Origin of the sequence: Burkholderia sp. NFPP32 (assembly GCF_900119325.1) — a bacterium.
Lineage (GTDB): Bacteria > Pseudomonadota > Gammaproteobacteria > Burkholderiales > Burkholderiaceae > Burkholderia > Burkholderia pyrrocinia_C.
Map to the genome: position 1 here is coordinate 1 of NZ_FPJP01000016.1, position 186,077 is coordinate 186,077.

The following is a 186,077-nucleotide window of genomic DNA, read 5'->3' on the forward strand; positions in this document are numbered from 1 at the left end:
GCGTCTTCGGCAGGTTGTCGCCGAAGCGGATGTCCTTCGGCTTCGCGATCGGCCCGATCTGCTTGCCGACCCAGTCGCGCAGCGTCTTCGCGAGCGCCGCCGCTTCCTCGCCCTCCGGACGCGAACGCTTCAGCACCACGAATGCAACGACCGCCTCGCCCGTCGTGTCGTCCGACCGGCCGACCACGGCCGCCTCGGCAACCAGCTCGTGCGACACCAGCGCCGACTCGATCTCCATCGTGCCGAGCCGGTGGCCCGACACGTTCAGCACGTCGTCGATCCGGCCCATGATCGTGAAGTAGCCGGTGTCCTTGTCGTGCCCGCGCGCGTGCCCGGGATCAAGCAAGCTTCGCATAGACGTTGCACCAGCCTTCGGCGGCGACCGTCTTGCCCGCGAACATCGGGCACGTGCCGAAGGAATCGCCGTCGGCGCCCTTGTAGAAGCGGCAGTTCGCGCACGTCTGGCCTGCCTGATACTTCGGGAATTTGCCCGCGTCGACGGTCGTCGCTTTCGCGCGGTAGCCGAGCGTCTTTGCGGCGGCGTCGTTTTCGTCGACGGGCGGCGGAGCCGAAAATGCGCGGGTTCCGGCCGCGAGCGCGGCACACAGGCCGGCCGTCTGAATCATGAAAGTTCTGCGATTGCGGGAGATCATGTCGTTTTCCTGAATGAAATGAAAAGATAAAATCTGCCCCGCGCGCCGGGAATGCTTCCCGGCGCGGCGAGTGGACCGAAACGAAGGGGACGGGAGCGTTACTTGCGCGGCCCGGCAATGAGCGGCGCCTTCGACGCGTTGGCGGCATCGGCGGTCAGTTTTGCTTTCGACGCGTCGTAGCCGTTCGAGTAGAGCAGGAACGCCATCAGGTCCGAGTATTCCTGTTCGGTCATCTTGCCGGGGCGATCGGCCGGCATGTTGCTCGACATGTACTGGTAGATGCCGCCGACCGTGATGTGCGACTTGCCTTCGGGGGCAAAGGATTCCCCGCTCAGTGCGGGGGCGGTATTGCCTTCGAGCTGGTCGCCGTGGCATTTCGCACAGGCATCGGCATAGATCTTCTTGCCGTGCTGCACCTGCGCCTGCTCGAACGACGGTACGTCGCCGCCTTCGTTGGTCGAAACCTTGATGAAGCCGCTCTTTACCGGCTGCACGGATGCGACCGACCCGTCGAGAAATCGGCCGGGCGCATGCGTACCCGTCGCTTGCGCGACCGTTTCCGGAAGTGCCCAGCCGCGCGTGAGCGCCGCGAGACGGCCGTTGCCGCTCATTCGCGACAAGGCCGCGTCGATGCGCTTCCGGAGATCTTCCTTGCCCGGCCCGAATGCGAAGGACAGTTGCCAGTCCGAGTACGGCGACGATGTGGCCGCGACCCGGAACTGCTGTTGCGGGTGCGCGCGCTTGTACGCGACGACGCTCGGATACCAGACGATGGCGCGCTGCGCGCGGCCGGCGGCGAGCGCGCCGATCGTTTGCTCGCTGGTGTTTTCCAGATCGAAACGGGCGTTGCTCTGTTGCGCGGCGATCAACTGCGAAGGGCTGCCATACGTGGCCGCGATCGTTTCCTTGGCGCCGGACGTTGCTCGCGCGTCGCGCAGCGACACGCTGACGTAGCCGGAGCGCAGATAGCCCTGCGAGAACGTCATTCTGGATCCCGACCCATCGGCGATCTCCGAGCGCGGGAAGCCGGCGATCACGTCGCAGTCGCGTTCGAGCGATTTCTTCAGCTCGCTTGCGGAGATGCCGTCGTCGCCGCCGTCGTCGTCGACGCCGCGCTTGTTGAACGATGCGGCGATGCCCGCGGTGCGGAACACTTCGCGCGCAACGGATTGGTCGAGCGCCGTGGTCGGGCTGCCGGGCAGCGTGCAGATGCGCACGCCGGCCGACGCGGCTGCCGGTGTCAGCGCCACGCCCACGGCGAGCAGACTGGCGACGGTAACGGGAGTGAGGCGAGTATTCATGATCGTGTTTCCGGTTGAAGCGGTTGGGGCGTCGCGCCCGCATCGGGCGCATGCGGGCGCGACCGCGGCTTGCGCCTGATCAGTCGAGCGCGAACACGTAGAGCGTGCCCCCGCGCGGAACGTCCTTCGCGATGTCGGCCATCGGGCCGCCCCAGATCGGGTTCGCGCCGCCGTAGCCGGCGAGCACGGCGACGTACTCCTTGCCGTCGACCTCATACACCGAGGGCTGCGAAATGATGCCGCTCGCGAGTTGCGGGCTTTCCCACAGCACCTTGCCGGTTGCCGTGTCGAACGCGTACAGGTGGCCGTCGAGCGAACCGCTGAACGCGAGGCCGCTCGCGGTGGTCGCGACGCCGCCGTTCCACGGCTTCTTCGACCAGTGGCTCCACAGCTTCTTGCCGGTGTTCACGTCGATTGCCGTCAGTTCGCCGTAGCCTTCGCTGCCCGGTTCGGGCTTGATCTCGAAGCCTTCGCCGAGATACGGCAGGCCTTCCTGGTAGCTGACCGACTTGCCGGTCAGGCTCATGCACGCGTGCAGCGCAGGCACGACCGCGATGTTGCGATCCTGGTCGTACGAGATCGACCACCAGTTCTTGCCGCCGAGGAAGCTCGGGCACGTTTCGATCGTCGTGCCGGCCTTCGGGAACTTCGATTCGTCCTGGATCGGCTTGCCGTCGGCCGTGTAGCCGGTGACCGAGGTCGCCTTGACGAACGGCGTCGCATAGATCAGCTTGCCGGTCGTGCGGTCGATCGCGTGGAAGAAGCCGTTGCGGTCCGCGTGGATGATCGCGTCGTAGTCCTTGCCTTTGTACCGGATGTCCGCGAGGACGGCCGCGTTCACGCCGTCGTAGTCCCACGTGTCGTTGCTCGTGTACTGGTAGTGCCACTTCAGGTTGCCGTTCTTCGCGTCGAGCGCGAGCAGCGAGTCGGAATACAGGTTGTCGCCGGGGCGCAGCGCCGCGAGCCACGGGCCGGGGTTGCCGACGCCCCAGTACAGCGTGCGGGATGCCGCGTCGTAGGTGCCGGTCAGCCACGCGGCGCCGCCGCCGTGGCTCTGCATGCCGTCGGGCCAGGTCTCCGAGCCTTTCTCGCCGGAACCGGGGATCGTGTAGCGTTTCCAGACCTCCGAGCCGTCGTCAGGATTCAGCGCGGCGATGTAGCCGCGAATGCCGTATTCGCCGCCGGACGTACCGACGACGATCGCGCCGTCGAGCGCGAGCGGCGCGAGCGAGAACGCGTAGCCGAGGCCCGGCTCGAACATCTGCTTCTTCCAGACGAGATTGCCGGTCTGCGCGTCGAGCGCCGCGACTTCCCCGTTCAGCATCGCGATATAGACGTTCTTGCCGTACAGCGCGACGCCGCGGTTGACCACGTCGCAGCATGCGGTCTTGAACGATGCCGCGCCGAGCTTCGGTTCGTATTTCCACAGTTGCTTGCCCGTCTTCGCATCGAATGCGTAGACGTTGTCCTTCGGCGTCGTCACGAACAGGTAATTGCCGTTGACGATCGGCGTCGCCTCGAAACCCTGCTTCAGGTCGGCGGGGAACTTGTAGGCCCACACCTGCTTGAGCGCCTTCGCATTCGACGTGTCGATCTGCTTGAGCGGCGAATGCGAGCGGCCGTTGTAGGTGCGGTAGTAGGTCAGCCAGCCCGGATCCTGTTGCGCGTCGGTCAGCCGCTGGTAGGTCACGGCCGGGTAGTCCGCGGCCGCTTCGACGAGGCGGGGGTTCAGCGCGACGGCCGCTGCCGCCGCGATGCCGATCGTCGCCAGCCGGCTCGCTGAAGCCGAGAGTTTCTTCATGGTTGTCTCCTGAGTCATTGTGGTCGCACCGTCGCGAACGATTCGTCGCGCCGGCACGGGTGGGGTTCCGGGCCGAGTGCGATGCCGTTCACGCAAGTCGCATGCCATCGCGGCGAGAAGCCTGCGCGGCACGGCGCATGGGCGTATCGCGCGCTGTGCTGTGTCGGACGTGTCACGCAGCGGTGTCAACGAAGGTGTTGCATTCAGGTACACCGCCGCGCGCGCAGTGTTGCCAAACATGACAGGTGGCGTGGCACCCGTGACGGTGCGGCCGCCGCATGCGCGCATGCAGCACGCAGACGATGCGCGAGGCAGCGACGCTGGCGTATGTCGCACCGCCGTGCTGGCACGGTTGTCGCAAGCTCGCTTCGCGACAACATATCGCCGCTCGGTCAGCGCACGCCACGGCGGAACACAAAGACGGGGACAACGAAAATGATAAGGATGCGAAAGGAAGTCGGGCGACGCGAAGCGCTTCGAGGTCTTCGCTTGCGTGACGAACCTGTTCGACAAGCGCTACGCGCGCTTCGGCGCGCTCGGCCGGAATTTCTTCAACGGGCGGAATCACACGTTCGACGGCGCGAATCCGGTCAACCAACAATTCGTCGGACCGGGCGCGCCGCGCGCCGCGTGGGTCGGCCTGCGTTATGCGCGGGATTGAGTGTTGCACGGCTGCGCCGGCTGTCGCCTGACGACGTGAGCTGGCGCCGGGCCGTGCCCGACATGCGCAGTCACGTGAACGGCGCCGCCGCGAACATCGCGTGCACCGCGCGGGCGACGCTGCGCGCCAATGCCGGGTCGCTCGCCAGATGTCCGGCGGGCACGCGTTCGATTTCGGCCACGGGCACGGCACGAGCGAGACGGACAACGTTGTCGACCGGGCAAACGGGGTCGTGCATCCCGTGCGCGGCGAACAGCGGCACGCCTTCGTCTGCCGCCCGCCGCGCGAGTGCGAGCACGCGGCGTTCGCCGAGCCAGCAATCGCGTTGCAGGTAATGCGCCTGGATCCGGTATTTGTCGATCAGCCGGCCGACGGTCTTGCGCGAGCGGATCGCGTGCGCGGGCGAGCGGCGCGTGTGCGACGACGCGAGGACGGCGCCTTCGTACGCGTGCCACGCGAGCGCCACCGCGCGCTGCGGGGCCGCGCCCGCGCCGGGGCGCAGCCGCCGCGCGCAGCACGACAGCAGACGATCCGGCTGTGCGCCGCCGGCCGCCGCACACAGGCGCTGCCATTCGCGGGGTGCACGCGTGCGCGACGTCGTGAACAGGCGGCGGACTTCGCGCGGCGACGTCAGGAACAGGCCGCGCAACACGACGCCGGTCACCCGTGCGGGATGCGCGCCCGCATACGCGAGCGCAAGCGCGGCGCCCCACGATCCGCCGACGACGCCCCAGCGCGCGATGCCGAGCTGCTCGCGTACCGCCTCGAGATCGCCGATCAGCCGCGCGGTGCTGTTGTGGCGCGTGCCGCCGCGCGGCGACGACGCGCCCGCGCCGCGCTGGTCGACGAGCACGACGCGCGTGCGCGTCAGGTCGAACAGGCGCAGGATGCCGGCCTGACTGCCGCTGCCGGGCCCGCCGTGCAGCACGACGACGGGGTGGCCGTCCGCAGCGCCGGCCACGGTGAACGCGATCGACTGTGCGTCGTGGCTCAGGCGCCGGTGAACGGGGGCGGCAGGTGATGCAGGCTCGCGAGGCGCGGCAGACGAGGGCGGCATAGCGGGCGACGGCGTGAGTCGAATCGGGGTAGGCGTCATGTCGACGTGGCTCGGGCGGAATTGGGGACAACCGTCACTCGGTCGCGTGTGCGCCGGGGCGACTGAGGTACTTGACCTGAGACAAAGCCAGAACCGCGCCAGGCGCGAAGATCAGGATTCGCACGGGTAGCCGCGAGCCGCGCAATCGCGGTATTACGAAGGCCGAACTGTCCGGCGGCACGATCTCGACCGATCGTTTCCTTGCATGCGGCTTTCAATTCGCGGCGCATGACCGGCATCGGACGGCTCGTCCACGCCGCGACGCTTGCGTGGCCCGATGCTTGCTTGTCATGACGGCAAAGAGTCCGGCAGATGACCGGAAGGATCCCCGGAGGAGACAATGCGCGATGACGTAGAGCAGGCGGCCGGGACTCGGGCCGCGCATCCCGCCGGCTGGCCCGCGCCGTCGATCCGGAAAGCCCATGAGCGGTCCGAGACGTTCGGCCTGCAGGTATCGGCACGCCCCGACTACGACGTGCTGTCCAGCGCGGCGCTGGTGCTCAAGCGCGAGCAGAGCCGCGTGCTGTGCGTGCACGCGATGCCGGTGATGGAGACGCTGCACGAGCAGATCGTCAACACGCAGAGCATGATCGTGCTGACCGACGCCGAAGGCCTGATCCTGCATTCGATCGGCGACGACGACTTCCTGCAGCGCGCGGAGAAGGTCGCGCTGCGCCCGGGCGCGAACTGGGCGGAGAGCCGGCAGGGCACCAACGCGATCGGCACGGCGCTCGCCGAGCTGTGCCCGATGGTGGTCCACGGCGACCAGCACTTCCTGGCCGCGAACCGCTTCCTGACCTGTTCGAGCGTGCCGATCCTCGATCCGTACGGCGACGCGATCGGCGTGCTCGACGTGACGGGCGACCACCGCAGCTATCACCAGCACACGATGGCGCTCGCGAAGATGTCGGTGCAGATGATCGAGAATCATCTGTTTACGACGACCTTTCAGGAAACGCTGCAGGTGTCGTTCCATGGCCGTCCCGAGTTCCTCGGCACGCTGATGGAGGGGATCGTCGCGTTCACGGCCGATGGCCGCTTCCTGTCGGCCAATCGCAGCGCGCAGTTCCAGCTCGGCATGCCGCTCGCGGTGCTGCGCGCGCACACGCTGTCGTCGCTGTTCGACATCACGAGCGCGCAGCTAATCGACCGCATGCGCGCGAGCACCGACCGGCACCTGATGCTGAATCTCGGCACCGGCGCGGTGGTCTGCGCGCGTGTGCACTTCCGGCGTGCGACGCTCGCGGAAGGCAGCCGGCCGACGGACGTCCACGGCGCGGGCGCGCCGGCCGCGCGCGCGAACGCGGTGCCGGCGCCGGCGGCAGGCACGTCGGCGGGCCTGTCGCGGCTCAACTATCTCGACACCGGCGATCCGCAGGTCGCGTGCGTGATCGCGAAGGTGCGCAAGGTGATCGGCAAGGACATTCCGATCCTGATCACCGGCGAGACCGGCACCGGCAAGGAACTGCTCGCGCAGGCGATCCATAATGACTCGCCGCGTCGCGACGGGCCGTTCGTCGCGGTCAACTGCGCATCGATTCCGGAGACGCTGATCGAATCCGAGCTGTTCGGCTATGAGGAGGGCGCATTCACCGGCGCGCGCCGCAAGGGGGCGATCGGCAAGCTGCTGCAGGCGAACGGCGGCACGCTGTTCCTCGACGAGATCGGCGACATGCCGTATCCGCTGCAGGTGCGGCTGCTGCGCGTGCTGCAGGAGCGCCTCGTCAACCCGCTCGGGTCGACGAAGACGATCGCCGTGGACATCTCGATCATCTGCGCGACGCACCGCGACCTGCGCGACATGATTGCGCAGAACCGCTTCCGCGAGGATCTCTACTACCGGCTGAACGGCCTCGTGGTGCGCCTGCCGCCGCTGCGCGACCGCACCGATCTCGCGGTCGTCGTGCAGAAGATGCTGCAACGGGAAGCATTCGCGGGCTCCGACCGCCCGCCGCTCTCCGTCGCGCCGGACGTGATGGCGCTGTTCGTGCGCTGCACGTGGCCCGGCAACTTCCGCCAGCTCGGCAACCTGCTGCGCACGGCGGCGGCGATGGTCGACGACGATGGCGAAATCCGGCGCGAGCACCTGCCGGACGATTTCTTCGACGACCTGCGCTGCGGCGATGCGCCGGCCGAGCCGGCCGCGCAGCACGATCCGGCCGTCGCGCCGTGTGCCGCGGAGGCGTTCCCGCCCGCCGACGCGCGCTTGCAGGACGTCGCCGCGTCCGCGATCGCCGCCGCGCTGGCCCGTCACGGCGGCAACGTGTCGGCCGCGGCGCGCGCGCTCGGCGTGTCGCGCAACACGATCTACCGGAAGATGCCGGCGGCCGACGCCGAGCGTCAACCGTCCGACGAAAGCTGACGCGCGGGCCGCGCGATCGCGGTTGCGCGGCCGGCGATCCGTCACTGCCGGTGTGTCAAGTTGCAACACTCGTTGCAACACCGGTGTTCAACGATTCAACACCTGTCACCGTCCCCGCGCATCGTGCCGCCGGGGCGGCGAATCGCATCCGCGCGAATCGTGTCGGCAAATCGTAAGGATTGCATCCCGATGCCCGGGCGACGGCCATGTGCCGCCGTCGCACAGGCAAAGTGCGGCTTCGGCACGCTCCTTGCTGAAGAGGAACCGACCGCCAGATTGCCGCGGTTGTCGGACTCACCGACGCGACTCACCAACTCAACCAGGAGACACATCATGCAGTGGACGACCCCGTCTTACACCGACCTGCGCTTCGGCTTCGAAATCACGATGTACATCGCCAACCGCTGATCGTCGCGATGCGCTGTCCGTGCCGCGATGCGCGGCGCGGACGGCCTCGGGAGCTGACGCCCATGAAGATCAAGATACTCGGCTCGGGAGCCGGCGGCGGCCTGCCGCAGTGGAACTGCAATTGCGCGAACTGTCGCCGCGCGCGCAGCGGAAGCGGCCATGTGCTGCCGCGCACGCAGTCGTCGCTCGCGGTCAGCGCGGACGGCATCGACTGGATTCTCGTCAACGCGTCGCCCGACATTCTTTCCCAGTTGCGCGCGAATCCGGACCTGCAGCCGGCGCGCGCGATCCGCGACAGCGGCATCGCCGCCGTCGTGCTGTGCGACGCACAGATCGATCACGTGACCGGCCTGCTGATGCTGCGCGAGCGTTCGACGCCGCTGCCGCTCTACGCGAGCGCGCCGGTGCTCGACGACCTGTCGACCGGGCTGCCGCTCGTGCCGCTGCTCGGCCACTACTGCGGCGTCGATGCGCACACGATCGCGCTCGGCGAGCCGTTCACGGTGCCGGCGGCGCGCGGGATCCGCTTCACCGCGATTCCCGTCGACAGCAAGGCGCCGCCGTATTCGCCGCGGCGCGCGTCGGCCGCGCCCGGCGACAACATCGCGCTGTCGATCGAAGATGTCGCGAGCGGCCGGCGCGCGTTCTATGCGCCGGGGCTCGCGGCCGTTTCCGACGACGTACGCGCAGCGATGGACGGCGCCGATCTCGTGCTGGTGGACGGCACGTTCTGGACCGGCACCGAGATGATCGACCTCGGCCTGTCGAGCAAGCACGCGGCCGACATGGGGCATCTCGCGCAGTGCGCGGAACACGGGCAGCACGGCATGATCGACTGGCTCGACATGCTGCCCGCGCGCACGCGCAAGGTGCTCACGCACATCAACAACACGAACCCGATTCTCGACCCGCATTCCGTCGAGCACGCGCACCTGCGCGCGCATGGCATCGACGTCGCGCACGACGGCATGCAATTCCAGGTCTGACCATGAACGCACCGATCCCCGCTACGGCGTTGCACGCGACGCCCTGGACCGCGACCGAATTCGAGGCGCGCCTGCGCGCGCTCGAATCGCGCTATCACATCCATCACCCGTTCAACCGGCGGCTCAACAGCGGCGCGTGTTCGCCCGCGCAGATCCGCGGCTGGGTCGCGAACCGTTTCTACTACCAGATCAACATCCCGCTCAAGGATGCGGCGATCCTGTCGAACTGCCCCGATCGCGACACGCGGCGCCGGTGGATCCAGCGGCTGATCGATCACGACGGGCAGGGCGACAACGAAGGCGGCATCGAGGCGTGGGTGCGGCTCGGCGAGGCGTGCGGCCTCGATCGCGCCGAGTTGTGGTCGCTCGAACACGTGCTGCCCGGCGTGCGTTTCGCGGTCGACGCGTATGTGAATTTCGCGCGGCGCGCGCCGTGGCAGGAAGCCGTGTGCTCGTCGCTGACGGAGATGTTCGCGCCGCAGATCCATCTCGACCGGCTCGCGGGCTGGCCGTCGCACTACCCGTGGATCGAGCCGGACGGGCTGCATTACTTCCGCAGCCGCGTGCCGCTCGCGCAGCGCGACGTCGAGCACGGGCTTGCGGTCACGCTGCAGCATTTCACGACACCGGATGCGCAGCAGCGCGCACTCGGCATCCTGCAATTCAAGCTCGACATCCTCTGGTCGATGCTCGACGCCGTCGAAAAGGCCTACCCCGTATGAACGCGATCGATGCCGCCAGCGGCGTGCCGCTGCGCCCCTGCCTGAGGGGCATGTACCGCCTGCAGTGGGAGGTGGCCCAGGATGCCTACGTGCTCCTCTATCCGGAAGGAATGGTCAAGCTCAACCCGAGTGCGGCCGAGATACTCGTGCGCTGCGACGGCACGCGCGAACTCGACGACATCATCGGCGAACTCGAGTGCCTGTTCAGCACGTCGGACCTTGCCTCCGACGTATACCGTTTCCTCGATCACGCGCGGCTGCGCGGCTGGCTCGACTGACATGGCGCCCGACACGTCCCGTCCGTCCGCGCCGCTGTGGCTGCTCGCGGAACTCACGTACCGCTGCCCGCTGCATTGCGCGTTCTGCTACAACCCCGTCGACTTCGCGACGCACGGCGCGGAGCTCGACACCGATGCATGGCGCGCGGTGATAAGCGATGCGCGCGCGCTCGGCGCCGCGCAGATCGGCTTCTCGGGCGGCGAGCCGCTGCAGCGCGGCGACCTCGAGACGCTCGTCGCGCATGCGCGCGGGCTCGGCTTCTACACGAACCTGATCACGTCGGGCATCGGGCTGAGCGTCGCGCGTATCGAGCGGCTCAAGGCAGCCGGGCTCGATCACATCCAGTTGTCGCTGCAGGATTCGACGCGCGAGCTGAACGATTTCCTGACCAGCACGCGCACGTTCGAGCTGAAGCGCGACGTCGCGCGGCTGATCAAGGCGCACGGCTACCCGATGGTGCTCAACTGCGTGCTGCATCGCTACAACCTGCCGCACGTGGGACAGATCATCGAGATGGCGCTCGATCTCGGCGCCGATTACCTGGAGCTCGCGAACACGCAGTACTACGGCTGGGCGATGCTGAACCGCGACCAGCTCATGCCGACCGTCGAACAGGTGCGCGAAGCCGAGGACACGGTGAACCGCTATCGCAAGCTGGTCGGAGAGCGCTGCCGGATCCTGTTCGTCGTGCCCGACTATTTCGAGGCGCGCCCGAAAGCGTGCATGAACGGCTGGGGCTCGGTGTTTCTCGGCGTCGCGCCTGACGGCACCGCGCTGCCGTGCCATGCCGCGCGTTCGTTGCCGGGGCTCGCGCTGCCGAACGTGCGCGACCGGTCGCTGAAGGAAATCTGGTACGACAGCGACGCGTTCAACGCGTTTCGCGGCGACGCGTGGATGCGCGAGCCGTGTCGCACGTGCGACGAACGGCATACGGATCACGGCGGCTGCCGGTGCCAGGCGTACCTGCTGGCAGGCGATCCGAAGGAAGCCGATCCGGTGTGCGCGAAGTCCGCGCATCACGGCCAGGTCGAGCAGGCGGTGCAATTCGCGCGGCGACCGGCGCCGCGCGACGAGCAGCCGCTGGTGTTTCGCAGCAAGGAGAATTCGCTCGCGCAATGCGGGGCGGCGTGCGACTGCTGACGAGCTACGGCGACGACGGCTTCGTCACCGACCCCGCGTCCGCGCGGCAACCCTCGCGCCAATAGCGCAAGAAACGCCTTCCCGCAGCCACCGAAACCCGGCACCGAAGTGAACGGGCGCTGGCGCCTGCCGTCGCGCTCCCGGCCCACTTCGAGCCGCCCGGCAAAGCAAACGAAATCGAACCGCGACATCACCCGTCGTCGGCCTTCGCCTGCAGATCCTTCAACCCCTGAATCACGACCAGCAGCGCACGCCCGTGCTCGTCGGAGCCGTCCCATGCGTCGACGATCGCGTCGCGCAGCAGGTCGTTATAGCGGCGGCGCGACGGCCCGGTATCGACACCATAGAAACTGCATAGCTTATTGAATGGAGCGCTGCGGCGCAGCCGATGCCCGTTCGACAGCCTCAGGCGCGACACGGTTGGCTGGCTGACCCCGGAAAGTCGCGCAATTTCGCTGGACGAGCGTGTATCTGCCATCAGGCGGCGCAACAGGTCTTGAACGGGAAAATCTTGGTCCGGGGCTTCCATGCGATGCATTATACCTATACAGTTACGGCTGTTGAATGGGCTTCCTGTCACCAGCGAGGCTGTATCCCGAGAAAGTTGATGACGCTGAAACACCTCCCACCCACGTTCTGCTGGACCAAGATCGGTACCGAGTCCGGCGAGGAACTGCCGACCGTCGTGCTCCGCAAGGAATGGGAGCGCCGGCTCGGGGGCGGGCGTTTTCTGTGGGGCATCAACCAGCCGCTCGGCAGCAGCGCGCAAGTCGCCGCGCATCGCACGGGCTCTCTGCTCGCGCTGTTTTCGCCGGTCGCATCGCGTCCGCGCGCGAGCGAGCGCAAGGACGCGCTGCTGTGGAATGCATGGGTCGACGCGAGCGGTCAGGTGCGGCCGCTTCCGCCGCACACGTTCATCGCGAGCCGCTCGACGCTGCCGTCGGGCCGTCGCCGCGAACAGCACTACGCGCTCGTGTGCGCGTCGTCCACCGCGCTGACGGTCGGCACGCAGTTGCGCGTGTTTCCCGATCACCTGCGCAGCGTGAGCACCGGCAAGCCGCTTGGCGCCGCACAGGGCGCGGCCGTGGTCGATTGCGTCGGGCGCGCGAAGGAGCAGACGGGCAGGAGCTATCCGCTCGCGCTGTCGGTCGAGCTCGAAGCGCCGTATTTCGTGCGGCTCGCGCAGCCGTGCGTGCTGAAGGCGCGCGATCTCGCGGAAGTGAACAAGGCGACGCGCGCAGGCGATTTCGATCGCTTCGTCGAGCTGGTTGCGCGCTTGCGCGGCCGTTCGCCGACGGATGCCGTGCGCGGCGTCACGCGCGACCTGTTCGACGTACCGCCGATCGAAACCGCGGCTGCGGATGTCGCACCCGCGCATGCGGCGCGATTGCGCAGCCGGCCGGCGGTCGAGCATCCGCGCGATCTCACCGGCGATCTGTTCGACCTGTCGCCGGGCGAGGCAGTTGCGTTCGGCGGCCTTGCGCATCCGCGCATCGGGCGCGCGTGACGGCAGGCGCGGAGCAGGTTGCACAAGAATTTGTTGCAATCTCGCCGTAGCGGATCGGCGAGCGCAGGGGGACAATCGGCACGAAGCGCGCTGCGCGGCGGCCGATGCGTCGACGATCGATGGATCGTGGTTCATGCCGCCGACATGCGCACCACGCACACTGAGCGTCGGCTTGCTTCACACTGCAATCCTGAGGGAGAAGTGTCGATGTCGACCCATATCTGTTCGCGGGAAGCCCGGGCCGCGCAACGCTTCGTCGAAGCGACGCGCAACGTCGATCAGGCCTTTCGAGCGGTACGCGGCGAAAGCGACGACGACGTCTCGTCGGCCGAATACGCACGCGCGATGTCGCGCCTCGATCGCGCGCTCGACGAGCTGGCGCGTGCGCAGGAAGTCTTCGATCGCGTGGTGAGTGCCGACGCGGCGCGCCAGATCTGATCCAGGCGTTGCCGCTTTAGTCGCGTCGATCGGCGCACTTTCTTTCTGTTGCCGGCTGCTGTTCGGCACGTCTGTCGTTCAATCCGACCGCATCGAATCGATACCGTTGAACCGCGTTGCGCCACTGCGCGCGGCGCGCGCGTCAGCCCGCGCGCGTCATGCCCGGTGCAGGGGGTGCCGGATGGAACGCGTAGCCGCGATGCTGGAACGACGCCGCGAAGAACCGCATCTGGTAGCGGATTGCATTCGCCCAGTAATCCCAAGTATGGCCGCCGGGCCGCTCCGCGTAGTCGTGCGGCACGCCGAGCGCGACGAGCCGTTCGTGCAGCGTGCGGTTGGAGCCGACGAGCGCGTCGTCGCGGCCGCAATCGATCGTCACGTCGAGATGGGCGCGCACGAACGTACGAGCGCTTTCGACGATCGCATTGCGGTTCCAGAACGACGGATGGCGGCCGGGATCGCCGAATACGTGGTCGATGCCCGGCTCGTCCTCGCAGCAGCGAGGATCGACCGCGCCGCTGATGCTGCCGACCGCGCCGAACGTGTCGGGCCGGTCGAGCGCGATGCGCAGCGCGCCGAAGCCGCCCATGCTGAGCCCGGTGATCGCGCGGGCGCGCTGCGTCGCGATCGTGCGGAAGTGCGAATCGACGTAGGACACGACTTCGTCGCCGACGAAGGTTTCGTAGCGGCTGCCCGAATCGAACGGGCTGTCGATGTACCAGCTTTCGTGTCCGCCGTCGGGCATCACGAGGATCACGCGGTAGCGGTCGGCCAGCGCGGCGATATGCGTGTTCGACGTCCAGTCGGTATGGTCGCCGCCCGAGCCGTGCAGCAGATAGACGACCGGATAGCGTTCGCCGTTGCGGTTGGCGTGTGCGTAGTCGTCGGGCAGCACGACGGTCGCCCTGAGCGTTTCGCTCATCGCGGCGCTCGGGATCGCGACGACCCGCGCATGAAACGCGAAGGCAGGGCTCGTGACGGCGAGCAGCAGAAGCAGCCAGAAGGCGCGTGCCAGGTGCATCGATCCTTGCATGTGTCGACCCTGTCCGGCGCCGGGGCACCGGGAAAACCCTGTTCGGACGACTCTAGCAACCGCACCTTTCAACCATATTTCGGCGAATCCTACGGGTTTGTCAGGCGGGCGGCGCACACATCGCACACACGATGCGCGCGACTGCCGCGCGAAACGCGTCGGGCCGCTCGGCCGGCATCAGGTGCCCGCAGCGTTCGATCGTGTCGAAGCCGGCGCGGCGCGCGAGTGCCCGGTCCGGCACGTGCGAGCCTGCACGTCGAACGTGCCGATGAACCCGTGGATGAGGTCGACGGGCGCGGGCGGGGTCATCGGGCGGGCGCGGAAGGAACGGGCGGCAACTCGAGTTCGGCGAGCAGCTCGTCGAGTTCGAGCACGTGCGTGCGGTCGTGGTCGAGCAGTTCGCGCACGAGTTCGTCGAGCGACATGCGGCGGATGCCGTCGCGCAGCCCGCAGCGCGCGAGCTGCGCGGGTTCCAGCGCGGCGGCCGTTGCGCACAGCGCGGCGCGGCCGGTGCGGAATGCGGCGACGGCACGGTCGAGCGGCTGCGCGAGATAGTCGCGCTGCGCGGCGAGCGCGGTGCCGTCGACCGACGCGATCACCGGCAGTTCGACCGTTCGCACCGCGTCGATGCGTTCGGCGAACACCGCGTCGAGGTCGCGTAGGTGGCACGCATGCTCGACCAGCGAGAATCCCGTGCCGGCCGGGCGGCGCGTCCACAGCGCGGCCGGTACGTGTGCGGCATACGCGGCGAGCCGGTCGGGCATGCGGGCCAACTCGGCGACGACGTCGGCGAACGGCAGCGTTTGCGGATACGCGCTGAACACTGCGCCATAACTGAACAGCGTGCCGCCGAGCCGCCCGCGCGCCTGCACGACGTCGTGGCCGTGGAGGCGCATGACTTCCGCGACCATCGCGCCGCAGAACTGGCGGGCTGTCGTGTCGGCTTCGATTTCGGGGAAGTTGCGCGCGATCTCGTGCTGGATCGCGCCGATTGCGGCGATGCCGACGCGCGACAGTGCCGCGAATTCCGGATAGCGCTGGGGCTGTGCGATCAGCGCTTCGAGCTGGGTGCCGAGCGCGGTGGTGCGGAAACGGTCGAAACGGGAATGCATGGCGAACGGACCTCACCTAGTAACGTGTCAAAACGATACGTTACCAGGCGAGATGTCGTCAACCGGTTCATTCGGGCGAGAGATGGTGCGACGCGACGCATGTCGGGCGCCGCGTCGCGCTTCGGCGCGATCCCGGGTGCGCGAGATTCGCGCCCGCCCGCCGGTCAGGATTTCTGCCGGGCGTCGATTTCCGCGCGTATGCGCGCTTCCTGCTGTTGCAGCTCCGGCGTGAAGTCGTCGCCGAATTCCTCGAGCTCGAACAGCGGGCGGATCTCGATGTCGGAGTCGCCGGGCATCGGATTCGGGCAGCGCTTGACCCATTCGACGGCTTCTTCCATCGATTTGACCTGCCACAGCCAGTAGCCCGCGACGAGTTCCTTCGTTTCGGCGAACGGGCCGTCGATGACGGTGCGGTTCTTGCCGGAAAAGTGCACGCGCTTGCCGCGGCTGCTCGGGTGCAACCCGTCGGCGGCGAGCAGGATGCCGGCTTTCACCAGTTCTTCGTTGAAGCGGCCCATCGCGGCCAGCATTTCGGTGTCGGGCATCCGGGAGGACTCGGAATCGGCGGTCGCCTTGACGATTACCATGACGCGCATTGTCGTATCTCCTTGAACGGGAATCGGGGGTTGCCGCTGGTCGTGCCGACGGCAAAACGATCGGCTACGACAATACGACGCGCGAGAATGGCGCGAATCGACATCGTGCACGAAGAATTTTCGATGACGGGCGAACCGGCGGGCGCTGCCGCGGAGCGCCCCGCCAAAACTGGTATGCTGATCCTCACCACGTTTACGCGGAGGGTGCCATGGCTGCTAAAGAAGTCTCGAAGAAGAAATACCTGAAAATCCTGAACAAACGCTTGCGTGCCGAGCCGTCCGCCCCGGACGGCGCGTCGTTCGTGTTTTTCCCGCTGGGAGCGAAGGCGAAGCACGCGACGGGCGTCGTGTCCTCCGACGCGCGCAGCAAGCGCGAGCTGGCGGTGATGGCCGCGGTCCAGCGCAAGGCGGCCGAAGAGTTCGTCGTCACCGGCGCCTGACCGGCATCCGTCATATCAATGCTTGCATCGCCGCCTGCGTGCGTTACGCGGCCGCCGCCTCGCAATACGCAATCGCACCGGCCAGCACGCGCGGGATGTCTTGCGTGATGGCCGGCCCGTGCATCGGCAGGATGATGTCGAGATCGAGCGCCTGGATATGGCGCAGCGCGCTCGCCAGGTGCGCGAGCGACGGCAGGTAGTCCGAGCGCTCGATCGAATCGACGATCGCCGGCAGCGGGTGGTCCGTTGCTTCGTCGTCGGCGCCGAACGCCTTCCCGGCCTGAAAGAAAATCGCTATCCGATCCGCGGATCAGGACACCTCGTCCATTGCCGCCCCCGGATACCGGCCGCTGCCGCCGGCTTCGTCGCCGGCCGCCAACTGCTCCAGCGCGAGGCCCTTCGTTTCGATCCCGAGCGTCCACACGGCGACCGCGGCCGCGATGAACGACAGCGCGCCGAGCGTGAATACGCCGCCCTGGCCGAACACGGGCAGCACGACGCCCACCACGTAAGGCCCGATCAGCGAGCCGACGCGCCCGATCGCCGACGCGAAGCCCGAGCCCGTCGCGCGCGCGCCGGTGCCGTACAGCTCGGGCGTGTATGTGTACAGCGCGGCCCACATCCCGAACAGGAAGAACTGCATCGCGAGGCCCGTACCGATCAGCAGCGCCATGCTGCCGCCGTACAGCGCGCTCTGGCCGTATGCGTACGCCATCGCACCACCGCCGATCAGCGACGCGATGCAGGTCGGCTTGCGCCCCCAACGTTCGACGAGCCACGCGGCGCACAGGAAGCCCGGCACGCCGCCGAGCGAGATCAGCACCGTGTAGAACACCGATTTCGTGACTTCGAAGCCGGCCTGCTGCAGCAGCGCGCCGAGCCACGACGTGAGGCCGTAGAAGCCGAGCAGCGCGAAGAACCACAGCAGCCATACCATCACCGTGCGGCGGCGGTACACGCCGCTCCAGATCTCGCGCAGCGCGCCGCGACCGCGCGCGGCCACCGGTTCGGCGAGCCGCGACGGCGGCGGCAGCGTCGCGACGCCGGCCGAGCGCATCACCTTCGCCTCGATCGCGTGCATTACCGCGTCGGCTTCCGCGTGCCGGCCCGCATGCTCGAGCCAGCGCGGCGATTCGGGCACGATGCGGCGCACGACGAGCACGAACACCGCGGGAATCGCGAGCAGCGCGAACACCGTGCGCCAGCCGAACTGCGGCAGCACGAAGTACGCGACGACGCCGGCCGTGATGAAGCCGAGCGGCCAGAAGCCGTCCATCAGCGCGATCAGGCGGCCGCGCTTCTCGGTCGGCACGAATTCGGACAGCAGCGTCTGCGCGACCGGGAATTCCATCCCCATCCCGATCCCGAGCAGCACGCGGTAGACGATCAGCGCGTCGACGCTCTGTGCGGTCGAGCACAGGTACGACGCGGCGCCCCACAGCACCATGCTCCACTGGAACACCGGCCGGCGGCCGAAGCGGTCGGCGAGCAGGCCGGCGACGGCCGCGCCGAGCACCATCCCGAAGAAGCTTGCGCTCGCAACGAGGCCGGCGGCCGCGGTCGATAGCCCGAACTCCTTGCGGATCGAGCCGAGCACGAACGTCATCGTGCCGAGATCGACCGAGTCGAAGAAAAACGCGATCGCGATGATGAAGAAGATCCGCTTGTGATAGCCGGAGAACGGCAGGCGTTCGAGCCGGGCGGCGGCGGAGGCGGGAGCGGTGGCGGCGGGCATTGGCGTCCTCTGAAATGAAAAAGGGCCTCGCAGCGCATGCTCCAAGGCCCCGATGCTTCGGTATTCAGTAGACGCGACCACAAAATGCCGCATCAGAGGAAAAGCGCCGCCTGCTTGCCCAAATGCGTCATAGGCGGGCGGCGCGGGATGAGTCGGTTGGCGTCAGTTCTTCAGCTTGTATCCGGTGCGGAACATCCACGCGACGATCGCGAGCAGGATCACGAGGAACAGCCCGGTTGCGGCGAGGCTGATCCACACGTGCACGTCGGCGAGCCCGTAGAACGACCAGCGGAAGCCGCTGACCAGATACACGATCGGGTTGAACAGCGTGATGACGCGCCACGCGGGCGGCAGCATGTCGACCGAATAGAAGCTGCCGCCGAGGAACGTGAGCGGCGTGATGATCAGGAGCGGCACGAGTTGCAGCTTCTCGAAGCTGTCGGCCCAGATGCCGATCACGAAGCCGAACAGGCTGAACGTGACCGCCGTCAGCACGAGGAACAGCACCATCCAGAACGGATGCAGGATGTGCAGCGGCACGAACAGGCCGGCCGTCGCGAGGATGATGACGCCGAGCAGGATCGACTTCGATGCGGCCGCGCCCACGTAGGCGATCACGATCTCCCAGTACGACACGGGCGCGGACAGGATCTCGTAGATCGTGCCCGTGAAGCGCGGGAAGTAGATGCCGAACGACGCGTTCGAGATGCTCTGCGACAGCAGCGACAGCATCACGAGGCCCGGCACGATGAACGACCCGTAGCCGATGCCGTTCACGTCGCTGATGCGCGAGCCGATCGCGGAGCCGAACACGACGAAATACAGCGACGTCGAGATCACCGGCGCGATGATGCTCTGCATCAGCGTGCGGCGCGTGCGGGCCATTTCTGCGCGGTAGATCGCGCGGATTCCATGAAGATTCATGCGCGTCAGGCTCCTTGTGCGCCGTTGCGGCGGTTGTCGATCAGGCTGACGAAAATATCCTCGAGCGAGCTCTGCGTCGTGTGCAGGTCGCGAAAGCCGATGCCCGCCGAGCCGAGCGCGTTGATCAGCGTCGCGATGCTTGCATCGTCGCGCTGCGAGTCGTACGTGTAGACGAGCGCGGCGCCGTCGTCCGCTCGTTCGAGCCCGAACGGCGCGAGCGCGGGCGGCACGTCCGCGAGCGGCTGCTCGAGCTGCACGGTCAGCTGCTTCTTGCCGAGCTTGCGCATCAGCTCGTGCTTTTCCTCGACGAGCACGAGCTCGCCGCCGAGGATGATGCCGATCCGGTCGGCCATTTCCTCGGCTTCCTCGATGTAGTGCGTGGTCAGCAGGATCGTCACGCCGCTTTCGCGCAGCGAATCGACGAGCTTCCACATGTCGCGGCGCAGCTCGACGTCGACGCCGGCGGTCGGCTCGTCGAGGAACAGGATGCGCGGCTCGTGCGACAGCGCCTTCGCGATCATCACGCGGCGCTTCATCCCGCCCGACAGCGTCATCAGCTTGCTGTCGCGCTTGTCCCACAGCGACAGCGCCTTCAGCGTCTTCTCGATGTGCGCGGGATCGGGCGCCTTGCCGAACAGGCCGCGGCTGAACGACACGGTCGCCCACACGGTTTCGAACGCGTCGGTGGTCAGCTCCTGCGGCACGAGGCCGATCATTTCGCGGGCCGCGCGGTATTGATCGCGGATGTCGTGGCCGCCGACCGTCACGCGGCCTTCGGTCGGCGTGACGATGCCGCAGATCGAGCCGATCAGCGTCGTCTTGCCGGCGCCGTTCGGCCCGAGCAGCGCGAAGATCTCGCCGGGGCGGATGTCGAGGGTCACGTGCTTCAGCGCCTGGAAGCCGGACGCGTAAGTCTTGGAGAGGTCGGAGACGGAAAGGATCGGTTGCATGCTCACGGATGGCACGGCCGGCCGGCGCGACGGTGTGCGCCGCACGTGCCCGGAGTCGCCGCCGCTGCGAAGCGGCCGGGATCGGGGACGGCATGGCGAACGGGCGTCATGTCGAACGGCGTTGTGGTGCGGGATCGCGGGACCGCCATATTAGCAATCGGTAGATGGAAATGCATTTCGGTGGAAAGGCCATGCGTTGTCGGTGCCGGATTTGCTCGAAATGGCCGAGTGTTGCTCAATAAAGTGGCGCTTTGTTTGAGTTGTTCGAACAATTTGGCCTGTTTCCGGCGAACCGGACGGCGATCGTGTTTTCTCGCGGCCGCGCGGCGGCCGGCCCGCCGACTGTGCTGCCCGAACGCCTCTGCGCCGTACCGGGACGGCATGCCTGGCGCTCGCGATAATGCGTTCCTTTCACGGTTCACGGAGCGGGGCGAATGTCTTTGATCGATTTCAAATCCGTTGCGGCCGCGCAGGCCGCCGCGTGGAAATCCACGATCGTCGGCGAGGTCGGGCCGGCCAGGATCAAGGTGTTGCGCATGGATGCGCAGCCGTACGAAGCGGAAGTGCACGACTACAACGAAGGGCTGCTGGTGCTCGACGGCCAGCTGATGCTCGAAGTCGGCGCGGAAACGGTCGTGGTCGAGGCCGGGCAGATGTATCTCGCGCTCGCCGGTACGCGCCACGCGGTGCTGCCCGGCAGCCACGGTACGCTCGCGATCATCGACGTGTAAAAGGTTGCGCGCCGCGTTCGCGGGGCCGCCTGCGAGCCGGCTCGCCCGCCCGGCTCGGAAAGCGGCCTGCCGCGCAAGCCCGTCGCACGGGCCATCTATTTGTCTGAGCAAATAAAATGAAGGCCGTTTGAAAAACTGTCAAACACCGTGAAAACACTAGGATCGTGCGGTTCCGGCCGTTTGGAACTCTGCATCCATTTACTTGTGCGTATCGTCCGATCATAGTCTCGTCAAACGACGCATCACGATAACGAATCGAGCGTACGTACGGAGACCAATTCATGCGACGCGTATCCGCGGGGCCAACCGGACTGCCGTTTCCCAGTTTTTCGCTGAATGCAGGCGCGACATACGTCGTCAGCCTGCGTTGCCGCATCGCCGTGTAGCGGCGCACCACTTTCCGTTTCGATCGTTCCGACGGCGCCGTGCCGCATGACGGCGCCGCGGGAGCGCGCTTGTCTGCCGCCGCGGCTTTCGTCGCATGTGCATGAGCTGCAGGGCGGTTGCATTGCGAACACCATCATGCGCCGCGCGCTCGTGCGGCGGCGCGATACCAACCGGCGAGCCATGCAGCCCGTCCGGACGAGACTTGCCGTACCTGTAAAGGAGGGGTTGATGATTTGCATTCCTGAATGGCGGAAGGTAATCCTGTCGTGCGCGGTGCTGGCGCTGCCGTTCGTCGCCGGTTGCGGCGGCGGCGACGATCCGGGGCCGATCAACGTGCCGCAGTGCTCGGGCAGCGCATGCGGGCCGAGCGGCGCGATCACGCAACCGCCCGTCGTGACGAAGCTGTGTCCCGATTCGCTCGATTACACGACGACCTACACGGGTGGCGCCGGCAGCGGCGAATACGTGAAGGTGAAGTTCGACACGACGAAGCTCACGTATCAGATGCAGTTCATCGAATCGTCGGTACCGACGTCGGCAGGGCAGGTCAACAACACGCGCGCGGGCCTGACGATCAGCGGCGCATTCCATCATCCGACCAACCTTCCGAGCGCCGAGCAGAACCGCTGCGCGTTCGTGCTCGACAGCGGCGCGACCAGCGACGGCGCGTATTCGGTGACGATCAAGCGTACCGATCCGCCGATGCTGTTCGTCGGCAATGGCGTGGTTGGCGGCGGAATTCCGGGGGCGACGATCGCGTTCCAGGGCATCGAGCCGATTCCGGGTTTTGTCCTTGGCGTGGTGCCGTCGCGCACATTCGATTTCTATCCGTTCATCGGCTTTGTCGAAACGGAAACCGACTTCACGAAGGTCGCGGGCAACTACAACGAAGTCGGTATCCATTTGTCGCCGGTCGGCGGTACCGCCCAGGATGCGAACGGGGCTGTCGGCTGGGAGCCGGACGTCGTCAACTGGAACCAGACGTTCAATGCGGACGGTTCGTGCACGATCACGCAGGGCAGCGACTACTCGTGCCAGACGACCGGGTCGCCGTGGACGCTGCGCAAGAACGCGGACGGGTCGGCGGACAACGTGTTCGTGAGCAATGCGGTGGCGAACCCGTTCGGTACGGTTGCGTATCCGGTCGCCGGGCAGGCGCCGGGCCTCGTGATCGTGACGCCGAGTCAGGCGAAGGGCATCATGATCGTCGGCAAGCTGAACGGCGTACGGGTGCCGATCGTGATTCGCGTCGGCTATACCCATGTGGATACGAGCAATCCGCTCGCCTCGGTCGCCGATGCCGAAGTCGGGATCTCGATGCTCTCGTCGTCCACAGCGATTGCCGCGAACTCGCTGAAGGGCGGTTACATCGGCGCGACGAGCGCATCCGCATGCGGTGTCGTGACATCTACCGGTGTGGGGAACACCATCGCGCAGTCCGGCCCGAGCTTCGATAACCAGGTGCCGCACCCGGATCTGCCGGGCACCTTTGCCAACGGCTTCTTCATGGCGGAAGCGGGTAGCTGCAACGACGGCACTGCCGTGTCGACGATCTCCGCGAACTACACGTCGACGTTGTTCCAGGGCGGCACCGCGGCATTCATCGATCCGCAGACGTCTTCGGTGACCTCGCAGTTCGCGCTCGACTACACGCAGGCAACGCCCGGCAAGATCAAGGTCACGGCCAACAGCGATTTCAACGCGAAGGGCGCAAGCGGCAATGTCGCGATCTTCAAGAAGGGCGACACGGGCTGGATCGTGACGGCCGGCAACGTTTACGCAATGGTCGTCAACAATAGCCAGGTCAACCCGTTTTTCACGGTCGGCGCGTTCGTCCAGTAACTGCGTACCGAACAAGTCACGCCGGCGGCGCATGCGTCGCCGCCGGCGAATCGAATTTCAAGAGGATTCCTATGAATGTGAAGCAATGGATGGTTGCGGCGTCGCTCGCACCCGTGCTGGCTGCGTGCGGCGGCGACGGCGACCCGCCGCCCGCGCCGGCGGTCCGGCTGTGCCCGCAGACGATCGACTACAGCACGGTATTCATCGGCGGCTCCGGGTCGGGCGAGCTCGTGAAAGTGCAGCTCGACACCACGAAGATGACGTTCCGGATGACCTACCTCGCATCGCCGGTGCCGACTACCGCGGGCACCGTGCAGCCGACGCGCGACACGGCGCCGGCCAACGTCGTCGACGGCACGCTGGCCGACGAAACGGGCCTGCCGACGGTGAAGCTGAACCAGTGCACGTTCCGGATGCAGAACGCGAGCCTCGATCCGAGCCGGCCCGCGCGGCTGTTCCTCGGCGAAGGCGTGCTGGGCGGCGCGATCCCCGGCGCGACGATCCAGTTCGACGGCGTGATCGGCGTCGGCAGGATTCCGAAGACGACGTTCCCGTATTACCCGTTCATCAGCTTCTCGTCGCTGGAGACCGACCTGACGAAGATCGCCGGCACCTACAACCAGCTCGGTTATCACCAGGTGCCGTCGCAGAACTTCCAGCCGGTGGCGCTCGATCAGAAGGTGACGATCAACGCGGACGGCAGCTACGTCGAGACCGACAACTTCGGCAAGAAGAACGGCGGGCAGCCGCTTGCGTCGAGCACGACCGTGAACCAGCCGTTCACGCCGCGTCCGGATGCGCCGGCGTTCCAGTCGCTCAACTACCAGCCGCAGATTCCGCCGACGCTCGCCGCGCTCGATCCGGCGAAGGCCGGCAAGGGGATCCTGATCGTCGGCAAGCTGCGCAACCAGCTCGTGCCGGTCTTCATCCGCACCGGCGCCGCGAACGCGGACCTCACGCAGGGGCCGCCGAGCGCGGACGACGAATCGGGCATCTCGTTCCTGAGCCCGCAGACGGCGATTGCGCTCGGCTCGCAGAACGGCGAGTACACGGGCGTCGACAGCGCGTTCAACTACCGCGCGACCGCGCTCGTCGGCGCGCAGGCCACGCTGCTCGATCCGTTCAACGCGTCGCAGGCCGCGCTCACGCGCGCACTGAACCTCGACTTCACGCAGAAGGTGCCGGGCGTCGTGACGACCGTGCATGCGGATGCTGCGTCGGGGCCGGCGACCGGCAAGTTCGTGTTCACCGGCGGCGTATTCGGGTTCCTCGACATGGCCGATACGAGCAATCCGTACTTCACGGTCGGCGCGTTCGTGCAGTGACCACACCCGGACGGAGACACGGCGGCGTCGCGCGCGGATGCGCGGCGCCCGGACAGAATGAGAGGGAGACTTCATGAAGAAGCTGATTGTCGCGGGTGTCGTCGCAGGCGTGTCGACGCTCGCATCGGCCCAGCAGGCGGGCGACAACGTCGCGACGCTGGGCTGGCTGCACATCATGCCGCAGGATTCGACCAACGGCCTGACGACGAATCTCGCGAACATGCCGATCAACGGGCCGCTGCGCCTGCCCGGGTCGTTCACGTCGCCGGGCACGAGCCTGACGGTCAACAACGCCGATACGGTCGGCCTCACGCTTACGCACTTCTTCACCGACCACATCGCGGTGACGTCGGTGCTCGGCGTGCCGCCCGAGTTCACGCTGACCGGGCACGGCGTGATCCGGCCGCCGGGCCCGGCCGGCTCGCTCGGCTCGGTCGACATGGACAAGACGTCGAATCAGCCGGCCGTGAAGAACGCGCGGCAGTGGAGTCCCACGATCATTCTGCAGTACTACTTCAATGCGCCGACGGCGAAGTTCCGCCCGTTCGTCGGGATCGGCGTGGCCTATAGCTGGTTCAGCAACATCGAGCTGAACGGCAACTTCGCGAAGGACATCAACGAAAACCTCGGCAGCGTGCTCGCGGCCGGCGCCGGCAAGCCGGGGCCGACGTCGGTGGAGGGCAAGGCGTCGTCGTCGTTCACGCCGGTCTACAACATCGGCGCGAGCTATGCGATCGACAAGCACTGGGGGCTCACCGCGACGCTGACGTACATGCCGCTGAAGACGTACTCGTCGCTCGTGATCAAGGCGGCCGACGGTTCGACGCTCGCGACCACGCGCACGCGGCTGAAGGCCGATCCGCTGATCACGTTCGTCGGGATTTCCTACAAGTTCTGAGCCGACCGGCGCGCATGACGCGTGCCGGCGGCTTCCTGCGACCGGCCGGCCGGGCTCTTTCGGCCGGACGGTTGCGTTCCTGGCGGCGTGCCGCCATTTGTGAAGAGAGGGGGCAGTTCAAATGAGCATTCGCAAAATCGTATCGCTTGTTGCTGCAGTGGCATTCACCGCGGTTTCGGCCGCGCCTGCTTTCGCAGTCACCGTTTCGCGCGCTGACGGGCAGCCGATGAACCCGAACGGCGAGCCGTTCTCCGTATCGGGGCTCACGACGCTGAGCAAGGGATCGATCAGCGCAAACTGTACCGCGACGTTCAACGGGACGATCACGTCGACCGGCATCGTCCACATCACGTCGACGCAGTTCGCCGGAGGCGCCACGTGCGGACTGATCAGCGGTAGCGCGAGCAGCACGTCGCCGTGGACGGGCCAGGCCGACAGCACGACGCAGCTGTCGATCAACAACGTGCAGGTGAACGTCGCGCTGCTCGGCGCGTGCGGCCCGAGCAAGGTGGTAACGGCATGGAACGATCCGAACTCGTCGCTGACGTTCAATAACGCTGCATTGACGCCGAATTGCACGGTGTCCGGCACGGTCACGACGTCGCCGAAGTTCCACGTGCAGTAAGCGTCGCGGATCGAAGCGGGGCGTCCGCCGTGCGCGAGGGCCGTGCGGCATGCGCGGCGGGTTTCCGCAGCTTCGATGCATTCGAGCCGTCGCGCGTATCGGCGCGACGGCCGATTGGCCGCCCGCGTCGCGATCCGATGCGGGCGGACCTGCAAGGTCGGCACGGTGTACCGCGCGGACTGAAACGACATTATTCCAATTGGCCAGAACACTCCCGGACGACCCATGCTCACCGACCCAGCGAAGTATGGTGATGCCCGCGGCGCGACGCCTGACCGGCTGCGCACGGCCGCGTGGCTGCAGTACCTGATCGAACATCTCGACGCCGCCGCTTGCGCACCGGCGGCGGGCGACCCCGGCGACACGGCAGTCGTCGCGTCATACGCGATACGCATGCGGGCAGGCGAGAGCCTGTCTCGTGACGCAGCGGCCGTTCTTCACGGGCTTGCGCCGTGGATCGCAACGGATGGCGGCGGCTGCGCTTGCGACCCGACCGACGTGCTCGGCGCGTGCTCGCATGTGCCTTCCGCGCGGCAGCTTGCCGAAGCTGAACGCTGTTGCCCCGGCTCGCGCGCCGTGTTCGATGCGGCGCACGGCGTGATCGATGCGTGCGCATTCGACGATCCCGATGTCGGCTGGGCCGCGCTCGCGCGGATTGCCGGCGGTGTCGAATGCAACGGCGAAGACGCTGGCGAACGTACCGCACATGAAAGAGAAGAGCATGGCAAGGCGCCGCCTGCGAAGAACCTGAGAGAAAAGCTGGCTGTCATCGCGGCGGCGAGTGCGGAAACGTCGGCCCGTCGCGGTGCCATCATCGACGCGATCGTGCTGCGCGTGTGCGGCCCACGCGACGACGCATCACGCATCGACGAGATGGCCGCGCTCGCGATGTTCTCGGCCGCGCTTGCCGCAGGCAACGGGATCTCCGTTGCCGCGTATGGTGGTCAGCACAACCTCGTCGCGCGGGCGATCCGTACGCATCGCGCCGATCTCGCATCGGTGGACGGGTTGCTTGCCGCGCTGTCCGTGTGCCGGCTCGACCGACTCGCCGGCGCGGGCAGCTTCTGGGCGTACTACCTGCTGACGGGCATCGTGATCGCCGCGCCGGACGCGGTGCGCGAAATCGGCCGTCGTTTTCATGGCGACACATGGCAGACGTGGCTCGACGACGTGCTCGCGTGGCCGGCGGTCAGCCGCTTCGGGCCGAAGGAGGATGTCGCGTTCGAACGCCTGCGCGACGCGATGAGCCTGACGTCGCGATGGAACCCGATCGTCCGCGCAAAGCGGGTGCGGACGCGGGCCGTGGCGACTGCCAGGTTCGGCGAAGACGCGTAGAAGGCCCGCTGACACTCGGCTTTTGCCGACATGAAGCGACATGACCTGCGCGCGAGCACCCGTTCGCGCTGAAATAGGGCACCCCATTCGCGCGCGCGAGTGGGGTATGAGCCGGCGGCGCCCCTAGCCGCCACGCGCGGTCGGCGCCTCCCGCCGACCGCGCGCCATGCCATCCTGACTGACAGCGCGGCGGCGGCAGATCCGGGCCGCATCGTCCGGACGCAGTATGATTCCGCAGACGATGCCGGCGATCGAACGATTCGGAGTACCCGCCCGCACCTCCGAAGATCCGCCAAGCTTGTCGAAAGCCGGAAGCGAGACGCAGTCGCGTGAGAGCGCCGCTGCCGAACCCGCGTCCGGATCACCTTCATCGAAACGGTCAGTCAGATGTCAAAGCACAACAAAAAAATTCTTCTCCTGAGCGTCAGCGCCGGCGCCGGTCATACCCGCGCGGCCGAAGCGATCCGCGCATTTGCCGACAGCCATCCCGCCGGCATCGAAGCCACGCACCTGGACGTGATGGATTTCGTCTCCACCGGCTTTCGCAAGCTGTACACCGACCTCTACATCAAGCTCGTCAGCAGCCAGCCGGCGCTGTGGGGCTACCTGTACCAGAAGACTGACGAGGTCGATCCCGCCGCGCCGTCGCAGAAGATCCGGCGCGCGATCGAGCGGCTCAATTGCCGGCAGTTGCTCGCGGAAATCGAACGGCAGCGCCCGGACGCGATCATCTGCACGCACTTTCTGCCCGCCGAACTGCTGTCGCGCGAGATCCGTAAGGGGCGCGTCGACACGCCGGTGTGGGTGCAGGTCACCGATTTCGACCTGCACAGCATGTGGGTCGTGCCGAACATGCGCGGCTACTTCGCGGCCAACGACGAGATCGCGTGGCGCATGCACGCGCGCGGCATGGCGCCCGAAACGGTGCACGTCAGCGGTATCCCGATCATGCCGGCGTTCGGCCGGCCGCTCGATCGCGCAGCCTGCGCGGCAGAGTTCGGCCTCGATCCCGCACGACCGACGTTCCTGATGATGTCCGGCGGCGCGGGTCTCGGCGGGCTCGACGTGCTGGCGACGCGGCTGCTGGAGATGGACGCCGATTTCCAGTTGATCGCGCTGGCCGGCAAGAACCAGACGATGCTGGCGTCGCTGCAGACGCTCGCCGCGCAGCATCCGGGCCGGCTCTTTCCGCAGGGTTTCACGCAGCAGGTCGAACGCCTGATGGCCTGCGCCGACCTCGTCATCACGAAGCCGGGTGGCCTGACGACGTCCGAATGTCTCGCGATGCAGCTGCCGATGATCGTCAACTCGCCGATTCCCGGCCAGGAGGAGCGCAATGCGGATTTCCTGCTCGAACAGGGCGTTGCGCTGAAGGCCATCGACGACGATGCGCTCGTCTACCGGATCCGCGCGCTGCTGCAGACGCCGGAGCGCCTGGCCGACATGCGCCGCCGTTTGGCCCCGCTCGGGCGGCCGCTGGCCGGACGCTTCGTGCTCGATCGCGTACTCGGCCTGGAGCCTGCCGCATGAGCGTCGCGCGCTTTGTGCCGACGCGCCAAACGCTGTTCGTCGTCGCATGGGTCATGTTGCTCGCGTTCTTTTTCGCGAACGTCGAGATCCAGATCGAGGGCAGCGCGGGGTGGGCCGCCAACCTGCCGACCTGGCGCATCGACAAGCACTGGCTGCTCGACATCCTCTGGGGCGGGCGCCCGATGACCGGATACCACGCGTGGGTGTTCCCGTTCGTCGCGCTGTTCTTCCACCTGCCGCCCGTATTCAACGGGCGCTGGTCGTGGCGCATCGAAGCCCGCATCATCGCGTGCATCATGGTGTTCTGGCTGACCGAGGATTTTCTGTGGTTCGTGCTGAATCCGGCCTACGGTCTTGCCCGCTTCAACCCGGCGCACGTGCCGTGGCATGTCCACTGGCTGGGCGTGGCGCCCACCGACTACTGGACCATGAGCGCCGCCGCGATCGTCCTGTTCATCCTGTCGCGCGAGCGCAAGCGCGCATTCCACTGAACACCGAACCAACATGAAAATCGCCTTCATTGCCGCGATCGCCGTCACGCTTGCCGGGCTCGTGCAGCCGGCATACGCGGACGCGGTTTCCGGCGTTGCGGCCCGACCGATCGCGGCCCGACCGATCCAATGGGCGCAAAACATTGCCGATGCGCGCGTGAACAACCTGCATCGCATCACGCCGGCGTTGTACCGCAGCGCGCAGCTCTCGCGGGAAGACGTGCCGGAATTGCAGAAGCTCGGCATCCGCAAGGTCATCAGCTTCCGCGCGTTTCACGCGGACGACAGCATCCTGGCCGGCACGCAGATCACGATGCAGCGCATCCGGATCAACACGTGGTACATCCGCGACGAAGACATGGTCGCCGCGCTGAAGACGCTGCGGACCGCCGACCAGGATGGTCCTGTGTTGATTCACTGCCAGCACGGCGCGGATCGCACGGGGCTCGTGTCCGCGCTGTACCGGATGGTGTACCAGGGCTGGACGCGCGAGCAGGCGCTCGATGAGTTGCAGCACGGCGGCTACGGGTTCCATCCGATCTGGCAGAACATCACGAATTACCTGAAGCACGTCGACGTCGAGCGTTTGCGGCAAGAGGTCAACAACGGCTGAGCCGGAAAGGAAAAACGCCGCTGACGGTGATCGTCAGCGGCGTTTTTAGTGGGCGTTCGGGCAGTGCGCCCGCCGTCGTCAGACCGTCTCCGGCTGCCGCACCGCCTTCGCGACGAAGTAACGCACGACGAAGCACACGAGCGGCTTCCTGCCGCGAATCTGAAGTGTGGTCATGATTGGCGCCTTGTGGCCCGACAGACTTCCTTTCTTCAGAAGCGGGGGCTAACAAGGCCGTGCACTCGTGCAACATGCGATCTGACCTCCGCACTGCCCCGGATAGTCCGCGTAGCCCCGGGACGGTCTGATCGGCCGCTTCTTTGGTGTGGAGCTGCTTAACTCCACTATATTGTGGCTATTTGCGTAATATTTCCGATAAGGCACGGAATTGAGGAATTACGCCTCTTGAACCAAGGTGGCGTTAATTCTATAATTTTGGGTGCTAACTGGCATAGAAGGGGGTAGATACACACTATGTTGGATTTAAGCTTTAGCAAGCCGAGTGAGGTCGTCAAGCGCCTCTGCGATCGCTTGCGCACAGAGCGTTTGGCTCTGGGCATGACACAGTCGGATCTGGCCGGGCGTGCCGGCATTGGGGCCAACACCGTGTCCAACCTGGAGGCCGGGCGCAATGTTGGCTTCGAGGCCGTGGTCCGGGTGGCGATGGCGCTCGGCCGAATCAAGGAGTTCGAAGGTCTGTTCCAGCCAAAGCTGGACAGCATCGAGGACATTCTGCGCTACGAGAAAACAGCCAAGCGCCTCCGTACAAAGAGAAAGTCCAGCAATGCCTGAACAAGTGAATGTCTTCTACGAGGGCTGGGGGGAGCGATGGCATTGGGGCACGCTGGTTTCCACGACTGCCCTGACCGGTCGCCCACTGATCGTGTTCGAGTACAGCAACGAGGCCAGGCAAAGGGGCCTGGAGCTGTCTTCGTACACGCTGCCGCTGGAGGGCCCTCAGTTGCGGCGAGATTTCCCAGGCCATCAATTGCAACTTCCGGGGCCTGTCTATGACGCCTTGCCAGACGGGTGGGGCATGCTGCTGATGGACCGTATGTTCAGGCGCCGTGGACTCAACACGGCCCGCATTGGCGCCCTGGAGCGGTTGGCCTATATCGGTAGCAACGCGATGGGGGCCATGACGTTTGAACCCGTCGCACCCGAAGGAGAGGCGCCGGACGTCCACATCCCGCTGCAACAGCTTGCCGCCGAAGTGCAGGAAGTGCTCCATGGTGAAGGTAGTGAGTTCCTGCAGACGTTGCTGCGGGTGGGCGGCTCGCCCCAAGGTGCAAGGCCCAAGGCCTTGGTCTATCGCGATCCGCAAACCGGTGGGTTTACCACGGCCGTCACGCCGGGCTTCGACGCCTGGCTGGTCAAGTTCCCGGCCAGAGAAGAGCATGCCGAGGTGTGCGCCATCGAGATGGTCTACGCCGAATGTCTGCGCAGATGTGGCATCGAGACCCCGGACACGCAGTACTTCAGTTTGCCCAATGGGCTGGCGGCGTTCGCCAGCAAGCGCTTTGATCGGCATGACGGATTGCGCGTCCCCATGCAGAGTCTCGCGGCGTTTACGGGGGCCGATTACCAGATTGCGGGGTCGTTGGACTACTTCAACTTCTTGCGGGCGACCCAGATCTGTACCAACGATGTGCGAGAGATGGGGAGGGCCTTCGAGCGCGCCGTCTTCAACGTCGCGTTCAACAACCGAGACGACCATCCCAAGAACTTCTCCTACGTCATGGCGCCAAATGGTCAGTGGAGACTGGCGCCGGCCTACGATGTGACCTTCTGCGAGGGACCCGGTGGATATCACCAAATGGACGTGATGGGTGAGGCACTGGAGATTTCCCGCGCACACATGCTTCGGCTTGCCGAGGAAGCCGAAGTGCCCCAGGACGTTGCCAGCAGAATGATTGACGGCATTTGCGAAGTGGCCAGCCAATTCTCGGACACGGCCGAGAACATGCACCCGCGGATTATTAATCGAGATACCTTGCGCACGATCCAAGGCCGCATCAACGAGAACGTTGCTCTGCTACGCCAGGGTCCCGCAGGCCGCGCCCACCGGTGAAGATGAACCGGCCGACGAACGGTTCAGAAGTCCTCCAGCCGTTCGCCCGGTAGCGCGTACTGCACCCGCTGGTACGGCGGGAACACGTACATGACCAGATCGGGATTGGGCAGCCGATGGAACGGGCGGTAGATCTCGTTCTGAGCCGTGTGGGTGTGAGCGCTGCCGTCAATCGGTGCGTCCTGCTCAGGCAATGGCCGGCACAACTGCTGGCGGCGTCGAGCAGCAGGCGTGCGGACTGGCCGCCTTCCGCATTCGCCAAAAGAGCGCGACGTCTTCGCGGGTTTTCGTTCTACTTGCCGCTCGTCCGCGCTTTCGGCGGTGCAGTGGCATGCGTACTCGACTGTCGTCGGCTGGTCCGCTGCCCTGAACCCCGGCAGCCTCATTTCAAAGCGCGTGCGCCCGCGAACTCATCCGGCCGATGTGATCACATGGCTGCAAGTCGGGAACTCGCTTCCGCGCAAGTCACCGTAAAAGAAACGAAAACGCCGCCAACCATCATTGCCGGCGGCGTTTCGTCAATATGCCGATGAGCGGGCAGCACGCCCGCCGTCGTCAAACCGTCTCCGGCTGCCTCACCGCCTTCGCGACATCGCGCGCGAGCGCGCCGTTCGCGACGAAGTACGGCACATCGACGCGCGCGAGCGGCTGCTTCCCACGAATCTTGTCGGCGATCTTCTCCGCGATCATGATCGTCGGCGCGTTCAGGTTGCCGGTCGTGATGATCGGCATGATCGACGCATCGACGACGCGCAGGCCTTCCAGCCCGTGCACGCGACCCTCTTCGTCGACCACCGCCATGTCGTCGTAACCCATCTTGCACGAGCACGACGGATGGAACGCGGTCTCCGCACGAGCACGCACGAACGTGTCGAGCTCCTTGTCGGTCTTGCAGTCGGCGCCCGGGTTCAGCTCGCGGCCGCGATAGCGGTCGAGCGCGGGTTGCCGCATGATCTCGCGCGTCGCGCGGATCGCATCGCGGAACTCGCGCCAGTCGAGCGCTTCGGCCATGTAGTTGAACAGGATGCTCGGATGCTGGTTCGGGTCGCGCGAGCGCAGCTTCACGCGGCCGCGGCTCGGCGAGCGCATCGAGCCGACGTGCGCCTGGAAGCCGTGCATCTCGATCGCGTTCGAGCCGTTGTAGTTGATCGCCACCGGCAGGAAGTGATACTGGATGTTCGGCCAGGGATCGTCGTCGCGCGTGCGGATGAAACCGCCCGCCTCGAAGTGGTTGCTCGCGCCGAGGCCGGTGCCGTTCAGCATCCATTCGAGGCCGATCTTCGGCTGGTTCCACCACTTGAGCGCCGGGTACAGCGACACGGGCTCCTTGCACTCGTACTGGATGTACATCTCCAGGTGGTCCTGCAGGTTCTGGCCGACACCGGGCAGGTCGAGCACGACGGGAATGTCGAGTTCCTTCAGCCACGCGCCGGGGCCGACGCCCGAGCGCTGCAGCAGTTGCGGCGATGCGATCGCGCCGCTGCACACGAGCACTTCGCGGCGCGCATGCGCGGTCGCGCGCTCGCTGCCGCGCAGGTACGTGACGCCCGATGCGCGCTTGCCGTCGAACAGGATGCGGTCGGCGAGCGCATGCGTGACGATCTCGAGGTTCGGCCGCGCACGCGCCTGGTCGAGATAGCCGCGCGCGGTGCTCGCGCGGCGGCCGCGCGGCGTGACGGTGCGGTCCATCGGGCCGAAGCCTTCCTGCTGATAGCCGTTCAGGTCGTCGGTGCGCGGATAACCGGCCTGCACGCCCGCGTCGACCATCGCCTCGAACAGCGGGTTCACGCCCGGCTTGCTGGTGGTGACCGACACGGGGCCGTTGCCGCCGTGGTAGTCGTTCGGGCCGACGTCGCGCGTCTCGGCTTTCTTGAAGTACGGCAGGCAGTCGAGATACGTCCAGTTCTCGAGGCCCTTGTGCGTCGACCAGTTGTCGTAGTCGAGCGCGTTGCCGCGGATGTAGCACATGCCGTTGATCAGCGACGAGCCGCCGAGCCCCTTGCCGCGGCCGCATTCCATCCGGCGGTTGTCCATGTGCGGCTCGGGATCGGTCTCGTACGCCCAGTTGTAGCGGCGGCCCTGCAGCGGATAGGCGAGGGCGGCCGGCATCTGCGTGCGGAAGTCGAAGCGGTAGTCGGGGCCGCCCGCTTCGAGCAGCAGCACCGTGACGTCCGGATCTTCCGTCAGGCGCGTTGCGAGCACGTTGCCCGCGGAGCCTGCGCCGCAGATGATGTAGTCGTATTCGCGTGTCGTCATGACGGGTTCTCCTCCTTTAAAACACCGGGTTGTAGCGGCCGAGCTCGACCTGCACCGACTTGATCCGAGTGTAGTGCTCGAGCGTCGTGATGCCGTTCTCGCGTCCGACACCGGATTGCTTGTATCCGCCAACCGGCATCTCGGCCGGCGATTCGCCCCACGTGTTGATCCAGCAGATGCCGGCTTCGAGGCGATGGATCGTGCGGTGCGCGCGCGACAGGTTCTCGGTCACGACGCCGGCCGCGAGGCCGTAGTGCGTGTCGTTCGCGCGGGCGATCACTTCGTCCTCCGATTCGAAATCGAGGATGCTCATCACCGGCCCGAAGATTTCCTCGCGGACGATCTTCATGTCGTCGCGGCAGTCGCCGAACACGGTCGGCGCGACGTACTGGCCGCTGCCGAAGTGGCCGTCGGTCAGGCGCGTGCCGCCGGCGAGCAGCTTCGCGCCTTCGGCCTTGCCGCTTTCGATGAAACCGAGCACCTTGTCGAGCTGTGAGGCCGACACGAGCGGGCCGAAGTTGGTGTCGGCATCGGTCGGCTTGCCGACGCGGATGCGCTTCACGCGCTCGAGCACGCGCTGCGTGAACGCGTCCTTGATCGAGCGGTGCACGAACACGCGCGTGCCGTTCGTGCAGACCTGGCCCGAGCTGAAGAAGTTGGCGGTCACCGCGATGTCGGCCGCGCGGTCGAGGTCCGCATCGTCGAACACGATCAGCGGCGACTTGCCGCCGAGCTCCATCGTCACTTCCTTCAGCGACGATGCGCCGGCCAGCGACATCACCTTCTTGCCCGTCTCGACGCCGCCGGTGAACGACACCTTCGCGATGTCCGGGTGGCCCGTGAGCAGCGCGCCGGCCGAGCCGTCGCCCTGCACGACGTTGAACACACCGGCCGGCATGCCGGCTTCCGTATAGATTTCCGCGAGCTTCAGCGCCGTCAGCGGCGTGACTTCGCTTGGCTTGAACACCATCGCGTTGCCGGCCGCGAGCGCGGGCGCGGTCTTCCAGCACGCGATCTGGATCGGGTAGTTCCATGCGCCGATGCCCGCGCACACGCCGAGCGGCTCGCGGCGCGTATAGACGAACGAATCGGCGCGCAGCGGCACCTGCAGCCCTTCGATCGCGGTCGCGAGGCCCGCGTAGTACTCGATCACGTCCGCGCCGGTGACGATGTCGACCGCGAGCGTCTCGCCGATCGGCTTGCCGGTGTCGCGCGTTTCCAGCGCCGCGAGCTCGTCGTTGCGCTCGCGCAGCAGGTCGACCGCGCGGCGCAGGATGCGCGAGCGCTGCATCGCGGTCATCACGGCCCATTCGCGCTGGCCTTCCTGCGCGGACGCAACCGCGCGGTCGACGTCGGCCGCGCTCGCCTGCTGCACCTGCGCGAGCAGCTCGCCGGTGGCGGGATCGAAGGTATCGAAAGTCTTGCCGCTCGTGGCGTCGACGTAACCGCCGCCGATGTAGAGGCGCTGCAAACCGAATACGGACATGAGGATCTCCTTGAGGGCGACTGCGTGCGCGTCAGTCGGACGCGAGCAGCAGGTCGATGTAATCGTGGGCGAGCTTCAGCGCCGCCCGGGTGTCGATGGGGCCGCCGGCGAGCGCGCCGCGCAGCCACAGGCCGTCGATCAGCGCGGCGAGGCCGCTGGCGGCTTCGAGCGCCTTCGTGCGCGGCAACGCCTTCGCGAATTCCGCGCACAGGTTCGAATGAAGGCGCCGCGTGTTGACGTGCTGCAGGCGCTTGAGCATCGGGTCGTGCATGCTTTGCGACCAGAACGCGAGCCACGTCTTCATCACGGGCGCGCTGACCTGCGTCTCGTCGAAGTTCGCGGCGACGACTGCACGCAGCCGCGAACGCGGATCCTTGCGTGCCGCCACGCGGCGGCGCGTGGTGGCCGACCACAGGTCGCGCAGCACGTGCCGCATCGTCGCTTCGAGCAGGCCGTCCTTGTCGCCGAAGTAGTGGCTGACGATGCCCGTCGAGATCTTCGCGCGTTGCGCGACCGATGCGAGCGTCGTGCCGGGCAGGCCCGCTTCGTCGATCGAACGCAGCGTGGCGTCGATCAACTGCGCGCGGCGTATCTCCCGCATTCCGACTTTCGGCATCGCGACTCCCTTCGCCCGGACGGGCCATCCATGGAAGTCGAGAGCTTAGCGGTTTTTTATTGAACGATCAATCAACAAAAAATCAGGGGTCTGACGATGACGGGGTCTCGGCGGTGTGTGGCGGATCGACCGCTTGCCGCGATGTGCAGATGCGGAAAAACGAATTGAAAGACGGTTAAATAAGCTGGAGTTTGTTTAAAACGGTTTGTGAAAAATGGTGCAATGCGCTGGAAAATTTCAAGGTGCGTTTCTATTACGAAATGAAAGAGTGTGGATGTCTGTAATATTATTCGCGATGTGGAATGGCGAGTGATGGCGGTGAAGATGGGTAAATTCAGGAGGTCTGTTTTAATCAGTCGATTAAAATGGAATATCACTTTGAATTTAAAGAGAAATACTTGATTTCCCTATGCCAGGGAGCGATGCTCGCAAACGATTGCCAGCGCCTTTGTGGCGATCCCTCATACCATATAAATTGATAAAAAAATTTGAATCCGTTGTATTCCCGGGTCGAGTAGAGGGAATCGTTGAGTGACTTGAGTCAGTAATATTGTCCGTATTAGTATGGCGCCGCACTACGAGGAATGAATTGGCGCCGCCGGTATTTGCCGCGGTGCGTCGGCAATGGGCGCGACGAAGGACCGCGCGCGGGGCCGGCACCAGCCATTGCGCACCTGCAGCATGCCGCGACGTCGAGACGCCGCGTCCACCGGAGAACGACGATGCCGACCGAAAAACACGTGGTCCCGCTGCCGAATGGTCTGAAGGTCTACGTCGAACGGAACGTGTTCGACCCGGCGTTCGACACGGCGATGCTCGTCAACGGCGCGCTCGCGACGACCGCGTCGTTCGGGCAGACCGTCCAGTATCTGGGCGAGCGGATGAACACGATCTGCTTCGACCTGCCGTACGCGGGGCAGTCGCGCCAGCACAATCCGGGCTGCTTCATCCTGACCAAGGACGACGAAGCCGCGATCCTCCAGCATCTGGTCGAGCGCTTCGCGCCGGCATTCCTCGTGTCGGTGTCGTGGGGCGGCGTCGCCTCGCTGTTCGCGCTCGCGCGCGGCTGCCCGAGCGTGCGGCGCGCGGCGATCTGCTCGTTCTCGCCGTTCCTGAACGACGCGATGGTCGACTACGTGACGCGCGCACGCGATCACATCGCGGCCGGCGAGAACCTGAAGGCCGCGCAGCTGCTGAACGACACCGTCGGCCGCTACCTGCCGCGCATCATGAAGCTGTACAACTACCGGTATCTCACGCGCCTGCCGCGCGACGAGCAGGACCAGGTCGCGTTCCACGTCGACCAGATCCTGTCGCTGCAGCCCGAGCGCTACTTCAGCGAGTTCTCGAACATCGGCTGCGAGCTGCTGTTCCTGAACGGCGAGCGCGACGAATACACGACGCCGGCCGACGTTCGCCAGCTCGGCGCGCACGTGCCGCGCGCGCGGTTCGCGACGGTGCCGGACGCCGGCCATTTCCTCGACATCGAAGGCCGCGCGCAGCGCGAACACACGCGGGCGGCGCTGCTCGACTTCTTCTGCGACGGGTCGCCGGCCGCGGCCGGCATGGCGCACGCCGCCGCGCATGCGTGCGTGCCCGCGCCGATCCACGCGCTGTCGTCGTGACGCCGAACGTCGTGCCGTGGGCTCGGCCCGCGCACCCGAATTCCCATCCCAACGAGGCAGGCCAGCCGTGAATATCGTTCAGACCATCGCCATCGTCGTTCCCTGGGCCGCATGGCTCGCGTACTGGATCGCCACGTCGCAGGGCGTGAAGACGACCGTGCGCAAGGAGGCGTCGCGCTCGCGCACGCTGCAGTCGATTCCGCTGATCGTCGGCGGCGCGCTGATCATCCTGCCCGATCCGGCATGGCAGGCGCTCGTGCCGGACTGGCAGCGCTTCGGCCTGCAGGCGCAGTGCGGGCTCGCGGTGCTGGTCGCGGGCCTGCTGTTCTCGGTGTGGGCGCGGCTGCATCTCGGCACGAACTGGAGCGTGTCGGTCACGCTGAAGGAGGACCACGAACTCGTCCGCACGGGGCCGTACGCGCTCGTGCGTCACCCGATCTACACGGGCTGCCTGCTCGCGCTCGTCGGCGCCGCGTTGATCGGCGGCGAATGGCGCGGCGCGATCGGCGTGCTGCTCGTGTTCGCGTCGCTCGCGTACAAGGTGCGCGTCGAGGAGAGCTGGCTGACCGGGCGTTTCGGGCCGGCGTACACGCAGTACCGCCGCGAAGTCGCGGCGCTGATTCCCGGCTTCTACTGATTCCCGCGAGGCGCGCGATGGCGAAGATGATCGTGACCGCGATCGGCTCGGCGGGCGACGTGCATCCGTTGCTCGGCGTCGCGCGCACGCTCGCGGCGCGCGGTCACGCCGTCGTGTTCTGCACGCACGCGCCGTTCGAGGCGGCCGTGCGCCGTTGCGGTTTCGCATTCGTGCCGGTCGGCACCGCGGCCGAATACGAGGCCGCGATGGCGAACCCCGCGCTGTGGGACCCGCGCACGTCGTTCCGCACGCTGTGGCAGGTGATCGCGCCGATGCTGCGCCCGCATTACGAGGCGCTGCATGCGCTGACCGACGACGATACGGTGCTCGTCGGCACGCTGTGGGCGTTCTCCGCGCGTTTCATGCAGGAGCTGCACGGCACGCCGTACGTGTCGGTGCAGGTGTCGCCGTCGACGCTGCTGTCCGCGCATGCTCCGCCGACGCACCCGCGCCTGACGATTCCCGCGCGCTGGCCGCTGCCGGTGAAGGCGGCGCTGATGACGCTGATCGAGCGACAGGTGCTCGACCGCGTATGCGGCCCCGCGCTCGACGCGGTGCGTCGCGAACTCGGGCTCGCGCCCGCGCGGCGCGTGCTCGGCCGCTGGCTGCATTCGACCGACGGCGTGTTGTGCCTGTTTCCCGGCTGGTTCGCGCCGCCGCAGCCCGACTGGCCGTCGAATCATCTGCAAAGCGGCTTTCCGCTGTTCAACGACATCGCGGCGCCTGACGAAGATGCGGAACTCGATGCGTTTCTTGCGGCCGGCGAGCCGCCGGTCGTGTTCACGGCCGGCTCGACGCTCGTCGATCACGCTGCGTATGCGCGCGCGACGGCGGACGCGCTGCGCGCGACGGGCGCGCGCGGGATCCTGCTGACGCCGCACGATGCCGCGCCGGACGGCAACCGGTTGCTCGTGCGCCGCTTCGTGCCGATGCGCACGCTGCTGCCGCGTTGCCGCGCGCTCGCGCATCACGGCGGGATCGGCACCGCGGCGCTCGCATACGAGGCCGGGATCGTGCAGGTCGTGACGCCGTTCGCGCACGACCAGTTCGACAACGCGCAACGCGTCGCGGCGAGCGGCTGCGGCGTGCGTGTCGATGGCCCGATCGATGGCGCGCGTCTCGGCGCGGCGCTTGCGCACGTGCTCGACGAACCTGCATTCGCGGTGCATGCGGAGCGCGCGCGCGCGCTGCTCGCCGCCGCGCCGGACGGCTGTCATGCGGCCGCCGATTTCATCGAACGGTTCGCGCCGAAGCGCGGGCGGGCGACCAAGCGGGCCGATGTCGCGGTGGTCGGCGCATGAGCACCGCGTCGCCGCTTCGCGATGCGCCCGGCGTGCCGTCCGCATTCGACGCACCGGCCCCCACGCCGGCCGCGCAGCCGGTGCGCGGCATCCGGCTCGCGCTGCTGACGTTCGCGCTGTCGCTCGCGACCTTCATCGAGGTGCTCGACTCGACCGTGACGAACGTCGCGGTGCCGGCGATCTCCGGCAGTCTCGGCGTATCGAACAGCCAGGGCACGTGGGTGATCAGCTCGTATTCGGTCGCGGCTGCGATCGCGGTGCCGCTGACCGGCTGGCTCGCGCGCCGCGTCGGCGAATTGCGGCTGTTCGTCGGCGCGGTGCTGCTGTTCACGCTGACGTCGCTGCTGTGCGGGCTCGCGCGCGACTTGCACGTGCTGGTGATCTGCCGTGCGTTGCAGGGGCTGTGCTCGGGGCCGATGGTGCCGCTGTCGCAGACGATCCTGCTGCGCACGTTCCCGCCGGACAAGCGCACGATCGCACTCGCGCTGTGGGCGATGACGGTGCTGCTCGCGCCGATCTTCGGGCCGGTGGTCGGCGGCTGGATCGTCGACAACTTCTCGTGGCCGTGGATCTTCCTGATCAATTTGCCGATCGGACTGTTCTCGTTCGCGGTGTGCACCGCGATGCTGCGCCCCGACGCGCAGCGCGGCGCGGCCGGACCGATCGACGCGCCGGGCATCGTGCTGCTGGTGATCGGCGTCGGCTCGCTGCAGGCGATGCTCGATCTCGGCCACGATCGCGGCTGGTTCGATTCGCCGCTGATCGTCACGCTCGCGGTGGTCGCGGCGCTCGCGATCGTGTCGCTGCTGATCTGGGAGGCGGGCGAAGCACACCCCGTCGTCGATCTCGGCCTGTTTCGCGACCGCACGTTCTCGTTCTGCGTGCTGATCATCTCGCTCGGGATGATGAGCTTCTCGGTGGTCGGCGTCGTGTTTCCGCTGTGGATGCAGGCCGTGATGGGCTACAACGCGTTTCATGCCGGGCTCGCGACCGCATCGCTCGGCGTGCTCGCGCTCGTGTTCTCGATCCTCGTCGGGCTGCATGCGCACCGCTTCGACGCGCGCGTGCTCGCGACGTTCGGCTTCCTCGTGTTCGCGGCCGTGCTCGCGTGGGACGCGCATTTCACGCTGAAGATGACGTTCGCGCAGATCGCCGCGCCGGGGCTGATCCAGGGGATCGGGCTGCCGTGCTTCTTCATTCCGCTGACCGCCGCGACGCTGTCGCGCATTCCGGACGACCGGCTCGCCGCCGCGTCGAGCCTGTCGAACTTCCTGCGCACGCTGTCGGCCGCATTCGGCACCGCGATGAGCGTGACGCTGTGGGACAACCGCGCGACCTATCACTACGACGTCGTGTCGCAATCCGTCACGCATGCGTCGGCGAATACGCAGCGCTTCGTGCACACGCTGAACGCGATGGGCGTGGACGGCGTGCGCGAGCTGACGACGCTGCACCAGGTCGTGATGCAGCAGGCTTACATGATGGCGACGAACGACATGTTCTGGATGGCGAGCATGACCTGCCTCGTGCTCGCCGCGATGATGTGGCTGACGCGGCCGAAGCGCGGCGCGGCGGCGTCCTTCGGGCATTGAGGAGACGAACATGACGACACTCGGCGCACTCGTGATCCTGTATCACCCGAGCGACGCGCAGCTCGAAGCGCTCGGCGCGTGGCGGCACGCGTGCGACGCGTTGCTCGTCGTCGACAACACGCCGCAACCCGATGCGCGGGCGCGCGACCTGTGTGCGCGCGAAGGCATCGCGCTGCTGCATCACGGCAACCGCGGCGGGATCGCGGGCGCATATAACGCGGGGCTCGCGGCGCTGTTTCGCGATCGCATCGATGCGGTCGCGCTGTTCGATCAGGATTCGACGGTGCCGGCCGCGTATTTCCCGGCGATGCGCGATGTCTGCGCGGGGCTCGCGGGGCGCGCGTTCCTTGCCGGCCCGCGCATCTTCGACGAGAACGCGCGCAGCTTCCTGCCCGAACTCTCGACCAACGGGATCGGGCTGCGCCGCCTGCGCATCGAGCCGGGTGCGCCGCTGCAGCGCTGCGCGTTCCTGATCTCGTCGGGCTGCGTCGTGTCGCGCGCCGCGTTCGACGTGCTCGGCCGGTTCGACGAGACGCTGTTCATCGATCACGTCGATACCGAATACAGCTTCCGCGCACTGTCGCGCAACGTGCCGCTCTATGTCGTGCCGTCGCTGGTGCTGCCGCACCGGATCGGCGCGAAGCAGCGTCATGCGATCGGCCCTTTTGAAATGACGTCGATGAATCACTCGTGGCAACGGCGCTACTACAGCGCACGCAATGCGGTGCAGCTCGGAATGCAGTACGGGCTGCGCTTTCCGGTGGCGATCGTGCCGAACCTGCTGACCGTGTGGCAGGTCGTGCAGATCGCGCTCGTCGAGCGCGACAAGCGCGCGAAGCTCGCCGGCATCCTGTTCGGTGTCGCCGATGGCCTGTTCGGCCGGCTCGGCCCGCTCGAACGCACGCGGCCGCGGCTGGCCGCACGCGCGCAGCGCATTCGGCAGGGGTGAGGGGCGCGATGCGGCGTGTGAAGAAAGCGGCGGGTTTGGCGTGTGGCGTGCAACGCGGCTCGATGATCGCGGCGGCGGCCGTGCTGCTGGCATTGGGCGGATGCGTGCCGTCGGGCTTCCTGCCTTCGCTGTCGCTGCGCGCGCCGGCCGGCGACGCGCTCGCGCACACGGCCGGCCCCGGCGCGAACGGCGCGTGGCCCGCGCCCGACTGGGTGAAGCAGTTGCAGGATCCGCAACTCGACGAGCTGGTGACGGAGGCATCGCAGAACAACCCCGATCTGCAGGTCGCGCAGGCGCGGCTGCGGATCGCACAGGCGCAGCTTCAGCAGTTCGATTCGCTGACGGGGCTGACAGGCACGGCTGGAGCCACGATCAGCCGCGCGCGGATGCCGAAGCCCGGCGACATCGCCGACGTAACGGCCGCCGGATACCGCGTGCCGGTCGAGATTTTCGGCGATCCGAACGTATCGCCGTCGTCGGTGTTCGTCGGGCTGAACTACCAGCTCGACCTGTGGGGGAAGAACCGTGCGGCGACGAAGAGCCTGATGTCGCTGCGCGATGCGGCTGGCGTCGAGGCCGAACAGGTGCGGCTCACGCTCGCCGTCGCGGTCGTCACCGTGTACGGCCAGCTCGACCAGGCGTATGCGGTGCGCGATCTGCTGCAGCAGAAGCTGAAGATCAGCCAGCGCGTGACGGCCGTGCTGCGCGAGCGCACCGCGCGCGGCCTCGACAACGCGTACGACGCGAGCGATGCATCGATCAAGCGCAGCCGCCTGCTCGAACAGATCGCGCTGAACGACGAGCAGATCAAGCTCGCGCAACTGCAGCTCGGCGTGCTGTCGGGCCGCGGCCCCGAGCGCGGGCTCGCGCTGCAGCGGCCGCGCGTCGGTGCGTTCGCGGGCAGCGCCGTGCCCGCGCGACTGCCGGCCGACCTGCTCGGCCGCCGGCCCGACATCGTCGCCGCACGGCTGCGCGTCGAAGCCGCGTTCGCGAATGCCGATTCGACGCGCGCGCAGTTTTATCCGGACGTGAACCTCGTCGCGCTCGGCGGCGTGTTCGCGCTCACGCCTGCGTCGCTGTTCTCGCGTGATTCGCTGGCAGGTTCCGTCGGCCCCGCGATCTCGCTGCCGATCTTCGATCGCGGTCGGCTCAAAGCGAAGCTTGGTGCGGATGTCGCGCAGGCCGATGTCGCGATCGGGCTGTACAACAAGACCGTCGACGACGCGCTCGGGCAGGTTGCGCAGATCGTCACGTCGCTGCAAACGTCGCAGACGCTCGTCACGCAGCAGCAGGACGCGGTGGCGGCCGCGCAGAAGATCGTGCAGATCGCGGCCGACCGCCACCGGCGCGGCGTGCTGATGCAGAAGGATGTCGATGTCGCGGATCTCACGCTGATCGACGAGCGCGCGCAGATGATCGCGCTGCTCGGCCGGCAGCGGACGCTGCGCGTCGGGCTGATCGGCGCGCTCGGCGGCGGGTTCGATGCGGGCGCAACGGTTGCGCAGGCGCCGGCCGTGCATCAGGCGCGCAGCGGGGCGGCGAGGCGCGGCGCTGCGACCGCTGGTGTCGCGAGCCGGGCGGCGGCGGGTACGTCGAACGATGCGCGCTCGGGTAGCGTGGCAGTACCGCCGGTTACCGGCACGACGAGTGCCGCACCCGCATCCGCACAGCGCAACGACGCGGCGCGTCCGTCGACGGTCGGTGCGACCAACCCCGGCGCGACGCTTCGCGGTGTGCCTGTTCTCGCGCGCACGGCATCGGCGAGCCCGGCGCCGGCGCCGGGTGCGTCGGTCACGCCGGCGATACCCGTCTTCCAGCACGATCGTCTGATCGTTACGCAAAGCGACTGATGCACCACGACAACCTTCATACCGCCGCGCAGCCGGCCGCGCTGAACGATCCGGCACTCGATGCGCGCCGCGCGACGCGCCGCAAGCGCTTCACCGTGTTCTTCGCGGTCGTGCTGCTGGCCGCGCTCGCATGGGTCGCGTACTGGCTGTTGAGCGACCGCTATTACGAAGATACCGACGACGCGTATGTCGCGGGCAGCATCGTGCAGGTCGCCGCGCAGATTCCGGGTGCCGTGACCGACGTGCTGGTTGCCGATACGCAGGCCGTGCGCGCCGGGCAGACGCTCGTGCGGCTCGACGACACCGAGGCGTCCGTCGCATTCGCGCAGGCGAAGGCGCAGCTCGCTCAGGCCGTGCGGCAAGTCGCTAACGCGAAGATCTCGAACACGATGTACGTCGAGGCCGTGAACGCGCGGCGCGCCGACCTGTCGCTTGCGCAGCGTGCATGGGTTGCGCGCTCGGGCGCGTCGGTCGAGATCGTCGCGCCCGAGGAGCTGGCGCGTGCGCGCGCGGCGGTGGCCGGCGCGCAGGCGAATCTCGCGGCCGCGCAGGCGCAGCTCGATGCCGCGCGCGCGCTCGGCAGCAAGCTGCCGGTCGACGAAAGCCCGGCCGTCGTGCAGGCGGCCGCGCAGTTCAAGCTCGCGTACCGGAACCTGAAGCGCACGACGATCGTCGCGCCCGTCGACGGCACGATCGGGCAACGCTCGGTGCAGGTCGGCCAGCAGGTCGGGCCCGGCGTGCCGCTGATGTCGGTCGTGCAGTTGAACCGGCTGTGGATCGAGGCGAATTTCAAGGAAGGGCAGATCCGCCACATGCGCGTCGGGCAGCCGGTCGAGATCGTGTCGGACCTGTACGGCACGCGTGTTGCCTATCGCGGCCGCGTGCAGGGCTTCTCGGCGGGCACGGGCAGCGCGTTCTCGATGCTGCCGTCGCAGAACGCGGCCGGCAACTGGATCAAGGTCGTGCAGCGCGTGCCGGTCGTGATCGCGATCGATTCGCGCGATCTCGCCGCGCATCCGCTGCGCGTCGGGCTGTCGATGCGTGCGACGGTCGACACGCACGACCGCAACGGCCATGCGCTCGACAGCGAACCGCCGACGCCCGCAGTCAGCACGCGCGTGCACGATGGCGTCGCGAGCGAGGCGGAGGCGGCTGCCGCGGCGATCATCCGCGAGAATCAGGGCGGGTAACGCCTGCCGAAAAGTGGAGGGCAGACCGCCATGGGCGGTCCGACCCCCGGTATATCCCGCCGCACACTGACTTTCCGTCGTTTCCCGCCCGGTTTTCGTATTTCCGCCATCGATGTCGGCGCCGTTCAAACGCATGTCGCGTTTGAGACATCGGCGCCCCTGCCTCCGGGACTACTCTCGAACAGCACGTTGCGTGCGCGCCGCATTGGCCGGCGCGCCGCCGCGCCATCCAACGAGACATGGAGACAATACGATGAGCAGCAATCGAGGTGTCGTCTATCTTGGACCGGGCCAGGTCGAAGTCCAGAAAATCGATTATCCGAAGATGGTCGATCCGAGCGGCCGCGCGATCGGCCACGGCGTGATTCTGAAGGTGGTCAGCACGAACATCTGCGGTTCCGACCAGCACATGGTGCGCGGCCGCACGACCGCGCCGGTCGGCCTCGTGCTCGGTCACGAGATCACGGGCGAAGTGGTCGAAGTCGGCCGCGACGTCGAGACGCTGAAGATCGGCGATCTCGTGTCGGTGCCGTTCAACGTCGCGTGCGGCCGCTGCGCGATGTGCAAGGACACCCATACCGGCGTGTGCCTGAACGTGAATCCTTCGCGTGCCGGCGGTGCATACGGCTACGTCGACATGGGCGGCTGGATCGGCGGCCAGGCCGAATACGTGCTCGTGCCGTATGCCGATTTCAACCTGCTGAAATTCCCCGACCGCGACCAGGCGATGGCGAAGATTCGCGATCTGACCTGCCTGTCCGACATTTTGCCGACCGGCTATCACGGCGCGGTGAGCGCGGGCGTGAAGCCGGGCTCGACGGTCTATATCGCGGGCGCGGGCCCGGTCGGGATGGCGGCGGCCGCATCGGCGCGTCTGCTCGGCGCGGCCGTGACGATCGTCGGCGACATGAACGCGGAGCGCCTCGCGCATGCGAGGGCGATGGGCTTCGAGACGGTCGACCTGTCGAAGGACGCATCGCTCGGCGAGCAGATCGAGCAGATTCTCGGTGTGCCCGAGATCGACTGCGCGGTCGACTGCGTCGGCTTCGAGGCGCACGGCCACGGTTCGTCGGGCCACTCGGAGGAAGCGCCCGCGACGGTGCTGAACTCGCTGATGGAAATCACGCGGCCGGCCGGCGCGATCGGCATCCCGGGCCTGTACGTGACCGACGATCCGGGCGCGAAGGACAAGGCCGCGCAGCACGGCAGCCTGAGCATCCGCTTCGGCCTCGGCTGGGCGAAGTCGCATTCGTTCTTCACGGGCCAGACGCCGGTGCTGAAGTACAACCGCAACCTGATGCAGGCAATCCTGTTCGACCGGCTGCCGATCGCGAAGATCGTCAACGTCGAAGTGATCTCGCTCGACCAGGCGCCGGAAGGCTACAAGAAGTTCGACGGCGGCGCGCCGCGCAAATTCGTCATCGACCCGCACGGCTTGCTGGCGGCCTGATGCGCTAGCGTTCGACACGCGCAACGCGCAACGCGAAACGGGTGGCTCCGGAAACGGGCCGCCCGTTTTCGCTGTGGGTGCGAACGGCCGGACCGCGCGCTCAGTGGCCGGCATAGAGCTTCGCGATGTCGGTTTTGTCGGATGCGTTGCGCCGCGCGTGCCCGTGGCCGGTGTGCAGGCTCACACGACGAATCACATGCGAGCGATGCGCGTGATCAAGGCTGCGTCGCCAGTCTTTCACGCGAACTACCCTGGTATGGGTCCGGCCGGGCTCGCGAATCGACGGCGCGGCCTGCGCAACCGGCATCCGGTTTGCGGGTTCGCCGGCGCTCGGGCCGTCGCGTTGTGGATTGGCCGCCAGTTGCGTTCCGTCAGTCGAATGAAACGGATAGACGGGCACCGGCAACACCGGCAACACCGGATCGGGCGATGCATGCAGGCCGGACTCGGCCGCTGACGCTGCAGGCGTATCGGAGCCGCGACAAACGGGATCGGCTTTGCACGTCCGGTCGGCCGTCACGTAGCCACCGACCAGCAGCATGAGCGTCAGGATGCTCAGGATCGGTGCGCTCGATGCGCGAGGCTGCCGGAAGGCCGCGTTGCGCAGCGTACGCGCGACGCGCGACGACCACGTGTGGAAGGACCGCGGCGCACGTGTGGCGTGCGCGTCGTCCGATGCGCGGCGAATCGGATCGAACGGCCAGTTCCATCGGCCGCAGACGGGGCAGTGTTCGAGTGCGCGAAACGCCACGAAGCCGCATGCCCTGCAGCGGCAGCAAGCGATATGTCGTGATTCGGCACGCGTGTTCAGCACGGCGCACCAGGCATCGCGCGCGCGGACGTTCCGGTTGGGCAGGACTCGCATGATTCCAAGCAGGTGTCGTTAACGAGACGAACGGTCCCCCGACGATCGTGATTTTTTCGTGCGCGGCAATCGATCCACGCGTGGCATCAGCCGGCGGAGCGTATGTCGCCGACTGTCGTCCGCATGCGATGCTCCTGTGATTCTCCATAACATCGGACGCGTTGACCGCGTTCGTCCGCGGCTGCCTTCCGCTTCATTCTTTGTCGCTCGCGCGCGAAACGCAAGGAGCATGTCGGTCGTCGCGATCCGTACGTTCAGCACGTTCAGCGTTAACCGTCGTGCCGCTGCCGGGCCGCCAGCGTTCCGATGGTTTCCATCGCGCGCTCGACGGCGGGCGTCCACGGCCGGCCGTAGTTGAGCCGCAGATAACGGCGGAATCCGCCGGTCGCGGAAAAGATCGGCCCCGGCGCGATGCTGACGCCGCTTTCCATCGCATCGCCGAACAGGTGCATCGCATCCACGCGCGGCGGCAGTTCGATCCACAGGAAATACCCGCCGCGCGGCGCGAACACTTCGGTGCCGTCCGGAAAATACGCGCGAACGGCGGCGAGCATCTGCGCCTGGTGCGCGGCGAGATTGCGCCGCAGTTTCCGCAGGAAGCGGTCGTAGGCACCGTCGCGCAGGTAGCTCGAAATCGCCATCTGCGCGGGCACGTCGGCCGCCGGTGCGCTCGCGCCTTTCGCCTGCCGGATCTGCCGCACGTAGCGTCCGGCCGCGACCCAGCCGATCCGGAACCCGGGCGCGAGACATTTCGAGAACGAACCGCAATGCAGGACGAGCCCGCTGTTGTCATACAGTTTCGCGGGGCGCGTGGGCGTCGTGCCGAAATGCAGTTCGCCGTATACGTCGTCCTCGATCAGTGGAACGCCGCGCGACGCGAGCAGGTCGATCAGCGCGTGCTTGCGCTCGTCGGTCAACGTCGCGCCGGTCGGATTGTGGAATGACGTCATGAACCAGCACGCGCGCACCGGATGCGTATCGAGCGCTTCGGCGAGCGCGTCGAGATCGAGACCGGTGCGCGGGTCGACCGGGATTTCGACGGCTTTCAGGTGCAGGCGCTGCACGGCCTGCAGCACCGCGTAGAATGCCGGTCGCTCGATCGCGACGATGTCGCCGGGGCGCGTCAGTGCCTGCAGGCTGAGCGTCAGCGCTTCGAGCGCGCCGGTCGTGATGATGATCTCGTCCATCGGCAAGGCCGCGCCCGCGTTCAGGTAGCGCAATGCGATCTGGCGGCGCAGCGCGTCGTTGCCGGGCGGCAGGCCGGACAGCAGATTCGTGCGGTCCATGCTGCGGGCCGCCGACGCCACGTAGCGCCACAGGCTGCTCATCGGGAACAGCGAATAGCTGGCGAACGCCGAGCCGAGCGGGACGATGTCCTCGTGCTTCAGGGAGTCGAGCAGGCGGAACAGCGGATCGTCGTCGCCGGTTTGTGCGGCGGCCGGCTTGCGCGGGGGATCGTGACCGAACCGTACGTGTTTGTCTTCGAGGTTCGCAACGAAATAACCGGACCGCGCACGCGCGACGATCAGACCCTCGCTTTCGAGCGTGTAGTACGCGCGAAACACGGTGGACGGGCTCACGCGATACGCGCGGCACGCGGCCCGTACGGTGGGGATGCGCGTACCGGCCGCCAGGTCGCCGCGCCGGATTGCGTCGGCGATCGTCTGCGCCAGCGCCGCATATCGCTTCATGCCAGCCCTCCGGCCGCTCGGGCCTTGCTGAAAAAAGAGTAGCACGGCACCCGTCGCGCGCAATTGCGCCCCAATCGCTGATCCGCAAGTTTTTGATGGACTTTGATCCTTTTCTTTCGTCTGACAAGCGGGCATGCTCTCGCAAGTTCTGTTCCCGACGTCTGACTATGAAGGAGTCCACGCTGCCCGGCGGCTGATCCGTGACCCTTGCGCGTCCTGCGCGCGACCTTGTCTGCGGCGTCCTTACCTTATCCGGAATCATTCAGCGTGAAATCGAAGACCCTCATCGCGGGCCTGGTGGCCGGCATCGCCCTCAACCTGTTCAGCGGTGCCGCCACGGCGGCCTGCATCAGCAATCCCGCGGCCCAGCCGAACGCGACGTTTCCCGCCGCGCTGACCGGCAAGCTCGTCTATCACAGCTACGTGAAGTACGGCGACGGCACGAGCCAGCTGTTCCTCTACGACTTCTCGGCCCGTACGTTGACGCAACTGAGCAAGAGCACGTGGGGCATTACCGATCCGATGAACGGCGTGTTCAGCCCCGACGGCAAGTGGCTCGCGTTCATGGGCATCAGCAATGGCGCATGGAACGTGTTCATGCTGCAGCTCGGTGCCGGCACGCCGCCCGTCAACATGACGAACAGCACGGGCGCCACGCGCAACGAGGACCCGAAATTCAGCGCAGACGGCAAGACGCTCGTGTTCAAGCAGAACGGCGACGTCAAGCAGGCCACGCTGTCGTACACGAGCGCGGGCCCGGCGTTCACGTCGGTCGTGAGCCTGACGAACGCACCGGCCGGCGCCGAATACTCGATGCCGTTTCTCGCGCCGGACGCGAGCGCCGTCTACTACGCGACCGGCACCGGCTCGAGCATGGGGCTGATGAAGCGCACGATCGCGACCGGCGCGACCGCCGTGTTCGATCGTCCGGCCGGGCTGCAGACGTACTACCCGATCGTGCGTGCGGACGGCATGGTGTTCTACGCGCGCTGGAAAGACAGCGGCGGGGCCGACCAGATCTATGCGAAGACCGCGGACCCGGCGTCGACGCCGAACGCGTTGCCGCTCAACGACTGCGTGAGCAACAACTCCGATCCGGCGCCGGTGAGCGGCACGAACTACCTGTTCTTCTCGTCGACGACGGCGGGCGGTTATCAGCTCTATGTTGGCGACGTGACGACCGGCCAGCGCTGGAGCCTGTCGCAGTTCGGCGTGAATGCCGATACGACGAGGGCCAAGCTCGGGTCGAGCTACTACGGCGGCCCGGCCGCCGCGCAGCCGACGCTGCTGTCGCAAGGGCGTCCGGCTGCCGCATCGGCGAGCTACAACGCGTCGCTCACGCCCGACAAGGCGTTCGACGGCAACACCACGAGCACGCGCTGGGATTCGCCGGAAGGCACCGGTGTCGATCCGCAATGGATCTCCGTGGATCTCGGTGCGCCGAAGACCATCAGCAGCATCGATCTCTACTGGGATGCGGGCGCGCTCGTCTACCAGATCCAGACCTCGAACGACAACGCGAACTGGACGACGATCTACTCGACGAACAACGGCGTATCGTACGGCCATGTGACGCTGCCGAACCTGAAGGCGAGCGGCCGCTACGTGCGGATGCTCGGCACGAAGCGCGCGACGCAGTGGGGTTATTCGCTCGACGAAATGCAGGTGTGGGGATCGTAAGCACAAAGAAAAAACGGCCTTCAAGGCCGTTTTTTTTCGTCATGCGCTGCGCGGTTCACGCATGCAGAACATGCGTCGGAAACGCCGGGCTCGCACTGGCCGCACCCTGCGCGAGCGGCGCGACCTGCTTGCGGCGCTCCCTCGTCGGCGCGACGCCGAACGCGTCGCGATAGCTCTTGCTGAAGTGGCACGCCGACTGGAAGCCGCACGCCATCGTGATGTGCATGATCGACATGTCGGTCTGCAGCAGCAGCTCACGCGCGCGGCGCAGCCGCAGCGTCAGGTAGTAGTGCGTCGGCGTCATCCCGAGATGCTCGCGGAACAGGCGTTGCAGTTGCCGCTGCGACATGTTCGCAAGTCGCGCGAGCTCCTCGCGCGACAGCGGCTCCTCGATGTTGTTTTCCATCAGCGAGATCACTTCGAACAGCGACTTGTTCGCCGAGCCGAGGCGCGCGACGAGCGGCATGCGTTGCTGCGCGCTGGTGTCGCGCACGTGTTCGACGATGAACTGCTCGGCGATCTGCGTGACGCGCGCGGTGCCCACGCGCGCGGCGATCAGGTTCAGCATCATGTCGAGCGGCGCGACGCCGCCCGTGCACGTGATGCGGTCGCGGTCGATCACGAACAGTTCCTTCAGGAAGCGCGTATCCGGAAACTCTTCCTTCAGCGCCGACATGTTCTCCCAGTGGATCGCGCAAGCGTAGCCCGCGAGCAGCCCCGACTTCGCGAGCGCATAGGTTCCCGTGCACAGGCTGCCGAGCGGCAGCCCCATGCGCGCGAAGCGGCGCAGCGCCGTCAGATGGGCGGGCGTGGTCGCGCGCTGCACGTCGACGCCGCCGCACACGAACACGATGTCGGGCTGCCCGACGCATTCGGCCGGGCCCGTGTCGACCGTGAGGCCGTTGCTCGCCGTGACCGGGCCGCCTTCCGGGCTGATTACCGACCAGCGGTAGAGCGGCTGGCCGCTCAGATAGTTCGCCATCCGAAGCACCTCGATCGCATTGGTGAACGCGATCATCGTGAAGTTCGGTAAAGGCATGAACGCGAAGTGAGACAGCGACGCTGTGCGGTCGGGCGACATGGGGAGCGTTCCTTGAATCTCTAATAGCTTTATGCCCGGCGAGCACGGATCGGGCTGCGATATTGTGTGAGCGAGTGCAACAAGCGTGCCATACGGCTAAACCCTAGCTCCATACGTTGTCTGGGCGTAACGCCGATGCTGCACTGCACCGTATGCGGGACGCGCCGCACTCCCACCGGGCAGCACAGGCACTGCCGAAGTGCGTGTCCATAGGTGAACAGCCGGCGCCGTTTTTATCGGTCATCCGAAAAAGCACGACCGATCACTTGTATAAAACGGACGCGCATGGCGGAAAAGGCAAAGAACGCGTCTAAATTCATCAATCCGCCGAAAATCCGAACGACAAGAATAGAGCCGTCGGCAGCCTTGCACTGGACAAGCAGGAAACCCAGGCAGAGCGGGCCTTGAGCTTCGGTTTCAGCCCTTTATTCTTCGTCACGGACGCACTATGTCGAACACCCAGTCTTTCTTCTCGCAGCCCCTTGCCGAGCGCGACGCGCCGGTGCGCAGCGCCATCCTGAAGGAACTCGAGCGTCAGCAGTCGCAGGTCGAGCTGATCGCGTCGGAAAACATCGTGTCGCGCGCCGTGCTCGAAGCGCAGGGCTCGGTGTTGACCAACAAGTACGCGGAAGGCTATCCCGGCAAGCGCTACTACGGCGGCTGCGAATTCGCGGACGAAGTCGAGGCGCTCGCGATCGAACGCGTGAAGCAGATCTTCAACGCCGGTTATGCGAACGTGCAGCCGCACTCGGGTGCGCAGGCGAACGGCTCGGTGATGCTCGCGCTGGCCAAGCCGGGCGACACGGTGCTCGGCATGTCGCTCGATGCGGGCGGCCACCTGACGCACGGCGCGAAGCCGGCGCTGTCGGGCAAGTGGTTCAACGCCGTTCAGTACGGCGTGAACCGCGACACGATGCTGATCGATTACGACCAGGTCGAGGCACTCGCTCACGAGCACAAGCCGAACCTGATCATCGCCGGCTTCTCGGCGTATCCGCGTGCGCTCGACTTCGCGCGCTTCCGCGCGATCGCCGACAGCGTCGGCGCGAAACTGATGGTCGACATGGCGCACATCGCGGGCGTGATCGCCGCGGGCCGCCATGCGAACCCGGTCGAGCACGCGCACGTCGTCACGTCGACCACGCACAAGACGCTGCGCGGCCCGCGCGGCGGCTTCGTGCTGACCAACGACGAGGACATCGCGAAGAAGATCAACTCGGCGGTGTTCCCCGGCCTGCAGGGCGGCCCGCTGATGCACGTGATCGCCGGCAAGGCGGTTGCGTTCGGCGAAGTGCTGCATGCGGACTTCAAGACCTACATCGACAACGTGCTCGCGAACGCGCAGGCGCTCGGCGAAGTTCTGAAGGCCGGCGGCGTCGATCTCGTCACGGGCGGCACCGACAACCACCTGCTGCTGGTCGACCTGCGCCCGAAGGGCCTGAAGGGTGCGCCGGTCGAACAGGCGCTGGAGCGCGCGGGCATCACCTGCAACAAGAACGGCATTCCGTTCGACACCGAGAAGCCGACCGTCACGTCGGGCATCCGCCTCGGCACGCCGGCCGGCACGACGCGCGGCTTCGGCGTCGCGGAGTTCCGAGAAGTGGGCCGCCTGATCCTCGAAGTGTTCGACGCGCTGCGCGCGAACCCGGAAGGCGATCACGCGACCGAACAGCGCGTGCGCCGCGAGATCTTCGCGCTCTGCGAGCGCTTCCCGATTTACTGATCGACACCGACAAGACTCAAGCGAGAGGCAGATATGAGCACGCTGCATCAGGACAGCATCATCATCGACGGACTGAACATCTCGAAGTTCGAGAAGCCGGTGTTCGAAGACATGCGCAAGGGTGGCATCACGGCCGCGAACTGCACGGTGTCGGTTTGGGAGAACTTCACCAAGACCGTCGACAACATCGGCGTGATGAAGAAGAAGATCCGCGACAACGGCGAGCTGCTGACGCTGGTGCGCACGACGGACGACATCTTCCGCGCGAAGAAGGAAGGCAAGACCGGGATCATCCTGGGCTTCCAGAACGCGCATGCGTTCGAGGACAACCTCGGCTACATCGAGGCGTTCCACGACATGGGCGTGCGCGTCGTGCAGCTTTGCTACAACACGCAGAACCTGGTCGGCACGGGCTGCTACGAGCGCGACGGCGGGCTGTCGGACTTCGGCCGCGAAGTGATCACCGAGATGAACCGCGTCGGCATCATGGTCGACCTGTCGCATGTGGGCGGCAACACGTCGTCGGAAGCGATCGCGTTCTCGAAGAAGCCGGTGTGCTATTCGCACTGCCTGCCGTCGGGCCTGAAGGAGCATCCGCGCAACAAGAGCGACGCGCAGCTGAAGGAGATCGCCGATGCGGGCGGCTTCGTCGGCGTGACGATGTTCGCGCCGTTCCTGAAGCGCGGGATCGAGGCGACGATCGACGACTACATCGAGGCGATCGACTACGTCGTGAACCTGATCGGCGAAGACGCGGTCGGCATCGGCACGGACTTCACGCAGGATTTCGCGAAGGAATTCTTCGACATGCTGACGCATGACAAGGGTCGTTATCGCCAGCTGACGAACTTCGGCAAGGTGATCAACCCGGACGGCATCCGCACGATCGGCGAATTCCCGAACCTGACCGCGGCGATGGAACGCGCGGGCTGGAAGGAGTCGCGCATCCGCAAGATCATGGGCGAGAACTGGGTGCGCGTGTTCAAGGACGTGTGGGGCGCATAAGCGTCACGCCGGCCGGACAGCCCCCAGCGATTCAATAATAAAAATCGGGACGTGCCCGCGCAAGCCGCGCGGGCACGCGGACGATGTCATGCCTGCGCGCCGAGACGCGCGGCCATTTTCCTCACGGAGTCACCACGATGCAACCGCAACTGCCGATCAACGTCGATCCCGATACCGGCGTCTGGACCACCGACGCGCTGCCGATGCTGTACGTGCCGCGCCACTTCTTCACGAACAACCACGTCGCGGTCGAGGAAGCGCTCGGCGTCGAAGCGTATGCCGAGATTCTCTACAAGGCCGGCTACAAGTCCGCATACCACTGGTGCGACAAGGAAGCGAAGCTGCACGGCCTGACCGGCATGGCCGTGTTCGAGCACTACCTGAAGCGCCTGTCGCAGCGCGGCTGGGGCCTGTTCTCGATCATCGAGGCCGATCCGGCCAGCGCGCGCGCGAAGATCGAGCTGCGCCACTCGTCGTTCGTGCTCCAGCAGCCGGGCAAGGAAGGCAAGCTCTGCTACATGTTCGCCGGCTGGTTCGCCGGTGCGATGGACTGGGTCAACGACACGACGCCGGAAGGCAAGGGCGCGCCGCGCGCGCAATCGAAGGAAGTGCAGTGCGCGGCCGAGCATCACGACCACTGCGTCTTCGAAGTGTCGCCGATCGCGCATTGATGCCCTGATTCACCGACACCGAACAACACCCGCAACACGAGACATTCGAACGCCAGAGGTCGCCTGCGATGCGTTATCCCCACCTGTTCAAACCCATGCAGCTGAACCAGCTGACGCTGCGCAACCGGATCGTCAGCACCGCGCACGCCGAGGTGTATGCCGAGCCGGGCGGCCTGCCGGGCGACCGCTATATCCGCTACTACGAAGAAAAGGCGAAGGGTGGCGTCGGCCTCGCGATCTGCGGCGGGTCGAGCCCGGTGTCGATCGACAGCCCGCAGGGCTGGTGGAAATCGGTGAACCTGTCGAATGACAAGATCATCGATCCGCTCACGCGTCTCGCCGACACGATGCACAAGCACGGCGCGAAGATCATGATCCAGGCGACGCACATGGGCCGCCGTTCGTCGTTCCACGGCGAGCACTGGCCGCACCTGATGTCGCCGTCGGGCGTGCGCGAGCCGGTGCACCGCGGCAACGCGAAGATCATCGAGATCGAGGAAATCCGCCGCATCATCGGCGATTTCGCGGCAGCCGCGAAGCGCGTGAAGGCCGCCGGCATGGACGGCATCGAAATCTCGGCCGCTCACCAGCACCTGATCGACCAGTTCTGGAGCAAGCGCTCGAACCACCGCACCGACGAATGGGGCGGCAGCCTGGAGAACCGCCTGCGTTTCGGCATCGAGGTGCTGACGGCGGTGCGCGAGGCGGTCGGCAAGGATTTCTGCGTCGGCCTGCGCATGTGCGGCGACGAATTCCACGAGGACGGCCTCGATCACGAGGCGCTGAAGGAAATCGCGCAGGCGATGTCGGAGACGGGCCTGATCGACTACCTGAGCGTGGTCGGTTCGGGCGGCGACACGCACAACACGATCGCCAACTGCATGCCGCCGATGGCATTGCCGCCGGAGCCGTTCGTGCACCTCGCGGCCGGCATCAAGTCGGTCGTGAAGATTCCGGTGATGCACGCGCAGAGCATCCGCGATGCGGGCCAGGCCGAGCGCCTGCTCGCGAACGGCATGATCGACCTGGTCGGCATGACGCGCGCGCAGATCGCCGATCCGCACATGGTGATCAAGATTCGCGACGGCCGCGAGGACGAAATCAAGCAGTGCGTCGGCGCGAACTACTGTATCGACCGCCAGTACAACGGCCTCGACGTGCTGTGCATTCAAAACGCCGCGACGTCGCGCGAAGCGACGATGCCGCACATCATCGAGAAGTCGCGCGGCCCGAAGCGCAAGGTGGTGGTGGTGGGCGCCGGCCCGGCCGGCCTCGAGGCGGCGCGCGTCGCGAAGCTGCGCGGCCACGACGTCGTGCTGTTCGAGAAGAACGCGGAAGTGGGCGGCCAGGTGATGATCGCCGCGAAGGCGCCGCAGCGCGAACAGATGTCTGGGATCATCCGCTGGTTCGACATGGAAACCAAGCGCCTGGGCGTCGATCGCCGCCTCGGCGTCGCCGCCGACGAGAAGATGATCATGGCCGAGAAGCCGGACATCGTCGTGCTGGCGACGGGCGGTTCGAGCTTCACGTGGCAGGTGCCGGGCTGGGGCGTGGCCGAAGGCCTTGCCGTCAGCTCGTGGGACATCCTGACCGGCAAGGTCGAGCCGAAGCAGAACGTGCTGCTGTTCGACGGCGTGAGCACCCATGCGGGCGCGGGCGTGGCCGACTTCATGGCGAGCCGCGGCTCGAAGGTCGAGGTCGTCACGCCGGACGTGAAGGTGGCCGACGATTGCGGCGGCACGACGTTCCCGATCTTCTATCGCCGCCTGTACGCGCTCGGCGTGATCCCCACGCCGAACACGATGCTCGACCGCGTCTATGAAGAAGACGGCAAGAAGATCGCCGTGCTGCGCAACGAGTACACGGAAGAACTGGAGGAGCGTGCGGTCGACCAGGTGGTGATCGAGAACGGTTCGTCGCCGAACGACGAGCTGTACTGGAAGCTCAAGCCGGAATCGCTGAACCGCGGCCAGATCGATCCGCACACGCTGTTTGCGGCCGAGCCGCAGCCGTGCCTGTCGGAAGAACTCGGCAACGGCCGTTTCCTGCTGTTCCGTGTCGGCGACTGCATCTCGATGCACAACGTCCACGGCGCGATCTACGACTCGCTGCGTCTCGTGAAGGATTTCTGAAGATGAATCCGTCCCTCCTCATTACCGCACTGTTGTGGCTGTCGGTGGCGGGGCTCGCGTTCGCGGTCGCGAAGCGTTCGTCCTACTGGCGTCTCGGCCGGGCCACGGCGCCCGGCTCGTTCGGCGTCGCGAACCTGTTCGCGATTCCGAAGCGTTATTTCGTCGACCTGCACCATGTGGTCGCCCGCGATCCGTACATCGCGAAGACCCACGTCGCGACCGCCGGTGGCGCGATCGGCGCGCTCGCGCTGGTGTTCGTCAACTACGGTCTTGCGATCTATTCGCCGTGGCTCGACAAGCTGATCTTCCTCGCGGCGCTCGCGATGCTGGTCGGCGCGGTGTTCGTGTGGCGCCGGCGCGCGGCCAAGGACGTGCCCGCCCGCCTGTCGCGCGGCCCGTGGAATACGCTGCCCTGGCTGCTCGGCTCGTTCGCGCTCGGCCTCGTGCTGTTCATGCTGGTGCCGACCGGCGCGATGTCGGGCGCGTTCGCGGTGCTCTGCGCGCTGCTGATCGGCATCGGCGCATTCACGATGACGGTCGGTGCCGCGAAGGGCGGCCCGATGAAGCATGCGATCGCCGGCCTGCTGCACCTCGCCTTCCACCCGCGCCAGGAGCGCTTCGCGACCACGCGCGAGTCGTTCACGGGCAACGGCACGGCCACGCCGCCGACCGCGCTGAAGCTGCCGGATATCGAGCATCAGGAGTACGGTGTTGCGAAGCCGGTCGAATTCCGCTGGAATCAGCTGCTGAGCTTCGACGCGTGCGTGCAGTGCGGCAAGTGCGAAGCCGCGTGCCCCGCGTTCGCGTCGGGCCAGCCGCTGAACCCGAAGAAGCTGATCCAGGATCTCGTGGTCGGCATGGCCGGCGGCACCGATGCGGCGTACGCGGGCAGTCCGACTCCGGGCCTCGCGGTCGGCCAGCATCGCGGCGAGCCGAACGGTCCGATCGTGTCGGGCCTGATCGAAGAACAGACGCTGTGGTCGTGCACGACCTGCCGCGCGTGCGTGCAGGAATGCCCGATGCTGATCGAACACGTCGACGCGATCGTCGACATGCGCCGCAACCGCACGCTCGTGCACGGCTCGGTGCCGGGCAAGGGCCAGGAAGTACTGGCGAACCTGCGCGAGACGGGCACGATGGGCGGCTACGACACGGCCGCGCGCTACGACTGGTCGGTCGACCTGAGCGCGCCCGTCGCGCAGCCGGGCAAGCCGGTCGACGTGCTGTTCGTCGCGGGCGAAGGCGCGTTCGACATGCGCTACCAGCGCACGCTGCGCGCGTTCGTCAAGGTGCTGAACAAGGCGGGCGTCGACTACGCGGTGCTCGGCTCGACCGAGACCGACACGGGCGACGTCGCGCGCCGGCTCGGCGACGAGGCGACGTTCCAGCAGATGGCGAAGCGCCTGATCGGCACGCTCGGCACGCTGTCGTACAAGCAGATCGTGACGGCCGATCCGCACGTGATGCACAGCCTGCGCAACGAATACCGTGCGCTCGGGCTGCGCGTGACGGTCAAGCACCACACGACCTATCTCGCCGAACTGGCCGACAGCGGCAAGATCGCGCCGAAGGCCGTCGAAGCGCTGCGCGAGAAGCGCACCACGTATCACGACCCGTGCTACCTCGGCCGCTATAACGGCGAGACGGAAGCACCGCGCAAGCTGCTGAAGACGATCGGCATCCAGGTCGTCGAGATGGAGCGCAACGGCATGCGCGGCCGCTGCTGCGGCGGTGGCGGCGGTGCGCCGCTGACCGACATCCCCGGCAAGCAGCGCATTCCGGACATCCGCATCGCCGACGCACGCACGATCGGCGCGGACGTGGTCGCGGTTGCGTGCCCGAACTGCACGGCGATGCTCGAAGGCGTCGTGGGCCCGCGCCCCGACGTGCTCGACGTGGCCGAACTCGTTGCCGCCTCGCTGGAGTGAATCGATGAATACGATCAAACGAATCGATCCGCGCCGGCCGTTCATCATCACGGCCGCGGGCCTGAAGCGCATCACGCTCGGCGAGGAAGGCAGCGCCGACGCGAGCGCCGCGCACTGGTCCGCGCACGGCCACGCGGCTGCCGCGAAGCCGCGCCGCGCGGTGCAGGAGCCGAAGCACACGATGCTGGTGGTCGCGCACGGCGAACGCGGCGCGCTCGACGAGCATGCACGGCAGGCGATTGCTGCCGCAGCATTGCTCGCCGATGCCCAGACCGAAGTCGCGCTGCTCGCATTCGGCGAATTGAAGGACGACGTGGCCGAACTCGGCGTCGACAAGCTGGTTGAACTCGCCGGCTTCGATCGCCGCGCATTCGACCCTGAAAGCGAATTGCAAGTGTTGCAGGCGTGTGTTGCAGCACTCGCGCCGAAGCACGTGTTCGTGCCCGACAACGCGACGGGCGACGGCGATCTCGGCCGACGTTACGCGGCGGTCGCCGGCGCGAGCGTCGCGACCCACGTGGTCGAGATCGACGCGAAGCATGTCGGCGCGTATGCGCAGGCCGGCCGCGCGTTCGCGACGCGCGGGCTGCCCGACGTGATCCTGCTCGCGCAGAACGCGGTCGACGCGAAGCTGCCGTTCGTCGGGGCGGGCGAACGCCTGGCCGCCGATTTCATCCGCCCGGCCCATGATGCCGCGCAGCCGTATCGCGATCTCGGCCTCGAGGAAATCGATGCGGCGCGGGTCGCGCTCGAGGAAGCCGATTTCATCGTGTCGGCAGGCAACGGCGTGTCCGACATCGGCGCGTTCGAGCGGCTGGCCGGTGTGTTCGGCGCGGCGATCGGCGCGAGCCGTGTCGCGGTCGACAACGGCCACTTCACTCGCGACAAGCAGGTCGGCGCGACCGGCAAGACGGTCGAGGCGAGCGTGTATATCGCGTTCGGCATCTCGGGCGCGGTGCAGCATCTGCAGGGGATCAAGGACTGCCGCCACGTGATCGCGGTGAATCTCGACGGCAGCGCGCCGATCGCGAAGCGCGCGAACCTGACGGTGGTCGGCGATGCACAGGCGACGATCGCCGCGCTGATCGAACAGGTGCAGGCCGCGCGGGTCGCGCGCGGACAATCGCCGGCAGCGGTCGGCAACCGTGAACCGGAAGGAGTCGCAGCATGAACGCCCCTCGCCAGTTGCAACGCATCGCGGTGCTCGTGTCCGTCGGCCGGCACCCGGTCAGCGGCGTCGCGCGCTACAGCCGCAACGACGCGGCCGCGCTCGAAACCGGCCGCCAGCTTGCGGAACGGCATCGCGCGCAGCTCGACGTGATCCACGCAGGCGACCCCGCGAACGCGGCGCTTGCCGAATATCTCGCGCTCGGCGCGCGGGAGGTCGAAGTGCTGGCCTGCCGCGACGGCGACGATGCCGTGCATGCGCTCGCCGCGCGCGTCGAAGGCTACGACCTCGTGCTGACCGGCACGCGCGCCGAGGGCGCGTACGACACCGGGATGCTGCCGTATCGCATCGCCGCAGCGCTCGGTTATCCGCTGGTCGGCTCGGCCGTCGACGTGACGGTAGAAGGCGGTCGTGCAGCCGTGCGGCAATTTTTGCCGAAGGGGCTGCGGCGCCGTGTCGACGCCGCGCTGCCGGCCGTCGTCGCCGTCCATCCGCTCGCCAATGCCGAGCCGCGCTACGCGTATGCGCGGCTGCGTGCCGGCGCGATCCGGCCGGCGCTCGCGGCGCCCGGCGCGGACGCCGACGCGGCAGCGTGGACGGTCGGTCCGGTCGAGCGTAAACCCGTAAAACTGGTCGCCGCCGAGAAGCGCTCCGGGCATGCCCGGATGCTGTCCGCGACGACGACCGAAAGCCGTGGCGGCAACGTCGTAAATGAAGGGAGTTCGGTCGAAAAAGCACAAGTGATCCTCGCGTATTTGCGCGAGCATCAGCTCATCGACTACTGATTTTGATGCCTGTCGGCAAGAACCCAGGGATGCAAGGAATCCGGAGCAAACGATGAAAGTATCGGCAGACATTCGTGCACTGATCGAGCGGCGCAAGGTAGGGCACAGCCTCGACGCACCGTTTTACACGAGCGAGGAAATTTTCGCGCTCGACATGGAGGCGATTTTCCGCCAGCACTGGATCCAGGTGGCGGTCGAGCCGGACATTCCCGAGCCGGGCGACTACTTGACCGTGGAACTGGGGAGCGATTCGATCCTGATCGTGCGCGACGACGACATGGCGATCCGCGCGTTCCACAACGTATGCCGTCACCGCGGCGCGCGCCTGTGCAACGAGGACAAAGGCTCGGTCGGCAACATCGTGTGCCCGTACCACAGCTGGACCTACAACCTGACGGGCCAGCTGATGTTCGCCGAGCACATGGGCGAGCAGTTCGACCGCTGCAAGCACAGCCTGAAGTCGGTGCACGTCGAGAACCTCGCGGGCCTGATCTTCATCTGCCTCGCCGAGGAGCCGCCGGTCGACTTCGCGAAGATGCGCGCCGAGATGGAGCCGTACCTGCTGCCGCACGACCTGCCGAGCACGAAGATCGCCGCGCAGATCGACATCATCGAGGAAGGCAACTGGAAGCTCACGATGGAGAACAACCGCGAGTGCTATCACTGCGTCGCGAACCATCCGGAGCTGACGATCTCGCTGTACGAATACGGCTTCGGCTACCAGCGTTCCGACGCCAACGCCGAGGGCATGGACGCGTTTGCGGAGACGTGCGTCCGGCGCGGGAAGGAGTGGGCCGAGATGGGCCTGCCGTCCGCCGAGATCGAGAAGCTGCTCGACGTGACGGGCTTCCGCACGCAGCGCCTGCCGCTCGACCGCAGCGGCGAATCGCAGACGCTCGATGCGAAGGTCGCGTCGAAGAAGCTGCTTGGTGGATTCGAGAAGGCCGATCTCGGCGGGCTGTCGTTCTGGACGCAGCCGAACTCGTGGCACCACTTCATGAGCGATCACATCGTGACGTTCTCGGTGATCCCGCTGTCGGCCGGCAAGACGCTCGTGCGCACGAAGTGGCTCGTGCACAAGGACGCGAAGGAAGGCATCGACTACGACGTGAAGAACCTCACGGCCGTGTGGAACGCGACCAACGACCAGGATCGCGCGCTCGTCGAATTCTCGCAGCGCGGCGCGAACAGCAGCGCGTACGAGCCGGGCCCGTATTCGCCGTACACGGAAGGTCTCGTCGAAAAATTCTCGGCCTGGTACATCGGCCGGCTCGCCGAAAAAACCGGCGAATAGTATCCAGCAGCGAACAAGCGGAGCAAGACATGATGCGAGATGCGGCCAATTTCGAGCCGACGGACAGCCGGGTAACACGCCCGGCGTTCTGGAACGCTCTTCCTGAGCGCTGGACGAGCGACGTCGAGGAAACGCTGGTGTGCTGCCAGGTGCGGCAGGAAACGCACGACGTGAAGAGTTTCTTCTTCCGTTCGCCGCAGGGTCGCGCGTTCTCGTTCGAACCCGGGCAGTTCCTCACGCTCGAGCTCGACATCGACGGCGAAACGATCAACCGCTGCTACACGATCTCGTCGTCGCCGGCGCGGCCGCACACGGTGTCGATCACCGTCAAGCGCGTGCCGGGCGGCAAGGTGTCGAACTGGCTGCACGACAACCTGCAGCCGGGCGCATCGGTGCGGGTGCTCGGCCCGGCCGGCGAATTCACGTGCGCGCGGCATCCGGCGCGCAAGTACCTGTTCCTGTCGGCCGGCTCGGGCGTCACGCCGCTGATGTCGATGAGCCGCGCACACCATGATCTCGCGGAAGACCGCGACATCCTGTTCGTGCACAGCGCGCGTACGCCGGACGACATCATCTTCGCGCGCGAGCTCGACCTGATCGCGTCGAATCACACGAATTTCCGCACGTCGTTCGTCGTCGAGCGCGTCGGCGCGCGCACGAACTGGCCGGGCGTCACGGGCTTCCTGACGCTGCCGCTGCTGAAGCTGATCGCACCGGATTTCATGGAGCGCGAAATCTTCACGTGCGGCCCCGCGCCGTACATGAAGGCCGTGCGCGACCTGCTCGACGAAGCCGGTTTCGATCGCAAGCAGTATCATGAGGAGAGCTTCTCGTTCGAAACGCTCGCGCAGACCGCGAGCGACGAGCTGCTCGCCGATCTCGCGCCGCCGGCCGAAGGCGGCGACGCCGGGACGAAGCAGTACACGGTCAGCTTCGCGAAGAGCAACCGCGAGATCGCGTGCGGCTCGGAGCAGCATGTGCTCGACGCGGCGCGCCAGTCGGGCGTGCGGCTGCCGGCCTCGTGCACGCAGGGCATGTGCGGCACCTGCAAGGTGAAGCTCGTGTCGGGGCAGGTCGAGATGAAACACAACGGCGGCATCCGCCAGCGCGAGATCGATCAGGGCATGGTGCTGCTGTGCTGCAGCAAGCCGCTGTCCGATCTCGTGATCGACAAGTAGTCAAATCGCGCCATCGGCTGTCCGGGCGCGTCGCGTCCGGACAAGCATCCGTCGGAAAACAACGATACCGCGGATTTGTGGTTGAAGAACCTAGAGAGGCAACGCGCGCAGGCGCATATCAAGGAGATCGACCATGAAGTTGTTCGGAAAACTGTTGTGGACCGGCGCACTGTCGGCAATGGTGGCATTGAGTGCGTCCGCGCTTGCCGATACGAAGCCGACGCTGAAGATCGGCTATGTCGAAGGCTGGGACGACAGCGTCGCGACGTCGAACGTCGCGGCCCGCGTCATCGAGAAGAAGCTCGGCTACCAGGTCCAGCTCGTGCCGGTCGCTGCCGGGATCATGTGGCAGGGCGTCGCGCGCGGCGATCTCGACGCGACGCTGTCCGCATGGCTGCCGGTCACGCACGGCTCGTACTGGGATGAGTACAAGGCCAAGGTCGTCGACCTCGGCGCGAATTTCCCGGATGCGAAGATCGGCCTGATCGTGCCCGCGTACGTGAAGGCGAAGAGCATCGACGACCTGAACGCGGAGAAGGCCAGTTTCGGCGGCCGGATCGTCGGCATCGACGCGGGCGCCGGCGTGATGCGCAAGACCGACGAAGCGATCAAGAGCTACGGGCTGAACTACACGCTGATGCCGAGCTCGGGCAGCGCGATGACGGCCGAGCTGTCGCGTTCGGTCAACGCGAACAAGCCGGTCATCGTGACCGGCTGGGCGCCGCACTGGATGTTCGCGAAGTGGAAGCTGCGCTTCCTCGAGGATCCGAAGAAGGTGTTCGGTGGCGCGGAGCACGTCGACAGCGTCGCGAATCCGGGCCTCGAAACGAAGGCCAAGCCGGTCGTCGCGTTCCTGAAGAAATTCCAGTGGAAGCCGGGTGAAATCGACAGCGTGATGCTGGCGATCCAGAACGGTTCGAAGCCGGAAGCGGCCGCCGACGCGTGGATCGCGGCGCATGCCGACCGCGTGAATTCGTGGACGGAAGGCGCGCAGTAAGCACCAAGCGCTTTGTCGTACGAAGCACCATAAAAAATACGCCGGGAATGGCATGCAGGAATCCGAAATAATCGTGAATTCATGCAGCCATATCCCGGTTTTCTTTTACTGATTCTGCAAAAAAGTGCTTAAGTTGTTACACTACGGCCCTTGTGCGGAATCATCTGCTTTGCATCGGACCAGAGTAAGCGCTGAAGCGCTAACTCTGATCGAGAGGAGGAATTGGATGAGTCAAGCAGGACTGCGTGCGAACAGCACCAGTGATGTTGAGGCAACGATCTCACATGATTCGACGGGCCACACGCTGCATCGTGGCCTGACTTGGAAAGACGCATTCTGGGTAACGAGCGGCGTGCCGGCAGGCGTGCTGTTCACGATCGGCGGCGTATGCGCGACGATCGGCCAGCCCGCGTGGGCGATCTGGATCGCCGCGATCACGATGGGGCTGATCCAAAGCGCGACTTATGCGGAAATATCGGGGCTATTTCCTCATAAATCGGGCGGCGCGTCGGTGTATGGCGCGATCGGCTGGGTCCGTTACAGCAAGCTGATTGCCCCGGTGTCCGTGTGGTGCAACTGGCTCGCGTGGTCGCCGATGCTTGCGCTCGGCTGCGGCCTCGCGGCGAGCTATGCGCTCACGAGTCTCTTTCCCGCCAACGCGGCGGTGCTGCATTGGCAGCTCAAGTTAGCGGACCTGAGCTTTATCAAGCCTGGTCTGTCCTTGCGGATCAACGCGACGTTCATCATCGCGACAATCCTGCTTCTCATCACGTTCAAGCTTCAGCACAGCGGTGCATCGAAGGCTGCGCGCACGCAGCGCATTCTCGGCATCGCATCGCTCACGCCGCTGTTGATCGTCGGCATCGTGCCGTTCGTCACCGGTGACGTACCGATGTCGAACCTGCTCCCGCTGCTGCCGCTCGGTCACGACGCGCACGGCAATCTCACGGCCGCGACGTTCGGTTCGTGGAACGGGCAGGGCGTCACGATGGCGCTCGGTGCGATGTTCATGGCCAGCTGGGCGTCGTACGGCTTCGAGACGGCTGTCTGCTACACGCGCGAATTCCGCGATCCGCGCCGTGACACCGCGAAGGCGATCTTCTGGTCGGGTGCGCTGTGTCTCGTCGTGATGACGCTCGTGCCGCTGGCGTTCCAGGGTGCACTCGGCACGCAGGCGATGCTCGATCCGGCGATCGGCGACGGCACCGGCGTCGCGGCCGCGATGGCGAAGATCGTCGGCGGCGGCGCGTGGGTCGCGAATGCGGTCGTCGTGATGCTGATGCTGTCGATCCTGCTGATCGTGATGACGTCGATGATGGGCTCGTCGCGCACGCTGTACCAGGCATCGGTGGACGGCTGGCTGCCGAAGTACCTGTCGCACGTGAACGAGCACGGCTCGCCAACGCGCGCGATGTGGACCGATCTCGGCTTCAACCTCGTGTTGCTGATGATGTCGGACTACATGACGGTGCTGTCGATCTCGAATGTCTGCTACATGCTGTTCGTATTCCTGAATCTTCAGTCGGGCTGGATCCACCGGATGGATCGCGGCAACTGGGATCGGCCGTTCCGCTGCCCGACATGGCTGCTCGTCGGCGGAGCGATCTGCGGCTATGCGAACCTCGTGTATGTCGGCGCGGGTGCGAACCTGCAGGGCGAGGGCACGCTGCGTAATGGCCTGATCGCGATGCTGCTGATCGTGCCGGTATTTCTCTATCGCCACTACTGGCAGGATCGCGGCCGGTTCCCGGCGCAGATGCAGCGCGACATGGAGCTCGAGGTGCCGAAGCGCAGCATGTGGCTGAATCTGATGCCTTACGCGGCGCTGATCGGCGCGGGGTTGACGATCTGGTTGTCGTATTACCTTGCGTGGGTGAAGTGACGAAGTAATGCGCGTATCGCCGCGCGCGATGGTCCCGGAAACCGCACACGGGGCCGTCGCGTGAAGCGTCAGACGCAATGCGATTGCAAAATGGCCCGACCGGTACGCCGGTCGGGCCATTTTTCGTTTTCTTCGCGTTCGAACGAACGCGCCGCCCTCTTACGAAAACACCACCGTCCGATCCCCGTTCAAAAACACCCGCCGCTCGATAAACGCCTTCACCGCGCGCGCAAGCGTGATGCTTTCGACGTCGCGCCCCACCGCCAGCAATTGCTCCGGACGCAGCGCGTGATCCACACGCTCGACGACCTGCTCGATGATCGGGCCTTCGTCGAGATCGTCGGTGACGAAGTGCGCGGTCGCGCCGATCAGTTTCACGCCGCGCGCATGCGCCTGGTGATACGGCTTCGCGCCCTTGAAGCCGGGCAGGAACGAGTGATGGATGTTGATCGCGCGGTTCGCGAGCTTCGCGCTCGTCTCCTGCGACAGCACCTGCATGTAGCGCGCGAGGATCACGAGTTCGGCGCCGCTCGATTCGAAGAAGTCGAGCCACTGCGCTTCCTGCTGCGCCTTCGTGTCGGCCGTGATCGGGAAGTGCCGGAACGGCAGCCCGTGCTGCGCGGCCATCGGCTCGAAATCGGGGTGGTTCGACACGATGCCGACGATGTCCATCTTCAGTTCGCCCATCCGCCAGCGGAACAGCAGGTCCGCGAGGCAGTGCTCGAGCTTCGACACCATGATCAGCACCTTCGGCCGCGCGTTCACGTCGTGGATCGCCCATTGCATGTCGCCGCCGAGGCCGGCCGCGATCGGCGCGAATTCCTGGCGCAGCGCGTCGATCTGCAGCGTTTCATCCGTCGGATGAAAGACGCAGCGCACGAAGAAGCGGTTGCTGAGATCGTCGTCGAACACGTTCAGCGCATCGACATAGCAGCGATGGCGATCGAGAAAGCCGACGACGGCGGCGACCTGGCCGGCCGCGCTCGAGCACGACAGTGTCAGGACGAATTGATCGGGGCGGTGCTCGGCGGTCATGAGAATCCTCGGATGGCATGGGGCGCACGGCCGTGCGGCAGCGCACCAAAGCGCCGCGCCGCGCGGATTGCGGGAGACTCAAGTAAATCAGGACGATTTTGGGGAGGATAGAACCAACGCGCCGTGTGGCTGGTATCGGCGCGCCAGCGCGCGGGGGGGCAGGCGCGCTTCGTCAGGCGCTTGCGCACGCGTCGAGCAGCCAGCGCCGGAACACGTGGGTTGCGTCCGGCTCGGGCCGCTGCGGCGGCCGCACCAGGAAGTAGCCGCGCGACGTGACGACGGGCGCGTCGATGAGCTTCACGAGCTGGCCGGACGCGACGAGCTCGTCGACGAGCGGCGACCAGCCGAGCGCGACGCCTTCGCCGAGCAGCGCTGCGTGGATCACGAGCGCGTAGCTGTTGAAGGTCACGCCGCGCGCGGCGGCCGCCATGTCGAGGCCGTGCGCGTCGAACCAGCCGGACCACGACAGCCAACGCTCGGGGCGCGTCGGCTGCACGTGCAGCAGCGGCAGCGCGAGCAGTTGGTCGGCCCGCGCGACGTGCGGATGCGCGTCGCGGAACGCGGGCGAGCACACGGGCGTGACGGATTCCGGAAAGAGCCGCGCGGCCGTGCACGACGGCCAGTGGCCGTCGCCGAACAGGATCGCGATGTCGCCGTGGTCGCGCTGCGCGTCGTAATCCTGTGACGTGACGACGCGCACGTCGACATCCGGCATCACGCGCTTCAGGCCCGCCAGGCGCGGCATCAGCCAGTAGGTCGCGAAGCCGAAGTCGGTGACGATCGTGAGCGCGCCGTGCTCGCGGCGCGCGCGCAGCGTCGCGGTGGCGCCGCGCAGCGTGTCGAGGCTCAGCCGCACGGCTTCGTACAGGCACTGGCCGTCGGCTGTCAGCGTGACGCCGCGCGGGCTGCGCTCGAACAGCGGCACACCGAGTTCGGCCTCGAGCTGGAACACCTGCTGGCTCACGGCCGGCTGCGTCGAGCCGAGCTCGCGCGCGGCGGCCGTGAAGCTCGCGAGCCGGGCGGCCGATTCGAACGCGCGCAGCGCCTGCATCGACGGTAACGGTTCGGATTTCGACATAAGTCCTTCTAATGGCCCCATAAGGGCAGGACGCCTTCCCGCCCGGATTCGGGCGGGCGATAGTGCATCGGACGGTACGGCAGACGCGCTTCACGGCCGCCGCGCCAGGCCTTTCCGCGATTCTAGCCAGTCGCGGCGGGCATGCGCGGCACTTTCTTCGGGCCGCGTCCGTCATGCCGGACGTCTCGCCGCCAAAGCGGCGCGCCGTTCCATTCGAACACCGATTTCCCCACGACCGCCGATGACGAACCCGACACCCAACATCCTGATCCTGATGGCCGACCAGCTCACGCCGTTCGCGCTGCCGGCATACGGCAACCGCGTCGCGCGCACGCCGACGCTCGACCGGCTCGCCTCGCAAGGCGTGGTGTTCGACGCAGCGTATTGCGCGAGCCCGCTGTGCGCGCCGTCACGTTTCTCGCTGCTGACCGGCAAGCTGCCGTCGGGGATCGGCGCCTACGATAACGCCGCCGAATTGCCGGCGCAAACGCTGACGTTCGCGCACTACCTGCGCGCGGGCGGCTACCGGACGATGCTGTCCGGCAAGATGCATTTCTGCGGGCCCGACCAGTTGCACGGCTTCGAGGAGCGGCTCACGACCGACATCTATCCGGCCGATTTCGGCTGGGTGCCCGATTGGGACAACCCGGCGGAGCGGCCGAGCTGGTATCACAACATGAGCTCGGTGCTCGACGCGGGCCCGTGCGTGCGCACGAACCAGCTCGATTTCGACGACGAAGTCACGTTCGCCGCGAAGCAGAAGCTGTACGACGTCGCGCGCGAGCGCGCGGCCGGGCATGACGCGCGGCCGTTCTGCATGGTCGTGTCGCTGACCCATCCGCACGACCCGTATGCGATCACGCGCGAATACTGGGATCTGTATCGCGACGACGAGATCGACATGCCGGCCGTGCGGCTCGATGCAGCGGACAGCGACCCGCATTCGCAGCGGCTGCGCTTCGTCTGCGAGAACGACCGCACGCCGCCGACCGAGGCGCAGATCCGCGCCGCGCGCCGCGCGTACTACGGCGCAACCTCCTACGTCGACACGCAGTTCGGCAGCGTGCTGGCCGCGCTCGAGCAGTGCGGGTTCGCCGACGACACGATCGTGATCGTCACGTCCGACCACGGCGACATGCTCGGCGAGCGCGGGCTCTGGTACAAGATGACGTTCTTCGAAAGCGGCTGCCGCGTGCCGCTGATCGTCCATGCGCCGGGCCGCTTCGGCGCCGCGCGCGTGCGCGGGCCGGTGTCGCACGTCGACCTGCTGCCGACGCTCGTCGACCTGGCCGGCGCCGCGCCCGCCGGCGGCTGGCCTGACCCGGTCGACGGCGCAAGCCTCGTGCCGCACCTGCACGGCACGCCCGCTCACGATGTCGCGCTCGGCGAATACCTGGCGGAAGGCGCGGTCGCGCCGGTCGTGATGATCCGCCGCGGCGACTGGAAATACGTGCATTGCCCGGCCGATCCCGACCAGCTCTACAACCTCGCCGACGATCCGCGCGAGCTGACGAACCTGGCCGGCTCGCCGGAAGCCACCGGCGTGCTCGCGGCGTTCCGCGTTGAAGCCGCGCAGCGCTGGAACCTGCCCGAGCTGGACCGGCAGGTGCGCGCGAGCCAGCGGCGCCGGCGCTTCCATTACGCGGCGGCGACGCAGGGCCGCATTCACGCGTGGGACTGGCAGCCCTTCACCGACGCGAGCCAGCGTTACATGCGCAATCACATCGAACTCGACACGCTCGAGGCGATGGCGCGTTTTCCGCGGGTCGGGCGCTGAGCGCTCCGCATCGCGATCATTGACGAACGACGGAGGAAGCTGGCGATGGAACCGCAATGCAATGCAGCAATCCGGATCGGCGCGGCGCTCGCCGCGGCCGCCTGCTTGATGACGATGCAGGGCGCGCATGCGGCCGACCCGCAGACGTGCAGCGACGTGAAAATGGCGGCGCCAGGCTGGACCGACATCGACGCGACGAATGCGATGGCGGGCGTCGTGCTGAAGGCGCTCGGCTATCGGCAGGACGTGGCGAACCTGTCCGTGCCGATCACGTACCAGGGGCTCAAGAAAGGGCAGGTCGACGTGTTCCTCGGCAACTGGATGCCCGCGCAGGCGCCGCTCGTGAAGCCGTTCGTCGATGACAAATCGATCGACGTGCTGCACGCGAACCTGAGCGGCGCGAAGTTCACGCTTGCGGTGCCCGACTACGTCGCGGCCGCGGGCGTGCATACGTTCGCCGATCTCGCGCGCCATGCAGACCGCTTCGGCGGCAAGATCTACGGGATCGAGCCCGGCGCGCCCGCGAACCAGAACATCAAGCGGATGCTGTCCGACCACGCGCTCGGTACGGCGAACTGGTCGCTCGTCGAATCGAGCGAGACGGGCATGCTCACGCAGGTCGAGCGCGCGGTGCGCGACAAGCGCTGGATCGTGTTTCTCGCGTGGGAGCCGCATTTGATGAACACGAAGTTCCATCTGACCTACCTGTCGGGCGGCGACGCGTACTTCGGTCCGAACTACGGCGGCGCGACGGTCAACACGGTCACGCGCGCCGGGTTTGCCGGCCAGTGCGCGAACCTTGCGCGGCTGTTCCGGCAGATGACGTTCTCCGTCGACGTCGAGAACCGGATGATCGCCGACATGCTCGATAACAAAACGTCGCCCGCGCTCGCGGCGCAACACGCGCTGAAGGCCGACCCGGCGCTGGTCGCCGGCTGGCTGGACGGCGTGACGACGGCCGCCGGCGCACCGGGCCTGCCGGCCGTGCGAGCGGCCCTCGACGGCCGCTGACCCAGCCTCCGGGCGGCCGGTTTTTGCCGTGCCGCCCGTCTACGTGTTTTCCCGACCCGTCGCATCGTGACCATTTAGTGTCGCCTTCAGACGGGTGACCCGAAATATGGGTTTGTATTTTTCGGCAATGGCTGCGTTATTGCGAAAAACGAAATACCGAAGCCAGCGGGCGTACTGAATTCGAATCCACCGGCGTATCGCGGCACGCGCCGGGACGAGATTCTTTCCATCGAATGGTTCAGGGAGGGTGGTCGATAATGAAGCACACGAAAGTCGCCGTAGCCGCCGCGCTTGCATGCGCGGCCTGTATTCCCGCCATTGGCCATGCGCAGAGCAGCGTGACGCTGTACGGGATTCTCGACGCGGGCATCACGTACGTGAACAACACCGGCGGTTCGCACGTGGTCAAGTTCGACGACGGCGTCTCGTACGGAAACCGCTTCGGCCTGAAGGGCACGGAAGACCTGGGCGGCGGCCTGAAGGCCGTGTTCGCCCTCGAGAGCGGCTTCCACCTCGGCAACGGGCAGCTCGGCTTCGGCGGCGCGGAGTTCGGCCGGCAGGCGTATGTCGGCCTGCAGAACGACTGGGGCACGCTGTCGTTCGGCAACCAGCTCGACATCACGAACGAACTCGTGTCGATCTACAACATCTCGGCGTGGGGCAGCGGTTATGCGATCCACCAGGGCGACTTCGACCGCTTCAACGGCGACCGCCTGCCGAATTCGGTGAAGTTCCTGTCGAACGACCTCAGCGGCTTCAAGTTCGGCGCGATGTACTCGTTCGGCAACGTCGCGGGCAATTTCCACCGCAACAGCGCATGGAGCGCGGGCGCGAGCTTCACGAAGGGCGACTTCTCGATCGGCGCTGCGTACACGCGCCTGAACAACCCGAACGGCATCTATGCGTTCGACCCGTACGCGATGATCGGCACGCACACGTTCCTCGGCCAGCAGACCGTCACCGTCGATCCGGCGACCGGCGCGCGCACCGACTTGTTCGCGAACACGCCGATGGACGTCGACAGCCAGGGCACGTTCGGCATCGGCTCGAGCTACACGATCGGCAAGCTGACGCTCGACGCCAACTTCTCGTACACGACGATCAAGGGTTTCGGCCAGTCGTCGCACATGCAGGTGTATGAAGGCGGCGGCTTGTACCAGTTCACACCGGCGCTGAGCCTGATCGCGGGCTACCAGCATACGCGTTTCGAAGGCCATCACTGGAACCAGGGCACGGCGGGCCTGCACTACCTGCTGTCGAAGCGCACCGACGTATATATCTCCGGCGATTACCTGCGCGCGTCGCACGGCGTCGATGCGGTGGTCGGCTATAGCTTCACGCCGTCGACGACGCAGACGCAGGCCGACGTGCGGATCGGGATGCGGCATTCGTTCTGAGCGGGGTGGTTTGGAGCAGCGACGTCTTCAGCGAGGTCTCTCTTTGGCGCGAACTGCGGTTCGCGCTTTTTTTTGCGGATTTCCGGGGATGTCGCTGTTCGACCCTTCGCGGTCAGCCAGGCATTTATGCGCGGACGGCTCAAACATGTGCCATACCCGCCATTAGGCAATATTTGCACTGCCCTTTCCCGCTCTTCCCACCAACGCTACCGCCGATTTGGTGTTACCCCGCGCGATGTATCGCAACACTTCAGCCAGTCAAGTGCTTGATCGGAGTTCCGATAATCAGCAACCCGAAGAGCGCCTCTAGTTGTCGCTCCAACTGATCCGGTTTAGCGTGCGCCAATGCGGCCATCTCGACGACCTGTCGCATGACTTGGAAGCCGGCAATGACGGCTAGAAACATCGCGGCCCGCTGCGAGGTTTCTTCGCCGGGCAGCAGCTCAGATAACGGTCGGGCAAAGTGCGTTTCAAACTTCCTGCGCAGAATGGCTGTGGCCTGCCCATTGTTGGCCGATCGCAGCATGATGAGAAACCCGTCCATCGACGTGCTGTCCGGTGCCGTCTTCGCCACAAGCGCGGCAGCAACATCGCGGCATAGCGTCGATACGTCAGACGCGTTCGTCATCACTTCCCGCGTGAGGATGCCCGGAGCCGAAAGAACCAGGTCGACTACCTCCTCGAACAGCTGTTCCTTGGACCCGAAATAACGATTCACGAGCATCGCGGTGACTCCCGCGTTCTCAGCGATCTCGCGTACACCGACATCGTAGCCCGATTGCGTAAATGCCTGTCGCGCGGATGCGAGGATCGCCTCGCGGGTAGCCGCGCCTTTTTTGCCCAGCGTCCTCATTAATTAAACACCTGTAGATTTTTTGAGCATGGAAGTATACGATTGTATAAATTTAATGTGATCAGGGAAACACTCATGGATCTGAATCTGAGCGGAAAGCGCGTGCTGGTGACGGGATCGACGGCCGGACTAGGTGAGGCGATTGCCAAGTTGCTGGCTGCGGAGGGTGCAACAGTGGTTGTGCATGGCCGCAGCAGTGATCGTGCAGAGGCGGTCGCGGCAGCGATCACAGTGGCAGGCGGCCATGCCGAAGTCGCGCTGGGCGATCTGGCAACCGATGCAGGCGCCAATGCCGTGGTTGCCAAGGCGACCGAAGGTGGAACCATCGACATACTGGTCAATAACGCTGGCTATTATCACCATCTGAACTGGCGCACTGCCTTACCCGACAAGTGGATGGAGACCTATGAGGTCAACGTCCTGTCCGCCGTGCGCATGATTCAGCGGCTGGTGCCAGCCATGCGCGAGCGCGGGTGGGGCCGCGTGATTCAGATCGGCGGCGGACTCGCCGGTCAGCCGGTCTCGATGCAGCCTGACTACAACGCCTCGCTTGCCGCTAGGCACAACCTAGCTGTTTCGCTGGCGCGCGACCTCAAGGACTCCGGCGTGACCTCGAATGTTGTGGCACCCGGCGTGATTCTCGTGCCGGCCGTCAGGGAACTGCTCGAGAACATCGCTCCGCAGCACGGATGGGGTCAGACGTGGGAGGAGATTGAGCGCGGCTGCGTTCGCGACATGGTGCCCAACGACGTCGGCCGCCTTGGCCGTCCTGAAGAGATCGCGGCGGCGGTTGCTTATCTCGCAAGCCCATATGCCGACTACGTGAGCGGCGCCACGATCCGCGTCGATGGTGGCACGATCCGCTCTGCGTTCTGATCGGACATACAGAGAGTGCGATCATGGCTGGCAATCCGAGAACTCCTGCGAGGCGAAGGAGCGCTAACGGTCGGAAATCCGTCGTTTAAATGTCCGAGGCAGCAACCGGGTGTGTGACGGCAATTGGCCGATCCCCGACAGCCTGCCCCGCGTTCCCCGGAAATCCACGACGAACTTCTTTTTTGCCGTGCGGGACGGGTGCGCCGGTGTAGTGCACTCCTGCCTCGGCCGATCGAACGGCCGTTTGCCGTGATTGGCATATCATCGCGATTTGGCCGCGTCTGCGCTGTCCAGCCGACCGTCTCCACGACCGGGGACCGATATCGCGTCGCGATGGGCAAGTCGTTGCGCAAGCACGCACATGCGCAGGTAGCCGCTCGTTGAGCGGTTGCGTCACGCACTGCCGATCGCCGAGACCCCGATGACCGCCCACTTACCCGAACCCGCCCCTTCCTCCCCGTTACCCGCGAACCTGTTCCGTCACGCACCGTTCCAGCGCTTCTGGGGCACACGCGTGATGTCGTCGCTGGCCTTCCAGATCCTGTCGGTCGCAATCGGCTGGTATGTGTACGCGCTCACGCACAGCGCGTTCGCGCTCGGTCTCGTCGGTCTCGCGCAGTTCGTGCCGATGTTCGCGCTGACGCTCGTCGTCGGGCAGGTGGCCGACCGCTACGACCGCCGGCGCATCGCGACGATCTGCCAGGGCGTCGAGGCGCTGGCCGCCGGCGTGTTCCTGCTCGGCGCCGTGCAAGGGTGGCTGGCCGCGCCGGTCGTGTATGCGCTCGCGGCGATCGTCGGCACGGCCCGCGCGTTCGAGTCGCCGTCGGTGTCGTCGCTGCTGCCGGCCGTCGTGCCTCGCACCGACCTGCCGCGCGCGACCGCGCTGTCGACGTCCGCGAACCAGGCCGCGCAGATCCTCGGGCCCGCGTTCGGCGGTCTGCTCTACGGTGTCGGTGCGCCCGCCGCGTTCGGCACAAGCGTCGTGGCATTCGCGATCGCGGCGGTGCTGAGCGGCACGATTCCGTTGCGCAGCGCGCCGCCTGCACGCGAGCCGGTCACGCTGTGTTCGGTGTTTTCGGGGATCGCGTTCATTCGGCGCGAACCGGCGATCCTCGGCGCGCTGTCGCTCGACCTGTTCGCGGTGCTGTTCGGCGGCGCGACCGCGCTGCTGCCGATCTACGCGCGCGACATTCTGCAAGTCGGGCCGTGGGGGCTCGGCGCATTGCGCGCGGCGCCCGCGGTCGGCGCGCTCGCGGGCACGCTGTGGCTTACGCGTTTCCCGTTGAAAGGGCGGCCGGGCCGCGCGATGTTCGGCGGCGTGATCGCGTTCGGCATCGCGACGATCGTGTTCGGGCTGTCGCGGCACTTCGCGCTGTCACTCGTTGCGCTGGCCGCGCTGGGCGCATCGGACGTGGTCAGTGTCGTCGTGCGCCTGTCGCTCGTGCAGCTTCGTACGCCAGACGACATGCTCGGGCGCGTGAGCGCAGTCAATTCGCTGTTCATCGGCACGTCGAACCAGCTCGGTGAATTCGAATCGGGCGTGACGGCCGCATGGTGGGGTGCGCCGACGGCAATCGTCGTCGGCGGTGCTGCGACGATTGCCGTCGCGCTCGCGTGGATGCTGCTGTTTCCGCAGCTCACGAACATGAAGTCGCTCGAGCGCGACGTGTGATGGGCGTCACGCGTCCTGCGTCACACGCACGGCCGTGCCATAGCAGATCACTTCCGTGACGCCCGACCCGATCTCGGTCGAGTCGTAGCGCATTGCGACGACTGCGTTCGCGCCGAGTTTGCGCGCATCGGCGAGCATCTTGTCGAATGCCTGCTGGCGGGCTTTCTCGCACAGCGACGTGTAGAGCGTGATGTTGCCGCCGAAGATCGTCTGCAGCGATGCGCCGAACGAGCCGACGATCGAGCGCGAACGCACGATGATGCCCTGTGCGACGCCGAGCGAGCGAACGGTCGTATGGCCGGGCAGGTCGAATGCGGTCGTGACGCGAGCGGGCGACAGATCGTCGACGGAGCGGGTGGTGTCGGTCATGGGGGGAAGCGTGTAGCGGAGTGGTCGAGTGACGATTCTATCCGGATGAGCACGCGTTCGCGATTCGACGGGAGTCAATCGTGCGGCGGGGGTGACGCACGATGCCGGCGGCGGACCCTTCGTGAAGGACACGTGTGCGAACCGCGAGCACATGCGTCCTTCGTTTCCGGATCGACGAACGACTTGACTGCCTGCCGTCAGGGCTTCGCGACTACGGAGCCATCCCCGCCAAGATCAACCGCATAGGCCAGCGCCAGCTTGCCGAACTTCAGCGCGTGGTTTGCCTGGCGATCCGAGTTCTCCAGCGTGTCGTTCACGGTATGGATATACGGGCTGTCGTTCTGGTCGGCCTCGAACGGGAACGACGCCGGATAGCCCTGCGCATTCCACGACGCATGATCCGAGCACGCATACCCGCACTGCGACGTGCCGATCGCGAGTTCCGGCAGGTAGGTCTTCGCCAGATTCGTCAGGTAGGTGTTCTGCGACGCGTTCGTGTAATCGGTGATCAGGTAGATGTCCTTCGGATCACCCTTGTAGTTCGTCATGTCGAGCTGCAAAACGCCGACCACGTTCGCATTCTGCGCGCGGAACTGTTTCGCGATCGCCTTCGAGCCGAGCAGGCCGGCTTCTTCTGCCGCGTATCCGACAAACTTGATCGTCCGCTTCGGCCGGTAGTTGTTCGCGAGCAGCACGCGCAGCGCTTCGGTGAGGCTCGCGATGCCCGACGCATCGTCGTCCGCGCCGGGCGAGCGCGTGTTCTCCGTCGTGCGGCCGACGGTCGAATCGAGGTGGCCGCCCAGCACGACGGTGCCCGCGGCCGGATCGCTGCCGCGGATCGTCAGGATCACGGATTTCTGCGGAAAGCCCGTGTGCGCGAATTGCTCGACGGCGATGTCGGCGCGCGAGCCCGCCAGTTGCTTCCACTGCAGCGCGAGCCAGTCCGATGCGGCAACGCCGTGCGACGTCGTGTAGTAGCGGTTCGTGAAGCCCGACAGCGACGTGATCGTGCCGACGATGTTACTGGCCTGCAGTTGCTGGATCCAGGTGCCGATCTGCGGCGCGTTCGACACCTTGTACGCGGGTGCCGCGGCCTGCTTCGCGAGCGCCGGCGGCAATGGCTGCAGCGCGTGGCGCGCTTCGTCGAACGAGTCGTGCACGACATAGCCGGGCCCGTGGCCGCGCATGTAGTGGACGGCATGCGCCAGCTCGCCGAGTCGTGAATCGTCGATCTCGACGACGTGCACGGTTTCGCGGCGCGCGACGCCGTCGGCCGTCTTGCCGGCATCGACCGTCGTGCTGTACTGCGCGGTCGCGCTTGGGTCGATGCGTTGAAGCTGGCGGAACGCCGCATCGCCGAGCGTGATCCACGCGGGGGCCGCATGCGCGGCGGCGGTCAACAGCATGCCGCCCAGTGCGGCGCTCAGATGGGTAAGTTTCAGAGTAGGCATGTTCGATCTCGCTAGGGTAACGATGTCGAGGAAGAGGGCGCGCCGCAGGTCGTGCGATGCGCCCCCGCCTGCTGCGGAATTACGATTTCTGCGGCACGGTCACGCCGTACGTGCAGCTCTTGTTGTACGCGTTGCCGATCGCCGTGAGTTGCGCGCTGCTGTAGCCGAGCGCGGCCGCGGCCGTCAGCACGGCCTGCGCGGCGGCCTTCTGGTTGGTCGAGCCGTTGGTCATCGACAGCCCCTTCAGGAACGCCTTGTCCATCGCCTGCGCGCCGATCGCGTCGCGCGCGACGAGGTTGCACGATGCCCAGTACTGGCCGGCCGTGTGGATCTCGGCACCGCGCGCCTGCGCATAGGTGCGCCCGACGTTCCAGTTGGTCACGCGGCCGCCCCAGTACTCGTTGTGGCCGTCCCAGTTGAAGACCCAGTTGTACTGCGCATCGGACGGGCTCCACTGGTTGAAGTCGCGGCTGTACGCGGCGGCGAGATAGTCGCCGGTGCCTTCGGACAGCCCCTCCTGCTGCGACAGGCCGCCGTTGGTCACCCAGTCGTGGATGCCGTGGCCGAGTTCGTGGATCACGACGTCCGCATCTTCCGCATCGTCGACACCGCCTTGCCCGAAGGTCAGCCGGCCGCTGCTCGACGAGTACGACGAGTTGTCGTCGCCCGATTCGCCGTGCGGATCGTACTGCACGCCGCCCGTGTACTGGTACGGCAACGCCTTGATGCCGAGCGTCTGGTTCACGTAGCGCAGGAACGTGTCGATGTGGTAGTACGCGTTCACAGCCTCGAAATACAGGTTGCCGCGCGTGAACTCGAACGCGGGAGTCGACTGCAGCGGGCACGCGTTGTCGCGCGGCGCATCGAAATCGACGCACGCCGCATACGGGCCCGACAGCGCGTAGCGCGCGCCCGATTGCCCGAGATCCTTCAGCGTCACGCGCACGCGCGCGGCCGTGAGCTGAGTCGAATCGGCGTCGCTGCTGTCCTTGTAGCCGGTGCTGCCGTAGCTGCTTTTCGTCGGCGACAGCGGATCCGGGCGGAACACGAAGCCCGTGCCGTCGGTGGCATAGAACGCCTTGTCCTCGGCGCGCAGCACTTCGCCGCTGCCCGAGTCGATCAGCAGTTCCCAGTCGCCCTTCGGGCCGTCCTGCGGGCGGCCGCGCACCTTCCATGCGGTGTGCGTGCCGGCCTTGTCGACGAACGCGACGAGCTGCGCGTCGAGATTCGTGAAGCCGCTCACGCCGAGATACGCGCGCGCACGGTCGAGTGCCTGCTGCTGGTCGACGGCCTGCGACTTGCGCGACGTCGCGACCACGCCGTTGATCGTGTTGCTCGCAACGTACAGGATGCGGCCGTCCTTCGCGACAGTCACTGCGATGTCGCTGCCGTACACGGGCAGCCCGGCGGCCTGCTGCTGCAGGCGCACGACAGTGAAGTCGGCATCGTCGCGCTCCGACGTGACGACGAGGCTCGCGAGCGCGGCCGCGTCGAGCCCGAGCTGCGTCGCCTGAGTTGCGACGAAGTCGCGCGCGGTTGCAGCGGGCGTCGCGGCGGCCTTCTTCACGCGATACGCGGGGTTGTACAGCGTGACGGCAACGCCGTCCGCGCGGAACTGCCCGGTGGCCGTATCGGCTTTCGCGGCGGGCGGTGCGACGCCGCGCGTCAGGCTTTCGCGCAGGCTCGCTGCCTGCGGATTCGAGACCTTCGTATCGGCCGCGGCGACGCCGACGATGCCGAAACCGAGCGCAAGGCTCAGGGCGAGCGGCAATGCTTTGCGTGATGTCTGCATACGTGATCCTCATCTCAACGGTTGGACACGCCCGCGCACTCGTGGCGCGCAGGCACGACACGGCCCGCGCGCCGGCTCGATGGAGCCGGTGCGGCGAAGCGGTGTTGGGAGCGTCGACTGACTAAGGAAACCTAAATGTCAGGTCGAGAAGAAACGGGCGGGAGCAGGGGTGAGGAAGCGAACGGCAGGCAGGTTCGGCGACGGCGAAGCGAGCATCGTCATGTCAGACCCCTCGGATCGATACTGATATCGGTTGGATATCGGCCGGCAGCCTTGCGCGGATCGACATGCGTCGAATCCAGTCTCTCGTCTCGTTAGGCTGCCTATCTAATTGCGAGGTATGTTACAGAATATTTTCGACGACATTGCAAATTATTTTCGACGATCGCTTCGGTCCGTCGATCGATCGCCGGCATTGTTCAGCGAGCGGCGGGAAACGCCGTCGGAACGCGCAATTCCGCGCAGGATTGTGATTAAAACCCGCGACGATCAGCGCGTCGCGCGCCGGTCGCTGCGCGGGCTCAAGCCGAACCGCGCGCGATACGTGCGCGAGAAATGCGACGGCGATTCGAATCCGCACGCGACGCACACCGATGTGATGCTCATGTCGGTCTGCTGCAGCAGTTCGCGCGCACGATCGAGGCGCAGGTTCAGGTAGAAATGCGTCGGCGTATCGTTCAGCGTCGCGCTGAACAGCCGTTCGAGCTGGCGTCGCGTGATCGATACGTCCTGCGCGAGCGCGTCGGAGCCGAGCGGATTTTCCATGTGCTGCTGCATCGTGCCGATCACCTGGATCAGCTTGCGGTTGTGCACGCCGTAGCGCGCGGCGATCTCGAGCCGCTGGCTGTCCGAGCGCTGCCGGATGCGGCTGACGACGAACTGCTCGGAGATCGCCGCCGCGAGATCGGCGCCGTGCCGGCGCCCGATCAGGTCGAGCATCATGTCGATCGACGCGGTGCCGCCCGCGCACGTGATGCGCCGGTCGTCGATCTCGAACAGCTCCTGCGTCGCGTTCAGGCCCGGATAGCGCTCGCGGAACGCGGCCAGCGCTTCCCAGTGCAGCGTCAGCGGCTGCGACGCGTCGAACAGCCCGGCTTCCGCGAGCACGAAGCTGCCCGTGTCGATGCCGCCGAGCGTCGCGCCGTGCCGGTGCTGGCGGCGCAGCCAGTCGCCGAGCGCGCGCGTGTAACACACGAGCGGATCGAAGCCCGCGACGACGAACACCGTATCGACCTGCGCGATGTCCGCGCACGCGGCTTCGGCGGCGACGGGGATGCCGTTGCTCGCGGCGACCGGCGCACCGTCGGCGCTGATCACGTGCCAGCGGTAAAGCTCGGTGCGGAAGCGGTTCGCGACGCGCAGCGGCTCGACCGCGGACATGAAGCCGAGTGCGGAGAAGCCGGGCAGCAGCAGGAAGTGGAAATCCTCGGGCATCGGGGCAGGGGATGGAATCCGGTGGTCGTCGCACATCGCACGGGATTGCGAACGGACGGACACACGCCGCGGCCGGCTCGCAGGCGCCGAACGGTCAGCGGAAGATTATCGCGGGTTTCGCTCGTCTTCAGCGCGTTTTTTGCGGCGCGCACGGACCGGCGCGCGGTGATCGACGGAAGTTCGCCGGAACGACTTCCCGAATGAAAAAAAACGCCAACCCGGCTGGGCTGGCGTTTCGCTTCGGGTATGACCGATATCAGAACTGGTTCATCGTGTTGTCCTTACCCGCCGCCTTCAGCGCCGCTTCGCCGCTGAAATATTCCTTGTGGTCGTCGCCGATGTCCGAGCCGGACATGTTCTGGTGCTTCACGCAGGCGATGCCCTGACGGATTTCCTTGCGCTGCACGCCGGCCACATAACCCAGCATGCCCTGGTCGCCGAAGTATTCCTTCGCCAGGTTGTCGGTCGACAGCGCGGCGGTGTGGTACGTCGGCAGCGTGATCAGGTGGTGGAAGATACCGGCTTCGCGCGATGCATCTGCCTGGAACGTGCGGATCTTCTCGTCAGCGAGCGCCGCCAGTTCGGTCTGATCGTATTCCACGCTCATCAGCTGCGCGCGGTCGTATGCCGACACGTCCTTGCCCTCGGCCTTCATCGCGTCATACGCCTGCTGGCGGAAATTCAGCGTCCAGTTGAACGACGGGCTGTTGTTGTACACCAGCTTCGCGTTCGGGATGACCTTGCGAATCTCGCTGACCATGCCGCCGATCTGTGCGATATGCGGTTTTTCGGTTTCGATCCACAGCAGGTCGGCACCGTTCTGCAGTGCGGTGACGCAATCCAGCACGCAGCGTGCTTCGCCCGTGCCGGCGCGGAACTGGAACAGGTTGCTCGGCAGGCGCTTCGGACGCAGCAGCTTGCCGTCGCGCTTGATGACGACGTCACCGTTGCCCAGTTGGTCGGCCGACAGTTCTTCGCAATCGAGGAACGAGTTGTATTGGTCGCCCAGGTCGCCCGGCGTGCTGGTCACGGCGATCTGCTTGGTCAGGCCGGCGCCCAGCGAGTCGGTGCGGGCCACGATGATGCCGTCGTCCACGCCCAGTTCCAGGAACGCGTAGCGGATCGCGCGGATCTTCGCGAGGAAGTCCTCGTGCGGAACGGTGACCTTGCCGTCCTGGTGGCCGCACTGCTTCTCGTCGGACACCTGGTTTTCGATCTGGATGCAGCATGCGCCCGCTTCGATGAACTGCTTGGCCAGCAGGTACGTGGCTTCCGCGTTGCCGAAACCCGCGTCGATGTCGGCGATGATCGGCACGACGTGCGTCACGTGGTTGTCGATTTTTTCCTGGATGGCAGCCTTCGCAGCGCCTTCGGCTGCATCCAGCTCGCGGAACAGGCCGCCCAGCTCACGGGCATCGGCCTGGCGCAGGAACGTGTACAGCTCGCGGATCAGCGCGCTGACGGAGGTTTTTTCATGCATCGACTGGTCCGGCAGCGGGCCGAACTCGGAGCGCAACGCGGCCACCATCCAGCCGGACAGATAAAGGTAGCGGCGTTCGGTGCTGTTGAAATGCTTCTTGATGGAGATCATCTTCTGCTGGCCGATGAAACCGTGCCAGCAGCCGAGCGACTGCGTGTACTTCGCCGGGTCGGCATCGTAAGCGGCCATGTCTGCACGCATGATCTTGGCGGTGTACTTCGCGATGTCCAGACCCGTCTTGAATTTGTTCTGGGCACGCATGCGGGCGGCATACTCGGGGCTGATGGCATTCCACGCGCTGCCGTGGTTTTCTTTCAAACCGGCAACTGCCTTGATGTCGTCTTGATACTGGGTCATGTCAATCTCCTGAGAGCAAAGCGCGTTTGAGTAAATGGTTGAGCGTGGGCTCCGTATGTCGAAGCGAACTGCATGACTGAATAGTAGCGCCGCCCGATGCGCTTTGGGTGATGTCTTATATAAGACATAAGACATAAATTTCCCTTGTTTTTCAATGAGATGCGTAGCGATTTTTGCGATGCAAAACAAGTTTTCAAGCGGCGAAAAAGGGATGCCGCGGGAATTCGACGCGAGTTCCGCAATGTGAAACGGCCTTTCGGCTGCTGGAGGAAGGGCAAGCACGATGGTTCGAGCAACGATTGCTCGCGGGATGATCGTGTAGACGTCTGTTTCTACGAACGGACGGACGGCTTTCCAACGTACGATCAAGCGCGCTGTGGAAGTCGCCGGGCCGACCTGGTCAATTCATCCGGGCAGCTCCAGCTTCGAGCCCGAAGCCGCATCGGCATCCCGTCCCTTCCCGGCGGAATCGAAAGCCTCGCGCCGCATGTGGACAAGCCAGTTTCACCCAAAACACGCGGCAAAACCCCATCCAACAAGCCTCTCCAAAACACTAGTGGTTTCCACTCATAGTCGCAAATAGTCAAGAACAGGTCGCCGCCGGTCTTTTCGCGGCCAATATGGCTCGTTACTTTTACTCCCACGATGCAGGCCGGCGCACACCCCGCGCACCGGCTGCGACGAGTCCCACCGGGAGGAACCGAACCATGAAGTCGACGAAGATCGCCGCGCTTGTCGCGGCCGTGCTGGCGACCGCCGCGTTCACGAACGCGGCGCGTGCCGAAACGGATGCCGCGACCTGCCGCACCGTGCGTTTCGCGGATATCGGCTGGACCGACATCACGTCGACCACGGCGCTCGCGTCGACCGTGTTCGAGGCGCTCGGCTACAAGCCGACCACGACGATTGCGTCGGTGCCGATCTCGTTCGCCGGCCTGAAGAGCAAGCAGCTCGACGTGTCGCTCGGCTACTGGTGGCCCGTGCAGCAGAAGCAGCTCCAGCCGTTCCTCGACAGCAAGTCGATCAACGTCGTCGAAACGCCGAACCTGTCCGGCGCGAAGGCGACGCTCGCGGTGCCGAGCTACGAATACCAGGCCGGCCTGAAGACTTTCGAGGACATCGCGAAGCACCGCGCGGAACTCGACGGCAAGATCTACGGGATCGAGCCGGGCAGCAGCGCGAACGCGACGATCCAGAAGATGATCGACACGAACCAGTACGGGCTCGGCGGCTTCAAGCTGGTCGAATCGAGCGAGGCCGGAATGCTGGTGACGGTCGAGCGTGCGATCCGCGAGAAGAAGTGGGTCGTGTTCCTTGGCTGGGAGCCGCATCCGATGAACATCCAGCTCAGCATGAACTACCTGTCCGGCGGCGACGCGTCGTTCGGCCCGAACTACGGCGAAGCGCGCGTGTACACGCTGACGGCGCCCGACTTCATCGCGCGCTGCCCGAACGCGGGCAAGCTCGTCACGAACCTGCGCTTCTCGACGCAGCTCGAGAACCAGCTGATGCAGTCGGTGATGAACAAGACGAAGCCGGCCGACGCCGCGAAGGCCTACCTGAAGAAGAACCCGCAGGTGCTCGATCCGTGGCTCGCAGGCGTCAAGACGTTCGACGGCAAGGACGGCTTGCCGGCGGTCAAGGCGTATCTCGGCCTGTAATGGCCTGCACGTTGCACGACGCGTGCACCGAAAAAAACATCAGCAATGCGAAATAACCAGAGTCAAGCGAGGCAAACAGCATGAACCATGAAGTCATCGTGACCTGCGCCGTCACCGGCGCGGGCGATACGGTCGGCAAGCATCCGGCGATTCCGGTCACGCCGAAGGAGATCGCGGCGGCCGCGATCGAAGCCGCGAAGGCCGGCGCCACCGTCGCGCACTGCCACGTGCGCGATCCGCAGACGGGGCGCGGCAGCCGCGACCCGAACCTGTACCGCGAAGTGGTCGACCGCATCCGCTCGGCCGACGTCGACGTGATCATCAACCTGACGGCCGGCATGGGCGGCGATCTCGAGATCGGCCCGGGCGAAGACCCGATGCGTTTCGGCAAGGGCACCGATCTGGTCGGCGGCCTCACGCGTCTCGCGCACGTCGAGGAACTGCTGCCCGAGATCTGCACGCTCGACTGCGGCACGCTGAATTTCGGCGACGGCGACTACATCTACGTGTCGACGCCCGCGCAGTTGCGCGCCGGCGCGAAGCGCATCCAGGAGCTCGGCGTGAAGCCGGAGCTGGAGATCTTCGATACGGGCCATCTGTGGTTCGCGAAGCAGTTGCTGAAGGAAGGGCTGCTCGACGATCCGCCGCTGTTCCAGCTTTGCCTCGGCATTCCGTGGGGCGCGCCGGCCGATACGGGCACGATGAAGGCGATGGTCGACAACCTGCCGCCGGGCGCGCACTGGGCCGGCTTCGGGATCGGCCGCATGCAGATGCCGATGGTCGCGCAGGCGATGCTGCTCGGCGGCCACGTGCGCGTCGGCCTCGAGGACAACATCTGGCTTGACCGCGGCGTGCATGCGACCAACGGCACGCTCGTCGAGCGCGCGAGAGAGATCGTCGAACGGCTCGGCGCCCGCGTGCTGACGCCGGCCGAAGGCCGCAGCAAGCTCGGCCTGCCCGCACGAGGCGAGCGTCCGCTCGAACGCCGTGCGATCGCCGAATTCGCTTGAGTTTTTCCTGACCGATACGAGACGGCGGCGCGCACAGGCACGGCCGCCCACCGATTTCCCTTGAATTGAAGGATGCGTTGACATGGCTGTGAAGACCGACATCAAGACGTTCGCCGCCATCGGCACCGGCGTGATCGGCAGCGGGTGGATTTCCCGCGCGCTCGCGCACGGTTTGGACGTGGTCGTATGGGACCCCGCGCCGGGCGCGGAAGAACGGCTGCGTGCGAACGTCGCGAATGCGTGGCCCGCGCTCGAGCGCGTCGGCCTCGCGCCGGGCGCCGATCCCGCGCGGCTGCGTTTCGTGTCGACGATCGAAGCGTGCGTCGCCGATGCCGATTTCATCCAGGAAAGCGCGCCCGAGCGCGAGGCGCTGAAGCTCGAACTGCATGAGCAGATCAGCCGCGCGGCGAAACCCGACGCGATCATCGCGTCGTCGACGTCGGGGCTGCTGCCGACGGATTTCTACGCGCGTGCGACGCATCCGGAGCGCTGCGTGGTCGGCCATCCGTTCAATCCGGTCTACCTGCTGCCGCTCGTCGAGGTGCTCGGCGGCGAGCGCACGTCGCCGGAAGCGGTCGAAGCGGCGATGGAGATCTATCGCAAGCTCGGCATGCGGCCGCTGCACGTGCGCAAGGAAGTGCCGGGCTTCATCGCGGACCGGCTGCTCGAAGCGCTGTGGCGCGAGGCGCTGCACCTCGTCAACGAAGGTGTCGCGACGACCGGCGAGATCGACGACGCGATCCGTTTCGGCGCGGGCATCCGCTGGTCGTTCATGGGCACGTTCCTGACCTACACGCTGGCGGGCGGCGATGCGGGCATGCGACACTTCATGCAGCAGTTCGGCCCTGCGCTCGAACTGCCGTGGACGAAGCTGGTCGCGCCGACGCTCACCGACGCGCTGATCGACAGCGTCGTCGAAGGCACGACCGAACAGCAGGGCACGCGCAGCATCAAGGAGCTCGAACGCTATCGCGACGAGTGCATCACCGAGGTGCTGAAGTCGATCGCCGCGGTGAAGGCGCGGCACGGGATGCGATTCGAGGACTAGTAACAGACCCTAAGGACAGGCGATGACGGGCGATACCCCGCTGACGATTTACCGCGACGTGGTGCGGCCCGAATGGGTCGACTACAACGGCCACCTGCGCGATGCGTTCTACCTGCTGATCTTCAGCTTCGCGACCGATGCGCTGCTGGATCGCATCGGCCTCGACGACGCCGCGCGTCGCGAGCGGGGCCGCTCGGTCTATACGCTCGAAGCGCACGTGAACTACCTGCACGAGATCAAGGAGGGCACGCAGGTGCGCGTCGATGCGCGTGTGCTCGCGCACGACGCGAAGCGGCTGCACCTGTATCTCGAACTGTTCGCGGATGGGCATGACGACGCGGTATCGGCGAGCGAGCAGATGCTGCTGCACGTCGATACGCGCGACGGCGCGAAGTCGGCGCCGTTTGACGAAGACGTCGCCGCGCGCGTGGCCGAGCTTCATGCGTTGCAGCGCGATTGCGCGGCGCCTGCGTATGCGGGCCGCGTGATCGGGCTGCCGCCGCGCCGCTAGCGTCGATCTTCAACCGCGGAGGCACGCGATGCTCGAACCGGAAATCGCGGCGTTCGTCGCAGCCGTCGACGCGTGGTATCCGGCCGACGCGGCGGCGCGCTCGCCCGACGAGCAGCGCCGCCTCTACGACCGCTTCGCGGCCGAGTGGACACCGGCGGCTCTGCCGGCCGGCATCGTGCAGCAGGATGTCGTGTGGCATGTACCCGATGGACGCGCGATCGCACTGCGGCGCTACACGGCCGCGCACGGTACGCCGCGCGGCACGGTGCTGTTTTTTCATGGCGGCGGCTTCGTCGTCGGCTCGCTCGACAGCCATGCGCTGATCACCGCGCAACTGGCGGCCGACACGGGGCTTGACGTGATCGCGGTCGACTACCGGCTGGCGCCTGAACACCGCGCACCGGCTGCTCTTGAAGATTGCCTTGCCGTCACACGCGCCGCGCGCGATGCGCGCTGGCCGTTCGGGCCGTGCGTGTATCCGCTGACGCTTGCGGGCGACAGTGCGGGCGGCATGCTCGCGGCGGCCGTTGCGACCGCACTGCGCGATGCGGGCGAAGGCGGCATCGACGGCATCGTGCTCGTCTATCCGATGCTCGGGTTCGAACCGCAATCGCCCGCGCGCGAAACCGAAGCGCACGCGCCGATGCTGACGCTCGACGACGTTCATCGCTATCGCGCGCTGTATTGGGAAGGCGGCCTGTCCGACGCACTGACGGACGGCAACCCGCTGCTGCGCGCGTCGGTGCCGCTCGCGGCAGCGCGTTTCGACGGCTTACCGCCCGTGCTCGCGATCGGCGCCGAGCACGATCCGCTGCGGGACGATGCGCGAGTCTATGTCGAACGGATTCGCGCGGCCGGCGGGGCTGCGCACTACTGGATGGGAGAGGGGCTGGTGCACGGCTGCTGGCGAGCGCTCGGGACGAGCCCGCAGGCGGCGCGGATGCACCGGACGGTCGGCGGGTTTCTGCTCGCACCACACGCGTAGCGGGCGTTTCCGGGAGGCAACGATGCAGGCAGCGCAACACCGTATCGAGGACTGGCGGACGTTTTCCGCCGACGCGGCCAATGCGGCCATTGCCGCGGTAGCAATCGGCGACGGAGCGTTGGACGTCGAGTGGAACGACGCGCGACGATCGCCGTTCCATTTCGACTGGCTGCGCGACAACTGCGCGTGTACCGCGTGCGTGCATGCGGTCACACGCGAACAGGTGTTCGAGATTGCCGACGCGCGCGAGGATCTGTCGGCGCTCACCGTACACGTCGAAACCGACGGCGCGCTGCATGTCGAGTGGAACGACGGGCATCGCAGCGCGTGGTCGCCGGGCTGGTTGCGCGCGCATGCGTACGACGACGCGTCGCGCGCCGAGCGCCAGGCCGCGCACGGGCGGCACGTGTGGGCCGGCGACGATGCGACGGCGATCGGCGTGTTCGCGTGGCGCGACGTGATGGAGGACGAAGGCGCATTGCTCGCCTGGCTCGCCGCGTTGCAGCGCACCGGGCTGACGCTCGTCGAAGGCGTGCCGGCCGAGCGTGGCCGCGTCGACGAGATCGCGCGCCGCATCGGCCTGATCCGCGAAAGCAATTTCGGCGTGCTGTTCGACGTCGAATCGAAGCCGAGGCCGGACAGCAATGCGTATACGTCGCTGAACCTGCCGCCGCATACCGATCTGCCGACGCGCGAATTGCAGCCGGGCGTGCAGTTCCTGCATTGCCTCGCAAACGACGCGACGGGCGGCGACAGCGTATTCCTCGACGGGTTCGCGCTCGCAGACGCGCTGCGGCGCGAGCATCCGGCCGATTTCGAGCAGCTTGCGTCGACGCCGTTCGAGTTCTGGAACAAGAGTGCGAACAGCGACTACCGCTGTTCGGCGCCGGTGATCGGGCTCGATGCGCGCGGCAACGTGACCGAGGTGCGTGTCGCGAACTTCCTGCGCGGGCCGCTCGATGCGCCGGCTGGATCGGTCGCGGCTGTCTATCGCGCGTACCGGCGGTTTCTCGCGCTTGCGCGCGAGCCGCGTTTTCGCGTGCAGCGACGCCTGCGGGCGGGCGACATGTGGGCGTTCGACAACCGGCGTGTGCTGCATGCACGCACCGAGTTCGATCCGTCGACGGGCCGCCGGCATCTGCAGGGCTGCTATGTCGATCGCGACGAACTGCTGTCGCGGTGGCGGGTGTTGTCGCGTTCGGTGCCTGCCGCGGCCATGCCGCGCTGACCGGCGGCGCACACGGCGTCATCTTGCACACACGCATGCTTCGCAGACGAAAAAGGCCCGGACGCCAGGCGCCCGGGCGAAGCCACCCGCTGCCGGGCGGCGGAGGTATGCGTTTCACAAAAAAGGACGAGCCCGCAAAGGGGCTCGTCCGGATACGGCTTCATCGCGCGACGCGCGGCGCCCGCCGGGGGCGCGTCGGCTTACTGGCCGAAGAAGATCGAATCGCGTGCGTTCGACGACGCCGCGGCAGCCGGGGCGCCCGAGTGGACGAGCGGAGCCGGTTGCGCGCCGTAGCCGCTGGCGTCGGCGCCATGAACGCGCGCTTCCGCGCTCTGGATGTCGTTCGGGTAGTAGGGGCTCGACACGCCCGGCTTGTAGCCGGCTTGTTCGAGCTGGACCAGTTCGTTCTTCACTTGCGCGCGGGTCACGGTGCTTTGCGCGAATGCGCCGAACGAAGCGGACAGGGCGGCAGCGGCAACGACTGCGGAAACGAGCGATTTCATGATGACCTCCGGTGTTTTATTGAGTTCGCTCTCGACACCATGTCTTAAGCGATTGATCAAATCTTAGTCATCGGATGGTTGAGGGTAAACGCTGATTTTGACGATAAATTGTTTCCTGGGCGGTAACAGTGGTGCGCCGAATCAGTCTTTCAGCCGGCTTTCTTTCCGGTTGATGTAATAAGTATGAAGAATGTTGCGGATCGTGACGCGCGGTTCAGCGCGCCTCGGCCGCCGTGTCGAACGGCCGGCCCGGCGAGCGCCCGGCCGGCGCGCCCGAGCTGAGGAAGCGCACGCCGGTCGCGGCTTCCGATGCTTCCCACAGCAGCGCCGCCGAAGTCACGTCTCGCGCCGCGCGCGGCACGCTCGCGGGCGCCGGCAGCCCGCGCGATTCGAACCAGCCGGACGGCCCGATATATGCGCCGCCGGCGAGATCGGGCGATGTCGCCGCGTGGATCGCGGGCAGCGCGCCCTGGTTGGCCGGCTGCGCGAGATAACGGTTCGCGGCACGCATCAGCGCGGCGCGGGCGGGCGAACTGTCCATCGCCGGGCCCGCGAACTGCAGGTTGGTCGCCGCATAGCCGGGATGCGCGGCGACGCTGATCCCGGCGAACGCGGCGCGCTCGAAGCGGCGCTGCAGTTCGATCGCGAACACGAGGTTCGCGAGCTTGCTGTCGCAATAGGCGAGATAACGGTTGTAGCGATGCTCGGCGCGCAGGTCGTCGACGCGAATCCGGCCGCCGCGGTTCAAGCCGCTCGACATCGTCACGACGCGTGCGCGTCGCGCGGCGCTCAGCGCGGGCAGCAAATGGCCGGTCAGCGCGAAATGGCCGAGGTGGTTGGTGCCGAACTGCATCTCGAAGCCGTCGCGCGTGTGCCGCAGCGGCAGGAACATCACGCCGGCGTTGTTGCAGAGGATGTCGACGCGGCCGTGGCGTTCGGACACGTCGGCCGCGAAGCGTTCGATCGATGCGAGATCGGCGAGGTCGAGCGCATCGACTTCGACACGCGCATCGGGATGGAGCCGGCGGATCGCATCGGCGGCCTGCGCGGCGCGCGCGGCGTCGCGGCAGCCCATCACGACGGTCGCGCCTTTTGCGGCCAGCGTTTCCGCGAGCTGCCAGCCGAGGCCGCTGTTGGCGCCGGTCACGACCGCGACCTTGCCGCCCTGCGCCGGGACGTGGCGCGCGCTCCATGCATGCATGTCTGCCTCCATCGGCACGGCCGAACGACCGCGGCACGTAATCGTTACATTGAGTGGTGTAACGATAGTGCGTGCGGACGTGGCAGACAAGCGGGGGAATTAGACCGGCGCTTCTAGGGTCGACGCGCGGCGTGGTGCAGCGGGCCGCGGTACGCGGCTGGCAGGATTTACCTGCCCCCGGCGAGGCCGAGCACTTCGGCGGCGGAGATCATCGCGGCCGCGTTCGCGGGCGCCGGGCGTTCGGCCGGGCGGAAGACTTCGTCGCCGCGATGGATGACCTGGCGCGACAGTGCGCAGGTGCCGGTGCGCTGCGCGAAGCGGCGGCGCCAGCGCTGTTCGCCGTAGTGACAGCGGCCGGGTTCGACCCAGCGGACGACGAGCAGCGTATCGGACTGTTCGAGGATTTCGACGTGGACGTCGGGGGGATCGAGCACAGGCAGGGATTGGGAGGCCTTCATTTTGCCGTTTCCTAAAGCTCGTGCGGTTCGGTCGTGGCAGTGGATGTCACTACCCGATGGCGAATCCGTAGCGGGTTCCATGAGTGGTGCGCTAAATGTAAGCGTCTGTGACCGGAAAAAACATCCTGTCTGGCTCAAATTACCTTTTGCCGATTTAGAAACAATCCACGCTCATTTTTCTGGGGATCCACGGACAAAAACGCCCCGGACGGAAAGTCCGGGGCGGAAAATCGGCCCGCGCGCCGTGTCTGCTCGCCCAGACACGGAATACATCGCCGGGGGACGGAGTGCCCGCAGGGATCGAACGCGGGCGGGGAGGCGATGTATCGGAAGCGCGGTCCGGCAACGCCATGATGGCGCGCGCGTCCCGTTGAGACCCTGACGCGAACATGACTTTTTTGCCAGTTTGGCGCGGCAACCGCGCCGGGCGTGTGCGAAAAACCGGCCGAGAAGCCCGCCGGCATTGGGCCTGCATGAATCCGAAAGCGCGCTGCCATGGCCGGTCGAGCACCGGATTCTTGTCCATCCGCCGGATTTACCCGCCCGGGTAAATACTGAATCCCAAATTCGTGACAAACGCGCGATCACTCCCTATGATTGGTTGGACCTTTAGTCCTTTGTGCCAATCGGCCGACTAGCGGCCGGCTTTTACGGGAGAGGTGCTCATGAGATTGCAGGGCAAGCGGGCGCTGGTGACGGCGGCCGGGCAGGGCATCGGCCGCGCGACCGCGCTGCGGTTCGCAAGCGAGGGCGCCGACGTGCTGGCGACCGACATCAACGAAGCCGCGCTCGTGCGGCTCGCGGCCGACGCCGAACGCGCGGGCGGCCGGCTGACCACGCGGCGGCTCGACGTCACCGATGCGAACGACGTCGCGGCGCTCGCCGCGAGCGAACGCGCGTTCGACGTGCTGTTCAACTGCGCGGGCTACGTGCATCACGGCTCGATCCTCGACTGCGACGACGACGCGTGGGCGTTTTCGCTGAACCTGAACGTCACGTCGATGTACCGGCTGATCCGCACGCTGCTGCCCGCGATGCTCGCGGCGGGCGGCGCGTCGATCGTCAACATGTCGTCGGCCGCGTCGAGCGTGAAGGGCGTGCCGAACCGCTTCGTGTACGGCACCACCAAGGCGGCCGTGATCGGCCTGACCAAGGCGGTGGCCGCCGATTTTGTCGGTCAAGGCATTCGTTGCAACGCGATCTGCCCCGGCACGGTCGAGTCGCCTTCGCTCGAGGCCCGTATCGCCGAGCAGGCGCGGACGCAGAACACGACCATCGACGCGGTGCGCGCCGCATTTGTCGCGCGCCAGCCGATGGGGCGCGTCGGTACGGCGGACGAGATCGCCGCGCTGGCAACCTATCTGGCATCCGACGAGTCCGCATTTACCACCGGCGCCATTCACCTGATCGACGGCGGCTGGTCAAACTGACCGTGTCAAGCTGACCGCGCCTTCCCATTCACTTTCCGTTTCGGTTCAGACGATATGAAACTGCTGAGATTTGGCGACAAACACCATGAAAAACCGGGCCTGCTCGATGCGCAGGGCCACATCCGCGACCTGTCCGGCGTGATCGACGACATCGCCGGCGACGCGCTGTCGCCGGCCTCGCTCGCGCGGCTGCGCGACATTCCGCCGTCGTCGCTGCCGCTCGTCGAAGGCACGCCGCGGCTCGGCGCGTGCGTCGGGCGCGTCGGCAAGTTCATCTGCATCGGGCTCAACTATTCCGATCACGCGGCCGAATCGGGGATGGAGGTACCGAAGGAGCCCGTCGTGTTCGGCAAGTGGACGAGCGCGATCTCGGGGCCGAACGACGACGTCGAGATCCCGCGCGGCTCGGAGAAGACCGACTGGGAAGTCGAGCTCGGCGTGGTGATCGGCCAGGGCGGCCGCTATATCGACGAAGCCGACGCGCTGTCGCACGTCGCCGGCTACTGCGTCGTGAACGACGTGTCGGAGCGCGAATACCAGCTCGAACGCGGCGGCACGTGGGACAAGGGCAAGGGCAACGACACGTTCGGGCCGCTCGGCCCGTGGCTCGTGACGGCCGACGAAGTGCCCGATCCGCATGCGCTGCGGCTGTGGCTCGACGTCGACGGCCACCGCTACCAGAACGGCTCGACCGCGACGATGGTGTTCCGCGTGCCGCACCTGATCAGCTACCTGAGCCGCTTCATGAGCCTGCAGCCGGGCGACGTGATTTCCACCGGCACGCCGCCGGGCGTCGGCCTCGGGCAGAAGCCGCCCGTCTACCTGCGCGCCGGGCAGGTGATCACGCTCGGCATCGACGGGCTCGGCGAGCAGCGCCAGCGCACCGTGCAGGCCTGATTTCCTTTAACGGACGGTTCGTCATGCCTATCATTCGATCGATGCGCGTCCTCGACGTGCGCTTTCCGACCTCGCGCCAGCTCGACGGCTCCGATGCGATGAATCCGGACCCCGATTATTCGGCGGCCTACGTCGTGCTCGAAACCGACCGCGACGGGCTCGAAGGTCACGGGCTCACGTTCACCATCGGGCGCGGCAACGAAATCTGCTGCGCGGCGATCGACGCGATGCGCCACCTCGTCGTCGGCCTCGACCTCGACTGGATCCGCGAGGACATGGGCCGCTTCTGGCGGCACGTCACGTCGGACAGCCAGTTGCGCTGGATCGGCCCCGACAAGGGCGCGATCCACCTGGCGACCGGCGCCGTCGTCAACGCGGTGTGGGATCTGTGGGCGAAGGCGGAGGGCAAGCCGCTGTGGCGGCTCGTCGCCGACATGAGCCCCGAGGAGCTGGTGCGCGCGATCGACTTCCGCTACCTGACCGACTGCCTGACGCCGGACGAAGCGCTCGACCTGCTGCGCCGGCAGGCGCCCGGCAAGGCCGCGCGGATCGCGACGCTGGAGCGCGACGGCTACCCGTGCTACACGACGTCGGCCGGCTGGCTCGGCTACAGCGACGACAAGCTGCGCCGGCTGTGCCGCGAGGCCGTCGACGCGGGGTTCGACTACGTGAAGCTGAAGGTCGGCGCGAACCTCGAGGACGACATCCGCCGCGTGACGATCGCGCGCGAGGTAATCGGTCCGGATCGCAAGCTGATGATCGATGCGAACCAGGTGTGGGAAGTCGACGAGGCGATCGACTGGGTGCGCGAGCTCGCGTTCGCGCGGCCGTGGTTCATCGAGGAGCCGACGAGCCCCGACGACGTCGAAGGGCATCGCAAGATCCGCAAGGCGATCGCGCCCGTGCAGGTCGCGACCGGCGAGATGTGCCAGAACCGCGTGCTGTTCAAGCAGTTCATCGCGCGCGGCGCGATCGACGTCGTGCAGATCGACGCGTGCCGGCTCGGCGGCGTGAACGAGATTCTCGCGGTGATGCTGATGGCCGCGAAGTACGGGCTGCCCGTGTGCCCGCATGCGGGCGGCGTCGGGTTGTGCGAGTACGTGCAGCACCTGTCGATGATCGACTACGTGTGCATTTCCGGCACGAAGGAAGGGCGCGTGACCGAATACGTCGATCACCTGCACGAGCATTTCGTCGAGCCGTGCGTGGTGCGCGGCGCGGCGTACGTGCCGCCGACGGCGCCCGGCTTCTCGATCGAGATGAAGCCCGAATCGCTGGAGCAGTACCTGTTCCGCGGCTGAAGCACGGCGACGCACGTTGCACGACGCGCGTCGTGCGCGGCGACAACATGAACGACGGAGACGCGAAGTGGATTTGAACCTGCAAGACAAGGTCGTGATCGTGACCGGCGGTGCCTCGGGCATCGGCGCCGCGATCTCGATGCGGCTCGCCGGCGAAGGTGCGATTCCGGTGGTGTTCGCGCGCCACACGCCCGACGACGCGTTCTGGCGCGAGCTTGTACAGAGGCAGCCGCACGCCGCGTGCGTGTCGGTCGAACTGCAGGACGACGCGCAATGCCGCGATGCGGTCGCGCAGACCGTCGCGCGTTTCGGCCGCATCGACGGCCTCGTCAACAACGCGGGCATCAACGACAGCATCGGCCTCGACGCCGGGCGCGACGCATTCGTCGCATCGCTCGAACGCAACCTGATCCACTACTACGTGATGGCGCACTACTGCGTGCCGCACCTGAAGGCGGCGCGCGGCGCGATCGTCAACATCTCGTCGAAGACGGCGGTCACCGGGCAGGGCAACACGAGCGGCTATTGCGCATCGAAGGGCGCGCAGCTCGCGTTGACGCGCGAATGGGCCGTCGCGTTGCGCGACGACGGCGTGCGCGTGAACGCGGTGATCCCGGCTGAGGTGATGACGCCGCTTTACAGGAACTGGCTCGCCGGCTTCGACGATCCCGATGCGAAGCTCGCCGAAATCGCCGGCAAGGTGCCGCTCGGCAAGCGCTTCACGACGGCCGACGAGATCGCCGATACGACCGTGTTCCTGCTGTCGGCGCGCGCATCGCACACGACGGGCCAGTGGTTGTTCGTCGATGGCGGTTATACGCATCTCGACCGCGCGATCGGCTGAATGCACCGGAACCCCGACCCCATGCAACCCGACCCGAACCTGAACGCCGCACCGCCGCTGATTGCGTTGAGCGGCATCGGCAAGCGCTTTCCGGGCGTACAGGCGCTCGACGACTGCCGTTTCGACCTGCATGCCGGCGAAGTGCATGCGCTGATGGGCGAGAACGGCGCCGGCAAATCGACGCTGATGAAGATCCTCGCGGGCGTGTATCAGCGCGACGACGGCGAGATCCGGATGGACGGCCGCGCGGTGGAGATCGCCGATCCGCGCGCTGCACAGGCGCTCGGGATCGGCATCATCCATCAGGAACTGAACCTGATGAACCACCTGAGCGTCGCGCAGAACATCTTCATCGGCCGCGAGCCGCGCGGCCGCTTCGGCGTGTTCGTCGACGAAGACAAACTGAACCGCGACGCGGCCGCGATCTTCCAACGGATGCGGCTCGATCTCGACCCGCGCACGCCGGTCGGCCGACTGACGGTCGCGAAGCAGCAGATGGTCGAGATCGCGAAGGCGCTGTCGTTCGACTCGCGCGTGCTGATCATGGACGAGCCGACCGCCGCGCTCAACAACGCGGAGATCGCCGAGCTGTTCCGCATCATCCGCGATTTGCGCGCGCACGGCGTCGGCATCGTCTACATCTCGCACAAGATGGACGAACTGCGCCAGATCGCCGATCGCGTGACCGTGATGCGCGACGGCAAGTACGTCGCGACGGTGCCGATGGCGGAAACGTCGATGGACGCGATCATCGCGATGATGGTCGGCCGCCAGCTCGATGCGGAGCACCGCACGCCGCCCGATACGTCCGCGAACGACGTCGCGCTCGAAGTGCGCGGGTTGTCGCGCGGCCGCGCGATCCGCGATGTGGGCTTCACGCTGCGGCGCGGCGAGATCCTCGGCTTCGCGGGGTTGATGGGCGCGGGCCGCACCGAGGTCGCGCGCGCGGTGTTCGGTGCGGACCCGGTCGACGCGGGCGAGATCCGCGTGCACGGCAAGACCGTGACGATCCGCACGCCGGCCGACGCGGTCGCGCACGGGATCGGCTACCTGTCCGAGGATCGCAAGCACTTCGGGCTCGCGGTCGGGATGGACGTGCAGAACAACATCGCGCTGTCGAGCATGCGGCGCTTCGTGCGCCGCGGCTTGTTTCTCGATGCGCGCAAGATGCGCGACACCGCACAGGCGTACGTGCGGCAGCTCGCGATCCGCACGCCGTCGGTCGCGCAGCCCGCGCGGCTGCTGTCGGGCGGCAACCAGCAGAAGATCGTGATCGCGAAATGGCTGCTGCGCGACTGCGACATCCTGTTCTTCGACGAGCCGACGCGCGGCATCGACGTCGGTGCGAAAAGCGAGATCTACAAGCTGCTCGACGCGCTCGCCGCCGACGGCAAGGCGATCGTGATGATCTCGTCGGAACTGCCCGAGGTGCTGCGCATGAGCCACCGGATTCTCGTGATGTGCGAAGGCCGCGTGACCGGTGAATTGCGCGCGGCCGACGCCACGCAGGAAAAGATCATGCAGCTCGCGACGCAGCGCGAGTCGACCGTATTGTCCTGATTCAGACGCTTACCCGATCATGTCCAACGATACGCATCCCGTTCCGCCCCTCGCTTCCGGCGATTCGCCGGCCGGCGCATCCGGCTTCCGCGCCCGCTTCTTCAACCCGGCCGCGCGGCAGAAGCTGCTCGCGTTCGCGAGCCTCGTGCTGCTGATCGCGTTCTTCAGCATCGCGTCGCCGAACTTCCTCGAAGTCGACAACCTCGTCACGATCCTGCAGGCCACCGCCGTGAACGGCGTGCTGGCTGTGGCCTGTACCTACGTGATCATCACGTCGGGCATCGATCTGTCGGTCGGCACGCTGATGACGTTCTGCGCGGTGATGGCCGGCGTCGTGCTGACGAAGTGGGGGATGCCGCTGCCGCTCGGGATCCTGGCCGCGCTGTGCTTCGGCGCGCTGTCCGGCTGCGTGTCGGGCTTCGTGATCGCGAAGATGAAGGTGCCGCCGTTCATCGCGACGCTCGGCATGATGATGCTGCTCAAGGGGCTGTCGCTCGTGATCTCGGGCACGCGGCCGATCTATTTCAACGACACGCCGGGCTTCACGTCGATTGCGCAGGATTCGCTGATCGGCAACCTGATTCCCGCGCTGCCGATTCCGAACGCGGTGCTGATCCTGTTTCTCGTCGCGGTCGGCGCATCGATCGTGCTGAACCGGACGATCTTCGGCCGCTACACGTTCGCGCTCGGCAGCAACGAGGAAGCGCTGCGGTTGTCCGGCGTGAACGTCGACGCGTGGAAGATCGCGGTCTACACATTCAGCGGCGCGGTGTGCGGGATCGCCGGGCTCCTGATCGCGTCGAGGCTGAATTCCGCGCAGCCCGCGCTCGGGCAGGGCTACGAGCTCGATGCGATCGCGGCCGTCGTGATCGGCGGCACGTCGCTGTCGGGCGGCGCGGGCAGCATCGTCGGCACCATCATCGGCGCGTTCATCATGAGCGTGCTGACCAACGGCCTGCGCATCATGTCGGTCGCGCAGGAATGGCAGACGGTCGTGACGGGCGTGATCATCATCCTCGCCGTCTACGTCGACATCCTGCGCCGGCGCCGCCGCTGACGCGCCCACGCAGATGCTTCACCGCCGGCTCGGCCGGCATCCCAGCAGATACCAACCAAGGAGACGCGAAGTGATCAGGAGCAAGGTGTTGAACGCGATCGTCGGGCTGACGTTCGCCGTCGGCGTGACGGCCGGCGCGCAGGCTCAGGAAACCTACATCCCGCTGATCTCGAAGGGCTTCCAGCATCAGTTCTGGCAGGCCGTGAAATCGGGCGCGATGCAGGCCGCGAAAGACTACAAGGTGAAGGTGACGTTCGAAGGGCCCGAGACCGAGGCGATGGTCGACAAGCAGATTGACATGCTGTCGGCCGCGATCGCGAAGAAGCCGGCCGCGCTCGGTTTCGCGGCGCTCGACAGCAAGGCCGCGCTGCCGTTGCTGAAGAAGGCGCAGGCCGAGAAGATCCCGGTGATCGCGTTCGACTCGGGCGTCGACAGCGACATCCCGGTGACGACCGCCGCGACCAACAACAAGGCCGCCGCGTCGTTGGCTGCCGACAAGCTCGCCGCGCTGATCGGCGACGAAGGCGAGGTGGCCGTGGTCGCGCACGACCAGACGAGCCGCACCGGCATCGACCGCCGCGACGGCTTTCTCGAACGCATGAAGTCTGCGCACCCGAAGGTGAAGGTCGTGACCGTGCAGTACGGCGAAGGCGACCAGCTGAAGTCGACCGAGGTGACGAAGTCGATCCTGCAAGGGTATCCGAAGCTCAAGGGGTTGTTCGGCACCAACGAAGGCTCGGCGATCGGCGTGGTCAACGGCGTGCGCGAAATGAAGCGCAAGGTCGTCATCGTCGGCTACGATTCCGGCAAGCAGCAGAAGGACGCGATTCGCAGCGGGCTGATGGCCGGCGCGATCACGCAGAACCCGGTCGGGATCGGCTACAAGACGGTTGAGGCGGCCGTGAAGGCGATCAAGGGCGAGAAGATGCCGAAGGTCATCGATACCGGTTTCTATTGGTACGACAAGACCAATATCGACGATCCGAAGGTCGCGGCGGCGTTGTACGACTGATTGCCGTGTCATGGCGTCGCCGCCCGTGGCGGGTAGCGGGTGCGGCGAACGCGGCGGCGAGTGGCGGCATGTGACGGCGGAACACGAGGACACCATGGGCGCAGTGCGTATCGATTCCCATCAGCACTTCTGGCGTTATCGCGCGGCCGACTATCCGTGGATCGGCGCCGGCATGGGCGTGCTCGCGCACGACTACCTGCCCGACGCGCTGTGGCCGCTGATGCATGCGCAGGCGCTCGGCGCGTCGATCGCGGTGCAGGCGCGCGCGGGGCGCGACGAGACGGCGTTCCTGCTCGATCTCGCGCGCGACGACGCACGCATCGCGGCGGTGGTCGGCTGGGAGGATCTCGGTGCACCGCAGCTTGCCGACCGTATCGCCGAATGGCGCAGCCCGAAGCTGCGCGGTTTTCGTCACCAGGTGCAGGACGAAGCCGATGCGGGCGCGTTCGTCGCGGATCCCGGCCTCAATCGCGGCATCGCGTGGCTGCAGGCGAACGGCTATGTGTACGACGTGCTCGTGTTCGAGCGCCAGTTGCCGGCCGTGCGCGCGTTTTGCGCGCGGCAGGATGCGCACTGGCTCGTGCTCGATCACGTCGGCAAGCCGGCGCTGGCCGAGTTCGAGCGCGACGAAACCGCGTTCGCGCGCTGGCGCGCCGCGTTGCGCGAACTGGGCGCGATGCCGCATGTCGCGTGCAAGCTGTCGGGGCTCGTGACCGAGACCGACTGGCGGCGCGGCCTGCGCGCGCAGGACGTCCGGCATATCGAGCAGTGCCTCGATGCGGCGCTCGACGCGTTCGGGCCGCAGCGGCTGATGTTCGGGTCGGACTGGCCCGTGTGCCTGCTTGCCGCGTCGTATGACGAAGTCGCGTCGATCGTCGAGCGCTGGGCCGAATCGCGGCTGTCGGCGGCCGAGCGCAACGCGCTGTGGGGCGGCACGGCCGCGCAGTGTTACGGGGTGCCGGCGTGAGTGCGCGGCTTCGTCGGACAACTGCCGGCGGGCACGGTGGCATATCGATGGTTGCAGCCGCATCGATGCGCAGGCCGGCGCACGGGCCCCGGCATATAAAATAGGCGCGAACGGTCTGCGCGATTCGTCGGACCGAAACCGATTACCAGCGTCAAACGTATGTCCATCCAGCCGATTCAGAACCGCCGCCTCTACCAGCAGATCGCCGACAAGCTCAGTGCGATGATCGAGTCCGGTGATTTTCCGCCGGGCAGCTATCTGCCGCCCGAGCGCGAACTGGCCGAACGGTTCGGCGTGTCGCGCACGTCGGTGCGCGAAGCGCTGATCGCGCTCGAAGTGAGCGGGCTCGTCAGCGTGCGCGTCGGCGACGGCGTGAAGGTGCGCCATCCCGAAACGGTTGCCGCGCCCGAGCCCGAACCCGAAACGAAGGCCGCGCCTTTCACGATCGTCGAGATCGATCCCGAACTCGGCATCGCGCTCGACCTCGACACCGAAATCCCGCCGTTCGCGCTATTGCAGGCGCGCCGCCTGATCGAACCGGAAGCCGCGTCGCTCGCCGCGCAGCACGGTTCGGACGAGCAGATCGAAGGGATCCACGAAGCATTCCTGCGCAATCAGGACGACAACCGCAGCGGTTCGCTCACGCATCCGGGCGACCGGCTGTTCCATATCCGCATCGCGGAGGCGAGCGACAACCCCGCATATGCGTTGATGATCAAGCAGTTGCTCGCGCACAAGTACGACCCGATGTTCCAGCGGCTGCAGTCGCTGTACATGCCGAACGACATGCCGCACCGGTCGGAACTGGAACACCGCGCGATCCTCGACGCGATCCGCGCGCGCGACCCGGAGGCCGCGCGCCGCGCGATGGCCGACCATCTCGACGAAGTGATCCGCATCTTCGGCCGCGCGCTCGACTGAGCGCGTGCGTTGATCTTCTACGCGCTCGGAATCAGAAGCGGTCGGCGCGATAGGGCGCCGGATCGGTGAAGGGCGTCTCGCCCGTCATCATCTCGGCCAACAGCCGGCCGGTGACGGGGCCGAGCGTCAGCCCGTGATGGTTGTGCCCGAACGAGAACCACAGCCCGCGATGCGCGGGCGCGGGGCCTATCACCGGGCGCATGTCGGGCGTGCATGGCCGGAAGCCGAGCCACGGCTGCGGGTCGAGCCGCTCGCCGAAGCCGAACACGGGCCGCGCGACGCGTTCCGCGCGTTCGAGCTGCACGCCGGTCGGCGGCACGCCGCGCCGCGCGATCTCGACGCCGGTCGTCAGCCGCAGCCCGCGCCGCATCGGCGCGATCACGTAGCCGTATTCGCGATCGACGATCGGCGCCGACGGCACGCCGCGCGCGGACGGCGCGTAGTGCATGTGATAGCCGCGCTTCTCGCGCAGCGGAATCTTGTAGCCGAACTTGCCGAACACCGTGTCGGACCACGGGCCGAGCGCGACGACGACGGCCGGTGCGGCAGCCGTGCCGTCCTGCGTGCTGACCTGCCAGCCGGGCGACAGCGCGTCGAGGCTCGCGGCGTCGCCGGTCAGCAGCGTGCCGCCGCCTTGCACGAAGAGCTGCGCGTACGCTTTGACGAGCGCGGACGGATCGACGACGCTTTTCGGATCGAGCCAGTGCAGCGCGCCGCAGAAGCCCGGTGCGAGGCTCGGTTCGTGCGCGAGCAGCGCGGCGGCATCGAGCGGCGTGATGCCGAGCCCGTGGCGGCGCGCGGTGAGTCCTGCCTCTGCCACGCTGCGTTCGAACGCGGTCGGCGTGCGAAAGGCTTCGAGCCAGCCGCTCGCGCGCACGAGTTCCCCGGCACCGGCCCGAGCGATCAGCACGTCGTGCTCGACGATGCAGCGCTCGATCAGCGGCAGCATGTCGCGCGAGGCTGCCGCGTGACGCAGCGGCGCCGATTCCCACCAGAACCGCGCGAGCCACGGCGCGAACGCGGGCAGCGACGCACTGTGCCAGTAGAGATCGGTCGAGCGGTTCAGCGCGTAGCGCATCAGCGTGAACGGGCTGCGCGGGAACGGATACGGTTCGATCGACGAGCGCTCGATCAGCCCCGCGTTGCCGAAGCTCGTGCCTTCGCCGGGCGCGCCGCGATCGACGAGGGCGACCTTGCGGCCGCGATCCTGCAGGTGCAGCGCGGCGGAGACGCCGACGATGCCGGCGCCGAGAACGATGACGTCGAAATCCATGGGGTGGAGATGGCGATTGATGGAGGTTGTACGTTAATGAATGGGCGAGACCCATGCCCAAAGGTTACGCCGACGTGCGACTGTCCGTCAGGATACTCTCGATGCCGTTCGATCTGCAGAACCAGGTCATGGCTTACCGGATTGGTGCTTCACGATTCGCGACATTGTGGAACGCGCCAAGGCGCGGCGTTCCTGGCGGAATTCTTGTCTTTCTGGCGTATGTCGACGATGGACAGTCGTCTCGCAAACGCGTAACTCCATGATTTAGAATGGGTTCGCCTGTTCTGTAGAGGGCGGCGTCCCAAGCCGCGGCCGGCGCGGGCGTTTCGTACGCGTTGGACGCACCGGCGGTGAGCGGGGGCTGCATCTGTCATGCTGACGATATTGGCCTCTTGAATTGATAGAGAAACAGGGATGAAACGAGAACCCGTGGCAGGCGTGCAGCCGGAAGTGTTGAGTTGGGCGAGGGAAACGGTCGGACTGTCGATCGACGAAGTCGCGACCATGCTTCGGATTCCGTCGAGCGAAGTGGCCGATTGGGAGGCGGGAACAGGCGCACCGACATACACCCAGCTCGAGAAGCTCGCGTATCAGGTTTTCAAGCGGCCGCTCGCCGTTTTTTTCCTTCCCGCTCCGCCCGACGAGAAAGTACCGCAGCGCGAATTTCGGACACTTCCCGAAGCGGACATGCGGTCGCTTGCCCGCGATACCTATCTGCAGATCCGACAGGCGCAGGCATTCCAGCTATCGCTGCGGGAGGTGTTCGATGGGCGCAATCCCGCGCGTGACATGATCTGGAAATCACTGGCCCTGTCGTTGTCGGAGCCCGTGCCCTTACAAGCCGGGCGCGTTCGCGATGCGCTCGGCATCACGCTGGTCGAGCAGACATCCTGGCGCAACGACGAGCTTGCTCTCAAGCAATGGAGAAGGGCCGTAGAGGAAGCAGGCGTCTTTGTCTTCAAGTCGTCATTCAAGCAGCGCGAGATCTCGGGTTTCTGCTTGATGGACGATGCATTCCCGATCATCTATCTGAACAACGGCACGACGAAGACGCGCCAGATATTCAGTCTGCTGCATGAACTCGCGCACTTGCTCTTGAACATGAACGGCTTGAGCAAGCTCGCTCCCGGCTACATCGATGCGCTTCCTCAAACCGAGAGGAAGATCGAGCGATTCTGCAACGCGATAGCGGCGGAGGTACTGATCCCGCACGCAGCTTTTGACACGTTCGTGGTACGGCTTCCCGTCGATGTCGAGTCTGCCTCCGACGAGGCGTTCGCCGAGCTGGCGAGCCATTTTGGCGTGAGCCGGGAGGCTGTGCTGCGGCGATTGCTGGATCAGGGCCGAGTTGGCCAGGCTTTCTATGAACATAAGGCCGGGATCTGGTCAGCCCAGCAGAGAGAGGCAACGGGCGGGAGCTACTATGCAAATCAAGGTGCCTATCTGAGCGACCGCTTTGCCCGGGAGGTCGTCGGCCGTCACTATCGGCATCAGATCACGCTAGAGCAGGCTGCCGATTTTCTTGGCATCAAGCCGAAAAGCTTTGCCGGATTTGAAGAGCATGTTCTTCACGGGGCCGGTGCATGATCTATGTGTTCGACACCAGCTCCATTCGATCACTTCAGCATTTCTATCCACGTGTTTTCAGAAGCATCTGGGACGGCATCGAAAAACTCGTTGGCCAACGGCGTTTGATTTCGACCAGAGAAGTCTTGAACGAGATCGAGCGACAGGCCGTCAGTGCAGATGTGTTGGCGTGGGTGAAAGGCCATCGATCATTGTTCACGATGCCGAACGCGGATGAGCTGCGGTTTGTCGCCGCGATTTTGCGGGTCAAGCATTTTCAGGCGCTGATTGGCCAACAGCAGCGTCTTAAGGGAACACCGGTTGCCGATCCATTCGTCATCGCCTGCGCGAAGATCCGCCAGGGGACGGTCGTGACCGAGGAAGGATGGCAGCACGCGAATGAAGGGCTTGTCGTCAAACCTCATGCGGCGAAGATACCCAATGTCTGCGCGCATTTCGAGATTCCATGTATCGATCTCGAGGAATTCATGCACCAGCAGGATTGGCGGTTCTGATCGATGCAACGCCCGAACAAGGGTGGTATGTCGCGCGCGGCCGCCGGTTGGCGTTGCGGCGCGGATGCAAAGTCTCTGCTCCGCCGGGATGAGGGCGGGGTAGTGTGTGAGCTAGCCGTGCGCCCAATCTGCTGATCAATTCGCTGCCGACCATGCCGAACCGACAATGGATGCCGTGCTTATCACCATCGTCGCGCGCAGCGAAAATTCTCCATACGTTCCGACGTTTCTCGCGGGTGTTTCCCACTGGTTGGTCGCGCGACTTTGTACCTAAGATGAAGGAATCATGCGCGTGATACGGTCCTGCGCGCGCATGGTTGAAGGCAGAGGGTAACGCCGGGGGGCAACGCCAGCGGATGTTTCCATCATGGATGCGAGAGTGTGCGCGGCGGCTGCCAGTCTTGCGACTGCAACGACGCCAACGGGCGCGGCGGCAATCGCCGCGCGGACGACGTCCGGCCGGCCCGGCCGGGTTGCCTCGCTGCGCCATGCGCTGATCGCAATCGTTTGCGTTCTCGGCGCGGCATCCGCCGTGCTCGCCGGGGCTCCCGCCGATGCGGGCGGCTCGCCTGACGCCGTGCGCATCGGCGCTGCCGCGAGCCCCGCCGATTCCGTCATTTCGTCACACGACTCCGCCGTGCGTCAGGTCGTGCTGGGCATCATCAGCTTCACGCACTGGCCGACGACACCCGTCCGCCTGCACCTGTGCGTCACCGGCCGGCCCGACTACGCGCGCGGCCTGACCGACACGCTGCAGGCCGGCTCGACGCTGCTCGACGTGCAGCGCGTCCGCTTCGACGATCCCTCGCTGGGCATGGCCTGCGACGTCGTCTATCTCGGCACCCTGAGCGACGACGAGAGGACGCGGGTGAGAGCCGCGGTGGCCGGCCATCCGGTTCTGACGATCTCGGAACACGATCCGTCCTGCACCGCAGGCGGCATGTTCTGTCTCAATGTCGACGGCGAACGCGTGTCGTTCGACATCAATCTCGACGCCGTGGCGCGCAGCGGCGTGCGCGTGCACCCGAACGTGCTCAATCTCGCGCGACGGCCGGGGGCGCCATGACACGGTTCGCGCCTCACTTTTCCCCTTCGCGCGTGCCGCGCCCGACGCTGCAAAGCGTGTTGCGTCGCGCACATCTGCGCCTCGCGTTCGTTGCCGTCGCGATGGCCGCCGTGTCGTTGATCGTGGTCGCCGTGATCGCATTGCGCGCGTATGCCGGCAACAACCTGAACCTGCTGGCGCGCTCGCTCGGTTATACGGTCGAGGCGGCGCTCGTGTTCGGCGACCGCGTCGCGGCGAACGAGGCGATCGCGATGATTGCCCGCGATGAGGACGTCGCGCAGGTGGCGGTCACGGACAGCAGGGGCCAGCCGTTCGCGACGTGGCAGTTGCCTGCCGGAAACGGGGTCGCCCGGCTCGAGCGCGGCGTCGCCGACCTTGCGCTGCCGGGGCCCGTGACGGTTCCGGTGATGCACGACGGCATCGTCGTCGGCCACGTCGTCGTGCGCGGCCGCGGGCACCAGTTCTTCGGCTTCCTGCTCGGTGGCGTGGGCGGCATTCTCGGTTGCCTGGCGGTCAGCGTGATCGGCGCGTACGTCAGCTCGAAGCGTCTGCTGCGCAACATCGTTTCGCCGCTGCGCGCGCTGGTCAGCGTGGCGCACGCCGTGCGGCGCGAGCGCGCGTTCGCGCAGCGGGTCGAGCCCGTGGCGATCGCCGAGCTGAACGAACTCGGCGACGACTTCAACGCGTTGCTCGACGAACTCGAAGACTGGCAGAACATGCTGCGCGACGAAAACGCGTTGCTCGAATACAAGGCGACGCACGATGCGCTCACGGGCCTGCCCAACCGCGTGCAGTTCGAGTCGCGCCTGGCGCTTGCGCTCGGCGAAGCCCGGACGACGGGCCAGCGGGTCGGCATCCTGTATCTGGACTGCGACCGCTTCAAGGAGATTAACGATTGTCTCGGCCACGACGCCGGCGACGCGGTGCTGATCGGCATCGCCGAGCGACTGCGCGCGCAGGTGCGCGAGGTCGATCTGGTCGCCCGCCTGGGCGGCGACGAATTCGCGGTGATGCTGTCTTCTGTGCGCGATGCGGGCAGCATGTGTCGCATCGCCGACGAGATATTGTCCGGCATGGCGCCGTCGATCGAGTTGTCCGACGGCCGCATGGTGGCCACCATGATGAGTGTCGGCATTGCGCTGTATCCCGACCATGCGTCGGACGCGAGCGGCTTGCTGCGCGCGGCGGATGCGGCAATGTACCGGGCCAAGCGTGCTCGGCCAGGATCGTGGCAGTTGGCCGAAGGAGTTGCGGGACCGGTTTGATTGATCGCTTCGCGCTGCGGGCGAGGCCGCGGCAGCGGATGACAAAAAGCGCGCCCAATGCGGGCGCACTCGAAGGGGATGCGAAATGAACCACTCGTTTCCTGTGAGCACGGGGCGGATGTGCGTCGCGAGCGCGCTGCTGCTGTGTTTGCTGCTGGGGGGCTGCAAGACACCGCCGCTTCATCGTGGGCTGACGCAGACGCAAGTCACGACGCTCAAGTCGGCCGGTTTCCAGGAGACCGAACAGGGTTTCGAGTTCGGCTCGGCCGGGCCGATCCTGTTCGATTTCGACCGCTATAACCTCAAGCCGGATGTGCGGCGGATCGTCGAGCGGATCGGGCGCACGCTCAGATCGGCGGAGATCAACGGGGTTCGGGTTTATGGGTACTCGGATCGGGAGGGGGCGGATGATTACGACTTCGAGTTGTCGAGGCGGCGAGCCGAGGTCGTGGCGATCGAGCTTGTCGATGTCGGGCTCGATGCGAAACGCATTGCGATCGTCGGGAAAGGGAAGCGCGATCCGGTGGGGGATAACCGGACACCGGCGGGGAGGGCGCAGAATCGGCGGGCGGCGATTGTGGTTTCGCCGCGGTGAGGAGAGGGGCGTCGCGCATGGGTACGCAACGATTGCGCGTGGGTCGTCTGCCGACATGCAAGCTGCTCAGCCATGTTGCTGAAAGCACGGATATCGGTACTTCATGGTGCGGTCAGTTGTAACTGTTTGCCATCATTGACACGCAGACACCCGAGCGCTTGCCCACAAGCAGCTGGCCTTTATGTTCGCGGCATGTGGCGCGGGTCATTGGCTGAAGCGTCGATTGAAGACCGGAGGCCGCTGGATAAATTCGAAACGAGATTTTCAGTTGCCCGAATAGAATCGTTCCGCTCGATTTTTTGAACGCCGCATCGCGGTTTGGCGAGCGCGGCGACGACCGGAACGTGTATGGCCATCGACCCCAAGGATTTGCTTCCGCACTTCGAACGCGAGATGGCGCTGCTGCGTCGTTCGATGCAGACGTTCTCGCAGCGTTTTCCTAAAATCGCCGCTCGCCTGGCGATCACGGGCGAGTATTCCGACGATCCGCACGTCGAACGTCTGTTGCAGTCGTTCGCATTGATGTCGTCGTCTCACGACGTCCGCCTCGAGGATGATGTTCCCGCGTTTACGCACGGCCTTCTCGAGACACTGCACGGCGCGTTCCTGCGTTCATTTCCTTCCTGCGCGATTGCGCAATTTCATGGCGACCTGACCGGCAAACGGACCGGGCCCCATGTCATCCCGCGCGGCGAGCAACTGATCGCACCGGTCGGCCGGGAAGTATTTCGCATGACGGACGAAGTCACGATTGTGCCGCTGACCGTCTCGGCGGTGCGTTATGCAACGTCGGCAATCGCGCCGCGAGACGCCGCGTTACCCGCCGAAACTTCCGGTTTGCTGACCGTCACGTTTGCGCTGACTTCGACGGAAGCCACGTTCGCGATCGTGCCGGACCGGTTGCGTCTGCACTTCACGGGCGCGCGTGAGATCGTCGCGGCACTCACGGACGCCGCCTTGCTTCTTGCCGTGCGAGGTTTCGTCGAGACGGACGATTCCGGGCGCTGGAAGCGTCTCCCGACCATGCCGTTCACGGCCGTCGGCCTCGAGCCAATCGACGCGCTGCTCGATATGCCGCATGACGATGCCCTCGGGCCATTTCACCTTCTGATGGAGTACTGCGCCGTTCCGGAACGTTTCGACTTTGTCGACCTCGACATGCGCCCACTCAAGCGGGCCGGGGGCGGCAGTCGTCGCGTCGCGCTGCACCTGGCGATCGCGGGCGTGCATCCGGACTCTCATCGCGCGCAACGCCTGGCCGCCGCGACGGCAGAGCATGTACGTTTGTTTTGTACGCCCGTGATCAACCTTTTCCCGGATGCCGCCGAGCCGATCGAGACTCGTCCCGGTTGCGCGTATTACCCGGTGAAGCCGCTTGCGCAGAAAAACGCGTCGCAGACGAACATCTGGTCGATCGACACGGTTCGTCAGACTTCCGACGCGGACACGTCGATCCTGGCACCGTTCCATTCGCTGCAGCACGGCATGGGCACCCATCCGGGGCTGTACTGGACAGTGTTGCGCGACGAGGCCCGGCGGGCGCCGAAGAAGCCCGTCGATCCCCAGGCCAAAGAGTCGGGCAAGAAACCGTCCCCGGACGAGATTGCCGACCTCCTCCATGGCGTCGAACTGGGACTGATCGACCGGGACGGCCAACCTGCCGATCCCGGGCGTCGCAAACTGGCGATCCGGCTGTCCTGTACCCAGGGCGACCTGTCCGGAATGCGGGAACGCGAACTGGCGTTGTGCGCGGGCGATCCGGTGGGGACGATCGCGCTGCTGAACCGGCCGACCCGGAGCCGGCCGCCCGCTTTCCGCTACGGAGAGCTGTGGAATGTATTGTCTTTGCTCGTGCCGCAGGCGATTCGCCTGGACAACGGCGGTCTGGCCCAACTGACGCGGCTCTGCGCCCGCTGGGCGGAATCCTCGGTCGACGCCGGGCGGCGCTTCGATGCGCTCGTCTCGTTGTCGACCGCGCGCGTTCGGCGCTGGCTGCCCGGCAAGCCTGCGTCGGCGTTCGTACAGGGGCTCGAAGTGCGGTTGGTGGTCGATGAGCAGCGTTTCGCCGGCTTCAGTCTTGGCGGGCTCGCGCACGTCATGGAGAGATGCTTCGCACCGCACGTGCCTGTAACAAGTTTCGTGCAGATTGTGCTGTTTTCAGCGCATACCGGTGCACTGCTTCGTCGCGGCCAACCCTGCTCCGGCGTCCAGCCGCTGGCCTAGTTTTTCGATTTTCGGGGCTCGAACGGAAACGTTTGCGGGCGTCTTTCGCGCGGTCGGATTTTGTCCTACATTAACGGGGCTTCGGGCCGGCCAGCCGGTCCACGGAACCTGAGATCACACGCAAGGAACAAGAATGAGTTTCGCTCCGAACGGGGGTATTCCCAATGGTTTGGGCGGCAGCGCGCTCGGCTCCTTGAGCGCGCTCGGCGGCCTGGCAGGCCCGGTCGCCTCGAGTGTTGCCGGGAGCCTCGGGCCGCTCGCGGGCCTGGCCGGGCACGTCGACACCGTCCAGCGTGCGATGCAGCTCGCGCAGACCGGCTTCTCGCTGATGGACAAGACGCCCGGCGCGGTTGCCGAGGCGATCAACGGCGCCGCCAACCCCGCGCGCCTGACCCAGCTCAATCGCTACGTCACGCTCGACACGCCGCTTGGCCCGGACGTGCTCCTGGTCAGCGCCGCCGTCGTCGACGAGTATGTGAATCGGTTGCCGGAAATCCATCTCGACCTGCTGTCGCATCGCCACGACCTGCGCCCCGACGACCTGATCGGCCAGCAGGTCAAGATCCGGTTCGATCAGCAGGCGCGCATGTCGACGCTCGAACGCGTCGTTGCATCGGGCGCCGGCGAGAACGACCGTTACTTCGACGGCTACGTCGCGTCGTTCGACCGGGCCGGCAATCCCGGCAATGTCACGCAGTACCACCTGACGGCCGTGCCGTGGTTCTGGTTCCTGACGCGCTCGACCGACTGCCGGATTTTCCAGAACAAGACCGCGCAGGACATCCTCACCGAGATTTTCCAGGAGCACGGATTCTCCGATTTCGTGTTCGACATTCGCACGAGCCAGAAGCCGCTCGAATACGTGGTGATGTACCAGGAGTCCTACTACAACTTCTGCGCGCGGTTGATGGAGCAGGAAGGGCTGGTCTGGACGCATCGCTACGAGAAGGACAAGCACATGCTGGTGATCGGCGACACGAATTTGCTGTTCCGCCCGATCGACGGGCTGGCAACCGTGCCGTTCGCCGCCACCGAGGCGAGCGAGGACAGCGGCATCGACCAGTTGCACGAAGGCCGGCGGTTTGGTGTCGGCAAGGTCACGTTCCGCGACTTCAATCATCAGAATCCGTCGTCGCCGCTGATGCTGGTGGAAGCCGGCCCGCAGAACCTCAAGCACGCGCGGCTCGACTCGACCGAGCGGTTCGAGCACCAGTCGCTGTACGACCACGGCGACGACGGCAACCGCTATGCGCGTTTCGCGATGGAGGCCGAGGAGGCGCAGGCCCATCGCTATACCGGCGGCGGCTACGCGTGGCGCATGACCACCGCCGGCGCCGTCAACGTGGCGAATCACCCGGTCCTCGAGAACAACCAGGAATACGTGATCCTGCACGTGCGTCACGAGGCGGTGAACGACTACACGCAGCACAGCGCAAAACTGCCGTACCGCAACAGCTTCGCGTTGCTGCCGAAGAAGATTCCGTATCGTGCGCCGCGCGCCACGCCGAAACCGGTGATTCACGGCACGCAGTCGGCGATCGTCGTCGGCCCCAAGGGCGAGGAAATCTATACCAACGGGAGTGCCGTGAAGGTGCACTTTCCGTGGGACCGGCGCGGCAAGAAGGACGGCTCCGACTCGATGTGGGTGCGCGTGTCGCAGCCGTGGGCGGGTGATGGTTGGGGGGCGGCTGCGATTCCGCGGATCAAGCAGGAAGTGCTCGTCGCGTTCAATCAGGGCGATCCGGACAACCCCGTGATCGTCGGCCGCGTGTTCAACGGCGAGCAGGGCAACCCGTACCACGGGGCCGCCGGCCAGACGATGGGGATCAAGAGCCAGACGCACAAGGGGCAGGGGTCGAACGAGATCCGCATGACCGACACGAACGGCATGCAGGAATTCTTCATGCACGCGCAGAAGGACATGAATACCGTCGTCGAGAACAACGAGACGCACAAGGTGCTCGGGCCGATGCGCACCGTTCTGGTGGCGACCGGTAGCGAAGAAAAGCAGATTCCGCAGGGCAACCTGACCGAGACGATCGCCGAGAAGCGCAGTACGACCGCGACCACCGTCGAGGTGACGACGCCTGCCAAGGACGGGGGCGGCGGCACGCAGGTCTACGTGGCCGAGCGCGGCATCCTGCTGAAGGTGCAGGACAGCTCGATCTCGCTCGCGCCCGAAGGCATTCGCCTCGAGCACAAGGGCTCCGTGATCCTGATGACCGACGACGGCGTGATGGTCAACGGCCAGCGCATCGATCTCAACAAATAACACGAACACAACCATGCACTACGCTATCCACGAAGGCACGTTCGAACTGCCGGACGCGGCGCTCGACCGCACCGTCAACATCCTCGTGATGAACGCCGGCCCCGGCGGCCTCAACCTCGTGATCGCCCGTGGGCGGCTGCGCGACGGGGAAGATATCGATGCGTTTGTCGCGCGCGAATGGGAAGTGGCGTCGCGCGATGCGAAGATGCTCACCGAGAAGGCGCGCCGGCCTGTGACGGTGGTGGGCCGTTCGGGCATCCAGATCGATTCCACGCTCGAGCGGGACGGCAGGCTCTGGCATCAACTGCAGACCATGTTTCCGTCGGACGACGCCGGCCGCGTGCTGGTGATGACGTTGACCAGCGCGGCACCGCTGACCGAAGAGCAGCAGGCGATCGCCGATCGCATGCTCGCCAGTTTCCAGCCGCGCGCGGCTCGACCGACCCTGCTCGGACCGGGTGACGCGTCGTGAGCGCGGAACACTTCGCGGCCGCGCGCTTCGAAGACCCGATCCAGCACACGTCGTTCTGGGGTGAGCTTGTAGGCACGGTCGGGTCGGTGATCGGCGGTGCCGTTGTCGGCGCATTGGTGGCGGAGGCGATGGAGGGGCTCGTGTTCGTCGGCCTGGCCGCGCTCGAAATCGGCACGGCAGGGCTGGCGACGCCGCTCGTGATTGCGATCGGTGTGGGCGTGGCGGTCGGCTCGGGCGCGCTGATGGAAGCGAGTGGTATGAACGAGGCCATCGACGACGGCGCCAAGGCGCTGGCTGACTCGATCGCGCCACCCGAGATCAAAGGCAAGATCGCCAGCGGTTCGGGGAACGTTTATGTCAATAACAAGGCCGCTGCGCGGGCGGCCCGGCCGGGGGATCTCGATACCGTCGCATGCCTGGATCACTCCAGCCCGCAGATGATTGCCGATGGGTCGGGGAGCGTTTATATCAACGATCATCCGGCCGCTCGCGTCGGCGACAAGACGACTTGCGACGGGACGATTGCTGAGGGTTCCGATAACGTTTTCATCGGCGGCGGCACGCAGCGGGTAAGGGACGTCAAGTCGGCAAGTCGGCTCGGGTGGTTGGGTGCGGCGCTCGGGATTGCGCTGGCGGTGTGTGGCCGCGGGAAGATGAGTTGGGGGCAGTTTCTGAAAGGCAAGCTGCCTTGCCTTGCGATCAATTTTGCGGCCGGTGCTTTCGGTACGTGGCTCGGCAGTTTGGCGAGGCCGTCAGCCGGTCACCCGGTCAACGTCATTACCGGCGGCAAGTTTCTCGATGGCACGGACGATACCGACTTCACATTGCCCGGGCCGCTGCCTATCGTGTGGCGACGTTTTTACAGCAGCCATGATGATCGTGCTGACAGTTTGTTCGGGCCGGGCTGGAGCGTGCCGATCAGTGTCGAGCTGCGGCTTGCGCGTGAACATGGCGAGGTCACGTCGATCACGTATTGGGACGAGCAGGGCCGCGACATCGTGTTCCCGGCCGTGCCGCCGGGTGAGAGCCATTTCAGCGTTCCCGAAGGCATTTACCTGATCTGTACTGCCGGCGGTCACTACGTGGTCGAGACGGTCGACGGTCTGTATCGCGATTTCGGTCGTGCCCGCACCGATGCGGACAGCGAGACGCTCAAGCTGTGGCGTCTCGAGGATCGCAACGGTAACTGGATCGAGGTGGAGCAAGAAGCGTCTGGTGAGGTTGTGCGGCCTGCGCGGCTGCATGACAGCGCAGGGCGCATGCTGACGCTGGCGTACGATGAGTCGCACCCTCGACGCATTGCCACGATCGAGCTGACTCGTGGCGTGGACGGCGAGCAGCCCGACACGCTGGTGCGTTATGCGTACAACGATGCCGGCGAGCTGGTGGCCGTTACCGATCGCAGTGGCCACACCGGGCGACGCTTCGCATACGAACACGGACTGATGGTCCAGCACACGTTGCGCGGCGGCCTGCAGTGCTTTTATGCGTGGCAGGGCGTTGGCCGCGACGCGCGTGTCGTGCGCCATTGGACCGATGACGGTGAGGCATACACGTTCAATGCGGACCTTGTTCAGCGTACGGTGACGATCACCGACCAGATCGGTCGCGTGACGCAGTGGACGTGGAACGAGGATCAGCAGCCGACGAGCCATACGGATGCCGATGGCCACGTTTGGCAATTCGAGTGGAACGCGATGCGGCAGTTGGTCAGTACGACCGATCCGGCCGGGCATACGACCCGCTTCGAATATGACGAGCGGGGGCGGCAGACGCAGCGTATCGATGCGCTCGGGCAGGTTGAGCGGACCGAGTGGAACGCTTACTACGATCTGCCTGTCGCGGAAACCGATCCGGCCAACTCGCGCTGGATCTACCGCTACGACGATCGCGGCAACCTGACGATGACGCGCGATCCGGCCGGCTTCGCGACCGAGTATCACCGGGACGAGCGCGGGCTTGTGCACACGATCCGCGATGCGCGCGGCGGTTACAAGTTCCTCGAATGGAATGGACGTGCGCAGCTGACTTCGTACACCGATTGTTCCGGCAAGGTCACGCGGTTTGGGTATGACGCACGTGGCGCGCTTGCGCGTGTGACCGATGCGGCGGGCCAGTCAACCGTGTACGAAGCGGATGCGATGGGGCGGGTCACAGGGATCGGGACGGCCGATGGCGCGCGTCAGATGTTTCGATACGATGCGGCCGGGCGTCTTGTCGAGGTCATTGACGCGAACCAGCGCAGCACGCGTTACGAGATCAATGCACGTGGATTGCTGCTTTCGCGGATGGACGCGGCTAATCGTGTCGTGCGGTTCGGCTACGACGATGCGTTCAGGCTCGCGAGCCTGACCAACGAAAATCGCGAGGCGTATCGCTTCCAGTATGACCGTCGCGATCTGGTTTCTGCGCAGATCGGCCTCGACGGCCACAAGCGCACGTACGAATACGATGTGTGCGGCCAAGGCACGATCGTACGAGATGGACAGATCGAGACGCGATACGAGCGCGACGCGATCGGGCGACTGACGGCGAAGCAAGCGACGCATGAGCGTTGTGAGTACCTGTACGACAAGGCGAGCCGAATCGCATCTGCCGAGTTGTACACGCTGGCCGCTCGTGGCCCGTCGCTGAAGAATCGGGTCAGCTTGAAATACGACGCGCGCGGAGCGGTTCTCGAGGAATACACGCCGACCGGCTGGCTCGCGCATACGTACGACGAGCTTGGCAACCGTGTCAGCACCACAATCTCCGGCGAGCGCACGATCGACTGGCTGCATTACGGCTCGGGACACGTGCACCAGATCCGCGTTGACGGCGCTGCAGTTGCCGACATAGAACGCGATGATCTGCATCGGGAGGTGCTACGAACGCAGGGCAAGCTGACCAGTCATTTCGGATATGACGCGGTTGGCCGTCGTGCGCGGCACGCTGCGCAGCGAGGCCGGGCGGCTGACGATCTGCTTGCTAAGCAGTGGCAATACGATGCAGCGGGCGACGTGATCCAGAAACGAGATCAGCGGCATGGCACGACGAGCTATCAATATGACCCGACTGGTCGCATTGAACAGGCGGCGGGGCCGGGATTGCCGTCGGAAGTGTTTCGCTGGGACGCGGCGGCCAACCTGGTGTCGAGCGATCATCCGGGCGGCTACGTCGAGCACAACCGGCTCAAGATGTTCGAGGACAAGCGCTTCGAGTACGACTCGTATGGACGGCTGGTTCGCAAGCTGAGCGGTCACGGGCCGGCCAAAGAGCTGATTCTTGAATACGACGACTGGAGTCAGTTGAAGACCGTCGTGACGAAGGACCGTCTTGGCATCGCGACGACGCATTTCGAATACGATGCGTTCGGCCGCCGGATTCGTAAGCTCAATGGCGGTTACGCGAGTACCGATTTCCTATGGGACGGCATGCGGCTCGTGCAGGAGGCGTATCACGATCGTCAGGGCGAGGAAGCGCTGACGTACTTGTACGAGGCCAATAGCTATGTGCCGCTTGCACGGATCGATCAGGGCAAGCCGGCGGCTAACGATGCCAATGCACGGGATGCGGTCTACTATTTCCACAACGATGTATCGGGGTTGCCGGAGGAGTTAACCGACGCAGACGGAGAGTTGATCTGGCAGGCCCGCTACAAGGTTTGGGGTAACGCGGTGCAGGAGGAATGGATCGCGCGGGCGCCGCAGTTGCCAACACCGGAGTGGGGAAATGTGCAAGCGTCGGCGCCGGCACCAACTCACGTGCCGCGACCACAGAATCTGCGTTTCCAGGGGCAGTATCTGGATCGTGAAACCGGGCTGCACTACAACACCTTTCGATTCTACGATCCGGACATCGGTCGGTTTATCACGCCGGACCCGATCGGGTTGGCGGGCGGGTTGAATCAGTATCGATATGGGCCGAATCCGCTGGCTTGGATTGATCCATGGGGGCTGACGTGCCTGAGTCAATGGAGCGGAAAGCGCGGTCGTGAAAAATCGATGTATGACTTGGAGCGAAACGGTTTCAACGTCGTTGCCGAAGAGGTGACAATGAAGGTGAATGGCAAGCGAATTCGGGCCGACTTCGTTGCGACGGACAGCCACGGGAACTATCACGTTTTCGAAGCCAAACATGGGTCAGGACGTCTGACGAAGAATCAAAGCGCATCTGGTGTATTCGACATGACGAGTCCATCGAATACCGTCGATGGCATTGGTGGTGGGGTAATTACTCCGTCAGCGGGAAAAACTGGGCAGTTCGAGATCGCAACTGGCAATAGAGATATAGGCGAGGTGCTTGGTGCGCGTGGTACTTCGTACGATGCAACATTCCATGTGCTGAAATATTGAGGTGTGCAAGATGAGTGCGGAATTAAAGAAGATATTTGAAAAGAGATTGCAGGAAACTCTCAAGGAAAATATAAGTGAGAGTGGCATCAAATTATCAAGGGGCGAGATTCTTGTCGGTCGGGAAGGTATCGGTAATGGGCGCATCGGATTCAGATTCCTGAAAAATGCAAACGGCTATATTCTTTCTGCTGCCGCTGATTCCCCTGATCTTCAGGATTTTTATAAAAGCAGCAATCCACCGTACAAGCCGAAGATACCGACGGGTCTGGTTCTTGCGATGAATACGTCCATGGAGGTGGTAAAGTCGTTTTCTCCGAATATCGGTGGGGCAGTTGATTTGCCACGGAATGATATGGAGATTGAGTCGACATGTCGATGGATATGCGAAAAGGTGGTAAGTATTTATTTGCCGAGGGTGATCAATGTTGTGGAAATCAAGTCTGGATTGATTCGGGATGTAATGGATAATCCAGGTTACTATTCTTACCCGTTTCTGACCATTATTTTCGCGGCGAAGAGAAATGGTGTCGGGTTGGATGGGCTCGATGTTGATTATTTGCTGGGGAAGAAGGTCTCCGGGAATAAGTCGTTTGACGAAAATATTCTGAAAGAGTGTTTTGGGTGAGGTTGACGAGTGAGTTTGATGAGGGATGGTTGAAATAATGGTTTTCTTGAAGCGCCAGATTGGGCGTGCTGAGTGGAGTGGCCGCGGATAGCTGGCTGCATACACCGACTGCTTCGGCAAGACCACACGTTTGCGTATGAGGTGCACGGTGTGCCCGCGAGTGTGACCGATGTAGCGGGGAAAGTCATAGTGTGTGAGGCGAATGCAACTGATCGTGTCCTGGAGATTCCCGGTGCCGAATTCTGCCCGGCGAAGGTCCGCTTCGGGTCGACTCGGTCGATCACGTTGGGCTGGAGTCGGCCATGAAGAGACCTACGCCCGACGTAGTCACGTGGACACTCAAGAGGCAGTTTCATTCACCGAACGGTCGCTTGGTCGCCAAGAGCCAGGGTCATGTCGTCGGACTTCCTTATTATTAAGTGGTTAAGATTAAGAAAAATGGATATCAGACAATTTAAAAAACTTGTAGATGAGTCTCTGGCCGCAAAGAAGGATGATAATCAAGCTACAGATATTCCCACATTGCATTACCAGAAAGTCTATGAGCGCGTAGCTCAACTCATTGGCGGCACCAAGGATTGCGGGAAGCGTGCTGGTGCAATACGGAGTGAAATTCTTCGTCGTAATGTGGCTTTTGGGGAGGCATTAAACCCCTATCATGGAATCGCTGCTGTCATCGGCGATATATGCCGACAAAGTCATCCTCTCCGCGAAGTTACTGATGCTGACTGGATAGAGGCGATCACCCTAATTTGGGAAAATAGGGCCGCCTTGTATGGAATAAATAAAGACGAATCTACGCTTGAGACAATTCACAAAAACGACTTCGCTGTCGGCCGCGCAGTGCGAACCCTGATCGACCAAGGATTTCCGGTTCAGATAGACGGTACAGATGTTCCTATGGAACCAGCCGTTCAGTCGGCGTTAGCGCAGAAATTCGATGCGTTGGCGAAGTCAGTTGGGGGCCGACGGCTACTGGATATGACGCTTGCCGACATGCAGCGGACGATTCCGTTTCAATCTAATGTCGGCCAGTTTCTCATGGGGCGCCGTCTTGGGCCGATTACCAGTTCGCCGGATCCGCAAGTCCCATGGGGATTTTTGATGAATTTGGCCATGAAGCACATCTTGGCTGAGCCAAAATGGATGAGTTCATCAGCCTATGACACGCTGAAGGCGCTAAGCTTAGCAGTCTTGGCAGTAGAAGAACTTCAGCCTTACTCTCATTGGGAGGAAGTCTTCGTTGATGCAGACCAGCTACTGTCCTACATGCAGAAAAGTGTCCTATATGACTCAATCTTCACCTTGAGCCAGATGAAGCGTAAGCACGCTCAATGGCTTTACCAGAAGTTGTGGTCGGAGGAGGAATTGAGAGAGCTCAAATTCGATGGACTACATCTCACCTTTCTCATAAAGCTTGCTGATCGAATTCTGGCTCAATCGTCGGATCTGAAGATAACCGTAATTTCCGTTTCGAGTATGGCCAGCGCAATGGGGTGCGGGAAAGACAAAATGGCCGGCTATCTTGATTCTCTAAGCCATGCGTTAGCTGGTCCAAATCAAGAATTGCACTTCCCAGTGCAATTTAAGGTGGATTATAAGAAACGACCGCTTCTGAAGTTGCATGGCGATGAATATCTTGTGTTGCCTAGCTCCTTTGTTGCCCCACTTTTGGCGGAGCATGTGGTGGAGTTCTGCTGTACAGCGAGGAAAAGCATTAGAGACACGTTAGGAACTTCGGTCGAGCGCTTTCTGCGCGCGCAACTCCTGCAGCGTGGCATAGCGTCAATTTCTGGAGCGTATGACTATAGGAAATCGAAGAGGTCCGATGAGAAGAATAAGGCTGGCGACTGTGACTTTGTGGTAGAGGGTGGGAGAACGACGGTATTTTTTGAATGCAAGAACAAGTTGCTTACTTATAGCGCTCGGTTTGGAAATGACGTTGACCTCGTCATCGACATGGCGAAGAGCTTCATCCATTCGCAAACCCAAGCTATGCAGCATGAACAGCTATTGGTTTCAAGAGGAAGCTTGGAACTGAAGGGGGAGGATGGAAAGACAGAAACACTTCTGTACAAGAACGAGCAAGATATCGAGCGAGTCTCAATATCGCTATGGGGGTTCGGCAGTTTGCAAGCCGATATATTCGTCACGAAATTTTTGCGATTGTGCGTGTGGAACAAATTGTCTTCCAACCAACCCGAGGCTTCGGCGCGAATTGATGATATAGAGAAGAAATATTTGGTGCCCTTACGAGAGATGGCTGCAGGAGTAGCCGACTTTCAAAGTGATCGCATAAAATGGCCTCTCCTATCGATGCGATTTCTCTCTGTAGCGCATCTGCTTCTCGCGCTGGATTACTCGACGGATGCCGAAAGCTTTGTGAAGGAAACGATGCGTGCAAAGCGAGCTCAGACCGGAACGAGAGATTTCGTCAGTGAATATTCGAATTCTCTGAGACTTGGATAAGGTATTCCTGATAGCTGTTAGCCGACCATTCAAGTGACCGCTTCGCACCCGATAGTGGTCCTTGAAACCGCGACGGCATGACCGGCGGCAACGGGTCGAGATCGGACTGAGCGAGATGCCGAAACCGGACCTCACCCGCAAGCAATTTCCGGTCTCCTCGCGCGACCACAAAGATTGAGCAGCAGTCGTACCTGTATCGAGACGAACTCATACAGTTCGTCCGATTCAATCGAACTGTTTCGAATCGTCAAGTTCTGATCAATCGATTACTGCGACAGATCGATGTTCGCCATCAGCGCTCGCAATCTCCGTGAGCATTGATTTCGTTGCGTGCCTATAACCAACGGCTAACGTGCGCCCAAGCAACGAACACTGTCTAATAGGCAATATCCAGCGATCATGATCGCGCGCGTGGATGGATACGTTGCACGTCCTGATCCACACGTCGAACCCCCGTTCCCATCGAACCACCAACAAAGGAGGATTCCAAATCATCAAAACGCCGCAGTAAGCGAGCGCGGGCCGCAAGTGCTACCAACACTCACGACCCGCTAACCACAGCCAACTAGACAGGAGTTGCCCATGGCTAAGGCGAATCATAAAGCACGACCACCGAAGACGGAACGTTTCGTAACGATCCAGGAAATGTGGGGTACGCCGAAAACGGACCTCAAGCCGGAGAAGTTCTACCCGTACATGAAGATTGGTGGAATGTGGCTGATCAGCGATGCGTGTTTTGTTCCGGGCCGAAAGGCGCGAATCGATATTGAGCCTGGCCGGCTGATCATCACGCAGTTGTAAAGGGCAACGCCGCAAGATGCGGCCGCGCTGCGCGACGTCGCGCAGCGCGCCGGGTAGGGGCAACTGCTATCAGCCGCCCCAGCGCATCACCAGGCGATATTGCAAGACGACCGCGACGTCCCCGCACCGCCGGTAGCCGTGCAATGCGTGCCCGCGCCGTTGTCATAAAACGTGCGCGTCTCCGGTTGCGGCACCGACGGATCAAACGGATTCGGCGCGCCATGCGGGCCACGCGCAGCATCGTACGGACGAGCCGGCGCATACGAACCGCCACTACCGGCCGGCCGCGAGCCGTTAGCGCGCAGGTATTCATTCCAGTTCTGCTCGCGCTGCTCGTATCCAGGCAACGCACGACCAAGACTATCGTTACCACCCGCGCCGAGCGGGACGCGATTCGCGGGCAATGCCAAATCGGGTTCGTGCTCCGACGAAGGTTGCGGTGCCACGAGCGTGTCGCCCGACACACGCAGCGGCCGCGTATCCGGCGTATCGAACGGGCTTCGTTCCACGGGCGCAGCGTACTGCACGCGGCGTCGGCTCATACGTGCCGCATGCCCATCATCACGAGCAGCAGCACGCCGCTCCGAGCGAAACACATTGGCCCCGGCCGACCGATCGGCCAGCGTATCGCGGCCCGACGCATCGGCGGTGGAAACAGAAAGCGCACAAGCAAACGCGGCGGCGGAAGAAAGACGGAAGGGATGATTCATCAGCGATCCAAATCAGGTGATGTGCAATGAAAAAAAACGGCAGATCACTGGCTGGCGGCTGAGCAACGGACGGCCGTCGAAGCGGCTCTGAAGCGGCTACGAGGCGCGGCGGACGCGGCTCGGAGGAAGGCTGGCTGGATTGCGGAGGCGAATCCGTATTATTTCACAATATTAACAATTGCCTTTCGTGGCAGCGATAACCGTCGGCAAACAGAATGTTTGAGACGCTCCACCCGACGCACTGCGATGGTGCCCACTAAACCAATCATCAGTCGATTGAACCACGACGATGCGACCCTTTACCCACCTCGGCACAAGCCGCGCAAGCTCGCCTATCCCCCAATCTCAATCCAGACAAGGCACAGCGCCAGAAAACCCACCCCGATAGCAACCAGATTGCACCGCCGGCAAACGTTGTCGACACCAAAAGGTTGCGCCGTCATTGCTACCGACCGCCACCCCATCCCTACGTGTTTTCCCTCACTCGACCGGCATTTTTGACAGACGATTTAAAAACGCCCATATAATTTCGGCTGCCTTGCCAACGGCTGTCGGACCATCCCTCCGATCAAGCGTTTTGGCAAGCGGGGCAGGCGAAACGCTTGCGCAATGCAAGACGCATCACGATGTCTTTCCGAACCAGACGTCCCCTTCGGGGACTGCAAGAGCCGGGCCCCGCTACGCAACATTCCGCCGGAGTTCCGTCTTCTATGTGTCTCGGGCGTGTCCCATGTCCTCGCCCCGGGTGCTGTTCGATTGCGCAAGTCATGCCGCCTTTGCCCGTATGACTAAACAACATCGAGGAGCTCCCAGATGACGCTGTCCCGTCTTACGTCCATTTCCGTCGCCGCCGTGCTGTTCGCCGCGGGCGCCGCCGCCGCGCAAGCGGAAACCGTGAAGATCGCCATCGCTGGTCCGATGAGCGGCTCGGTCGCCCAGTATGGCGACATGGTGAAGGCCGGCGCGCTGACCGCGATCGAGCAGATCAACGCGGCAGGCGGCGCGGGCGGCAACAAGTTCGAAGTGGTGATGATGGACGACGCATGCGAACCGAAGCAGGCCGTCGCCGTCGCCAACAAGATCGTCAGCCAGAAGATCAAGTACGTGATCGGCCACGTGTGCTCGGGTTCGACGATTCCCGCGTCCGACATCTACGAGAACGAAGGCATCGTGATGGTCACGCCGTCGGCCACCGCGCCGCAGCTGACCGAAGGCAAGAAGCGCCACTTCATCTTCCGCACGATCGGCCGCGACGACCAGCAAGGTCCGGCCGCCGCGCATTACATCATCAACAACGTAAAGCCGAAGAAGGTCGCCGTCCTGCACGACAAGCAATCGTACGGCCAGGGCATCGCGTCGTCGGTGAAGAAGGACCTCGAAGCCGCGAAGATCCCGGTCGTGCTGTTCGAAGGCGTCAACGCCGGCGATTCCGACTACTCGGCGATCATCACGAAGCTGAAGTCGCAAGGCGTCGATTTCGTCTACTTCGGCGGCTATCACCCGGAAATGGGCCTGCTGATGCGCCAGGCGCGCGAGCAGGGCGTGAAGGCCACGTTCATGGGCCCTGAAGGCGTGGGCAACAAGGACGTGACGGCCATCGCCGGCCCGGCTTCGGAAGGCATGCTCGTCACGCTGCCGGCCGACTTCTCGGCCGACCCGGCCAACGCAGCGCTCGTGAAGGCGTTCGCGGACAAGAAGCGCGACCCGAACGGCCCGTTCCAGATGCCTGCGTACGCAGCGGTGAAGATCATCGCCGACTCGATCGCGGGAGCGAAGACGACCGATCCGACCAAGGTCGCCGCGTACATGCACAAGACGACGTTCGACACGCCGATCGGCAAGGTCGCGTATGACGCACAGGGCGACCTGAAGGCGTTCAAATTCGTCGTGTACACGTGGCACAAGGACGCGACGAAGACCGCCGCCAAGTAATACGGAGTACCCGCCCCGCGCACCCGCTCTGCCCGTCACCCGGGCGGAGCGCGTGCGCATTTGGCCGTTCCGCGGCCAACGGGCGGCCCGAGACGACACCGTGCGTTGCGCGCGGCCGCAGCCGTGATCCGGCCGTGGCGAGCTGCACAGCGCCAACGGGAGCTTCCCGCACATGACTGACTTCTTTCCGCAATTCGCCCAGCAGCTGGTCAACGGCCTGACGCTGGGTGCGATCTATGCGCTGATCGCCATCGGCTATTCGATGGTCTACGGCATCATCGGCATGATCAACTTCGCCCACGGCGAGATCTACATGATCGGCGCGTACGTGGGCCTCGTGACCCTGACTGCGATCGGCGTTTCCGCCGGTTATCCGCTGCCGCTCGTGCTCGGCGCCGCACTGATCGTGTCGGTGATCGTCACGGGCCTGTACGGTTTCGCGGTCGAGCGCGTCGCGTATCGGCCGCTGCGCGGCGGCCCGCGCCTGGTGCCGCTGATCTCCGCGATCGGCATGTCGATCTTCCTGCAGAACTACGTGCAGATCGGCCAGGGCGCGCGCGACGTGTCCGTGCCGGTGCTGATCTCCGGCGCGTTCGACATCCACCTCGGCGGCGACTTCGACGTGACCATTCCGTATTCGCGCCTGATGATCGTCTGCGTGACGGTCGTGCTGATGATCGCGCTCACGCTGTTCATCTCGCATTCGCGGATGGGCCGTGCGTGCCGCGCGTGCGCCGAGGACATGAAGATGGCGAACCTGCTCGGCATCGATACGAACCGCGTGATCTCGTTCACGTTCGTGCTCGGCGCGATGCTGGCCGCCGTCGGCGGCGTGCTGATCGGGCTGACGATCGGCAAGCTGAATCCGTATATCGGCTTCGTCGCGGGCATCAAGGCGTTTACCGCCGCGGTGCTCGGCGGGATCGGCAGCATCCCGGGCGCGATGCTCGGCGGCGTGCTGCTCGGCCTCGCTGAAACCTTCGCCGCAGGCTACATGCCGGCCGAGTACAAGGACGTCGTCGCGTTCGGCCTGCTCGTGCTGATCCTGCTCTTCCGCCCGACCGGCCTGCTCGGCAAGTCGGACATCGAAAAGGTTTGACGGAGACGCAGATGAGTACAGTCATTTCCGTTCGCCGCCCGGCCGCCGACGCATCGTTCGGCCAGGCGCTGAAAAATGCCGTGGCCGCCGCGTTCCTGACGGCGATCCTCACGATCCCCGTGCTCGGGCTGCAGCTGAAGCTCGATGGCTACCAGGTCGTGCTCACGCCGCACTGGCGGCCGGTGTGGATCGCGGTCGCGGCCGTGTTCCTGTTCCAGTTGTTCAAGCCGTGGCTCGTGCGCGCGAAATCGGCGGTGAAGCTGCCGGCGCTGCCCGCGATGGGCGCGCAGCAGCAGCGCGTGGTCGTGTGGGTGCTGCTCGCGGTCGGGCTCGTGTGGCCGTTCTTCGGTTCGCGCGGCGCGGTGGACGTCGCGACGCTCGCGCTGATCTACGTGATCCTCGGCCTCGGGCTGAACATCGTGGTCGGTTTCGCGGGGCTGCTCGATCTCGGCTATGTCGGGTTCTATGCGGTCGGCGGCTATACGTACGCGATGCTGAACCAGTACTTCGGGCTGTCGTTCTGGGAATGCCTGCCGCTCGCCGCGATCGCGGCGGCGACGTTCGGCTTCCTGCTCGGCTTCCCGGTGCTGCGGCTGCGCGGCGACTATCTCGCGATCGTTACGCTCGGCTTCGGCGAAATCATCCGCCTGCTCGCGAACAACCTGACGAGCCTCACCGGCGGCCCGGACGGCATCTCGGGCATCGCGAAGCCGACGGTGTTCGGCTTCGAGATGGCGCGCTCGGCGAGCGTCGAAGGCGCGAAGACTTTCCATGAGCTGATCGGGCTGGAATACAGCGGCGAGCACATGGTGATCTTCCTGTACCTGATCGCGCTGGTGCTGGTCGGCTTCACGCTGTTCGTGACGAGCCGCCTGATCCGCATGCCGATGGGCCGTGCGTGGGAAGCGCTGCGCGACGACGAGATCGCATGCCGGTCGCTGGGCCTGAACCCGACGCGCATCAAGCTGTCGGCGTTCACGCTCGGCGCATCGTTCGCGGGCATCGGCGGCGCGTTCTTCGCGGCGCGCCAGGGCCTCGTGAATCCTGAATCGTTCACCTTCATCGAATCGGCGCTGATCCTCGCGATCGTCGTGCTCGGCGGAATGGGTTCGCAGCTCGGCGTGATTCTCGCGGCGATCCTGCTGACCGTGCTGCCGGAAGTCGCGCGTGGCTTTGCCGAGTACCGGATGCTGATCTTCGGTCTGGTGATGGTGTTGATGATGATGTGGCGTCCGCAGGGCCTGCTGCCCGCGAGCCGTCCGCACGTGGAGCTGCCGCAATGAGCATGAATGCAGAACTGTTGAAGGTCGCCGGGCTGCAGATGCGCTTCGGCGGGTTGCTCGCGGTGGACGGGATCGATTTCGACGTGCGCCGCGACGAGGTGTTCGCGATCATCGGGCCGAACGGCGCGGGCAAGACCACGGTGTTCAACTGCGTCGGCGGCTTCTACAAGCCGACCTCCGGCGCGGTCGAACTCGACGGCCACCAGATCGCGGGACTGCCGAGTCACAAGATCGCGGTGAAGGGCCTCGTGCGCACGTTCCAGAACATCCGCCTGTTCAAGTCGCTGACGGTGGTCGAGAACCTGCTCGTCGCGCAGCATCGCAAGGTGAAGGCGGGGCTGCTGCCCGGCCTGTTCTCGACGCCCGCGTATCGCCGAGCCGAGAAGGAAGCGCTGGAGCGCGCGGCCGTATGGCTCGAACGGATGGGGCTGACGTCGGTCGCCAACCGGCCGGCCGGCACGCTGTCGTACGGGCACCAGCGGCGTCTGGAGATCGCGCGCTGCATGATCACCGAGCCGCGTCTGCTGATGCTCGACGAGCCGGCGGCCGGCCTCAACCCGCAGGAAAAGATCGAGCTCCAGCACCTGATCGACAAGCTGCGCCGCGAGTTCGGCGTGTCGGTGCTGCTGATCGAGCACGACATGAGCCTCGTGATGGGCGTATCGGACCGCATCCTCGTGATGGAGCACGGCCGGCCGATCGTGATCGGCACGCCGGAAGCGGTCCGCAACGACCCGCGCGTGATCAAGGCGTATCTGGGGGAAGAGTGATGCTGAAGCTGGAACAGGTCCATACGCACTACGGCGCGGTCGAGGCGCTCGCGGGCGTGTCGATCGAGGTGAACAAGGGCGAGATCGTCACGCTAATCGGCAGCAACGGCGCCGGCAAGACGACGTTGATGATGACCGTGTGCGGCACGCCGCGCGCATCGTCGGGCCGCGTGCTGTTCGAGGGCAACGACATCACCGCGATGTCGACGCACCAGATCATGCGGCAGGGAATGGCGATCTCGCCGGAAGGGCGGCGCGTGTTTCCGAGCCTGACGGTGCTCGAGAACCTGAAGATGGGCGGGTTCTTCGCGAGCCGTCACGAGATCGACGACGGCATCGAGCACGTGTTCAAGCTGTTTCCGCGCTTGAAGGAGCGTGCGACGCAGCGGGCCGGCACGATGTCGGGCGGCGAGCAGCAGATGCTCGCGATCGGCCGTGCGCTGATGAGCAAGCCGCGTTTGTTGCTGCTCGATGAACCGACGCTCGGCCTCGCGCCACTCGTGATCGCGCAGATCTTCGACATCATCCGGACGATCCGTGACGAAGGTGTCACGGTGTTCCTGGTCGAGCAGAACGCGAACAAGGCGCTTGGCGTGGCCGATCGCGGGTATGTGCTCGAAACGGGGCGCGTGGTGCTTGCGGATACGGGCGCGAATTTGCTCGCGAACGATCGGATCAAGCAGGCATACCTCGGCGGTTGATGAGGAAAGCCGTCGGCCTGCAATGGGCCGGCGGCGGTGCCGACCTGCTTGCTGCGGTCTCTATCTTGCGACGCTTCGGCATGCTGGTCTGCAGGAAATAGGTAGCCGATTTGGCTTCGATCGTAGCCGAATCGGCTACATCTCGGTGGTCTGCCTGGATCGACGCAAATAGATGGCCATTGCCGCGTCGAATCTCAATCGCACTGCGGAGACAACCCATGAAAGTCAAACGAATCGTCGCCAATATCGACACGCAATCGGTCGACGACGCGAAGCGTTTCTATCAACAGATCTTCGGTCTCGACCTGCTGATGGATCACGGCTGGATCGCAACCTACGGTAACGCCGAGCAGATGGATGTGCAGATCAGCTTTGCTTCGCAGGGCGGGTCGGGCACGCCGACGCCCGACCTGTCGATCGAAGTCGACGATCTCGACGAAGCGCTCGCGCGTGTTCATGCAGCGGGCATTCCCGTCGAATACGGCCCGGCCGACGAGTCGTGGGGCGTCCGGCGTTTTTACGTGCGAGATCCGTTCGGCAAGCTCGTCAACGTGCTGGCGCATCGCTGACCCAAAACGACGAACCAGCACCGGCGTTCACGCATGCAACGCCAGCCCCTTCACCGCCTTGTCCACGGCCTTCTTCGGCCCGTGCAACGCCAGTCCGACCAAATCGGGATTCGCCGCGTCCTCGGCGCGAAACACTGCGCGGTTGGCCGCATCATGTCCGGTCGAGAACATCGCGCGCACGTAGGGCACGATCCTGATTTCGCGCGACAGCGCTTGCCGGTGCGCGGCCTGCAGGCCGTTCAAATCGGCCGCGAACACCAGCATCGGCTGGCCGAGCATCCGGCCGTAGCGATTTCCGGCCGCATCCTCGTAGGGTTCGCCGAGCGCTTCGGGCGCGCCGGCCGCGACGCCGGTCGCGAGAAACGCGACGACATTGAGTTTCTGCCACGCCGCGAGATCGTCGCGCACGATCAGTGCCACTTTCGTATCGAACATGCTTGCTCCTCATTGAAGCACTCATGATCGGATGTCGCGCGCGTTCAGTCTGGAACGTTTGTGCACATTTGCCGGTACGCAGCCGGCGTGATCCGGTAAGCGCGGCGAAACCAGCGGCCCAGATGGCTCTGGTCGGCGAAGCCGACGTCCGCGGCCGCCTGCGCAGGCGTACGACCGGCCGCCAGCAGCCGGCGCGCGGCGCGCAGCCGCAAGCGCACCAGATACGCGTGCGGCGACGTGCCGAACGCGCGCTGGAACAGCCGCGTCAGCCGGAACCGGTCGATCCCGGCGACGCTGGCGAGTTCGTCGAGCCCGATGTTGCCGTCCATCTGCGCATGCAGCAGATCGCGCACGCGCGCGATTGCGGGCGGCACGACGCCGCTTTCCAGCACGAGCGGGCCGCGCAGTTCGCCGCCGAGCCGCGTCAGCAGACGGTCGAGCGTCTGGTCGCGCGCGAGCCTGCCTTCGTTGCCGTGGATCGCCAGAAACGCTTGCCGGATCGCGTCGACGAGGCCGCGGTCGTCGACGAGCGTATGACCGAATGCGGCTTCGACGCCGCCGAGGCCCGGCAAATCCAGCCGGCGCGCCGCGCGCTCGACCCATGCTTGCGGCAGGTACAGCATGCCGTAGGTGAAGCCGCTCGCTTCGGGCGCATGGCCGTCGTGCATCGCACCCGGCTCGATCAGGATCGCGCGGCCCGGCACGCTCGTATGCAGCGACCGGTGGCACTGGAACTGCTGCACGCCTTGTTCGGTGAAGCCGACCAGCATGTCGTCGTGATCGTGCGCGTCGTACGCATGGCCGTTGAAATGCGCGTGCAGGCTTTCGATGCCGGTTTCCGGATCGCGGCGCGCGACGAGCCAGTGGTCGGTCGTGCCGATGTCCTTCGCCGTTGTCGTCATCGGATGCCTCGCGCGTCGTCGTTGCGTGACCGGTAGTGTACGCAGGTCGCGTGATGGCGGTGGCAGGCACGGGCCATACGTTCGGCGATCGCGCGGGAAGCGGGGCGAGACCCCGGCGCGCATCGCGATACGCGCAGTGGCGGGCATGCGCGGTTCATTCCTCGTTCGCCACCGCCTGTTCGTCACGCGCATACTGCGCGGGCGGCCGCCCGACATGCCGTGTGAACGCGACGCTGAACGTGCTCGCGGAACTGTAGCCGACGCGCCCCGCGATCTCTGCGATGCGACTTTCGTTGCGGCGGAGCAGGTCCTTCGCGAGCGCCATGCGCCACGTGAGCAGGTATTCCATCGGCGCGACGCCGACCGCACGGTTGAAGCGTTCGAAGAACGTCGAGCGCGACAGCGCGGCTTCCTTCGCGAGCTCGACGACCGTCCACGGATAGGCGGGGCGGGCGTGCATTCCACGGATCGCGGCCGCCAGTCGATTATCGGCGAGCCCGCGCACGAGGCCGGGCGACGCGTTCGTTTCGGCCGTGAACCGCAATGCCTCGATCAGCAGCACCTCGAGCAGGCGCGCCAGCACGATCTCGCGAGCGGGCCGCTGCGCGCGCGATTCGTCGCGCACCAGTTGCACGAGCGTGGTCAGCCGGGGTTCGCCGCGCACATGCACGAATTGCGGCAGCAGCGACACCAGCAGCGCTGCATCCGGCGAACCGAAGCTGCAGTTGCCGGCCATCATCCGCGTGTCGACCGGGTTGCCCGGATCGCCGATCCGGTATTCGCCGTTGTCGAGTGCGACCGGCGGCGCGGTTTCGACGCCCGGCGGCGGCGGTTCGAGGCTGGACATCGCGACGCCGTAGGCCGCCGGAATCAGCACGAAATCGCCGGGCAGCAGCTCGATCGGCGCGTGCCCGTCGATCGCGATCCGGCATCCGCCGTCGAGGATCGCGCAATAGAACGGCTCGCCGGCGACCGTGCGGTTGATCGACCACGGGCTCGCACCGTGAACGGACTTGGAGTACCGCGCGCCCGGTTGCAGCAGCGTCACGACTTCGGTCAACGGGTCGATCATCGCCGGACTCTCGCAAAAGAAAAACGGATTTTCGATTGTAGCGAATACGGATCCAGCCATCTATCGTACGGACACGTGCCCAACACAACCCAGGAGTTCGCATGAAGACCGTACTGATCACCGGCTGTTCCTCCGGCTTCGGCCTCGAGATTGCCCGCCATTTCCTGGCCCGCGACTGGCAGGTCGTCGCGACGATGCGCGCGCCGCGCGAGGACGTGCTGCCGCCGTCGGAACGCCTGCGCGTGCTGGCGCTCGACGTGACGAATTCCGACAGCATCCGCGCTGCCATCGACGCGGCCGGCCCGATCGACGTGCTCGTCAACAACGCAGGCTTCGGCGCGGCCGCGCCGGCGGAGCTCACGCCGCTCGACACGGTGCGTGCGCTGTTCGAAACCAACACGATCGGCACGATTGCGGTTACGCAGGCCGTGCTGCCGCAGTTTCGCCGGCGTGGGGCCGGCGTGATCGTGAACGTCACGTCGAGCGTCACGCTGAAAGTGTTGCCGCTGGTCGGCGCGTACCGGGCCAGCAAGGCGGCGGTCAATGCGTTCACCGAATCGATGGCGGTCGAACTCGAACCGTTCGGCGTGCGCGCGCATCTCGTGCTGCCGGGCCGTGCACCCGACACGCGTTTCGGCGACAACGCGCGTGCGCACATGCATGGCTTCGAACACGAGGCTTATGCGGAATTCGTCGGAAAGGCCGTCGCGAGGATGCTCGATGCGTCGGGGCCGATCACCCATGCGCAGGATGTTGCCGAAGCCGTGTGGCGCGCGGCGACGGATCCGTCGACCCCGATGCACATTCCGGCAGGCGCGGACGCCGAAGCGTGGGCGGCCGAAACGCGTTGATCGATCGGGAATGCGTCGCGCCGGTCGTTCGACCCGGCGCGACGAATCGCACGATGCGGAGAAGGGCGTTACCGCACGCCGTTACACCGCGCGTTCGATCGCCTGTCCGAGTAGCGACAAGCCAAGATCGATCTCTTCCTCGCTGACGGTCAGCGGCGGTGCGATCCGGAACACGCCGCCCATCCCGGGCAACTGCACGATGTTCATGCTGAGCCCGAGGTTCATGCACTCGCGCGTGATTTTCGCGCCGAGCCCGTCCGCCGGTTCTTTCGTCCGGCGATCCTTGACGATCTCGACGCCGAGCAGCAGCCCGCGTCCGCGCACGTCGCCGATGCAGTCGAACCGTTCCATCAGGTCGAGCAGGCCGCGCCTGAGCCGGTCGCCCATCACGTTCGCGCGTGCGACGAGCCCGTCGCGCTGCACGACGTCCAGCACGCGCAGGCCGACGGCCGCGGGCAGCGGGTCGGACACGTGCGTCGTGTAGAACAGGTAGCCGAGTTCGTGTGCGCGTTCCTCGATCGCCGCGGACGTCACGATGGCCGCGAGCGGCAGCCCGGCGCCGAGCGTTTTCGACAGCGTCAGGATGTCGGGCGTCACGCCGTCGCGCTGGCACGCGAACATCGTGCCGGTGCGCCCGACGCCCGTCTGCGCCTCGTCGAGGATCAGCAGCATCCCGCGCTCCTCGCACTTGCGCTTGAGCGCCGCCATATAGCCTTCCGGCAGTTCGATGATCCCGCCCGAACTGAGGATCGGCTCCGCGATGAATGCGGCGAGGTTGCCGCTCGACTGGCGGTCGATCAGGTCGAACGCGTAGTCGAGTTCGGCGAGATGGTCGTAGGCGGCGTTGCGCTCGAAGCGCGGCCGGTACGTGAACGGCGCCGGAATCGCGAACGAGCCGACGGCGGCCGGGCCGACACCCTTGCGGCCCGCGCTGTACGTGGCCGACGCGGCCGCGCCCGTCATCCCGTGCCACGACTGCGCGAAGCCGACGATCTCGTACTTGCCGGTGACGAGCTTCGCCATCCGGATCGCCGCTTCGTTCGATTCCGCGCCGGTGCTGAGCAGCAGCGCGCGGTCGAGCCCGTCGGGCGTGATGTCGGCGAGGCGCGTCGCGAGATCGACGACCGGCCGCGACAGCATCCCGCTGAACAGATGGTCGAGCTTGCCCGCGTATTCGCCGATGACGGAGACGATCTCCGGATGGCAGTGGCCGAGCACCGCGCTCATCTGCCCCGACGTGAAATCGAGGATCGCGCGGCCGTCCGCGTCGTAGACGAAGCTGCCTTTCGCGCGCTCGATGATCATCGGCTCGAACGTGCCGCCGTAGCGGACCAGATGCTGCCTGGCGTTGCGCCAGAAGGTTGCGTCGTCGTTCAGGGACATCGGGCTTCTCCGGGCAAGGGGGCAGGGATCGCTTGCAGTCTAGGCGCGCGTCTGGTTTGATGGAAACGAATAGTTCTTATGCAAGGTAGAAAAGGAGCTAATACCTTGGGACTTTCGCTCGACATCGACCTGCTGCGTTCGTTCGTCGTGATCGCCGAGGTGCGCGCGCTCAGCCGCGCGGCCGCGCGCGTCGGCCGGACCCAGTCCGCGCTCAGCCAGCAGATGAAGCGGCTCGAGGATATCGTCGACCAGCCGCTGTTCCAGCGCACCGGCCGCGGCGTGGTGCTGACCCACCCGGGCGAGCGGCTGCTCGTGCATGCGCAGCGCATCCTGCGGCTGCACGACGAGGCGATGGCCGACCTGTGCGGCACGGGGTTGTCGGGGACCATCCGGTTCGGGTGCCCGGACGATTACGCGGAGGTGTTTCTGCCGTCGCTGCTGCGGCAGTTTTCGAGCCAGCATCCGCAGGCGATCGTTGAAATCGTATGCGGGCCGACGCCGCGGCTGCTCGAACAGCTCGAGAAACGCGCGGTTGATCTCGCGATGATTTCGCTGCCGGACGACGGGGCGAACGACGACATCATTCGCCGCGAGCAACTGGTCTGGATCGGCTACCCGGGGCTCGAACCCGCGCATTTCGATCCGCTGCCGCTCGCGCTTTCCGATCGCGATACGCTCGATCACATCGCGGCTTGCGAAGCGTTGAATCGTGCCGGCCGCGCTTACCGCGTCGCGTATGCGAGCAGCAGTCTCGCGGGGCTGATCGCGCTGGTGCGCTCGGGGCAGGCGTTCGCGGTGATGACGCAGACGGCGGTGCCGGCCGACCTGGCGATCGTCAACGGCGATCCGCGGTTGCCGCCGTTGCCGGCCGTGGGTATCACGCTGAGGTTCGACCGGAAACGGCCGTCGCATCTGACGGCGGCGTTCGCCGAGCATATCCGGCTGACGCTGCCGCTGTTGTGATGGGCGACGCGCGGCGATTGGCGCCTGCGCGTATGACCGCCGCGCCGCCGTTTGTCGCGGCTTCGAATCGGTCGACCATCGACGAGGTTTGTGCCGGCGCGCGGCCATGCCTATCCACTACCGCATCACGCATCCGGATCTTCGCCCGCATGTCCGGCAGATTTGGTTCGGTTTCCTGATATTGATCGAGCGGATCGGAATCGTCGACGATGCGGCAGACGGTGATTGACCGGTAAACGCGGGGCGCTTGCCGCACCCGTTACACGCGGGTCAATCGCCGTGCAGCCAGCAACCCGACGGCGAGCAGCACCGCGACATACGCGGCGACGCCCGCCCACGCGCCGTGTTGCCAGAACGACCCGCCGACCGAGCCGAGCACGCTCGACCCGAGATAGTACGCAAGCAGGTACAGCGATGCGGCATGCCCTTTCGCCGATCCCGCGAGATGGCCGACCCAGCCGCTCGCGACCGCATGGGCGACGAAGAAGCCGATCGTGACGAGCACGATGCCGACGACGATCGCGGCGAGCGAATGCGACAGCGTCAGCGCGAGGCCCGCCGCGAATACGAGAATGCCGCTGACCAGCACCGGTGCCCGTCCGACGCGGTCGGCGAGCGCGCCGGCGCTCGATGAAGACACCATCCCGAACAGGTAAGCGCCGAAGATCAGGCCGCACTCGGTCGAACTCAGGTTGAAAGGGGCCGCCGTGAGCCGGAACCCCGCATAGTTGTATATCGTCACGAACGCACCCATCACCAGGAAGCCGATCGCGAACACGAACGGGAGCCGGGCGTGACGCAGTTGCGCGTTCCACAGCTGCAAATGGTGGCGCAGCGTCAGATCGGTGCGCTTCACGAAGCGTCGCGACTGCGGCAGCAGCATCACGAAGGCAACTGCCGCGACGAGATCGACGACGCCGATCGTCAGCATCGCCGTCCGCCACGAGAAGTGCTCTTCCAGCGCGCTCATGCCGATCCGTCCGACCATGCCGCCGAACGCGGTTCCGCCGACATAGAGCCCCATCGAGAAACCGAGCCCGTCGGACGCGATTTCTTCGGCGAGATAGGCCATCGCGACCGCCGGGACGCCGCCCAGCGCGAAACCTTCGAGCGCACGCCAGACCAGCAGCAGGTTCCAGTTGGGCGACAGCGCGGCGAGCACATTGAACAGGGCGGCCAGCGTCATCGACGCGAACATCAGCCCGCGTCGTCCGACGCGTTCGGACAGTGCGCCGGCACACAAAATCGAGACCGCCAGCATCCCGGTCGACAGCGACAACGACAGCGAACTCGACGCCGCACCCAGCCCGAACTCCCGTGCGAACGCGGGAAGCAGCGGCTGGACGCAGTACAGCAGCGAGAAGGTGGAAAAGCCGGCGAGGAAGAGCGCCAGCGCGATGCGCTTGTACGCGGCCGAGCGCGGGGAAACGCCGGCAGGCAGCGCATCGGGCGCGGCGTTCTGCGTACCGGGCATGGATCGGGAAATCGAAGCGGAGGACATGGGTGCACTCGATGTGCGTTGGAATGCCTGAATTCTTGCGCACCGTCATGTATATGTCCAATATATGAAAGAAACCGTAGCGATATGTTTAACCACTGGCTGACGAGCCGGCCCGGCTCACCGTGAGGTCATGTAGCGAATGGAACTCAGGCATTTCCGATACTTTCTGGCCGTGGCGGCCACGTCGAATTTCACCAAGGCTGCCGAAACGCTCGGCATCGGTCAGCCGCCGTTGAGCCAGCAGATCAAGGCGCTCGAGAGCGAACTCGGCGTGGAGCTGTTCAAGCGGACCGCGCGCGGCGCCGAGCTGACGCTGGCGGGCGAGGTCTTCGCGGAAGAGGCGCGCCGCGTGCTCGACGATGCCGAGCGTGCGGCGCGGGCGGCAAGGCGGGCTGCGCGCGGGGAAACCGGCCATCTGCGGGTCGGCTTTACCGGGACGGCGGCGTTCAATTCGAAAGTGTCGGATCTGATTCGCCGCTTTCGGGAGGCGTTTCCGGATGCGGAGCTGACGTTGCAGGAGGCGACCTCGCGCGTCCTGCTGGAGGCGCTGGATGCCGGGCATCTCGACGTCGCGATCGTGCGGCCGGAACGTCGTGTCGCCGCGACGTTGCGGGTGACCGACTGGGACGAGGAGCCGATGTATGTCGCGCTGCCCGTCGCGCATCGGCTGGCGCAGCGTCGGCGCATCGATCTGGCCGAGCTGGCCGACGAGTCGTTCGTGCAGGTGCCGCGGGAGGCCGGCAGCGCGCTGTTCGACGACATCGTCGCCGCATGCAATGCCGCCGGATTCGAGCCGCGCATGGCGCAACCCGCGCCGCAAATCACGTCTGCGGTGACGCTGGTCGCGGCCGGGCTGGGCGTGTCGGTCGTGCCGAAGGCGATTACGCAGGTGCAGGTTGCCGGGGTCGTCTATCGGCCGTTCGCGGGTAATGCGCTTCGTGCAAGGCTGGCCATTGCGTCGCGATGCGACGAGCCGTCGGCGGTCGTTCGCAATTTTCTTTTGCTGGCTTAGCGGGGGTGCCGAGATGCTTGGGGTTGGGGTAGATCCGTTCCGCGCTTGAGTCTTCCCGTGCGCGCCGGGATTGCATCGGCATCGTGTCGTCGAACGCGATAAAAACAAAAAACCCGCGAGGCCATGCGCTGTCGCGGGTTGTTGAAAATGCTCGAAACGCGGAGAAACCGCATCTGGTGCCGACGGCGAGACTCGAACTCGCACAGCTTTCGCCACTACCCCCTCAAGATAGCGTGTCTACCAATTTCACCACGTCGGCACTGCACTGCAAGGGGCGCAATTCTAGCGTCACATTGCGCGTTTGTGAAGGGGGTATGACACGGTTGCGGTGTGCGCGAGAGCGATCCCGGTAGAATTCGGGCGACCGGTCCGACGACCATCGCTACTGCTATCCGCTTTCTCCCAGTGACCACCACTCTCGAACAACTGCAGGCCGGACAACTGTCGGGCGCCCGGCAACTCAAGCTCGCGTGCGGGCTGACCGAGTTTCCGCGCGAGATTTTCGATCTGGCCGACACGCTTGAAGTGCTCGACCTGTCCGGCAATGCGCTCGCCGCGCTGCCGGACGACCTGTCGCGGCTGCACCGCCTGCGCATCCTGTTCGCGTCCGGCAACCGCTTCACCGTCTTCCCCGAGGTGCTCGGCGCGTGCGCGCAACTCGACATGATCGGCTTCAAGGCGAACCGGATCCGCACGGTGCCGCGCGGATCGCTGCCGCGTGCGCTGCGCTGGCTGATCCTCACCGACAACGAAATCGATGCGCTGCCCGCTGAGATCGGCGACTGCTCGCGATTGCAGAAGCTGATGCTCGCGGGCAACCGGCTGCGCGCGCTGCCTGCCGAAATGGCCGCATGCCGTGCGCTCGAACTGGTGCGCCTGTCGGCGAACCGGCTGGACGAACTGCCCGGCTGGTTGCCGCGCCTGCCGCGCCTTGCGTGGCTCGCCTACTCCGGCAATCCGTTCAGCGCCGCGCCGGAAGCCGCGGCGTCGGCCGGGCCGGAGGTCGCGGACGTCGACTGGGCGTCGCTCTCGTGCGAGCAGAAACTGGGCGAAGGCGCGTCGGGCGTCATTTACCGCGCGCAATGGCGCGCGGACGATCATTCGTCGCGAGCGGTCGCGGTCAAGCTGTTCAAGGGCGCGGTGACGAGCGACGGGCTGCCCGATTGTGAAATGGCCGCGTGCCTGCACGCCGGCCGCCACCCGAACGTGATTCCGGTGATCGGCAAGGTGCGCGGTCATCCGGACGGTACGCACGGTCTCGTGATGGAACTGGTCGATCCGGCGCTCACGAATCTGGCCGGGCCGCCGAGCTTCGCTACCTGCACGCGCGACGTGTATGCGGCCGACGCACGGTTCGAGCCGGCGGAGGCCGTGCGGATCGCACACGGCATCGCGTCGGCCGCACGCCATCTGCACGCGCGCGGCATCATGCACGGTGACCTGTATGCGCACAACATCCTGCACGACGGCGAGGGCGGCGCGCTGCTGGGCGACTTCGGTGCGGCATCGTTCTACGACACGAGCGACGTACGGCATGGCGCCCGGCTCGAACGGCTGGAAGTTCGCGCGTTCGGCCATCTGCTCGGCGAATTGCTCGCGCACTGCGCGCCGCACACATGGGGTGGGGCGAGTGACCTGAAAGCGCTCGCGGCGGCGTGCGTGAGCGAGGACATCGACACCCGGCCGTCGTTCGACGGGATCGTCGACGCGCTGGCCGCGTGGAAGGTCTGACGGGGATGGGCTGCCCGCCGTGCCGTCCGTTGCCCGGCGTGCGTACGCTTATTAGACCTGCCGTGCAGTCAGCAGCTTGATCCCGAGCCCGACGAACAGCAGCCCGCTGACGCGCTTGAGCGTACGCACCGCGCGGTTCATGCCGAAGCCGCGATGGAACCGGCGCACGCCGGCCGAATAGACGCTGTGAACGACCACGACGGTGCACGCGATCGTCACGTACATCACGACGAACTGCAGTGCGAGCGGTCGGTCGTGCACGATGAACTGCGGCATGAACGCCGACAGGAAGATCATCGTCTTCGGATTGCTGCCCGACACGAACAGCGTTTCGCGGAACAGCTTCCCGCGGTCGGGCACGGCAACCTCCGCTGCGCCGGTCGCCCCGGCGGCCTTGCGGTCGCCGCGCAGTTGCCGGACGCCCAGCACAATCAGGTACGCTGCGCCGACGACCTTCATCGCGACGAACAGCGGCGGCATCGCGGCGAGCACCGCGCCGACGCCGAGCGCGACCAGCAGCACGACCACGCCCTGCGCGACGAGGTTGCCTGCGATCGTCGCGGCGGTGCCGCGCGTGTCGTAGCGCACCGTGTTGCGGATGACGAGCAGCACGTTTGGCCCCGGCGACAGCGTCGTGGCGAGATAGGCTGCGGCAAACAGCATCCAGGTCTGAATGGCCATGCGTCGCTCCGAAAGGCGGTTCCGGCGGGAGGGGTGAAGCGATGATGCCACGCCAAAATGGCGCAGGCATTCGCCGGAACCGGCGCGGTGCGTCAGCGCGCGTCGCGCATGCAGTACGCGGGGATCGACGGCGGCGTATCGATCGCGGCGGGCCGCGTCATCCACGCGATCCACGCGGCCCATAACCCGCAGGCGATCAGGACGGCGATATTCAGCGGCGTCCGATAGCGGACGATCAGGTCGGCCAGCGGCAGGCGGTTCTTCATGTTCGTCTCCATCGGTAGTTGCGCATGCAACGTTACTGGCCGGTATACGCCGGCGCCTTCGCGTCGCAGGTCACGGACACCGTCGAGCCGTCCGCGAAATGCAGCCGGAACGGCACCTTCGCGCCGGGCGCGACGGGCTGGCGCGGTTGTTCCAGCATCACGTGATAGCTCTTCGGCTTGAACGTCACGGCGCCGTGCGCGGGCACCTCGACCGCGTCGACATGAACCATCTTCGCGGTGCTGCCGTTCGTCTGCGTTTCATGCACCATCGCCATCCCGTACGCGGGGGTGTCGATGCCTGTCAGCCTGGCGGGCGCATCGCCGTCGTTCTTCAGCGTGAAGTAACCGGACGACGGCACCGTCGCCGGCATCGCGCGGATCCAGCAGTTGTCGGCCTGCACGGCCGGTGCGGCGAACGTGGCGGGGGCTTGCAGCGCCAGCAGCGCGAAGAGCAGGCCGGTCGGAATCGAGCGTTTCATCGTTTGTTCTCCTTATCGGGTGTGCCGCATGGGGCATCGATGGCAATGCGATCGGCGCGGAACGCCGATGCGCATCGCGTGCATCACTTCAGCGTGAACGTGTAGCCGCCTTTCGTGCGATGGCCGTCGCTGGCTACGGCGATCCACGCGACCGTGTACGTGCCGGCCGTCAGGCTGGCCAGCGCGACGTGCATCCGCTTCCGGTTGCCGGCGTCGACGGCCGATTTCCCGTCGGCGACCGACTGCCCGTGGCTGTCGGTGACGGCGATCGAGCTGAAGGCCGGCTCGAGCGCTTCGCTGAAATCGATCGTGACCGCGTGCGGCGCGTTCGAGAGCGTGGCGCCGGGGGCCGGTTCCTGCGTCTTCGGGAGTGCGTGGGCCTGGGCGGCCTGGATGACGACGAAGCCGAGTGCGGCGAGTGCGCCGCGAACGAACGGGGTGGTTTTCATGGCTGGTTGTGCGAGTGGCGAATCGGATGGACACACGGATTCGACGGACGGATGCGCGAGCGGCATCGCAGCGGCACCGATGCCGGCTGCGGTCGGCGCGACAGTACGCACCGGAAGCGGCCGACCGCACGCACGGCACGACGCCGCGCGAAACACGGTGACACATGATCGTCCTTCGAAACGTGACACGTCACGCACGCCGGTGGCGTGCGCGGCCCGCGCGATGCGCTACGGCATCACGCGCGATGACGACGGTTCAAGACGCGAGCGGAGGGGCGCGCGGCTGCGCGGCCGTGAGCGGCAGCGCGCGGCGCAGGCTGTCGAAGCGGGTCGCTTCGCGGTGCTGGATGACGCGTACGTTGGCCGCGAACGTCAGTTCGGGCGCGGGCAGTGCGGGCGTATGGGCAAGCAGGCTGCAGTAGCCGCATGCCTGGAGGTGGGCCTGCAGGCTCTTCGACGACGAATCGGCGGAGCGGCTGCCGGTGGCCGGCGCGGCCGTGCAGTAGCCGGCCAGCAATGCATCGACACGGCCTTGCGTCGTCAGCGCCTGCGAGATCGTCGGCGCGAGCGCCGTCATCAGGATGGCGAGCATCCCGATCAGACTGCCGATCTTCCGGAGACGACGACTCAGCATGCGATGCGCGGCGGCGTATGGGCGACGATGGAGCGGATTATGCCACGCACGTCGATTCGCATGTCGGCAGGGGTGTGCGGCATCGCGGCGCGTTATGCGTGCTTCGCCAGATATTTCGTGATCAGCATCATCTGCGCGGCCCAGCCCTGATCGTTCATCTCGCGCGCCTTCGCGCGACGCGCTTCGATCAACTGGTCGAAACCCGTTTCGGTGACTGTCAGCAGCGTGCCGCCGGCCTGCGGGGTGAGCGTGAACGTGACGAGCGTCATCGGCTCGGACGTGTAATCGAAGTTCGGATCGATCGCGAACGGATGCCAGCGAAACGAGAACAGTTGCTTCGGCTCGATGCGGTCGACGACGATTTCGAACACAGTGCCCGCATAGGGCTCCTGTGCCTTGGCGACGTCGTCGTCGACGCGCGTCGGCGTGATGCGGCCGAACAGCGGCTGGTCGGCCGCGAACGGCCCGTCGAACGTGACGCCGAACCAGTGGCCGAATTCCCCGGAATTGCTGACGGCTTCCCACGCGCGGTCGGGCGATGCCGCGAGCAGGGTCTGCTTTTCGATGCGATCGGTTTGCTGGGTCATCACGTTCTCCATGCAGGATCAACCGTTGCAGGACGGCGCGCGCGACCGCGCGCCATGTCTAGTCGAGCATGACCGCGTCGGGCACGTCGAGCACGAGGTCGGACGTCGCGACGGCCACGCACGGCAGCGTATAGCCGTCGGCCTTTTCCTCGCGGCTCAACCCCGGCCATTCGATCGTATAGCGTACGCTGCCGCTGACGATCCGGCAAAGGCAGCTTCGGCACGTGCCGTTGCGGCACGAGCGCGGCAGCGACACGCGCGCGAATGCGGCGGCCTCGAGCAGCGTCAGCGAATCGGGCGCATCGAAGGTCGTGCCGAGCGGCTCGATGCGCACGAGGGGAGGGTGTTCCGGGGTGGTCATGGGAAGCGGGCGGTGGATCGGCGGCAACGCGCCAAGCATACCCGAAGCCGCGTGCGGCCGGCGCCCGCCGGCCGCGGGTATCAGTGCCGGCGCAGGTACCGGTACACGGTATTGCGCGCGAGGCCGAGCTCGCGCGCGGCCGCCGACACGTTGCCGCCGTGCCGCGCGAGCACCGCGTCGATCACCGCGGCCTGATGGCTTTGCAGCGTCGTTCCTTCGCGCGGGTCGGCCGGTGCTGTCGCGGCCGCAGCAGCAGGTGCCGCCGTCGCATCGTCGCAGTCGAGCCAGAAATCGTCGGGCAAATGCGCGAGCGTGATTTCGGCTTCGTCTTCGGCGAGCATGCCGGCCGTGCGCAGCACGTTGGTCATCTGCCGCAGGTTGCCGGGCCAGCGGTGGCGCGTGAACGCGTCGAGCACGTCGGCCGCGATGCGGCGCGGCATCGGCTCGCTGCGGGCGAGCCGCGCGAGAATCCGGCCGACGAGCGCGGGCAGGTCGGTACGCGCGGCGAGCGCCGGCAGCGTGACCGCGAGCCCGTTGATCCGGTAGAACAGGTCTTCGCGGAACGTGCCTTCGGCGATCATCGCGCGCAGGTCGCGATGGGTCGCGCAGACCACGCGCACGTCGACCGGCACCGCGCGCGCGCCGCCGAGCGGCATCACCGCGCGTTCCTGGAGCACGCGCATCAGCCTGACCTGCTGCGCGAGCGGCATGTCGCCGATCTCGTCGAGAAACAGCGTGCCGCCGTCGGCCTGCGCGATCTTGCCGGGGCTGCCTCGCTTGCGCGCGCCGGTGAACGCGCCGTCCTCATAGCCGAACAGTTCGGCCTCGATCAGCGAATCGGGCAGTGCCGCGCAGTTGACCGCGACGAACGGGCCGTCCGCGCGCGGCGACGCCTGGTGCAGCGCGCGGGCGAGCCATTCCTTGCCGGTGCCGGTCTGGCCGAGGATCAGCAGCGGCAGGTCGCGCCCGCGGATCTTCGCGACGCGTTCGAGCACGGCGGCCATGCGTGCGTCGCCGGTGTCGAGCGTCGCGAACGTGATCGCGTCGGGGTCCGGCGCGCGTACGCGCGCGGCCGGTGCGGGCGGCGTGACGGCGACGGTCGCGCGCTGCGCTTCCGCGAATTCGCAGCGCGCGAGTACGCGTACGCCGGTCGACAGCGTGAGACGGAACGTCGCGCCGGGCGCGCGCGCCGCCTGCTGCGCGAGCTGGCCGAAGCGCATGCCGAACAGCGCGTCGCAGCCTTGATGCTGCAATGCATCGAACGGCGCGCCGAGCTGGAATTGTGCGCTGCGGTTCGCGGCGATCAGCCCGCCGTCGGGGCCGAACGCGACGAGCCCCGCAAACAGCGAGTCGACGCAATCCTCGTGCGCGTGAAAGCGCAGCCGCAACGCTTCCGCACATTGGTTCGCGAACAAGTGGTTTTCGATCAACTGTGCGGACATCCGCACGAGCGCGAGCGTATGCGGACTCGAGCCGCGCGGGTCGCCGCTGACGTCGAGCGTGCCGAGCGTGCGGCCGAACGGATCGAAGATCGGCGCGCACGAGCAGGTGAGGATGTGATTGGCGCGCAGGAAGTGTTCGGCGCCGTGCACCGCGACGGCCTGGCCCGATGCGAGCGCGGTGCCGATCGCGTTGGTGCCGCGCGCGCCTTCGGCCCACGACACGCCGGTGCACAGCGCGACGCGGTTGGCTTTCTCGATGAAGTCCGCGTCGCCGATGCTGTGCAGGATCACACCGTCGGCGTCGGTCAGCAGCACGAGGCTTTGCGTATCGGCGATTTGCGCGTGGAGGTTCTCCATCACCGGGCGGGCGTGCGAGAACAGTGCGTGATTCGTGTCGAGCAGTTCGCGCAGCGCGGTGCGCGACAGCGCCGAGAAATCGGGGCGCTCGTGCGCGCGCAGGCCGACCGCGGTCGAACGCGCATGCGCCTGCGCGAGCAGGTCGGTGCGACCCGCGGTGGCGGGCAGCACGAAGGGTTGCGGCATGACTTGTCTCCTGTCGGCCAGAGTTAGCGCTTCAGCGCTTCAGCGCTTACTCGGGCCCCATGCTCCTTGATCGGCCAATCCTGTGCCGTGGTACTTGCCGAAGCCATATCGCCGAAATCATCTGCGGATTCCACGTTTCGCTTGCGGCGCACCATCGGGCACGAAGGCTGACCATCCGGGTACGCATCATCATACAAGCGGCACGTGCGATATGCGACCGCGGACAAAATCCACTTGCTTTTAAATGGCCGCATGCAATGATGGAAATGGAACACGCACGCGCCGTGTTCCGCATTGCAACATGCATGCGACGCGACATGCATCCGTTCGGGAGACGCATCATGGTTCGGACGGAACTGAGAGTCGTGCTGGCGGCCATTGCCACCTTCATCATGCTGGGCGGCATTGCCGTGGCGATCCACGGGTTGCTGTTCGATCTGACCGATGCGGTGCGATACGGGGCGGCCGCGATTGCGGTGGGCGTCGCGACGGCCGCGATCGCGCTCAACGTCTGGCCTACCGATCCGCACTGATGCCCGTTTCCGAAACGGTGCCGGGAAGCCGCGCTGATCTGATGAAATGCGCGTCGGAACGACGCATGCCGGAAAATTTGTCTCCTGCGCGAAACCGTCTAAAGTGGAAAGCAACCAGCAGGCATTGTCCGCGCCATACCCCGCGGACGGTGCTCCCGCTGGCGAGCCCGCGTACATTTCGTCCGGCCGGTGGCGGACGACGCACGCGGTCATTCGTTTTCTACCGGTCGAGGCGGCTTCATGCAGATCCATTTCACGAACGAGAAGCCTGAATATTCGGGGCGCGACCTGATGCTCGGGTTCACCGCGCTGGTCAATGGCGAGCGCGTCCAGTGTCAGATCACTGCCGAGGCGCTGGAAGACCACTTCGGCGCGGCATCGCCGCGCTTCGAGGACATGGTCGGCGCATTCGACCAGCACCGCGATCGCATCGAGGCGGCCGCACGGCGCCTGCTGTCGGAGACGCGCGCGCAATGCGTGACGCTGCGCAGCGGTTATGTGCGCTTCTACGAGGCGAACTGGCGCTGAACCGGACGACCGGACAGCGACTGAGCGGGCGCCGAATACCGGCGCCCGTGTCGTATCGGCGCACGCTCGTTCGACCGCACGCTGACGCCGCCTGATGCGCGGCCGATCCGATCGTCGTGCGGCGCGATGGCGTGCCCGTTGTTCCGTTTCGCTCAGTCCGCCCCGGTGAGCGCATACGCGCCGCCTGTTTCGCCGTTCGTTCGCGTAATGCGTGCGAAGCCGGCTTCGGCGAGGTGCATTCCCGCAATCAGCAGGTTGTCCGAAGCGGCCTCGGCGAGTGTTGCCGCGCGCGTCGCAAACGCCTGCGACGGATTGTGATCGAACGCGATCGAGACGTCCGGGCGAGCCACCTGAATCGGCGCGAAATGCACGAGATCGCCCCAGATCAGCAGGCACTCGCCACGCGATTCGATGCGATAGCCGGTGTGACCGGGCGTATGCCCCGGCAGCGGCACGGCTACGATGCCGGGCAGCACGCCGCCTGCATCGATGGTGCGCAGCTTTGCCCGATAGACGTTGAAAGTGTGCCGCGCGATCCGGAAATTGACGCGAGCTCGCTCATTCGCTCGATCGTACGATTCACCGTCCAGCCAGAACGCGCGTTCCCGTTCGTGAATGAGCACCTCCGCATCCGGAAAGGCCGGCTGCCCGCTCGCGTCGAGCAGGCCGCCGATGTGGTCGGGATGCGCGTGCGTCAGCAGGATCGTGTCGATGTCGCGCGTATCGATGCCGGCTCGCGACAGCGACGGAATCAGGCGGCCGCCCCAGTTCCGGATGCCGCCGGCGCCGGCATCGACAAGCACGGTGCGGCCGTTCCCGCGTATCACGTAACAGTTGATGTTCACGCTGGACGGCGTGCGGATGCCTGCCCGGTGCATGATGCCGGTCGCGTCGTCGAGCGCGATGTTCGAAAGCAAGTCGAGGCCGGCCGTCAGCGTGCCGTCGCTTATCGCGGTGACCGAGAAATCGCCGATCCGGCGGAACGGGAAGCAGGGAAGTGGTTCGCTCATGGATCAATGTCGGGCGTGAAGGTGGATCGTGTCGTAGCCGAAGCAGCGGATGCGTGCGACGAATCCGGTGTGGCGGAGAATTTCGCGATCCAGATCGGTCATGAATCGGTTCATTAACTCAGTGGTGCGAAATGATTCGGGGCGATAGCGGATCTCCGCGCTGACGGGATGTCCGCAGCCGTGCCTGACCGGGACATGAACGACATGGACCGTGCCGGGTGCGGCCCGCAACACGTCGGTGCAGAGGGTCGCGCAGGCCGACGAGAGCGCGTCGAGTGCTGCGTTCGACGGCATGCTCGCCTCGGGGATGAAAATCGTGACGCTGGGCATGACAGGGCTCCCGTCAGCGTGCGGACGTCGACGCCGGCGCGCCGACGAGTTGGTCGCCCATCGGCGCGTAGAGCCGGATCGCGGTGTCGGACGGCTCGGACGCGAGCCGTGCCTGATCGTGTGTCAGGACGGCCAGCCAGCGATGGGCCGGCTGGCGGTCCAGCGCGATCGCGTGAATCGCGCTGGCTGCGATGCCCGCTCGCGCGAATGGGGCAGCGTCGTCGCACGCGGCCAGCCACTGATGGCCGGACACGGTCGGCGCGGGTGCCGCGCCGTCGTACACGTTGCGTCTCCACTCGACGATATGCGGCTGCCAGCGCGCGAAATTGCCGCCGCCTTTGTCGCGATACTCGACCGACGTCAGCACGTCGGGGCTCTCGATCGTGTGAAGCGCGAGGTAGATGGGGCCGTCGCCGCCGAGGGCGCGAAAGCGTTGCGACGTGCGGAAGCCGGATACGGAGATCAGCGCCGGAAGTTTGATCCTACTGTAGAAATCGTTCCACTCGGCTTCGGTGGCACGATCGGCGAAGCTGCATTCAACGGTATAGATCATCACGCCTCCACGGGGAGCAAGCGGCCTTCAGGATTGATCGCCGCTCGACTAGTTGAGTTTTTGTCATGATAATCAGGCGTTGTAGCGGCAAAAAACGATAATTCGTCACCGTTCATTGATATTTAATCAAGCTTTGACCGACGATCGTCGGACCGGGAGCAATCGTGACGCGACGCAGGATTCCGAGCAATTCGGCATTGATGGCATTCGAGGCCGCGGCGCGGCACGGCAGCTTCGCGCGCGCCGCCGACGAACTGGCATTGACGGAAGGGGCGATCAGCGGGCAGATCGGCCGGCTGGAGACGTTTCTCGGCGTGGCGCTGTTCGAGCGTGTCGGCAACCGCGTTCGGGTTGCGCCGAACGGCGCGCGCTATGCGGCGCAGGTTCGCGAAGTGCTGGACCGGCTCGAGCGCGACAGCCAGTACATGATGGGGCAGCCCGGCGACGGCGGCAGCGTCGATATCGCCGTGACGCCGACGTTTGCGACGCGCTGGCTGATTCCGCGGCTCAAGCGGTTCCAGGCGCAGCATCCGAACATCACGGTGCATTTCGCGGATCGCGCGGATCCGTTCGTGCTGGCCGGCAGCGGATTCGACGCAGCGATTCACTTCGAGCATCCTGCCTGGGCCGGCATGCATACGTACCGGCTATGCGAGGAGGTGCTGGTGCCGGTCTGCCACCCGTCGCTGCTCGCGAGCGGGCATCCGGACGCGTTGCTGGGCAGGCTGCCGCGCCTTCACAAGCGCCAGACGCCCGACGCGTGGTCGGCGTACGTGCAGGAAACGGGGTTGCCGGTGAGCAATCCGGCCGCCGGTGCGCGCTACGATCTTTACTCGATGCTGATCGCGGCAGCCCTGGCCGGGCTCGGCGTCGCGCTGGTGCCGCGGCTGTATGTCGACACCGAGATTGCGCAAGGGTTGCTCGCCGCGCCCTGGCCGGATGGTCGGGGCGTGGTCAAGCGCTTCTGTCTCGTGTTGCCCGAAGCGCTGGATCTTGGCGACGGGCCGCTGCAGACCTTTGCACGCTGGGTGCTCGGGGAAGCGGATGCATGACGTGGCGTCGTTCGCGCCGGGCGCATGCCCGAACAAAAACGCCGCCCGAAGGCGGCGTTTCCCATCATGCATCGCGCCGAAGCGCGTCCGTCATTCGCTGCCGAGATAGAAGTAGCGGAACAGGAACACGGCCGCGATGATCCACACGATCGGCTTGACCGTGCGGGCCTGGCCCGTCAGCAGCTTGAGGCCGCCATACGCGATGAAGCCGAACGCGACGCCGTTCGCGATCGAGTACGTGAACGGCATCAGCAGCGCGGTCAGCGCGGCCGGCACGGCTTCCGTCGCATCGTCCCAGGGCACGTCGACCATCTCGCGCAGCATCAGGCACGACACGTACAGCAGCGCCGGAGCGGTTGCGTAGCCCGGCACGACACCGGCGAGCGGCGCGATGAACAGGCACGCGAGGAACAGCACCGCGACGGTGACCGCCGTCATGCCCGTGCGGCCGCCGGCCTGCACGCCCGATGCGCTTTCGATATACGCGGTGGTCGACGACGTGCCGAGCACCGAGCCCGCGACGATCGCCGTGCTGTCGGCGAGCAGCGCCTTGTTCAGGCGGTTCATCTTGCCTTCGACGAGCAGGCCCGCGCGGTTCGCGACGCCCATCAGCGTGCCCGTCGCGTCGAACAGCTCGACGAGGAAGAACACCAGGATCACGTTGATGATGCCGGTCGACAGCGCGGCGCGGATGTCGAGCTTGAACAGCGTCGCGTCGATCGACGGCGGCGCGGAGAACACGCCGTGGAACTGGTTGTCGCCGAAGAAGAACGACAGGATCGTGACGCCGATGATGCCGATCAGGATCGCGCCGCGCACGCGCAGATGGTCGAGCGTGACGATCGTGAAGAAGCCGACGATCGCGAGGATCGTGTCGTGCTTGTGCAGGTCGCCGAGCGTGACGAGCGTGGCCGGGCTGCCGACGATCACGCCTGACGTCTTCAGCGAGATGATGCCGAGGAACAAGCCGATGCCGGCGGTGATCGAGATCCGCAGCGATTTCGGAATGCCGTTGACGATCGCCTCGCGCACGCGGAACAGCGTGACGAGCAGGAACAGGCAGCCGGAGATGAACACCGCGCCGAGCGCGGCCTGCCACGTGAAGCCCATCCCCTTGACGACCGTGTACGCGAAATACGCGTTCAGGCCCATGCCCGGCGCACACGCGATCGGGTAGTTCGCGTACAGCCCCATGATGATCGAAGCCAGCGCCGCGACGAGGCAGGTCGCGACGAACACGGATTCCTTCGGCATGCCGGAGTCGCCGAGGATCGCGGGGTTGACGAAGATGATGTAGGCCATCGTCAGGAACGTGGTGACGCCCGCGAGTATTTCGGTGCGGAAGTCGGTGCCGGCTTCAGCGAAGCCGAAATACCGCTTGATGGATTCCATTAGGGCGTTTCTCCGGTCGGGTTGTCGTGTTGCTTGTTGTGCCGAATTGTTGTAAAGGCAGCGGCGGGCTTAATGTAACCAGCCACTATTGCCCGGCTATCGGCGGATTGTAATAGCGCGGATAGCTCGGACGATATAGTTGGAGGGCACGATCGGCTGCCGGTGCGCGAACGGTCTGGCAGCCCGGCCGCGCGACGAAGGCGCGCATTTTACCGGTTCGGTCGGAACGGGCGGGCGGAAAGGGTAAAAACGGGAGCGTGACGAACAGGGGGCGGCCGATGCGTGCGCAACGGCACACCGGCCACATTGCGCGCGGCCGGTACGCGATGACATTCGACTGAAACGAAGCGTCTGCATGCTGCACGAATACGGTGCAGGCATGACGTGCGCGCGAACGCGCGTGCGTGGCCGGTGCGAGAGCGCTGCGGCGTGCAGCGGCCATTCGTCAGCCCAGGCGGTTGCAGATAACGAGCTATCCTGCGCCGAAGCCGTTCCGCCCGCAACTGTCATTTCGCGACGCGTGGGCGACTGTGGTTTCTGTGTAAAAGATTGCAAGACCCCATCGCATAAACCGGCAAGTCTTTCTAGGATAGATACACCGCGCATGCACACGCCGGCCGGTAATTGCCGACGCGGGGGAGTCGCAGTCCGTGCAGGCCAGGCGGTGAATGGCGGTCAAGGCCGTTGCGCGTTTGGGCAGGCATGGCCGATTGCGATTGCCCGATGCGGGTTCGTCCGTAATCACGGAGGTCAGCATGTTGAACTGGATCAGCCGTTGGGCGATGCGACACGCCCCCACGCCGGAAAAAACCGCTGCGTCGATGCTCGTGACGGCGCGCATGGAACTGTTCACTGCGGAACAGCGCGTCATCGATGCGAAATTACAGGCGGATTACTGGCGTACACGTGTGTCATTCCTCGAAGAGGTGCAGAAGCAGGGCATCGATCCGTGGGTGACTTCGCAGGCTGCGCTACGCCCCGAGCTCGATTCGACTCCCCGAAGCACGGGCCCGCGTCTCGCCGCCAGCACCTGATGCACCTGCTGCGTCCGGTTGCTGCGCACGGCGCGCGATCGCTCGCGGCACGCATTGGCGTGCCGCGTCATTCGATGCGCACCTGCGGCGGTTAGCGCCGCAGGTGCGTCTGTTTGCGGTCGCGGCCGTTCCGCGTCTCGCGTGCGTGACGGCGCGTCAATCATCCACTCCTTCTCCATACCCCGACGAGCAAACGTTGCACTTGCGCGAGCGTGCGCCTGAAGCGCGCGCCGCGCCGCACATAGGCGGTCGTGATCGACGCTTCGGCCGATCGGTCGGCATCGGTGCCGATCCAGATGCGGTCGCCGCGTGCGATGCGCAGCACGTCGCCGGGCTGCACCCAGTAGTCGTCGACGCTCGGCGGGCGCGTGATCCATAGCGCCGCGCCATGTGCGCGGATCTCCGCGTCTTGCGGCGCGCGCCAGGTCATCGTCGTGCGCGGCGCGACCGCGAAACGGATCACGACGGTGGGTAATGCGATCGTGCCGGCGCGGCGCCGGTCGGGACGGTCAAACAGCGGGCTTGCCTGGTCCATCGTCTTCTCCATTCAGTGAGCCGGACGGATGACGCGCACCAGAACAAAAAGGCCTCATCCGTTTCCGGCGAGGCCTTGTGTGACATGCGGTACTGCTCGATTGCTAACGCACAAGCGCCTCCCGTGATCCATTCTTTCGAATGTTCACCGGGCAATGATTCGCGATGGCGATGAGCTTGAACGTAGGCATGCGAACGAGTTTGTCGCGGCAGCGCGGCGCTGTCAACGACATTTTCGAGATGCGTGGCGGTTACGCGTCGCGTTGCGCGAGCCCGTTCACGAGCAATTCGGACAGCAGGCCCGTCATCCCTTCGGGATGCGTGGCCGCGCGCGCCTTCAGCTGTTCGACGAGCTCGGCGTTGAGCTTGCACGCGAACGGCACGAGGCCCTGTTCCTGGTCGAGCTTGCGCTGCGCGCGGCGGTCGAGCTTTGCCGCGTCTTCGGCGCCCTTGCCGAAACGGGTGGCCCCCGACTGCTTCATCGCATGCGTCAGCTTGAGCGCCTTGTTCTTTTCGAGATCGGTTTTCTTCATGGCCATCGCGGCACCTCCGGGAAATGAAGCCGCGATTGTACGCATTTCGGCGGGCGCCGCCCGCCGCGCCCGCCGGAAACCCGGTTACGCACCCTTCGTGGTGCCCCAGTTGCCGCCGTGCGCGGCCGCCTGGGCGGCCGGCGAGCGCGCGAGGTATTCGAGCGCCTGCTCGGTCGAGCCTTCGTGATGCGGCGTATAGCCCGGCTTGAAATAGCGCAGCGCCGCGCCGATCACCTTCCAGAACGACGGCAGGTGCCCGCGCCGCGAGCCCTGCCACCACGCGAGCACGAAGCCCGGGTAGCGGCCGGCGTCCGGGTCGCGCCTGTACATGAACTTCGCGCCGGTCGTGATGTAGTAGAGCAGCAGCAGGATCACGAACGCCATGTGCACGCAGCGCTCCGGATAGGTGCCGCCCAGGTGCCGGTAGATGTCGAACGCGACGGTGCGGTGCTCGACTTCCTCGGCGCCGTGCCAGCGCAGCAGGTCGACCATCGTCGGGTCGGCACAGCCTTCGTCGAGCCCGTGCGCGTTGAGCACCCAGTTGCCGAGATAGCCGAAGAAGTGTTCGAGCGACGCGATCACGGCGAGTTGCTGCCGCAGCCAGAAACGCGTATGGCCGATCTTCAGCCCGAGCGGCTGTTCGCCGAGCACGCGCGTGAACAGCCGGTTGAGCTTCCGCGTGAACGGTTTCGTGTCGATCCCGTGCCGGTCGTAATAGTGCTTGAGCACGCCGCCGTGCGAACGCGAGTGCACGGCTTCCTGCCGCAGGAAGCCTTCGGCCTCGTCGCGCAGGCGTGCATCGGTGATCAGCGGCAGCGCCTTGTTGTACACGCGGCAGAACCACAGTTCGCCTTCCGGGAACAGCAGGTTCAGCGTGTTGATGATGTGGGTGCTGCCCGGATCGTTCGGCACCCAGGTGATCGGCGTGTCGCTGAAGTCGAACTTCACGTGCCGGGCCTTGATCTTGTGGTAGTCGGCGGTAGCGGTCATTTGCGTCTGTCTCCCTGTGCGGCGTCATGCGCCGTCAATGCGATGCCATGCCGACGCGGGCGATCATCCGGCCGAGCCACGGCATGAAGCGGCCGACCAAGCGCATCGCGTGCGCTTCGCCGCCGACCGCGACGACGGGGCGGTTGCGCAGCACGCCGTCGACCATCGCCTGCGCGACGGTTTCGGGTTTCAGGCCGCGCATCTGGTACAGCTTCGTCGCGCGCTTGCGCAGCCGCGCTTCGTCCTGCGCGTTGGCGCCGGCGTATTGCGTCGACGCCATGATTCCGGTTTCCGCGAAACCGGGGCACACGGCCGTCACGCCGATGCGTTGCTCCGCGAGTTCCGCGCGCATGCATTCGCTGAGCATCAGCACGGCGGCCTTCGTCGTCGCATACGCGGGCAGGTCGCGCGACGGCCCGAACGCGGCGGCCGACGCGGTGTTGACGATGTGGCCGCCGGTGCCGCGCGCGGCCATCTGCCGCGCGAACAGCCGCGAGCCGTGGATCACGCCCCACAGGTTCACGTGCAGGATGCGCTCCCAGTGTCGCGTGCTCGTGTCGAGGATGCCGCCGGCCATGCCGATGCCCGCGTTGTTGATCACGACGTCCGCGCCGCCGAGTTCGCTGCCGACCCACGCCGCGAGCGCTTCCATCTCGTCGGCGGACCCGACGTCGACGCGCTTCGCGTGTGCCTGCGCGCCGGTCAGCCCGATCAGCAGCGCAGTGCGCTCCGCGCTCGCGACATCGATGTCGCAGGCGACGACCGTCGCGCCTTCGCGGGCGAACGCGAGGGCCGCGCAGCGGCCGATGCCGCTGCCCGCGCCGGTGACGACCGCGACCTTGCCGCTGAAGCGCCCGCTGGTTGCGCGGCGGCGCGCGTTCGCGAGCGCGGGCGGTTCGTGGCCCGATTCGACCGCGTCGATCAGTTGCCCGGCGAGATCCGCGAAGCGCGCGGGATCGGCGAGCGGCAGCCAGTGGCCGGCCGCAACTTCGCGCCGGTAGTACTGCGGCACCCAGCGCGACAGGTTCTCGGACAGCGCGGGGCTCACGTACTTGTCGCCGAGCGGCACAATCGTCTGCACGGGCGCATGCGCGTAGCGTTCGCGCGGCGCGAACAGGCAGCGGATGAAGTTCGCGCGATAGAGGCGCACGCCGCGCGCGCCGTCGTCGGCCTGCGTCGGGCGCGGCGCGGCGGGCGTCTTTTCGAGGCGGCGCAGCAGGCGCGGCCATGCGCGGCCGAGCCACAGCCGCCAGCCAAGCTCGGGGATGAACGGCAGGTGGAACAGGTACACGTACCACGACCGCACGAGCTGGCCGCCGAGCCTGGCCAGCGACGCGGGCGTCGGGCGCAGCACGCGTTCGCGCAGCCAGAAGCCGACGTGGTCGAGGCACGGCCCCGAGCACGACGTGTACGACGCGATGCGGCCGGAAAGGCGCGGATCGGTGACGAATTCCCAGCCCTGGATCGAGCCCCAGTCGTGCGCGATCAGATGGACGGCGCGGCCGGGGCAGAGTGCATCGATCACCGCGATGAAATCGTCGGTCAGCTTCGCGAGGTGATAGTCGGCCGTGCGCTTCGGCACGCCGGACAGGCCCGCGCCGCGCACGTCGTAAGCGATCACGTAGTGCTTGCGCGCGAGCAGCGGTGCGACGTGCCGCCAGACGCTGCTGTCGTCGGGATAACCGTGCACGAGCACGACCGGCGAACGGGCCGGTTCGCCCCAGGTTTTGACCGCGAGCGTCAGGTCGCCCGAGGCGACCGCCGTCTCGTTATGAACCGATTCGAACAGGGCCAGCGGCGCTTCGTCGGAAAGAGGCTGCATCGTGAGTCCGTCGTTCAGGGATTCGGGAGGAAAGGCGCGGGCGCGTCAGGCGGCGACCCGCGCGCGTTCGGCCTGACGGCGCTGCCAGCGGCGCACGTGCGGCAGGTCGTCGTCGAGCCAGTACGCGTCGTCGTCGGTGATCACGAGCAGCTCTTCGAATTTCGCGCCGACACCGGCGAAGCCGAGGTGCGGCTCGACGGCCCACAGGCCCGGCACGGGCGCATGCTCGGAGCGGCGATCGATCGACCACAGCGGCGACCAGCCCTGCTGCTTTGCCGCGCGGCCCTGGTCGAGCAGCAGGTTGCGCGTCGCGTTCAGCCCGAAACGCGCGACGAAGCGCGGCTTCGACAGCTTGTGGATCTTCGCGACGCGATGCGCGAGCACCTTGAACGGATAGGCCTTGTGGCGCGGCTCGACGCCCTGGCGGCGGCACAGCGCATCGACTTCCTGCGCGACCTCGGCCATCGATCGGCGCGCCTTCACGAGCCGCACGATCATGTCGCGATGGTCCATCAGGTCGTCCCGCAACTGTTCGAGGATCGGGTTCTCGCCGAGGCAGTGCGCGTAGCCCACGTCGGCCACGATGCCGTCGAGCACGGGCGCGACGTCGAGGATCACCGGCATGTCGGTTTCGAGCTGCCGGTTGCTCGGGAAGAACGCGAGATTGAAGCCGCCCATGTGCTTGAGGCCCGAGAAGCCCTCGAACGCGGTGCGGTCGCCGAACCACGCGAACGGCTTGTGCAGCCAGTCGTGCACGCCGTTGTCCTGCAGCCATTCGGTCAGCAGGCGCGCGGCTTCCTTCTCGGTGATGCCGGGGTAGAGCATCGCGCCGACGGTTTCGACGCAGCGGTAGGCAAGCTGCTGGACCGCGCGGAATTGCGGCAACTCGTCGAGGTGGACTTCCGGCAGCGGGTGGTGGTCGGCCATGATGCGTCTCCATATGTCGGCCAGAGCGGGCGCTTCAGCGCTTGTCGACCGGTGTTGGTGCTTCGGTACTGACTCCGGTCCCACGCAAAGCGCGCTCCGGTCCTGTGCAAAGCGGGGCGCTGATCCGGAATGCATCCGCCGGTGTTCCCGTCGCGAATTATTCAGTCAGCATTAAATGTGCCATTGAGTAATGTAACGATGATAGCCGGTTCGGCGTGGTGCGCCAGCCCCCGGGGGTGAGGATTTGTCCTAATGAAAGGCCGAAATGAAGGGGAGACTCTAGGTTTCCGGCGGTCGGGGCCGGATGGCTGTGGGCGCACACGCGTACGGACCGGGGACCGGTTGGAGCTTGTCACGAGCGGTCCCGGCGCCGGCCTGGATGGCCGCGTGCGGCCGCCTTGCGATGGCCGGCATGTCGCGCCGGATCAACTTCGCGTCGCGTCGCGACGTGACGCCGTCATATTGCCGAAATAATTTCGTCACATCATCCGCCCCCAGTTCGGAGCCGTCCCGGCTTCGACGCGCCGATGAGCAGCCGGTGCGCGGTGCGCCGCGCAGGGTAGCGACCGAGCCGATTCGAGATTCGACATTTCCACGGAGAGAGACCATGCAACGCCGCAAGTTCATGAATACCCTTGCCGCGGCGACCGCTGCGACGTCGCTGATGCTCAAGGCCGGCACGGCCGACGCGAAGAGCGCAACCGCGCCGGACGCGCTTGACCCGGGCCGCTGGTCGCCGTTCAACGCCGCGCGCCTGCAGGCGGTGCTCGACCGGCATGGTGTCGCGAGCGCGCGCTACGACGAAAAGCGCCGCCCGTACGCGGTGTTCGACTGGGACAACACGTGCATCATGAACGACTGCGAAGAGGCGTTGCTGATGTACCAGATCAACCATCTGCAGTACAAGCTGACGCCGGACGAATTTGTCGACGTGATGTGGAAGGACGTGCCGAAGGGCGCGTTCGCGAAGGACTACACGACGATCGACGGCAAGCCGGTGACGATGGAAGACCTCGCCGCCGACGTCGAATCCGACTATCGCTGGCTCTACGCGAACTACCAGGGATTCGGCGGCAGCAAGAGCCTCGACGAGATTCGCGAGACCGATCAGTTCAAGGATTTCCGCGCGAAGCTGTACTTCATGTACGACGCGATCTGCGACACGCACCCGCTCGAGATCGGCTACAAGTGGATCATCTACTTCTACAGGAACATGACGACCGCCGAGCTGCAGGCGATGGCGGAAGCGTCGAACAACTACGGCATCGGCGACGCGCTGCGCAAGGTCCGCTACGAAAGCCCGAAGTCGCTGCCGGGCAAGGCCGGTGTAGTGGCCGACACGCATTTCCACGGCATCCGCATTCATGAGGAAATCCGCGCAGTGATGCACACGCTGCGCGCGAACGGCATCGACGTGTACGTGAGCACGGCGTCGCTCGACGATGTCGTGCGCGTGTTCGCCGGCAATCCGAACTATGGCTACGGCGTGCCGCCCGGGAACGTGATCGGCCTGCGCCTCGACATGCGCGATGGCAAGTATGAAAGCCGCTACCCGGACGGCTGGCACTTCAACTACGGCCCCGGCAAGACGGTCGGCATCCGCAATGTCCTCGAATCGAAGAAGGGCTATGGCCCGCTGCTGGTGTTCGGCGACAGCGACGGCGACGCGTGGATGCTGCGCGACTTCAAGGACACCGCGGCCGGCGTGATCGTCAACCGGATGAAGAAGGGCGAAATCGGCGCGGACAGCAAGCTCGCGGCCGAGCAGATCGGCAAGCCGGACGCGCGCTTCCTGCTGCAGGGCCGCGACGAGCACACGGGCCTGATGATCCCGGACGAGAAGTCGATCAAGTACGGCAAGACCGAGCGCAAGCTGCTGGCTTGACGTGCGCGGGGCGCCGGACGCCGGGCCGTCGCGGCCCGGCGTCCGGCGGGATCGGTATCGGCGTTGCGCGGGCCGGGAGACGCGCGTCTCAGCGCGCGCGCGGCGGCCCCAAGCGGTCCAGCAGCGCCCCCAGCAGATCGATCGGCAGCGGGAACACGATCGTCGAGTTCTTGTCCGCCGCGATCGTCGTCAGCGTCTGCAGATAGCGCAGCTGCATCGCCTGCGGCTCCTGCGCGAGCCGCTGCGCGGCCTGCAGCAGCTTCTCGGACGCCTGCAGTTCGCCTTCCGCATGAATCACCTTCGCGCGCCGCTCGCGCTCGGCCTCGGCCTGCCGCGCGATCGCGCGCACCATCGTCTCGTTCAAGTCGACGTGCTTGATCTCGACCGTCGATACCTTGATCCCCCACGCATCGGTCTGCGCGTCGAGCGTCTTCTGGATGTCGGCATTCAGTTGTTCGCGCTCGGCCAGCAGCGCATCGAGCTCGTGCTTGCCGAGCACCGAGCGCAGCGTCGTTTGCGATAACTGGCTCGTCGCGTCGAAGAAGCGCGCGACCTGGATCACGGCCTTCTCCGGATCGACGACGCGGAAATAAACGACCGCATTCACTTTCACCGACACGTTGTCGCGCGTGATCACGTCCTGCGGCGGCACGTCGAACACGACGGTGCGCAGGTCGATCCGCACGACCTGCTGGACGATCGGGATGATCAGCACGAGCCCCGGGCCCTTCACTTTCCAGAACCGGCCGAGCATGAACACCACGCCGCGCTCGTACTCGCGGAAGATGCGGATCGACGACGCGACGAGCACCACGACGAAGACGATCAGGACGCTGCTGAAGCCGAAGGTGTAGCCCATCATGTTGGTTCTCCGTGGTGTTGTTGTTCCTGAACCGGCACGTCGTAGAGCGGTGAGACGGTGAGCAGCAATCCCTGGCGGCCGGTGACGCGCACGCGGGAGCCCGCGGCGAGCGGCACGCTGCTCGCGACGCGCCAGCGCTCGCCATGCACGCGCGCCCAACCCGCGGCCGATGGCGCGGGGCCGGCCGCGCCGCGCGGCTGGTCGGCGCACAGGCCGTCGTCGAGCACTTCGCCGATGCTGCCGACCATCGCCTCGGCGCCCGTCACGACCGGGCGCCGCCGCGCGCGCAGCGCAACGCTCGACACGCCCGCGACGAGCAGCCCGCCGCCGAGCGCGAGGCTCGCGATCACGGGCCACGGAATCCCGTAGCCGGGCACCTCGGTATCGATCAGCATCAGCGCGCCGATCGTGAACGACACGATTCCGCCGAAACCGAGCACGCCGAAGGTCGGCAGGAACGCCTCCGCGACCAGGCAACCCAGACCGAGCAGCACGAGGCCGAGGCCCGCATAGCTGATCGGCAGCAACTGCATCGCGAACAGCCCGATCAGCAGGCAGATCGTGCCGGCGACGCCCGGCAGCACGAAGCCGGGGTTCGCGAACTCGAAGAAGAGGCCGTAGATGCCGATCGTCAGCAGGATCAGCGCGACATTCGGATCGGTGATGATCGACAGGAAGCGGCTGCGCCAGTCGGGCAGGACCACGACGAGCGGCGCATGTGCGGTCGCGAGCCGCAGCGTGCCGGCGGTGGTCGTCGCGCTGTGGCCGTCGAGCTGGCGCGCGAGGTCGGCCGGATCCTGCGCGATCAGGTCGACGACGTGCTGCGCGCGCGCCTCGGTCGCCGACAGGCTGACCGCTTCGCGCACCGCGCGCTCGGCCCATTCGGCATTGCGCCCGCGCAACTGCGCGAGGCCGCGGATGTAGGCGGCGGAGTCCTGCATCGCCTTGCGGATTTCGGTCGATTGCGTGTCGGTCGGCAGCGCGGCCGGCGCCGTACCCGAGGCTCCCGATGCACCCGGCGTCCCGGCCGGCGGTGCTCGCGGCGCAGCGGGGTTGGTGCCCGGCGCCGGCGCGCCGCCGCCGATGCCGAACTGCACGGGCGACGCCGCGCCGAGATTGGTGCCGGGCGCCATTGCCGCGAAGTGGCTCGCATAGACGATGTAGGTGCCCGCGCTCGCGGCCCGCGCGCCGCCCGGCGCGACGAATGCGGCGACCGGCACCGGCGAGCCGAGGATGGCCTTGATGATCTGCCGCATCGACGTGTCGAGGCCGCCGGGCGTGTCGAGCTGCAGGATCGCGAGCGGCGCGTGGTCGCGCGCGGCGCGATCGAGCGAGCGAACGATGAAGTCGGCGCTGGCCGGCCCGATCGCGCCGTTGATGGGGATCACGACGACCGGGCGCGCGGCTGCGGGTGCAGCGGCGGGCGGCGCTGCGGCGACGGCCGCACATACGACAAGTAGCGCCGCGAACAGCGCGGCGCGCGCGACCCGCGCGGACAGCGGGTGACGGGGGCGGCCGTCTGGCGCGGCAGGCGCCGGCGGCGGCCCGTGACGGTGGAGGCGCATCGGGGCGTCCGGGCGGCGCACAGTCGCACGCCGTCCGGCTCGCGGAAAGGGCGTTGGCCCGATGCTTAAAGATTAGGCGGTTTCGGCGCAAAGCGCGAAGCCGGGACCGCCGTGGCCGGATTCAGCCTGCGCCGCCGCCCCGCGCCAGCACTTCGTCGCGATAGTCGGCCGGACTGCGCCCGCTCCATTTGCGAAACGCGCGGTAGAACGCGCTCGGTTCCGCGAAGCCGGTCGCGGCCGCGACGTCGGCGATCGTGCGAGCAGGGTCGGCCAGCGCCTCGAACGCGAGATCGCGCCGCAGCGCGTCCTTGATCGACTGGTACGCCTGGCCTTCCTGGTGCAGCTTGCGGCGCAGCGTCGCCTCGGCCACGTGCAGCCGCGCGGCCATCCCGCCCGCGCCCGGCCACGCGGCGGGCGGCATCCCGCGCAGCACCGCGCGCACCCGCTGCGCGAGCGCGTTCGGGTTGCGGTACTTGACGATGAAACTGGCCGGCGCGTTGCGCAGGAACGTCTTCAGCGTCTTCGCGTTCTGCACGACCGGCAGCGTCGCGAATTCGGGATCGAAATCGACATACGAATCGGGTTCGTTGAAACGCATGTCGTCGCAGAACATCGACGGGTATTCGTGATCGGCGGGCGGTGTGTCGCAGCGGAAGCTCGCGTGCAGCAGCGGGATGCGCCGCCCGATCAGCCAGCAGGTGAGCCCGTAGACGATGATGAAATAGGTCGCGTACGTGAACATCGCGGGCGTCGCGCCGTTGTTGCGGTGCACGAAGCGCAGCCGCACGCGCTGCGGGTTCGCGTCGAGCTCCGCGTGCAGGTCGTCGAGCACGCAGTGCATGAAATTCACCGCGCGCGCCATCGCGTGCAGCCCGTCGCGCGCGGACAGCGCGGCCTGGCTCATCGCGATGAAGCTGCCGCTGCGCATCGGGTGGCGATCCTGCCCGAAAAACTCGTCGTCGAGCGCGCGCGCGATCGCGTTCCATAGCGCGCCGTATTGCTGCGCGGATACACGTGCGCGCGGCTGCCCGAGCAGCGCGGGCGCGATACCGGCCTGCGCGAGCAGCGGCTCGGCCGCGACGCCGCGCCGGGTCGCGAGCGCGACGCTGTACGCGACGAGGCTGATCGCGACGGTTCCCTTGTCTTCCTGCTTCATCGTGCCGCCGGTGTGGCAAAAACGCTCAGTGTAAATGAGCGACGCGAGCATCGAACAGTCGCGCGCGCTTGCCTACACTTGTTGCATCGAAACACAAGGACGGTCGCGCCCGGCGGCCGCGGGAGACAGCAGCACCATGGACGAGCTTTATACCGAAGACCAGCGGATGATCCGCGACGCCGCACGCGCTTTCGCCACCGAGATGCTGGCGCCGAACGCCGCGCAGTGGGACCACGATGCGCGGCTGCCCGACGCCATCGTCGCGCAGCTCGGCGAACTCGGCCTGCTCGGGATGATCGTGCCGCAGGAGCTGGGCGGCTCGTATACGGACTACGTCGCGTATGCGCTGGCGATGGAGGAAATCGCCGCCGGCGACGCCGCGTGCGCGACGCTGATGAGCGTGCACAACTCGGTGGGCTGCGGGCCGATCCTCGGCTTCGGCACGCCGGCGCAGAAAGAGCGTTGGCTGGCCGACATGGCGGCCGGCCGCGTGATCGGCGCGTTCTGCCTGACTGAGCCGCAGGCGGGCTCCGAGGCGAACAACCTGCGCACGCGTGCGGAGCTGCGCGACGGCAAATGGGTGCTGAACGGCGCGAAGCAGTTCGTGACCAACGGCCAGCGCGCCGGTGTCGCGATCGTTTTTGCCATGACCGACCCGGAAGCCGGCAAGCGCGGCATTTCCGCGTTCCTGGTGCCGACCGACACGCCGGGCTTCATCGTCGGCAAGCCCGAGAAGAAGATGGGCATCCGCGCATCGGACACGTGCGCGATCACGTTCGAGAACTGCGCGATTCCGGAAGAGAACCTGCTCGGCAATCGCGGCGAAGGGCTGAAGATCGCACTGTCGAATCTGGAGGGCGGGCGCATCGGCATCGCCGCGCAGGCGCTCGGCATCGCGCGCGCCGCGTTCGACAAGGCGCGTCGTTATGCGGGCGAGCGCGTGCAGTTCGGCAAGCCGATCGCCGAGCATCAGGCGATCCAGCAGAAGCTCGCTGACATGGCCACGCAGATCAACGCGGCGCGCCTGCTCGTGCACCACGCGGCGAAGCTGCGCACGGCCGGGCTGCCGTGCCTGTCGGAAGCGTCGCAGGCGAAGCTGTTCGCATCGGAGATGGCCGAGCGCGTGTGCTCGGACGCGATCCAGATCCACGGCGGCTACGGCTACCTGGTCGATTACGAAGTCGAGCGTCATTATCGCGACGCGCGCATCACGCAGATTTACGAAGGCACCAGCGAAGTGCAACGGATGGTGATCGCACGGCAGCTTTGAGCCGCGGCGGTCGCGTCAGCAAAAGCATCACGCAGGGCACGAGGGCAGCGCGGTAAACGCGGCACGCAACGACGTGACCGTGCGCCGCGCCACAGGGAATCGGGCATGGGCTGCAGCGCATGCACCGGTTGACCGCGAGGCATGGAGACTGGAGGAAACGATGACGGTACAGGCATTCCTGGACGCACGCGACTTTCTGCTGCGCCATCGCACCGACTACGAAACCGCGTACCGCGATTTCGAGTGGCCGGTGCTCGATGCGTTCAACTGGGCGCTCGACTACTTCGACCCGATGGCGCGCGGCAACGACCGGCCCGCGCTGTGGATCGTCGACGCGGCGACCGGTACGGGCGATCCGTATTCGTTCGCGCAGATGTCCGAGCGTTCGTCGCGGATCGCGAACTGGCTGCGCTCGATCGGCGTCGTGCGCGGCGATCGCATCCTGCTGATGCTGCCGAACCGTGTCGAACTGTGGGACGCGATGCTCGCCGCGATGAAGCTCGGCGCGATCGTGCTGCCCGCGACCACGCAACTGTCGGCCGACGACGTGCGCGACCGCGTGCAGATCGGCGGCGCGAAATACGCGATCGTCGACGAGAACGAAACCGCCAAATTCGAACAGCCCGACCTCGGCCTCGCGCGGAAGATCGTCGCCGGCGCGCCGCGCGCGGGCTGGCTCGCGATGAACGACGGCTACGCGGCGAGCGCCGTGTTCGAGCCGGACGCCGTCACGCATGCAAACGATCCGATGCTGCTGTACTTCACGTCGGGCACGACGTCGAAGCCGAAGCTCGTCGAGCATACGCACCGCACCTATCCGGTCGGCCATCTGTCGACGATGTACTGGGTCGGCCTGCAGCCGGGCGACATTCACTGGAACATCAGCTCGCCGGGCTGGGCGAAGCATGCGTGGAGCTGCTTCTTCGCGCCGTGGAACGCGCAGGCGTGCGTGTTCGCATTCAACTACGCGCGCTTCGAGCCGAAGGTCGTGCTCGATGCGCTCGTCAAATACCAGGTGACGACGCTATGCGCGCCGCCGACCGTATGGCGCATGCTCGTGCAGCAGCCGCTCGCGTCGTTCGACGTGAAGCTGCGCGAGATCGTCGGCGCGGGCGAGCCGCTGAATCCCGAGATCATCGAGCGCGTGAAGAACGCGTGGGGCATCACGATCCGCGACGGCTACGGCCAGACCGAGACGACCTGCCTGATCGGCAACTCGCCGGGCCAGCCGGTCGTCGCGGGCTCGATGGGCCGGCCGCTGCCCGGCTACCGCATCACGCTGCTCGATCCGGACGGCGCGCCTGCGACCGAAGGCGAGGTCGCGCTGCCGATCGGCCCGGACGTCGGGCGCCCGGTCGGGCTGATGAACGGCTATGCGAACAACCCCGACGCGACGGCCTATGCGATGCGCGACGGCCACTACCGCACGTCGGACATCGCGATGCGCGGCGACGACGGTTACTACGTGTATATCGGCCGTGCGGACGACGTGTTCAAGTCGTCCGATTACCGGTTGAGCCCGTTCGAACTCGAGAGCGTGCTGATCGAGCATCCGGCGATCGCCGAGGCGGCCGTCGTGCCGAGCCCCGACCCCGTGCGGCTGTCGGTGCCGAAGACTTTCATCACGCTGCGGCAGGGCTACGAGGAAAGCCCCGCGCTCGCGCTGGAGATCTTCCGATTCTCGCGCGAGAAGCTCGCGCCGTACAAGCGCATCCGCCGCCTGCAGTTCGCGGAGCTGCCGAAGACGATTTCGGGGAAGATCCGCCGCGTCGAGCTGCGCCGTCGCGAAATCGAGCGCGGCGACGAGGCGACCGCGCGGATGCCCGGCGAATACTGGGAAGAAGATTTCGCCGCCGAATTGAAATGAAATGACCGACCGCGGGCCGCGCGCGCCGCATTCCGCGGCGGCCGCCCGCAGCCGAATTGAACCGGCCGCGCGGCGGGATTGCGCTTCGCGGCCCTCTGCAAGGAGAAACGATCGATGAACGCGAATCCGACGCCCCAAACGGGGCAAGACGTGCCGACGGTCAAGCTGCTGATCGATGGCGCCTTCGTCGAGTCCGCCACGAAAGAGTGGCGCGACATCGTCAACCCGGCGACGCAGCAGGTGCTCGCGCGCGTGCCGTTCGCGACCGTCGAGGAAGTCGACGCGGCCGTGCAGGCCGCGCACGCCGCATATGCGACGTGGAAGAACACGCCGATCGCCGCGCGCATGCGCATCATGCTGAAGTTCCAGGATCTCGTGCGCACGAACCAGCAGCGCATCGCGAAGACGCTGACGGCCGAGCAGGGCAAGACGATTCCCGATGCCGAAGGCGACATCTTCCGCGGCCTCGAAGTGGTCGAGCACGCGTGCTCGATCGGTTCGCTGCAGCTCGGCGAATTCGCGGAGAACGTCGCGGGCGGCGTCGATACCTATACGCTGCGCCAGCCGCTCGGCGTGTGCGCGGGCATCACGCCGTTCAACTTCCCCGCGATGATTCCGCTGTGGATGTTCCCGATGGCGATCGTGTGCGGCAACACGTTCGTGCTGAAGCCGTCCGAGCAGGACCCGATGTCGACCATGGAGCTCGTCCAGCTCGCGATCGAGGCCGGCATACCGAAAGGGGTACTGAACGTCGTGCACGGCGGCAAGGAAGTCGTCGATGCGATCTGCACGCATCCGCTCGTGAAGGCGATCTCGTTCGTCGGCTCGACCGCGGTCGGCACGCACGTGTACCAGCTCGGCAGCGCGCACGGCAAGCGCGTGCAGTCGATGATGGGCGCGAAGAACCACGCGGTGGTGTTGCCCGATGCGAACCGCGAGCAGACGATCAATGCGCTCGTCGGCGCCGGCTTCGGCGCGGCTGGGCAGCGCTGCATGGCGACGTCGGTCGCGGTGCTGGTTGGCGAAGCGCGCGACTGGCTGCCCGATCTCGTCGCAAAGGCGAAGCTGTTGAAGGTGAACGCGGGCGCGGAAGCCGGCACCGACGTCGGCCCGGTCGTGTCGAAGACCGCCAAGGAACGCATCCTGTCGCTGATCGAGGCGGGCGTGAACGAAGGCGCGAAGCTCGAACTCGACGGCCGCGACGTGAAGGTGGCCGGCTACGAAAGCGGCAACTTCATCGGCCCGACGATCTTCTCGGGCGTGAAGACCGACATGTCGATCTACACGCATGAAATCTTCGGCCCGGTGCTCGTCGTGCTCGAAGCCGACTCGCTCGACGACGCGATCGCGCTCGTCAACGCGAACCCGTTCGGCAACGGCGTGGGCCTGTTCACGCAGAGCGGCGCGGCCGCGCGCAAGTTCCAGAGCGAGATCGACATCGGCCAGGTCGGCATCAACATCCCGATTCCGGTGCCCGTGCCGTTCTTCAGCTTCACCGGATCGCGCGGCTCGAAGCTCGGCGATCTCGGCCCGTACGGCAAGCAGGTCGTGCAGTTCTACACGCAGACGAAGACGGTCACCGCGCGCTGGTTCGACGACGACACGACGGCCGGCCCGGTGAATACGACGATTCGGCTGCATTGAGCGGCGGAGGACACGAACATGAAAATCGGATTTATCGGCCTCGGCCACATGGGTGCGCCGATGGCGCTGAACCTGTTGAAAGCCGGCCATGAAGTGCATGCGTTCGACCTGAGCGCCGATGCATTGCGCGCGCTGCAGGACGCCGGCGCGCAGGTTGCCGCGTCGCCGCGCGACGCCGCGTCGGGCGCGACGTTCGTGATCACGATGCTGCCGGCCGCGCCGCACGTGCGCTCGGTGCTGTCCGGCGAGAACGGCGTGCTGGCCGGCCTCGGCGCGGGCGCGACCGTGATCGATTCGAGCACCATCGACCCGGCGAGCGCGCAGGCGTTCGGCGCGCTGGTGCGCGAGCACGGCGGCGCATTCGTCGATGCGCCGGTATCGGGCGGCACCGGCGGCGCGGCGGCCGGCACGCTGACCTTCATGGTCGGCGGCAGCGACGCGGATTTCGAGCGCGTGAAGCCCGTGCTCGCCGGTATGGGCAAGAACATCGTCCATTGCGGCGCGACGGGCATGGGGCAGGTTGCGAAGGTCTGCAACAACCTCGTGCTCGGCATCTCGATGGCGGCCGTGTCGGAGGCGATGTCGCTCGGCGTCGCGCTCGGCATCGACCCGAAGGTGCTGGCCGGCATCGTCAACACGTCGACCGGCCGCTGCTGGAGCTCGGACACGTACAACCCGTACCCGGGCGTGATCGACACCGCGCCGTCGTCGCGCGGCTACTCGGGCGGCTTCGGCACCGACCTGATGCTGAAGGATCTCGGCCTCGCGAACGACGCGGCGAAGCAGGCGCGCCAGCCCGTCTATCTCGGCGCGCTCGCGCAGCAGCTTTACCAGACGATGAGCAGCCGCGGCGACGGACAGCTCGATTTCTCGGCGGTGATCCGCCTGTACCAACCGGCAACGAAGAAGGACGCATGATGATCGAACTGGACTACGTCGACGACGGCGCGATCGCGTGCGCGACGCTCAAGCGTCCGCCCGCGAACGCCTTTACCGCCGACGGGCTGCAGCAACTGCAGGAAACCGTCGCCGAGCTGAATGCGAACCCGCGCGTGCGCGCGCTGGTGATCACGGGCGACGGCCCGAAGTTCTTCAGCGCGGGCGCCGACCTCAACACGTTCGCCGACGGCGACCGCGCGGTCGCGCGCGCGATGGCGTCGCGCTTCGGCGCGGCGTTCGAGGCGCTGCACGATGCGCGCGTCGTGACGATCGCGGCGATCAACGGTTATGCGATGGGCGGCGGCTTGGAATGCGCGCTCGCGTGCGACCTGCGGATCGCCGAGACGCATGCGCAGATGGCGCTGCCCGAGCCGTCGGTCGGCCTGCTGCCGTGCGGGCTCGGCACGCAGACGCTGCCCTGGCTCGTCGGCGAAGGCTGGGCGAAGAAGATCATCCTGACCGGCGCGCGCGTCGACGCGGCGACGGCGCTCAGGATCGGCCTCGTCGAAGACGTGGTCGAGAGCGGGGCCGCACGCGACGCGGCGCTGGCGCTGGCGCGCAATGTCGCGCGGCAGAGCCCGCACGCGGTTGCATACAGCAAGGAGCTGATCGGCCTCGCGCGTCGCGGCGTGCCGCGCGGCGCGGCGCTCGCGGTCGAGCGCGAACGCTTCGTCGACCTGTTCGACACGAACGATCCGCGCGAAGGCGTGGCCGCGTTTCTCGGCAAGCGCGCGCCGCAATGGAGCACCGACGGAGAGCCGCAACGATGAGCACGCCGGTCATGAATCACGACGCGTTCGCGGAGCACGCGCCCGAGGTGCTGTTCCGCGTGGTGAACCGCGTGGCGCTGATCACGCTGAACCGCCCGTCCGCGCTCAACGCGCTGTCGTACGCGATGATCGGCGAGCTGGCCGCGCTCTTCGAGCGCTGCCGTCGCGACGACCAGATCGTCGCGGTCGTGTTGCGCGGCGCGGGCGAGAAGGGTTTCTGCGCGGGCGGCGACGTGCGTGCGCTGTACCGGATGGTGGCGCAGCGCGAAACCTGGCTGCCGTTCTTCGTCGACGAATACCGGCTCGACCATGCGATCCACACGTTCCCGAAGCCGGTGGTCGCGCTGATGGACGGCGTGACGATGGGCGGCGGCATGGGCCTCGCGCAAGGCGCGGCGCTGCGCGTCGCGACCGAGCGCAGCAAGATCGCGATGCCGGAGACGCGCATCGGCCTCGTGCCTGACGTCGGCGCGACGCATTTCCTGTCGCGCATGCCGGTCGAGCTCGAGCTGTACGTGGGGCTGACCGGCGCGATGCTGTCGGGCGCCGACGCGCTGACCGCGAAGCTGGCCGATCTGTGTGTGCCGTCCGCGTGGCTCGACACTTTCGAGACGCGCATCGAAAGCGTCAAGTGGGACGGCGACGTGCTGCCGGCGCTGCGCAAGGTGTTCGAACCGCCGTGCAACGTCGTGCCGCATGCGGCGCTCGACAGCCAGATGCCGTGGATCGTCCGTCACTTCGACAAGCGTTCGACCGTCGAGCGGATCGTCGCGACGCTGACGCAGGAACTCGCACGCGACGAGTTGACGCGCGAGCACCGTCAATGGCTGCAGGCGACCCTCGATGCACTCGCCGGCCATTCGCCGACGATGCTGCACGTGACGCGCGAAGCGCTGCTGCGCGGCCGGCAGATGACGCTTGCCGAATCGTTCCGGATGGAGCTCGGCATCGTCGCGCGCGCGATCGAGGAAGGCGATTTCTGCGAAGGCGTGCGCGCGCATCTCGTCGACAAGGATCGCAAGCCGCGCTGGGCGCCCGCATCGCTCGTCGAGCTGCGCGCCGAACGCGTGCGGCATTTCCTGACGTCGCCGTGGAAGCTGTTTGCCCATCCGCTCGCCGATCTCGGCGCCGCATGACGCACCCGACGCGCCGTGCGGCGCGTCGGTTTCATTTCATCGCAGTGAACTCATCCCGGCGCTCGATCATCGGCGGCACCGCCTCTGCGAGCGCGTCGATCACGCAGCGCGTCTTGCGCGGCAGGTAGCGTGTCTTCGGCCAGATCGCGTGAATGTCGCCTTCGCAGACGAAGCAGCGGTCGAGCACGACCACCATTTCGCCGCGCTTCACGTAGTAATCCAGCAGCCAGCTCGGCAGCCAAGCGACACCGAACCCCGACGCACCGGCCGCCGCGATCGCCTGCACGTCGTCGAAACTCAACTGGTGCTGCATGTCGACGCGCACCGTCGAGCCGTCCGGCGCACGCAGGTCCCACGGCTGCGGCACGCCCGAGCGCGAATACGCGATCGTCCGGTGGTGCTTCAGATCGTCGAGCGACTTCGGCATCCCGTAGCGGGCGAGATACGACGGCGCCGCGCCGAGGCTGCCGTATTGCGTGCCGAGCCGGCGCACCGCGAGGCTCGTGCTGTCCGCGAGCGTGCCGATCCGCACCGCGAGATCGATGCCTTCCTCGACGAGATCGACGAAGCGGTCGGTGATCGACACGTCGATCCGCAGATGCGGATAGGTGCGCGCGAGGTCGAGCACGATCGGCGTCACGCAGTGATGCCCGAACGCGAGCGGCACGCTCAGCCGCAGCTTGCCGCGCGCTTCGTTGCGGCCGCAGTCGAGATCGGCTTCCGCGGCCTCCAGTTCCGCGAGCGCGCGCACGCAGCGGTCGTAGTACGCCTGGCCGTCGTCGGTCAGGCTCTGGCTGCGCGTCGTGCGTTGCAACAGCCGCGCGCCGAGCCGCTTCTCGAGCCGCGCGACCGCCTTGCCGACGGCCGAGCGCGTCATGTCGAGCCGCTCCGCGGCGAGCGCGAAGCTGCCCGATTCCACCACCTGGACGAAGGTCGTTACGCCGTCGAGTCTGTCGGTCATGGCAGGGTGTGCTGATTGAGTCCTGTGATTCCCCAGTTCGGAGAAATGGGTGCGTCAATGGGGATCGAAATTCTCACTATAGTACCGATTCCCGTTCAGCGTGCGCCGCCGGCCGCACGCGGCGAACCCTTCTCACCTGGAGGCGCGCGGCCTGTTGCCGGGCCGCCGCGCAATACGCATGACGCTATCCGACTCCCGCAGGAATGCGGTCGCGCTCGCGGCCGTCTGTCTCACGTCGTTGATGTTCGGCCTCGAAATCTCGAGCGTGCCGGTGATCCTGCCGACGCTCGAACACGTGCTGCATGGCGATTTCAACGGCATGCAGTGGATCATGAACGCGTACACGATCGCGTGTACGACCGTGCTGATGGCGGCCGGCACGCTCGCGGACCGGTTCGGCCGCAAGCGCGTGTACGTGATCGGCACCGTGCTGTTCGGCGCGACGTCGCTGCTGTGCGGGCTCGCGCCGAACGTGCCGGTGCTCGTCGCGGGCCGGCTGCTGCAGGGCGCGAGCGGCGGCGCGATGCTGATCTGCCAGATCGCCGTGCTGTCGCACCAGTTCCGCGAGGGCCGCGAGCGCGGCCGCGCGTTCGGGATCTGGGGGATCGTGTTCGGGATCGGGCTCGGCTTCGGGCCGATCGTCGGCGGCGCGATCGTCGCGCTGGCGAACTGGCCGTGGGTGTTCCTCGTCCATGCGCCGCTCGCGGCCATCGCGCTCGTGCTGATCGGCGGCGCGGTGCAGGAGTCGCGCGATCCGCATGCGGGCACGCTCGACGTCGCGGGCATCGTCACGCTGTCGCTCGCGGTGCTCGGCCTCGCGTTCTATATCACGCAAAGCGCGGAGCTCGGGCTCACGAGCGCGGCCGGCCTCGGCGTGCTCGGCGCGACCGTGCTGGCGCTCGCGGGCTTTTTCGTCGCGGAACGCGCCAGCGCGCGGCCGATGTTCGATTTCTCCGTGTTCCGGATCCGCGCGTTCACCGGCGCGATCTTCGGCTCGATGGGGATGAACTTCAGCTTCTGGCCGTTCATGATCTACCTGCCGATCTGGTTCCAGGTCGCGCTCGGCTACGACAGCGTGACGGCCGGCCTCGCATTGCTCGCGTACACGCTGCCGACGCTGGTCGCGCCGCCGTTCGGCGAACGGCTCGCGCTGCGCTACGGGCCGGGCGTCGTGATCCCCGGCGGCCTGTTCACGATCGCGGCCGGTTTCGCGCTGATGCGGGTCGGCAGCGCGGCCGACCACGCGAGCTGGCTCACGATGCTGCCCGGCTGCGTGATCGCCGGCATCGGGCTCGGGCTCACGAACACGCCGGTCACCAACACGACGACGGGCGCGGTGCCGAGTTCGCGGGCCGGGATGGCATCGGGCATCGACATGAGTGCGCGGATGATCTCGCTCGCGCTGAACATCGCGGCGATGGGCTTCGTGCTGGTCGCGGGGATCGTCGCGAGCCTGAAGGGCGGCGCCGCGGGCGCGATCGGCGATGCGGCGCTGCGCCGGCTCGCGCAGGAGATCGCGTCGGGCCGCACCGACGGGCTGCAGCAGATCGCACCGGCGCTCGCGCAGGCCGACCCGAGCGGCGCGGCGCTGCACGCGGCGCTCGTGCACGGGTTCGGCTGGGTGATGGTGTACGGCGCGGCCGGCGTGGCCGTGCTCGCGACCGCGAGCGCGGTGGCGTTCGCGCCGGCTCGGCGCGGGGCGCCCGTGTGCGAGTGACACGGCCGGCCCGTTGCGTCGGCACGCCGGTCAGGACGTGCCGCCGCCGAGCGCGCGATACAGCGTCATCTGGTTGTTGAGCCGGTTCAGGCGCGTCAGTTCGTCGGCGCTTTGCGCGTCGCGCAGCCGCTGCTGCTGGTCGAGCCACGGCTGCACGGCGGTCGCGCCGGCCGCGAACCGCGCGGCGGCAAGCTGCTCGGCGCGCTGCGCCTGGGCCAGCGATAGCGCCCGCTGTTCGGCCTCGCGTTCGAGTTGCACGCGCGCCGACAGCGCATTCTCGACTTCCGCGAGCGCCGTGTAGAGCCGCTGGCGGAACCCGACTACCGCTTCCTCGTACTGCGACTTCGACACCTTGATCTGCAGTTGCATCGTGTTCCACTGGATGAACGGCAGCGCAAGGCCGAGCCCGAGCGTGCCGACCGGATTCGTCAGCACGCGCTCGAGGCTGGTGCTCGTCGTACCGGCGCTGCCGGTCAGCGTGAAGGTCGGATAAAAGCTCGTGCGCGTCGCGTCGACCTGCGCGAGCGATTCGCGCAGCCGGAATTCCGCCGCGCGCAGGTCCGGGCGCCGGCCGAGCAGGCTGGCCGGAAGGCCGGCGGCTACTTCCGGCGGCGGCGCGTCGGGCAGCGCCGCCGGTTCGGCCGCTAGCTGCTGCGGCGGCCGGTCGAACAGGAGCGCGAGCGCGTGGCGCTTCTCGGTGCGCTGCTGGATCAGTTGGGTCTGCGCGGCGCGTTGCGCGGACAGGCTCTGCTCGGCCTGCGCGAGATCGAGCCCCGATACGGCGCCGGCCGCGTGCCGCGACCGGACGATCGCGAGCGTGCGTACCGCATACGCGATATTTGCGTCGCCGAGCGCGATCTGCCGGTTCAGATAGCCGATCTGCCAGTACAGCGACGCCGTCGTGCCGATCAGCGACAGCCGCGCGGCTTCGAGATCGGCGGCCGTTGCGTCGGCTTCCCAGTGCGCGGCATCGCGCAGCGCGGCCAGCCGGCCCCACAGGTCGATTTCATAGCTGAGCGAACCGTTGATGCCGCTCGACCGGCTCATCCGGTGCGTATCGAGCGTGCGCGACACGGCGCCGTTCGCGCCGAGCGATACGGCGGGCGTCAGGTTCGTGTCGACGAGCCCGGCCTGCAATTGCGCGCGGTACACGCGGATCGCCGCGATCGCGAGGTCGTTGTTGGCGCGCAGCGCGTCGTCGATCAGCCGGTCGAGTTGCGGATCGCCGAAGCTGCGCCACCAGTCGCGCGTGGTGGCCGGCGCGTCGGCCGCGACCGGCGCGGCCCAGTTCGCGGGCATCGCGATGGCCGGCAGCGGTTCGTGGCGCGCGGCCGTGCAGCCGGCCAGCAGGGCGGCCGCGCATGCGAATGCGCCGAGGTGGCGAAGCGGTGAGGAATGCGTCATGGCGGGGCTTTCGTCAGTCGCGCGCGAGCGCATCGATCGGATCGAGCCGCGACGCGTTGCGCGCGGGCATGAAACCGAATATCACGCCGGTGAGCGTCGAGCAGACGAACGCGGTCACGATCGCGCCGGCGGAGAACACCATCTTCCATTGCGCGACGAACATCGAGAACACCGCGCCGAGCCCGAACGACAGCATGATGCCGATCGTACCGCCGAGCAGACAGACGAGCACGGCCTCGACGAGGAACTGCTGCAGGATGTCGGACTGGCGTGCGCCGACCGCCATCCGGATGCCGATTTCGCGCGTGCGCTCGGTGACCGACACGAGCATGATGTTCATCACGCCGATCCCGCCGACGACGAGCGAGATCACCGCGATCAGAGACAGCAGCAGCGTCAGCGACTGCCCGGTCTTCTCGACGGTCTTGACCACGCTGTCCATGTTGTACGTGAAGAAGTCCTTGCGGCCGTGGCGCTGGATCATCAGCTTTTCGAGGCTTTTCTCGGCGGCGGCGCTCGGCTGCCCGTCGCGCACGCGCACGGTGATGCTGTCGAGATGGCGTTGGCCGAACAGGCGCCCGCTCGCGGTCGTGTACGGCACCCATACGTTCAGGCTCTTCACGCTGCCGAACGCGCTCTTCTTGTCGGCCGTGACGCCGATCACGACGCACGGCACGTTGTCGACCAGGATCGCTTCGCCGACCGGATTGCGCGTCGCGCCGAACAGCTTGCGGCGCGTATTCTGGTCGATCACGGCCACCTGCGCCTGGCGGCGCACGGCGTCCTCGTCGAACGCGACGCCCAGCGCGAAACGCATCCCGCGCGCCTGGAAGAAGCGGTCGCCGACGCCGCTCACGAGCGCGTTGACGTCGATGTTGCGGTAGCGCAGCAGCAGCGTGCGCGACGTCTCGGGCGTGGCGCTGTCGACGTACGGCTGCTCGGCAAGCGCGGCGACATCGGCGGGTACGAGCGTCTGGATCGCGTCCGCGCGGCTGTCGCCCCAGTCGGTGCCCGGATAGACGTTGATCGTGTTCGTGCCGATGCTGCCGATCTCGTCGAGCATGTAGCGCTTCGCGCCTTCGCCGATCGCGACGATCGACACGACCGACGTGATGCCGATGATGATGCCGAGCATCGTCAGCAGCGTGCGCAGCCGGTGCGACACGAGCGCGATCCACGCCATCCGGCACGCCTCGGCGAAGCGGCCGGAGCCGGCCGCGAAGCGGCGCGCGCGCGTGCCGGTTTCGGCGTCGGCGGGCGGCGGGTCGTCGTGCCGATCGCGCGTGGCCGGCGTGCCGGCTGCCGCTTCGGCCGCATCGATGCCGGCTTCCGCGAGCGCTTCCGCATAGTGGCGATTCCTCCGGTCGGCGACGATCTCGCCGTCGCTGATCTCGATGATGCGCCGCGCATGGCGCGCGACGTCCTTGTCGTGCGTGACGATGACGATCGTATGGCCGAGCGCGTTCAGCTCGTGCAGGATGCGGATCACGTCCTGGCCGCTTTTCGTGTCGAGCGCGCCGGTCGGTTCGTCGGCGAGGATCACCTGGCCGCCGTTCATCAGCGCGCGCGCAATGCTCACGCGCTGCTGCTGGCCGCCGGACAGTTGCCCGGGCCGGTGGTGCGCGCGATCCGCGAGCCCGAGGCGCGCGAGCAGCTCGCGTGCGCGTTCGTGCCGCTCCGCGCGCGGGGTGCCCGCATAGATCGCCGGCATTTCGAGGTTCGCGGCCGCGTCGACGTGCGGCAGCAGGTGATAGCGCTGGAACACGAAGCCGAAGTGCTCGCGGCGCAGCTGCGCGAGCTCGTCGCTGTCGAGCATGTGCGTGTCGCGTCCGCCGACCGTGTAGATGCCTTCGCTCGGATGATCGAGGCAGCCGAGGATGTTCATCAGCGTCGACTTGCCGGAGCCCGACGCGCCGACGATCGCGACGATCTCGCCCGCGTCGATCGACAGGTTGACGTTGTTCAGGACGACGACATCCTTGTCGCCGGCCGGAAAGCGCCGCGTGACGCTCGAGAGTTTCAGCAGGGGCTGGCGCATCGTCATACCACGTCCGCCAGCGGCGCGTGCTCGTCCGCGGCGGCTTCGCCGATCACGACGCGCTCGCCGTCCTTCAGGCCGGCCAGCACTTCGACGCGTACGTTGTTGTTGATGCCGATGCGGATGTTGCGCGTGACCGTGCTGCCGTCGGCGCGCAGCACGCGGACCGCATAGCTGCCGTCCTTGCGCTTTTCGCCGAGTGCGGCGGCCGGGATGTTGAGCGCGTTGCGCGCGTTGCCGAGCACGATGCCGACCTGCGCGGTCATCGAGATGCGCAGCCGGTGCTCGGGATTCGGTACTTCGAACAGCGCGTTGTAGAACACGGCGGCGTTCGGTTTCGTGCCGCCGCCCGCGCCGCCGCCGAGCGCGCTCTGCGCGTCGGCGAAGTTCTGCGGTGCCGGCTCGATCGCGCGCAGCCTGCCGTAGTGGCGCTTGTCCGGTTCGCCGAGGATCGTGAAATACGCGGTCTGGCCGGCGCTCACGCGGATCACGTCGGCTTCCGACACTTGCGCCTTCACGGTCATCGTGTCGAGATCCGCAAGCTTCAGGATCACCGGCGCCTGCTGCTGCGCGATCACGGTCTGGCCTTCCTGCGTGACGATCGCGACGACCTCGCCGTCGATCGGCGCGACGATGCGGGTGTAGCCGAGGTTGGCCTGCGCGGTCTCGATCTGGATGCGGGCCGAGCGGATCTGCGCGGCGAGCGACGCGAGCGTCGCGCGCTGCATGTCGAGCGTCGCGCGCGCGGCCTCGAACGACTCGCGCGACGTCGCATCGTCGGGCAGCATCGCCTGCTGGCGCCGGAATGCGAGTTCCGCCTGCGTCAGTTGCGCGGCGGTCGACTGGTGCTGCGCGCGCAGGCTTTCTTCGCTGGCGCGCGCCTGGCGCAGCGCGTTTTCGGAGATCACGGGATCGATTTCGGCGAGCCACTGGCCCTTCGCGACCTTGTCGCCGAGCTTCACCTTCAGCGTCTTCAATTGCCCCGATACCTGTGCGCCGACGTCGACCTGCTTGAACGCCTGCAGCGCGCCGGTCGCGAGCACCGCGTTCTCGAGATCGCCGCGCGTGACCGGCGCGGACAGGTACTGCGGATGCTTGTCGGGCGCGAATACCGTGAGCGAGACGCCGGTGACGATCGCAACGACCGCGATGATGGCCAGCACGATGCGCCGACGGCGATGGGGTTTCTGAGTCATGAGAATGCGGCGAGGATGAAGCGGGCGCCGGCGATGCGTGCGACCGGGCGGGACGATCCGGTCGGCGTCGCATGCCGGGCGTGTTGCCCGCGACGGCATCCGCGTACGCATCGCGCGGGCGTGCAGATTCGAATCAGGCGCTCATGGTAAGCGAGGATTTCGCGCCAAATCGTGTGGAAATTGTGCTGAATTGTGCGAGCGTCGCGCCAGAGTGGGGGCCGGGCGGTGACATTGTTGCGATCTGTGAAAGGGGCGGGGAAGGCCGTGGCGCGTTGTTACCGCTGTGCGGCGACGATTGCCGTCATCGGCCGGTCGCGTTCCTCGTCGAGTGCGGGCATTGCCTCGACCTGTTCCGGCGTCGGCCCCCATTCGTCGAGATGCGTGAGCGTGAAGCCGCTGCCGATCAGCAGGTTCACGAGTGTGCCGAACGCGCGATTCCGCGAGATTACACGCGCTGCCCGCCTGCGTCGATTCTGCGTCGCGTATCCGCGTCGACGATATCGCGGATCGCACTGAACAGCGGCGCGGCGTCGGTATAGCGCCGGCCGTAGCCGAGATTGAACGCGTAGTCGAAATCGGGCGGATTGCTGCCCTGGTTGTGCTGCAGGATGGTCTCGAGCTTGTCGAGCGCCTTCGCGGCGCACGCTTCCGGCGACGCGGCCGCCTCGTATTCGTCCCACAGCGCGACGATCTCGTCGCGCAGCGTGCGATCGAGCGACGCCGTCAGGGTCAGCAGGTCGTCGCGTTCGTGCGCGCTTTTGTCCGGGTGCGCGGCCTGCTCGATCGCGGGGATGTCGCCGTGCAGCGCCTCGCCGAGATCGTGGACGACGCACAGCTTCAGCAGCTTCAGCGTATCGATGCCGGGCAGCGCGTCGGCGAACACCAGCGCCATCAGGCACAGCCGCCAGCTATGCTCGGCCGTGCTTTCCGCGCGCCCGGCCGACGTGTGGCCGCTGCGCAGCACGTTCTTCAGGCGTTCGGCTTCGCGCAGGAAATCGAGGCGCGCGTGGATCGTGTCGGGGGTCATGGTCGGAGTCCTTGCGGTGAGCCATCAAGCGTAAGGCGGCCGCGCGCGGTTCGTCCACGCATGAAATATGCGCGGCGTGCTAGAGCGTTTCGACCAGCCGCGCGGCCGAGCCGTCCGACAGCGTCATCCGCGTCCACCGGCACGTGCTGCCGCGGATCGGCACGACGCGCGACGCATTCGCGCCGGTGTCGAATTCGACGCTCGGCGGCCCCGCGCGATCGTGCCAGCCGAGCGTGTCGAGCGCGGCTTCCATGCGGACGATTTCCGGCGTCGCGTAGCGCCACAGCGACGTGCCGAGCAGCATCGGCAGCGGCTGCGAGAACTCGGCCGCACGCGCCGGTGAACTGGCGAGCAGGCGATGCGTGAGGTCGCACACCAGATGCATGCGGCCCGCGCTGCCCGCGATAAGCCGCGCGAGCGCGTGGTCGCCTGCGGAATCGAGGCGCGCGGCGAGCAGCCGCTCGGCCGTCGCGCGCTCGTCGGGCGACATCTGCTGGATGCCGGCTTCCCAGCGCGAGATCGTCGATTGCGCGACGCCGAACAATTCTGCGGCGTGGCTTTGCTTCACGCGGTGCAGCGCGCGCCAGCGCCTGAGCTGCGGGCCGAGCGGTGGCGTGTAAAGCGGTGAGGCGGTCATGGCGATGCTCCGGTTGCGGTCGTTGTGTGCGCTCGCGTGTCGTGGGCCGCTGCCATCGGCGTTGCAGGGCGCCGTGCGCACCTCCTTACATGATCCGGATGCCGCCGTTTGCCTGGATCGCGATGGCCGCGAACGGCACGAGCACGATGCCGCCCAGCACGAGCACGCCGTCGGCGGCAACCGTGATCGGCGTGGCGAGAATCCGCAGACCCATGCCGACAACGGACGGCGATTCCCTGATATACACCGAATACCGCCGGTTGAACGGCTGCGCGACACCCTTGTCCTTCTCGGCGAAGCCTTCCGTCGAATAGCGCTTGCCGTCGATGTCGCCTTCGAGCACGAGACCGGCCGGCGCGCTGGTGAATCCGTCGTCGGCGGCGGCCTGTCGATCGTCTTCCGATGCGTCCTTCGGCAACACGATCCGGTAGTGGCCGGTGACGCTGCCGCCGCTCGCATGAAAGCCGGCAAACGTCGTGCGCAGCGATTTCCGGTAGCCGGATTGCAGTACCGGCCGCAATTGGGCCGGCAGATCGAAGATGTAGTGATAGCGCGTGCCGAGGACGACCAGCTTCTTGCCGTCCTCGGTCATCATGAATCCGGATACGTTTTCGCTGTATGCGTCATCCTTGTACAGCTTCGGCGTGAAACAGCCCGACAGCGCGAGGCTGCTCGCGGCCATGCCGGCGGCCAGCAGGCGCCGGCGCGCGATCGATATGCTCATTTCTTGTTGTCCCGTCTGGTGCGGTTCAGTGGCTTTCGCCCTCGGAAGCAGGATTCTCGCGTATCCGCCGCGCGTTGTCGAACGGGAAACCTGCCGTGGCAGCGGGCCGTCGGACCCTTCAGCGTCGCACCGAAGACGTTTTCGCCAGCCTTTCAACCTGCGTCGCCATATCTTATTATTCGGCCAGAGCGGCGCGTGCCGGCCGCCATCGGTCATGTCGACGGCATGACGCGCCGGCAACGATTGCCGCTTTCCGACCGGCGCGTGGCGCGGCGTACGGTCGGAATGACAGGAAACGCGTGGCCGCGCGTATCCAGAAAATGACACGAGGGCGCGATGGTACGACTGATCTTGCTGCTGCTGGGCATCGAATATCTGCGAACCCGCTGGCGCGGGCTGACCGTGCTTGGCTGGGTATGGGTCGTCGCGGGCGTCGTCATCTTCGTCGATGCGCTCGACGGCGCGCTGCATTTCCCGATCGAACTGTTTGCGTGGCTGTTTCTGATCGAAGGGCTCGCAACGCTCGCGGTGGCTGGCAGCGGCGTCGGCGGGCAGCGCATCCTGCGCTACGTGAAGGGCATCGTGGTCGTGGCGGCCGCGGGGCTCGTGTTTGCCGGCCATCACCACGGCCATTTCCTGCTGTCGATGATCTTCGGCACGCTGTTCCTTGTCGACGGGCTGCTGCAATGCACGTCCGCATGGATGGTGCGCTACCGCCGCTGGAACGTCGCGTTCGCGTGGGGTGTCGTCGAAATCCTGCTGGCGATCTTCTTTTTCCAGCCGTACCCGACGCACTATGTGGGCACCGTGCCGTACTGCCTCGGCCTGCTGCTGATCTTCGGCGGGATGCACATGCTGAGCCTCGCCGCGCGCGTGCGCCGGCTCACGCGCAATCCCGCGTTCGCGACGTCACCCGCGCCGGCGCTCGCGCCCGACCTCGACGATGCGCGCGACCGGCCGCATTTCGCGCAATCCGAATGGGACGGCCCGCCGGCCGACGGCGAGCGCGCGCTCACCGTGCACGTGTGGACGCCGACCGGCACGTCGAAGGCCGAAGCGCAGCGCTATCCGGTGATCGACCGCTATATCGCGGCGGTGGACGTCAACGGCGTGATCTCGACCGGGCACGCGGCGCTGGAGTCGCCGGAGGGCATTTATATCAGCCTGTATCCGGGCGTCGAAATCGATCGTTCTCCGGACGAATTCACGCGCATCCTGCGCGCCACGCGCGAAAACGATGTGCCGGGCCTGTTCCAGCCCGACTACGCGACCGAGTCGAAGGCGTGGTGCCCGTCGACCGTGCGCGTGCGGATCCGCAACTACGATGCGGCGAAGCTCGACGCGTTCTGGTCGGCATACCGGCAGAACGTGACGTACAACCTCACGCACCGCAACTGCTCGAGCACCGTGTCGAACGCGCTCGAAGCCGCGCTCGACGGCGCGGTGTGGCGGCTCAAGGGCACGCGGGCCGGGTGGGGCGCGTTCGTCCGGCTGCTGCTCACGCCCGAGCTGTGGGTTGCCGCGCAGATCCGCAAGCGCGCGGTGACGATGGCGTGGACGCCCGGCCTCACGCTCGACTATGCACGCGCGCTCAGCATGCTGGCCGACCCGCGGCCGTTCGCGTGGTGGAAGGTCGCGCGCTCGGCGGTGAAGGCGATCGTGGCGTCGCGCCGCGCGTGGCGCGAGCAGGACAGCGCGGCGCTGTCGTCCGGCGGATCGGAGGCTGCGTCGGTGAAGTAATCGCGTGGCGCCGGATGAGGGCCCGGCGCCGCAGGAGCCGCCACCGTGTGGCCCGGCGAAGTTGCCCGCCGTCAGAACCCGACAAACAACAAACGACAATGAACAAGACGAGCGCTTTCCGCATCCTGATTCCCGCTGTGCTGGCGCTGGCAAGCGCCGGCCTCGCGCAGGCGAGCACGGACGACGTGCCGCGCATGAGCAACGACGTGTACCGGGTTTCGGTGTCGTTCTGCTCGAATGTCGCGGCCGCCGAGAAGATCGAGTGCCAGGGCGACATGATCGCCTCAGGCAGCCGGATCGTTGCGGCGATGGGCGGGCTGCCGCCGGCGTCCGCCACATCGATCGACGAAGGCGCGCGCAGCAAGCTGCCGGAGGCGGAGCGCAACGGGCTCGCGCCAGTCGAGCCGGGTGCGATAGACAAGGACGACGACGCGGCCGGCCTCGCCGGCATGGTGCGCCTGTGCGACGTGTACGAATCCGGGCCGGCGTCGCGCGCGCGGCATCACGCGGCGCTGAAGCAGCAGGCGCCTGCCGCCGCGCCGCGCGTCGAGGCGCTGCTGGCCGATTCGTCGACGGCGGCGCGCCGGCGCGTCAGCGTCGGCGTGTGGCAGATCCTCGTGCTCGAAGGTCCCGAATCGGTTGCGCGCGCATGCAAGCAACTGGGGGCTGGATCGTGAGCAACGGCGTGCCGCCGGAGTGGCGGCACGCGTCGGCCGTGTGCGGTATCGGGCAGGGCGCGGAGCAAGCCGCCGAGCTTGCGTCCGCGTTCCGCTCGGGTATCGCGCGGTGCGACGGCACACGCCCGCGCCACCGCACATAATTCGGCCACCTTCACATTCGTGCCACGTTGCGGTAGCAACAATCGCAGGCAGACATTCGACAATCTTGCGGCGCATCCCGCGACCGCAAGCCTTTTCCGAGGAAACGCCATGCTCAAGACGCTCGCCCGCGCCGCTGTCGCACTCGCCGTCGCTTCCGCCTCGCTGCCCGCCACCGCGCAGACCAGCTACGACTACCTGTTGCTCGCCGCGTCGTGGGAGCCCGGTTTCTGCGCGTCGCACGACACACCCGAATGCACGAACCTCGCCGGCTCGTATGCGGCGACGAGCCTGTCGCTGCATGGCCTGTGGCCGAACCGGTACGACGGCAACCAGCCGTTCTACTGCGGCGTGCCGCAGAACGACGTCGACCTCGACAACGCGCATCAGTGGTGCAGCATGGATGCCTACCCGATCAGCAGCGCGACCCGCAACACGTTGTCGACGTATATGCCGGGCGTTGCATCGTGTCTCGACAAGCACGAGTGGTTCAAGCACGGCACCTGCTCGAATTCAGCGTCGCCCGATGCATACTGGAACGAGGCGTCGGGCATGATCAGCCGGCTCGGCAACACGTCTTTCAATGCGTACCTGCAGGCGAACGCGGGCAAGACGGTCACGCGCAACCAGTTGCTGTCCGCATTCGAAGGCGCGTTCGGCAGCAATACGCGCAGCGCGGTGTCGCTGAAGTGCACGAAGACCAATGGCGTCAGCTATTTCACCGAAGCGTGGATCGCGGTGAAGACGAACGCGACCACGCAGTTCCCGAGCGCCGCGTCGCTCGTGACGGACGGCAATACGCAGGGCACGTGCCCGACGTCGGGTGTGTTTATCGCGAAGTAAGGGGGGAGGCGGTCGACGTGCGCGGCATCGCGCACGTCGCCGCCCGTGTCGGGCTGCGCATGCTACGGCGCCGCTCCATGCGGCATCCGCGACGCGCTGCTGGCCGTGGTCAGTACCGCCGGCAGCGCGCTCCACGCGACGAACAACCGGGTCCGTTATCCGAGCAGCCGCAATGCATCCGCGAGCGACAGCACCGTCGTGCGCGATTCGAATGCTGTGGAGAACAGATGCTCGTGGACGATCGGGTCCGGGTCGTAGCAGCAGTCCTTGACCGTATACAGGCGGAAGTCCGCGTCGCTCGCGTAGGCGATCGACGACAGCATCACGCCGGTCGACGCGATGCCGACCATGATCAGCGAATCGACGCCTTGCGCGACCAGCCGCGCCTGCAGATCGGTGCCGAAGAATACGCTCGCGCGGTGCGCGACGATCAGCGGTTCGTCGGGCTGCCGGCCCAGCTCCGGGCACGTGCCGTCGTCGACGAACAGGCCGAGCTGCTTGATGCCTTGGCCGTTCTTGTTGCGCGGGCTGACTTCCGGATAGCCGGGGCTGAACCGGAGGTTCGCGAACCAGACGCCGACGCCGCCGGCTCGCGCCGCGTCGCACAGCTTGCGCGTATTGGCGAGCAATTCGGGGGCGACCGACGGAAAGAGCCCGAGGATGTCGGTCTGGTAATGCATGACGAGCAACGCGGTTTGCGACGGATTGATGGCGGGAGCCGGTGCGGAAGCGCTGCCGCCGGGGTTCGCGTGGGCCGCCATTGCGACATTCGATACGTTGTCCGGATTCATGCGTGATGTTCTCCTCCAGTAACCGCTGCGGGGTTTCAGAAAATCGATCGTTCCGTTTACGTCGTCAACTACTCCAGCGCCAGCGTGATTGGATTCCGGAATATAAACCCGTATGTGGTTGCTTTGGTACCGAGCGGGCGGGGGAGCGCTACGCTGCATTGGGTGTCGGGGATCGGCCATGAGCGGCCCTCGTCGGATGCGTCGGTCGGACATTCACATGACTGCGCCACTCCGCAAGCCGTCATTCGGTCGGCGGGGCCACCTCGCATCTTGTGTCGTTTGCGTGAGCGCCTGTTGTGTCTTTGAAAGCGAGCGTTTACGTTGTGTCCCGAGGGGCCTCAGCCGAAACCAAGGCGCTATTCTTCGCGCATGTCGCCGAGCCGAAAAGCACACTACGACGCCTCACGCTCCGTCACATGCTCGAGCAAATGCGCTACAAAGCGGGTGAGCTTGGGCAGCGGGCGCCGGTCATGTCGATACACGATATGAACGGGGCGTGGCTTCGGCGAGTAACCTTGCAGCACCTGTACCAACGCGCCGCTTGCCAGATCGTGGCTCACCAGGACTTCCGGTTGCAGCAGCAATCCCGCGCCTGCGATTGCGGCCATCCGCAGGCCGTTGCCGTCATTGCAAGTGAACACCGATTCAGCCGAAAAGTGCGTGCTGTCATCGTCCCCGAGCTTCCAGCCGTTTCGGCTGTTCCACACCGTGTGAGACAGGCAGTGATGCGCGCTCAGATCCTGTGGCGTCTCCGGACGCCCGTACTGAGCCAGATAGCCCGGCGATGCACAGATCACCATGCGATACCGGGTCAACGGCCTTGCGACGAGGTCGGCATCACCCAATTCGCCAATGCGGATCGCTAGATCAAAACCCTCGTCGATCAGGTCGACGTTGCGATTGCTCAATTCCAGCTCGACACGCACGAGCGGATACATCTGCCGGAAAGCCGCGGCTAGCGGCGCAATGACACAGGCGCCAAAGGTGATCGGCGCGCTGATTCGCAACGTACCGGAGGGTGACGCGCGTAGCCGTTCGACCGACGTTTCGGCGATACGCATGTGTTCGAGTGCACGCTTGGCGTCTTCGTAGAACACGCGACCGGCATCAGTCAGACTCTGGCGCCGGGTAGTGCGCTCGAGCAGGCGCGCAGCGAGACGCTCCTCCAGTTCGCGCACATACTTGCCAACCATGACCGCCGAGATTTCCAGCCGCCGCGCTGCCTCGGTGAAGTTGCCGCCTTCGACGACGGCAACAAAGGTTTCCATGGCACGCAGTCTGTCCATATTGCGAACTGTAGATTAGTAGTGTCGGAAATTAGAGCACATTTATCGGATCGTTGGTTCGGTGAAGAATGGCGACGTTCCAACCTGAACGCGAAAAGGAGTGTTCGATGAAGATCGTCGTAATCGGTGCCGGCGGGGACGTCGGTCGTGCCGCGGCAGATGAGCTTGCGCGTGATGGCAAGCACGAAATCGTTCGTGTTGGCCGCACCCATGGAGACCATCAGGTCGACATCACCCGTGACGACAGCGTTGGTTTGCTGTTCGAGCAGATCGGGCGCGTCGATGCCATCGTTGTCGCCGCAGGTAATGTCATACTGGCGCCGATCGAAAAAATGACGGCGTCCGATTTCCATAAAGGCCTGCAGGACAAGCTGCTCGGTCAGGTGCGCGTCGCGCTGGTTGGTCAGCATTACCTGAGCGATGGCGGCTCAATCACGCTGACGTCCGGCATCGCCGTCGATGATCCGATTGCGCAGGGTTCTCACGCCGCAGCGTCGAATGCCGGGATCGAAGGGTTCGTGCGTGCAGCTGCGTGCGATTTTCGCCGGGGTATCCGAATCAATGCCGTCAGCCCAACCATGCTGATCGAATCCGTGGAACGGTTTGGTCCCTTCTTTCCCGGTTACGAAGGCGTGCCGGCGACACGTGTGGCAATTGCCTATCGGCGCAGCGTGGAGGGCGTGCATAGCGGCCGCATATATCGGGTTGGCCACTGAAATAGAGCTCTCGCGGCACATCAACCGCTCCAGTTTGTCGCCATTGCTACCCATATTCGTCCCGGGAATGGCCGCTCTCCATCGGAACGCGCCGCGTGGGCCACGCGATGGCGACCGGCAGCAACGGGTCGGCTGCAGCCTACCGCGTCGGGCGGCAACCGGCGCCAGAAGCAGTCGTTCGACGCCGTCATCGAAATCGTCGACAATCGACTGCTCTCTTGTCACGATGGTGGCAGGCATCCAACACTCAGGTTCAGAGGCGCAATGGCAAAACCTATCTTGGTCGTATTGCTGAAAGAGCCATTTCCGAAAGCCTTTCGCTATGTCGAGACTTTGCTCCAACCTCTTGGATTTCTGCTTGCCAATCCTAATAGCGGACAGATAACTCACTGGACTGATGGCGGCCGGCAGATGGCGGCGTCCCGAGCCGAGATTGTTGATGAAGCATCGATAGGTGGAATAAAGAACGTTCAGTTTTGGCAGTCCGACAGCGATGACCTATTGGTGTCTTGGATCAATGCGATGCCGGGATGGGAGTTTTCCTTTCATCTCAATAGCATCGCGCCGGAATTGAAGATCGCGTTGACGACCGCACTGTCTAGTGCGGTCTTGATTGATTTGAAGCTGCAATACGTAGACGAGAGTGTCTTGAGGATCGATTTCGACTGACGTTCCAGTTGACGGTCCCGATCCAGATTCCCCGGCCTGATCCAGCGACCGCGTCGAGAACATACGAGCGGCTGTTCCGGGTCGGATAGCGCCCGCCGGAAGAGGCGCACACTCAATCTCCCCTTCGATTGTAAGGAGATTGTCATGAAATCCGAGAATGTCGTCGTTGTCCACCGTGTGCCGTGGAACAAGGGCAAGCTCACCGGGCAGAAGCCGCCGCTAGAGCTCCTGGAAATCTGGGCGATCCGGACGAGACTTCAGATGGCGTCGAACGTTCGTGAACTCTCTGCTGACAGCCTGCGCGAAGGAAGCCGCGTCGCGCTCGGGCGGCTGGTAGACGCGTTCGAACTTGCGACAAAATGCATCGCCGCTTGGAGCGCCTTTGTGATAACCAATGTGTGACGGCGAAGGCCGCAGTGACGGAGGAGAGGTAATTGGAAGGAAACATTCCCATTGTGCGAGACGAGGCCACGGTCGATCGCATCCTCCGCGCGTATTGCCATCTCTTTCCAGAGATCACGCCCGAGTTAAACTCCTATTGGAACTTCGCGCGGACACCGCGCCATGGCTTGCTGCCCTTCCTGACGAGCAACTTCCTCGAAGCGCATTACGGTCAGTACCTGTCGCTGCATCGACATATCGAAGGCATGCGACAGGACCTCTCGCTTCAAGAGAGGGCGGCCGAGTTGATGGATGCTTCGCGGCGCGCAGGCGTGGGGCTCTCGATTGGTCTGTCGCCTTGGACCGATGATGCGCTTCTGGACACGTGGGACGCGTCAAAGCGCGAGGCCGTTATTGTCTTAGAGACGGTTTCAAAAAGGCTGTTTGGGGCTGTTAACTTGTGCGGCGAGCTGTTAACCTCAGGCATCGGAACAACCGAGGCCGAGGAGATGGGCAAGCCGATCATCGACGATGAATTGTGGACACTGATCGAGCCGTTACTGCCGCCAGCCAAGCCGCGGCGCGAGAAGAATCCGGGCCGCCTGCCTGTTTCGAATCGCGCCGCGCTGACCGGTATCTTGTTCGTTCTCAAGACCGGACTTCGCTGGCGCGACCTGCCCGCCGAGATGGGATGCGGCTCGGGCGTGACGTGTTGGCGACGGCTACGCGATTGGCAGGCTGCAGGCGTGTGGGACCGCTTGCACGAAC

At 66.1% G+C, this 186,077-nt stretch carries 166 protein-coding genes, 1 tRNA gene and 5 pseudogenes; 103 read left to right on the forward strand and 69 right to left on the reverse strand.

Translation table 11 applies throughout. The annotated features are described in order from the left end of the window. The 4 genes and pseudogenes from BT264_RS25655 to BT264_RS25670 form a co-directional block, all read right to left on the reverse strand. Window positions 1-316: pseudogene (locus BT264_RS25655) on the reverse strand (acetyl-coenzyme A synthetase); the annotation flags it as partial. A 22-nt stretch (window positions 317-338) separates the two neighbouring features. Further along, the gene (locus BT264_RS25660; protein ID WP_072442050.1) at window positions 339-653 is read right to left on the reverse strand and encodes a high-potential iron-sulfur protein; all 315 of its coding nucleotides are present in this window, start codon (window positions 651-653) and stop codon (window positions 339-341) included. Between the two features lie 98 nt (window positions 654-751). After that, a complete protein-coding gene (locus tag BT264_RS25665; protein WP_072442048.1) occupies window positions 752-1,954 on the reverse strand; it encodes a c-type cytochrome in 1,203 nt (400 codons plus the stop codon). Between the two features lie 79 nt (window positions 1,955-2,033). Beyond that, window positions 2,034-3,755, reverse strand: coding sequence for a methanol/ethanol family PQQ-dependent dehydrogenase (locus tag BT264_RS25670; protein ID WP_072442046.1), 1,722 nt, complete (start codon window positions 3,753-3,755; stop codon window positions 2,034-2,036). Window positions 3,756-4,224: 469 nt separating this feature from the next. Here BT264_RS25670 and BT264_RS25675 point away from each other — a divergent pair. Then, window positions 4,225-4,416: pseudogene (locus BT264_RS25675) on the forward strand (hypothetical protein); the annotation flags it as partial. Window positions 4,417-4,486: 70 nt separating this feature from the next. On the opposite strand, the gene BT264_RS25680 reads toward BT264_RS25675, so the two are convergent. Continuing rightward, on the reverse strand, window positions 4,487-5,512 hold the full coding sequence (locus tag BT264_RS25680; protein WP_072442044.1) for an alpha/beta fold hydrolase: 1,026 nt from the start codon (window positions 5,510-5,512) through the stop codon (window positions 4,487-4,489). 340 nt (window positions 5,513-5,852) lie between these two features. Between BT264_RS25680 and BT264_RS25685 the strand changes: the two genes are divergently transcribed. From BT264_RS25685 to pqqE, 6 genes are all read left to right on the forward strand, one after another. After that, on the forward strand, window positions 5,853-7,874 hold the full coding sequence (locus BT264_RS25685) for a sigma-54-dependent Fis family transcriptional regulator (RefSeq protein ID WP_072442042.1): 2,022 nt from the start codon (window positions 5,853-5,855) through the stop codon (window positions 7,872-7,874). A gap of 333 nt (window positions 7,875-8,207) precedes the next feature. Beyond that, window positions 8,208-8,282, forward strand: a complete 75-nt coding sequence (pqqA, locus tag BT264_RS25695) for a pyrroloquinoline quinone precursor peptide PqqA (protein WP_006485436.1) — start codon at window positions 8,208-8,210, stop codon at window positions 8,280-8,282. A gap of 62 nt (window positions 8,283-8,344) precedes the next feature. After that, complete coding sequence (gene pqqB / locus BT264_RS25700) at window positions 8,345-9,268, forward strand: pyrroloquinoline quinone biosynthesis protein PqqB (RefSeq protein ID WP_034180787.1); 924 nt, start codon at window positions 8,345-8,347, stop codon at window positions 9,266-9,268. A gap of 2 nt (window positions 9,269-9,270) precedes the next feature. Beyond that, entirely contained in the window at window positions 9,271-9,990 is a 720-nt protein-coding gene (gene pqqC, locus BT264_RS25705) for a pyrroloquinoline-quinone synthase PqqC (RefSeq protein ID WP_034180786.1), read from the forward strand. Then, window positions 9,987-10,268, forward strand: coding sequence for a pyrroloquinoline quinone biosynthesis peptide chaperone PqqD (gene pqqD / locus BT264_RS25710; RefSeq protein WP_034180785.1), 282 nt, complete (start codon window positions 9,987-9,989; stop codon window positions 10,266-10,268). The genes pqqC and pqqD overlap by 4 nt, the downstream gene beginning before the upstream one ends. A gap of 1 nt (window position 10,269) precedes the next feature. Beyond that, window positions 10,270-11,409, forward strand: coding sequence for a pyrroloquinoline quinone biosynthesis protein PqqE (gene pqqE, locus BT264_RS25715; protein ID WP_072442038.1), 1,140 nt, complete (start codon window positions 10,270-10,272; stop codon window positions 11,407-11,409). 190 nt (window positions 11,410-11,599) lie between these two features. Here the strand turns inward: pqqE and BT264_RS25720 are convergent, their stop codons facing one another. After that, complete coding sequence (locus BT264_RS25720) at window positions 11,600-11,938, reverse strand: helix-turn-helix domain-containing protein (RefSeq protein WP_034180783.1); 339 nt, start codon at window positions 11,936-11,938, stop codon at window positions 11,600-11,602. 78 nt (window positions 11,939-12,016) lie between these two features. Here BT264_RS25720 and BT264_RS25725 point away from each other — a divergent pair, with 78 nt between their 5' ends. Continuing rightward, window positions 12,017-12,916 (forward strand): hypothetical protein, encoded by a 900-nt coding sequence (locus BT264_RS25725; RefSeq protein WP_072442036.1) that lies wholly within the window; start codon window positions 12,017-12,019, stop codon window positions 12,914-12,916. A 207-nt stretch (window positions 12,917-13,123) separates the two neighbouring features. Then, window positions 13,124-13,354 carry a hypothetical protein gene (locus BT264_RS25730; protein ID WP_072442034.1) on the forward strand — a complete coding sequence of 77 codons (231 nt, stop codon included), beginning with the start codon at window positions 13,124-13,126 and terminating at the stop codon, window positions 13,352-13,354. 142 nt (window positions 13,355-13,496) lie between these two features. On the opposite strand, the gene BT264_RS25735 is transcribed toward BT264_RS25730, so the two are convergent. The 4 genes and pseudogenes from BT264_RS25735 to BT264_RS25750 form a co-directional block, all read right to left on the reverse strand. Next, window positions 13,497-14,375, reverse strand: a complete 879-nt coding sequence (locus tag BT264_RS25735; RefSeq protein ID WP_177318404.1) for an alpha/beta hydrolase — start codon at window positions 14,373-14,375, stop codon at window positions 13,497-13,499. A gap of 112 nt (window positions 14,376-14,487) precedes the next feature. Further along, a pseudogene (locus tag BT264_RS25740) lies at window positions 14,488-14,643 on the reverse strand (alpha/beta hydrolase); the annotation flags it as partial. 49 nt (window positions 14,644-14,692) lie between these two features. Continuing rightward, window positions 14,693-15,499: a DinB family protein gene (locus tag BT264_RS25745; RefSeq protein WP_072442030.1), complete on the reverse strand. Its 807-nt coding sequence runs from the start codon at window positions 15,497-15,499 to the stop codon at window positions 14,693-14,695. A 164-nt stretch (window positions 15,500-15,663) separates the two neighbouring features. Next, window positions 15,664-16,095 (reverse strand): YciI family protein, encoded by a 432-nt coding sequence (locus BT264_RS25750; protein ID WP_072442029.1) that lies wholly within the window; start codon window positions 16,093-16,095, stop codon window positions 15,664-15,666. Between the two features lie 209 nt (window positions 16,096-16,304). Between BT264_RS25750 and BT264_RS25755 the strand changes: the two genes are divergently transcribed. Then, complete coding sequence (locus BT264_RS25755) at window positions 16,305-16,535, forward strand: hypothetical protein (RefSeq protein ID WP_072442027.1); 231 nt, start codon at window positions 16,305-16,307, stop codon at window positions 16,533-16,535. A 310-nt stretch (window positions 16,536-16,845) separates the two neighbouring features. Here BT264_RS25755 and BT264_RS25760 read toward each other — a convergent pair whose 3' ends face one another. From BT264_RS25760 to BT264_RS25770, 3 genes are all read right to left on the reverse strand, one after another. Beyond that, the gene (locus tag BT264_RS25760) at window positions 16,846-18,270 is read right to left on the reverse strand and encodes an MFS transporter (protein WP_072442026.1); all 1,425 of its coding nucleotides are present in this window, start codon (window positions 18,268-18,270) and stop codon (window positions 16,846-16,848) included. 162 nt (window positions 18,271-18,432) lie between these two features. Further along, complete coding sequence (locus BT264_RS25765; RefSeq protein WP_021160316.1) at window positions 18,433-19,194, reverse strand: ABC transporter permease; 762 nt, start codon at window positions 19,192-19,194, stop codon at window positions 18,433-18,435. Between the two features lie 5 nt (window positions 19,195-19,199). Then, window positions 19,200-20,144 carry an ABC transporter ATP-binding protein gene (locus tag BT264_RS25770; protein ID WP_072442024.1) on the reverse strand — a complete coding sequence of 315 codons (945 nt, stop codon included), beginning with the start codon at window positions 20,142-20,144 and terminating at the stop codon, window positions 19,200-19,202. 434 nt (window positions 20,145-20,578) lie between these two features. Here BT264_RS25770 and BT264_RS25780 point away from each other — a divergent pair, with 434 nt between their 5' ends. The 11 genes from BT264_RS25780 to BT264_RS25830 all read left to right on the forward strand — a co-directional run bounded on the left by BT264_RS25780 (window position 20,579) and on the right by BT264_RS25830 (window position 31,989). Then, window positions 20,579-20,875 carry a cupin domain-containing protein gene (locus tag BT264_RS25780; protein WP_072442022.1) on the forward strand — a complete coding sequence of 99 codons (297 nt, stop codon included), beginning with the start codon at window positions 20,579-20,581 and terminating at the stop codon, window positions 20,873-20,875. Between the two features lie 615 nt (window positions 20,876-21,490). Then, window positions 21,491-23,104: a DUF2957 domain-containing protein gene (locus tag BT264_RS25785; RefSeq protein WP_072442020.1), complete on the forward strand. Its 1,614-nt coding sequence runs from the start codon at window positions 21,491-21,493 to the stop codon at window positions 23,102-23,104. A 71-nt stretch (window positions 23,105-23,175) separates the two neighbouring features. After that, entirely contained in the window at window positions 23,176-24,429 is a 1,254-nt protein-coding gene (locus BT264_RS25790) for a DUF2957 domain-containing protein (protein WP_072442018.1), read from the forward strand. Window positions 24,430-24,502: 73 nt separating this feature from the next. Beyond that, entirely contained in the window at window positions 24,503-25,327 is an 825-nt protein-coding gene (locus BT264_RS25795) for an OmpW/AlkL family protein (protein WP_072442016.1), read from the forward strand. A 121-nt stretch (window positions 25,328-25,448) separates the two neighbouring features. Then, a complete protein-coding gene (locus tag BT264_RS25800) occupies window positions 25,449-25,952 on the forward strand; it encodes a hypothetical protein (protein WP_034180772.1) in 504 nt (167 codons plus the stop codon). Window positions 25,953-26,177: 225 nt separating this feature from the next. Further along, a complete protein-coding gene (locus BT264_RS25805; RefSeq protein ID WP_072442015.1) occupies window positions 26,178-27,287 on the forward strand; it encodes a hypothetical protein in 1,110 nt (369 codons plus the stop codon). A gap of 387 nt (window positions 27,288-27,674) precedes the next feature. Then, entirely contained in the window at window positions 27,675-28,817 is a 1,143-nt protein-coding gene (locus BT264_RS25810) for an MGDG synthase family glycosyltransferase (protein ID WP_072442013.1), read from the forward strand. Next, entirely contained in the window at window positions 28,814-29,308 is a 495-nt protein-coding gene (locus tag BT264_RS25815) for a hypothetical protein (protein WP_072442011.1), read from the forward strand. The genes BT264_RS25810 and BT264_RS25815 overlap by 4 nt, the downstream gene beginning before the upstream one ends. Window positions 29,309-29,321: 13 nt before the next feature. Further along, a complete protein-coding gene (locus BT264_RS25820) occupies window positions 29,322-29,921 on the forward strand; it encodes a dual specificity protein phosphatase family protein (RefSeq protein WP_072442009.1) in 600 nt (199 codons plus the stop codon). A 471-nt stretch (window positions 29,922-30,392) separates the two neighbouring features. Next, a complete protein-coding gene (locus BT264_RS25825; RefSeq protein ID WP_072442007.1) occupies window positions 30,393-30,710 on the forward strand; it encodes a helix-turn-helix domain-containing protein in 318 nt (105 codons plus the stop codon). Then, the gene (locus BT264_RS25830) at window positions 30,703-31,989 is read left to right on the forward strand and encodes a type II toxin-antitoxin system HipA family toxin (protein WP_072442005.1); all 1,287 of its coding nucleotides are present in this window, start codon (window positions 30,703-30,705) and stop codon (window positions 31,987-31,989) included. Before BT264_RS25825 ends, BT264_RS25830 begins: the two co-directional genes overlap by 8 nt. 23 nt (window positions 31,990-32,012) lie before the next feature. Here the strand turns inward: BT264_RS25830 and BT264_RS37555 are convergent. The 4 genes and pseudogenes from BT264_RS37555 to betI all read right to left on the reverse strand — a co-directional run. Continuing rightward, window positions 32,013-32,242: pseudogene (locus BT264_RS37555) on the reverse strand (TIGR03751 family conjugal transfer lipoprotein); the annotation flags it as partial. 302 nt (window positions 32,243-32,544) lie between these two features. Continuing rightward, entirely contained in the window at window positions 32,545-34,245 is a 1,701-nt protein-coding gene (betA, locus tag BT264_RS25840) for a choline dehydrogenase (RefSeq protein ID WP_072442001.1), read from the reverse strand. Window positions 34,246-34,261: 16 nt separating this feature from the next. Next, the gene (gene betB / locus BT264_RS25845; RefSeq protein ID WP_072441999.1) at window positions 34,262-35,731 is read right to left on the reverse strand and encodes a betaine-aldehyde dehydrogenase; all 1,470 of its coding nucleotides are present in this window, start codon (window positions 35,729-35,731) and stop codon (window positions 34,262-34,264) included. 31 nt (window positions 35,732-35,762) lie between these two features. Continuing rightward, window positions 35,763-36,347 carry a transcriptional regulator BetI gene (betI, locus tag BT264_RS25850; protein ID WP_072441997.1) on the reverse strand — a complete coding sequence of 195 codons (585 nt, stop codon included), beginning with the start codon at window positions 36,345-36,347 and terminating at the stop codon, window positions 35,763-35,765. Window positions 36,348-37,069: 722 nt separating this feature from the next. On the opposite strand from betI, the gene BT264_RS25855 reads away from it, so the two are divergent. The 8 genes from BT264_RS25855 to fdhA all read left to right on the forward strand — a co-directional run bounded on the left by BT264_RS25855 (window position 37,070) and on the right by fdhA (window position 46,941). Continuing rightward, the gene (locus tag BT264_RS25855) at window positions 37,070-37,972 is read left to right on the forward strand and encodes an alpha/beta fold hydrolase (protein ID WP_072441995.1); all 903 of its coding nucleotides are present in this window, start codon (window positions 37,070-37,072) and stop codon (window positions 37,970-37,972) included. Window positions 37,973-38,039: 67 nt separating this feature from the next. Continuing rightward, window positions 38,040-38,609, forward strand: coding sequence for a methyltransferase family protein (locus tag BT264_RS25860; RefSeq protein WP_072441993.1), 570 nt, complete (start codon window positions 38,040-38,042; stop codon window positions 38,607-38,609). 17 nt (window positions 38,610-38,626) lie between these two features. Continuing rightward, window positions 38,627-39,910: a glycosyltransferase gene (locus BT264_RS25865; protein ID WP_072441991.1), complete on the forward strand. Its 1,284-nt coding sequence runs from the start codon at window positions 38,627-38,629 to the stop codon at window positions 39,908-39,910. After that, window positions 39,907-41,502, forward strand: coding sequence for a DHA2 family efflux MFS transporter permease subunit (locus BT264_RS25870; RefSeq protein ID WP_072441989.1), 1,596 nt, complete (start codon window positions 39,907-39,909; stop codon window positions 41,500-41,502). The genes BT264_RS25865 and BT264_RS25870 overlap by 4 nt, the downstream gene beginning before the upstream one ends. 10 nt (window positions 41,503-41,512) lie before the next feature. After that, on the forward strand, window positions 41,513-42,451 hold the full coding sequence (locus tag BT264_RS25875) for a glycosyltransferase family 2 protein (protein WP_072441987.1): 939 nt from the start codon (window positions 41,513-41,515) through the stop codon (window positions 42,449-42,451). Window positions 42,452-42,459: 8 nt separating this feature from the next. Next, the gene (locus BT264_RS25880; RefSeq protein ID WP_072441985.1) at window positions 42,460-44,301 is read left to right on the forward strand and encodes an efflux transporter outer membrane subunit; all 1,842 of its coding nucleotides are present in this window, start codon (window positions 42,460-42,462) and stop codon (window positions 44,299-44,301) included. After that, window positions 44,301-45,491 (forward strand): HlyD/EmrA/EmrK family protein, encoded by a 1,191-nt coding sequence (locus tag BT264_RS25885; protein ID WP_072441983.1) that lies wholly within the window; start codon window positions 44,301-44,303, stop codon window positions 45,489-45,491. The genes BT264_RS25880 and BT264_RS25885 overlap by 1 nt, the downstream gene beginning before the upstream one ends. A gap of 253 nt (window positions 45,492-45,744) precedes the next feature. Next, on the forward strand, window positions 45,745-46,941 hold the full coding sequence (gene fdhA, locus BT264_RS25895) for a formaldehyde dehydrogenase, glutathione-independent (RefSeq protein ID WP_027781331.1): 1,197 nt from the start codon (window positions 45,745-45,747) through the stop codon (window positions 46,939-46,941). Between the two features lie 100 nt (window positions 46,942-47,041). On the opposite strand, the gene BT264_RS40570 is transcribed toward fdhA, so the two are convergent. Further along, on the reverse strand, window positions 47,042-47,482 hold the full coding sequence (locus BT264_RS40570; protein WP_371293655.1) for a helicase: 441 nt from the start codon (window positions 47,480-47,482) through the stop codon (window positions 47,042-47,044). Between the two features lie 593 nt (window positions 47,483-48,075). After that, a complete protein-coding gene (locus BT264_RS25905) occupies window positions 48,076-49,497 on the reverse strand; it encodes an aminotransferase-like domain-containing protein (protein ID WP_072441976.1) in 1,422 nt (473 codons plus the stop codon). Window positions 49,498-49,764: 267 nt separating this feature from the next. Between BT264_RS25905 and BT264_RS25910 the strand changes: the two genes are divergently transcribed. After that, complete coding sequence (locus BT264_RS25910; RefSeq protein ID WP_072441973.1) at window positions 49,765-51,177, forward strand: discoidin domain-containing protein; 1,413 nt, start codon at window positions 49,765-49,767, stop codon at window positions 51,175-51,177. 55 nt (window positions 51,178-51,232) lie between these two features. Here the strand turns inward: BT264_RS25910 and BT264_RS25915 are convergent, their stop codons facing one another. Next, on the reverse strand, window positions 51,233-52,258 hold the full coding sequence (locus BT264_RS25915) for a GlxA family transcriptional regulator (RefSeq protein ID WP_072441971.1): 1,026 nt from the start codon (window positions 52,256-52,258) through the stop codon (window positions 51,233-51,235). Window positions 52,259-52,706: 448 nt separating this feature from the next. On the opposite strand from BT264_RS25915, the gene BT264_RS25920 reads away from it, so the two are divergent. From BT264_RS25920 to BT264_RS25970, 11 genes are all read left to right on the forward strand, one after another. After that, window positions 52,707-53,981: a serine hydroxymethyltransferase gene (locus BT264_RS25920; RefSeq protein ID WP_072441970.1), complete on the forward strand. Its 1,275-nt coding sequence runs from the start codon at window positions 52,707-52,709 to the stop codon at window positions 53,979-53,981. Window positions 53,982-54,014: 33 nt separating this feature from the next. After that, window positions 54,015-54,986 (forward strand): dipeptidase, encoded by a 972-nt coding sequence (locus BT264_RS25925; protein WP_072441968.1) that lies wholly within the window; start codon window positions 54,015-54,017, stop codon window positions 54,984-54,986. 137 nt (window positions 54,987-55,123) lie between these two features. After that, window positions 55,124-55,657, forward strand: coding sequence for a DUF5943 domain-containing protein (locus BT264_RS25930; protein ID WP_006488993.1), 534 nt, complete (start codon window positions 55,124-55,126; stop codon window positions 55,655-55,657). Between the two features lie 68 nt (window positions 55,658-55,725). Next, on the forward strand, window positions 55,726-57,789 hold the full coding sequence (locus tag BT264_RS25935) for an NADH:flavin oxidoreductase (protein WP_034180747.1): 2,064 nt from the start codon (window positions 55,726-55,728) through the stop codon (window positions 57,787-57,789). 2 nt (window positions 57,790-57,791) lie between these two features. Then, entirely contained in the window at window positions 57,792-59,717 is a 1,926-nt protein-coding gene (locus tag BT264_RS25940; protein ID WP_072441966.1) for a (Fe-S)-binding protein, read from the forward strand. Between the two features lie 4 nt (window positions 59,718-59,721). After that, window positions 59,722-60,888, forward strand: coding sequence for an electron transfer flavoprotein subunit alpha/FixB family protein (locus tag BT264_RS25945; RefSeq protein ID WP_072441964.1), 1,167 nt, complete (start codon window positions 59,722-59,724; stop codon window positions 60,886-60,888). Then, window positions 60,885-61,670, forward strand: a complete 786-nt coding sequence (locus BT264_RS25950; RefSeq protein WP_072441962.1) for an electron transfer flavoprotein subunit beta/FixA family protein — start codon at window positions 60,885-60,887, stop codon at window positions 61,668-61,670. Before BT264_RS25945 ends, BT264_RS25950 begins: the two co-directional genes overlap by 4 nt. Window positions 61,671-61,722: 52 nt before the next feature. Beyond that, on the forward strand, window positions 61,723-62,964 hold the full coding sequence (locus tag BT264_RS25955) for an aromatic ring-hydroxylating oxygenase subunit alpha (RefSeq protein ID WP_034180743.1): 1,242 nt from the start codon (window positions 61,723-61,725) through the stop codon (window positions 62,962-62,964). 29 nt (window positions 62,965-62,993) lie between these two features. Beyond that, window positions 62,994-64,142, forward strand: coding sequence for an FAD-binding oxidoreductase (locus tag BT264_RS25960; RefSeq protein ID WP_072441960.1), 1,149 nt, complete (start codon window positions 62,994-62,996; stop codon window positions 64,140-64,142). A 133-nt stretch (window positions 64,143-64,275) separates the two neighbouring features. Further along, entirely contained in the window at window positions 64,276-65,139 is an 864-nt protein-coding gene (locus BT264_RS25965) for a glycine betaine ABC transporter substrate-binding protein (RefSeq protein ID WP_072441958.1), read from the forward strand. A gap of 226 nt (window positions 65,140-65,365) precedes the next feature. Beyond that, on the forward strand, window positions 65,366-67,021 hold the full coding sequence (locus BT264_RS25970; protein ID WP_072441956.1) for a trimethylamine N-oxide permease: 1,656 nt from the start codon (window positions 65,366-65,368) through the stop codon (window positions 67,019-67,021). Window positions 67,022-67,180: 159 nt separating this feature from the next. Here the strand turns inward: BT264_RS25970 and purU are convergent, their stop codons facing one another. Both purU and BT264_RS25980 read right to left on the reverse strand, forming a co-directional pair. Further along, window positions 67,181-68,056 (reverse strand): formyltetrahydrofolate deformylase, encoded by an 876-nt coding sequence (gene purU, locus BT264_RS25975; protein ID WP_072441954.1) that lies wholly within the window; start codon window positions 68,054-68,056, stop codon window positions 67,181-67,183. A 172-nt stretch (window positions 68,057-68,228) separates the two neighbouring features. After that, the gene (locus tag BT264_RS25980; RefSeq protein WP_072441952.1) at window positions 68,229-69,134 is read right to left on the reverse strand and encodes a choline sulfate utilization transcriptional regulator; all 906 of its coding nucleotides are present in this window, start codon (window positions 69,132-69,134) and stop codon (window positions 68,229-68,231) included. A 241-nt stretch (window positions 69,135-69,375) separates the two neighbouring features. Here BT264_RS25980 and betC point away from each other — a divergent pair, with 241 nt between their 5' ends. The 3 genes from betC to BT264_RS26000 all read left to right on the forward strand — a co-directional run bounded on the left by betC (window position 69,376) and on the right by BT264_RS26000 (window position 73,319). Next, window positions 69,376-70,911 carry a choline-sulfatase gene (betC, locus tag BT264_RS25990; RefSeq protein ID WP_072441950.1) on the forward strand — a complete coding sequence of 512 codons (1,536 nt, stop codon included), beginning with the start codon at window positions 69,376-69,378 and terminating at the stop codon, window positions 70,909-70,911. A 45-nt stretch (window positions 70,912-70,956) separates the two neighbouring features. Then, window positions 70,957-71,922, forward strand: coding sequence for a choline ABC transporter substrate-binding protein (gene choX / locus BT264_RS25995; protein ID WP_072441948.1), 966 nt, complete (start codon window positions 70,957-70,959; stop codon window positions 71,920-71,922). A gap of 257 nt (window positions 71,923-72,179) precedes the next feature. Further along, a complete protein-coding gene (locus BT264_RS26000; protein ID WP_034180735.1) occupies window positions 72,180-73,319 on the forward strand; it encodes a porin in 1,140 nt (379 codons plus the stop codon). Between the two features lie 250 nt (window positions 73,320-73,569). Here the strand turns inward: BT264_RS26000 and BT264_RS26005 are convergent, their stop codons facing one another. Next, window positions 73,570-74,172, reverse strand: a complete 603-nt coding sequence (locus tag BT264_RS26005) for a TetR/AcrR family transcriptional regulator (RefSeq protein ID WP_072441946.1) — start codon at window positions 74,170-74,172, stop codon at window positions 73,570-73,572. 75 nt (window positions 74,173-74,247) lie between these two features. On the opposite strand from BT264_RS26005, the gene BT264_RS26010 reads away from it, so the two are divergent. Both BT264_RS26010 and BT264_RS26015 read left to right on the forward strand, forming a co-directional pair. Then, on the forward strand, window positions 74,248-75,048 hold the full coding sequence (locus BT264_RS26010) for an SDR family NAD(P)-dependent oxidoreductase (protein WP_072441944.1): 801 nt from the start codon (window positions 74,248-74,250) through the stop codon (window positions 75,046-75,048). Window positions 75,049-75,469: 421 nt separating this feature from the next. Continuing rightward, complete coding sequence (locus tag BT264_RS26015) at window positions 75,470-76,720, forward strand: MFS transporter (RefSeq protein WP_072441942.1); 1,251 nt, start codon at window positions 75,470-75,472, stop codon at window positions 76,718-76,720. Window positions 76,721-76,726: 6 nt separating this feature from the next. Here the strand turns inward: BT264_RS26015 and BT264_RS26020 are convergent, their stop codons facing one another. The 5 genes from BT264_RS26020 to BT264_RS26040 form a co-directional block, all read right to left on the reverse strand. Then, on the reverse strand, window positions 76,727-77,089 hold the full coding sequence (locus BT264_RS26020; protein ID WP_072441940.1) for a YbjQ family protein: 363 nt from the start codon (window positions 77,087-77,089) through the stop codon (window positions 76,727-76,729). Between the two features lie 197 nt (window positions 77,090-77,286). Further along, window positions 77,287-78,540, reverse strand: a complete 1,254-nt coding sequence (locus tag BT264_RS26025; RefSeq protein WP_072441938.1) for a M20/M25/M40 family metallo-hydrolase — start codon at window positions 78,538-78,540, stop codon at window positions 77,287-77,289. 79 nt (window positions 78,541-78,619) lie between these two features. After that, entirely contained in the window at window positions 78,620-80,332 is a 1,713-nt protein-coding gene (locus BT264_RS26030; RefSeq protein WP_072441936.1) for a M36 family metallopeptidase, read from the reverse strand. A gap of 489 nt (window positions 80,333-80,821) precedes the next feature. Further along, window positions 80,822-81,766, reverse strand: coding sequence for a GlxA family transcriptional regulator (locus BT264_RS26035; protein ID WP_072441933.1), 945 nt, complete (start codon window positions 81,764-81,766; stop codon window positions 80,822-80,824). A 256-nt stretch (window positions 81,767-82,022) separates the two neighbouring features. Beyond that, on the reverse strand, window positions 82,023-83,603 hold the full coding sequence (locus tag BT264_RS26040; protein ID WP_072441931.1) for an isocitrate lyase: 1,581 nt from the start codon (window positions 83,601-83,603) through the stop codon (window positions 82,023-82,025). 707 nt (window positions 83,604-84,310) lie between these two features. On the opposite strand from BT264_RS26040, the gene BT264_RS26045 reads away from it, so the two are divergent. The 6 genes from BT264_RS26045 to BT264_RS26070 all read left to right on the forward strand — a co-directional run bounded on the left by BT264_RS26045 (window position 84,311) and on the right by BT264_RS26070 (window position 90,046). Continuing rightward, window positions 84,311-85,264, forward strand: coding sequence for a choline ABC transporter substrate-binding protein (locus BT264_RS26045; RefSeq protein WP_072441929.1), 954 nt, complete (start codon window positions 84,311-84,313; stop codon window positions 85,262-85,264). 80 nt (window positions 85,265-85,344) lie between these two features. Then, window positions 85,345-86,274, forward strand: a complete 930-nt coding sequence (locus BT264_RS26050; RefSeq protein WP_072441927.1) for a 3-dehydrocarnitine:acetyl-CoA trimethylamine transferase CdhC — start codon at window positions 85,345-85,347, stop codon at window positions 86,272-86,274. 82 nt (window positions 86,275-86,356) lie between these two features. Next, entirely contained in the window at window positions 86,357-87,322 is a 966-nt protein-coding gene (locus BT264_RS26055) for an L-carnitine dehydrogenase (RefSeq protein ID WP_072441925.1), read from the forward strand. Window positions 87,323-87,344: 22 nt separating this feature from the next. Further along, window positions 87,345-87,833: a thioesterase family protein gene (locus tag BT264_RS26060; protein ID WP_072441924.1), complete on the forward strand. Its 489-nt coding sequence runs from the start codon at window positions 87,345-87,347 to the stop codon at window positions 87,831-87,833. 28 nt (window positions 87,834-87,861) lie between these two features. Next, a complete protein-coding gene (locus tag BT264_RS26065) occupies window positions 87,862-88,818 on the forward strand; it encodes an alpha/beta hydrolase (RefSeq protein ID WP_072441922.1) in 957 nt (318 codons plus the stop codon). A 22-nt stretch (window positions 88,819-88,840) separates the two neighbouring features. Then, on the forward strand, window positions 88,841-90,046 hold the full coding sequence (locus BT264_RS26070; protein WP_072441920.1) for a TauD/TfdA family dioxygenase: 1,206 nt from the start codon (window positions 88,841-88,843) through the stop codon (window positions 90,044-90,046). A gap of 200 nt (window positions 90,047-90,246) precedes the next feature. Here BT264_RS26070 and BT264_RS26075 read toward each other — a convergent pair whose 3' ends face one another. From BT264_RS26075 to BT264_RS26085, 3 genes are all read right to left on the reverse strand, one after another. After that, window positions 90,247-90,549: a DUF4148 domain-containing protein gene (locus BT264_RS26075; RefSeq protein WP_034180712.1), complete on the reverse strand. Its 303-nt coding sequence runs from the start codon at window positions 90,547-90,549 to the stop codon at window positions 90,247-90,249. Window positions 90,550-90,763: 214 nt separating this feature from the next. Further along, the gene (locus BT264_RS26080) at window positions 90,764-91,750 is read right to left on the reverse strand and encodes an oxidoreductase (protein ID WP_072441918.1); all 987 of its coding nucleotides are present in this window, start codon (window positions 91,748-91,750) and stop codon (window positions 90,764-90,766) included. Window positions 91,751-91,917: 167 nt separating this feature from the next. Then, window positions 91,918-92,208 (reverse strand): DUF3331 domain-containing protein, encoded by a 291-nt coding sequence (locus BT264_RS26085; protein WP_034180711.1) that lies wholly within the window; start codon window positions 92,206-92,208, stop codon window positions 91,918-91,920. A gap of 665 nt (window positions 92,209-92,873) precedes the next feature. On the opposite strand from BT264_RS26085, the gene BT264_RS26090 reads away from it, so the two are divergent. The 9 genes from BT264_RS26090 to BT264_RS26130 all read left to right on the forward strand — a co-directional run bounded on the left by BT264_RS26090 (window position 92,874) and on the right by BT264_RS26130 (window position 102,197). Next, the gene (locus BT264_RS26090; protein ID WP_072441916.1) at window positions 92,874-93,638 is read left to right on the forward strand and encodes an SDR family oxidoreductase; all 765 of its coding nucleotides are present in this window, start codon (window positions 92,874-92,876) and stop codon (window positions 93,636-93,638) included. Between the two features lie 54 nt (window positions 93,639-93,692). After that, window positions 93,693-94,535: an ureidoglycolate lyase gene (locus tag BT264_RS26095; RefSeq protein ID WP_072441914.1), complete on the forward strand. Its 843-nt coding sequence runs from the start codon at window positions 93,693-93,695 to the stop codon at window positions 94,533-94,535. Between the two features lie 23 nt (window positions 94,536-94,558). After that, entirely contained in the window at window positions 94,559-95,836 is a 1,278-nt protein-coding gene (locus BT264_RS26100) for an L-fuconate dehydratase (RefSeq protein ID WP_072441912.1), read from the forward strand. 67 nt (window positions 95,837-95,903) lie between these two features. Next, window positions 95,904-96,680, forward strand: a complete 777-nt coding sequence (locus BT264_RS26105; RefSeq protein ID WP_072441911.1) for an SDR family oxidoreductase — start codon at window positions 95,904-95,906, stop codon at window positions 96,678-96,680. A 21-nt stretch (window positions 96,681-96,701) separates the two neighbouring features. Beyond that, the gene (locus tag BT264_RS26110) at window positions 96,702-98,240 is read left to right on the forward strand and encodes a sugar ABC transporter ATP-binding protein (RefSeq protein ID WP_072441909.1); all 1,539 of its coding nucleotides are present in this window, start codon (window positions 96,702-96,704) and stop codon (window positions 98,238-98,240) included. A 19-nt stretch (window positions 98,241-98,259) separates the two neighbouring features. Next, the gene (locus BT264_RS26115; RefSeq protein ID WP_072441907.1) at window positions 98,260-99,297 is read left to right on the forward strand and encodes an ABC transporter permease; all 1,038 of its coding nucleotides are present in this window, start codon (window positions 98,260-98,262) and stop codon (window positions 99,295-99,297) included. Window positions 99,298-99,367: 70 nt separating this feature from the next. Further along, window positions 99,368-100,309 carry an ABC transporter substrate-binding protein gene (locus BT264_RS26120; RefSeq protein WP_072441905.1) on the forward strand — a complete coding sequence of 314 codons (942 nt, stop codon included), beginning with the start codon at window positions 99,368-99,370 and terminating at the stop codon, window positions 100,307-100,309. Window positions 100,310-100,403: 94 nt separating this feature from the next. Further along, on the forward strand, window positions 100,404-101,276 hold the full coding sequence (locus tag BT264_RS26125; RefSeq protein WP_072442064.1) for an L-fucono-1,5-lactonase: 873 nt from the start codon (window positions 100,404-100,406) through the stop codon (window positions 101,274-101,276). A gap of 159 nt (window positions 101,277-101,435) precedes the next feature. Continuing rightward, window positions 101,436-102,197, forward strand: coding sequence for a FadR/GntR family transcriptional regulator (locus BT264_RS26130; RefSeq protein ID WP_072441903.1), 762 nt, complete (start codon window positions 101,436-101,438; stop codon window positions 102,195-102,197). Between the two features lie 31 nt (window positions 102,198-102,228). Here the strand turns inward: BT264_RS26130 and BT264_RS26135 are convergent, their stop codons facing one another. Next, window positions 102,229-103,470: an NAD(P)/FAD-dependent oxidoreductase gene (locus BT264_RS26135; protein ID WP_072441900.1), complete on the reverse strand. Its 1,242-nt coding sequence runs from the start codon at window positions 103,468-103,470 to the stop codon at window positions 102,229-102,231. Between the two features lie 414 nt (window positions 103,471-103,884). Here BT264_RS26135 and BT264_RS26140 point away from each other — a divergent pair, with 414 nt between their 5' ends. The 12 genes from BT264_RS26140 to BT264_RS26190 all read left to right on the forward strand — a co-directional run bounded on the left by BT264_RS26140 (window position 103,885) and on the right by BT264_RS26190 (window position 121,673). Continuing rightward, the gene (locus BT264_RS26140) at window positions 103,885-105,057 is read left to right on the forward strand and encodes an XRE family transcriptional regulator (RefSeq protein ID WP_072441898.1); all 1,173 of its coding nucleotides are present in this window, start codon (window positions 103,885-103,887) and stop codon (window positions 105,055-105,057) included. After that, on the forward strand, window positions 105,054-105,551 hold the full coding sequence (locus tag BT264_RS26145) for a PIN domain-containing protein (RefSeq protein ID WP_072441897.1): 498 nt from the start codon (window positions 105,054-105,056) through the stop codon (window positions 105,549-105,551). Before BT264_RS26140 ends, BT264_RS26145 begins: the two co-directional genes overlap by 4 nt. Before the next feature lie 367 nt (window positions 105,552-105,918). Beyond that, window positions 105,919-106,617, forward strand: coding sequence for a regulatory sequestration protein YfiR (locus BT264_RS26150; protein ID WP_072441895.1), 699 nt, complete (start codon window positions 105,919-105,921; stop codon window positions 106,615-106,617). Beyond that, on the forward strand, window positions 106,614-107,882 hold the full coding sequence (locus tag BT264_RS26155) for a diguanylate cyclase DgcN/YfiN (RefSeq protein WP_072441893.1): 1,269 nt from the start codon (window positions 106,614-106,616) through the stop codon (window positions 107,880-107,882). Before BT264_RS26150 ends, BT264_RS26155 begins: the two co-directional genes overlap by 4 nt. An 85-nt stretch (window positions 107,883-107,967) precedes the next feature. Then, window positions 107,968-108,477, forward strand: a complete 510-nt coding sequence (locus BT264_RS26160; RefSeq protein WP_072441891.1) for an outer membrane lipoprotein YfiB — start codon at window positions 107,968-107,970, stop codon at window positions 108,475-108,477. A gap of 348 nt (window positions 108,478-108,825) precedes the next feature. After that, a complete protein-coding gene (gene tssF, locus BT264_RS26165; protein WP_072441889.1) occupies window positions 108,826-110,700 on the forward strand; it encodes a type VI secretion system baseplate subunit TssF in 1,875 nt (624 codons plus the stop codon). A 133-nt stretch (window positions 110,701-110,833) separates the two neighbouring features. Further along, window positions 110,834-112,972, forward strand: a complete 2,139-nt coding sequence (locus BT264_RS26170; RefSeq protein ID WP_072441887.1) for a type VI secretion system Vgr family protein — start codon at window positions 110,834-110,836, stop codon at window positions 112,970-112,972. A 13-nt stretch (window positions 112,973-112,985) separates the two neighbouring features. Beyond that, complete coding sequence (locus BT264_RS26175) at window positions 112,986-113,444, forward strand: DcrB-related protein (RefSeq protein ID WP_072441885.1); 459 nt, start codon at window positions 112,986-112,988, stop codon at window positions 113,442-113,444. Next, window positions 113,441-117,778 (forward strand): RHS repeat-associated core domain-containing protein, encoded by a 4,338-nt coding sequence (locus BT264_RS26180; RefSeq protein WP_072441883.1) that lies wholly within the window; start codon window positions 113,441-113,443, stop codon window positions 117,776-117,778. Before BT264_RS26175 ends, BT264_RS26180 begins: the two co-directional genes overlap by 4 nt. Before the next feature lie 10 nt (window positions 117,779-117,788). Beyond that, on the forward strand, window positions 117,789-118,403 hold the full coding sequence (locus BT264_RS38570) for a hypothetical protein (RefSeq protein ID WP_143155764.1): 615 nt from the start codon (window positions 117,789-117,791) through the stop codon (window positions 118,401-118,403). A gap of 438 nt (window positions 118,404-118,841) precedes the next feature. Further along, window positions 118,842-120,872 (forward strand): hypothetical protein, encoded by a 2,031-nt coding sequence (locus tag BT264_RS26185; RefSeq protein ID WP_143155763.1) that lies wholly within the window; start codon window positions 118,842-118,844, stop codon window positions 120,870-120,872. A 582-nt stretch (window positions 120,873-121,454) separates the two neighbouring features. Then, window positions 121,455-121,673: a SymE family type I addiction module toxin gene (locus BT264_RS26190; RefSeq protein ID WP_051983704.1), complete on the forward strand. Its 219-nt coding sequence runs from the start codon at window positions 121,455-121,457 to the stop codon at window positions 121,671-121,673. 86 nt (window positions 121,674-121,759) lie between these two features. Here BT264_RS26190 and BT264_RS26195 read toward each other — a convergent pair whose 3' ends face one another. After that, window positions 121,760-122,383 (reverse strand): hypothetical protein, encoded by a 624-nt coding sequence (locus tag BT264_RS26195; protein WP_072441881.1) that lies wholly within the window; start codon window positions 122,381-122,383, stop codon window positions 121,760-121,762. Between the two features lie 813 nt (window positions 122,384-123,196). On the opposite strand from BT264_RS26195, the gene BT264_RS26200 reads away from it, so the two are divergent. The 6 genes from BT264_RS26200 to BT264_RS26225 all read left to right on the forward strand — a co-directional run bounded on the left by BT264_RS26200 (window position 123,197) and on the right by BT264_RS26225 (window position 128,737). Continuing rightward, the gene (locus tag BT264_RS26200; protein ID WP_072441880.1) at window positions 123,197-124,315 is read left to right on the forward strand and encodes a branched-chain amino acid ABC transporter substrate-binding protein; all 1,119 of its coding nucleotides are present in this window, start codon (window positions 123,197-123,199) and stop codon (window positions 124,313-124,315) included. A 172-nt stretch (window positions 124,316-124,487) separates the two neighbouring features. After that, window positions 124,488-125,414: a high-affinity branched-chain amino acid ABC transporter permease LivH gene (gene livH, locus BT264_RS26205; RefSeq protein WP_072441879.1), complete on the forward strand. Its 927-nt coding sequence runs from the start codon at window positions 124,488-124,490 to the stop codon at window positions 125,412-125,414. Between the two features lie 11 nt (window positions 125,415-125,425). Further along, window positions 125,426-126,697: a high-affinity branched-chain amino acid ABC transporter permease LivM gene (locus BT264_RS26210; protein WP_072441878.1), complete on the forward strand. Its 1,272-nt coding sequence runs from the start codon at window positions 125,426-125,428 to the stop codon at window positions 126,695-126,697. Beyond that, on the forward strand, window positions 126,694-127,467 hold the full coding sequence (gene livG, locus BT264_RS26215) for a high-affinity branched-chain amino acid ABC transporter ATP-binding protein LivG (RefSeq protein WP_072441876.1): 774 nt from the start codon (window positions 126,694-126,696) through the stop codon (window positions 127,465-127,467). Before BT264_RS26210 ends, livG begins: the two co-directional genes overlap by 4 nt. Further along, window positions 127,467-128,168, forward strand: a complete 702-nt coding sequence (locus BT264_RS26220; RefSeq protein WP_011694813.1) for an ABC transporter ATP-binding protein — start codon at window positions 127,467-127,469, stop codon at window positions 128,166-128,168. Before livG ends, BT264_RS26220 begins: the two co-directional genes overlap by 1 nt. A gap of 218 nt (window positions 128,169-128,386) precedes the next feature. Further along, entirely contained in the window at window positions 128,387-128,737 is a 351-nt protein-coding gene (locus BT264_RS26225) for a VOC family protein (protein ID WP_072441874.1), read from the forward strand. 27 nt (window positions 128,738-128,764) lie between these two features. Here BT264_RS26225 and BT264_RS26230 read toward each other — a convergent pair whose 3' ends face one another. The 3 genes from BT264_RS26230 to BT264_RS26240 form a co-directional block, all read right to left on the reverse strand. After that, window positions 128,765-129,172 carry a DUF2000 family protein gene (locus tag BT264_RS26230; protein ID WP_072441872.1) on the reverse strand — a complete coding sequence of 136 codons (408 nt, stop codon included), beginning with the start codon at window positions 129,170-129,172 and terminating at the stop codon, window positions 128,765-128,767. A 44-nt stretch (window positions 129,173-129,216) separates the two neighbouring features. Next, entirely contained in the window at window positions 129,217-130,074 is an 858-nt protein-coding gene (locus tag BT264_RS26235) for an AraC family transcriptional regulator (protein WP_072441870.1), read from the reverse strand. Between the two features lie 154 nt (window positions 130,075-130,228). Continuing rightward, window positions 130,229-131,206 carry an AraC family transcriptional regulator gene (locus BT264_RS26240; RefSeq protein WP_072441868.1) on the reverse strand — a complete coding sequence of 326 codons (978 nt, stop codon included), beginning with the start codon at window positions 131,204-131,206 and terminating at the stop codon, window positions 130,229-130,231. A gap of 41 nt (window positions 131,207-131,247) precedes the next feature. Here BT264_RS26240 and BT264_RS26245 point away from each other — a divergent pair, with 41 nt between their 5' ends. Next, window positions 131,248-131,997: an SDR family oxidoreductase gene (locus BT264_RS26245; RefSeq protein ID WP_072441866.1), complete on the forward strand. Its 750-nt coding sequence runs from the start codon at window positions 131,248-131,250 to the stop codon at window positions 131,995-131,997. A gap of 81 nt (window positions 131,998-132,078) precedes the next feature. Here the strand turns inward: BT264_RS26245 and BT264_RS26250 are convergent, their stop codons facing one another. Continuing rightward, entirely contained in the window at window positions 132,079-133,380 is a 1,302-nt protein-coding gene (locus BT264_RS26250; protein ID WP_072441864.1) for an aspartate aminotransferase family protein, read from the reverse strand. Between the two features lie 78 nt (window positions 133,381-133,458). Between BT264_RS26250 and BT264_RS26255 the strand changes: the two genes are divergently transcribed. Together BT264_RS26255 and BT264_RS40155 are read left to right on the forward strand one after the other, a co-directional pair. Further along, window positions 133,459-134,343 carry a LysR family transcriptional regulator gene (locus BT264_RS26255; RefSeq protein WP_072441862.1) on the forward strand — a complete coding sequence of 295 codons (885 nt, stop codon included), beginning with the start codon at window positions 133,459-133,461 and terminating at the stop codon, window positions 134,341-134,343. Between the two features lie 106 nt (window positions 134,344-134,449). Continuing rightward, window positions 134,450-134,572, forward strand: a complete 123-nt coding sequence (locus tag BT264_RS40155) for a hypothetical protein (protein WP_256260711.1) — start codon at window positions 134,450-134,452, stop codon at window positions 134,570-134,572. Between the two features lie 30 nt (window positions 134,573-134,602). On the opposite strand, the gene BT264_RS26260 is transcribed toward BT264_RS40155, so the two are convergent. Further along, window positions 134,603-135,844: an MFS transporter gene (locus BT264_RS26260; protein WP_072441860.1), complete on the reverse strand. Its 1,242-nt coding sequence runs from the start codon at window positions 135,842-135,844 to the stop codon at window positions 134,603-134,605. 139 nt (window positions 135,845-135,983) lie between these two features. On the opposite strand from BT264_RS26260, the gene BT264_RS26265 reads away from it, so the two are divergent. Further along, window positions 135,984-136,856 (forward strand): LysR family transcriptional regulator, encoded by an 873-nt coding sequence (locus BT264_RS26265; RefSeq protein ID WP_072441858.1) that lies wholly within the window; start codon window positions 135,984-135,986, stop codon window positions 136,854-136,856. A gap of 174 nt (window positions 136,857-137,030) precedes the next feature. Here BT264_RS26265 and BT264_RS26270 read toward each other — a convergent pair. Next, window positions 137,031-137,115 (reverse strand) — tRNA-Leu (locus BT264_RS26270). A 146-nt stretch (window positions 137,116-137,261) separates the two neighbouring features. Here BT264_RS26270 and BT264_RS26275 point away from each other — a divergent pair. Further along, on the forward strand, window positions 137,262-138,587 hold the full coding sequence (locus tag BT264_RS26275; RefSeq protein ID WP_072441856.1) for a leucine-rich repeat-containing protein kinase family protein: 1,326 nt from the start codon (window positions 137,262-137,264) through the stop codon (window positions 138,585-138,587). Window positions 138,588-138,638: 51 nt separating this feature from the next. On the opposite strand, the gene BT264_RS26280 is transcribed toward BT264_RS26275, so the two are convergent. The 8 genes from BT264_RS26280 to BT264_RS26315 form a co-directional block, all read right to left on the reverse strand. Next, window positions 138,639-139,268, reverse strand: a complete 630-nt coding sequence (locus BT264_RS26280; RefSeq protein ID WP_072441854.1) for a LysE family translocator — start codon at window positions 139,266-139,268, stop codon at window positions 138,639-138,641. A gap of 92 nt (window positions 139,269-139,360) precedes the next feature. Beyond that, on the reverse strand, window positions 139,361-139,534 hold the full coding sequence (locus BT264_RS39340; protein WP_162838118.1) for a hypothetical protein: 174 nt from the start codon (window positions 139,532-139,534) through the stop codon (window positions 139,361-139,363). 32 nt (window positions 139,535-139,566) lie between these two features. Further along, window positions 139,567-140,013, reverse strand: a complete 447-nt coding sequence (locus BT264_RS26290; protein ID WP_072441851.1) for a copper chaperone PCu(A)C — start codon at window positions 140,011-140,013, stop codon at window positions 139,567-139,569. 83 nt (window positions 140,014-140,096) lie between these two features. After that, the gene (gene copC / locus BT264_RS26295) at window positions 140,097-140,462 is read right to left on the reverse strand and encodes a copper homeostasis periplasmic binding protein CopC (RefSeq protein ID WP_072441849.1); all 366 of its coding nucleotides are present in this window, start codon (window positions 140,460-140,462) and stop codon (window positions 140,097-140,099) included. 256 nt (window positions 140,463-140,718) lie between these two features. Continuing rightward, window positions 140,719-141,096, reverse strand: a complete 378-nt coding sequence (locus BT264_RS26300; protein WP_072441848.1) for a DUF2946 domain-containing protein — start codon at window positions 141,094-141,096, stop codon at window positions 140,719-140,721. 92 nt (window positions 141,097-141,188) lie between these two features. Next, on the reverse strand, window positions 141,189-141,683 hold the full coding sequence (locus BT264_RS26305) for an SRPBCC family protein (RefSeq protein ID WP_072442063.1): 495 nt from the start codon (window positions 141,681-141,683) through the stop codon (window positions 141,189-141,191). Window positions 141,684-141,741: 58 nt separating this feature from the next. After that, on the reverse strand, window positions 141,742-142,044 hold the full coding sequence (locus tag BT264_RS26310) for a 2Fe-2S iron-sulfur cluster-binding protein (RefSeq protein ID WP_034180650.1): 303 nt from the start codon (window positions 142,042-142,044) through the stop codon (window positions 141,742-141,744). An 80-nt stretch (window positions 142,045-142,124) separates the two neighbouring features. Continuing rightward, a complete protein-coding gene (locus tag BT264_RS26315; RefSeq protein WP_072441846.1) occupies window positions 142,125-144,029 on the reverse strand; it encodes a sigma-54-dependent Fis family transcriptional regulator in 1,905 nt (634 codons plus the stop codon). Window positions 144,030-144,286: 257 nt separating this feature from the next. Here BT264_RS26315 and BT264_RS26320 point away from each other — a divergent pair, with 257 nt between their 5' ends. Both BT264_RS26320 and BT264_RS26325 read left to right on the forward strand, forming a co-directional pair. Beyond that, window positions 144,287-144,562, forward strand: coding sequence for a DUF2964 family protein (locus BT264_RS26320; protein WP_239483216.1), 276 nt, complete (start codon window positions 144,287-144,289; stop codon window positions 144,560-144,562). A gap of 240 nt (window positions 144,563-144,802) precedes the next feature. Then, the gene (locus tag BT264_RS26325) at window positions 144,803-145,090 is read left to right on the forward strand and encodes a DUF1488 family protein (RefSeq protein WP_034180648.1); all 288 of its coding nucleotides are present in this window, start codon (window positions 144,803-144,805) and stop codon (window positions 145,088-145,090) included. Between the two features lie 152 nt (window positions 145,091-145,242). Here BT264_RS26325 and BT264_RS26330 read toward each other — a convergent pair whose 3' ends face one another. From BT264_RS26330 to BT264_RS26340, 3 genes are read right to left on the reverse strand one after another with little or no spacing between them, the layout of a single operon-like run. Further along, on the reverse strand, window positions 145,243-146,100 hold the full coding sequence (locus BT264_RS26330) for an MBL fold metallo-hydrolase (protein ID WP_072441844.1): 858 nt from the start codon (window positions 146,098-146,100) through the stop codon (window positions 145,243-145,245). Between the two features lie 3 nt (window positions 146,101-146,103). Beyond that, entirely contained in the window at window positions 146,104-146,430 is a 327-nt protein-coding gene (locus BT264_RS26335; protein ID WP_072441842.1) for a hypothetical protein, read from the reverse strand. A 13-nt stretch (window positions 146,431-146,443) separates the two neighbouring features. Continuing rightward, the gene (locus BT264_RS26340) at window positions 146,444-146,983 is read right to left on the reverse strand and encodes a sugar ABC transporter (RefSeq protein ID WP_072441835.1); all 540 of its coding nucleotides are present in this window, start codon (window positions 146,981-146,983) and stop codon (window positions 146,444-146,446) included. A gap of 200 nt (window positions 146,984-147,183) precedes the next feature. Between BT264_RS26340 and BT264_RS26345 the strand changes: the two genes are divergently transcribed. Beyond that, window positions 147,184-148,035 (forward strand): LysR substrate-binding domain-containing protein, encoded by an 852-nt coding sequence (locus BT264_RS26345; protein WP_072441833.1) that lies wholly within the window; start codon window positions 147,184-147,186, stop codon window positions 148,033-148,035. Window positions 148,036-148,125: 90 nt separating this feature from the next. On the opposite strand, the gene BT264_RS26350 is transcribed toward BT264_RS26345, so the two are convergent. Next, entirely contained in the window at window positions 148,126-149,427 is a 1,302-nt protein-coding gene (locus BT264_RS26350) for an NCS2 family permease (protein ID WP_072441831.1), read from the reverse strand. A gap of 755 nt (window positions 149,428-150,182) precedes the next feature. Between BT264_RS26350 and BT264_RS26365 the strand changes: the two genes are divergently transcribed. Continuing rightward, window positions 150,183-150,461, forward strand: coding sequence for a hypothetical protein (locus BT264_RS26365; RefSeq protein WP_072441829.1), 279 nt, complete (start codon window positions 150,183-150,185; stop codon window positions 150,459-150,461). Between the two features lie 160 nt (window positions 150,462-150,621). Here the strand turns inward: BT264_RS26365 and BT264_RS26370 are convergent, their stop codons facing one another. From BT264_RS26370 to BT264_RS26390, 5 genes are all read right to left on the reverse strand, one after another. Further along, window positions 150,622-150,996 (reverse strand): DUF2917 domain-containing protein, encoded by a 375-nt coding sequence (locus BT264_RS26370; RefSeq protein WP_072442059.1) that lies wholly within the window; start codon window positions 150,994-150,996, stop codon window positions 150,622-150,624. 250 nt (window positions 150,997-151,246) lie between these two features. Next, window positions 151,247-151,534: a hypothetical protein gene (locus BT264_RS26375; RefSeq protein WP_034180641.1), complete on the reverse strand. Its 288-nt coding sequence runs from the start codon at window positions 151,532-151,534 to the stop codon at window positions 151,247-151,249. Between the two features lie 78 nt (window positions 151,535-151,612). Continuing rightward, window positions 151,613-152,518, reverse strand: a complete 906-nt coding sequence (locus BT264_RS26380) for a metal-dependent hydrolase (RefSeq protein ID WP_072441825.1) — start codon at window positions 152,516-152,518, stop codon at window positions 151,613-151,615. 34 nt (window positions 152,519-152,552) lie between these two features. Then, window positions 152,553-154,340, reverse strand: a complete 1,788-nt coding sequence (locus BT264_RS26385) for an SDR family oxidoreductase (protein ID WP_072441823.1) — start codon at window positions 154,338-154,340, stop codon at window positions 152,553-152,555. A gap of 45 nt (window positions 154,341-154,385) precedes the next feature. Continuing rightward, window positions 154,386-155,267, reverse strand: coding sequence for a M24 family metallopeptidase (locus BT264_RS26390; RefSeq protein WP_072441821.1), 882 nt, complete (start codon window positions 155,265-155,267; stop codon window positions 154,386-154,388). A gap of 607 nt (window positions 155,268-155,874) precedes the next feature. On the opposite strand from BT264_RS26390, the gene BT264_RS26395 reads away from it, so the two are divergent. Further along, window positions 155,875-157,152 carry an HAD family hydrolase gene (locus BT264_RS26395; RefSeq protein ID WP_072441819.1) on the forward strand — a complete coding sequence of 426 codons (1,278 nt, stop codon included), beginning with the start codon at window positions 155,875-155,877 and terminating at the stop codon, window positions 157,150-157,152. Window positions 157,153-157,240: 88 nt separating this feature from the next. Here BT264_RS26395 and BT264_RS26400 read toward each other — a convergent pair whose 3' ends face one another. The 3 genes from BT264_RS26400 to BT264_RS26410 form a co-directional block, all read right to left on the reverse strand. Continuing rightward, window positions 157,241-158,014 (reverse strand): slipin family protein, encoded by a 774-nt coding sequence (locus BT264_RS26400; RefSeq protein WP_072441817.1) that lies wholly within the window; start codon window positions 158,012-158,014, stop codon window positions 157,241-157,243. After that, window positions 158,011-159,579 carry an NfeD family protein gene (locus BT264_RS26405; protein ID WP_072441815.1) on the reverse strand — a complete coding sequence of 523 codons (1,569 nt, stop codon included), beginning with the start codon at window positions 159,577-159,579 and terminating at the stop codon, window positions 158,011-158,013. The genes BT264_RS26400 and BT264_RS26405 overlap by 4 nt, the downstream gene beginning before the upstream one ends. Before the next feature lie 121 nt (window positions 159,580-159,700). Beyond that, the gene (locus BT264_RS26410) at window positions 159,701-160,735 is read right to left on the reverse strand and encodes an AraC family transcriptional regulator (RefSeq protein WP_072442057.1); all 1,035 of its coding nucleotides are present in this window, start codon (window positions 160,733-160,735) and stop codon (window positions 159,701-159,703) included. A 136-nt stretch (window positions 160,736-160,871) separates the two neighbouring features. Between BT264_RS26410 and BT264_RS26415 the strand changes: the two genes are divergently transcribed. From BT264_RS26415 to BT264_RS26440, 6 genes are all read left to right on the forward strand, one after another. Beyond that, entirely contained in the window at window positions 160,872-162,005 is a 1,134-nt protein-coding gene (locus BT264_RS26415; protein ID WP_072441812.1) for an acyl-CoA dehydrogenase family protein, read from the forward strand. 160 nt (window positions 162,006-162,165) lie between these two features. Then, window positions 162,166-163,872: an AMP-binding protein gene (locus BT264_RS26420; RefSeq protein WP_072441808.1), complete on the forward strand. Its 1,707-nt coding sequence runs from the start codon at window positions 162,166-162,168 to the stop codon at window positions 163,870-163,872. A 114-nt stretch (window positions 163,873-163,986) separates the two neighbouring features. Beyond that, complete coding sequence (locus BT264_RS26425) at window positions 163,987-165,516, forward strand: CoA-acylating methylmalonate-semialdehyde dehydrogenase (RefSeq protein ID WP_072441806.1); 1,530 nt, start codon at window positions 163,987-163,989, stop codon at window positions 165,514-165,516. Between the two features lie 18 nt (window positions 165,517-165,534). Beyond that, on the forward strand, window positions 165,535-166,434 hold the full coding sequence (gene mmsB, locus BT264_RS26430) for a 3-hydroxyisobutyrate dehydrogenase (RefSeq protein WP_011354325.1): 900 nt from the start codon (window positions 165,535-165,537) through the stop codon (window positions 166,432-166,434). Beyond that, window positions 166,434-167,225 (forward strand): enoyl-CoA hydratase, encoded by a 792-nt coding sequence (locus tag BT264_RS26435; RefSeq protein WP_072442055.1) that lies wholly within the window; start codon window positions 166,434-166,436, stop codon window positions 167,223-167,225. Before mmsB ends, BT264_RS26435 begins: the two co-directional genes overlap by 1 nt. Continuing rightward, window positions 167,222-168,361: an enoyl-CoA hydratase/isomerase family protein gene (locus tag BT264_RS26440; protein ID WP_072441804.1), complete on the forward strand. Its 1,140-nt coding sequence runs from the start codon at window positions 167,222-167,224 to the stop codon at window positions 168,359-168,361. The genes BT264_RS26435 and BT264_RS26440 overlap by 4 nt, the downstream gene beginning before the upstream one ends. Before the next feature lie 31 nt (window positions 168,362-168,392). On the opposite strand, the gene BT264_RS26445 is transcribed toward BT264_RS26440, so the two are convergent. Next, entirely contained in the window at window positions 168,393-169,322 is a 930-nt protein-coding gene (locus tag BT264_RS26445) for a LysR family transcriptional regulator (RefSeq protein WP_072441802.1), read from the reverse strand. A gap of 178 nt (window positions 169,323-169,500) precedes the next feature. Here BT264_RS26445 and BT264_RS26450 point away from each other — a divergent pair, with 178 nt between their 5' ends. Then, a complete protein-coding gene (locus BT264_RS26450; protein ID WP_072441800.1) occupies window positions 169,501-171,039 on the forward strand; it encodes an MFS transporter in 1,539 nt (512 codons plus the stop codon). 30 nt (window positions 171,040-171,069) lie between these two features. On the opposite strand, the gene BT264_RS26455 is transcribed toward BT264_RS26450, so the two are convergent. The 7 genes from BT264_RS26455 to BT264_RS26485 all read right to left on the reverse strand — a co-directional run bounded on the left by BT264_RS26455 (window position 171,070) and on the right by BT264_RS26485 (window position 178,065). Next, the gene (locus BT264_RS26455; protein WP_072441798.1) at window positions 171,070-172,443 is read right to left on the reverse strand and encodes an efflux transporter outer membrane subunit; all 1,374 of its coding nucleotides are present in this window, start codon (window positions 172,441-172,443) and stop codon (window positions 171,070-171,072) included. A gap of 13 nt (window positions 172,444-172,456) precedes the next feature. Next, window positions 172,457-174,481 carry a MacB family efflux pump subunit gene (locus BT264_RS26460; protein ID WP_072441796.1) on the reverse strand — a complete coding sequence of 675 codons (2,025 nt, stop codon included), beginning with the start codon at window positions 174,479-174,481 and terminating at the stop codon, window positions 172,457-172,459. 2 nt (window positions 174,482-174,483) lie between these two features. Beyond that, complete coding sequence (locus BT264_RS26465; protein WP_072442053.1) at window positions 174,484-175,677, reverse strand: efflux RND transporter periplasmic adaptor subunit; 1,194 nt, start codon at window positions 175,675-175,677, stop codon at window positions 174,484-174,486. A 275-nt stretch (window positions 175,678-175,952) separates the two neighbouring features. Beyond that, window positions 175,953-176,093, reverse strand: a complete 141-nt coding sequence (locus tag BT264_RS26470; RefSeq protein ID WP_256260712.1) for a hypothetical protein — start codon at window positions 176,091-176,093, stop codon at window positions 175,953-175,955. 29 nt (window positions 176,094-176,122) lie between these two features. Beyond that, the gene (locus BT264_RS26475; RefSeq protein WP_072441794.1) at window positions 176,123-176,704 is read right to left on the reverse strand and encodes an HD domain-containing protein; all 582 of its coding nucleotides are present in this window, start codon (window positions 176,702-176,704) and stop codon (window positions 176,123-176,125) included. A gap of 79 nt (window positions 176,705-176,783) precedes the next feature. After that, window positions 176,784-177,341, reverse strand: a complete 558-nt coding sequence (locus BT264_RS26480) for a helix-turn-helix domain-containing protein (protein ID WP_072441793.1) — start codon at window positions 177,339-177,341, stop codon at window positions 176,784-176,786. Window positions 177,342-177,426: 85 nt separating this feature from the next. Then, the gene (locus BT264_RS26485; protein ID WP_072441791.1) at window positions 177,427-178,065 is read right to left on the reverse strand and encodes a hypothetical protein; all 639 of its coding nucleotides are present in this window, start codon (window positions 178,063-178,065) and stop codon (window positions 177,427-177,429) included. A 336-nt stretch (window positions 178,066-178,401) separates the two neighbouring features. Here BT264_RS26485 and BT264_RS26490 point away from each other — a divergent pair, with 336 nt between their 5' ends. From BT264_RS26490 to BT264_RS26500, 3 genes are all read left to right on the forward strand, one after another. After that, window positions 178,402-179,805, forward strand: coding sequence for an HdeD family acid-resistance protein (locus BT264_RS26490; protein ID WP_072441789.1), 1,404 nt, complete (start codon window positions 178,402-178,404; stop codon window positions 179,803-179,805). Window positions 179,806-179,903: 98 nt separating this feature from the next. Then, window positions 179,904-180,482 carry a hypothetical protein gene (locus BT264_RS26495; RefSeq protein ID WP_072441787.1) on the forward strand — a complete coding sequence of 193 codons (579 nt, stop codon included), beginning with the start codon at window positions 179,904-179,906 and terminating at the stop codon, window positions 180,480-180,482. Window positions 180,483-180,734: 252 nt separating this feature from the next. Next, window positions 180,735-181,466 (forward strand): ribonuclease T2, encoded by a 732-nt coding sequence (locus tag BT264_RS26500; RefSeq protein ID WP_072441785.1) that lies wholly within the window; start codon window positions 180,735-180,737, stop codon window positions 181,464-181,466. A gap of 155 nt (window positions 181,467-181,621) precedes the next feature. Here BT264_RS26500 and BT264_RS26505 read toward each other — a convergent pair whose 3' ends face one another. Next, window positions 181,622-182,257 (reverse strand): cysteine hydrolase family protein, encoded by a 636-nt coding sequence (locus tag BT264_RS26505; protein ID WP_072441783.1) that lies wholly within the window; start codon window positions 182,255-182,257, stop codon window positions 181,622-181,624. Between the two features lie 392 nt (window positions 182,258-182,649). Further along, window positions 182,650-183,543 (reverse strand): LysR family transcriptional regulator, encoded by an 894-nt coding sequence (locus tag BT264_RS26510; protein ID WP_072441781.1) that lies wholly within the window; start codon window positions 183,541-183,543, stop codon window positions 182,650-182,652. A 107-nt stretch (window positions 183,544-183,650) separates the two neighbouring features. Here BT264_RS26510 and BT264_RS26515 point away from each other — a divergent pair, with 107 nt between their 5' ends. The 4 genes and pseudogenes from BT264_RS26515 to BT264_RS26530 form a co-directional block, all read left to right on the forward strand. Next, on the forward strand, window positions 183,651-184,259 hold the full coding sequence (locus BT264_RS26515; protein WP_072442052.1) for a short chain dehydrogenase: 609 nt from the start codon (window positions 183,651-183,653) through the stop codon (window positions 184,257-184,259). Window positions 184,260-184,523: 264 nt separating this feature from the next. Next, a complete protein-coding gene (locus tag BT264_RS26520) occupies window positions 184,524-184,928 on the forward strand; it encodes a hypothetical protein (protein WP_072441779.1) in 405 nt (134 codons plus the stop codon). A 144-nt stretch (window positions 184,929-185,072) separates the two neighbouring features. Beyond that, window positions 185,073-185,246, forward strand: a pseudogene (locus tag BT264_RS40160) (integrase); the annotation flags it as partial. A gap of 572 nt (window positions 185,247-185,818) precedes the next feature. Beyond that, a partial coding sequence (locus tag BT264_RS26530; protein WP_143156747.1) for a transposase occupies window positions 185,819-186,077 on the forward strand: 259 nt, incomplete at its 3' end.

Excerpts from the sequence above, each read along its gene's own strand:
- BT264_RS25970 (WP_072441956.1), top strand. The coding sequence starts at position 65,366 with ATGAGTCAAGCAGGACTGCGTGCGAACAGCACCAGTGATGTTGAGGCA.
- BT264_RS26010 (WP_072441944.1), top strand. The coding sequence starts at position 74,248 with ATGGATCTGAATCTGAGCGGAAAGCGCGTGCTGGTGACGGGATCGACG.
- betA (WP_072442001.1), bottom strand. The coding sequence starts at position 34,245 with ATGACGACACGCGAATACGACTACATCATCTGCGGCGCAGGCTCCGCG.
- BT264_RS26325 (WP_034180648.1), top strand. The coding sequence starts at position 144,803 with ATGCAGATCCATTTCACGAACGAGAAGCCTGAATATTCGGGGCGCGAC.
- BT264_RS26085 (WP_034180711.1), bottom strand. The coding sequence starts at position 92,208 with ATGAAGGCCTCCCAATCCCTGCCTGTGCTCGATCCCCCCGACGTCCAC.
- livG (WP_072441876.1), top strand. The coding sequence starts at position 126,694 with ATGAGCATGAATGCAGAACTGTTGAAGGTCGCCGGGCTGCAGATGCGC.
- BT264_RS26055 (WP_072441925.1), top strand. The coding sequence starts at position 86,357 with ATGGCTGTGAAGACCGACATCAAGACGTTCGCCGCCATCGGCACCGGC.
- BT264_RS25680 (WP_072442044.1), bottom strand. The coding sequence starts at position 5,512 with ATGACGCCTACCCCGATTCGACTCACGCCGTCGCCCGCTATGCCGCCC.
- BT264_RS26485 (WP_072441791.1), bottom strand. The coding sequence starts at position 178,065 with ATGAGCATATCGATCGCGCGCCGGCGCCTGCTGGCCGCCGGCATGGCC.
- BT264_RS26365 (WP_072441829.1), top strand. The coding sequence starts at position 150,183 with ATGTTGAACTGGATCAGCCGTTGGGCGATGCGACACGCCCCCACGCCG.
- BT264_RS26235 (WP_072441870.1), bottom strand. The coding sequence starts at position 130,074 with ATGACGACAACGGCGAAGGACATCGGCACGACCGACCACTGGCTCGTC.
- BT264_RS26410 (WP_072442057.1), bottom strand. The coding sequence starts at position 160,735 with ATGAAGCAGGAAGACAAGGGAACCGTCGCGATCAGCCTCGTCGCGTAC.
- BT264_RS26005 (WP_072441946.1), bottom strand. The coding sequence starts at position 74,172 with ATGAGGACGCTGGGCAAAAAAGGCGCGGCTACCCGCGAGGCGATCCTC.
- BT264_RS25865 (WP_072441991.1), top strand. The coding sequence starts at position 38,627 with ATGGCGAAGATGATCGTGACCGCGATCGGCTCGGCGGGCGACGTGCAT.
- BT264_RS26370 (WP_072442059.1), bottom strand. The coding sequence starts at position 150,996 with ATGGACCAGGCAAGCCCGCTGTTTGACCGTCCCGACCGGCGCCGCGCC.
- BT264_RS26150 (WP_072441895.1), top strand. The coding sequence starts at position 105,919 with ATGGATGCGAGAGTGTGCGCGGCGGCTGCCAGTCTTGCGACTGCAACG.
- BT264_RS25790 (WP_072442018.1), top strand. The coding sequence starts at position 23,176 with ATGAATGTGAAGCAATGGATGGTTGCGGCGTCGCTCGCACCCGTGCTG.
- BT264_RS26040 (WP_072441931.1), bottom strand. The coding sequence starts at position 83,603 with ATGACCCAGTATCAAGACGACATCAAGGCAGTTGCCGGTTTGAAAGAA.
- BT264_RS25765 (WP_021160316.1), bottom strand. The coding sequence starts at position 19,194 with ATGAATCTTCATGGAATCCGCGCGATCTACCGCGCAGAAATGGCCCGC.
- BT264_RS26305 (WP_072442063.1), bottom strand. The coding sequence starts at position 141,683 with ATGACCCAGCAAACCGATCGCATCGAAAAGCAGACCCTGCTCGCGGCA.
- BT264_RS26220 (WP_011694813.1), top strand. The coding sequence starts at position 127,467 with ATGCTGAAGCTGGAACAGGTCCATACGCACTACGGCGCGGTCGAGGCG.
- BT264_RS25815 (WP_072442011.1), top strand. The coding sequence starts at position 28,814 with ATGAGCGTCGCGCGCTTTGTGCCGACGCGCCAAACGCTGTTCGTCGTC.
- BT264_RS26250 (WP_072441864.1), bottom strand. The coding sequence starts at position 133,380 with ATGTCCCTGAACGACGACGCAACCTTCTGGCGCAACGCCAGGCAGCAT.
- BT264_RS39340 (WP_162838118.1), bottom strand. The coding sequence starts at position 139,534 with ATGAAGAACCGCCTGCCGCTGGCCGACCTGATCGTCCGCTATCGGACG.
- BT264_RS26450 (WP_072441800.1), top strand. The coding sequence starts at position 169,501 with ATGACGCTATCCGACTCCCGCAGGAATGCGGTCGCGCTCGCGGCCGTC.
- BT264_RS26210 (WP_072441878.1), top strand. The coding sequence starts at position 125,426 with ATGAGTACAGTCATTTCCGTTCGCCGCCCGGCCGCCGACGCATCGTTC.
- BT264_RS26230 (WP_072441872.1), bottom strand. The coding sequence starts at position 129,172 with ATGTTCGATACGAAAGTGGCACTGATCGTGCGCGACGATCTCGCGGCG.
- BT264_RS25830 (WP_072442005.1), top strand. The coding sequence starts at position 30,703 with ATGCCTGAACAAGTGAATGTCTTCTACGAGGGCTGGGGGGAGCGATGG.
- BT264_RS26170 (WP_072441887.1), top strand. The coding sequence starts at position 110,834 with ATGAGTTTCGCTCCGAACGGGGGTATTCCCAATGGTTTGGGCGGCAGC.
- BT264_RS25825 (WP_072442007.1), top strand. The coding sequence starts at position 30,393 with ATGTTGGATTTAAGCTTTAGCAAGCCGAGTGAGGTCGTCAAGCGCCTC.
- BT264_RS25980 (WP_072441952.1), bottom strand. The coding sequence starts at position 69,134 with ATGTCGAAATCCGAACCGTTACCGTCGATGCAGGCGCTGCGCGCGTTC.
- BT264_RS26290 (WP_072441851.1), bottom strand. The coding sequence starts at position 140,013 with ATGAAACGCTCGATTCCGACCGGCCTGCTCTTCGCGCTGCTGGCGCTG.
- BT264_RS26460 (WP_072441796.1), bottom strand. The coding sequence starts at position 174,481 with ATGCGCCAGCCCCTGCTGAAACTCTCGAGCGTCACGCGGCGCTTTCCG.
- BT264_RS26060 (WP_072441924.1), top strand. The coding sequence starts at position 87,345 with ATGACGGGCGATACCCCGCTGACGATTTACCGCGACGTGGTGCGGCCC.
- BT264_RS25870 (WP_072441989.1), top strand. The coding sequence starts at position 39,907 with ATGAGCACCGCGTCGCCGCTTCGCGATGCGCCCGGCGTGCCGTCCGCA.
- fdhA (WP_027781331.1), top strand. The coding sequence starts at position 45,745 with ATGAGCAGCAATCGAGGTGTCGTCTATCTTGGACCGGGCCAGGTCGAA.
- BT264_RS26185 (WP_143155763.1), top strand. The coding sequence starts at position 118,842 with ATGGATATCAGACAATTTAAAAAACTTGTAGATGAGTCTCTGGCCGCA.
- BT264_RS26070 (WP_072441920.1), top strand. The coding sequence starts at position 88,841 with ATGCAGGCAGCGCAACACCGTATCGAGGACTGGCGGACGTTTTCCGCC.
- BT264_RS26335 (WP_072441842.1), bottom strand. The coding sequence starts at position 146,430 with ATGCCCAGCGTCACGATTTTCATCCCCGAGGCGAGCATGCCGTCGAAC.
- BT264_RS25965 (WP_072441958.1), top strand. The coding sequence starts at position 64,276 with ATGAAGTTGTTCGGAAAACTGTTGTGGACCGGCGCACTGTCGGCAATG.
- BT264_RS26195 (WP_072441881.1), bottom strand. The coding sequence starts at position 122,383 with ATGAATCATCCCTTCCGTCTTTCTTCCGCCGCCGCGTTTGCTTGTGCG.
- BT264_RS25795 (WP_072442016.1), top strand. The coding sequence starts at position 24,503 with ATGAAGAAGCTGATTGTCGCGGGTGTCGTCGCAGGCGTGTCGACGCTC.
- BT264_RS26255 (WP_072441862.1), top strand. The coding sequence starts at position 133,459 with ATGCAAGGTAGAAAAGGAGCTAATACCTTGGGACTTTCGCTCGACATC.
- BT264_RS26090 (WP_072441916.1), top strand. The coding sequence starts at position 92,874 with ATGAGATTGCAGGGCAAGCGGGCGCTGGTGACGGCGGCCGGGCAGGGC.
- BT264_RS26445 (WP_072441802.1), bottom strand. The coding sequence starts at position 169,322 with ATGACCGACAGACTCGACGGCGTAACGACCTTCGTCCAGGTGGTGGAA.
- BT264_RS26115 (WP_072441907.1), top strand. The coding sequence starts at position 98,260 with ATGTCCAACGATACGCATCCCGTTCCGCCCCTCGCTTCCGGCGATTCG.
- BT264_RS26510 (WP_072441781.1), bottom strand. The coding sequence starts at position 183,543 with ATGGACAGACTGCGTGCCATGGAAACCTTTGTTGCCGTCGTCGAAGGC.
- betI (WP_072441997.1), bottom strand. The coding sequence starts at position 36,347 with ATGCCGAAAGTCGGAATGCGGGAGATACGCCGCGCGCAGTTGATCGAC.
- BT264_RS25885 (WP_072441983.1), top strand. The coding sequence starts at position 44,301 with ATGCACCACGACAACCTTCATACCGCCGCGCAGCCGGCCGCGCTGAAC.
- BT264_RS25730 (WP_072442034.1), top strand. The coding sequence starts at position 13,124 with ATGTCGACCCATATCTGTTCGCGGGAAGCCCGGGCCGCGCAACGCTTC.
- BT264_RS26425 (WP_072441806.1), top strand. The coding sequence starts at position 163,987 with ATGAACGCGAATCCGACGCCCCAAACGGGGCAAGACGTGCCGACGGTC.
- BT264_RS26280 (WP_072441854.1), bottom strand. The coding sequence starts at position 139,268 with ATGGCCATTCAGACCTGGATGCTGTTTGCCGCAGCCTATCTCGCCACG.
- BT264_RS26420 (WP_072441808.1), top strand. The coding sequence starts at position 162,166 with ATGACGGTACAGGCATTCCTGGACGCACGCGACTTTCTGCTGCGCCAT.
- copC (WP_072441849.1), bottom strand. The coding sequence starts at position 140,462 with ATGAAAACCACCCCGTTCGTTCGCGGCGCACTCGCCGCACTCGGCTTC.
- BT264_RS26455 (WP_072441798.1), bottom strand. The coding sequence starts at position 172,443 with ATGACGCATTCCTCACCGCTTCGCCACCTCGGCGCATTCGCATGCGCG.
- BT264_RS26480 (WP_072441793.1), bottom strand. The coding sequence starts at position 177,341 with ATGACCGCCTCACCGCTTTACACGCCACCGCTCGGCCCGCAGCTCAGG.
- BT264_RS26380 (WP_072441825.1), bottom strand. The coding sequence starts at position 152,518 with ATGACCGCTACCGCCGACTACCACAAGATCAAGGCCCGGCACGTGAAG.
- BT264_RS26390 (WP_072441821.1), bottom strand. The coding sequence starts at position 155,267 with ATGGCCGACCACCACCCGCTGCCGGAAGTCCACCTCGACGAGTTGCCG.
- BT264_RS26475 (WP_072441794.1), bottom strand. The coding sequence starts at position 176,704 with ATGACCCCCGACACGATCCACGCGCGCCTCGATTTCCTGCGCGAAGCC.
- BT264_RS26200 (WP_072441880.1), top strand. The coding sequence starts at position 123,197 with ATGACGCTGTCCCGTCTTACGTCCATTTCCGTCGCCGCCGTGCTGTTC.
- BT264_RS26225 (WP_072441874.1), top strand. The coding sequence starts at position 128,387 with ATGAAAGTCAAACGAATCGTCGCCAATATCGACACGCAATCGGTCGAC.
- BT264_RS25905 (WP_072441976.1), bottom strand. The coding sequence starts at position 49,497 with ATGAAGCGATATGCGGCGCTGGCGCAGACGATCGCCGACGCAATCCGG.
- BT264_RS26025 (WP_072441938.1), bottom strand. The coding sequence starts at position 78,540 with ATGCCTACTCTGAAACTTACCCATCTGAGCGCCGCACTGGGCGGCATG.
- BT264_RS26030 (WP_072441936.1), bottom strand. The coding sequence starts at position 80,332 with ATGCAGACATCACGCAAAGCATTGCCGCTCGCCCTGAGCCTTGCGCTC.
- BT264_RS25820 (WP_072442009.1), top strand. The coding sequence starts at position 29,322 with ATGAAAATCGCCTTCATTGCCGCGATCGCCGTCACGCTTGCCGGGCTC.
- BT264_RS38570 (WP_143155764.1), top strand. The coding sequence starts at position 117,789 with ATGAGTGCGGAATTAAAGAAGATATTTGAAAAGAGATTGCAGGAAACT.
- BT264_RS26520 (WP_072441779.1), top strand. The coding sequence starts at position 184,524 with ATGGCAAAACCTATCTTGGTCGTATTGCTGAAAGAGCCATTTCCGAAA.
- BT264_RS25955 (WP_034180743.1), top strand. The coding sequence starts at position 61,723 with ATGAAAGTATCGGCAGACATTCGTGCACTGATCGAGCGGCGCAAGGTA.
- BT264_RS25670 (WP_072442046.1), bottom strand. The coding sequence starts at position 3,755 with ATGAAGAAACTCTCGGCTTCAGCGAGCCGGCTGGCGACGATCGGCATC.
- BT264_RS26175 (WP_072441885.1), top strand. The coding sequence starts at position 112,986 with ATGCACTACGCTATCCACGAAGGCACGTTCGAACTGCCGGACGCGGCG.
- BT264_RS26035 (WP_072441933.1), bottom strand. The coding sequence starts at position 81,766 with ATGCCCGAGGATTTCCACTTCCTGCTGCTGCCCGGCTTCTCCGCACTC.
- BT264_RS25915 (WP_072441971.1), bottom strand. The coding sequence starts at position 52,258 with ATGTCGCCCGACCGCACAGCGTCGCTGTCTCACTTCGCGTTCATGCCT.
- BT264_RS26130 (WP_072441903.1), top strand. The coding sequence starts at position 101,436 with ATGTCCATCCAGCCGATTCAGAACCGCCGCCTCTACCAGCAGATCGCC.
- BT264_RS25780 (WP_072442022.1), top strand. The coding sequence starts at position 20,579 with ATGTCTTTGATCGATTTCAAATCCGTTGCGGCCGCGCAGGCCGCCGCG.
- BT264_RS25785 (WP_072442020.1), top strand. The coding sequence starts at position 21,491 with ATGATTTGCATTCCTGAATGGCGGAAGGTAATCCTGTCGTGCGCGGTG.
- BT264_RS26490 (WP_072441789.1), top strand. The coding sequence starts at position 178,402 with ATGGTACGACTGATCTTGCTGCTGCTGGGCATCGAATATCTGCGAACC.
- BT264_RS26050 (WP_072441927.1), top strand. The coding sequence starts at position 85,345 with ATGAACCATGAAGTCATCGTGACCTGCGCCGTCACCGGCGCGGGCGAT.
- BT264_RS25855 (WP_072441995.1), top strand. The coding sequence starts at position 37,070 with ATGCCGACCGAAAAACACGTGGTCCCGCTGCCGAATGGTCTGAAGGTC.
- BT264_RS26110 (WP_072441909.1), top strand. The coding sequence starts at position 96,702 with ATGCAACCCGACCCGAACCTGAACGCCGCACCGCCGCTGATTGCGTTG.
- BT264_RS25950 (WP_072441962.1), top strand. The coding sequence starts at position 60,885 with ATGAACGCCCCTCGCCAGTTGCAACGCATCGCGGTGCTCGTGTCCGTC.
- pqqD (WP_034180785.1), top strand. The coding sequence starts at position 9,987 with ATGAACGCGATCGATGCCGCCAGCGGCGTGCCGCTGCGCCCCTGCCTG.
- BT264_RS26160 (WP_072441891.1), top strand. The coding sequence starts at position 107,968 with ATGAACCACTCGTTTCCTGTGAGCACGGGGCGGATGTGCGTCGCGAGC.
- BT264_RS25805 (WP_072442015.1), top strand. The coding sequence starts at position 26,178 with ATGCTCACCGACCCAGCGAAGTATGGTGATGCCCGCGGCGCGACGCCT.
- BT264_RS26315 (WP_072441846.1), bottom strand. The coding sequence starts at position 144,029 with ATGCCGCAACCCTTCGTGCTGCCCGCCACCGCGGGTCGCACCGACCTG.
- BT264_RS26000 (WP_034180735.1), top strand. The coding sequence starts at position 72,180 with ATGAAGCACACGAAAGTCGCCGTAGCCGCCGCGCTTGCATGCGCGGCC.
- BT264_RS26345 (WP_072441833.1), top strand. The coding sequence starts at position 147,184 with ATGGCATTCGAGGCCGCGGCGCGGCACGGCAGCTTCGCGCGCGCCGCC.
- BT264_RS26495 (WP_072441787.1), top strand. The coding sequence starts at position 179,904 with ATGAACAAGACGAGCGCTTTCCGCATCCTGATTCCCGCTGTGCTGGCG.
- BT264_RS26100 (WP_072441912.1), top strand. The coding sequence starts at position 94,559 with ATGCCTATCATTCGATCGATGCGCGTCCTCGACGTGCGCTTTCCGACC.
- BT264_RS26350 (WP_072441831.1), bottom strand. The coding sequence starts at position 149,427 with ATGGAATCCATCAAGCGGTATTTCGGCTTCGCTGAAGCCGGCACCGAC.
- BT264_RS26400 (WP_072441817.1), bottom strand. The coding sequence starts at position 158,014 with ATGATGGGCTACACCTTCGGCTTCAGCAGCGTCCTGATCGTCTTCGTC.
- BT264_RS26135 (WP_072441900.1), bottom strand. The coding sequence starts at position 103,470 with ATGGATTTCGACGTCATCGTTCTCGGCGCCGGCATCGTCGGCGTCTCC.
- BT264_RS26385 (WP_072441823.1), bottom strand. The coding sequence starts at position 154,340 with ATGCAGCCTCTTTCCGACGAAGCGCCGCTGGCCCTGTTCGAATCGGTT.
- BT264_RS25760 (WP_072442026.1), bottom strand. The coding sequence starts at position 18,270 with ATGCCCGCCGCCACCGCTCCCGCCTCCGCCGCCGCCCGGCTCGAACGC.
- BT264_RS26245 (WP_072441866.1), top strand. The coding sequence starts at position 131,248 with ATGAAGACCGTACTGATCACCGGCTGTTCCTCCGGCTTCGGCCTCGAG.
- BT264_RS25925 (WP_072441968.1), top strand. The coding sequence starts at position 54,015 with ATGAGCACGCTGCATCAGGACAGCATCATCATCGACGGACTGAACATC.
- BT264_RS26440 (WP_072441804.1), top strand. The coding sequence starts at position 167,222 with ATGAGCACGCCGGTCATGAATCACGACGCGTTCGCGGAGCACGCGCCC.
- BT264_RS25920 (WP_072441970.1), top strand. The coding sequence starts at position 52,707 with ATGTCGAACACCCAGTCTTTCTTCTCGCAGCCCCTTGCCGAGCGCGAC.
- betC (WP_072441950.1), top strand. The coding sequence starts at position 69,376 with ATGACGAACCCGACACCCAACATCCTGATCCTGATGGCCGACCAGCTC.
- BT264_RS26375 (WP_034180641.1), bottom strand. The coding sequence starts at position 151,534 with ATGGCCATGAAGAAAACCGATCTCGAAAAGAACAAGGCGCTCAAGCTG.
- BT264_RS25725 (WP_072442036.1), top strand. The coding sequence starts at position 12,017 with ATGACGCTGAAACACCTCCCACCCACGTTCTGCTGGACCAAGATCGGT.
- BT264_RS25755 (WP_072442027.1), top strand. The coding sequence starts at position 16,305 with ATGGCTGCTAAAGAAGTCTCGAAGAAGAAATACCTGAAAATCCTGAAC.
- BT264_RS26500 (WP_072441785.1), top strand. The coding sequence starts at position 180,735 with ATGCTCAAGACGCTCGCCCGCGCCGCTGTCGCACTCGCCGTCGCTTCC.
- BT264_RS26320 (WP_239483216.1), top strand. The coding sequence starts at position 144,287 with ATGATGGAAATGGAACACGCACGCGCCGTGTTCCGCATTGCAACATGC.
- purU (WP_072441954.1), bottom strand. The coding sequence starts at position 68,056 with ATGACCGCCGAGCACCGCCCCGATCAATTCGTCCTGACACTGTCGTGC.
- BT264_RS26260 (WP_072441860.1), bottom strand. The coding sequence starts at position 135,844 with ATGTCCTCCGCTTCGATTTCCCGATCCATGCCCGGTACGCAGAACGCC.
- BT264_RS25945 (WP_072441964.1), top strand. The coding sequence starts at position 59,722 with ATGAATACGATCAAACGAATCGATCCGCGCCGGCCGTTCATCATCACG.
- BT264_RS26340 (WP_072441835.1), bottom strand. The coding sequence starts at position 146,983 with ATGATCTATACCGTTGAATGCAGCTTCGCCGATCGTGCCACCGAAGCC.
- BT264_RS26435 (WP_072442055.1), top strand. The coding sequence starts at position 166,434 with ATGATCGAACTGGACTACGTCGACGACGGCGCGATCGCGTGCGCGACG.
- BT264_RS26310 (WP_034180650.1), bottom strand. The coding sequence starts at position 142,044 with ATGACCACCCCGGAACACCCTCCCCTCGTGCGCATCGAGCCGCTCGGC.
- BT264_RS26240 (WP_072441868.1), bottom strand. The coding sequence starts at position 131,206 with ATGGCTGGATCCGTATTCGCTACAATCGAAAATCCGTTTTTCTTTTGC.
- betB (WP_072441999.1), bottom strand. The coding sequence starts at position 35,731 with ATGTCCGTATTCGGTTTGCAGCGCCTCTACATCGGCGGCGGTTACGTC.
- BT264_RS25930 (WP_006488993.1), top strand. The coding sequence starts at position 55,124 with ATGCAACCGCAACTGCCGATCAACGTCGATCCCGATACCGGCGTCTGG.
- BT264_RS26465 (WP_072442053.1), bottom strand. The coding sequence starts at position 175,677 with ATGACTCAGAAACCCCATCGCCGTCGGCGCATCGTGCTGGCCATCATC.
- BT264_RS26190 (WP_051983704.1), top strand. The coding sequence starts at position 121,455 with ATGGCTAAGGCGAATCATAAAGCACGACCACCGAAGACGGAACGTTTC.
- BT264_RS26065 (WP_072441922.1), top strand. The coding sequence starts at position 87,862 with ATGCTCGAACCGGAAATCGCGGCGTTCGTCGCAGCCGTCGACGCGTGG.
- BT264_RS25735 (WP_177318404.1), bottom strand. The coding sequence starts at position 14,375 with ATGCACCTGGCACGCGCCTTCTGGCTGCTTCTGCTGCTCGCCGTCACG.
- livH (WP_072441879.1), top strand. The coding sequence starts at position 124,488 with ATGACTGACTTCTTTCCGCAATTCGCCCAGCAGCTGGTCAACGGCCTG.
- pqqE (WP_072442038.1), top strand. The coding sequence starts at position 10,270 with ATGGCGCCCGACACGTCCCGTCCGTCCGCGCCGCTGTGGCTGCTCGCG.
- BT264_RS26020 (WP_072441940.1), bottom strand. The coding sequence starts at position 77,089 with ATGACCGACACCACCCGCTCCGTCGACGATCTGTCGCCCGCTCGCGTC.
- BT264_RS26415 (WP_072441812.1), top strand. The coding sequence starts at position 160,872 with ATGGACGAGCTTTATACCGAAGACCAGCGGATGATCCGCGACGCCGCA.
- BT264_RS25720 (WP_034180783.1), bottom strand. The coding sequence starts at position 11,938 with ATGGAAGCCCCGGACCAAGATTTTCCCGTTCAAGACCTGTTGCGCCGC.
- BT264_RS26330 (WP_072441844.1), bottom strand. The coding sequence starts at position 146,100 with ATGAGCGAACCACTTCCCTGCTTCCCGTTCCGCCGGATCGGCGATTTC.
- BT264_RS25810 (WP_072442013.1), top strand. The coding sequence starts at position 27,675 with ATGTCAAAGCACAACAAAAAAATTCTTCTCCTGAGCGTCAGCGCCGGC.
- tssF (WP_072441889.1), top strand. The coding sequence starts at position 108,826 with ATGGCCATCGACCCCAAGGATTTGCTTCCGCACTTCGAACGCGAGATG.
- BT264_RS26080 (WP_072441918.1), bottom strand. The coding sequence starts at position 91,750 with ATGCATGCATGGAGCGCGCGCCACGTCCCGGCGCAGGGCGGCAAGGTC.
- BT264_RS26095 (WP_072441914.1), top strand. The coding sequence starts at position 93,693 with ATGAAACTGCTGAGATTTGGCGACAAACACCATGAAAAACCGGGCCTG.
- BT264_RS25685 (WP_072442042.1), top strand. The coding sequence starts at position 5,853 with ATGCGCGATGACGTAGAGCAGGCGGCCGGGACTCGGGCCGCGCATCCC.
- BT264_RS26300 (WP_072441848.1), bottom strand. The coding sequence starts at position 141,096 with ATGCTGAGTCGTCGTCTCCGGAAGATCGGCAGTCTGATCGGGATGCTC.
- BT264_RS25960 (WP_072441960.1), top strand. The coding sequence starts at position 62,994 with ATGATGCGAGATGCGGCCAATTTCGAGCCGACGGACAGCCGGGTAACA.
- BT264_RS25875 (WP_072441987.1), top strand. The coding sequence starts at position 41,513 with ATGACGACACTCGGCGCACTCGTGATCCTGTATCACCCGAGCGACGCG.
- choX (WP_072441948.1), top strand. The coding sequence starts at position 70,957 with ATGGAACCGCAATGCAATGCAGCAATCCGGATCGGCGCGGCGCTCGCC.
- BT264_RS26140 (WP_072441898.1), top strand. The coding sequence starts at position 103,885 with ATGAAACGAGAACCCGTGGCAGGCGTGCAGCCGGAAGTGTTGAGTTGG.
- BT264_RS25750 (WP_072442029.1), bottom strand. The coding sequence starts at position 16,095 with ATGCGCGTCATGGTAATCGTCAAGGCGACCGCCGATTCCGAGTCCTCC.
- BT264_RS26405 (WP_072441815.1), bottom strand. The coding sequence starts at position 159,579 with ATGCGCCTCCACCGTCACGGGCCGCCGCCGGCGCCTGCCGCGCCAGAC.
- BT264_RS26515 (WP_072442052.1), top strand. The coding sequence starts at position 183,651 with ATGAAGATCGTCGTAATCGGTGCCGGCGGGGACGTCGGTCGTGCCGCG.
- BT264_RS25940 (WP_072441966.1), top strand. The coding sequence starts at position 57,792 with ATGAATCCGTCCCTCCTCATTACCGCACTGTTGTGGCTGTCGGTGGCG.
- BT264_RS25665 (WP_072442048.1), bottom strand. The coding sequence starts at position 1,954 with ATGAATACTCGCCTCACTCCCGTTACCGTCGCCAGTCTGCTCGCCGTG.
- BT264_RS25745 (WP_072442030.1), bottom strand. The coding sequence starts at position 15,499 with ATGCATTCCCGTTTCGACCGTTTCCGCACCACCGCGCTCGGCACCCAG.
- BT264_RS25800 (WP_034180772.1), top strand. The coding sequence starts at position 25,449 with ATGAGCATTCGCAAAATCGTATCGCTTGTTGCTGCAGTGGCATTCACC.
- BT264_RS26395 (WP_072441819.1), top strand. The coding sequence starts at position 155,875 with ATGCAACGCCGCAAGTTCATGAATACCCTTGCCGCGGCGACCGCTGCG.
- mmsB (WP_011354325.1), top strand. The coding sequence starts at position 165,535 with ATGAAAATCGGATTTATCGGCCTCGGCCACATGGGTGCGCCGATGGCG.
- BT264_RS26155 (WP_072441893.1), top strand. The coding sequence starts at position 106,614 with ATGACACGGTTCGCGCCTCACTTTTCCCCTTCGCGCGTGCCGCGCCCG.
- BT264_RS26265 (WP_072441858.1), top strand. The coding sequence starts at position 135,984 with ATGGAACTCAGGCATTTCCGATACTTTCTGGCCGTGGCGGCCACGTCG.
- BT264_RS25880 (WP_072441985.1), top strand. The coding sequence starts at position 42,460 with ATGCGGCGTGTGAAGAAAGCGGCGGGTTTGGCGTGTGGCGTGCAACGC.
- BT264_RS40570 (WP_371293655.1), bottom strand. The coding sequence starts at position 47,482 with ATGCTGCTGGTCGGTGGCTACGTGACGGCCGACCGGACGTGCAAAGCC.
- BT264_RS26145 (WP_072441897.1), top strand. The coding sequence starts at position 105,054 with ATGATCTATGTGTTCGACACCAGCTCCATTCGATCACTTCAGCATTTC.
- pqqC (WP_034180786.1), top strand. The coding sequence starts at position 9,271 with ATGAACGCACCGATCCCCGCTACGGCGTTGCACGCGACGCCCTGGACC.
- BT264_RS26015 (WP_072441942.1), top strand. The coding sequence starts at position 75,470 with ATGACCGCCCACTTACCCGAACCCGCCCCTTCCTCCCCGTTACCCGCG.
- BT264_RS26125 (WP_072442064.1), top strand. The coding sequence starts at position 100,404 with ATGGGCGCAGTGCGTATCGATTCCCATCAGCACTTCTGGCGTTATCGC.
- BT264_RS26045 (WP_072441929.1), top strand. The coding sequence starts at position 84,311 with ATGAAGTCGACGAAGATCGCCGCGCTTGTCGCGGCCGTGCTGGCGACC.
- BT264_RS26505 (WP_072441783.1), bottom strand. The coding sequence starts at position 182,257 with ATGAATCCGGACAACGTATCGAATGTCGCAATGGCGGCCCACGCGAAC.
- BT264_RS40155 (WP_256260711.1), top strand. The coding sequence starts at position 134,450 with ATGCCTATCCACTACCGCATCACGCATCCGGATCTTCGCCCGCATGTC.
- BT264_RS25660 (WP_072442050.1), bottom strand. The coding sequence starts at position 653 with ATGATCTCCCGCAATCGCAGAACTTTCATGATTCAGACGGCCGGCCTG.
- BT264_RS25935 (WP_034180747.1), top strand. The coding sequence starts at position 55,726 with ATGCGTTATCCCCACCTGTTCAAACCCATGCAGCTGAACCAGCTGACG.
- BT264_RS26075 (WP_034180712.1), bottom strand. The coding sequence starts at position 90,549 with ATGAAATCGCTCGTTTCCGCAGTCGTTGCCGCTGCCGCCCTGTCCGCT.
- pqqB (WP_034180787.1), top strand. The coding sequence starts at position 8,345 with ATGAAGATCAAGATACTCGGCTCGGGAGCCGGCGGCGGCCTGCCGCAG.
- BT264_RS25770 (WP_072442024.1), bottom strand. The coding sequence starts at position 20,144 with ATGCAACCGATCCTTTCCGTCTCCGACCTCTCCAAGACTTACGCGTCC.